This window comes from Nonomuraea rhodomycinica (assembly GCF_013363995.1).
Taxonomy (GTDB): Bacteria; Actinomycetota; Actinomycetes; order Streptosporangiales; family Streptosporangiaceae; genus Nonomuraea; species Nonomuraea rhodomycinica.
Genome location: NZ_JABWGO010000007.1, coordinates 54,534 through 282,300, shown reverse-complemented (window position 1 = coordinate 282,300; position 227,767 = coordinate 54,534). Strand labels below are relative to the sequence as shown.

Below are 227,767 nucleotides of genomic sequence, written 5' to 3'. Positions count from 1 at the left end.
GTGACCCCCGAGCAGCAGCGGGAGATCCTCGCCGGCGCCGGCGTGCCCGAGCCGATGATCGCCTTCCTGCAGGACATCGACGGCGCCATCGGGCGCGGGCTGCTCGCCGTCAGGACCGGCGAGCTGTCGCGGCTCATCGGCCGCCCGACGACCCCGCTGGCCGACAGCATCGCCGCCGCCCTGCGCCCCTGACCTCCCCCGCCGGGCCGGAGGTCGGCGCTCCGGTCCTCCTGCGCCGCGCCGGAGCCCACCGCTCCGGTTCCCTCCGCCCGGCCGGCGGCCCTCGTACGGGGGCGGGCCGCCGGTCTAGGCTGTGGCGCATGCGCGTAGCGGTGATCGGAGCCAGCGGACACATCGGCACCTACCTGGTCCCCCGGCTGGTCGACGCCGGCCATGAGGTGGTGGCCGTCAGCCGGGGCAAGCGGGAGCCGTACACGCCCCACGGCGCCTGGCAGCGGGTCACCACCGTGACCGCCGACCGCGAGGCCGAGGAGGCGCGCGGCGAGTTCGGCCGGCGCGTCGCCGAGCTCGACGCCGACGCGGTCGTCGACCTCATCTGCTTCACCGAGGACAGCGCCCGGCAGCTCGCCGAGGCCCTGACCGGGCGCGTCCGCCACTTCCTGCACTGCGGCACGATCTGGATCCACGGCCCGAGCACCCGGGTGCCCACCACCGAGGACCGTCCACGCCGCCCCCTCGGCGAGTACGGCCGCCAGAAGGCCGCCATCGAGGCGTACCTGCTCGACCGGGCGCACCGCGACGGCTTCCCCGCCACGCTGATCCACCCGGGCCACATCGTGGGGCCGGGCTGGGTGCCGGTCAACCCGGCGGGCAACCTCGACCCGGGCGTCTTCCAGGCCCTGGCCGACGGCGACGAGGTCACCCTGCCCAACCTCGGCATGGAGACCGTCCACCACGTCCACGCCGACGACGTGGCGCGGCTGTTCATGGACGCGCTGGCCAACCCGTCGGCGTCCGTCGGCGAGAGCTTCCACTCGGTCTCCACGACCGCGCTCACGCTGCGCGGCTACGCCGAGGCGGTGGCGGGCTGGTTCGGCCGCGAGGCGCGGCTGGCGTACCTGCCGTGGGAGCGCTGGCGCGAGACGGTGCCGGAGGAGCACGCCCGCGTCACCTACGACCACATCGCGCACAGCCCGCACTGCTCGATGGAGAAGGCCGCGCGCCTGCTCGGCCACCGCCCCCGCCACACCTCGCTGGAGGCCGTCGCCGAGGCCGTGGACTGGCTGGTGCGGGAGGGCCGCATCACCCGCTGACCGCGCCGGTCAGCGGCCGGGGTGGTCAGCCGTCACGCCGGTCAGTGGCCGGCGACGAACGTCTTCAGCAGGACCACGATCAGCCCCAGCACCAGGTTGATCACCGCCGACGCCATGATCCCGGTCCTGTCCGACCCCGCCGTGACCGCCGCCGCGACGGCCCAGGCCACCTGGCTCGCCACCGCCACCCCCAGCGCCACCCACGTGGCCACGGCGTCCGACAGCCCCAGCGCCCAGGCGATCGCCGCCGCCGCGGCCGGGGGGAACGCGGCCTGGGCGACCGGCCACTCCACCCGTCCCGCCGCGCGGACCCTGCGCCAGGTCATCGGGTGCAGGCCGTGCTCGACCAGCCGGACGTACACGTGCGCGATCCAGAACACCACCCCCGTGCTGATCAGCAGAGCCACCAGGTCGGCGGCCGTGCTCGGCGTGCCGGCCGCGCTGCCGGCGACCACGGACGCGGCCAGCAGCGAGCCGTACACGGCGCCCCCGTACTCGACGTGCTCCGGGGCGGCCTCGCTCTCGCGCGCGTTCATGGCACCAGTGTCCCGGCGGGCTCCACCGGCCGACAGTGCGGCGTGCGGGCCTATGCCCAGATTTGGGACGACCGCCGGGTGCGGCCACCGCCGGGAGCGCGAACGGCGGCCGTCATCGGACGCTGAGCGTGCGCAGGCTCTCGGCGTGGCGGGCCCGGCCGGCCAGCTCGTGGTCGAGATCGTGCATGGCGCGTACGGGCGCGCTCTCCTCCCGCAGCTCGGCCGCCGTGATGCGGTCCAGCCGGAAGCCGCGGCCGGCCCGGCGCTCCCGGCACCATCCGATCAGGTACCACGACCCGGACGCCGCCAGCAGCCCGCTCGGCTCGACCTCCCGCTCGCTCTGCCTGCCCTCGGCGTCGGCGTAGCGGATCCACACCACCCGCCGCCGCGCCACGGCCTGTTCGACGGCGGTCAGGACGCCCGCGGGCGCGCCGCCGGGCAGCACGTGCACGCGCTCGGTCAGCGCCCGCACCTCCTCGGCCGCCGACGCGCCGAGCGCGGCGGCCAGCTTGCGCATCGCCCCGGGGCCGGCGGCCGAGAAGGGGGTGGCGTGCTCGGCCCCGGCCAGCGCCGCCGCCACGGCCAGGGCCTCGGCGGCGGTGAGGTTGACCGGCGGCAGCGTGGTGTCGCGGTCGACGAACCACCCGCCGTGCCGCCCGGCCTCGGAGCGCACCGGCGCGCCGGCCTCCATCAGCGCCTGCATGTCGCGCTGCACGGTGCGCCGCGACACCCCGAACCGGGCCGCCAGCCAGCCCACGGTACGGGGACGGGGCGCGATCGCGCGCAGCTCCTCGACGAGGGCGTACAGGCGTTCGGTGCGGTTCATGGCTTCACACGTTAGACGCCGCCGCCGGCGTTGACCGCGGCGCGGACGAACTCGTGCTGCGCGGCCAGCTCGCGGCGGGCGAGCGTGGTCGGGAAGAGGGTGAATCCGTGCCAGCCCTCGGCGGCCACGACCAGCTCGGTCTCGTTCCCGGCGGCCCACCAGCGGGCCGCCATGAACAGCGTGTCGTCGAGCACCGGATCCTCGGTGCCGACCACGAACCGGGCCGGTGGGAGCCCGCGCAGGTCGGCGTGCAGCGGTGAGATGTCCGGGTCGAGCCGTTCCTCCGCCGACCGGCCCGGCAGCGTCCGCTCATGGAACCAGGCGAGGACCGGGGTGTTGATCAGCCGGTTGCGCTCGCCCGCCCCGCGGGCGCTCGGGGTGCCGAGTGCCAGGTCGTACGTGCCGAAGGAGAGCTGCGCGGCCCGGAACACCTCGGCGGGCGGCACCCCGTGCCGGTCCCGCAGCCGTACCAGGGTGGTGACGCTGAGGCGGGCGCCCGCGGACTCGCCGCCGATCACCAGCCGGTCCGTGCCGAACTCGGCGGCGGCGTTCTCCACCAGCCACAGAGCGGCCTGCGCCGCGTCGTCCGTGCCCGCGGGGTACGGGTGCTCGGGAGCCAACCGGTATTCGACGCTGAGCACGGCCACGTTGGCCGCCTGCGCCAGGTCGCGCAGCCGGGAGTCCTGGCCGTCGGCTGAGCCGATCACGCCCCCGCCGCCGTGATAGTGCAGGTACACCCCGTCCGGCTGCCCTCCGCCCTCGGGGACGACGACCCGCAGGGGGACCCGGCGGCCGTCCGGCGTCGTCACGGTACGCCACCGGGCCTCGGGGAGCAGGACGACGGGAGGGAATCCGCCGCCGCCCGAACGGCGCTCCTCCCGGGCGGCCGGCGCGTCGTCCTGGAGGTGCAGGGGCGTCTGGCGGTCCAGCATCCGCTCCGTCCGGGCGTTGACGGCGCGCGTCTCGGCCAGCTCGTCGGGGTCCAGACCGGTGAGAGTGCCGGAGAAAGAGAGAGTCGTCATGAGGACGACGATGGCGGGAGGGCGCGACACCGTTGTGTCACGGTTGCGTCCGTGATCCGCGTCACACAGGGCCGGTTCCAGGAGAGGCCGCCAGGACGCGCCGCGCCCGGTCTCACGACAGCGCGCGGACCGTGGCGGTGAACACGGCCGGGAGGCGCTGGGCGGCCGGCACGACCAGGCGGGCCGTGCCCGGACGGCCGGCAACGTACACCAGCGCGCCCGTGAGCAGCCGGTGCGCCCGCGAGATCCGCGCCCATGCCCGCTCGTAGTCCCGCGGCCGGCCCCGCCGCAGGGAGTCGACCAGGGCCCGCGCGCACCGCGCCGCCAGCGACACCCCCTCGCCGGTGAGCGCGTCGGTGTAGCCGGCGGCGTCGCCCACCAGCAGCACCCGCCCGGCGACGCGCGAGCGCACGCGCTGGCGCAGCGGCCCGGCGCCGCGCACCGCCGTCGCCGGCGCCCCGTCCAGGCGGGCCAGCAGGCCGGGGAACGCCTCCAGGTGCTCCTCGTAGCCGCCCCGGCGGGTGCTGAGGATCGCCACCCCGACGAGGTCCCCGGCCACCGGCGTCACGTACGCCTCGCCGGCGCCGGACCAGTGGACCTCGACGTGGTCGTTCCAGGGGGCCACCCGGTAGTGGCGGCGCAGGCCGTACCGGCGTGGCCGCGCGTCGGGCAGGCCGAGCCCGAGCGAGCGGCGGACCGGCGAGTGCAGGCCGTCCGCCGCCACGAGCCAGCGGGCGCGCAGCCCTGCCGCCTCGACGCCGTCGCCGTCCTGGCGCACGGCCGACACCCGGCCGGTGACGGTCTTGACGCCCAGCTCGGCGGCGCGGCGGGCGAGGGCGGCGTGCAGGACGGTCCGCCGCACCCCGAGTCCCTCGGCGTCGTGGAACGCGGCCCGCGCCGAGTGGCGGCCGTCGAGGTAGTGGATGCCGCGCAGCGGGCGGCCCGTCAGCTCCACGCCCATCGCCGTCAGCGCCGCCACCCCGCCGGGCATCAGGCCCTCGCCGCACGCCTTGTCCACGGGCGTGGCGCGCGGCTCCACCACCACCGCCTCCATCCCGGCCAGGGCGGCGTGGATCGCGGTCGCCAGGCCGGCGGGCCCGCCCCCGGCCACGAGGACGTCGATCACGCGGCGGCCCGCCCGGCGGCCATGGCCAGCGCCGCGTTCTCGCAGCGGATGCGCACGACCATGAGGACCGCGTTGAGCACGGTGAACGCCAGCGCGGTGATCCACGCGGTGTGGACGAGCGGCAGCGCGGCGCCCTCCACGACCACGGCCACGTAGTTGGGGTGCCGCAGCCACCCGAACCGGTACGGCCCGCGCGTCACGAGCGGCAGCCCCGGCACCACGATCACCTGGGTGTTCCAGCGGGGGCCGAGCGCCGTGATGCACCACCAGCGCAGCGCCTGGGCGGCGACGACGAGCGCCAGCATCGGCCAGCCGAGGGCGGGCAGGAACGGCCGGTCGGCCAGCGCCACCTCCAGCGGCGCGCCGGCGAGCAGGCCGGTGTGCAGGGCCACCATCCAGGGGTAGTGGCCCTGGCCGGTGACGACACCGCCGCGTTCGCGGCTCCAGCGGGCGTTGCGGCGGGCGATGCGCAGCTCGGCCAGGCGTTCCAGGCCGACGAGCAGGACGAGCGTCAGATACCAGAGCATGGGGTCACCAGCGCAGGAGGACGAGTTCGGAGCAGAAACCGGGGCCCATCGCGAGCAGCAGCCCGTACTCCCCGGGCCGCGGGCGCCGCTCGTCGAGCGTGTCGCCCAGCACGTGCAGGACCGACGAGGACGACAGGTTGCCGTTGGCGGCCAGGGACCGCCAGGTCAGCTCCAGGGCGCCGGCGGGCAGGTCGAGCACCTCGGCCACGGCGTCCAGTACCTTGGGCCCGCCGGGATGGCACACCCAGACGGCCATGTCGCGCGCGGTGAGCCCGTGCCCGGCGAGGAAGTCGCGCACGTCGTCGGCCAGGTAGCGGCGGACCATGTCCGGGACGCTGGCGTCCAGCAGCACGCCGAACCCCGTGTCGCGCACCTCCCAGCCCATGACGTGCGCCGAGTCCGGGTACAGGTGCCCGCGCGTGGCCACCACGGCCGGCCCGTGCGCCGCCCGCTCGGCGCCGCAGGCCACCACGGCCGCCGAGCCGTCGCCGAACAGCGCGCTCGCGACCAGGTTGGCGGGCGAGGAGTCGCCGCGCTGCACGGTCAGCGAGCACAGCTCGACCGACAGCAGGACCGCGACGTGGTCGGGCCAGCCGCGCAGGTAGTCGTGCAGCCGGGAGATCCCCGCCGCCCCGGCCACGCAGCCGAGCCCGAACACCGGCAGCCGCTTGACGTCGGGCCGCAGCCCGACCCGCTCGACCAGGCGGGCGTCCACCGAGGGCGCGGCGACGCCCGTCACCGACGTGAACATGATCATGTCCACGTCCTCCGGTTCCAGCCCGGCCGCCTTGATCGCCCCGCTCACGCTCTCGGCGCCCAGCTCGACGGCTGTGGCGATGTACGCGTCGTTGGCCGCGCCGAACCCGTCGAGCCCGGCGTACTCCTCGATCGGCAGCGCGAGGTTGCGGAAGTCGACGCGGGCGCTGCGGTGCAGCCGGTCGAGCAGCCGCCGGTCGGCGCCGTCGGGCAGGCACATCCGCGCCGCCATGTCCGTCAGCTCCGCCTGGGGGTAGCGGTTGGGCGGGAAGGACGTACGGACGGCAGCGATACGGGTCATGTGCGGTCTCCGGCTCGTGGCGCTGTACGACTCCGACCTTCCGGACGCTTCCCCTTCGGACGACCGCTAAGCCATCGAGATGACCACATTCCCCTGCCTTTTCGATCATCCCGGCAAGGCGCGGCCCACGACGGTGTGCGGTGGCGGCCTACGATCGGGGGGTGACTGGCGGTGAGGCGGTGCGGCCGGGCGGCCTGTGGCGGACGGCCGCCGGGCTGGCGCGGGCCTGCCATCCCGGCCCGACCGTCGCGGTGACGTCCCTGGTGACCGCGCTCGCGGTGGCGAGCGGGCGCGACGCGGCCGGCTGCGCGCTGGTGGCCGCGGCCGTGCTGGCCGGGCAGCTCTCGGTCGGCTGGTGCAACGACGCGGTCGACGCCCGTCACGACGTCGCGGCCGAGCGGGCCGGCAAGCCGATCGTGGACGGCACGGTCAGCGCCGCCGCCGTGCGGAACGCCGCGTTCGTCGCCCTCGCCCTGTGCGTGCCGCTCTCGCTGGCCTCCGGGCTGCTCGCCGGGTCCGCGCACCTCGTGGGCGTGGCCGCCGCGTGGGCCTACGACCTGGGGGTGAAGGCCACGGTCCTGTCCTGGGCGCCGTACGCGGTGGGCTTCGGTTCGCTGCCCGCCTTCGTGACGCTCGGCCTGCCTGGACACCCGTGGCCGGCGTGGTGGGCGGTGACCGCGGCGGCCCTGCTCGGGTGCGGCGCCCACCTGGCGAACGTCCTGCCCGACATCCCGCACGACCTCGCCGCCGGGGTGCGCGGGTGGCCGCAGCGGCTCGGCGCGGAGCGCACCCGGCTGCTGGCCCCGCTGCCGCTGCTGGCCGCGACGTGGCTGCTGGTCTTCGCGCCGCCGGGCGAGGCCGGTGTCGCGGGATGGCTGGCGGTGGCGGTGACGGGGGCGCTGGTGGCGGCGGGGACGCTGCTGCACGGCCGGTCGGCCCGGGCGCCGTTCGCCGCCGCGATCGGGGTGGCGGCGGTGGGCGTCCTCGTCCTGCTCGCCAACGGTCCTTCCCTGGTCGCCTGAGGTTCACCCGCGACGAGCGCCGGGGAGCAGGTTCGACACGGACTCGCGCAGCCAGCGGCGGCCCACGGCGAGCGCCATCGGCAGCGGCACCATCCCCGCGCCCAGCCCCACCTCCACCAGCAGGTCGAACACCTCCTTGCGCCGGGCCGCCGTGCCGATGGCCGCGTCGATGAACCCGGGTGACTGGGCGAGGCGGGCCAGCACGTCGGTGGTCCGCAGGTGCGGACCGAGGGCGGCGCGCAGCTTGCGCCGGTAGGCGGGCAGCGGGTCGGCGGGCGCCTCGACGGCCGCCTCGCCCGCCAGCCGTCCCGACAGCAGGGCGTAGTAGATGCCCTCGCCGGTGAGCGGGTTGATCAGGCTGGCGGCGTCCCCGGCGAGCATGACGCGGCCCGCGCCCGGCGCCGGCCGTCCGGACGACAGCGGCAGGTGATGGGCGCGCAGCTCGCGGGCCGGGCGGTCGGGCAGCAGCTCGGCGAGACGGCCGTGCAGCACCTCCCGGCCGGGCGTGCCGAGCGCGTGCAGCCGGGGCAGCAGCATGCCGAAGCCGACGTTCGCGGTGCCGTCGCCGATCGGGAACGACCAGGCGTAGGCGGGCCAGCCCTCCTTCTGCATGGCGATGAGCTGGGCGTCGTCGGAGCCGGGCACGTCGGCGTACCCGCGTACGGCGATGGCCGTGTGCTGGGCCGCGTTGGGCGGGATGCCGACGAGCCGGCGGACGGCCGAGTGGGCGCCGTCGGCCGCCACGACCGCGCGGGCGGCGATGACCGCGTCGATGACCGGGTACGGGCCGGACTGGTCGATCACGCGGACCCGGTGGCGGCGTACCTCGACGCCGCGGGCCCGGGCGGCCTCGACCAGGCGGGCGTCGAACACGCGGCGCGGCACGACGTGGTTGGGCCGGGCCGCCTCGGCGCTCACCCGCGAACCGCTCGGCGACACCACGGACAGGCGGGAGGTGGGCCGGTAGTCGTCGATCAGGCCGGGCAGACCGAGCAGGGCCAGCTCGTCGCGCCCGTGGGCCGCTATGCCGTCGCCGCACGCCTTGTCACGCGGGAAGCCGGCCTTGTCGAGCAGCAGGACACGGGCGCCCGGGCGCAGTTGCCGTGCCCGCAGCGCCGCCGCCGCGCCCGCCGGCCCGCCGCCCACGACCACGAGATCCCAGACGTCGTTCACATCCGGACTGTGCCACGCCGGCCCCCGCCGAAACCGCCCGGCGGGTGACCACTCGCTGGGGTCACGCCGCGGCGGGGGCCATCATGCGTGCGGTGGAGAGGTACACGGCGGTCTCCCCGGGCGCCCGGACCGGGGTTCTGGTACTGGCCGGGTCCAGCGGCCGGATCGAGTCACAGCGCTGCGACCTGCTGGCGCGGCACGGCGTGACCGCGATGTCCGTCCGCTGGTTCGGCGGGGCGGGTCAGCCGCCGGGCATCTGCGAGGTGCCGCTCGAGACGTTCGTCGCGGCACTCGACCTGCTGGCGCAGACGGGTGTGTCGCGGCTGGCGGTGCTCGGGAGCTCGAAGGGCGCGGAGGCCGCACTGACGCTCGCCTGCCTGGAGCCGCGCGTGGACGCCGTCGTCGCCCTGTCGCCGTCGTCCGTGGTCTGGGCCGACGTCGCCCCGTACCCGGCCGAATGGCCCGATCACGGGCCGGCGCCGACGTCCTGCTGGTCGCGGGCGCGGACGACCAGATGTGGCCGTCTCCGTCGTTCCTGTACGGGGGATCCGCCGCGGCTGACGCGGCCCTGGGAGCGGAGGCCTGGCCGCACGTCCTGGCTGTGCTCGGTGCATGACCGGCGAAATACCTGAGCAACTACCTAAGCGCGACAGATTCCCCGTCGACGGCGGCTCCGTAACTTTGTGGTCAGAACGAACGACCACGAAGGAGAGCAAGATGAGCGACATCAACGAGCTGGTCCAGCGCTACCTCGCCGCCTGGAACGAGACCGACGCGACGGCCAGGCGGGCCGCGCTGGCGGAGGTGTTCGCCGAGGACGCCACCTACACCGACCCGCTGGTGTCGGTGCGCGGCCTCGACGGCCTGGACGCGACGATCGCCGCCGTCCAGGGCCAGTTCGGCGGGCTGGTCTTCAGCCTCGGCGGGGCCGTGGACGCCCACCACGACATCGCCCGGTTCACCTGGAACCTGGGTCCGGAGGGCGGCGAGGCGCTCGCCGTCGGGTTCGACGTCGCGGTCGTGGGCGAGGACGGCCGGATCAGCCAGGTGCTCGGCTTCCTCGACAAGGTGCCGGCCGGGGCCTGACACCGGCGGGCGGAGCCTGACGTCGGCGGGCGGACCCGGTCACCGGTCCGCCCCCGCCCCGACGACCACGACGACCACGACGACCACGACGATCGTCGCCGGGCCCGGTCACACGTCGTAGTTGAAGCCGAAGGCCCGCACGCCGGTCTCGGAGCGGGGCCGATGGCTGGTCCTCGGCCCGAAGGCGACGTAGGTGCCCGGGCCGTGGGTGCGCTCGCCCTCGATGAGCTCGCCGTGGACCACGAAGTACGCCTCGCCGTACGTCTCGTGGACGTCCAGCTCCGGCCACTCCGCGCCCGGCGCGAGATCGACGACCCAGGTCCTGATCCCCTCCATCCCCGGGAGCATCCGCACGTGCACTCCGGGGCCGAGCTCCACCGCGGGGACGGCGTCGACGTCGACGGGCAGTGTCTGCCCAGGTAGGACCTGTTCTGGCGGGGTCATCGGGCCAAGGTACTCACAGCCCCGGACCGACGGCAAGGTCCTTGAGCTCGCCGCGGGAGGCGACGCCGAGCTTGGGATACGCCTTGTAGAGGTGGTAGCCGACCGTGCGGTGGCTGAGGAACAGCTGCGCCGCGATGTCCCGGTTGGACAGGCCCTGCGCGGCGAGCCGGACGATCTGCAGCTCCTGCGGGGTGAGCGTCGCCGCCGCTCCCTCACCGGCGCGCGCCCCCTGGTCCTGGGCGCCGGTCGCGGTGAGCTCGCCGCGGGCCCGTTCCGCCCACGGCGCCATGCCGAGCCGGTCGAAGACCTCCAGCGCGCCATTCAGCAGGCCGCGCGCCTCCGCCTTGCGGCGCGCCCGGCGCAGCCACTCGCCGTACAGCAGCGCCGTCCTGGCGTACTCGACCGGGCGGCTGTCCTGGTCGTGGAGCTTGAGTGCCGCCGCGTACGACTGCTCGGCCCGCTCGTCGGCGCCCAGCAGGCCCCGGCAGCGCAGGACGAGCGCGTCGGCCCAGGGCTGCCGGACCGACTCCGCCCACCGTTCGAAGCGGGCCAGCGGCTCGGCCGCGCGTTCCGGCGCCCCGACCCGTACGGCCGACTCCACCAGGTCGGGGGTGGAACGGGTGGCGCAGATGTGGTGGCGCATCGGTTCGCGGGCCAGGCGCTCGAAGCGCGAGAGGGCGGCTTCGGCGCGCCCCAGGCCCAGGTCCAGCAGGCCGAGGGCCCAGTACGCCCAGGGAGCCCCCGGAGAGATCGCTCCGGCGGCCCCTCCGGCCAGGCCGGCCTCGGCGTGCCGCCCGCAGGCGTCCTCCTCGCCCCTGGCCGCGTCGAGGTAGGCCAGCACGCTGCTGAACTGGCTGACCCACTGCTGCTGCCCGGTGTCGCGGGCGAGGCCGAGCGCCTCGGTCGCCGTGGTCAGCGCGTCCAGGTGGCGGCCGGTGAACACCTCGCCCTCGGCCGCGAAGAACAGCACCGTGGGCAGCCGTCCGGCCCTGCCCCGTGCCCGGTGTCCGGCCGCGAGCGTGTTCGCCAGCAGGTAGGCGTCGGCGTCCTGGCCCCGGGCCAGTGCCGCGCCGCACAGGATCATCAGGGCCTGGTCGGGCGCCTCGCCGCGACGGCGCACCGTGTCGAGCGTCTCGCCCAGCAGCGGAGGCTGCTCTGTCCCGCCGGTGTGCAGCAGGTGCACGAGGAAGCGGGCGATCGGCGCCAGAGGGTCGGTGTCGGCGAGCGGCAGCGCCGACAGCCGCTCCAGGGTCGCCGCGAGCTGCCGTTCTCCGAGGTACCAGGCGGTGTGCAGGGCCTGGATCAGCATCTGCGCGGCCTGGGCGGGGTCTGCGCCGCCGATGCGCTCGGCGGGGTCTTTGCCTCCGATGCGCTCGGCGGGGTCGGCGCCTCCGAGGCGCTCGGCCGAATCGGCACCGACGACGAGCCCGGCCGGGTCGGCGCCGCTGATGAGCGCGGCGCCGTCGAGCAGCCGCTGATGGGCGACCGGATAGGAGCCCTTCCAGAAGTCGGCGAGGGCCTGGACCTGGGCCAGCCTCGCGCGCACGGCCGGAAGGCCGCCGGCCCCTGCGTCCGCGCGGCGCGCCAGGTCGCCGGCCCGCTCCAGGTCGCCGGTCTCCAGGGCGGCCTCGGCGGCCATGGCCTCCCGGCGGGCCCTCGCCCCGGGGTCGGCGCTCAGGCGGGCCGCGCGTTCGCAGGCCGCCGCCGCGGCCTCGTAGCCGCTGCGTTCGCGGGCGCGGGCCGCGGCGTGTTCGAGGGCGTTGGCGGCCTCCTCGTCGGGGCCGGTGGCCGCGGCCGCCAGGTGCCAGGCCCGGCGGTCGGCGTGCTCGGGGCCGTCGAGAGCCGCGGCCAGCGCGCGGTGGACCGCCAGGCGGTGGGCGAGCGGCGCGCGCTGGTAGACGGCGGCGCGGATCAGCGGGTGGCGGAAGCGGAGAGCGTCGTCGGGGCCGCCGCGGACGACGAGCCCCGCCCGCTCGGCCGGCAGCAGGTCCTCGACGCCCGCCCCCAGGGTCGCGGCGGCCCGCAGGATCGCGGCCAGGTCGCCGGCGTCGTCGGCCGCGGCGACCAGCAGCAGCGTCTGGGACGCCTCCGGAATCCGGCTGACCTGGCCGTGGAAGGTCAGCTGCAGCCGGCTGGTCATGGGCAGCGCCCCAGGGGCGAACGCGGCGGCCGGTTCGGCGCCCAGCGCGACGGGCAGCTCCAGCAGGGCCAGCGGGTTGCCCCGCGCCTCGGCCAGCAGCCGGAAGCGCAGCGCGGGCGGCAGCGGGTGACGGTCCAGCAGCGCCGCGGCCGCCTCCGGGCGCAGCCCGGGCAGGCGCAGCTCCGGAAGGCCGGGCGCCGGGAAGGAGCCCTCGCCGTCACGCGCGGCGAAGAGCATGACCACCCCCTCGGCCCGCAGCCGCCGGGCGGCGAACAGCAGCGCGTCCCGGGACGCCCGGTCGAGCCATTGCGCGTCGTCGACCACGCACAGCAGCCCGTCCTCGTTCGCGTACTCGGTGAGGAGCGACAGCGTCGCGAGCCCGACGAGCATCGGGTCGGCGCCGGACCCCGAGCCGAGCCCGAAGGCCGACTCCAGCGCCGCACGCTGCGGAGCGGGCAGCGCCGGAAGGCACCCGAGCGCCGGACGCAGCACCATCTCCAGCCCCGCGAACGGCAACTCCGCCTCGGACTCGACCCCCGTGCCCCGAAGCAGCCGCAGATCGCCGGCCGCCGCGACCGCGTGGTCGAGCAACGCGGTCTTGCCTATGCCGGGCTCGCCGCGCAGCACGAGCAGGGCGCTCTCGCCGCGGCGGGCTCCGGCCAGCGAGGCCGCGATCGCTCCCGCCTCCGCTTCTCTCCCACACAGCTCCACCAGCCCGGACATGCGCCAATCCTGGCACCCTCCGCGGCGGAGGCCGCCGCCGGGACCGTCCCTGCCTCAGCCGGGCCGGGTGGCGAGCCGGGCTGCGGCCCCGTCCGGCGCGGGCGACGGGTCGTGAGAAGACGACCGTTGGTGAGGAGACGACCGTTCGTGAGGAGACGACCGGTCGTGAGGAGACGACCGGTCGTGAGGAGACGACCGGTCCTCCCGGGACGACCTGTCATCCCCGGAGGACCCCTCCTCCCCCGACGTCTCGTCCGGCGGGGACGGCAGGGACGGCGGAGAGGGCGTCGGGAGGGGCGGGCGGGGGTGGTCGTGGGGCGGTGGGAGGGCGCCCTCGGCCACGTGGGCGAGAGTGATCTCCGACAGCAGCGTCTCCTCGTGGTCCCGTAACGCGCTCCACACGTCCGCCAGGGGCCGCGCCACCCCCGGGTACCCGCCGTGGTCACCCCCTTCCGGCACGCCCTCCACCACCGTGATGATGTCGGCCAGGCTGATCTGCTCCTTCGGGTGGGCGAGCCAGTAGCCGCCGTCGGGGCCGCGCTGGCTGTGCAGGAGGCCGGCGCGGCGCAACTGGAGCAGGATGTTGTCGAGGAACTTGCGGGGAATGCCCTGGGCCGCCGCGATGCGCTCGGCGGGCACCGGCCCGGGCGGGGCGGCGGCCAGCTCGGCGGCGGCTCTCAGGGCGTACTGGGTCCGGGCGGAGATCCGCATGTCGTTCAGGCGGTCACCTGGTGCAGGCCCCAGCGGCGGCGCAGGGCGTTGTCGGCCAGCCCGAACAGCCGGTCCACGAGGATGCCGACGACGAGGATCACGATCATGGTGGCGAGCAGGCCGGGCGAGTCGGCCAGCTCGCGCGCGAAGTGGAGCTGCTCGCCGAGCGACGGCCGGTTGGCGATGATGACGAGCAGTTCGCCGGCCATCAGGGAGCGCCAGGCGAACGCCCAGCCCTGCTTGAGCCCGGCCAGGAACGACGGCAGCGAGGCCGGCAGGATGACGTGCCGGTACAGCGTGAGCCGCCGGAAGCCCAGCATGTGCCCGGCCCGCAGCAGGATGGGCGGGGTGTAGTCGACGCCGGCGATCAGGCCGTTGGCGACGGACGGCGCGGCCCCGAGCACCACCACGAACAGGATCGCGCTCTCGCTCAGCCCGAACAGCAGGATCGCGAGCGGGAACCAGGCGATGGACGGCATCGTCTGGAGCCCGGTGATGAGCGAGCCGACGGCGCGGCGCAGCGGCCGGATGCGCGACACCAGCGCGCCGACGACCAGCCCGACGGCGATCGCGAGGGCGAACCCGGCGACGGCGCGGCGCATGGTGACCGTCAGGGCCTGGTAGAACTCGGCCTCGCCGAGGCGGTGGCCGAGCTCGGTGAGCGTGGTCACGGGCCCGGCGAAGACGTACTCGGGCCACCACCCGGCGAGCACCACGAGCTCCCAGGCGGCGAGCACGAGGACGACGGCCAGGACGACGGGCCACGTGCCGGCCCAGACGCGGGTGAGCAGGCCGGCGCGGCGGGCGGGCGCCAGCTCCAGGGCGTCGAGCCCGGCGATCTGCCGGGCGTGCGTGTCAGCGGCCATCGGAGGCGACCTCCAGTGCGAGGGGCGGGGCCGGGGTTGCGGCGGCCGGCGGGTCAGCGGCCATCGGCGGTCGCCTCCCGGGGGACGCGGTTCGGCGCGGCGCCGTGGCGCATGACCTCTTCGCGCAGGCGCCGGGTGATCTCGCCGGCCTGCTCGGCGACCTCGGCCGAGTCGGTACGGCGGGGCCGCGGCAGCGTGACCGGGAAGTCCTCGACGACCCGGCCGGGGCGGCTGGACAGCAGCACGACCCGGTCGCCGAGCCGGACGGCCTCGCGGACGTTGTGGGTGACGAACAGGACGGCGAGGTCGCGCTCGCGCCAGACGCGCTCCAGCTCGTCGTGGAGCAGGTCGCGGGTCATCGCGTCGAGCGCGCCGAACGGCTCGTCCATGAGCAGCACGTCGGCGTCCTGGGCGAGCGCCCGGGCCAGCGAGACGCGCTGCCGCATGCCGCCCGACAGCTCGTGGGGTCGCTTGTGGCCGAACCCGCCGAGGTGGACGGTCTCCAGGTACTCCGCCGCCCTGGCGCGCCGCTCCCGCTTGCCGAGCCCCTTGGCCCGCAGCGCCATCTCGACGTTGGCCGAGACGGTCAGCCACGGGAACAGCGCGGGCTCCTGGAACATGAGCGCGATCCGCCGCCGGTCGACGTCGATGCGGCCCGCGGTGGGGGCGTCGAGCCCGGCGACCAGCGACAGCAGCGTGCTCTTGCCGCAGCCGGAGGCGCCGAGCAGGCAGACGAACTCGCCGGGCGCGACGTCGAGGGCGACGTTGTCCAGGGCCGGCAGGCTCGCCTTGCCCTGCCCGTACGTCTTGGAGACGGCCTGGAGACGGACGGCGGGCTGCTGCCCGTCGGTCCGCCCGCCGGCCTGCTCCGTCAGCGGAGCGGTCATGGCACCTCCGTCACTTGTCCGGGAGTCACTCGTCCGGGAGTCACTTGTCCGGGAGTCACTTGTCCGAGATGGCCGACTGGCCCTTGGCGGCCAGGACCTCGTTGAGGATCTTGAGGTCGTAGATGCCGTTCAGGTCGACCTCGTCCAGCAGGCCCACCTTGGTGGCGTGCTCGGCGCTGGTGACCAGCGACGAGGCGATCGGGTCGTCGGTGAACGTGATGTTCTTGAACGCGCTGTCGAGGACCTCGGGCTTGAGCGCCTTGCCGGTCAGCTTCTGCAGGGCGGCGTTGGCGGTCTGCGCCGACCCGGCCGGGTCGGACTTGATGAGGTCGTTGGCCTCGACGTGCGCCTCGATGAGCTTGCGGACCGTGTCGGGGTGCTCCTTGAGGAACTCCTGCCGGACGATCAGGTGGGTGATGACGAACTGCTTGTTCGGCCACAGGTCGCGCTCGTCGACGAGGACCTTGCCGCCGCTCTCCTTGATGAGGCGGCTGGCGAACGGCTCGGGCACCCAGGCGCCGTCGATGTCGCCGGTGGCGAACGTCTGGATGGTCTGGGAGTTCTCCTGCGGGACGATGTGGACGTCGCCGCCGCCCTTGGTGTCGGTCTTGAGGCCCTTCTCGGTCAGCCAGTAGCGCAGCGCGACGTCCTGGGTGTTGCCGAGCTGCGGGGTGGCGATCTTCTTGCCCTTGAGCTGCTCGGGCGTGGTGATGCCGGGCTTGACGACGAGGAACACGCCGCCGGAGGCCGCCCCCGCCACGATCTTGATGGCTTTGCCCTTGGACTTGGACCAGGCGTTGATGGCCGGGTTGGGGCCGACGTAGGTGGCGTCGACGGCGCCGGAGAAGACGGCCTCGATCGCGGCGGGGCCGGCGTTGAAGGTGCTGGTCTTGAGCGTGGTGCCGGCGCCGAGGTGCTTGGCGAACAGGCCCTTCTCGACGCCGACGAGGGCGGTGGCGTGGGTGATGTTCGGGAAGAACCCGAGCCGCACCTCGGCCGGTGCGGCGCCGGCCCCGGTGTCGCCGCCGCCGGACCCGCCGCAGGCCGCGGTCAAGGTCGTGAGTGCCAGAGCCGCCATGGCGGCCACCACCCCGCGAAGCCCGCGTGCGTTCATTGGTTCTCCCTATTCCCCACTTATTTAGTAGATATAACCTGTTTATAGGGGCATGGGAGCAGGGCGTCAAGCCGGGTGTTCCAGCTACTCGGGTGATCTCAGGGGTGCTTCAGCAGCAGCAGCGCGATGTCGTCCGTACGCTGCTGGACGTCGAGCGCGTGGTCGATGAGCGTCTGCGCGACGACGGCCAGCGGACGGCCGGCGCAGCGGGTGAGGCGGCGGCCCAGGGCCTCCATGCCCTCGCCGATGTCGATGCCCGGCGCCTCGATCAGCCCGTCGGTGTAGAGCGCCAGCATCGACCCGGGCGGCAGGGGCAGCTCCATCGTCGGGTAGTCGGCGTCCGGGTCCAGCCCGAGCAGCAGCCCCGCGGGCAGCTCCGCGATCCGCGCGGGCTCGCCGGGCGGCAGCAGCAGGGGCGGCAGGTGGCCGGCGCTGGCCAGGCACGCGACGTGCCGCTCCAGGTCCAGGTTGACGTACAGGCAGCTGGTGAACAGGTCGGGCGCGAGGTCGATGAGCAGCCGGTTGGTGTGGAAGAGGACCTCGCCGGGACTCGCGCCCGCGGTCGCGTGGGCGTGGATGGCGGTGCGCACCTGCCCCATGAGGGCGGCGGCGGTCATGTCGTGGCCCTGGACGTCGCCGATGACGGCGGCGGCCATGCTCTCGTCCAGCCTGATGAGGTCGTAGAAGTCGCCGCCGATGTCCATGCCGCGCGTGGCGGGCAGGTACCGCGCGGCCACGTCGAGCCCCGGCACGCTGGGCAGCGCGCTCGGCAGCAGGCTCGCCTGGAGGGCCTCGGCCAGGTGGTGCTTGACGTCGTAGAGCCGGGCACGCTCCAGGGCCTGGGCGACGAGCCCGGCCAGCGAGGTGAGCGTGGCCCGCTCGTCGGCGGTGAAGACGCGCGGGCGCTCGTACGCGAGGACGACGGTGCCGATGGGGCGGTCGGAGGCGATGAGCGGGAGCACCGCCCAGGCCGCCATGCCGGGCTGGGGCACCGCGTCGCGGTGCCGGCCGGCCATTTCCTCCCAACTACCGAAGAACTCGGCCTCGCCCGTGATCATGACGTGCTGGCTCGCGGTGTGCGCGGTGAGCGGCAGGCCGTCGAAGTGGTCGATGATCTCCGGCTCGTAGTTGCGGGAGCCGACCACCAGCATCCGGCCGTTCTCGGCGAGCAGGACGGCCATGCCCTGGGCCTCGCAGACCACCATGACCTGCTCGGCGACGAGGTCCACGACGTCCTGGACGGTGACGGCCCGGGTGAGGGTGGTCGCGAGGTGGACCAGGTTGTAGAGCGTGTCGGCCCGGATCGGCCTGATGAGGTGCCCGGTCTCCCCCGGCGCGTCCTGGCGGACCGGTCCGGGGACGGGGACGATCCGGACGCTGATGCCCGACGGGTCGGAGTGCAGCTCGAAGGCCAGCCGCTCGCCGCGCGGGTTGCAGGCGGTGAACGCGGTGATCTGGTTGCTGAGCGCGGCGGCCCGGTAGTTGTCCTCGAAGACCGGGTCCCGCAGCCACGGCAGCACTTCCCACGGCCGGGCCCCGACCAGCTCGGACAGCTTGCCGCCGAGCAGGTCGGCCGCCGTCTGCGTCATGAACGTGACGCGGCCGTCCATGTCGAGAGCGCAGCCGCCCTCGGGCAGCCGGTTGACGTAGTCGAGCGCGGCCCGCGCCTCCTCGGGATCGGCCTCGACGCTCCGGCCGACGGTGAGGAGCCGGGGCCGTTCGCCGGGCACGACCGGGTACCCGCTCTCGGCCGCCCGCCGCAGCAGGACCGCCATCCGGCGGCAGTCGAGCTCGATGACGTCCCGCTCCTGCCGGCTGAGCTCGGGGGCGTGCGGCGCGGGCCACAACAGGACGAGCACGCCCCAGTCGTGCTCGTCGGTGCGGATCGGCGCGGCGACCGTCGAGAAGGGATACGGCAGGGTGAGGGCTGCGTCGGGGTAGTGCCGCGCCATCTCCTCCTGACCGGGCACCCACACCAGGCGCCTCTCACGCACCGCGGCCGGGCCGGGGACCCGGCTGTCCAGGCGGAGCCTGGACCACTGGCTGGCGATGGGCGTGGGGAGCCCGATCGTCGACTCCATGCGCAGGGTGTCGCCCTCGGGCGCGAGGAGGTAGAGGGCGCCCATGTGCGCCCCGGTGCCGCCCACCGCATGGGCCAGCAGCTCGTCCAGGCCCGGGGCGTCGTCGCCCTCGGGGCCGAAGATGGTGGTGGCCTGGTCCTGCATGGGAGGCGCCTCACTCTCAGGGTGAGTCCTGTACCCGGAAGAACGCTACTACCCGAAAAATGCCTCTAAAGGACAATATGCCCGAGTTTCCGTGATCAGCGCCACCCTGGGGTCCCTTACCCGGGTCCGACGGACCGGGGGTTACCCTGCCGCCTATGCACACCCAGCCCGCCCCCACCGGTGTTCCCGTGCTGTCCCGGCGGCTCATCGGAGCCGAGCTCCTCGTGGTGTTCTCCGTGTCGCTCGGCGCCAGCGGCCTGGTCGCGCTCGTCCGGCTGGTGGGCGCGCTCACGGCCCCGAGCGGCCTCAGGAGCCAGCACGCCGTGCTCACCCCCACGCTCGCGCCCGGCCGCCCCTGGCTGGACCTGACGCTCCAGCTCGTGAACGTCGCCATCACGGTGGCGCCCGTCGCGCTGGTCGCCTACCTGCTGGTCCGCTCCGGCGAGTCGCTGCGCACGATCGGCGTGGACGGGCGGGAGCCGGGCCGCGACCTCGGCCGGGGCGCCGCCCTCGCGGCCGTGATCGGCGGCACGGGGCTGGCGTTCTACCTGGCCGTGTACGCGGCGGGGGTCAACCTCCAGGTCGTCGCCGGAGCACTGCCCGACGAGTGGTGGCGGGTGCCGGTGCTGGTGCTCGCCGCGGCGCAGAACGGCGTGCTGGAGGAGGTGCTGGTCGCCGGCTACCTGCTGCACCGGCTGGACCAGGCGGGGTGGAGCCCCTGGCGGGCGGTGGCGGTCTCGTCGCTGCTGCGCGGCTCGTACCACCTGTACCAGGGGTTCGGCGGGTTCGTCGGCAACGTCGTGATGGGGCTGGTGTTCGGCCGCCTCTACCAGCGGTGGGGCCGGGCGATGCCACTGGTCGTGGCGCACACGCTGATCGACGCCGTGGCCTTCGTGGGGTACGCGGTGCTCCACGGCAAGGTGAGCTGGCTGCCCTGACCCCTGGCTCCCCTGACCCCTGGCTGCCCCGACCCCGCCCGCGCCTGGATGAGGCGGGCGGGGCGGAGTGATCGTCAGTAGCCGTAGCGGCTCTTGAGGTGCCGCCACCAGTCACGCAGCATCCACGCGTCGAAGTCCGTGATGGACGTGGCGCTGCCCGCCTTCATCAGGAAGCAGCACTGCCCCGTGGGCGTCCAGTCGTAGAAGTCGTCCAGCCCGAACGAGTGCCCCATCTCGTGCAGCAGGATGTGGATGTTGTCGGCGTTGAGGTTGCCGATGAAGTACTCGCTGCCGATGCGCTGGCCCCAGTCGCCGCCCGCGCCGCCGCCGAAGCCGGCGGTGAGCCAGAGCGACATGTCGTAGTGGTGCGACGCGCCGCCCGGGCAGTCGGGGTAGGTGCCGCTCTGGTTGAAGAAGCGGCCGCACGGCTCGGCGCACTGGGGCGCGTTCTCGCGGATGTCGTTGACGTAGATGTCGACGGAGCTGTCGCTCCACTGGAGCTGCGCCCGGTCGCGCACGGCCCAGCCGACCACCTTCACCGGCACCGTGCTGTACGGCCAGCCGTTGTGCCCGGCCATCACGTCCATCCACTTCTTGAACTGGCGGGCCAGGGCGGCGTGGATCTGGTCGCGCTGGGCGGCCGTCACCGTGGCCGAGCTGTCCCACCGGACGCAGTAGTTGATGGAGCCGCGGTTGGCCATGACCTGGTCCCAGCCGTAGTTCCGGAAGCCGTACAGGTCGGGGTAGGTGCTCTCGACGTGCTGCCAGACCTCGTTGAGCGGGGTGACCAGGTTGGCCGGCGGGTTCCAGGCGCCGGGGGTGCCGCCGCCGTCGGCGAAGAAGTAGACCTCGGCGGCCCGCAGGGTCTGCGCTCCGCCCCAGGTCAGCTCGGCCCACTGGGCGCCGGTGTCGGGCCAGGTGCCCCAGCGGCGGTTGGCCGTGTCGTTGGAGCGGGGCGGGTCGATGCCGTCGTTGAGCGCGGCCACGCTCTCCCAGGGAGAGGTGTAGGACGCGCTCGGGGTGGCGGACGTGGCGAGGTTCGTCGCGGCGTACGCCGCCTGCGCCGGGACGAGGAATGCGCTGACGAGGAGCAGCGGTAAGAGGGCCAGGCGTCTCATCGGGCCTCCAGGGCGGGGGCAGGTGATCACGGGCCGAACGCCTTGACCTCGAGGAGGCCGACGGAGCTGGACCCGTTGCCGGTGAGCAGCACCCGCAGCCGGGTGGTGCTCGTGGCCGTGAACGTCACGGTGTTGTAGGCGTTCTTCGTCAGCGTGTACGCGCTCGCGCCGGGGACGTCCACGTACGCGCTGCCGTTCCAGTACTGCAGCTTCCACGACGCCGGCATGTCGATGCCCTCGTCGTCGTCGAAGAAGTACACCTGCGCCCGGCTCAGGTTCTGCGCCGACGACCACGTCAGGTCCACCCACTGCTGCCCGGTCTCCGGCCAGCAGCCCCAGCGGGGGTTGACGGTGTCGTTGGAGGACGGCGGGTCGATCCCGTCGTTGACCGCGTCGACGCTCTCCCAGGACGAGGTGTAGGAGGCCGTCGGGGTCGCCGAGGCCGCCAGGTTGCCCGCGGGCGGCTCCTGCGTGCCGCCCCGGTTGAACACCTTGATCTCGGTCAGGCCGGTCTTGGCGCCGGAGGCGTTGGTGGCCAGCACCCGCATCCGCTGGGCGTTGACCGCGCCGAACGTCACCACGTTGTAGTTGGCCCGCGGCGTCGCCGGGCTCTTGGCCTGGCTCGGCACGCTGACCCACGTGCTGCCGTTGTGGTACTGGACGTCGTACGCCGACGGCGCCCGGTAGGTCGCGCTGGCCGGGCGGCTGTCCTTGAAGTACAGGCGCACCTCGTTGAAGGTGCGGGCCGCGCCGAAGTTCAGCTCGTACCAGTCCTGGCTGTTGGGCGAGCCGCCCGCGCCCCAGAACGGCTCGTTGACCGGGTAGCCGTCCACGGCGCCCGCGACCGTGCTGCCCGAGCCGGTGTACGAGGCGCTCGCGGTGGCGCCCGTGGCCAGGTTGGTCAGGTTGGCCGTCAGGTCCACGCCCGCCTTGGCCAGCATGTCCACCATGCCGGCGCTCGTGTGCGTCACCTGCGTCGGCGCCTGGAGCCCCGAGACGGCCACGTGGTGGGTGACCGTGCCGCTCGTGGTCACGTCACCGGTGGCCGGGTCCCAGGTGAAGGGCACCAGCGAGCCGACCGTCGCGGCCCGGTTGCCGTTGACGTAGATCGAGTAGCCCTCGGGCACGCCCGGGTAGCGCACGACGCCGTCGGACGGGTCGTCCCAGACGATGGTCAGGTCGGCGTTGCGGTAGCGCAGGTTGTTGACGGTGAAGTGGGACCAGCCGATGTTGATCGGCGACAGCTCCACCTTGGCGTCGTTGCGCGGCCGCAGCCCCGCCACGTCCTCGATCACGGTCCAGTTGCCGCTGCCGAGGATGTTGTGGTGGATCCACGACCGGTAGGTGATCGCCGAGCCGTTCCAGTCGGCCCAGAACTCGTTCGCGTCGGGCCACTGGGTGTCGCCGTTGACGTACTGCGCCCAGGCGTTCCAGTAGAGCAGCTTCTTGTACCAGGTCGCGTCGATCCACGCGTTGGGGTAGTTGCGCAGCACCGAGGAGATCAGGCGGAACTGCACGGTCGAGTTGATCGTGGAGAAGTTGTTGCTGCCGGTGCCCGAGGCCGCCTTGTCGGCCTGGTTGGCGGTGTAGAAGGGGAAGATCGGGTACTGCGCCGGGTCGTCGAACAGGCGCAAAGCCTGCTTGTAGGTGGCGGTATTGGGGATCGCGCCGACCGCGAACGGATAGTAGTTGTTGATCTCCTTCCACGGCACCCACTCGTTGGTGGACTTCAGCCGGTGCTCGAACAGCTGCCGGTTCGGGTTCCACAGCACGTTGACGATGGCGTTCTGGATCTGCGTGGCCAGGGTCCGCATCTCGGTGGCCTTGGCGGTGTTGCCGACCGCCTCGTACGCCTGGGCGGCGGCCAGCGCGCCGCTGTACTGGTAGGCCGACTCGGCCCGGTCCATGTTGCCGCTCTTCCAGTGGAAGGAGACGGCGTCGGCGTCGTTGCCGGTGAGGGCGCCCCAGTCGTACTCGATGAGCTTGTTGTTGTCGTGGTCGTAGTAGGCGAGCTGGCCCTTGACGTCGCCCTCGGCGTAGCGGGCCAGGTTGCCCGCGATGGCGGGCTGGCCGCCGTGGATCTGGTAGCTGCGCCAGGCCGCCTCGGCGATGTACTGGGTGTAGCTGTTGGACCAGTTCTCCGGGTCGCCGGGGTTGTCGACGAAACGGCCGTTCTTCGACACCTGGCCGACGCTGAGCCAGTCGCCGTAGGCGTACTTCGGGTCGCGCAGGTACTTCAGGTCGTCGATGTGCATCGGCTGGGTCAGCACGATCGCGTTGTTGTAGCCCAGCACGCCCTCGGTCGAGGTGGGGAACTGGAAGGTCTGCCCGGGGATGTCGGCGTCGAGGTGGTTGAAGCGCATCAGCCACCAGCGGTAGTAGATGTTCTTCTTGATGGCCGGCTCCGGCACGTCGATGTAGGGCACGTTCTGCGCCCACCACCGGTTGTAGGCCCGCACGTGGGTGGCGAAGGCCGTGGCGCCCGAGTAGCCGGCGTACGCGTCGTACTCGGTGCGCGACTCGGGGATCTCGTTGGTGACGAAGCCCATGACGACCTTGGCGGTCACGGTGGCGCCGGCGGCGACGGTCACCGACCGGTTGAGCCCGCCGCCGGAGGCCGTGAACCCGTCGCCGGTGAGCCGCGGGTAGATCGTCGTGAGGTTGTTCCTGGCGTTGACCTGGCCGGTCAGCTCGCTGCCGCTGCCCGAGGTGGCGTACGGGGAGGTGGCGCGGAGCTGGAGCGTGGCCGGGCCCGACCCGCTGTTGGTGATGGACAGGTTGGTCACGGCGACGTTGTTCTCGGTGATGAACTTCGTCTGGTTGACCGTGATCGAGCCGCTGGTGTGCACGCTCTTCCAGTGGCTCGGCGCCTGCCAGCGGGAGTTGACCTGCTCGGTGAAGGTGCCGGGCGTGATGGCGATGGTGTAGGCGTTGTTGTCGCTGATGCTCTCCCAGTACGCGACCTGGCCCGCGAAGCCGAGCGTGCCCGGCGTGTGGGTCTTCATGAACAGGGCGCGCCCGCGCGACATCAGCCAGGTGCCGGCCGGGTCGTTGCCGGGCCGGGCGAGCAGCCGGTCCATCCAGAAGTCGGTGCCGGAGCTCTCCGCGTCGTAGATGGCCTGCATCATGTTGCCGGTCGTGTACGAGCCGGGCGCCGCCGGGATCGCCGGGCCGCCGAACGTGGGGTAGCCGATGGTCTGCGCCGCCTGCGCCGGGGCCCCGGCGACGACCATCCCGGCGACGAGCAGGAGGGCCACCACGGCCCGCCGCATGACGTGTCTCATCACAGGTCTCATCACAGGGCCATCCATTCGAGGACGCCGGTGGAGTAGCCGGACTTCGAGGTGATGCTCAGCCGCAGCCGCGTCGTCGAGACCGCGGGGAACGTCGTGACGTTGTAGGTGTTCGCAGCCGTCCCGCAGGCCGACTGGCCCGGCACGTCCACGTACGCGCTGCCGTTCCAGTACTGCACCTCGCAGGAGGCGGGCAGGTCGATCCCGAGATCGTCGTCGAACCAGTAGGTGGCCACCCGGCTGATCGACTGGGCGCTGTTCCAGCGGTACTCCAGCCACTCGGTGCCCTGGTGGTCCCAGTTGCCGTAGGCCCCGTGGCTGTGGTCGGCCGAGCTGGTGGGCACGTACCCGTCGTGGACGGCGGCGAGCGTCTCCCACGGCGAGACGTACGAGGTGGACGGCGTCGCGGTCAGCGCCAGGTTGGCGCCGGTCGGCGGCCCGCCGGGACCGCCGCCCGGTCCGGTCGTCTGGACGACCTTCTGCATGGTGCCGTCGGCGTTCCAGTAGAGCTTGTCGAGCGTCACCGAGCGCCGGAAGTCGCCGCCGCCCGGGCTGCTCGCGTTGTGGTAGACCATGTACCACTGGCCCTTGAACTCGATGATCGCCGGGTGGTTGGTCGTCGAGGTGACCTGGTCGAGCACCACGCCGCGGTGGGTCCACGGGCCGAGCGGGCTGCTCGCGGTGGCGTAGCGGATGCAGGCGTAGCCGGAGGCGGCGCAGCCGGAGTCGTTGGCCGCGTAGGCGAGGTAGTAGACGCCGTTGCGCTTGAACATCCAGGGGGCCTCCCAGAAGTTCGAGACGCCCTGCGGGGTGATGACGGAGCCGTCCAGGTTGATCATGTCGGGCTTGAGCTTGGCGGCGCGCAGGCCGTAGTAGGAGCCCCAGTAGATGTAGGACTGGCCGTCGTCGTCGGTGAAGACGGTCGGGTCGATGTTGAGCGGCGAGGAGTTGGGGGTGCTGTCGCTGATCAGCGGTCCGCCCTTGGCGTCGCGGAACGGGCCGAGCGGGCTGTCGCCGACGGCCACCCCGATGTCCATCCAGCCGGCGCCGTTGCCGTTGACCGGGACGTACCAGTAGTACTTGCCGTTCTTCGGCTCGACCTCGCCGGCCCACGCGTCGGCGCCGGCCCACGGGAAGTCTGCGATTTTCAGCTTGGCGCCCTGGTCGGTCCAGGTGGTCGCGTCCCCTGAGGTGAAGACGTGCCAGTCGCGCATGACGAAGTTGGTGCCTCCGACGGGGGCCTCGTCGTGGCCGGTGTAGAGGTACATGGTGTCGCCGACCACCAGGGCGGCCGGGTCCGCTGTGTAGAGGGCGGTGGTGATGGGGGCGGCGGCGGGAGCGGGTGCCGCGGACGCGACGACCAGCCCCAACGCGGCTAAGGCGCCGAGGACCGTGGTGCGTAGGCGGGTCATGCGGGACTCCTGGGGGGTGTTGACCTAGCTCTAGCTTGGTTAGCGCTAACATTTGTCGACGGCAGATGGTTGATCTTTCGACAATTGCCTTGATCAACGCGCCGGAGCGCGGCGCCCTGAGTGTTTGCGATATCAAAAGAGCCGTCAAGACCCAAAATGATCGCGCAGTTCACAGCCCCGGCTGGCGAGCGGTGAGGCGTTGGGCGGAAGCCGAAGGGCAAGGCCCCTCGCTGGGGGGCGCTTTGCGCCTTTCGAGTCGGGACAGCCTTCCCAGGGGCTCCCGCACCCCTTCGACCCCCGTTGACCGCCCATCTGGACAAGGGGACGAAAGCGCTGGACCATCCAGGAGTGATCGCTCCCGGTTAGAGTGGGGGCATGCTTTGACGCCTGCCCGGTACTCGGGCGCCTCCGTGACCTCCTTCGTTCCTCGCACTGATTGTCTGAGCTGACGAAGGAGAGTTCTCCGTGACCAAGTCGATCTCCATCGACGTTCCGGATGTGTTCGCCGCGTCCTATGGCGCGCACGGCGCCGAGGCGCGGGCATGGATCGGCGAGCTGCCCCGGCTGGGCGGCGAGGTCCTCGATCGCTGGGGGCTGCGGCCTGACGGCCGGCCCGCGTACGGCATGGCTTCGCTCGTCCTGCCGGTGCTCCGGTCCGACGGGACCCCCGCTGTCCTGAAGTTCCAGCAGGTCCGGGAGGAGACCGCCGGCACGGCCATCGGCCTGCGGGTGTGGGACGGCAACGGGATCGTCCGCCTGCTCGATCATGACGAGAGCAGCGGCACGCAGCTGCTGGAGCGGCTGGACGCGACCCGGCCCCTGTCCTCGGTCCCCGACGACACCACGGCCCTGCGGATCCTGGCCGAGCTGATGGCGCGGCTGACCTCGGCGCCCGCCCCGCCGGACGTCCGGCGGCTGGCCGACATCGCCGCCGCGATGCTGGACCAGGTCGAGCGGGCGGTGCCGGCGCTGCGCGACCCCGCCGAACAGCGGCTGGTGCGCACCTGCGCGGCCGTCGTGGCCGAACTGGTCGGCGAACCCGGCGACCGGCTGCTGCACTGGGACCTGCACTACGACAACGTCCTCGCCGGGGAGCGCGAACCCTGGCTGGCGATCGACCCCGAACCGCTGGCCGGCGACCCGGGCTTCGAGTTGCTGCCGGCGCTGGACAACCGGTGGGACGAGGTGGAGGCCACCGGTGATGTGCCCGGCACGGTGCTCCGGCGCTTCGACCTGCTGACCGAGGTCGTCGGCCTGGACCGGAAGCGGGCGACCGGCTGGACGTTCGGCCGCGTGCTGCAGAACGCCCTGTGGGACATCGAGGACGGCAAGGCGGCGCTGGAACCCGCCCAGGTCGCCATCGCCACGGCCCTGCTCCCCCGTTGGTGAGTGCCCGTCCGATGGTCGAGCCGCCTCACCTGAGCAGCAGCTCCCGTACCTGCGCCAGCAGATCGACCTGCGCCCGCCAGTCGCCCCCCGATATCCCGATGACCGCGTGACCCGCACCGGCCTCCCGGTAGGAGTGCAGCTTCTCGGCGGCCTCCTCGGGCCGGCCGGTGAGCGGGATGTCCATGACCTCGTCGAGCGGGCGGCCGTAGGCAGCGCTGATGCCGGCCGCGAGCTGCGCCCGGGACGGAACGCCGGGCCCGGTTCCCAGAGCGGCGGCGCCGCCGATCGCGATGACCGGAAGGGGCCGCCCATGTCCGGCGGCCAGCTCCGCCAGCCGAGCCCGTCCCTCGGCGACCTCCCGGGGCGGGATCAGGGAGGGGAACCACCCGTCGCCCAGCCGCGCGGCCCGCCGGATGGCCACCTCCGACGCGTTGCCGACCCACACGGGCGGCATCTCGGCGGCAGGGGCCAGCGTGACAGCCGGCTGCCCCGGCTCGTCCCGCAGGCGGGTCTCCTCGCCCGCGAGGAGCTCGGGCAGCAGTTCGAGCGCGGTGTCCGTACGGGTGCCGCGCCGCCGGTACGCCACCCCGGCGGCGGCCCACTGCCCCGGCCCGCCCCCGGAACCGACGCCCAGGACCAGCCGGTTGCCGGACACGTACTGCAGGGTCGCGATCTGCTTGGCCGCCCAGACCACGGGACGGATCGCCGGCACGAACACGCTGGTGCCGATCCTGATCGTCGAGGTGGCCGCGGCGGCGGTGGCCAGTGCGATCGACGCGTCCAGCGTCGCCCCGCCGACAGCCAGGTGATCACCGTGCCAGACGCCGTCCAGCCCCGCGTCCTCCGCGTGGCGGGCGGCCTCTCGCAGGCCGAGGCCGTTCTCCTGCTGCGTGCCGACCCCGGGCAGGATGACGCCGATCTCGAAGCTCTTCACGAACCCGACTCTGCAACCTCACGTCAGCTTGAGGTCAAGCCGGTGGTGCGGCGTCGGCGATCAGCGGGGGTTGGGAATGGCGCGGGTCAGCAGCAGCCGGCCCCGGACGCCGCCGGCGCGTTCTCTCCGTCGGCCCGCTCGGCGGTCGGGCCGCAGGCGCACGGTGCGGCGGGGCCGGGGGTGGCGGACCTGCCGAGGGTGTCGGCGTCGGCCTTGACCACATACACCTCCCAGGGTTCGGCGCCGGGGCCGCGCACCCACACCTTGTCCTGGAGGGCGTAGCAGCAGGACGTGTCGTTCTCGGCGAAGGTGACCAGACCCGCCTGCTCAAGGCGCTCGGCGGCGGCCGTGACGTCGTCGGTGGAGGCGACCTCGACACCGAGGTGATCCATGACGGCCTCCTGGCCCTGCTCGCCCTCCAGGAGCACGAGCTTGAGCGGAGGCTCGGCGATGGCGAAGTTGGCGTAGCCGGGACGGCGCTTGGCCGGCTCGACGCCGAACAGCTTGGCGTAGAAGGCGATCGAGCCTTCCAGGTCGCCGACGCGCAGGGCGAGTTGGACGCGGGACATGGTGATCCTCCATCGGAGAAGCCTTGTATCGACAGGTGTCGATACAAGAGAGGTTGCCACCGTGATTAGACGGCTGTCAACATAGATGCATGTCGAAACAGACGCTGCCGATGTTCCCCGCCGGCGAGGGGTGCTGCGCGCCGATGGCACGCGAACCGCTGGGCGAGGACGACGCGGCCGAGCTGGCGCGGATGTTCAAGGCGCTCTCCGACCCCGTCCGGCTGCGCCTGCTGTCCCTGATCGCCTCGCACGAGGGCGGGGAAGCGTGCGTGTGCGACCTCACCGGCCCGTTCGACGTCTCCCAGCCGACGATCTCCCACCATCTGAAGGTGCTGCGGGAAGCCGGGCTGGTCGGCTCCGAGCGGCGCGGGACATGGGTGTACTACTGGGCGGTCCCGGCGGCGTTGAACCGGCTGTCCGGCCTGCTCCAGGCCCCTGTTCGGGCATCGGTCCCGGCCCGCTCGGGCGCATGAACGGCCACCACCGGGGCTGTGGTCCGTGGCCGCCGAAGGCGCCTCGATCTTGCCTGGGTCCGGGGGACCGACGTTATGATGAGTCCATGCGTCTTTCGTCGTGTCTGAGCTGGTGGCGCTCCTCATAGGAGCGGCCGCCTCTCAGGCATGAAGAAAAGGGCCGTTCGGACGGACGGCCCTTTTTGTGTTCCCTGGACCAGGGTCGTGGCGTCCTGACGGCGACACCGACCCGACCCACCAGGAGAGCACCTCATGGACACCACCCTGCAGGCCACGGATTCCGAGGCCCTCATCCCCGACCCAGCCGCGGGCTCCGCCGACCCGCTGAAGACGTCCGCCGCGCACGCCCGCAGCGCCGTCCTGGAGGAGCTGATCCGCCAGGATCCGGGGCGGTTCCGGGTGCTGACCGGTGACCGCCCCACCGGACGGCTGCATCTCGGGCACTACTTCGGCACGCTCCACAACCGGATACGGCTGCAGGACCTCGGCGTGGAGACGTACGTGATCATCGCGGACTACCAGGTCCTGACCGACCGCGACATCGCCGACAACCTGACCGAGTACGTCGAGGAGCTGGTCCTGGACTATCTCGCCATCGGCGTGGACCCGGCGCGCAGCACGATCTTCACGCACAGCGCCGTCCCTGCTCTCAACCAGCTCATGCTGCCGTTCCTCAGCCTCGTCTCCGTCGCCGAGCTCAACCGCAACCCCACGGTCAAGGACGAGATCGCCCACTCGCGCCAGTCCGCCGTCAGCGGCCTGATGTTCACCTACCCCGTCCACCAGGCCGCCGACATCCTGTTCTGCAAGGCCAACCTCGTCCCGGTCGGCCAGGACCAGCTCCCCCACCTGGAGATCACCCGGGCCGTCGCCCGCCGTTTCAACGACCGTTACGGCCACGGCGGCGCCGTGTTCCCCCGCCCAGACGCCCTGCTGTCGAGCGCGCCGCTGCTGCTCGGCATGGACGGCGCCAAGATGAGCAAGAGCAGGGGCAACGCCATCACCCTGGCCGCCGACGCCGACGAGACGGCCCGGCTGATCAAGGGAGCGAAGACCGACTCCGAGCGCTTCATCACCTACGACCCGGCCGCCCGCCCCGAGGTGTCCTCGCTGCTGCTCCTGGCGGGCCTGTGCCAGGACCGCGCCCCCGAGCAGATCGCCTCAGAGATCGGCTCCGCGGGAGCCGCCGCGCTGAAGAGGACCGTGACCGAGGCGGTCAACGAGTACCTGGCCCCGATCCGGGCCCGCCGGACCGAGTACGCGCAGGACCGTGCCTATCTGCGCCGGGTTCTGCGCGAGGGCAACGAGAGGGCCAACGCCGTGGCCGACGCCACGCTCGCCGAGGTGCGTACCGCCATGAACAGCCACTACTGAACGCAGCGGCGCCCGTGCGCCTACCCAGATTTCCCCAAGTTCGGACAAGATCGACAGATGCCCGTGTTCCTTGATCAACTAGCGTTACCGTGAGGCCATCCGCACGGCGGCGCGCCTGCGCCGCCCGTCGAGGAAGGACGATGTCTTGCGACAGAAAGCCGCACGGTTCGGCGTGACCCTCGCCATGGCCGGCACCCTCGCTGTCGGTGCCCTCGCCGCCGCCACCCCGGCCAGTGCCACGGCTACCGGCTGGAAGCCGTACAAGGGCTTCCGGACGCTTGAGAACTGCGTCAAGGCGGGGACGGCCAAGCTCATCATGGAGAACTACAAGGAGTACGACTGCCGCTGGGACAGCCCGTACTACATGCTCTGGCTGAGGAAGTAGCCGCGAGGCAGGAGACGGACCCCGTACCCGGTCGCGCCCCGCGTGCGCCTGACGTCGCGGCGCCTGACGTCGAGGCGGGCCGGTGTACGGACTCATGACGGGTTCTCAGCGGCAGCCCTCCGCCGACGGCGAGCAGAATCGGACCTCGGGGCAGCGCGCGGAGGCCTTGTCGAGCAGCGGCTGAGCCTTGCCGCGCAGGTGCAGGTCGAGGAAGGCTTCGACGTACGCGCGGGTGACGTTCACCGAGCGGGTTCCCTTCAGGTCGCCGCCGAGGTCCACACCGAGCTGCTGGAGCGGCATGTCGTAGTCGGTGAAGGACGGGTGCACCGCGCCCTTCACCACGAGCCAGCGCCTCCACCCGGCATGGTCTCCGGTGCGGCGGCCCCTCCGATGGACTGGCCCGCCATCGCGATCCGGGCGGGATCGATCAGGCCGGCGCCCTTCCACGTGGGGTCGGGACCGGTCAGCTGGTCGAGCACGAAGGAGATGTCGAGCGCGCGGTTCCGGATCACCTTCTGGCCGAAGCCGTCGGCATTGACGTTCTCGCAGGCGGCGCAGGTGGTCACGCGCCCGTCGGGGAAGGTGGTGGCGAAGTTCTCGTAGGTGTGGTCGACGCTCGCCACCACGTACCCTCTGCTCGCCAGGTCCTCGGCCAGGCTCGTGAGCGAACTGCGAGGCAAGGTGAAGCCGGGCGACATCACCACCAGCGGCAGGCTGTGGCGACGTCCCGCCGGCTCGGCGCCGGCTAAGGCGTTCGTCCGCGTCCGGCTCAGCCCGTCCGGCGGCATCTTCTCCAGTTCCTTGACGCCCGAGCCCTTCAGGAGCAGCGCCGACTCCTCGGGCGTGACGTACGGAGCTCGGCGGCCGTCGCGTGCCGCCGTCGGATACCACAGCGAGACCATGAGCTCCCTCGCTTCGGCCGTGGGAACCCACGGGTCGGGGCGAGAGGTGTCCGTCAGATGCAGGGACGTCGTGCCGACCCGGTGGGGGCCGGTCGGTTCGGGGAGGTGCGGCGCGCTCGGTGCCGCGGCAGCGGCGGGGCCCGGAGTCGAGTACAGCGCCCCCGGAACAGCGCCCTCGGTAGGATCCTTTCACCTCGTGCGCCTGATCGACGCCGAGGTCGCTCGGGTGGTACGTGAGGATCGTCTCCAGGTTCCGGCCGAGGTACTCGAAGATCTCGGGGGTCGGGAAGTACGGGTTGCAGGGGATGCAGACCTCCATGGGCACGCGTCGGACGTGGGGAGGTAGGCGCCCGCCCGTCACCCGGTTCAGGCCATGACCGGGTGTCAGGCGCCGATCGCACGAACCACGGCCCGGTCGAGGCCGTGCCGGGCCCCGTCGCGGAAGGCCGTGGTGAAGTCGCGGTCGCCCAGCACCCGCCGCGACTGTTCCACGCACCGCTCGTGCCACGTCGCGTGGTACCACAGCCGGGTCGGCGAGGAGTCCACCGCCTGCCACAGCGCGTGCGCCGCCCCGAGCACCCAGGCCGCCCGCGCGTGCTCCCCGTCCGCGCAGGCGATCCACGCCAGCACCTCCAGGCACTGGGTGAGGCACCAGCGGTCGTTGATCTGCGCGGTGAACGCGGCGGCCTCGCGCACCAGCGACTCCGCCCGCTCCCGGTCGTCCAGGCTCCAGGCGGCGATGCCGAGCGAGAGCTGGGCGTAGCCGCGCGACAGGGCCGCCCGGCGCGCCTCGCACAGCGCCAGCAGTTCCTTCCCCAGCGCGGCGGCCCGCTCCGGGGCGTGGACGGAGCCGTAGGTGGCCGCGAAGTACAGGTCCAGCGCCACGCCGGCCACGTCGTCCACGGCCCGGTGCAGGATGATCGACTCCTCCAGCAGCTCCAGCCCCCGGCGCGCGTCGCCGGCCACGTACGCGGCGATCCCCGAGGTGCGCACGACGTACGGCAGGAGGCGCTCGTCGCCGGTGGTCACCGCGAACTCGTGGCTCTCCGCCAGCCGGGGCATGGCCGAGGCCACGTCGCCCTGCCGCACGGCGAGCATGCTGTCCACCCAGAGCGCCGTGGCGCGCGCGGCGCACGGCTCGGGCGAGAGCTCCAGGCTGCGTTCCAGCCAGTAGCGACCCTCGGTGAGCGAGCCGGCGGGCAGGCTGAACGACCACATCGTCCCGGCGGTCTCCAGCGCGACGCCGCCCATGCCGGGCCGGCTGAGGGACAGCTCCAGGGCGGCGCGCACGTTCGGCTGCTCGCGCTGGAGCAGCCGGTAGCGGTCGAGCTGCTCGGGGACGAGCTCGTCCACCCGGTTGTCGCGGACCAGGGCGTGGTAGTGGCGGAGGTAGCGCCGGCGCATCATCCGGCCCTCGTCCGGCTGGAGCCGCTCACCGCCGTACGCGCGGATGCACTCCAGCATCCGGTACCGCATCCCGTCGTCGCAGCGCTCGCTGACCAGCACGGACTTGTCCACCAGCCCGGCGATCAGGTCGAACACCTCGCCGGCGGCGATCCCGTCGCCCTCGCAGACCGCCTCGGCGGTGTCCAGGTCCACGCCTCCCGGGAACAGCGACAGCCGGGCCCACAGCCGCTGCTCCGCCGGCGAGCACAGCCGGTAGCTCCAGTCCATGGTGGCGCGCAGCGTGCGGTGGCGCGGCAGCGTCACGGCGCACCCGGGGGCCGGGAGCTCCAGGAAGTCGTCCAGCTCGCGCATCAGCCCGTCGAGCCGCAGCGTGCGCAGCCGCACGGCGGCCAGCTCGATGGCCAGCGGGATCCCTTCGAGGCGCTGGGCCAGCCGCGCGACGGACTCCGCGTTGCGGACGTCGACCTCGAAGCCCGGCCACACGCTCGCCGCGCGGTCGGCGAACAGCCGCACCGCGTCGTGACCGGCGATCTCGCGCGGCGGGCAGGCGGGGTCGGGCACCGCCAGCGACGGCACCGCGAGCACCTGCTCGCCGTACACGCCGAGGATCTGCCGGCTGGTGGCCAGGATCCGGACGCGGGGCGCGCCGCGCAGGATCCGGTCCACCAGGCGGACGCAGTCCTGCAGCAGGTGCTCGCAGTTGTCGAGGACGAGCAGCATGCGCTTGTCCGACAGGTAGTCGACGAGCAGCGCCGTGGGGTCGGGCCCCTCGTCGCGCAGGCCCATGCCGGCCGCGACGGTGGCCACCAGCAGGTCGCCGGTCTCCAGCAGGCTCAGCTCGATCACGTGGACGCCGTCCTGGTACGTGCCGCGCAGCCCGTCGGCGATGCGCAGCGCCAGGCGGGTCTTGCCCACCCCGCCCGTGCCGGTCAGTGTCAGCAGCCGCTCCCGCGCCAGGATCTTGCGTGCCGCGGCCAGCTCCCTCCTGCGGCCGACGAAGCTCGACGCCTCCTTGGCGGGGTCCGGCCGGCCCCGGTCACCGTCCGCCACCGGTCTCATGGCGCGCCTCCCTGCTCGTCGGCGGGGCGTTCCTGGCGGCCGACCCAGGAGGCGATCTGCACACGCGAGCTGAAGCCGAGCTTGCTGAGGATGTTCTCGACGTGCCCCTCGGCGGTGCGCTGGGCGATGACCAGCGAGGCCGCGATGGCCTTGTTGCTCATGCCGCGCGCGACCAGCCGGGCGATCTCCATCTCCCGCTGGGTCAGCGGCGAGGACTCGCCGCGCCGCTCGTCGCCGCGCCCGGCGTCGCGCAGCGCGTACGCGACGACCTCGGCGGAGCTCATCGCCTTGCCCTTGCGGAAGGCCGTCTCGAACGAACGGTCGCCGACGGCGGCCCGCGCCGCCTCCTCGCACGCCTCGTGGTAGATCGACAGGCTGCCGAACAGCGGCCCGCCGAACCCCCGCCGGATCTCCTCCAGCCCGCCGAGCAGCGTCGCGGCCCGCCGCCCGTCGCCCTCCCCGGCCGCCATCCAGGCCAGCGCCTCGGCGCACAGCGCGATGCCGAGGGGGTCCTTGAACGGCTCCTTGAGCCTGATGGCCGCGCGCTCCATCTCGACCGCGCGCCGCGTGTCGCCCTGTTTCCACGCCTCGATCCCGTACGTCCACAGCGTGTACGACCGGAACCAGCGCTCCTCGCGGGTCTCGCACAGGCTCAGGCACTCCTCGAAGCTCCCGACCGCCTCGGCGGGCCGGCCGAGCAGCGACCGGGTGGTGCCGAGGTAGATGAGCGCGTTGGCGACGAGCATGTCGTCGCCGGCGCCCCGGCCGCAGGCCAGTGCCGCGTCGAGCAGCCGCTCCGCCTCGGGCAGGTCGCTCTGGAGGAGCGCGGCCAGCCCCTCGACGTACGCGGCGCCCCCTTCGGCGGTGTCGTCGCCGAGCGTGCGGGCGAGTTCGCGGTACTCCTTCAGCAGGGCGGCCGCCACCGCGAAGTCGCTCTGCAGCACCGCGATGCGCGCGTCGACGCCCAGCGCCCACAGGCGGGCCGGCACGGGGGCGGGGTCGGCGGCGAGCAGGTCGTCGAGCCAGCGGCGCGCCTCACGCGGGGCGTCGGCGGCGATCCAGTAGAAGCGCAGCGCCGCGGCCAGGACCATGCCCTGCTGGGCCTCGCCGGGCGTGCACAGGCAGTGGTCCAGCGCGGAGCGGAGGTTGTCGTGCTCCAGGCGCATGCGCTGGTACCAGGTCACCTGGGCGGGGCCGAACCACTCGTGGTGCATCCGGGTCGCCAGGTCCACGTACCAGGCGCGGTGGCGGCGGCGCAGCTCCGCCTCCTCGCCGGACTCGCGCAGCCGGTCGCGGCCGTACTGGCGGATGGTCTCCATCAGCCGGAAGCGCACCATCGGGCCGTGCTCCTCGCGCACCAGGATGGACTTGTCGACCAGGCCGGTGATCACGTCGACGATGTCCTCGGGGGCGATGCCGTCACCGGAGCAGACGTGCTCGGCCGCCTCCAGGTCGACGCTGCCGGAGAAGACCGACAGCCGAGCCCAGAGCAGCTGTTCCTGCTCGGTGCAGAGGGCGTGGCTGTAGTCGATGAGCGCTCGCAGCGTCTGCTGGCGCGGCAGGCGGGCCCGGGAGCCGGTGGTGAGGAGCCCGAAGCGGTCCTCCAGCCGGGCGAGGAGCTGGTCGGCGGAGATCACCCGCAGCCGCACGGCGGCCAGCTCGATGGCCAGCGGGATGCCGTCCAGGCCCCGGCAGATGCGCGCCACGGTCTCGCGGTTGTCGTCGGTGATCTCGAAGTCGGGCACGACGGCCTGGGCCCGCTCGGCGAACAGCCGCATCGCGTCGAACCGCTCGGCCGGCTCGCCGCCGGGGCGCGTGCCGTTCGTCCTGGGCACCGGCAGCGCGGGCACCACCATGGTCTGCTCGCCCGCGGCGCCGAGCGCCTGCCGGCTGGTGGCGAGGATGCGCAGGCCGGGCGCCGCGCGCACGAGCGTCGCGGCGAGGACCGCGCAGTCGCGGCGCAGGTGCTCGCAGTTGTCCAGCACCATGAGCGTCTGCCGCTCGCGCAGGTGGTCGGTGAGGACCTCCATGGGCTCGCGGGAGGAGTGGTCCATGATGCGCAGGCTCTCGATCAGCGCCTGGGCCAGCACCCCGGGGCTCTCCAGGGCGGCCAGCTCGATCAGGTAGACCCCGTCGGGGAAGGCGCGCTGCACCTCGGCGGCGACGCGCAGGGCGAGCCGGCTCTTGCCGACCCCGCCCACGCCGACGAGCGTCACCAGCCTGGAGCCGGCCAGCAGCCGCTTGACCTCGGCGATGTCGTGCCGGCGGCCCACGAAGCTGGTCAGCTCGGCCGGCAACCCGGCGGCGCTCCAGCTGTCAGTTCCCCGTGACGTCATGACTGCTCCACGACCCGATGGCCGGTCCCCTCCTCGCCGTCGCCGGCCGTCAAACTCAGCGTACGCCTCCTGCGTGAACCGCTTCCTGAGATCGTCGCAGGTCAGAGCCACGCCGAAGATCGGATCTCGCTGTGGATCTTGCGCATCGCCGACGGGTTGGTACCGTCTTCGTCAGGAGCGGTCAGGATCGCCGGTCACCCGGGGGGACACATGACGGACACCTCGCTGATGCCGCTGCACATGCGCCGGGACGGCTTCGGCCCCATCCCCGAGCTGGGCGCGCTGCGCGACGAGGAGGGCGTCCGGCGGGTCATGACCCCGTTCGGCGTGGAGGCGTGGCTGGTCACCCGCCACGCCGACGTCCGCGCGGTCCTCGGTGACGCCGAGCGCTTCCCGCTGGCCCAGATCGGCCTGGCCCGGCTGCCCGGCGCGCCGCCGGTCAGCGACGAGGAGCTGGCCGTGCTGCGGGCGGGCAACCTGCTGGCGCACGACCCGCCGGAGCACACGCGGCTGCGGCGGCTGCTGACCCCCGAGTTCACACTGCGCCGGATGCGCCGCCTGGAGCCGCGCGTCACGCAGATCGTCGAGGACCATCTGGACGCGATGGAGAAGGCGGGCCCGCCGGCCGACCTGGTGCAGGCGTTCGCGCTGCCGATCCCGTCGCTGGTGATCTGCGAGCTGCTGGGCGTCCCGTACGGCGACCGTGAGGGATTCCAGCACCGCACCAGCCGGATGCTCGACGTGTCGGTCCCGGTCGAGCAGCGCGTGAAGCTGCAGATCGAGTCGCGCGCCTACATGTCCGGGCTGGTCGAGCGGGTGATGGCCGACCCCGGCGAGGAGCTGCTGGGCATGCTGGTGCGCGAGCACGGCGACGAGCTGACACCGGCGGAGCTGGCCGGCATCGGCAGCCTGCTGCTGTTCGCCGGCCACGAGACCACCTCGAACATGCTCTCGCTCGGCACGCTGGCCCTGCTGCGCCACCCCGACCAGCTCCGGCTGCTGCGGGAGGAGCCCGAGCGGGCCGACGCCGCGGTGGAGGAGCTGCTGCGCTGGCTCAGCATCGTCCACTCCGGCACGAGCAAGGTCGCCGCCGCCGACACCGAGATCGCCGGGCAGCAGATCCGGGCGGGTGAGCTGGTCATCTGCGCGCTGCCGACCGCCAACCGCGACCCCGGCCTGCTGTCCGACCCCGACACGCTGGACATCACGCGGGGCGCCCCGGGCCATGTGGCCTTCGGCCACGGCGTCCACCACTGCCTGGGCGCGCCGCTGGCCCGCATGGAGATGCGGATCGCGTTCCCGGCGCTGCTGCGCAGGTTCCCGGAGCTGCGGCCGGCCGAGCCGGGGCCCGCCTTCCGCTCCTTCCACCTCGTGTACGGCCTGACCTCGCTGCCCGTCACCTGGTGAGCCGGGCCGCTACGGCTCGGTGACCTCGGCGACGTCCACCCGGTGGTGCCGGTCGCGCAGCCGCTGGATCGCCTCTTCCGGGGCGCGCGAGTCGACCACGATGATGTCGAACGCCTCCAGCGGGGCGACGCGGTGCAGGGCCACCCGGTCGAGCTTGGTGTGGTCCACCGCGAGGACGCAGCGTGTGCCGGAGGCGAGCATGGCCCGCTTGACCAGCACGATCTCCTGCTCCTGGTGGAAGGCGTGCCGGTCGGACACGGCGGAGGTGGAGACCACGACCGTGTCGGTGTTCATCGCCTCGACCGCGTCGACGCAGGCCACCCCGAGGAACGAGTCGTGCGTGGGGTAGTACTCGCCGCCGAGCGCCATGAGCCGGATGCCCGGCACGGGCGCGAGCAGCCGGATCGCCTCCAGGAAGTTCGTCACCACGGTCAGCGGGGTCACCTCGACCAGGTGCCGGGCGACGGCCAGCGCGGTCGTGGAGTCGTCGAACATGACCGAGCTGCCCGGCTCGATCAGCCCGACCACGTGCCGGGCGATCGCCTCCTTCTCCGCCGTCTGGGCGGTCTTGCGGTAGGCGATGTTGCTCTCGAACACGCTGGACGCCTGAGCGCTGGCGCCGCCGCGGAACTTGCGCACCATGCCCTGGCTCTCCAGCAGGTCCAGGTCGCGATGGACGGTCATCACGCTGACCTCGAAGATCTCCGCGAGCTCCGTCATCGAGACCGAACCCTGGCGCATGACGTGCTCGGCCATCGCCTGGCGCCTGGTGGCCCCACTGGCCGCGCGTGGACGCGACTTCACTGCTAGCGCTCCCATGTCTGGATGCCGATGTCTGGATGCTCGTACCGTGAGGGTCATGCCGCGTACGGCCGAGTTCGTTACGCGGACTCAATCTCTCACACCCTTGACACCTCGGGGAGTGGCTCATAGTCTCCACGCAACATCACAAGTTCACACTCTTTAGCGTTAGATTTAACGCCTCCCCTCAAGATGTCGTCAGCCGGCCCGGCATCTTGGCACCTCCCGATTAAAACGTTCGCATAACGCCCCACCCCCCGCCCGCGTGGGACCTGCCCGGAGGAGACCCCCATGACCGACCTACGCGAAGCCAGGATGAGCCGCGCCCAGTTCTTCCGCATGATGGGCGGGCTGGCGGCGGCCGCCGCGGCGACCGCCGCCTGCTCCACCAAGCCGCAGACCACCACCGCGCAGGGACAGCAGACCGCCACGCAGCTCAAGTTCGTCGGCGTCGCCGACCAGAAGGCCGCGATGGACCAGCTGGTCGCCGCCTACAAGCAGGTCAAGCCCGGCGTCTCCCTCACCACCACGTTCGCCCCCACCGACCAGGTGCAGACCTCGGTGCGCACGCAGCTCGGCGCCGGCAACGCCCCCGACCTGCACGTCGTCTACCCGGGCGACGGCAGCGCCATGTCGATGAGCCAGATCGCCAAGGCCGGCCTGCTCGCCGACCTGTCCGACCAGGCGTGGACCCAGACCATCCCCACCGGGTTCAAACCGGCCTTCCAGAACGACGGCAAGACCTACATGTACTCGGCGGGCTCGTCGGTCATCGGCGCCGTCTACAACACCAAGGCGTTCCAGAAGGCCGGCATCGACGCGCCGCCCACCACGTGGACCGAGTTCCTCGCCGTGTGCGACAAGCTGAAGAAGGCCGGGATCACCCCGATCGCGCTCGGCGCCCAGACGCCGTGGGTCACCCAGCTCATCACGTACGCGCTCGTCCCCTCCACCGTGTACGCCAAGGACCCGACCTTCGACGACAAGCAGCGCGCCGGGCAGACCAGCTTCGCCCAGTCGGGCTGGCGCCAGGCCATGGAGATGTACCTGGAGCTGCAGAAGCGCGGCTTCTTCAACGACAACCCCAACGGCACCACGTTCGAGCAGCAGACCTCCATGGTGGCCACCGGCAAGGCCGCCATGGCGATCCAGGTCTCGGCCGTGCTGCCCGACTTCCGCAAGTCGGCCACCAGCCCCTCCGACCTGTCGATGTTCCCCGTGCCGGGCGCGGACTCCGCCGACCAGGTGTGGATCCCCGCCGGCGTGGTCGTCGGCCTCGGCGCCTCCGCCAAGGGCAAGAACCTGGCCGAGGCCAAGGCGTTCATCGACTTCCTCGGCAAGCAGGAGAACATCAACCTCTGGGCCAAGGCCATCTCCGCCATCCCGCTCACCCAGGACGCCAGCTCCACCATCGACCCGGCCGTGCAGTCGTTCCTGCCGTTCACCAAGGACCGCGCCGTGCCGTTCATGGACCAGCGCTGGCCGAACGCCGAGGTGCAGCCCGTGCACTTCGCGGTCGTCCAGGAACTGCTCGCCGGAAAGATCAAGATTGACGACGCCCTGAAGAAGATGGACGAGGCATACGCCAAGTGACCGCGAACATCGCCCGCGGGAGCCTTCCCTCCACGGCCCGCAAGCCGTGGGGGAGGTTCAGCTCCCTGTCCCCGTCGTGGGTCTTCGCCCTGCCCGCGCTGCTCGTCTACGCCGCGGTCGTGCTCTACCCGAGCCTGGCCGGCATGGTCTACGCCTTCACCGACTGGAGCGGCATCGGCGAGGACAAGTCGTTCGTCGGGCTGGCCAACCTCACGGCCATGCTCCACGACGAGCAGGCCATGGGCTCGATCGGCAACACGCTGCTGCTGACCGTGACGATCGTCGCCGTGCAGAACGGCGTGGGCCTGCTGCTCGCGCTCGGCGTGCACGTCAAGCTCAGGAGCCGCGCCGTCCTGCGGGTGGTGTTCTTCGCCCCGGTCGTGGTCAGCCCCGTCATGGTGGCCTTCCTGTGGAAGTACATCTACAACCCCGACCCGGCCGCCGGGCTCAACGGCCTGCTCGGCACCCACATCGACTGGCTCGGCGACCCGTCGCTCGCGCTGTGGTCGATCGCCGGCACCGTGGTGTGGCAGTACGCGGGCTACTCGATGGTCATCTTCCTGGCGGGGCTGGAGGGGATCCCGCCGGAGCTGCACGAGGCGGCCATGATCGACGGCGCCGGGACGTGGCAGCGCTTCCGGTACGTCACCTGGCCGCTGCTCGCGCCGTCGCTGACCATCAACCTCATGCTGTCCACGATCGGCGGACTCAAGCTGTTCGACCAGGTCTTCGCGGCCACGAACGGCGGCCCCGGCTACGCCACCGAGACGCTCTCGACGGTCCTGTACAAGCAGGCGTTCGTCTTCGGCAAGTTCGGCTACAGCACGGCGATCGCGCTGGTGCTGGCGCTGTTCGTGGCGGCCGTGTCGATGGTGCAGCTCTACTATCTCCGCAACCGTGAGGTGGCCCAGTGAAGCGGACGTTCCTGCTGGAGATCGTCATGGTCGCCGTGGCCGTGGCGTTCCTCTTCCCGGTGTACGCGCTGATCACGCTGTCGCTGAAGGACCCGGCGCAGATCGCGCACAGCCCGCTCTCGCTGCCCGCGCCGCCCACGCTGGACAACTTCGACAAGGCGTGGACGGCGGCCGCGCTCGGCCCGTCGCTGGTCAACAGCACCGTGATCACCGTGGTCAGCCTGGTCGCGCTGGTGGCGCTCGGCTCGTTCGCGGCCTACTACCTGGCCCGGGCCCAGAGCCGCATGGGCTACGGGCTGTACATCCTGTTCCTGCTCGGCATCGTGCTGCCGTTCCAGCTCGGCATGATCCCGCTCTACCAGCTCGTGTCCGACCTCGGGCTCATCGGCAGCCACGCCGGGATGATCGTCTTCTACACGGGGATCCAGCTCCCGTTCACCGTGTTCCTCTACACCGGCTTCATCCGGGCCCTGCCGCGCGACTACGCCAGCGCCGCGCAGATCGACGGCGCCTCCCACTTCACCGCGTTCACCAAGGTGGTCTTCCCGCTGCTGCGGCCCATCACGGGCACGGTGCTGATCCTCAACGCCGTGTTCATCTGGAACGACTTCTTCACCCCGCTGCTGTACCTCGGCGGGTCCGGCTTCGAGACGATCCCGGTGAGCGTCTTCGCGTTCGTCGGCCAGTACGTCTCCGACCACGGCCTGGTCTTCGCCGGCCTGGTGCTCGGGGCGCTGCCGGTCGTCGTCGCCTTCCTGCTGCTGCAGCGCTACGTCATCAAGGGCTTCGCCAGCGGTCTCAAGGGATGAGCGGGCGCCGGGTCCCCGCCTTCCCACCCGTGGTGACCTGCGCATAACCTTGAGGGAACGGCTCGGGCGTAACCCGGTGGCCCGGCCGGCGGGGCTTTCATGATGCTGGCGATGAACGACACCAGGCGGCAGCAGTGCGTCAGGCTGCCCGCGGAGGTGACCAGCTTCGTTGGGCGTCGGCACGAGGTGGCCGAGGTCAAGCGACTGCTGTCCGCGTCACGCGCGGTCACCCTCACGGGCGTGGGCGGGGTCGGCAAGACCCGGCTGGCGCTGCGGGTCGGGCTGGACATGGCGCGCGACTTCCGCAGCGGCGTGTGGTTCGTCGAGCTGGGCGGGCTGGAGAGCCCCGACATGCTGGCCCAGGTCGTGATCGAGGCGCTGGAGATCCGCCACCAGAGCGCCGGCTCGCCGCTGCGGGTGCTCACCGACTTCCTCGCCGACAAGAGCGCCCTGATCATCCTGGACAACTGCGAGCATCTGGTCCGCGAGAGCGCCGTCCTCGCCGAGGCGCTGCTGCGCGCCGCGCCCGACCTGCGCATCCTGGCCACCAGCCGCGAGGCGCTGGGGTTCGCGGGCGAGCGGATCCTGCCGGTGCCGACGCTGCCCATGCCCGGGGCCGACGGCGCGGAGCTGCCCATCGAGTCGCTGGCGCGCTCGGACGCCGTGCGCCTGTTCACCGAGCGGGCCATGGCCGTCCTGCCGTCGTTCCAGCTCACCGAGGACAACCGCGACATCGTCCTGCAGATCTGCCGCCGGCTCGACGGCCTGCCGCTCGGCATCGAGCTGGCCGCCGTCCGGCTGCGCGCCCTGTCGCTGCGGCAGCTCCTGGACCGCCTGGACGACCGGTTCCGGCTGCTCACCGCCGGCTCCCCGGCCGAGCCGCCGCGCCACCAGACGCTGCGGGCGCTCATCGACTGGAGCTACGCGCTGTGCTCCGAGAAGGAGCGGATGCTGTGGGCGCGGGCGTCGGTCTTCGCGGGCGGCCTCGACCTGGAGGGCGCCGAGGCCGTCTGCTCCGGCGACGGCATCGACCGCGAGGAGGTGCTCGACCTCGTGTGCGCGCTGGTCTCCAAGTCCATCCTGATCAGGGAGGAGCACGGCTCGCGCGTCCGCTACCGGCTGCTGGAGATCATCCGTCAGTACGGCCTCGAACGGCTCAGCGCCCAGGGGGAGCAGGGCGAACTGCAGCGGCGCCACTGCGACTACTACCGGGAGCTCGCGGCCGAGGCCCGGGGGCAGCTCTTCGGACCCTCGCAGGTCGCCTGGTTCACCCGGCTGCGCCACGAGCACGCCAACCTGCACAGCGTCCTGGAACGCTGCCTGGCCGACCCCGACGAGGCCGGAGCCTGCCTGGAGATGGCCACCGACCTGCTCTACCACTGGATCACCGGCTTCTACCTGGGGGAGGGCCGCCGCTGGCTGGACCGCGCGCTCTCCAGCGGCGCGGGCTCCCCCGAGACGCGGGCGCGGGCGCTGTGGGCGGGAAGCTGGCTGGCCATCATCCAGGCCGACGTCCCGGCCGCGGCGGAGATGCTCAAGGAGAGCCAGAACCTGGGTGAGCGACTGGGGCTGGAGGACGTCCTCGGGTACGTCGCGCTGTACTCCGGGATGATCGCCATGTGCGAGGGCGACACCGACGGGGCCATCGAGCTGTACGAGCAGGCCCTGGCCCGGCACCGCGCCCTGGGCGACCCGGTGGGCACCACCCTGGCCCTCATCCGGCTCTCGCTGGCCCACTCCTTCCGCGGCGACTCCACCCGGGCCATCGCGATGGGCGACGAGTGCCTGGCCGTGGCCGACGCCTACGGGGAGGGCTGGCACAAGGCGTACATGATGATGGCGCTCGGCGTGGACGTCTGGCGGCAGGGCGACCTGGCGCGGGCCGCGGCGCTGGAGGCGGAGAGCCTGACCTTCAACCGCGCGCTCGGCGACCCGCTCGGCGTGGGGGTCAACCTGGAGGTGCTGGCCTGGATCGCCACCACCGAGCGCGACCACCGGCGGGCGGCGCGGCTGTACGGCATCCTGCGGACCATCTGGCAGATGATCGGCGCGCCGTTGTCCGGCTTCGGGCATCTGGCCCGCTACCACGAGCAGTGCGAGCGCCTCACCCGGGAGGCGCTCGGCCGTTCCCCCTTCGAGGCGGCCTTCGAGGAGGGCGCCCGGCTCTCCTACGACGAGGCGCTCGACTACGCGCTCCAGAGGGACGAGCGCGTCGGCGAGCGCTCCACCGGCGGCGGTGAGCGTCCGGCGGCCAAGGGAACCGGACCGCTCACCCGGAGGGAGACGGAGATCGCCCGGCTCGTCGCCCAGGGGCTGACCAACAAGGAGATCGCCACCGCCCTGGTGATCTCCCAGCGCACCGCCGAGAGTCACATCGAGCACATCATGAGCAAGCTCGGCTTCCACTCGCGGGCCCAGGTGGCGGTCTGGGTCAACGAGCACGACGGCTGACGCGGCCCGCGGGCGCGCGGGCGGTCAGGTCAGAACGGGAGGCGGCGGCCGGACGGCGTCCGCAGGTCCAAGCCGGACTGGCCGGAGCTCGGCTTCTTGGACTTGCGGATCTGGATCCTGCGCACGGATTGCTGTTCCTTTCGCGCTTGGTCTACCGCCTCAGGCGGCCGTTCCACAGCAGACGGGGCCGATGGAGACGCTTCGGCCGTCCGGCATCAGTTCGCCCGTGTCATCGAAGATCACTACGCCGTTGCAGAGGAGGCCCCACCCCTGCTCGGGGTGGAAGGCCACCAGTCGGGCGGCGTCGTGGCACGGGGCGTCCGCCGGTGGACACGGCGGCTGGTGCTGGCACATGGCTCGTCCCTCTCTCCTGCGGCTCGGGTCGGCTGAGCCCATGTCTAAGCACCTACACTGCCCGGTGCGGGGCAACCGAACGACGGGATAAATCCCTATTTCGGTACCTAGACGTAGGTACGTAGGTAGAGAGAGGCCAGGGAACGGTCAAGAACCGGACGCCCCGCGCCGTCAGGACGGCGCGGGGCGTCGTGGCGCGGGTCCGCGCGGGTCAGGCGGGCGGGGCGCTCTCGCGGACCACGCGGAACTCCCCCGAGGGGATCGTGAGCTCGCCGTCCACCGGCCGGCCGCCGGGCAGCGCGACGCCCGTGGCCGCGACCGCCGCCGCGGCCTCCGTGTGGTTGATCGCGAACAGGTACGAGCGGCCGTCGGGGTGCGCCCGCCGTACGAGCTCGACCCCGGGGTGGGACGTGGTGGCCAGGCCGGCGTCCGCGCAGACCTCGGCCACCACGCGCCCCAGCAGGTCGCCGTCGGGCAGCGTGGTCAGGTAGTGGGCGGTGCCGTCACCCCAGGTGTTGCGGGTCCAGGCCGGCTCACCGGAGGCGTACGTGTCGAGGACCTTGGCCGTGGTGGCGTGCGCGAGCTCGCTCCACACCGTGCCCGTGCCGCCGCCCGCGACCGTCACCGGCTCCCCTGGCGCGAGCGGGAAGAACTCCTCGACCGTCACCCCGAGCAGGTCGCGGAACGCGCCCGGGTAGCCGCCCAGCCGCACCCGGTCGTGCTCGTCCACGATCCCGCTGTACGGCGCGACGAGCACGGTGCCGCCGGCCGCCGCGAACCGCTCGACGTTCGCCGCTCCGGCGTCGCTGATCAGGTAGAGGGCGGGGACGACGACCAGCCGGTACCGGGACAGGTCGCCCTCGGGATGGGCGACGTCGCAGGTGACGCCCGCCTTCCAGAGCGCGCCGTACCACTGGCGGATGATCTCCACCGGGTCGCGGTGCTCGGTCGGCTGGGCCGGGTGGTCCTCCGCCCAGATGCTGGCGTAGTCGAGCAGGATCGCCGCGCCGGCCGCGACCGTGCTGCCCTCGACCTCGGCCAGGTCCGTCAGCAGCGCGCCGAGGGCCTTGACCTCCCGCCAGATCTTGGTGTCGGTGCCCGCGTGCGGGACCATCCCCGAGTGCCACTTCTCGGCCCCCGCGCGGGAGGCCCGCCACTGGAAGAACATGATCGCGTCCGCTCCCCTGGCGAGGTGCTGGACGGAGTTGCGCAGCAGCTCGCCGGGGCGCTTGGCGGGGTTGTGGCCCTGCCAGTTGACCGCGCTGGTGGAGTGCTCCATCAGCAGCCACGGCCGGCCGCGGTTGAGCGAGCGGGCGAAGTCGGCGGAGAAGGCGAGGTGGATGTGGGGGTCCTCGCCGATGAGGTAGTGGTCCGAGGAGACGGGGTCCATCTCGGGGGCGTACGTCCAGTAGTCCATCTCCCAGTGCATCCCGGCCATGAGGTTGGTGGTGGCGGGGACGCCGGGGGTCAGGCGGGCGAGCAGGTCGCGCTCGGCCCGGTAGAGGTCGAGCACCGCGTCGGAGCAGAACCTGCGGTAGTCGAGCTGCTGGCCCGGGTTGGTGAAGGTGGGCGTCGCCCGGGGCGGCAGGATCTGCTCCCAGGCGCTGTAGCGCTGGGACCAGAAGGCGGTGCCCCAGGCGTCGTTGAGGGCGTCGAGCGTGCCGTAGCGCTCGCGCAGCCAGACGCGGAAGGCGGCGGCGGAGGCGTCGCAGTAGCAGCGGACGTTGTGGCAGCCGTACTCGTTGTGGATGTGCCAGATGGCCAGCGCCGGGTGGTCGCGGTAGCGCAGGGCCACCTGCTCGGCGACGCGCAGCGCCCGCTCCCGGTAGATCGGCGAGCTGGGGCAGAAGCCCTGCCTGCTGCCGTGGGACAGCCTGCGGCCGTCGGCGTCGACGGGCAGCGCCTCCGGGTACGTGTGCCCGAACCAGGGGGGCGGCGCGGCCGTCGGCGTGGCCAGGCACGCCTGCACGCCGTTCTCGGCCAGCAGGTCCATGGCCTTGTCGAGCAGGCCGAAGTCGAAGCGGCCCTCCTCGGGCTCCAGGAACGACCACGAGAAGATGCCGACGCTGACCCGGTTGACCCCGGCCTCGCGCATGAGGGCGACGTCCTCGGCCCAGGTCTCCTCGGGCCACTGCTCAGGGTTCCAGTCGCCGCCGTAGACGATCAAAGGGTGCTCCTCGCGGGGACGCGTTCGTGGGGACGCGGGGCCGCGCCAGGGGGTATTAAAACGTTCTTCTCCCCCGGCGACAAGGCGCTTCCGCACTCCGGTCCGGAGAAAATTGACCACTCGTTCCAGAAAGGAGTAGGGTCGCGGACATGGCCAGGAGCAAGGAGTTCGACCCCGGCGCGGCGCTCGACGCGGCGCTGGAGTTGTTCTGGGAGCGCGGGTACGAGTCGACGTCGATGGCCGACCTGGTCGAACGGCTCGGCATCGGCCGGGCGAGCCTGTACGCGACCTTCGGGGGCAAGCACGAGCTCTACATGAAGGCGCTGGAGCGCTTCACGCAGCTGCAGAACCCGTCGCCGGTCGAGCTGCTGTCCCAGCCCGGGCCCGCGCTGCCGGCCGTCCGGCGGCTCGTCGAGACGTTCGCCCGGCAGTCGTCCTCCGAGGAGGGCAAGCGCGGCTGCATGATCGTCAACGCGGCGGCCGAGCTGCTGCCCCGCGACGAGGAGGTGTGCCGGTTCGTCGACCGCAACTGGGACGGCCTGGAGACGGCCCTGACCTCGGCGCTCATCCGGGCGCGGGCGCAGGGCGAGCTGGCGGCGGACAAGGACCCGCGGGCGCTGGCCCGCTTCCTCGTCGTGGTACTCCAGGGCATGCGGGTCATGGGCAAGGCGTCACCGGACCCGGCGAGGATGCGCGACGCGGCGGCCCACGCCCTCAGCCTGCTGTGACCCGCCGAGCGCTCTTCGGCATGCCCGCTATCTGGAACGTTCGGTCTAATTGAATGCCCGCCGCGAGGCGGCGGGCAGCGAAGAAAGAGGTTCATCATGAGGTTCGCCGACAAGGTCACGCTGGTCACCGGCGCCGGCTCCGGCATCGGCCGGGCCACCGCGCTCGCCTTCGCCCGCGAGGGGGCGCGCGTCGTGGTCGCCGGGCGGAACAGGGAGCCGCTGGAGCAGACCGTGAAGCTGGCCGAGGAGGCGGGCGGCACGGCCACGGCGGTCACGGCCGACGTGACCCGCGCCGCCGACGTGGAGCGGCTGGTGGCCGAGGCCGTCGCGGCGTACGGGAAGCTGGACGTCGCCGTCAACAACGCCGGCGTCCTCACGATGGGCCGAGCGGGCGAGATCGACGAGGCCGACTGGGCCCGCACGCTCGCGGTCAACACCACCGGCGTGATGCTGTCCATGAAGTACGAGATCGCCCACATGCTCACGGCCGGAGGCGGGGTCATCGTCAACGTCTCCTCGCAGATCGGCGCCCACAAGCGCATCCCCGGCCTGGGCGCGTACGCGGCGAGCAAGGCGGCGGTGACCGCGCTGACGCGGACGGCGGCGCTGGAGTACATCCGGGACGGGATCCGGATCAACGCCGTCAGCCCGGGGCCGCACGACACGACGATGTCCCTGCGCCCGGGCGAGACGGAGGCCGACCGAGCCGCCCGCATGCGGGAGCTGCTGCCCATCGGGCGGGTGGGCGCGCTGGAGGAGGCGGCGTCCGGGATCCTCTGGATCGCCTCCCCGGAGGCGGGCTTCACCGTGGGCCACGACCTGGTGATGGACGGCGGCTCCACCATCTGACCCACGACAAGGGTCGCTCGACGCCTGTGTCCTCTGGGACGCCAGAGGACAAGGTGACGATCTTCAATAAGGCGGATAAATCGTCATATAGAGCATTAATGCGTCCAAGGGCAGGACCCATCGATAAAGGGGGCCTAGCCGGAGAGATGACGTTCTTGATAAACATTTTCGCGCCACCCGCACGCGATTTCATGAACCGGCCATCCATTAAGGACGATAGTGAGCGAACCGATTCGGTTGCTGGCCGATGATTTCTTCCTCGTCGCGTGGGACACGACCGGCACCGGCAAGCCGCGCCTGTACCTCCAGGGATTGACGCTGGGCCTGGCCGGGGCGCTGATCGGCGAGCTCGTCCTGGAGAACCGGCTCACCGTGAGCGGCACGCGGCTCCGGCTCCTCGACCGTCTCCCGCTGCGCGAGAGGGTGGCCGACGCGATCCTCGCCGATATCGTGAATTCCCCCCAGCACACCGAGGTGCGCACGTGGCTGGCGTACCTGGCGCAACGCTCCCTCGACGACGTCACCGGCCGATTGCTGGCCGTCGGGCTGCTGGAATGTGTGACGCCTAAATTGTTGAAACACAAACAGAGTCGCTATTTCGCCACGGAGTTCGGATCCGCCGTCTGGCCGTCCACCCGGCTGCGCCTCTCGCTGGTCCGCCGTCAGCCGCTGAACCCGTACGACATGCTGCTGGCCGCGCTCGTGGACGCCTGCGGCATGACCGACACCGTCGTCGAGGACCCCGACCACCGGCCCACCGCGCACCGCTACCTGGCCGCCGTGCTCGCCGCCATGCCCCAGCCGCTGAGCGACCTGAGCCGCCACGTCAGCGCGGCGGTCGGCGACGCCGTGCTCACCTACCGCACCTGACCCGTCCCGAACCCGTTCTGACCCCCCAGAGAGGTACCGGATGCCCGTCGCCCCCTCACCCACCCGGCCGGATCCGATCGCCGGAGCGCTGGCCGCCGACCGGCTCGGCGCGCCGTCGGTGGTCTACTTCGTGCTCTCGGCCGCGGCCCCGCTGACCGTGGTCGCCGGCGTCGTCACCACCGCGTACGCGGTCACCGGCATCACCGGCCTGCCCGTCGCCTTCCTGGCCGTGGGCGCCGTGCTCGCCCTCTTCGCCGTCGGGTACGTCGCGATGGCCCGCCACATGGCCAACGCCGGAGCCTTCTACACCTACATCAGCCGGGGCCTCGGCCGCCCGGCCGGCATCGCCGCGGCCTGGGTGGCGCTGATCGCGTACAACGCGCTCCAGGTGGGCCTGTACGGCGCGTTCGGCGCGGCGGCCACGCCCCTCGTCGAGCGGTGGACCGGCGTCTCGCCGCCCTGGTGGTCGCTGTCGCTGGTGGCGTGGGCGCTGGTGTCGGTGCTCGGGGTGATGCGGATCGACGTCAACGGCCGGCTGCTCGCCGTCCTGCTCACGGCCGAGGTCGCGGTGATCCTGCTGTTCGACGTGGCCGACGTCGCCGGGCCCGCGCCGGCCGGCCTCTCGCTGGAGACCCTGTCGCCCGGGGCGCTGTTCGTGCCGGGAGCCGGCGCGCTGCTGATCATCGCCACGCTGGGCTTCGTGGGGTTCGAGTCGGCCGTGGTCTTCTCCGAGGAGAGCCGCGACCCGCGCCGTACGGTGCCGGCCGCCACGTACGCCTCGATCGCCATCATCGCCGGCCTGTACGCGCTGTCCGCCTGGGCGATGACGCTCGCCACCGGGCCCGCGCACATCGCCGAGGTCGCCCGCCGCGACGGCGCCGAGACCATCTTCGTCATCGCCGCCTCGCGGCTCGGCCCCGCCGTGGTGGACATCGCGCGGGCGCTCTTCGTCACCAGCCTGTTCGCCGCGATGATCTCCTTCCACAACACCACGGCCCGCTACTTCTTCGCCCTCGGCCGCGAGCGCGTGCTGCCCGCCGTGTTCGGCCGCACCCGGCCGCGCACCGGCGCGCCGAAGGCCGGCTCGATCGCGCAGAGCGCGCTGGGCCTGCTGGTGATCGTCGGGTACGCGGCGCTGGGCCTGGACCCGCTGGTGCAGCTGTTCTTCTACGGCGGCACCTTCGGCGGCTTCGGCGTGCTGCTCCTGGTCCTCACCACCTCGATCGCGGTCATCGCGTTCTTCTCCCGCGAGCCGAGCGGCGAGGACGTCTGGCGGCGGCTGGTCGCGCCCGTGCCGGCCGCGGCGGCGCTGGCCGTCATGGTCGTGCTCGCGGTGAGCAACTTCTCGACCGTGCTCGGCGTGCCCGAGGGCGATCCGCTGGCCTGGATCCTGCCCTCCGTGTACGGCGTCGCGGCCGTGGTGGGCCTGGTCTGGGCCATGGTGCTGCGCTCCGGGCAGCCGGCCGTCTACTCCCGGGTCGGCCTGGGCGCCAAGGCCGCTACCGTCCACGACCTCGCCCGCTGAGGAGCCCCCATGACCTCGTTCCCCCGTACCCCGGTCATCCGCCGTGCCGGCGCCCACGACGTGCCGCGCGTCGCGGAGCTGATCGCCACGGCGTTCGCGCCCCTGGCCGCCGTGTCGTACCTCGTGCCCGAGCCGAGCGGACGGCACGAGATCATGACCGCCGACTTCCGGATCCTGGTCGAGCACGCCGCCCGGCACGGCGAGATCGACCTGATCGACGACGCGCCCGCCGCGGCCGTCTGGTTCCCGCGCGTGGGGCCGCTGCCCGAGCCGCCCCACTACGAGCAGCGGCTCGCCGCGGCCGCCGGGCCGTGGCTGGAGCGCTTCCTGCTGCTGGATTCGCTGTTCGACAAGCACCATCCGGACGAGCCGCACCACCACCTGGCGTTCCTGGCGGTGCACCCGTCGCGGCAGGGCCGGGGGCTCGGCAGCGCGCTGCTGCGCCACCACCACGCCCGGCTCGGCGGGCTGCCCGCGTACCTGGAGGCGAGCAGCCCGCGCAGCCGCGACCTGTACCTGCGGCACGGTTACCTGCCGCGCGAGACGTTCGCGCTGCCGGACGGCGCGACGTTCTGGCCGATGTGGCGGCCCGGCGACGTCCCGTCGGCCGCCTGAGCGCGGGGCCCGCGTGACGTCACACGGAGGTCACCTGGTGCACGCGGTTTAATGCCGCCGCAATGCCACGGATCGTGGCCGCGTAACAGCCGGTGGTGAGACTGGCGGCCATGAGCGATGCACCCAGGGCGATCCGCCCGCGTACCGATCCCGGCCGCCCGCGGCACGCGCGCTCCTGGCGGCGGGAGGCCGTCGAGGTCGCCGCGCTGTTCCTGGCGGTCGGCCTGGCCCACCTGCTCGCCACGCTCCTGGGCCACACGGAGCCGGGCCCGTTCGTGCTGGTGGGCCTCGGGGCCGCGCTGGTCGTCGGCTCGGCCGTCCACAAGCGGCTGCACGGCGGCCCGCCGCCCGGAGCCGGGCGGCGGGGCGCGAGAGGGTCCGGCGGGCCCCTGCCCGAGGGCGGCGCCGGGACCGTCATGAGCCTGTGGCGGATCCGGATGCGCGTGGTCGAGCGGCCCGGCCGCCTCGCGGAGGTGGCGGGCGCGTTCGGCCGTCTGGGGTGCAACATCCTGTCCCTGCACATCGCGCCCACCGGCAGCAGTGCCATCACGCCGGCGGGCTGCGACGCCCTGGACGAGTTCGTCGTGGAGGCGCCCACGGGGCTGGGGCCGGAGGCGCTGCGCGCCGCGCTCGCCGCCGCGGGCGGACTGGACGTGTTCGTCGTCCCCGCCCGGGTCGAGGACCTCACCGACCCCGGCGTCCAGGGCCTGCTGCTGGCCCGCCGGGTGCACGACGACCCCGGGCAGCTTCCCCAGGCGATGGGCGAGCTGCTGCGCGCCCCCGAGGTCGAGTGGCGCCGCCCGGGCGAGACCGTGGCGGACGAGTCCGAGCCGAACAGCACGATGGTGGTCTCCGTGCACCCGGAGCGGGCGCTGCTGCTGCGACGTCCCGGCCTGCCGTTCACGCCGACCGAGGCCGCCCGGGCCGCCGCGCTCGCCGCCGCCGCCCGCGACGCCCGCTACAGCAGCTCCTGAGCGGCCCGAACGGTCCGGTAGGGCGCCTGAGCGGTCCCGTCGCGCGCCGGCGCGCGACGGGCGCCGGCTGAAAGTTTCAGCGCGCGTTGCCGGGCCCGCGACGCCGTGTTTCAATGCGCACACACGGATGCCGCCGGGCGGGGCGGGTCGTGGACGGGTTCCTCTTTCGCTCGAACAAGGGACTCCTCCATGAGACCGATCCGGTCGGCGGCCCTGGTGGCCGCGACCGCCGTGGCCCTGGTCACGAGCCTGCTGGTGGCGTTGTCGCCGCAGCAGGCGCAGGCCCACGGCGTCACGATGTTCCCCGGCGCGCGCACGTTCCTGTGCTGGCAGGACGGCCTGCGCGAGAACGGGCAGATCATCCCCTACAACCCGGCCTGCGCGGCGGCGGTCGCGCAGAGCGGCACGACCCCGCTCTACAACTGGTTCGCGGTGCTGCGCTCCGACGGCGGCGGCCGCACGTCGGGGTTCATCCCGGACGGCCAGATCTGCAGCGGCGGCCAGGGCGGGCCGTACGACTTCACCGCCTACAACGCGGTCCGCTCCGACTGGCCGCTCACCCACCTGACCTCCGGGGCGACGATCCAGGTCCGGCACAGCAACTGGGCGGCGCATCCCGGATCGTTCGTGTACTACATCACCAAGAACGGCTGGAACCCCAACGCTCCGCTCAAGTGGTCCGACCTGGAGTCGTTCGGCAGCGTGGCCAACCCGCCGCAGTCCGGCGGGACGGGCGGCCTGAACTACTACTACTGGAACGTCCAGCTCCCGTCCGGCAAGAGCGGGCGCCACATCCTGTTCATCCACTGGATCCGCTCCGACAGCCAGGAGAACTTCTACAGCTGCTCCGACGTGGTCTTCGACGGCGGCAACGGCGAGGTCACCGGCGTCGGCCCGAACGGCCAGTCGCCCGGCACGACCCCGACCGTCACGCCCACCGTGACGCCCACGGTCACCCCGACCGTCACGCCCACCGTGACCCCGACCGTGACCCCGACCTCCTCCGGCGCCTGCACCGCCACGTGGCGCACCATCGCCACGCCCGGGTGGGCGGGCCACTTCCAGGCCGAGGTGACGGTCCGCAACCCCGGCTCCACCCCGCTGAACGGCTGGACGGTCAAGTGGACCTACTCCGGCGGCCAGGGCTTCGAGGGCCAGCCGTGGAACGGCGTGCTGTCCTCGCAGCCGCCCGACGTGACGGTCAGGAACGCGACCCACAACGCGCAGATAGCGGCGAACTCCAGCACCGCGTTCGGGTTCAACGCGACCGGCACCGCCCCCGACCCGGCTCCCGCGCTGACGTGCACGAGCCCGTAGGCGACGCCCGGCCCGGGGCGGGCGGCGTGGTCCTGACCCGGCGGAAGGGGGCCGTGGCGGCGGTCGCCGCGGCCCTCGTCCTGCTCGCCGGGGTGAGCGTGGTGCTGGGCGTCCAGCAGGCGGGCCGGCGCGACCTGGAGCGAGGCCTCGCCGGCCAGGTGACCGCCCTGCTCGAACGGTCGACACCGGCCGAGCACCACGAGCACGGCCACGACTTCGGCGAGGACGCCGGGCAGGTGGTGTGCGCGGTGGAGCCGTTCGGCTTCGACCCGCCGGACGCCCGCGCGGTCTCGCAGGTGCGGTGGGTGTACGCCCGGCACATGTGCGCGGTGACGGGCGCGGGGACGAACTGGGCCATGTCGGTCCGCGCCTCCGGCCCGATCGCGGTCCGGCTGGGCGGCACGCCGTGGGTCAGGGTGCCCGAGCCGGGCCCGGGCTATCCGGACCGGGTCAGGGAGATCGTCCCGGAGCGCTACCACGAGGAGGCGTTCGAGGAGTTCGCGGACGAGGGGGTGATCGAGGCGGCCCGCGAACGGTTCGAGCGGCTGCAGGCGGCCCGCTGAGCGTGGGGCGCGCGACGACGTGAAGGACGCGGCCGGCGGAGAAGGGGGAGGTCTCACGGCCGGCCGCGTCCCTGCCATCCGGGCGGGATGGTGTCATGGAACGGTCACACGGTTCGGGGGCGGCCTCACCTCCTGGATTTTCGGGGCAGCGCGAAATGGGAGCGCTCCCAAGCAGGATTGTGCGAGCCGGCGGCCGAATGTCAACGAGAAGCGGCTCGGCGCCGGGATGCTTCCGGCCTCACCTGGCGTCCCGCGTGAAACTTTCACGACCTGCTCGTGACGCCCTCCGGAATCGGTCATGGCGCGCGTGGCCCCCGGCCCCCCGGGTAGACGGCGGCGTAGCCGAAAAGGAGACCGACATGACCGACAGCTCGCGCCGGCCGGAGACCATGGAGGAGAAGGACGTCATCGACCTCCTCCTCGCGCAGCACGCGATGATCAGGGACATGTTCGACGACGTCGAGCAGGCGGCCCCGCAGGAGCGCGGGCCCGCCTTCACCCGCCTGGTGCGCATGCTGGCCGTGCACGAGACGGCCGAGGAGGAGATCGTCCACCCGTACGTCCGCAAGGTCGTCGACGGCGGCGAGGCCGTGGTGGACGACCGGCTGGCCGAGGAGCGGCAGGCCAAGGAGCTCCTCCAGCGACTGGAGGAGGCGGGCCCCGACGCCCCCGACTTCCTGGAGCGGCTCACGCTGCTGCGCGCCGCCGTCACCGCGCACGCCCGCAGCGAGGAGAGGTACGAGTTCGTCAGGCTGCGCGCCGAGACCGGGCCCGCCGAGCGCCGCGCGATGGCCGCCGGAGTCAAGGCCGCCGAGGCGCTGGCCCCCACCCACCCGCACCCCGGCGTGGAGTCGGCCACCATGAACCTCCTGGTCGGCACGCCCGTCGCGATGGTCGACCGCATCCGCGACGTCATCCGCCAGGCGATGCGCTGACCGCTCGGCCTGCGTGCGGGGGCAGCGCCGCGCCATGCGCGTGGAGGTAGGGCTGTCCCTACCCCCGGCTGACCTGCCGGCGGCATCGTCCGGCGCCGTCCGGCTCCGTAGCGTTCTCGTCATGACGAACCTCCGGCACCGCATCGCCACCGACACCCGCTACACCTTCATGGGCCTGCCGGCCTCGATCGCCTCCTTCGGGCTGGTCGTGGCCGGTGTCGCGGCCGGGCTCGGCGGCGCGGTCGCCGTCGTCGGCCTTCCCGTGCTGGCCGGCACCGCCGTCCTCGCGCGCGGCTTCGCCGAGAGCGAGCGGGAGTCGCTCGCCGACGTCCTGCGCCGCCCGGTCGGCCGGCCGGAGTACGCCGGCCCGCCGGCGGACGCGGGCCGGTGGCGGCGGACGCTGAACCCGCTGGCCGGCCCCCAGGCGTGGCTGGACCTGCTGCACGCCGTCGTGGCGCTCCCGTTCGCCGTGGTCGCGTTCGTCATCACCACCGTGTGGTGGGCGGGCGCCGTCGCCGGGCTGACATTCCCGCTGTACGGCTGGATCATCGCCGGGATCCCGGGCGTGGACGGCGGCCTGCCGCAGCTTCTCGGCCTGGGCACCGGCACGGCGACGTTCGTGATGTTCAACACGGCCGTGGGCGCGCTGTTCGCGCTGACGCTCGCGCCCGCCGTGCGGACGGCCGCGCTGCTCAGGGCGGTGCCCGCGCAGCTCCTGCTGGCCCGCCCGGTCGCGGAGAGCCCGTACGACCCGCACGTGTACGGCGCCGCCCAGCCGGCGTTCCGCGCCGCCGCCCGCCTCTGAACCGCCCGCCTCCGAACCGCCGGCCTCTGAACCCGTGCCGAGACGAATCAGGACAGGTCCCAACGAAAGGGGCCGGCCGCTGCGGATTCCCTCCCGGTCAGCGGCGGCCGGCCCCCTCCCCCCTCCACGTCAAAGCTTGGCGGCTACCGCGCTGACCTGGAAGGATGCGTCGTTCCGAGGAACGGTTTTCCCCGGTGAAAGCTCCGTATAGATGCCATAATCCCGGTGATGCGACCACCGGACGCGAGCCCGAGAGGGCCGCTGGGCGACTTCCTGTGCGCCCGGCGCTCCCTGATCACCGCGGCGGACGTGGGCCTGCCGGAGACCGGCTACCCGCGACGCGTGCCCGGTCTGCGCCGGGAAGAGGTGGCCCAGCTCGCCGGCATCAGCATCGACTACTACACGCGCCTCGAACAGGGCCGCGTCCGCACCGCCTCCCGGCCGGTGCTGCACGCCATCGGCCGCGCCCTGATGCTCAACGACGACCAGCAGCGCCACCTCATCCAGCTCGCGCACCCCGACGAGGCCGAGCGCCGCGGCGGCTCGGCCCCGCGGGTGAGCCCTCAGGTGGAGCGCCTGCTGGCCAACCTCGCCGACACCCCCGCCCTGGTCCTGAGCCGCTACTTGGACGTCCTCGCCTGGAACCGGCTGGCCGTCGCGCTGCTCGGCGACCTGGCCGCGATGGAGCCCGGGCACCGCAACTACGTGCGGATGACGTTCCTCGACCCGTACGTCCGCTCCATGCTCGTGGACTGGCGCGAGCGCGCGCAGGAGGCCGTGTCGGCGCTGCGGCTGGCGGCCGGCGTGGCGTGCGACGCGCCCCGGCTGCGGGAGCTCGTGGGCGAGCTGTCCGTACGGGACCAGGACTTCCGCACCTGGTGGGTCCAGCACCTGGTGACCATGCGCACCTCGGGCAGCAGCCGCCTCGACCACCCGGTGGCGGGCCGGTTCAGCGTGGACTGGCAGGTCCTCACCTGCGTGGACGACGGCGAGCAGGCGATCGTGCTCATGAGCGCCCCGGCGGGCGGCCCCGACCACGCCGCCATCCGCAGGCTCGACGCCTGGGCCGAGGCGCACGGCCTCACGCACGGCACCGCGGCCCCGGCCGCTCCCCTGCTCACCACACCTCACGCAGGGGCATCGGGAACCCCGTCTTGACCCGGGCAAGGGCGTAGCCGCTCACAGACGAGGGCAAATCCCCGGCATTCCGCTCTTTTTCGAGGTGTTGCCATGGTTTCCGCGCGGCGGCTGATCAGCCGGATCGTCTACGGTTCCCGCTACGACCGTGTCCACTGGACTCAGCGCGTCTACGTGCGTCCCGGCGAGCGGCTGGTGCGCGAGGCGCAGTGGCGCGGGCGGCTGCGGCGCGCGCCGGTGGTGCCGCTCGCGGACTACGCGGCGCGCACGCCGCTCGGCGCGATCGAGGAGTTCGTGAGCTGCCTGATGTGCGGGCAGTCGCGCCAGCAGCCGCTGTTCCGGCCGGCCAACGGCGACGGGTGGAGCTACCGGGTCGTCCGCTGCCCGTCGTGCGGCTTCCTGTACCGCAACCCGAACGTGCGTCCCGAGCATCTCGGCGACCTGTACGCCACCGGCTACAGCGGCTTCCTGACCGGCGACTACGCGGCCAACCGGCAGCGCCGCTACCGCCTGACGATGGACGCGTTCGCGCCGGTGTTCAGCGACGGGCGGGGCCGGCGGCTGCTCGACTTCGGCTGCGGCGCCGGGCTGTTCCTCGAACTGGCCGAGCAGCGGGGCTTCGAGGCGTACGGGGTGGACCTGTCGCCCGACTCGGTGGAGCAGGCCAACGCGCGGCTGACCCGGGCGCGGGCGTACTTCGGGGCGCCGGAGGACGTGCCGGAGATCGCGGAGGGCGGCTTCGACGTGATCACGCTGTGGTCGGTGCTCGCCCACCTGCCGCGGCCGTTGTCGGACTTCTCGCTCTTCAGGCGGCTGCTGGCGCCGGGCGGCGTGCTGCTCGTGCTGACGGTGAACGCCCGCTCGCTGCTGCTCAAGGCGTACGGCCCGACGTGGAGCGGCTTCACCAAGAACCACCTGATGTTCTACTCGGCCGAGACGCTGCGCACGCTGCTGAGCCGTACCGGCTTCGCGGGTGTCTCCTACGCCCCGCACTACGGCGACGCGGTGGAGGCCGGCACGGACCGGCTGACGGAGCCGCTGCGGCGGCGGCTGCGCCGCACGGTGGAGGCGGCCGACGGCGGCAACATGATGCGCGCGCTGGCCTTCGCCGACCAGGAGGCGATCGTCCGCTGGGGCGGCGACCGGCGGGTCCACCGGCTGCGCACGCGCGCGGAGGCGCCTCCGGTCCCCGCCGCCGATTGACCGTTCCGTACGGACGGATCTACATTCGGCCGCGTGAACCTGCCCGTCACGGGGAGCACGGCCGAGGAGCTGCTGGCCGAGGTCGCCCGCCTCAAGGAGCACGACCTGCCCGTACGCGGCGGCCAGGTGACCGCGTACGTCTACGACACCGGCCGCCTCGAGGTCCACGAGGCGGCGACCCGCGCGTACGTCGAGATGCTGGAGGTCAACAGCCTCGACCCGACCGCCTTCCCGAGCGTGGTGGAGATGGAGCGGCAGGTCGTGGGCGCGGTGGCGGACCTGCTCGGCGGCGGCCACGGCATCTTCACCAGCGGCGGCACCGAGTCGGTCATGCTGGCGGTGAAGGCGGCCCGCGACCTGGCCGGCCGGGAGCGGCCGGAGATGGTCGTGCCGGTCACCGCCCATCCGGCCTTCCACAAGGCGGCCCACTACCTGGGCGTGCGCGTGCGGCCGGTGCCGGTGGACCTGGGCACGTACCGGGCGCGGGCGGCGGACGTCGAGGCGGCGCTCACGGCCGACACCGTGCTCGTCGTGGCCTCGGCCCCGTCCTATCCCCAGGGGGTGATCGACCCGGTGGCGGAGATCGCCGCCGTGGCCGCCGCCGCGGGCGTCCCCTGCCACGTGGACGCGTGCGTGGGCGGGTGGCTGCTGCCGTGGCTGCGCGAGGCCGGGGCGCGCGTGCCGCCGTTCGACCTGTCGGTGCCGGGCGTGACCTCGCTCTCGTGCGACCTGCACAAGTTCGGCTACGCCCCGAAGGGCGCCTCCGTCGTGCTGTTCGCCGACCCGGCGATGCGCCGCGCGGCGTACTTCGCCTCGGCGGCCTGGCCGGGCTACACCGTCATCAACGCGACCGTGCAGAGCTCCCGCTCCGCCGGGCCGCTGGCCGGCGCCTGGGCGACGCTGCGGGCGCTCGGCCGGGAGGGCTACCTGGAGCTGGGCCGCGCCACGCTGGAGGCGGCGGCGGCACTGCGCGAGGGCATCGCCCGCGTCCCGGGCCTGCGGGTGCTCGGCGAGCCGGACTCGGCGCTGGTCTCCTTCGCCTCCGTGGGCGGCGAGGTGGACGTGTTCGTGCTGGCCGACGAGGCGCGGGCGCGCGGCTGGTTCCTGCAGCCCCAGCTGTCGTACGCGGGGATCCCGGCCAACCTGCACGTCACCGTGACCGGGGTGACCCGGGCCGGGGTGGAGGCGATGCTCAAGGTGATCGCCGAGTCGGCGGAGGCGGCCCGGCTGCGTGGCCCCGTCGTGCTGCCCGAGGGGCTGGTGGAGCTGGTCGCCGGGCTCGACCTGGCGGCGCTGGACGACGCGACGTTCGCCGAACTGGCCGCCTCCGTGGGCGTGGACCTGCGGCCGGGCCGGGGCCAGCCGGAGATGGCCGTGGTGAACACCGTCCTCGACGCCCTCCCGGCGGCTCAGCGGGAGGCCGTGCTGGTCAGGTTCCTCTCGGTCCTCTACGGCTGACCCCGGCCCGGCCGCAGGTCCGTACGCGACGGATGTCAGGTGCGGCGCCAGCGCGACTCGCCGAAGCAGTAGCCGGCGAACAGCAGCAGCCCGAGGGCCACCACCACGAGCAGCCACGGCCCGACCGGGGTGTCGGCGAAGGCCCGCAGGGTGGCGTCGATGCCGCCCGCCTTGTCCGGGTCGTAGGTGATCGCCGCCTGCACCACGAACACGCCCGCGAGGGCGGCGATGGCGCCGCGCGCCACGTAGCCGGCCGTGCCCAGGCGGTCCATGAGCTTGCGCGCGTTGGGCGACATGCGGCCCTGGTCCAGCTCCTCGCGGAACTTCTTCTTCCACCCCTGGTAGATCCAGTAGCCGCCGAGCCCGATGATGGCGAGCCCGATCAGGCCGACGATGAACTGGCCGCCCGGCAGGTCGAGCAGCTTGGCGGTGACGTCCTGCGACTTCTTGTCGTCCGAGCCGGGCTTCCCGGACAGCAGCAGGGTCAGCAGGGAGCCGACGATCAGCGCGTACACGACGGCGCGGAACGCCGCCTCGACGCGGTCCTTGGTGATCCTGAGCCCGCCGAACAGCGCCTCGGACGCCTGCCAGAGGGCCAGCCCGGCGAAGCCGACGACCATGATCCACAGCAGCACCGAGCCGAACGGCAGGCTCGCGATCGTGGTCATCGCGCCGCCCTTGTCGGCCTGCTTGTCCCCGCTGCCGAGAGCGATCTGCACCGCCAGCACCCCGATGAGCGCGTACAGCACCCCCCGGCAGGCCAGGCCCACCCTGGCCAGCCGGTCGAGCATCGGATGGTCGGCCGCCCGCCGCGCCATCGTGCGGGCCTGCCGCCCGGCGTTCTCCACAGTGGTCACCGGAACCTCCTCAAATCGCCCGAAGACGACCTTCCAGGTGCCCCGGAACGCGGCGTCCAAGCCTCTGTGGGACGTGTGCGCAGGTCAGCGGGGCGTGAGGACCCAGCGCCAGGAGTCCTCGCCGTCGCTCTTGCCGGTGGCGGCGAGCTGGGTGGTCCTGGTCCCGTCCACGCTGACGAGCACGAGCCCGTTGTCGAACTCGTCGTCGCACTCGCGGGCGCAGCCCAGCGCGACCACGTTGTCGTCGTCGGCCCAGGCGAGGAGCTGGAGCACCCTCTGCCGGCCGACGACCTTTCCCGACTCCGCGTCCGTGATCTCCGTGGGCAGCCCGGACTGCCGCGGGCCGATGACCAGCTTCCCGTCGGGCGACAGAGCGGTCGTGCCGGTGTAGGGGATGTACCGGTCGGCGGGCGGGTCGTGGCGCTTGCCGTCCAGGGTGTAGAAGAGCCGGTCGGGCGTGGTGTTGGTGGGGGCCCAGATCAGCGAGCCGTCCAGGCTCCATCCGAGGTCCTGGCGGCTGTTGCTGTTGCCCGGGCCGCTGCCCGCCGGGGCGTCCATCATGTCGGACAGCGCGGGCAGCGGGTGGTACTCCTTCTCGCCCGTGGTGACGTCGATGAGGTAGTAGCCGGTGCGATGCCCTCCGCCGTTGATGTGCCAGTCGGGAGAGTCCGACGACCCCTTCCACTGATCGGGATAGTCGGAGTAGGTGGTGACCAGGAGCTTGGTGCCGTCCGGCGACCAGACGAGTGAGCCGGCGTCGTGCTCCAGGCCGATGACCGACAGGTTCCTGCGCGTCGCCATGTCCACGATCACGATCTGTCTGCCCAGCAGGCCGCCCGAGATCGCGGCGGCGGTCCGGAGCCCGGGGGCGACGTCCACCCAGGTCCAGTCGGTCTTCTCGTAGCCGTCGTTCCTGGGGTCGTACAGCCACCACGTCCGCCGGAAGCGCTGGAGCTTCGCCGACGCCTTCTCCGTGGCGGTCGTCCAGTAGGCGGACACCGCGACGTTCCCCGCCGCGATGAGCGTGCGCGGCGGCCGTCCCTCGGTGTACGTGCGGATGTCTGTCGGCGCGGGCGACGGCCGCTCCGGGAGCGTCAGCCCCGTCGCGGGCCGTACGGTGGCCCCGCGGTCCTGCACGCCCGCCCCCGGGACGACGAGCGCGGCCGTCACCCCCGTGGCCAGGGCGACCGCGCCCGCGACCAGCGCCCACGGCCGGACGCGCCCCCGCGGCGCCCGTGCCGGACGCCGGACGCCGAGCGCCCGGTCGGCCAGGTCGTGCGGCACCCGGGCCTCGCCGGCCCACTCCTCCAGGGTGTCGCGCAGCAGTCGGGTCATCGGACGGCCTCCAGTTCCTCGGCGAGCTCGGGAGCGATCTCGCGCAGCCGGGCGAGGGATCGGTGGGTGGTGCTGCGTACCGTTCCGACGGAGCAGCCGAGTTCGCGGGCGACCTGGTGGTCGGGCAGGTCCTCGAAGTACCGCAGCACGAGCATGGTGCGCTGGCGCGGGGTGAGCCGGGCCAGCGCGGAGCGCAGCACCATGCGCAGCTCGCTCTGGTGGGTGCGGTCCTCGCCGGGCAGCTCGGGCGGCGCGGCCTGGACGACCTCGCCGCGCCGGGCCGCCGTGCGCCACCAGCTGATGTGCTGGCGGTACATGATCTGCCTGACGTACGCCTCGGGCGCCTGGACGCGCCGCCACCGGGAAGCCAGCTTCGCCAGCGCGCCCTGCACCAGGTCCTCGGCGGCGTACTGGTCACCGCCGGTGATCAGATAACCGAGGCGCATCAGCGCGGGCGAGCGGGCGGCAACGAACTCGCGGAAACCTCGCTCGTCTGCGGGGTCCACGGTCACCTCCAAGAGATGTGGATGTCCTCCATCAGACGCCACGGCGCGCCTTCCGCTATGCCTCTGATCTCGGGCACGCGAAAGGGCGGCCGCCTCACGGCGACCGCCCTCGGGACGGACAGGGTCAGCTCGCGGTGCGCAGGGCGACCCGGGAGGTGCCGGCGGTGCCGGCCCGCTCCGGGATGGAGCTCAGGTTGAAGGCGTAGCGGGCGGTGGAGTCGGCGATCGCGTCGGCGTTGACGTCGAGCGCGGTCGCGTTGATGTTGGCGGTGGTGTCGCACGCCTGGTGGTAGCAGGCGTCGTAGGCGGTCCCGGCCGTGCCGCCGAACACCGCGGCCTCCTGAGCCGTCTTGATCCCCTCGGCGCCGGTGAAGATGCCGCCGGACGGGATGCCGACCGCGATGAACGGCCCGTAGTCGGACCGGCCGTCGAAGTCGGTGCCCACGTGGCCCAGTCCTCGCGCGTCGTAGAACGCCTCGAGCTGCTTCTCGATCTGGGCGGATCCGGGCGGGCCGGCCGGGGAGCCGGTGGCGTCGGAGTCGTCGCCGTCGTACAGCTTGTAGGCGTAGTTCGGCGAGGCCACCATGTCGAAGTTCAGGTACAGCCGGATCCGGTCGCGCTCGGCGTCGGTCAGGTTCTCCACGTACTGGTCGGAGCCGAGCAGGCCGATCTCCTCGGCCGCCCAGAACCCGAACCGGACCTTGTTGCGCACCGGGTAGTGCGCCATCCGCAGGGCGGTCTCCAGGATGGTCGCGCTGCCGGAGCCGTTGTCGTTGATGCCCGGCCCGGCCGTCACGCTGTCGAGGTGGGCGCCGAGCATGACGACGTTGCGCGGGTCGCCGAAGCGCGTCTCGGCGATGACGTTGTGGTCGGTGCCGAGCTTGAGCGTGGCGTCCACCTTGAGGTGGACGGTCGCGCCCGGGGTGGAGGCCAGCTCGTTGCCGACCGCGAAGTCGGCGAAGACCATGGGCACCCCGGCCCGCCACTCGCCGATGTTCAGCGGGAACGCGTCGGTGCGGCCGGGCTGGCCCTCGTTGAAGACGATGATGCCGGACGCCCCGGCGAACCCGGCGTTACGGATCTTCTGCGCGAACGCGCACGTGCCCCGCTGGATCAGCGCGATCCGGCCGGCCACGAACCCGTCGAAGTCGGCCGCCTCGCAGCCGCTGGTGGAGGTCGGCGTGGGGGTCGGCGGCAGCGTCAGGTCCACGCCCTGGACCTGCGCGGTGACCTCGCCGGCCGGCGAGGGCTGGAAGGTGTAGAAGTCGTCGTTCGGTGCGTACGTCTTCTGGCTCGGCGCGGTCAGCTCCAGGGTCGGCGGGCTGTCCTCGGTCCAGCTCTCGACGAAGTGGATCGGGTTCAGCGTGACCTTGTAGCCGGCCTTGCGCAGCTTGCCCGCCACGTAGTCGCGCGAGGCGGCGTAGCCGGGCGTGCCCGCGGCGCGGGTGCCCCCGTTGGCGTCGGCGATGCCCTGGAGCGCGGCCAGGTGCTTCTGCACGTTCGCCCCCGTGACCTGCTTCATCAGCAGCTTGGCGAAGGCGTCGTCGAGCCCCTTGGCCTGCGCCGGAGCCGAGACGGCCAGGGGCAGGGCGAGGGCCGCGACGACAGCGGTGACCCCTTTGATGATGGATACGCGCATATGGCTCCTCCACAGCGGAAAAGCGGCATGATCCCCCGATGCCGCCTCACTGGAAGGTAACGCCGCATCTGATGCGCGCCTAGAGCCCAATTCCCCGGCGGCGGTCATGCCGGCACATGGTTGATTGACCGGATCTCGCGAACAGGGAAGGCCGTAACCGGCCGCCCGGAGCCGCCGGCGGGGCGCCCGCCGACATGAGCCCGCCCGTCGCGGGCAGGGGCCCGATGTCCGCCGCCCGCCGGCCCGCGGCCGTGGGCGGAGCATCCGAGCGCAGGAGGAGCCATGTCGCAGCCCGACGAGCGGCCGCTCGCCGACCGGCGGGAGAATCCCGAGGAGTACGACGACGCGGACTTCGCCGAGGAGTTCGACCCGTCGCCCACGGACCCGGCCAACCAGCCGGAGCAGGACCCGAACCGCGGGGTCCACGGCGAGGCCGAGGGCTACGACCGGCCCACCGAGGTGTGAGCCGCGCCGGACGCCGAGGTCCCATGGGCTTTCCCCTCGCTCCGCGAACACGCGCCGGACGAACCGGCGAGATCATCAGAACGGGAAAGGCGCGGAAAGTCCACTCGCACACGCACGCCATGAGGACCTGCTGACCGGGAGACCACCCGGAAAAGGCCGGTTCCGGCAGGGCCCCGCCGCCCCGCCGGAACCGGCACGCCTTGGACGGCCCAGTGGCCGTGCTGTCAGTGGCCGTGCTGTCAGTGGCCTTGGTGCGCGGCGTGCTGGTGCGGCTTGGCCTCCACCCACACCCGGGTCGCGTCGGCGCGATCGCGCAGCTCGGTCAGCAGCGCGGCGAGGCCGGCGTGGTCCATGTAGGAGCTCTTCCCGATGGCCGAGGCGTGCGTGGCCACCTGGTCGGACAGTGCGCGGATCTCGCTCAGGGAGTCGAGAACGTCACGGCTTTCCTGTGGGTTCAGATCGCACATGACTCCGAACGTAAGGGCGCCGTCGCGGACGGTACATAGACGCGATCGCGTCAAAGACCTTCCCGCCGGGACGCCCGTACCGCCCCTGACGAGGGCATTGACAGGGAATTACCAGGAACGCTCGGTAGCCTCCAACGGCATGACCTGGCAGCGAAAGCTCAACGACGCGCTCGGGAGGTACGCCGGCGTCCGCTTCGAACGCGTCACCCCCACGCGTCCGGAAGACTCCTCCGACCCGGTGGAGAGCCCTCCCCGGCCGCCCGCCGACCCCGCGCACGACCGCCTGCTGACCGCGCCCGTGTTCATCCTGTCCCCCGTCCGGTCCGGCTCCACGCTGCTGCGCGCGATGCTCGACGCGCACCCCGAGCTGCACGCCCCGCACGAGCTGCACGTGCGGCGACTGAGCGTCGGCTTCGGCACCCCGCTGGCGCGCAGGGCGATGGAGGAGCTCGGCCACGACCGGGCCGACCTGGAGCACCTGCTGTGGGACCGGGTGCTGCACCGGGAGCTCTCCCGGAGCGGCAAGCGGTACATCGTGGACAAGACTCCCGCCAACGCCTTCGCCCACCAGCGGATCGCCACCTGCTGGCCCGACGCGCGCTTCGTCTTCCTGCTGCGCCACCCCGCCTCCATCGCGGCATCCTGGTACGAGGCGGGCGCGGGCAAGCGCACCCCGGAGGAGGCCGCGGCCGACGCGCTGCGCTACATGAAGGCGGTCCAGCGGGCCCGGAAGGCGCTCGACGGCCTGACCGTCCGCTACGAGGACCTGACCGCCGACCCCGAGCGGGTGACCAGGGAGATCTGCGCGTTCCTGGACGTGCCGTGGGCGGCCGGGATGCTCGCGTACGGCACGCCCGGCGTGGTCCGCAAGGGGCTCGGCGACTGGCAGGAGAAGATCCGCTCGGGCACCGTCCAGCCGGGACGCGGCCTGCCGGCCGCCGAGGAGATCCCCGACGTGCTGAGACCCATGTGCCGCGACTGGGGTTACCTGTGAAGATCCGCTACGTGCTGCTCCACGCCTACGGGGTCGGCGGGACGATCCGGACGGTGTTCAACCAGGCCTCCGCGATGGCCGCCCTCGGCCACGAGGTGGAGATCGCCAGCGTCGTGCGCCGCCGCGCCAAGCCGCAGTTCGCGCTCGACCCCCGGGTGCGGCTCGTCCCCCTGGTCGACCAGCGGGAGTCGGTGGCCGCCGACTCGCTCGGCCGCAAGGTGTGGCGGCGGCTGCGGGGCAAGCTGGTGCCGCCCGGCGAGTTCGCCGCCGGATACTTCACCGAACGCGTGGAGAAGACGGTCGTCGACTACGTCTCCGCCCTGAGCGACGGCGTCCTGGTGACCACCCGCCCGGCGCTGAACCTCATCGCCGCCCGCCGCGCCGCCAAGGGCGTCGTGCGCGTGGCGCAGGACCACATGAACCTCGACGCCTACCCCGAGCCGGTGCGCGCCGACATCGCCCGCTACTACGACCGGTTCGACGCCGTGGTGGTGCTGACGCGCGGCAACCAGCTCGCCTACCGCGAACTGCTGCCGCGCACGCCGATCGTGCGCATCCCCAACGCGGTCCACCCGGCGGGCCGCAGGTCGGCGCAGGAGCACCCGGTCGTGGTGGCGGCCGGCCGGCTGGTCTGGCAGAAGGGCTTCGACCTGCTCATCCCCGCGTTCGGGCAGGCGGCGCGGCGGCACCCGGAGTGGCGGCTGCGGATCTTCGGCTCCGGGCCGAAGAAGGAGCGGCTCGCCGAGCTCATCGAAAGCGAGGGCCTGACCGGCCGGGTCAGCCTGATGGGCCGGACCGCCCACATGGACGAGGAGCTGGCCGGCGCCTCGATCTACGCGCTGTCCTCCCGCTTCGAGGGGCTGCCGATGGTGATGATCGAGGCCATGGGGCACGCCCTTCCGGTCGCGGCCTTCGACTGCCCGACCGGGCCGGGCGACGTGGTCACGCCCGGGGTCGACGGGCTGCTCGTGCCGCCGCAGGACGTCGGCGCGCTCGCCGCGGCGCTCGACCGGCTCATGGGCGACCGGGAGCTGCGGCTGCGGATCGGCGAGCGCGCCGCCCGCACGGCCCGCGGCTACGCGCCCGAGGCGGTCATGCCGCTGTGGGAGGACCTGTTCAGCGAGCTGATGGCGCACGAGCCGATCATGGACACCTACTGGACCGACCCCTCTCACCCGGCTAGGCGGGGATCACCCGGTCGATGACGAAGCCGCTGGCCGGCAGGGCGGGCGCGCGCCGGCGGGGCATGCTGAGGTCCTGCTCCGGCACCACGCCGTACGACATCCAGCGGGTCAGCGCGGTCACCGCCACCTTCATCAGGTCCACGGTGAGCCACTCGCCCGGGCACCGGTGGCCGCGGTGGTGGTCGCCGCCGCCCTGCGGCACGAAGTCGAAGGCGCCGCCGTCCCACGTGCCGAACCGCTCGGGACGGAACTCCTCCGGCCCCTCCCACACCCGGGAGTCGTGGTCGATGCCGTGCAGGTCGAGCAGGACGCGACGGCCCTTCGGGAAGCGATGGCCGTTCCACTCGAACGGCTCGGCCACCTTCGCGGCGACCATCGGGAAGAACGGGTAGAACCGCCGCACCTCCTGGACGAAGTACTCCAGGTAGGCGTCGTCGCCGGAGCTGATCCGCTCGTGGCAGTGCGGGTTGGCGTGCAGGGCGAGGGCGGCGAAGGTGACGAACCGGCCGACGGCCACGATCGGCCGCAGCAGGTTCAGCACCTCCACGGCGGCCACCCGCGGGTCCAGCGGCGCGCCGTCGGCGTCGCGGTGCAGCGCGACGGCCTGCAGCGGGGTGCCCGCGAACCGCTCGGGCCGCTCGCGCACCCGTCTCACCAGCTCGGCGATGCCCTTCTCGGCCTGCACGCGCGCCGTGCGGCCACGCAGGTAGCGCGGGCCGACGGCGGCGGGCGCCTCGATCATCGCGAGCAGCCGCGCGGTCGCGTGCGGGATGCTCCTGCGGTCGAGCCGCACGCCCGTCCACGCGCACGCCACCTCGCACAGCAGCTCGCTGACCTCCTCGAACAGGTTGACGCGCGGCATCCGGCCCCAGCGGCCGATCCGCTCCCGCCACGCCCGCCCCGCCAGCTCGCGCATGCGCTCCCGCTCCTCGGGCGTCATGAGCGACATGAACATCGCCTTGCGGACGGCGTGCGCCTCGCCGTCCAGCGACTGCACCCCGCCCCGGCCGAACAGCGTCAGCAGCAGCCGGCGCGGCGCCGCCCCGTGGCGGACGAGCCGGCGCTCGCCGTAGAAGACCCTGGCCGCCTCGGGCCCGGTCATGCAGGTGGTCGGCCGCAGGAGCAGCCGCGTGTCGAAGACGTCCGTGCCGAGCTCCCTGGCCCGTTCGGAGATGAAGGTGTACGGGCTGAGCCGGAAGGCGGGGGTGTCGTCCACGCCCAGGACCGGCGGCGCCGACATCTCGGCGCCGCTCCTCGGGCATCGCGCGGCCGGCTCCCGCTCACCCTGGCGTGAAGGCGATTCCAGAGTGGTCATGGCCTGGCCTCTTTCCCGGGCCGGGCCACGGAAACCTCTCCCGTCACCGCCGCCCGGGGGGCCGCTGGTCGGTCCAGCCGATCCGCTCGTAGGCGGTCTCGGCGTGCAGCGGGATCTCGCCGCCGTCGCGGGCCGTGTCCAGGGTCGTCGTCTGCCTGGCCAGCGTCCGGCCGGTGCGGGGGTCCACCACGATCCGCGCCTTCACCCGGCCGTCCGAGCGGTAGACGATCGCCTGGCCCTCGCGGCCGAGCCGGTCGGTGGCCTGGCCCTCGGCGCGCACTCCGGGCATGGTCGCGAGCAGCCGGAAGGCCGACGCGCGCACCCGCGGCGTCACCGGGAGATCGGCGGCGATCCGCACGGCGGCCTCCCCCAGCAGGTCGCGCAGCTTCTCCGGATCGTCGGCGGAGCCCTTGGCGCCGGTCTCGGTGACGAGCCTCGTCAGGTACGCCCGCAGTCCGTCGACGTCGCCGGGGATCGCCGCCAGGTCGTCCCAGGACAGCGACTGCTTCGCCAGGTCTCCCCCGGAGCCCCGCCACGTGCCGCGCAGCTCGGAGACGACCGGCTCGCCGGGCTTCGCCTCGACCACGTCCGCGGCCGGCGCCCCGGAGGGCCCCATGTTCCAGGAGGACGGCGATCCGGCCTTCCGCCAGGCCGCCTCGTCGCTCGCCGTGGCGGGCTTCGCGCCGAGGGGGCGCTTGATCCGCCAGCTCTTGTCCCCCGGACGGCGGGCCAGCCACATCTCCTCCGACAGGCCCAGCTCAAGAACGTACGCGCCGTCGCCCGTGGGTGTCTGCCACCAGGTGACCGTCGTCGTCCGCCAGTAGGCGCCCTGGCCGGCGGGCTGCCCGGCGACCGCGTCGGCGGCGGCGAGCAGCACCGCGCGGGCCTTCCCGGCGCCCGCCGAGGTCGTCGAGGAGGCGCTGGGCGGGTCCTGCGCGGTGGTGGCGGGCGCGCCGGGCCCCGTCGAGGTGACCGGACCGCCGGGCGCGGCGACGACCGCCGCCACCAGGATCGTCGCCGCCGCAGCCAGCCCCGCCCCCGCGGTGGCCAGCCGCCTCCTCATCCGCCCGGCCGTACGGGGCGCGTGGTCGTGCACGGCCCGGAGCGGGACGGGCTCCTCCCGGATCTCCGCCGGCGCCGCATCCCCGGCACCGACGCCGGCGTAGGGACCGGCGTCGGCGAGTGGGCCGGTGTCGCCGACGGTGTCGCCGGTGTCCCGGGCCAGCGCCGCGAGCAGGCGGGCCCGGCCGTCCACGACGGTCTCCAGCGACGGCTCGGGCGAGCCGAGGAGGGCGCGCACCGCGTCGAGGTCCGTCCGGTCGTCCGGCAGGCCGGGGAAGGGACGCCCGTTCAGGTCAGTCATCGGTTGCTCCGATCGCCGGGTCGGCGCCGCCGAGGGCCGCGCGCAGCTTCCTGCGGACCCGGTTGAGCCGGGATCCGACGGTGCCGGACGGGATGTCCAGGGCCTGCGCGACCTCCTCGTAGTTGAGGTCCGCCAGGGCGACGAGGAGCAGCACGTCCCTGTCGTGGTCGGGCAGCCGCCGCAGCTCCGCGGCGAGCCGCCCCCGCGCGCCCGCCGCGAGGAGCCTGGCGGCCACCCGGTCCTCGTGCCCGCCGTCCGTGCCGTCCTCGGCCGGCGTCCGCCGCAACGCCTCCAGCCTGCGGGTCTCGCTCCTCCGGTGCTGGGCCACGAGGTTGGTGGCGATCCCGAAGAGCCAGGCGCGCACGGCTCCGCGCCCGGGGTCGAACGTCGCGCGCTTGCCGTAGGCCACGACGAACGTCTCGGCGGCGAGATCGTCGGCGACCTGCGTGCCGACCCGCCCGGCGACGTACCGGTAGACGTCGCCGAAGTAGCGGTCGTAGAGCACCGCGAACGCGTCGGGACGCCGCCACGACTCCTCGATGAGCGCGGCGTCGTCGGCTCTCACGGGTACTCCGGGTGGAGCGGTCATCCGGCTGGGTCCCTTCGACGGGGTCACATTGGTACTCCGTCGAACCGGCGATCCGTCTTCACGCGGGATCTTTTGGGAATGTTGGGGGTATTGGGGGTTTTGTAGTAAATCCGGCGGGAGCAGAGAAGCTTGACAAGTAAACTTCGTGCGTCCTCGAAAGAGAAACGGTGACGCGACCACATGACGGCAACGCTGATCGATCCTGGCGCCGAGGCCGCGCGGCTGGAAGCGCTGCGCCGGTACCAGGTCCTCGACACCCCGCCCGAGGGGGCGTTCGACCGGGTCGTCGCGCTCGCGGCCCGCGCCTTCGGCGCGCCGATCGCGTCCGTGACGTTCGTCGAGGACGAGCGGGTCTGGATCAAGGCCCACACGGGGCTGGCGGGGGTCCCGCACGACCTCGCGCCCGACCCCGGCCTGTGCGTCTCCGCGATCCTGGAGTCGGAACCGTACGTGGTGGCCGACACGCTCACCCACCCGGAGGCGTGCGACCACCCGCTGGTCCGTGACGAGCCCCATGTGCGGTTCTACGCCGCCGCGCCGATCGTCACGGCCGACGGCCACCGCCTGGGCACGGTCAACGTCATGGACGTCGAGCCGCGCGAGGTGGACGAAGCCGGACTGCACACGCTGACCGACCTGGCCGCCCTGGTGGCCACCCAGCTGGAGACGCGGCTGTCCGCCCGCGCCGCCCTCACGCTCGAACGCCGCCTGCGCCAGCAGGCCGAGGCCGAGCGCGGCCGGCTGGAACTGCTCACCTCCACGCTGCGCAAGGTGCTGCTCCCGCCCTCCCCGCCGAAGGTCCCCGGGCTGGACATCGCCACGCACTACCACGTCGCCTCCGCCGACCAGGTGGGCGGCGACTTCTTCGACGTGTTCCGTCTCGACGAGCACAACTGGGCGTTCTTCCTCGGCGACGTGTGCGGCAAGGGCGCCGACGCGGCCGTCGTGACCGCCCTGGCCCGGCACACCCTGCGCGCCGCCGCCGTCTACGCCGGCGACCCCGAGGCCGTGCTGGCCAACCTCAACATGGTGCTCATGGACGAGTTCCTGGGCGCCGACCCGTGCTACTGCACGGTCCTGTACGGCGTGCTCACGCCGACCGACGAGGGCACGCGCGTCAAGGTCGCCGGGGGCGGACACCCTCCGGCGCTGGTCGTCCGCGCCGGGGGCGACGTCGAGGCGCTGCGCACCGAGGGCGGCATGCTCGTCGGGCTGCTGCAGGAGGCGCGCTTCGCCGTCGCCGAGACCACGCTGCTCCCCGGCGACGGCATGCTGCTCTACACCGACGGCCTCACCGAAGCCCGCACACCGGCCGGCCACATGTACGGTGAGGACCGCCTGCGAAGCCTGGCCGCCGGCCTGGCCGGACAACCCGCCCAGGCGGTGGTGACGCGGCTGGAGGAGACTCTGTCCGCGTTCGGGCCCGGATTGACCGACGACACGGCCATCCTGTCCATGACCGTTCCTCCGATCGTGAAAAGGCACTCGCGGTGACCACACCCGTTCACCTGACGCAGATCTCCGCCGACCCGGCCACGGGCACATGCGTCCTGGCCCTGGCCGGTGAGCTCGACTACATCAGCGCGGCCCAGCTCCGGGCCGACATGGAGAGCACCCTCCGGCCCGAGCACCGTCACCTGGTGCTCGACCTCAGCGGGCTGGACTTCTGCGACTCCACCGGCATCCGCCTCTTCCTGGTCTTCCGCAAGCTCATCCTGGAACGCGGGGGGTCGATCGCGCTGGCCGGGCTGACCAGCCGGCTGGAACGCGTCTTCCACATGACCGGGCTGTCCCAGGCGTTCAACCTCTATCCCGACGCCGAGCAGGCCCGGGCCGCCATCACGGCCGACGCCTGACGCCGGTCCCGGAGGCACGGCACAGCCAATTCGCGAGGGCCGGCAGACGCGCCGCGATATTCGTGATGCGAATGCCGGGATCTCCGGCCCGGTCGGCGGGGGCCCGGCGGGATATCGTCGGCTCATGGCGACGTGCGCCGTTCGACCCAGCGGCCGGCTGGTGCCCTGATGTCCCGGCTGACCTTGGCCTGCCGGCACCTGCCGGGAGCCACCGTGATGGTCGTGGGCGGCGAGATCGACTCGGCCAACGCCGCCCGGGTGGAGTCGTTCATCGCCAAGTCGCGCCGCCGGCCCGGCGATCATCTCGTGTTCGACCTGACCGAGGTGCGGTTCATGGACAGCGCGGGGCTGCGCACGCTGCTCAACGCCTACCTCGACGCGGAGGAGCACGGCGGGAGCGTGCGGCTGGCGGCGCTGCAGCCGATGCCGGCCCGCCTGGTCGAGATCACCCGTGTCGGCGAGCACCTGCCCGTCCACGCCACGGTCCAGGAGGCGCTCACCGCCGTCCTCAGCTCCCCCGAGCCCCCGCGGCGCCCGGCCACCGGCACGAGCAGCGACGTCGCCTGACCCTCCGGACGGGCCGGCCCGGGCCGGGAGGGCCCGGGCGATCACCTCGCGCCCTCGCCTCGCGCCCTGATCAGGAGCTCAGGGAGGGCTCCGCCACCGCCGCGCCGTCCTCCTGAGCGGGCCGGGCCGCGTCCGGGGCGGGCCGGCGCAGGACCAGGAGCCCCACGGCGAACGCCGCGACCAGCAACCCGGCCGAGATGCCGAAGGCCAGCCGGTACCCGCCGGTCAGCGCGGCCGCCTGGCCCGCCCCGGCGGCCAGCAGCTCGCCCGTGCGCGAGGCGGCCATCGTGGACAGCACCGCCACGCCGATGGCCATGCCGACCTGCTGGGTGGTGTTGAACAGCCCGGAGGCCAGCCCGGCGTCGCTCTCCCGCGCGCCGGACATGCCCAGCGTGGCCAGCGCCGGCAGCACCAGCCCGCCGCCCGAGATCAGCACCATCACCGGGAGCAGGTGGGTGAGGTAGCCCGCGTCCACCGAGACCCGGGTGAGCAGGAGCATCGCGGCGATCAGCAGCACCAGACCGGACAGCAGGACGGCGCGGGCGCCGAAGCGGGCGCTGAGGCGGGCCGAGACGAACAGGGAGATCGCGCCGATGCCGACCGCGGCCGGGAGCATGGCGAGGCCGGTGTCCAGCGCCCCGTAGCCGAGGACCCGCTGCATGTAGAGGGCGACCAGCACCTGGAAGGCGAACATCCCCGACAGGGTCAGCATCTGGGCGAGGTTGGCGCCGGTCACGTTGCGCGAGCGCAGGATCCGCAGCGGCATGAGCGGGGTCCTGGCCGTGGCCTGCCGGACGACGAAGGCGGCGAGCAGGGCCAGCGACACCGCGCCGAGGCCCAGCGTGTGGGCGGCGAGCCAGCCGTACTCCTCGACCCTGACGACCGTGTAGATGCCCAGCATCAGGCCGCCGGTCACCAGCGCGGCGCCGACGACGTCGGCGCCCGCCGCGAGACCGGCCCCACGGTCGGCGGGCAGCACCAGCAGCGCCAGCGCGACGGTGACCGCCCCGATCGGCACGTTGATGAGGAAGATCCACGGCCAGCTCAGGCCGTCGGTGAGCACGCCGCCCAGGACCTGGCCGATCGAGGCGCCGGCCGCCCCGGTGAAGCTGAAGATCGCGATCGCCTTGGCCCGCTGCGCGGGCTCGCTGAACAGCGTCACCAGGATGCCCAGGACCACGGCCGAGGCCAGCGCGCTCCCGACGCCCTGCAGGAACCGGGCGGCGATCAGCACGCCGGGGCCGGTGGCCGCGCCCGCCAGCAGGGATGCGGCCGTGAAGATCGCGTTGCCGGCCAGGAACATCGTCCGGCGCCCGACCAGGTCACCCAGCCTGCCCGCCAGGAGGAGCAGGCCGCCGAAGGGGATCAGGTAGGCGTTGACGATCCAGCTCAGCCCGGCGGGCGAGAAGCCGAGGTCGTGCTGGATGGCCGGCATCGCCACCGTCACGATGCTGCCGTCGAGGATGGTCATCAGTCCGGTGGCGGACAACACGCCCAGCGCGGTCCAGCGCGAATTGCGCACGTACGACATGGTCTCTCCTGTCTCAGTTCGACAAGAGAGACCGTAGCAGATAGTTCCGTAATAGACGATCCTCTTCGGACCTACTTCTCGCCTACTTCGCCCGCTCCCGCGCCCGGCGGGCCGGCTGCGGCCCCTCCGCGGGCTCGGCGAGATGCCCGCTCACCAGGCGGTTCAGGGCGCGCACCATGACCTCGCGCTCGTCCTCGGGCAGCGCGCGCAGCGCCTCCCGGTGCACGCCGTCCACGATCTCCTGGCTGCGCCGGGCCACGGCCGCGCCCGCCTCCGTCACCGCGATGATCCGCGCCCGCCGGTCGGTGCTGGACGGGCGGCGCTCGGCATACCCGGCCTTCTCCAGCGCGTCCACGGTCACCACCATCGTGGTCTTGTCCATGTCGCCCAGCTCGGCGAGCTGGATCTGGGTGCGCTCCTCCTCCAGCGCGTGGACCAGCACGCAGTGCATGCGCGCCGTCAGCCCGATCTCGGCCAGGGCCGCCGCCATCCGGGTGCGCAGCACGTGGCTGGTGTGGTCGAGCAGGAAGGACAGGTCGGTCTCGGTGCGCGCGGGCGCCATCGCGGTCATGCTCCCAGCCTACCCAAGTCGTCCAGCTGTGGATTATCTGCAAAAGGATGATTCCGACAGGTCACCTGGGCTCCGGCACCCACCGGCGGCCCAGCACCACCACCAGGCCGCCGGTGACGGCGAGCCCCATCAGCACGGCGCCGAAGAGGGTCGCGCCGCCGGTCAGGCCGATGGCGTCGCTGAGGTAACCGGCCGACACCGGCAGCAGGCCGGCCAGGACGTACCCGCCGACGTTGAGCGCCGCGTTCGCCTCGGCCAGCCGCCCCGCCGGGACGGTGGAGTTGAGCAGGGACAGCCCCCCGAGCTGCCCCATGCCCTGACCGGCGCCGGCCAGCAGCGCCGCGACGGCGAGGGCCTCGACCGACGCGACCCGCACGGCAATGACGAGCGCGACCATGGCGAGGGCGGTGGAGGCCGCCCCGGCGATCAGGATCGCGCCGCGGCGCAGCCTCTGGACCGCGAACTGCACTCCCGTCGAGGCCAGGAACATCGCGAACGCCATGACCCCCGGGACGATCCGGTTGGTGCCGTCCAGCAGCCCGGCGAGCAGCGAGGGGCCGAGCGACAGCACGAACGAGGTCGCCGTGATGCCCGGCGCGAACACGGCGACCCCCAGGGCCAGGTGACGGCCGTTGCCGCGCGGCACGGCGGGCACCCGCACCCAGGAGCCCGCCGCCCGCGCGCGCCCCTTGGCGCCCTGGGCCGGCACGGCCGGACGGCGGACCGGCATACGGAGCACGACCGCGACGGCGGTCGCCAGCAGCGCCGCCTCCACGGCGAAGACGGTCACGGTGGGCGCCGGCAGAGCCTCGGACAGCACTCCCGACAGGAGCGGGCCCAGCCCCGCGCCGAAGACCATGGCGCAGGACGCCAGCAGGGCCCCGAGCCGTGAGCGGGCGGGACCGGCCACGTCCGACACGGCGGCCATGCCGCCGGAGACCACCGCTCCGACCGCGACGCCGGTGAACAGCCGGGCCACGATCAGCGCGGCCACGCTGCCCGCCGTCGCGAAGACCAGGCAGGCCGCGAGGGCGAGCCCGAGCGCGGGCAGGAGCACGGGCTTGCGCCCGAGCCGGTCGGACAGCACTCCCGAGACGAGCAGCGAGCCGATCAGCCCGACGATGTAGGAGGCGAAGACCACGGTCAGGGTGCCCTTGGAGAACCCGATGTCGCGCTGCCACAGCACGTACAGCGGAGTGGCCGCGTTGGACAGCACGAAGACCGCGGTGACCGGCCAGGCCGCCAGCCAGACCCAGCGGGTGGGAACCGCCGCGGCGGCCGTCCCCGGGCGCTCCGCCGGCGCTCTCACGGGCATCGCTCGACTCATGGACATGGCGGCTCCTTCCGGCCGACACAGTACGAACAGAATCGAACTTAGCATGCAGTACGATCGGACTCGTACAACCGACAACCGGAACGAGGAGCCGCACATGCCTTCCACGACGCGTCCGGGGCCCGCCATCAGGACGCTGCCGGAGCCCGCCGGACTGCCCGAGCCGCTGCCCGAGCCGGCGGTCGAGGACCTGCGGCTGGAGACCGTCCTCGGCGCGCTGAGCGACCCGCTGCGCCTGACCATCGTGCGCAAGCTGCTGCTGGAGTCGGAGGCGTTCGACCACACCTGCGGCTGGTTCGGCCTCGACCGCCCCAAGTCCTCCCTGACCCACCACTTCAAGGCGCTGCGCGAGGCGGGCGTCACCCGGCAGCGGCAGTACGGCCTGGAGCGGCGCAGCCACGTACGCGTCGCCGACCTCGAAGCCCGCTTCCCCGGCCTCCTCGCCCTGGTCGCGGCCTGGACGCCGGACGAGAGCTGACCCTGCCGCAGCTCCACCCGCTCGGCCCGGCGACCCGCCACCGGCGGCTCTCGCTCACCGAGCAGGGCTCGGCCGACTTCCCGGACGTAAGTCCCGTCGTCGTCCAGCTCGGCACCGTGAAGAACGGCGTCCCGAACCCCCTGTTGTGGGGCGACCCGGTCACCGAGAATCCGGCCCTGGACCCCACCGAGGTCTGGGAGCTGTACACCTTCACGGCGGACGCCCATCCCATCCACCGTTCGACGGCGGCCCCGCGGCCCCCGGAGCCATGGGAGCGCGGCTTCAAGGACACCGTCATCGCGCCTCCCGGCGAGATCACGCGGGTGAAGGCGACGTTCGACCTGCCCGGCCGGTACGTCCGGCACTGCCACATCCTCGAACACGAGGACAACGAGATGATGCGGCCCTACCAGATCATCGGGTGACCCGTGGCTCAGGGCCGGCCGCCGACCCCCGTGGTGGTCTCCTTGAGCCGCCCGGCCAGGCCCTCGTCGGGCGCGAGCGGGGCGGTGTCCGCCCCGGCGCCCTCGTGCAGCCCCTCGACGACCGCCTCCATCGCCTCCTGCGAGGAGTGCGCGGGCGTCCACCCGAGCACCTCCCGGGCCCGCGTCACGTCCATGAGCGGGACCTGGAGCAGCATCTCCAGCAGCCCCGGCGCCGCCGGCAGCAGCCGCAGGTGCCACCCCGCCGCCATCGCGGTCCTGGCCAGGAACGGCGGGACGGGCACCGTGCGGGCGCCCAGCAGCCGGGCCAGCGCCGCCGCGTCCAGCGGCGGCTCGGCGGCCAGGTTGAACGCCCCGCTCACCTGACGGACCACCGCCAGCCGGTACGCCTCGGCCGCGTCCTCGGCGTGCAGGCACTGGAAGCGCAGCCCCGGCATGTCCGGCACGAACGGGATCAGCCCGGGCCGCACCAGCCGGCGCGGCACGAACGGCCCGCCGAACAGGCGGCGCTGCTCCGTGGCGGACTCCCGCTTGAAGATGAACCCCGGCCGCATCCGCACCACGCGGATGTCGGGGTGGTCGTTCTCGAAGACGTCCAGGACCCGCTCGACGTACGCCTTCTCCCTGCCGTACGCGGCGCCCGGCCAGCCGTGCGTGGGCCAGCTCTCGTCCACCGCCCGGTCCTTGGGGCCCGGCGAGTACGCGCCCACCGAGGAGGCATACACCAGGGCGGGCACCCCCGCCTCGGCCACCGCGCGGAAGACCCGCATGGCGCCCAGCACATTGGCCCGCCACGTCACGGTGGTGTCCCTGGTCGGCTGGAACAGCCACTCCAGATGGACCACCGCGTCGGCGCCCTCGAAGACCGGCGTCAGATCGTCGGTCACCACGTCGCCCCTGCGCCACTCGACCTTCTCCGGCTGCCACCCGGGCAACCGGCGGGCCACGCCCACGACCGACCTCACCTGGTCGTCCGTCCGCAGGGCCTCCACCACGCTCGTGCCGACGTTGCCGGTCGCCCCGACCACCACCACCTTCATACCGGCCGGGCTGCCCCCGGAGAAAGGACCGAAACCCTAGGGCCGCAACAGCACCTTGATGGCGCCGTCCTGCTTCTTCTGGAAGATCTCGTACCCGCGCGGCGCCTCGTCCAGCGGCAGCCGGTGGGTGGCGAGGTCCATCACGGCCAGCGGGTCGGCGTCGTCGGTGACCAGCGGCATGAGGTCGTCGATCCAGCGCCGGACGTGCGCCTGCCCCATGCGCAGCGTGACGCCCTTGTCGAACATGCGCAGCATGGGCAGCGGGTCCGTCATGCCGCCGTAGACGCCGATGACGGAGATGACGCCGCAGCGCCGCACGGTGTCGATGGCCTGGTTGAGCACGACCAGCCGGTCGATGCCCGCCTGCTTCATGAGCGGCGCGGCCACCGCGTCCGGCAGGTATCCGGTGAGCGTCTGGGCGAGCTTGGCGCCGGGCGAGCCGTGCGCCTCCATGCCGACGGCGTCGATGACGGAGTCGGTGCCGCGCCCGCCGGTCATCCCCCGCACCGCGTCGGGCACGTCGTCCGCCGCGCGCGCGTCGACCACCTCGATCCCGTGGCGGCGCGCCATCTCCAGCCGCTCCGGCACGCCGTCCACCGCGATCACCCGGTAGCCCCGGTGACGGGCGATGCGGGCGGTCATCTGGCCGATCGGGCCGAGCCCGAAAACCGTGACGCTGCCGCCCTCTGGCACCTCCGCGTACTCCACGGCCTGCCAGGACGTCGGCAGGACGTCCGACAGGTAGACGAAGCGCTCGTCGGCCGGGCCCTCCGGCACCTTGATCGGCCCGAAGTGGGCCTGCGGCACCCGGAGGTACTCCGCCTGCCCGCCGGGGACCTGGCCGTACAGCTTCGTGTAGCCGAACAGGGCGGCGCCCATGCCGTGCTCGCGCACCTGGGTGGTCTCGCACTGGGCGTACAGCCTCATGCCGCACATGTGGCAGTGGCCGCACGCGATGTTGAACGGCACGACCACCCGGTCACCCGGCCTGATGTGCTCGACGTCGGCGCCGACCTCCTCCACGACGCCCATCGGCTCGTGACCCAGGATGTCGCCCTGGGTCATGAACGGCCCGAGGACCTCGTACAGGTGCAGATCGGATCCGCAGATCGCGGTGCTGGTGATCTTGATGATCGCGTCGGTCGGCTCCTTGATCGCCGGATCAGGGACCTCCTCGACCCGCACGTCCCGCTTCCCGTGCCACGTGACGGCCTTCATGGCTGCTCCTCCCGCCGGCACCCCCATACCCCCACACCCGCCGCCAAACGGCTCCGGCCGGGCGCGGCCCGTGCCCCGGCCGGAAGCCGCCGTACGGGATCAGGAGCTGTCCGCCTCGCGCAGCATGGCCAGGTGGTGCTCCAGGGACGGCAGGGTGGACTTGGCCAGCGAGACGATCTCAGGGGCGGAGCCCTTCTTGATCTCCCGCTTGGTCGAGCTGATGGCCCGCCTGTGCGACTGGGCCATCTCCTTGACGAAGCGCCGGTCGAACCGGGCGTGCCCGGCCTTCTCCAGGGCGACGGCCTCCTTCTGCTGGGCGGTCGACAGGCCGGTGGGCAGGCGGACGCCGTGCCGCTCGGCCGCGCGCACGAGCTGCGCGTCCAGGGTGCCGCGGTCCCTGACGAGCGTGTCGCCGAGCGCCTTGACGTCCTGCGACCCCTTGTCCTGAGCCAGCTTGGCGGCGTGCAGCTCGGCCAGGCCGCCCAGGTGGATCTGCCGCATCCAGGCCCGGTCCTGACCGGAGGCCTGCGCGGCGGGAGCGGACGCGGACGACGCCGCCCCGCTGGAGGCGGAGGAATCGGTGACGCCGCCGCCGCAACCGGCGGTTGCGGCGGCGGCCACGGCGGCGATGAGCAGGCTCAGATGTGAGCGGCGCATGGACATGGAATCCCCACTTGTTTGGAAACGCACTGCGTGTAATTACAAGTAGACACCTTTCGGATGCGCTCCGTAGTTATGCGCGCCAGCGTGTCGCCGGGTCCTCCCAGCTCAGAGCCCTTCGGCCGGCGCGCGGCCCGCGCTCAGGCCACCTGGAGCCACAGAAGAGACTTTACACACTCCGTGTTCGATGAATAACTACATGTAGTGTGGCCTTGGCGGAAGGGGCCTTCAGTCATGACAGTCGGCTTCACTCATAACCTGGTCGGAGATCGCGTTGACCAGCGCTTGACCGGCTTCCTCGAAGCGTGGCGGGCGCCGGTGTCCGACCCCGACGTGGTCGCGGCGTACGAGCTGCTGACCGACTTCATCCTCAGCGGCGGCAAGCGGGTGCGCCCGCAGCTGTGCTACTGGGGCTGGCGCGGGGCGGGCGGCGGCGACTGCGACGAGATCATCAGCGCGGCGGCGGCGCTGGAGCTGTGCCACGCCGGCCTGCTGATCCACGACGACATCATGGACGGCAGCGAGCTGCGCCGGGGCCACGCGACCGTCCACCGGCGCCTGTCCCAGCTGCACGCGGGGCCCGGCGCCGAGACCTTCGGCCAGGCCGGCGGCATCCTGCTCGGCACCCTCAGCCTGGCCTGGGCCGACGCGCTGCTGTCGTCCTGCGGGGTGGAGCCCGGCCGGCTGCGCGTGGCCCACCACCTGTTCGACGCCATGCGCAGCGAGGTCATCAGCGGCCAGTACCTCGACATCCTGGCCCAGCTCCGCGCCGGCGCCTCCGTGCCCGAGTCGCTCACCGTGATCCGCTACAAGACGGCCAAGTACACCGTGGAGCGCCCGATGCAGATCGGCGGCGCCCTGGCCGGCGCGCCGCCGGAGCTGCTGGAGTCCTACTCCCGCTTCGGCCTGCCGCTGGGCGAGGCGTTCCAGCTCCGCGACGACGTGCTCGGCACGTTCGGCTCGTCCGCCGAGACGGGCAAGTCGGCGCTCGACGACCTGCGCGACGGCAAGCACACCGTGCTGTTCGCCCACGCGGTCCAGCGGGCCACGCCCGCGCAGCGCTCCTACCTGCGCACCTGGCACGGCCACCCCGACCTGACCGAGGAGCAGGCCGACGAGCTGCGCCAGATCATCGTCGCCACCGGCGCGCTCGCCGAGGTGGAGGACATGATCGCCGAGCGGGTGCGTGAGGCGACCGCCGAGCTGCGGGCCGCCCCCATGACCGCCGAGGCGCGCGAGGCGCTGGCCGTGCTGGCCGAGCGGCTCGCCCACCGCGACCGGTAGGCGACCGGCGGCCGGCACGGCCGCCCGCCCCGGGTTCTGGAACGTTCCATCCCCCCGCGCCGGGCCACCGGCGTCGTTCCCCATGAAGATTGGTGGTGCAGTATGACCGAAACGTTCGAGTCGGCTCCCGAAGGACACAACCAGCAGCTCAGTCTCAGCACCGAGGCCGCGCGCAATCTGGCGACGACCACCAAGACGGTCCCCCAGATGCAGGAGATCACCTCCCGCTGGCTGCTGAAGCTGCTGCCCTGGGTGCAGACCTCCGGAGGCGTCTTCCGGGTGAACCGCCGGCTCACCTACACCCTCGGCGACGGCCGCATCACCTTCACCACCACGGGCGCCGAGGTGCGGGTCATCCCCGCGGAGCTCACCGAGCTGGCCCCGCTGCGCGGCTTCTGCGAGATGGAGGTGCTGGAGGCGCTGGCCGCCCGGTTCATCCAGCGCGAGTACGAAGCGGGCCAGGCGATCGTCACCGAGGGCAGCCCCGTCGACCAGCTCGTGCTGATCGCCCACGGCCGGGTCGCCAAGAGCGGCCACGGCGCCTACGGCGACGAGCAGGCCCTGGGCGTGCTGGCCGACGGCGACCACCTCGGCGAGCAGCTCCTGACCGAGCCGGGCCGCTTCTCCTTCACCGCCAAGGCCGCCACCAGCTGCACCGTCCTCGTGCTCTCCCAGCACGACTTCCAGCAGATCCACGACCAGTCCCCCGAGCTGCGCGACCACCTGGCCGGCATCCGCGACGTCGAGAACCGCGCCCGTAACGACTACGGCGAGGCCGCGATCGACATGTCGTCGGGCCACACCGGCGAGCCGACGCTGCCCGGCACGTTCGTCGACTACGACCTCGCGCCGCGCGAGTACGAGCTGAGCGTCGCCCAGACCATCCTGCGCGTCCACACCCGCGTCTCCGACCTGTACAACCAGCCGATGAGCCAGCTCGACCAGCAGCTCAGGCTCACCATCGAAGCGCTTCGCGAGCGCCAGGAGCACGAGCTGGTCAACAACCGCGACTTCGGCCTGCTGCACAACGCCGACTTCTCCCAGCGCATCCGCACCCGCAGCGGCCCGCCCACCCCCGACGACCTCGACGAGCTGCTCGCCAAGGTGTGGAAGGAGCCGGCCTTCTTCCTCGCCCATCCGCAGGCCATCGCCGCCATCGGCAGGGAGTGCTCCAAGCGCGGCCTCTACCCGCAGGCGAGCGAGGTCGGCGGGCACCGGGTGCCGGCCTGGCGCGGCGTGCCGATCTTCCCGTGCAACAAGATCCCCGTCACCGACACCCGCACCACCTCGATCATGCTCATGCGCACCGGCCAGGAGAGCCAGGGGGTCGTCGGCCTGCACCAGACCGGCATCCCCGACGAGTACCAGCCGGGCCTGTCGGTCCGCTTCATGAACATCAACGAGAAGGCGGTCATCTCCTACCTGGTCACCGCCTACTACTCCGCCGCCGTCCTGGTCCCCGACGCGCTGGCCGTCCTGGAGGACGTCGAGCTCGGACACGAGCACTAGCAGGATGGAGGGTGCCGGTTTGACGGAGCAGCAGCGGGACGCCGCGCGGCAGAGCCTCGGCACCGAGGCCGTACCGCAGAGCCTCGGCACCGAGGCCGCGCGGCTGCTCGCCACGACGACCAAGACCCCGCCGCAGGCGCGCGAGATCACGCCTCGCTGGCTGACGCGGGTCCTGCCCTGGGTGGAGGTGGCCGGCGCCGTCTACCGGGTCAACCGCCGGCACACCTATCCCGTGGGCGGCGGCCGGGTGGGCTTCGCCTTCGAGGGGGCGCGGGTCCGGGTGATCCCGCCCAGCCTGGCCGAGCTGCCGCCGCTGGGCGGGTACGACGACGCCGCCGTCCTGGAGCGGCTGGCCGGCCTGTTCGAGCAGCGGGAGTACGCGCCGGGCGAGGCCGTCGTGCGGGCCGGCGAGCCCGCCGACGGCCTGGTGCTGCTCGCGCACGGCAAGGCGGTCCGGCTGGAGCGCGGCCCGTACGGCGACGCCCTGGTCCGGGCGACGCTGTCGGCGGGGGACCACGCCGGGGCGGAGCGGTCCTGGGCCGCAAGCCTCGGGGCCGCCGAGCGGTCCGGGGCCGGACCGTCCGGGGCCGAGGGGCGCTGGCCGTACACGCTGGAGGCGCGCACGCCCTGCACGGTGCTGTACCTGCCGTGGGAGGCGTTCGACGCGCTGGCCGACCGGTCGCCGTCGTTGCGCGCCCGGCTCGACCGGCACCGCGCCGAGCTGGCCAGGCCGCGCAACAAGCACGGCGAGGCGGCCATCGCCGTGGCCGCCGGGCACCGGGGCGAGCCGGTGCTGCCCGGCACGTTCGCCGACTACGACCCCGGCCCGCGCGAGTACGAGCTGAGCGTCTCCCAGGCCGTGCTCCGGGTCCACACCCGGGTCGCCGACCTGTTCAGCGAGCCGATGGACCAGACCGAGCAGCAGCTCAGGCTCACCGTCGAGGCGGTCCTGGAGGCGCAGGAGCACGCGCTGGTCAACGACCCCGGCTTCGGGCTGCTGCACAACGTCGATCCCCGGCAGCGCCTCCCCACGCGCGGCGGCCCGCCCACCCCCGACGACCTCGACGAGCTGCTCAGCCGGCGCAAGAAGACCCGCTACTTCCTCGCCCACCCGGCGGCGATCGCCGCGTTCGGCCGCGAGTGCAACCGCCGGGGCGTCCACCCCGAGCCCGTCACCGTCGAGGGGCGCGCGCTGCCGGCCTGGCGCGGGGTGCCCATCCTGCCCTGCGACAAGCTGCCGGTCAGCCGGGCGGGCACGACCGCGATCCTCGCGTTCCGCACCGGCGAGGACGACCAGGGCGTGGTGGGGCTGCGGCAGACCGGCCTGCCCGGCGAGCGCCTGCCCGGCCTGAGCGTGCGGCGCACCGGCATCGACGAGCGGGCCATCACCTCCTACCTGGTCAGCGCCCACTATTCGGCGGCCGTCCTGGTGCCCGACGCGCTCGGCATGCTCACCGACGTCCAGGTTCACGATCAGAGGTTCACGAGCGCAACGGAGTGATCCCATGGCCGACCAGCCGTTCGAGCTGCCCGACTTCTACCTGCCGTATCCCGCCCGGCTCAACCCCCACCTGGAGGAGGCCCGGCGGCACTCCCGCGAGTGGGCCCGCGCCATGGGCATGCTGGAGGGCTCCGGCGTCTGGGAGCAGCGTGACCTCGACTCCCACGACTACGCCCTGCTGTGCGCCTACACCCATCCCGACTGCGACGGGCCCGAGCTGAGCCTGATCACCGACTGGTACGTGTGGGTGTTCTTCTTCGACGACCACTTCCTGGAGCTGTTCAAGCGCACCGGCGACCGGGAGGCCGGCAAGCAGCACCTCGACCGGCTGCCCGCGTTCATGCCGCCGGACCTGGCGGCCGGCATGCCGGAGCCGGCCAACCCGGTGGAGGCCGGCCTGGCCGACCTGTGGCGGCGCACGGTGCCCAGCCGCTCGCAGCAGTGGCGGGAGCGCTTCGCCGAGAGCACCCGCAACCTGCTGAACGAGTCGCTGTGGGAGCTGTCCAACATCAACATCGGCCGGGTGCCCAACCCGGTCGAGTACATCGAGATGCGCCGCAAGGTGGGCGGGGCGCCGTGGTCGGCCGGTCTCGTCGAGCACGCCGTGGGGGCCGAGGTGCCCGCCCGCATCGCCGCCTCCCGGCCCATGCGGGTGCTGCGCGACACCTTCTCCGACGCCGTCCACCTGCGCAACGACCTGTTCTCCTACCAGCGGGAGGTGGAGGAGGAGGGCGAGCTGAGCAACGGGGTGCTGGTGCTGGAGACGTTCCTCGGCTGCACCACGCAGGAGGCCGCCGACTCCGTCAACGACCTGCTCACCTCCCGGCTCCAGCAGTTCGAGCACACGGTGGCCACCGAGCTGGGCCCGCTGTTCGCCGAGCACGGCCTCGACCCGCTGTCCTGCGCCGGCGTGCTCGCCTACGTCAAGGGGCTGCAGGACTGGCAGTCCGGCGGCCATGAGTGGCACATGCGCTCCAGCCGCTACATGAACGAGCGCGCCGGGCGCGGCGCGGGGCTCGGCATGCGCGCGGTCGTCGACATCCTCGGCGCCAAGCGGTTCCGCTCGTACGCGCACGTCCCCCACCGGCGGGTCGGGCCGTCGGTCATCCCCGAGCTGCTCATGCCGTTCGAGCCCCGGCTGTCGCCCCACCTCGGCGCGGCCCGTGTCAACGTCATCACCTGGGCGCGGGAGATGGGCATCCTGGAGGCGCAGCCCGGCGTGGTGGGCTCGGCCGTCTGGGACGCCGACAAGCTGGCCGACTACGACCTGCCGCTGTGCGCGGCGGGCATCCACCCCGACGCCTCCCCCGCCCAGCTCGACCTGTCGTCGGCCTGGCTGGCCTGGGGCACCTACGGCGACGACTACTTCCCCGTGGTGTTCGGCCGCACCCGCAACCTGGCCGCCGCCAAGGTGTGCGTCGAGCGGCTGCCGATGTTCATGCCCCTCGACGGGCCGCCGCTCGCGGTGCCGGTGAACGCGCTCGAACGCGGTCTGGCCGACCTGTGGGCCCGCACGGCCGGGCCGATGGAGCCGGCGGCGCGCCGCAGGTTCCGCGGGGCGATCGAGGACATGGTGCAGAGCTGGCTGTGGGAGCTGGCCAACCAGATCGCCAACCGGGTGCCCGACCCCGTCGACTACGTCGAGATGCGGCGCATGACGTTCGGCTCGGAGCTCACGATGAGCCTGTGCCGCCTGGCCCACGGCGACCGGGTGCCGCCGGAGATCTACGACAGCGGGCCGCTGCGGTCGCTGGAGAACTCCGCCATGGACTACGCGGCCCTGCTCAACGACGTGTTCTCGTACCAGAAGGAGGTCGAGTTCGAGGGTGAGACGCACAACGTCGTGCTGGTCACCGAGACGTTCTTCGGCTGCCGCTACCCCGAGGCGCTCGGCATCGCGACCGACCTGATCAACTCGCGGATGCGGCAGTTCCAGCACGTCGCCGAGCACGAGCTGCCGGTGCTCTACGACGACGCCGGGCTGAGCGAGGAGGCGCGCGAGGTGCTGCGCGGCTACGTGCGGGACCTGGAGAACTGGATGTCGGGCATCCTGGTGTGGCATCGCGACTGCCGCCGCTACGACGAGGAGTCGCTGCGCCGCCACCACCAGCCGCCCCGGTGGCGGCTGGCCGGTCCGACGGGTCTCGGCACCTCGGCCGCGATGATGTGGGGCTCGGCGGTCTAGGGAGTGGCCTGCGGCGCGGCGCTGTCGGGCTCGGGGTCCAGCTCGTAGAGCCAGCCGATCAGCTGCAGCAGCCTCTCCTGGTACGGCGTGACGTTGCGCAGGCGCACCCAGCGCTGCGGCGCGGGGAGCGCCGGCATGATCAGCGCCCGCAGGCCCGCCAGGTCGATGAAGCTCAGCCGGCCGGTGTCGACGGTCACGTGCCCGCCACCGGCTCGGCAGGCGGTCAGCGCCCGCGTCAGCGCCTCGCAGTTGCTCACGTCGATCTCGCCGACGAGTGTGACCACGGGGCCGGTGCCGGCCGTCGCGAACAGCAGGTGGGGTGTGGTCCGCGGGTCCCGGAGAGGCATCCGCAGGGAGATCCGGACGAGCCGGTCGGCGTAGAGCAGCCGCTCGTTCGTGTCCGTGTCGCCGCTCATCGGCCGCGCACCCCCATCTCTCCGAGCGTGGGGGTCGTCCTCCGGCCCCTGCGCACTGGGGGAACGGACCGGCGCCGCGTGTCTCGCCAGTCCGGAACCAGGCTACACGAATTGTCGTTCGCTAAGTGATATTGACCCTAAAGGGCTGGTATGGCTGTGGGGGTATGAGCCGGTCTGAGGAGGCTCTGTCCGGTACGTACCCAACCCGGCCCAACCCCTCACCTCGCCATGGGCCGTACGCGTCGGGCCGCCGCGGACCTGATGGCCCGGGCGGCCCCCTTGACCCTCGCGTCGGTCTCCGCCGGACGGGGCATGGGCTCCCCTGTACAGGATCGCCATCACCCGCCCACACCCGCCGGCGGATCACTTCTCGCTCGTCACCGCGCACACGCGGGCCCGGGTCCACCTGGGAGTGCACCATCCCACCGGCGCCACCGGCCCGATCCGGGTGAGCACCGCCGCCATCCAGCTGGTGCTCTCCCTGTCGGGCGTCGTCGTGTACGAGCCGCTCGGGAGGGCTCGGACACGGGCGCCGGCCGGACCCAGGCCGTCTGAGGACGCGGGCCCCCGATCAGACGAGCGCGGCCTGAACGCGGGCCTCCGGAAGCAGGCCGGAGGCCGGTCCGTGCCTACCCGTGGCTCAGCAGGGGGCGAGCACGGAGGTGGCCGCCGCCTGGTGGTTGTTCAGCACGCCCACGTTGACCTTGTCGAGCTTGCCGACGTTGAGCACGTCGATGTGCTTGACGGAGTTGTTGGCCACGTCGTTCAGCAGAACGAGGTCGTTGGCCGCGGACCACTGGCTGCCGATCTGGTTGCCGGTGTTGAGCGGGCCGCTCATCGGCACGTAGCTGATCGAGCTCGTGGCGGTGGAGCTGGTGGCCGTGGAGTGCGTGGACGAGGACTGCGACGACTGCGACGACTGGGTGGACTGCGTCGAGGAGGACTGCGTGGCCCCGGAGTTGGTCACGCACTTCGTCGTGCAGGTGGTCGTGCACTGCGTCGCGGTCGTCACGATCTTGGTGGCGCAGGGAACCGCGATGACCGGCTTGGGAGTGAGGACGACAGGCTTGGGGGCGCAGTCGGTCACGACCGGCTTGGGGGTGCAGAGCGCGCTGGTGCCGCTGTCCGCGTGGGCGCTCACGGTCGAGAGTCCGAAGACGGCACCGGCGAGGGCTGCACCGACGAGAATGCGACGCATCATTTTGATTTCTCCTTCGTGGGAATCAGCGCGGAAGGGGAGGCGCTTCTTCTGAATCGCGCTCTCACGGACCGCGAGAGGCCGAATAACGATCCCGCGCGACACCGGCTCCCCGCAACTCGAATTCGCTAAGCCCAAGTCAAATACAACCCTCAATTGCTTGGCGCTTGATTATGCGTCGCCCGGATATGTCCACAAATGAAGCATTCAGCACAATATTGCGAGGCGGCGGCGAATGTCCGATACCGGCAGTGGCCACGACGGGCGGACGCGGACGGCCTCCGGGCCCGGAGAAACGACGACGGCGGCCCGGGACGTCTCGCTCTGGAGCGGAACGTCCCGGGCCGCCGTCGCGTCGGGCTCGGCGAGCCGGACGGAGCGCGCTCCCGCACGGGGAGTCGCGGCCGTTCTGTGCAGTTGACGAGGCGCCGGACCACGCGGGGATGGCGGCCGCCGGCCCGCGCCCTCGACAGCGGGTCAGCCGTTGTTGAGCACCATGACGTTGGCCTCTTCGAGCTTGCCGACGTTGAGGACGTCGATGTCCTTGACCGAGTCGTTGAGCACGCCGTTGAGCACGGTGGCGTTGTGGAGCGCGCTGAACTGGCTCAGCACGCTGTTGCCGCTGTTGTACGGGGTGTCGTCGGCCGAGGCGGCGGTGGCGGAGAAACCGAACGCGATGCCCGCGATGGCAGCACCGGCGAGAATACGACGGATCATGTTTGTTTCCTCCATTGATCGGCGCGGAAATCACCGGCGCCATAGTCGCTTGTACGGGGCGGTGAGGTGCCGTCAATAACGATCCCGGCACCGGACGGGCGTCGCAACCCAAGAAAGCCTCATGGCGGTCAAGGAGCCACCTCGTTTTCTTGGTACATCGGCGCTTTCCGCGGCGCCTGCCGAATCACCGCCATATACAGAATGGCGCGACGCGCGGACGTCGTTGTTTAAGCACGATCATCCAAATCTTTGAGCGCGCCGTTCGCTCAGGAGGAGTCCCGCTCAGGGGGAGTCCCGCTCAGGGGGACAGGTCGTCGAGGGCGGAGGAGAGGAGGCGCAGGGCGCGCAGGCACTCGCGGGCCTCCGCCTCGCCGAGCCGGGCGACCAGGCGTCCGGCGAAGCGCCGGTGCCCCGGGGTGATCAACGCGATCGCGTCGCGGCCGGCCGCGGTTGGCTGGAGCAGCTTGGCGCGGCGATGGGCCGGGTTGGGCCGGTACTCGGCCAGCCCCCGCTCCACCAGCAGGTCGGCGATCCGCTGCACACCCTGGCGGGTCATGCCCATGACGCGGGCGACGCCGGCCACGGGCAGCGGCTCGGCCAGGACGGCGCCGAGCACCTGCCACCAGGCCGCCGTCAGCCCGGCGGGCCGGGCCAGCTCCTCGGCGACCTCCAGGAACTGGCCGTTGAGCCGGAAGGCGGTCAACGCGGCGGCCGACAGGAACGCCGCCGCGTCGTCCGCGTCCGGCCCGACGTCACCGGCGGCACCGGCGGGGCCGGGAGCGGCGGCGGCACCGGCGGAAGCGACCGACGCCACGGACTCGCCGGCCCCGGTGGACCCGCCGGACGACGCGGCAGACTCGGACGACGCGGCAGCCCCCGAAGACGCCGTAGACCCGGAGGACGCCGTAGACCCGGAGGACGCCCCAGACCCCGAAGACGCCGTAGACCCCGAAGACGCCCCAGACCCCGAAGACGCCGTAGACCCCGAAGACGCAGTGGACCTGGAAGGCTCGCCGTCTCGCGTCTCACCTCCGGGCGTCGCCTCGTGGCCGGCATCGTCCGTAAAGGGGGGCTCCGTCCCGGTCATGCCGACATCAGGACGCCGAACGCCGACGGGTCGCTCTTGGCGAACAGCCTGTACCAGGCGTCCAGCACCTCGGGCCGGTACGCGTCGAGGCGGCTGAGGATCTCCCGGGCGAAGGCCACCGGCTCCGTGGGCCCGGCGGTGATGAGGTCGCCGTCCGTCACCGCGTCGCGGTCGAGATAGCGCTTGGCGCCCCCGTAGCCGGGCTGCGCCTCCAGGTACGGCAGCGCGGCACTGGTGTGGTCGCGGTCGTCGAGCAGCCCCTCGCGGGCCAGCCCGGCCGTGGCCCCGCAGATGGCGGCCACGGGCACGCCCGCGTCGAGGAACGCGCGGGCCGCCCGGGCGAAGGGCGCGAGCGCGTCGCCCGCGTCCCACAGGTCGGCGCCCGGGAGGATCAGCATGGTGCTGGCGGCGGGCGAGAGGTCCTCCAGCGCGAGGTCGGGAACGACGCGCAGGCCGCCCATGGTGGTGATCGGCTCGGTGGACAGGCCGACGGTGACGATCTCGTAGCCGCCGGGCTCGCGGTGGAACCGTTCGGCCCGGAGGTGGGCGATGGCGTGCCCGGCCTCCCAGTCGGCCCAGGTGTCATAGATCCCCACATGTACCGGCTTTTTAGTCTTCATCATGACAACACGCTGTCATAACGACAACATGCTGTCAATGCGTCCACGTGCGAGGATATGCCCATGGCACAGATCGTCGGCGGGGGACGTCCGGTCAACGACGCCGAACGGCGCGTGATCGCCTATCTGCGCGACCACGCCCCGGCCGAGTGGTTGCTGCTGCACAACGTCGAGGTGCCGCGTGGCGACGACGTGTTCGAGGTGGACCTGCTGGTCCTGACCGGCCACTCGCTGGTGGTGGTCGACGTCAAGGGCACGCGTGGCCGCATCCAGGTGTCGGGGTCGCGCTGGTTCCCGCCGCGCCGGGAGGCGTTCGGCTCCCCGGTGACGAAGCTGCGCGGCACCGCGCGGGCGCTCAAGGGCCTGCTGGTGTCCCGGGCCACCCAGCTCGAACGCGTCTACGTCGACAGCATCGTCGTGCTCACCTCGCCCGACGCCGAGCTGGTCGATCCCACCGGGCGCGACTCCGCGCACGTGACCGACCTGGCCGGCCTGGTGCCGATGCTGGCCGACGCGTCGCGGGTCAAGCGAGGGTGCAGCCCCGACGCCCGGCCGTACCTGACGGCGATCCTCGACGCGCTGAACCAGACCGTACGGCGCAGCACCGCGCCTCCCAGGTACGGCAACTGGGAGGTCGAGGAGCAGCTCGGCGGCGACACCAGGGTCACCGAGTACCGCGCGTTCAACGCGACGCTGCCGGGCAGCGAGACCGTGCTGCTGCGCGTCTACCAGGCCGACCCGCTGGCCGACGAGGCCGCCCGGGCCGCCGAGCGGCAGCGCATCGCCAACGCCTACCAGTCGCTGGCCCGCATCCCGCCCCACCCGTGCGTGGTGCGCTCGCGCGACTTCTTCGCCATCGACGACGAGAGCCGGTTCGTGCTCGTGCTGGACGACGTCCACGGCGAGGCGCTGCACCTGAGCCCGGGCCGGGGCGCCGGGTCGCCGTTCGTGATCCCGGACCTGCTGAGCGGTCTCGCGCACGCGCACGCCCACGGCGTCATCCACCGCGCGCTCACGCCCGCGTGCGTGCTCGTCACCGACGACGGCCACGCCGTGCTGACCGGCTTCGACTACTCCAAGCCCGGCCCGCGCAACTTCACGGTGGCCCACGAGCTGAGCAACGTCCTCGACGGTCACTACGCGGCGCCCGAGTGCCAGGACCGGCCCGACCGCATGACGGCCGCCTCCGACGTCTACGCCGCCGGGGTGATCGCCTACCAGCTCCTCGCCGGCGAGCTGCCGCCCGGGCCCGACGCCCTCGGCCCCGAGGTGCCCGACGTGGTGCGGCGGATGCTCGACCACTCGCCGGCCAAGCGGCCCTCGGCGGCCGAGGCGCTCGACGGGCTGCGCGGCATCCCCCAGCGGTCCCGCCTCAGGCGGCTCGTCCGCCGGATCGTCTCCGGCTCCTGACGGCGGTGTGACGCCCGCCTGACGCCCGACCGGGCCGGGCCCGGCCGGACCAGCCGATACGTCCGGACGTCCCGAGACGGGAGTGCGTACGGACGAAGCGATACGACCGGACGTCCCGGTACGTGCAGGCGAACGTCCCGGCGTCGGGACGACCGGAACGATCCGGCACGTCCCGACGGGACGCCCCTGTGAACACGCGGGGACAAGAGGTGGGTGTGTGTCTCAGACGGGCAGGCGGCGGCGCAGGTCGCTGGCCTGCCTGAGGTAGTCGAGCGCCAGCCCCGTGCGGCCAGCCGTGCGGTACAGCTCGCCGAGGAGCTGCGTGCTCGACATCTCGCCGCTACGGTCGCCGAGCTCCTGGAAGACCTCGAGCGAGCGCTGGAGCCCGGTCGAGGCGGGGGCCAGGTCGCCGCTGCGCACCTGGAGCCGGGCCAGGCTCTGCAGGGCGTACGCGCCGCAGTGCCGGTCGCCGAGCGACTCGAAGATGTCCAGCGCGTGGTGGTGGAAGGACACCGCCTCGTGCAGCTGTCCCATCTGGAGGCAGACGCAGCCCTCGCGGTGGGAGTCGCCGAGCTCCTGGGCCAGCCGCATGGCCTGGGCCAGCGACTCGGACGCCTGGGTCAGGTCGCCGGACTTGAGGCAGACCCGGCCGATGGCCTGCCGGGCGAGCGCCTCGCCCTGGGGGTCGTCGGCGGCCAGGAACATGGCCAGGGCCCGCTTGAAGTGGCCGAGCGACTGCGCCGGCCGGCCGCGGAACTGGCTGACCGCGCCGAGCCCGCAGATCGTCGTGGCCTCGGCGCGTACGTCGCCCAGGTCGTGGAAGAGCCGGCGGGAGCGCAGGAACCCGTCGGCCGCCTCCTCGTAGCGGTCCTGGTAGAGCGCGACCTGGGCGAGCCCGCGCAGCATGGCGGCCTCGCCGTACGTGTCGCCGCCGGCGCGGGCGGCCTGCAGGGCGACGCTGTGGGTGCGCTGCCAGGTGTCGAGCCGGCAGTGCAGGTCCAGGTACGGGACCATGGCGGCGGCCAGGCCCCAGGCCGACTCGGCGAGCCCGGCCTCGGCGGCCACGCCGACGGCCGCGACGAGCGAGTCGTGCTCGGCCTCGAACCAGCCGAGCGGGTTGGACGTGAGCCGCTCCAGCGTCTGCTCGGGCAGGCGCCAGCGCGGCGTGCGGGGCGCGGTGAGGCTGAAGACGGTGGTGGGCAGCCGCGCCATGGCGTGCTCGGTGGTCGCGGTCCAGGCGGCCAGCACGCGGCCGAGGGCGTCGCGGTCGGGCGTGCGTTCGAGGGCGTGGCGGCGGATCAGGTCGGGGACGCGGTAGCGCGGCTGGCCGACGGGGTCGGTGCCGACGAGCTCCAGCAGGTTCACGTCGACGAGGAGATCGGTCACATCGTCAGCGCGATGCCGGTCGAGCGCCGCGTCGACCACCCAGCCGGGCTGTGCGAGGGCGCCGAGCCGGCCGAACGTGCCGAGCATGCGGGCGGCCTCGTCGGGCAGGTCCCGGTAGCTGCGGTCGAGGCAGACGCGTACCTCCTGCAGCTCGTTGAGCCGGTCGTCCTCCAGCCGTTGCCGCAGGACCGCCAGCGACCAGCCGGGCCGGCCGGCGAGCCGGGCCCCGGCGCTGCGCACGGCCAGCGGCAACCCGCCGCACGCCGCCACGATGGCGCGGGCGTCCTCCTGCTCGCGGGCCACCCGGTCGGGGCCGACGATCCGGCCGAGGAGCTGCAGGGCGTCGTCGACCGGCAGCTCGCCGAGGTCGATGTGGCGGGAGCCGGGCAGCTCGGTGATGCGCCGGCGGCTGGTGACGATGACCACGGAGTCGTTGCCCGGCAGCAGCGGCCGTACCTGTGAGGCGTCGAGCGCGTCGTCCAGCAGGACGAGCATCGGGCGCTCGGCGAGCATCGAGCGGAGGAGCGCGGAGCGCTCGTGGACCGTGGGCGGGGGCGTGTCGGCGCCGAGCGCCCGCAGCGCCTCGGCGAGGAGGTCGGCCGGCTCCCGGCCGTCGAGGTCGAGGTGGAGCTGGCCGGCGGGGAACTTCTCGCGCAGCGCGTGCGCGGCGTGCACGGCCAGCGCGGTCTTGCCCACTCCGGGCCGCCCGGAGATGACGGCGACCTGGAACGGCTCGTTCAGCGCGGCGAGGGCGTCGGCCCGGCCGGTGAAGTCCGGCACGTCGGGCGGGAGCTGGCGGGGGGCCGCGGGCGGGGCCTCGTCGGCGAGGATCGACTCGTACGCGGCGCGCAGTCCGGTGCCCGGCTCGACGCCGAGCTCGTCCACGAGGAGCTGCCGGACCGTGGCGTAGGCGCGCAGCGCCTCGGCCTTCCTGCCGCCCCGGTGCAGGGCCAGGAGTAATCGTCCCCACAGGTCCTCGCGGTAGGGGTGCTCGGCGAGCAGCCCGCGCAACTCGCTCACGGCGCCGGCGTGGTCGCCCTGGTCCATCCTCCGGCTGATCAGCTCCTCGGCCGCGCGCAGCCGCACCTCGTGGAGGGGGTCGAGGCGGCGGTCCCAGAGGGGGCTGCCCGGCAGGTCGGCGAGCGGGGCGCCGCGCCACAGGGACAGCGCCTCCTCGTAGCGGGCCTGGCCCACCAGCTCCTCGAAGACCAAGAGGTCGAGCGCGCCCTCCGGCACGTCGATGGCGTAACCCGAGCCGTTGCCGCGCAGGCATCGGCCGTCCTCGCCCAGATCCGTCCGGAGCGAGCTCACATAGGTGCGCAGGTTCGCCTGCGCGGATCGGGGCGGGCGCTCGGGCCAGAGCACCTCGACCAACTGGTCGGCACCGACGACCCCGCCCGCTTCCAGCAACAACGTGGCCAGCAGCAGGCGAGGTTTCTTGCCGGAGATCCGGACGGGTTGACCCGATGTCCGGATCTCCAGCGGTCCAAGCACGTGAAAAGTGACCGTCATGACCGCATCTGCTCCTTATGGAGGCGTGACAGCTCTTTGTACCGGGTCTGGACGTTTCTTGTGCGCCATATGCACACCCTTGTCTCAGAGATCCCACCAGAAAGGATCACCCGATGAAGCTCAACGGGGCGCTGATCACGGGTTTCGCGCTCTTAGTCAGTCTGGGGACAGGTACGGCCGCTTTCGCGGACCCCGCGCCCTCCCCCACGGCTTCGCCGGTGCCCGCGCCGACCTCCACCGCCACGGCGGAGACGGCGACGACCCTCGCGGCACCGACTTTCCAGCTGCCGTTCCCGTGCGGCCAGAGCTGGACGGGTGACTCCAGCGGAAGCAGCGCCCACCAGTCGTACGAGATCGACTTCAACCGGGGCGGCACCCCGGACGCGGACCTCGGCGACACCGTCGTCGCCGCGGCCTCCGGCACGGTCGTGATCTCCGCGCACCAGGGCTCGGCCAACGGCTTCGGCAATCTGGTCAAGATCGACCACGGTGACGGCTACGCCACCTACTACGCCCACCTGAACAGCCGCACGGTGAGCGCCGGCCAGAGCGTGTCGCAGGGTCAGCCGGTCGGCACGGTGGGCAACACCAGCAAGCCGGGCAACGACATCACCCCGCACCTGCACTTCGAGGTCCGCAGGGGCACCAGTTACCCGGCGAACATCCAGAAGGCCGTCTTCGACGGCGTGACCTTCGGCTACCCGGTGCAGACCGTCACCTCCCGGAACTCCTGCGGCGGCGGCACCACCAACCCGCACACCGCGGAGTCCGTCTGCGGCTCCGGCCACAAGGTGATCGACTCCGCGCCCCTCGGGTCCGACGGCACGGTCTACCTGCTCTACAACAGCTCCACCGGCAAGAACTGCGTAGCCACGATCAAGTCGACCTCGGTCGGCACGGCCACCGCGGTCTCCGCCTATCTGGAGGTCGCGGGCGCGGCGCGCCAGACCGACACCGGCAACTTCGCGTACTACGCGGGCCCCGTGACCGCCTCTGCCGCCGGCAAGTGCGTCAGATGGGGCGGCTCGGCCGGCTCCACCACCTACAACAGTCCCTCTGAGCATTGCGGATGATGAAGACTACAACTCTTGTGATCGCCGGACTCATTGCTCTGTCCGGCCCGGCGGTGGCCCAGGCCGCCACCGCGACCCCCGCCGCCACCACCGCGGCCACCCCCCTGGCCGACGCCTTCACCAAGGCCGCCTCCACCTACGAGGTGCCCCGCGACCTGCTGGTCGCCCTGGGCTACGCCGAGACGCACCTCGACAACCACGAGGGCGAGCCGAGCGCGAGCGGCGGCTACGGCGTGATGCACCTGGTCAGCAACCCCAAGACCAAGGCGCTGGAGGAGGCGGCCAAGCTCACCTCCCTGCCCGTCGCCAAGCTGAAGACCGACGACGCGTCCAACGTCCTGGGCGGCGCCGCCGTGCTGCGCGCCAAGGCCGACGCGCTCGGGCTGGACGCCACCGCCCGCAAGGACCCCGCCAAGTGGTACGGCGCGGTCGCCGCGTACGGCAACCTGGCCGACGACGCCACGGCGCGCATCTACGCCGACGCCGTCTACGAGGCCCTGGCCTCCGGCGTCGACGCGGCGGGCGTGCAGACCGAGCCCGTGCAGGTGACGCCGGACCGCGGCAAGTACGCCGACGACGAGCCGCGCGCCCTCGCCTCGTCCACGGACTACCCCGGCGCCCTGTGGAAGGCGGCCAGCTCCGCCAACTACGCGGTCTCCAACCGGCCGACCAGCAACAAGATCGACCGGATCATCATCCACGTGACGCAGGGCTCCTACGCCGGCTCCATCTCGTGGTTCCAGAACCCGGCGGCCAAGGTCTCCGCCCACTACGTGGTGCGCTCCTCCGACGGCCAGATCACGCAGATGGTGCGGGAGAAGAACCGCGCCTGGCACGCGGGCAACAGCACCTACAACCAGCGCTCGATCGGCATCGAGCACGAGGGCTACATCAGCGACGCGTCCTGGTTCACCGACCAGATGTACCGCGCCTCCGCCGCGCTGACCCGCAACATCGCCGACCGTTACGGCATCCCGAAGGACCGCAGCCACATCATCGGCCACGTCCAGGTGCCGGGCTCCGACCACACCGACCCGGGCTCGCACTGGAACTGGACGAAGTACATGAGCTACGTGACCGGCGGCACGGGCGGCGGCGGCGCCACCAACCCGCACACCGCCGAGGAGGTCTGCGGCTCCGGCTACAAGACCATCGACTCGCAGGCCCTCGGCACCAGCGGCACGGTCTACCTGATGTACAACAGCTCGGCCGGCAAGAACTGCGTCGCCACCATCAAGAAGACCTCGCTCGGCAAGGCCAGCGCGACCAGCGCCTTCCTGGAGGTCAAGGGCGCCGCGCGCAAGACCGACACGGGGAACTTCGACTACTACGCGGGCCCGGTCCAGGCCGCGGCCGCGGACAAGTGCGTCAAGTGGGGCGGCTCGGTCGGCACCGCCACCTACACGAGCGAGTTCGAGCACTGCGGCTGACCCTCTGAAGCCATCTCCTTCCCTCCTCCCGGTGGCCCGGCGTCCCCTCCTGACGCCGGGCCACCGCCCTTTTCCCCAGGCTGTGGAGGGAAACGCTCAGGAAGGCTGCAGGGCGTCGAGGATGTCGACGACGTACACCGTCCGCTCGCCCGCGGCCCGGCCCGGCTCGGGCAGGGCCAGGCGGGCGCCCACGTGGCCGCCCACGAGCCCCGACACCCACGACGCGGGCGCCGCCCCCGGCGCGAGCGTCACGGCGCTCGGCCCGCCGCGCCGGTAGGAGGAGTCCACGACCCGGCGCTCGGGCAGCCGCATCGCCAGGTACTGCACCACCACCCTCGCCCCCGCCCGCACCTCCGGGCCGGAGCCGTCGATGAGCGTGCTCGGCCCGTCCAGCGGCAGGCCGTCGGGCACGCTCGGCAGCGGCTTGCCCACCAGGCGGGCGTCCGGCGGGTAGCCGCCGAGGACGTCGAAGACCACCACCACGACCGCCTCGGGATCGACCCCGTCCAGGGGGACACCGGGGCCCGCCGCCTCGGCCGCCGTGCCGACCAGCACGACACGGCTGCCCGCCGGCCGGTCCAGAAGCGCCTCGCGCCAGGTCGCGGGCACCGCGCGGCCGTCGAAGGACACCGACACGGGCTGCCGGGCGTCGTACGTGCCGGCCTGCCTGCTGCCGTCCGACCACAGGCGTACGGACACGTCCGCGAGCACCACGTCGCCGGGGGCGGTCCGGCGGCCCTCGCCGGCGGACAGGACGGCCACGCGCGGGATGCGCCCCGGCTCGCCGGCGGGGATCGCGACGGCCGGCTCCGCCCCGAACGCGCCGGTCACCACCGGCAGCCCGCTGTCACCCACTCCGCAGGACGTCGCGAGCACGAGCATGGCCGGCCAGAACAGGCGCACGATCCCCTCCGGAGGTGCCGGAAAAATCCGGAGCGGCGTGGTCTCTCCGGAACTGCCCGATCCGGCGCGCCGGATCCGCTGGGATCCTTGCCGTGATCGGCCCAAGCGAAGCCGATCGGAGGTCAAAGAGGCGGCACACTGGGGTGCGTGAGCAAGCCCAACCTGTCCCGCCGGGTCGCCGAGGCCGCCGGGATCGCCCTGGCCAACCGCAAGTACGTGACGTTCGTGGACGTGGTCACCGGACTGCGGTGGCTGCACTCGCGCCACGTCGACACCTGGCGGCAGGGCCGGGCCGCCACGCTGGCCGAGCTGGCGGCGGTGGACGACGACCGGCTGCTCACCGCGGCGGCGCTGCTGCGCGAGTGGGCCGAGGGGCGAGGGCTGCGGCCGATGGAGGCGTCGTACGTCTCGGGCGGCCGTGACCGGCGCGAGCTGCGGTTCACGACCGGCGACCACCCGCAGGAGGCGTTCCGCGTCCACTGGGTGTCGCCGGAGCTGAGCGAGGCGCGGGTGCGGCGGCTCGCCGAGCGCCAGAGCAAGGCACCGGACCTGGTGGCCGTCGCCCCGCTGGAGGCGTGGACGTGCGCCTCGTGCGGCGACACCGGCCCGTACCTGATCATGGAGGACGACCGGCCGCACTGCCTGACCTGCGCGGACATGGACCATCTGGTGTTCCTGCCGTCGGGGGACGCGGCGCTCAGCCGCCGGGCCAAGCAGGAGAGCGGCCTTTCGGCCGTGGTCGTGCAGTACAACCGCCGGCGCAAGGTCTACCAGCGCAAGGGCCTGCTGGTGGAGGAGCGCGCGCTCACGCTGGCCGAGGAGCGCTGCCTGGCCGACGAGGAGGCCCGGCTGCGCCGCCGCGAGCGCGACCGGGAGCGCCGGGCCGAGCAGGACGTCGAGTACCTGACGCGGATGGCGGCCGAGATCCGGTCGCTGTTCCCCGGCTGCCCCGCCGAGCGGGCCGAGGAGATCGCCGCGCACGCCGCCCTGCGCGGCAGCGGCCGGGTCGGCCGCACGGCGGCGGCCAAGGCGCTCGACGCGAACGCGATCACCCTGGCCGTGGTGGCGTCGATCCGTCACCTCGACACCGACTACGACCGGCTGCTGATGGCGGGCGTCCCCCGGGCCGAGGCCCGGGACCGGATCCGCGACGCCATCGAGGCCAGGCTGGCCGACTTCAGGAGGACGACATGACCGAGTGGTCACGCGTGCGCGACGAGCTGCGGGACTTCGCGCTCGGCCTGCCCGAGACCCGCGAGGACCACCCGTGGGGCGAGAGCGTCGTCAAGGTCGGCAAGAAGGTCTTCCTGTTCCTCGGCCTGGACGAGCCGTCCGAGAAGTGGGCGCCGGGCTTCAGCGTGAAGCTCCTGTCGGAGGCGCACGGCCACGCCCTGACCGTCGAGGGCGCGGCGCCCACCGGTTACGGGCTGGGCAAGGCCGGCTGGGTGACGGTGCCGTTCCGCGCCGAGCTGCCCGAGACCGAGATCCTGCTCGACTGGGTCGAGGAGAGCTACCGGACCATCGCGCCGAAGCGGGCGGTCAGGGCACTGGACGAGCGGCCCTGACCGCATGAGTCCTCACTTCGCGAAGGCGGCCAGCGCGATGCGCAGGGTCCGCTCGTTCTGGCCCTGCGCCTTGGCGTCGGTGGAGTTGACCGAGTAGGCCAGGGTGCGGCTCAGGTCGCGGGTGGCGCCCAGGCCGGCCGAGGAGCCGTACCTCGCCCCGGTCTTGCCGTAGGCGACGATGCCGCCGGGCAGCTCCAGGCGGGTCAGGCCGGAGGTGTAGACGGCGGGCTCGTCCGTGCCGTACATCGTGACGTCCGGGACCGTGAACATCGCTTCGAGCTGCGCCGCCGGCACGACCTTGCCGGAGAACAGCGCCTTGACGAACCTCTCCAGGTCGGCGGTCGTCGAGATGAGGTCGCCCGAGGCCCACGTCGAGGTGACGCTCGTCTCGGTCATGTCCACGAGGTACGCGTCGCCGTAGGCGAAGGAGCCGGGGAAGCCCTTGGGCACCACCTGGTAGCCGTGGTTGTGCCGGCCCTTGATCCGGACCGAGTCGCCCGGCAGGTAGCTGTCGCGCATGCCGACCGGGCGCAGGATCCGCGTGGTGACCTCGTGCTCGTACGAGTGGCCGGTGACCTTCTCGATGATCATGCCGGCGACGAACGTGTTGGTGTTGAGGTAGTGCTGCCGCGTGCCGGGGGTGAACTCGATCGGGTTCTCGACGGCCTTGGCGACGTACTCCTCGGGGGTCCACTTCTGGAACCGCGTCCGGTAGACCCACTCCAGGCCGCCGGGGACCTTCGGCGACGGCAGGCCGCTGGTGTGGTTGAGCAGCCGGCCGACGGCGATGGCCGGGTAGTCCTCGGGGAGCAGGCCGGGCAGGTACTCCTGGACGGTGCCGTCGAGCGAGATCCGGCCCTCGGCGACGAGCTGGAGCACGACCGCGGTGGTGAAGATCTTCGTGACGCTCCCGGCGCGGAACCGGGCGCCCTCGCGGGCGGGCCGTTCGGTGCGCACGTCGGTCACGCCGGTGACGCCGTGCCAGGAGCCCTTGGTGCCGCCGATCCGGACCTCGGCGGCCGTGGCGTCGGGGCCGGGGATGCCGGCGATGGCGGCCTTGAGCGCCGCCTCGTTGATCGGCGGGATGTCCGCGGCCGTCCCCCGCGTCGAGGTGACGGCGGCGGCAGTGGCGGCGGTGGGGGTCACGGCGAGGGCGGCCGGGCCGGCGGCGACGGTCGTGAGTGCGGCGACGGCGAGCGCGGCGGCGGCGAGGCGGGTGCGGTTCATGGTGGCGGATCTCCAGGTCGGAAGGGGTTTTCGAGCTGGCTCCATCCTGTCGATCACGCCCTGGCGGCGGATCGCCGAGACCGGCGATCTTCCGCCTCCCTCTCGCGAGGGAGCCCGCCTCGCCCCGCCGGGCGAGCCCTCCGCCGTCAGGCTCGCCCGTCAGCCTCCGGCGTCACCGCTTGGGGGGAATGGTGGCGATGACCCGGTTCACCCCTTTCTCGTAGCGGCGGGCGTACCAGTTCTGCACCGGGCTGTGCGTCGCCGGGTCCAGCCGGAACGTGCCGCGCGGACTGTCCACCTGCCGCACCTCGCCGAGCGCCCGCGTCAGGTCGCCGCTGTCGGCCCCGCCCTCCGACACGGCGAGGTCGATCAGCCGCATGGCGTCCCAGCCCTGCACGGCCACCGAGGACGGATCGCGCCCGGTCGCCGCCCGCCACCTGGCCGTGAACGCGGTGTTGGCCGGGTTGGCCAGCGCCGGCGAGTACAGGCCCACGCTGGTCATCCCCTCGGCGTCGGCGCCGACGGCCGCCACCACGTCCTCGTCGGCGAGCTGCTGGCAGGCCAGCAGCTCGACCTTCCGGTCGTAGCCGAGCTGCCGGTACGTCCTGGCGAACGAGACCGCCTCGGCCCCCGCGTAGAACGCGTACAGCAGCTCGGCGTCCGCCGGGACGCGGCTCAGGTACGGGCCGAGGTCGGTGGCGTCGCCGAACGGCGTGAGCACGCGCTTGACCGGCTCGGCCCCGAAGCCCTCGGCGAACCCGTCGAGCGTCTGGACGCCCGCCGAGTAGTCGGAGGCCATCGCCACGGCCCGGACCCGGCCGTGAGCCTGCGCCGCGTACCGGCCGGCCGCCTCGCCCTGCTCCCGGTTGGTGAACGACACGCGGAACACCGCCGGTCCGCCGAGCTCGTCCGCTCCCGCGTTGGCGATCACCACGGGGGTGCCGGCCACCTCCCGCACCACCTCGACCGCCACCGGGGAGGAGACCAGGCCGGTGACCACGCTCACGCCCTCGTCGGACACGAGCCGCCTGGCCTGCTTGCGCCCCTGGTCGGGGCTGCCCGCGTCGTCGGCCACCAGCAGCCGCGCCGGCCTGCCGCCCAGCATGCCGTCATGGGCCGTCAGGTAGAGGCGCATGGCGGTCTCCATGTCCTCGCCGAGCCGGGCGTACACGCCGGTCCGCGAGACGATCGCGCCCACCTTGACCACGGGGTCGTGCCGCACCTGCATCGCGGGCGAGGCGCCGCACCCGCTCACCAGCAACGCCACCGCCGCCGCCGCGGCCCTCCCCGCCGTGCCGATCACCGGCCGGACCCGGCTCACCACCGCGATCCGGGTCCTCCCCCGGCTCCGGATCACCGCTCGAACACGGCGCGCACGGACCCGAGTCCCTCGATCCGCGCCTCGAACACGTCACCCGGCTCCACCGGCACCACCGGCCCGAGCGCCCCGGTCAGCACGACGTCGCCGGCGCGCAGCGGCCGGTCGGTGCGGCCGACCGCCCCGGCGAGCCAGGTGAGCGCGTTCAGCGGGTGTCCCAGGCAGTCGGCGCCCGAGCCGGCCGACACCTCCGTGCCCGCCCTGGTCATCGTCATCGCGGCGCCCCGCAGGTCGAGCCCGGCCGGCGGGACGGGCGTGCCGCCCAGCACGAACCCGCCGGCCGAGGCGTTGTCGGCGATCGTGTCGACCGGCGTGATGTCCCAGCCGGCCACGCGCGAGTCGGCGATCTCGATCGCGGGCAGCGCGAAGTCCACCGCCCTGATCACCTCCGCCACCGTGAACGGCCCGCCCACCAGGTCACGGCCCAGCACCAGGGCGACCTCCGCCTCCGCCATCGGCTGGAGGAAGCGCTCCACCGGCACGGGCACGCCGTCCAGGAACGCCATGTCGGCGAAGAGCACGCCATGGGAGCACTCGCGGGCGCCGAACCGCTCCCGCACCGCCGCGCTGGTCAGCCCCACCTTCCGGCCGACCGGGCGGCGCCCCTCCGCGAGCGCCCGCCGGGTCGCGATCTCCTGCACGGCGTAGGCGTCGCCGGGCGTGCCGATGAGATCCCTGACCGGCGCGACCGGCTTGCCCGAGCGCACCGCCTCGGCCAGCCGCTCGGCCGCCTGTCCCCTGATGTCCACCGCGTCCGACCATTCGTCCTGCATGCCGTACCGTCCTGTCCGCGTCGCCCGACATCTGCCAGCTTCGCACCGCGGGACGCCGCGCGGCAGCGGCCATTCCGTGCGGCTCTCGTACGGGATGCGCGATCCTGGACACCATGGACAAGCGCATCGATCAGGTGACCGCACACGACGGCTCGTTCGACGTCCACCTCTGGCTTCCCGACCGGGGCAGCGGGCCGGGCATCCTGCTGGTGCAGGAGATCTACGGCGTGGGCCCGTACATCACGAAGGTCGCCGAGGAGCTGGCGGCGCGCGGCTACGTGGTGGCGGCGCCCGACCTGTTCTGGCGCCTGCGGCCCGGCTGGATCGGCGAGCACACCCCCGAGGGGACGGCCGCGTCGATCGAACTGGCCTCCGGGTTCGACCTGCCGCAGGGCGTGGCCGACTGCGCGCTCACGCTCGTCCACCTGCGCGACCTGCCCGAGGTGACGGGCGGGCTCGGGGCGCTCGGGTTCTGCCTGGGCGGCTCGGTGGACTACATGCTGGCCACGCAGGCCGACCTCGACGCCGTCCTGTCCTTCTACGGCTCCGCCGTGCCGGAGGCCACCGGGCTGATGGAGCGGATCACCTCGCCGCTGCTGCTGGTCTTCGGCGGGAGCGATCCGTACATCCCCCGGGAGCAGGTGGCCAAGGTCGAGGAGGCGGCGCAGGGACGGCCGGGCGTGCGGGTGTACGTCGACGAGGAGGCCGGGCACGCCTTCCACAACAGCGAGGCGCCGATGTTCCACCACCCGGAGGCGGCCCGGCGCGCGTGGAGCGTCGCCCTCGACTTCCTCGACAGCCACCTCCCCGTCTCCTGACCGGCGGCGCCCGACACGGGCGTGTCAGGGAGACGGGTAAAGGGCGTGACGGGGCTGTCCTGGAGGACAGGTTCTCGTACCCATGATCCGGCCTCATGATGGTCCAGTGGCGCGGACGTGGGAGCTGTGGGGAAATATCATCATCGCCGCGCTTTTGGCGCTTCCGCTGGCGGCGGCCCTCGCCTGGCTCCTCGCCCGGCGCCGGGCCCGCGCCGGCCACCCCGCGCCGGTCCGCACGGCGCTGGCCGACGTCGGGATCCCGGCCGGCACGCTCCCCTGGCTGTGGATGATCCTCACCCCGGCCACCGGTCAGGAAGGTGTCAGCCTCGTCCCGTTCACCGACCTCGTCACTCTCGCCGACGCGCCTGCCGGAGCGGTGTTGACGCAGGTCGGAGGCAATCTGCTGGTGTTCGCGGCCCTGGGCGCGCTGCTGCCCGTGCGCGGCCCGCGCCTCGCCTCCGTGCCGCGCGTGGCGGCCGTGGCCGCCGCCGCGTCGGTCACGGTTGAGGTGCTCCAGTACGTCCTGCGGCTCGGCCGCTACTCGTCCGTGGACGACGTGCTCGTCAACACCGCCGGCGCCGTGCTGGCGGCGCTGGTTACTCGCCGCTGGTGGGCGCCGCGGATAAGGGCGCGTCCGGTCCCCGAATAAGGGGCGGCGCAAACCCGTTCCGGTTCGCCACATGGGCACGATTCGCTGAAAAGAAGCACGCGACCAACCTGCGTATCTGTGCGATCGTGGACAAGACGGGGCAAGTTCTCTGGAGACGCCAAACCCGGTTGGTGACAGAGGGTGGTCAAACGTGTTTGAATCCCCGGTACCCCACGATCCCCCCATCTATCGACGCATCGCCGACGGCCTCCGCGCCCGGATCCTGTCCGGCGAGCTGCGCGACGGGGACCGGCTGCCGGGCGAGAACGCGCTGATGGCCGACTACTCGATCGCCCGCGCCACGGCACGCCAGGCGCTGGCCGTCCTCATCAACGAAGGTCTTGCCGTCCCCAAACGAGGGTCGGGGGTCTACGTGCGCCTGTTCAAGCCGATACGCAGGCACGGCTCGCGCCGCCTGGCGAGAGACCAGTGGGGTGAGGGACGCGCCATCTGGGACGCCGACACGCGCGGCCGGCCGTTCACCGTGGACGAGGTGGAGGTGCTGCGCGAGGAGGTGCCCGAGGACGTGGCCGACATCCTGGACAGCCGCGAGGCGTGGACCCGGCGGCGGCGCTACTCCGTGGACGGGCGGCCGGTGCAGCTCGCCACCTCGTACTTCCCCGCGCGGGCGGTCGAGGGCAGCGCGATCACCACGGCCGACACCGGGCCGGGCGGCGTCTACGCCAGGCTGCGCGACCTCGGGCTCGCGCCGGCGCACTTCACCGAGGAGATCCGGGCCCGCATGCCCGCGCCGAGGGAGACCGAGCTGCTGGGCCTGCCGGGCGGGACCCCGGTGATCGTGATCGCCCGCACCGCGTACACGGCGGGCGGCATGCCCGTCGAGTACAACGAGATGGTGCTGGACTCGGCGGCCTACGTACTCCAGTACGACTTCGACGCCTAGGTCAAGCGAGGCTGTCAAGCGGGTAGGTTGACCTGACCTTTGCGATCATAGACTTCTCTAGAGAAGACGCGCACCCTTCAAGGAGATGGAACCTCGCAGGAGGCCCCGGAAGGATGACCCGAATGTCCTTTGACCGGCACCTCGCCGACATCGCCCGGGAGTTTCCCCAGTGGACCATCTGGCGAAGCGACGCGGGCCGCTGGTGGGCGACACGTCACCAACCGCTCAGCGACGCGCAGCGCGACGCCGGATGCGCGATGACCATCGACGCGGACGACCCGGAGGACCTGCGCGAGCGGCTCCGGGAGCAGGAGATCAGGGCCGGCGATCCGGCCGCCGCGGCCGGCGACCCGGAGCGGCGCGCCGGGCCCGCGCCGTCCTAGCGCACGCCACCGGCCGCACCAGGCCGACGGCGGGCGCGCAACGAGCAGCCCGGTGCCGGGTCCAGCGTCTCGGCGGCCCCGGCACCGGGCCACCAACGGGGCCATGTGCGCGGAAGCCTCCGACCCGATCGGGGGCGGAGGCTTCCGCTCTCCTGGACCACGTCCTCACGGCCGTCGCGGTGAGAGTGCGGTCCGGGTGAGGACGGCGTTACTGGTGCAGGTCCGACAGGCGGCCCAGGTTGACGTCGGTGTCGTCGGACACCCGGGATGTGTTCGGCGTCCCCGGTCGCGGCGCGTCGTCCTGCACGATGATGCGGACGTCGTCCTGGTCCGTGGGCTGCCGCGGGGCGCCGGACGCCTCCTGCCCCTCGAAGGCCCGCTGGTCGAACGGCCGCTCGCCGGGCTCCTCGGCCTGGCCCTGAGCGTGCGGCGCGGCGTGGGTCTCCCGCGGGTTGTGGCCGACCGGCGCGGTGCGCGCCTCGTGCCCGGCCTGGCCGGCGGGCGCGGCGTGGTCGTCGCGCGCGGACTGGTCGGCGCGCGCGGGCTGGTCGGCGCCCACGGGCTGGTCGTTGCCCGCGGGCTGGTCGTCGGGCGCCGGGCGGTCGGACGGCGCGGCGGCCGCCTGGCCCTCCATCTCCACGGAACGTCCGGCCGCCCGACCCTCACGGACGTCACCGGCGGCAGGCTCGCGCGGCGCCTTGGCCTGCTCCAGCACCAGCGGCCCGGCCGCGCTCTCGTTCCGCATCAGGTCGCCCAGCACCGAGCCGATCTCGCTGAGCCGGCGCACGACCTCGGTGTGGGTGTTGGTGAGGTACTCGACGCGGCGGCCCGCGTGCTCGTCCAGCGCGGCCACGCGCCGGTTGGCCTCCTCCAGCGCCGACTCCGCCTCCGTCCGGGCGGCGGTGAGGGTGCGCTCGGCCTCGGCGCTCGCCGACTCCAGCAGCCGGGCCGACTCCTGCTCGGCCCCGGTGACCAGCCGCTCGGCCTCGGTGCGGGCGGCACGCAGCGTCTCGTCGGCCTCCGCGCGGGCGGTGGTGAGCTGCTCCTCGGCGTCGGAGCCCGCCTGCGCCAGCATGCCCTCGGCCGCCGCCGTGGCCTCGGCCACCCGGCGCTCGGCCTCGGCCTGCGCCGAGGTCAGGATCTCGTCGGCGGTCGCGCGGGCCGAGGACACGAGCCGCTCGGCCTCCGTCGTGGCCGTCTCGCGCAGCCGGGCCGCCTCGGCCTCGGCGTCGGCCCGCTTGGCCGCCGCCTCCTCCTCGCCGAGCTTGAGGATCTGCGCCAGCCTCGGGCTGAGGTCCTCGTAGTTCTGCGGCGCCTCGACCATGCGCCGCCGGGCCTCGGCCAGCTCGACCCGGCCCTGCTCGGCCTGCTCGATCGCCCTGGCCAGCCGTTCCTCGAGATCCCGTACCTGGTTGCGGGTCCGCGTCATGTAGTCGTGAACCTGACGGCGGTTGTAACCGCGCATCACGACCTCGAAGGTGTCCTCTTGCATCAGATCGGGAATGCTCTCGTGCTGGTTTGTCATGGGGGTTACCTAAAGGTTTGCGTGAGCCGGGGGATAACTGCGGGTTGTGAGGGTCTGGCAGCGAGACGTCAGGAAACGACTCTCCTGCCATCTGCCCACGTCCGCAAGCGGAACGCCTGACGTGGAGCGGGAATTACGATGGGCCGGGTGTACATCGCAGCGCTGGACGGCGGGGCCGTCCCCGACATTCACCCCGAGGCGTACATAGCGCCCGGCGCGGTCGTGGTCGGCAGGGTGCGCGTGGGACGCGCCTCCAGCATCTGGTACGGCTCGGTCCTCCGCGGCGACGACGAGCGGATCGAGATCGGCGAGGAGTGCAACGTCCAGGACCTGTGCTGCCTGCACGCCGACCCGGGCGAGCCGGCGATCCTGGAGCCACGGGTGAGCCTGGGCCACAAGGCCATGGTGCACGGCGCGCACGTGGAGCGCGGCGCGCTGATCGGCATCGGCGCGATCGTGCTCGGCGGCGCCCGCGTCGGCGCCGGCACCCTGGTGGCGGCGGGCGCGGTCATCGGGCCCGGCAAGCGCATCCCGGCCGGCGTGCTCGTCGCCGGCGTGCCGGGCCGGATCGTCCGCGAGCTCACCGACGACGACCGCGCCTCCTTCGCCCGCACACCCGACAACTACATGGCCAAGGCGGTCAGGCACCGGCAGGCGTCAACGTCTTGATCAGCGCCGCGTCCGACACCGAGGCGGTGTTGAGCGGGTCGGCGTACTCCGGGAGCTCCGGGCGCAGGAAGTGCACGAAGTCGACGGTCAGCTTGAGGTCGGGCAGGCCCTTGACCTGCTTGGCGTTGCCCTTCACCGCGTCCTTCTTCAGCGTCGCGTAGCTGTCCCAGTCGGTGTACGCCGTCACGCCCCACTGGAGCACCTCGGGCAGCTGCGACGGCCAACGCTGGGCGACCTTCCAGGAGCCGCCCTGCTCCCGGTACAACGCCGCCACGAGCCGTCCGGCCCTGGCCAGCACGAGATCGACCCAGCCGCCCTTGACCGCGATCTCCAGCGGCTTGGAGCTGCCGTTCAGCGTGTACTTCGCCTCGACCTGGCCGCTCTTCTCGGCGGTGCCCGTGGTCACGGACACCCATGTCGGATTGCCGTACGAGGCCGGCACCCGGGCCATCAGCCCGCCGAGCGAGAACTTCCGCCTCGGCTTGGCGCCCTTCTTGCCCTCGACCTTCACCCGGGCGTACATCACGATGTCGCCGGCCAGCTCCTGGTACACGAACGGCCCGCGGAAGCCGTCGAACCACGTCGACGTCCTGGGCTCCAGGTAGAGCGAGCCCTTCACCGTGGTGTTCACGTCGAGCTTGGCGATGCGGTCGACGTCCTTCTCGGTGTCGCTCAGCTTGGCCCAGGCGGCCAGGTCGCCGGCCGCGGCGAACTCGGTGGACGCCCCGCCCACCTCGCCGCCGGGCGTCGGCGGTAAGGCCCTGGCCACGTCCAGCACGCCGGCGGTGGTGGGTGAGGGCCGCGCCGCGGTGGTCGACCCGCACCCGGCGAGCCCGATCGCCACCGCCAACATCCCTGCCACTTTCGCCCTCATAGTCGGACATTCTGCCGTGTAAAGGCGGTTGTTGATCCCCAAGCGGCAAGTACGATGGCCGCCGTGCGCCCCTGGGATGCGTTCGCCGCCGTCGAAGCGGACGTCCGCGCGATGGTCGCGGACCCGCGCTGGCAGGACCTTCCCGTACCCGTACGCGCCCAGGCGATCGCGTCGCGGACGCTGGTGACGCCCGACGGCGACCGGTGGCTCTTCGGCGCGCACGCGCGCTGGCACCTGCACGATCCGGCCGACGGCCGCTGGCATCCCGCGCCGCCGCCCCGGGGGGCGCGGGTGCGGCCGGCCGAGCACGCCGCCGCGGTGCTGCCCGCCCGGGTGATCCCCCGGGGGCCGGACTTCGCCGCCGAGCCGGGCTCGACGCAGGCGTTCGTCGGGCCGGACGTGCCCGACCACCTCACGGAGCAGGTCCGGGTGCTCGTACGGGCGGCGGGGCGGCGTTCGGAACTGGACTTCCCGCTGACGGCGTTCGGCGAGATCTTCGCCGGTGACGTGCCGAGCACGGTGGCGGCCGTGTGGGGGGTCGTGATGTGGTGCGCGTACGCGCCGGCCTTCGACGGCAACGAACGGCTGCTGACCATCTTCGGCGAGTACCTGCGCCGGCCCCTGCCCGGCGACGAGTGGGTGCGCTGGCTGCCCGCGCCGCCGCTGCTGGACCTCGTCCGGCTCGTCGCCGAGCGGCAGCGGGCCGGCCGCCCCCGCGAGTCGCTCCGGCTGACGGCGATCATGGCCGACACGGCGCACATCCTGCTGTCCGACACGCGTTTCCGGCCGCGCGCGCTGGCGCTGCTCACGATGGTGGAGCCGGCGCTGTCGCAGCCGGGGCTCGACGAGCGGGCCGCGCGGCGCGACGACGAGTCCGTACGGCAGGCGTGGCTCGAACGCTGCCCCGCCCGGCTGGCCCGGGCCCTCCTGCCCGAGACCGACCCGGAGACGCACTTCGCGCACACGGTGTACGACCTGGTGGACGCGCTGTCCTTCACCCCCGACCCGGACCGGGCCGCCGCGATGCTGCTGGCCGACCTGTCGGACTCGCGCGGGCTGCTGCCGGGGCGGCTGGACCACCGGCTGCGGCACGCGTACGAGGAGTTGGCCCGGGCGGGGCTGACGGGGACGTCGGCGGCCGAGACGACGCACCCGGACGGCTTCGAGGTGCTGGGGCCGTCCCAGCCCCTTCCGGGCCCTCCGGGGGCTCTGGGCACGCCCACGGGGGCCTGGGCCCCGCCGCGCCCGCCGGACGCCACGGGAGCCTGGTCACCGGGCGGCCCCACCGGCTCCCGCCCCACGGCGGACCCCACGGGCGCCTGGACCCCTGCGGACACGACGGGCTCCCGGAGAGCGGCCCCGCGGGGGGAGGGCGACCGTGGAGAGAGGGACGGCCGCGGTGGCGCGCCCGCGGACCCGGGCGAGGCCACCGGCGCCTGGACGCCGGCGGACGACGCCGACAGCACCGGCGCGTGGGCCCCCGGCGGCCCCGCGGCGGTCTCCGGGTCCCCCGGCACAGGCGCGCAGGACCGTCACGCGCGAGCCCCGAAGCATCCCCTCGACCCCTCCGGGCCCCACACGGGCTCCTCCTGGCGTCACACGGGTGGGCCGGACGACGCCGGCGCGCCCGGGCCCACAGGGCCGGACGCCCTGGGCCGCCCCACCCCTCCTCGCGCGGCCGACCGTGACGCCCAGGACGCCGGCGACCGCACCACCCGGAAGACCGGCGAGCGCGGCGCCCAGGAGGCCCGCGACCCCCGAGAGGACCGCGAGCGCGGCGGGTCCGGTCTCTTCCGTCGTTCCGGCGGACTCGGACGCGCAGGAGAGCGCCGGCGCGACGGCATCCCCCAGGCGGGAGGCAGCGGCCGGACGGGAGGTAGCGGCCGGACGGCAAACGGCGACGCGGGAGCAGACACCGGCCCAGGAAGCACCGACTCAGGCAGCACCAGCTCAGGCAGCAGCGGCCCAAGAAGCACCGGCGGGGGAAGCACCGGCACAGGCAGCACCGGCGCGGGCCAGGACGCCGGCCCCCCGGACACCGGGACGGGTGGGATCGGACGGGCGCGGAGCGCCGCCGGGCGCCTCCCCCAGATCGTGCGGAGCGCCTCCGACGGCGAGGGGACGCGGTCAGGGCGTCTGGCGGCGGCGGTGGCGAGGCGGGTGCTGTCGCGGAGGCCGCGCCGGCGCGTCACGTCCGGCTTCGAGATCGAGCCGCCCGACCGGGCCACGGCGGCGGCCGTGCTGGGCGCCGCGTACGCCGCCGGGCTGGCGTGGCAGGCCGTGTCGGGGGCGAAGGTGCCGGAGCGGGGGTTCGCGGGGCAGGCCGCGCTGGTGCGAAGGATCGTCCACGAGCGCGACGATCTTCCCACCTAACCCACTAATACCGTTATTTCACTCTTACCCCTCCTATATCGTTCCAAGACGCCAAGGACCGCTATTTAGCTGAATTGTGATCTCTGATTGGGGAAATGACCCCCGTGGGGCCCCGGCGACGCGCAAAGGAATGACTCCGATGGGCCATGTCGCCCGAAGGGCCCCGGCCGTAACCTCGTAGAGGGTGTGGGCTGCGGAAGGAAGGACGACGCGGTGGGGCACGACGACCTGGACTCTCGGGTCCACGACCGTGTCGCGTTGGACGAGATTGCGCTCTACGCCGAGGTACTTACCGCCGTTGCCATCAGCGAGCGGCGGCTGACCTTGGACGAGCTCGACGACGCGCTCGGATTGCGGACTTCAGCGAGTCGCTGAAGACGATCACCATGACGTGGTCCCGGACTCCTGAGGGGTCCGGGACGGTGGTGTGGAGGGTGGCTCACCTCCCACGACATGACTAGTCAGTTCGCCGGCCACCCTCCTCCGAACGGACGACTCCTCACGGACGACCGACCGGCCGGCACGACAGCCGACCAACCGGCCATCACACGCCGCCGACCGACCGGCCATCGCGGGAGACGACCGGCCGACCGGCGCGGGAGGCTACGACCGCACGAGGCGGGCGATCGCCGCCGACGCCTCCTTGACCTTCGCCTCGGCCTCCGGACCGCCGCTGTTGACGGCCTCGGCCACGCAGTGCGCCAGGTGGTCCTCCAGGAGGCCCAGCGCGACCGCCTGCAGCGCGCGCGTCGCCGCCGAGACCTGGGTGAGCACGTCGATGCAGTACGCGTCGTCGTCCACCATCCGCTGCAGGCCCCTGATCTGCCCCTCGATGCGCCGGAGCCGCGTCAGGTAGGCCTGCTTGTCACCGGTGTAGCCGTGCATGGTCACCACGATATCCGCATCCGTTACGAGTCATCTGAGATCCGCGATCAGCTTCTCCCACTGCGACCCGACCTCGGCGGCCGAGTGGCGCAGCGCGGTGTCGAGCGCCCCGGCGGCCAGCGACCGCCGCCTGCGCTCGTCGTCGATGAGCGCGAGCAGCGCCGACGCGAACATCTCCAGCTCGACCTCGCCGTCGCCCTCCGGCACCAGCACCCCGTTGTAGCCCGTGGCCACGAACTCCGTGGGCCCCCGCGAGCCCTCGAAGGCCACCACGGGGACCCCGCACCCCATGGCCTCCAGCACGGTCATGCCGAGGTCGCCGTTGCGCGAGGTGTTGGCCACGATCGACGCCTTGGCGAACTCCCCCGCGAGGTCGGGGGTCATGCCCATGAAGTAGACGTGGTTGTGCAGGTCGAGGTCGCGCACCAGCGCGCGCAGGCGCCGCTCCTCGGAGCCGCCGCCGTACAGCCGCAGCCGCCAGTCGGGCCGCTTGTCGGCCACGGTGGCGAACGCCCTGATCAGCCGGTCGTACCCCTTGACCGGGATCCACCGGCCCCCGGCGGCGACGATGCGGTTGTCCATCCGCGAGCGCGGCCACGGACCGGCCGGCAGCGCGTCGGGCACCGTGTGGACGGCGGCCGAGCCGTCGAGGAGCCTGGTCCACTCCTCGGCGGCCGCGTCGGTGGCGGTGGCGACCGCCCGCAGCCGGGGGTAGAAGCGCCTGACCGGCGCGGGCACGGCCGGGCGTCCCCACTCCCGGGCGATCTTGAGCAGGTCGCGCGGGGCGTGCCGGGCGGCCTGGACGCCCAGCGCCGGCCTGGTGGTGATGAGCACGTCGGACTTGAGGTTGCGCAGCAGCCGCCACAGGGCGACCTCCGCGCGCACCTGCCCGCGCGGCAGCAGGCACCGGCTCCCGGGCCTGGCGTCGATGATCGCGCGCATGGTCACGTCCGGCCCGACGGGGAAGAACGGCCGGTCCTTGTGCCTCCTGACGCTGATCACCTCGACGTCGTGCCGCTCGGACAGCGCGGTGGCGAGGTTGAGCGTGGAGCGCACGTCGCCGCGCATGCCGTACGCGGAGGAGAGCAGCAGGGTGATCTTCACCCGCCCACCTCGATCCGCAGCTCGTCGTCGGCGGTGTAGCAGGGCCGGATGGGCACCCCGTCGATCCGGGCCGACGGGTAGTGCAGGCGGCGGCGCTTGCCGTCGACGTCGTCGAGCCGCGAGCCGAGCTTCAGCGGCGTGGCCACACCCTCGACCTCCAGTGCCGGCTCCCAGGTGCCGGCCTGGTCGGGGTCGGCCGCGAGCACGTCCACCAGGGAGAACGCGGCGTGGAAGCGCACGCCCTGCACGGTCGCCCAGGTGCGCCGCATGAGGTCGCCGGACTGCCTGCGGTGCAGGGCGAGCCTGGCCTCGTGGCGGGCGTCGTCGTCCTCCAGCCCGGTGAAGGCCAGCAGGCCCATGACCTCCATGCGCCCCTCCCTGAACCAGATCGAGCGCACCTCCGCGATCGGCTCGGCGTCGGCGATCTTCAGCGCGAGGTAGCCGTTGCGGGTGCGGTAGGAGCGGTAGGCGAGGGTGCGCTTGCACAGCGCGTACGCGTCGAGGTGGTCGAGGGAGAAGCCCGGGTCGACGCTGCGCAGCCGCACGCGCCGGCCGTCGCGCCGCAGGTAGGCGTCCCAGCGCCCGGCCGTCAGCATGAGCGGCGCCAGCGAGACGGCCAGCGTGGCCTCGCCCGTGCGGGCGCCCGGGGTGCCCAGCAGCACCTCACGTTCGACCCCCGTCGTCCGGTGCCTGAGCACGAGTTCCGTGCCGTCGCTCAGGGGCTCCTCCATGGCCAGCCGGAGGGAGAGCACATCGGCGAGCGTGACTTCCGCGTCTGTGACCACGACGCGCATCGCGAGCCCCCTCCCCGTCGAATGAAGCCATGCGACGTTGAGGTTACCGTGATTTTCCCGTTATGTGGATGGCGGATTTCTTGCGGGTGGCCGGCCTGACATGCGGAACTCCTCCACATTACCTGTGGAGGAGTTCCGACTTCCCGTGTCAGGTAGGGCTTTTCACGGATTTGATCAGGAGCTGGGCGACGTCCACGACCTCCAGCGACTCCTTGGCCTCACCGTTGTTCTTCTTCTCGTTGATCGCGTCGCCGAGCATCACCATGCAGAACGGGCACGCGGTGGAGACGGTGTCGGGATTCGTGGTCAGCGCCTCGTCCACCCGCTCGGTGTTGATGCGCTTGCCGATGCGCTCCTCCATCCACATGCGCGCGCCGCCGGCGCCGCAGCAGAATCCGCGGTCCTTGTGGCGGTGCATCTCCTGGGTCTGCACGCCGGGCACCTTGGACATGATGTCGCGCGGCTGGGAGTAGACCTTGTTGTGGCGGCCGAGGAAGCACGGGTCGTGGTAAGTGATCTTCTCCTCGATCGGGGTGATCGGGGTGAGCTTGCCCTCGTCGACCAGCTTGGCCAGGAGCTGGGTGTGGTGCACGACCTCGTACGTGCCGCCGAGCTGCGGGTACTCGTTGGCCAGCGTGTTGAAGCAGTGCGGGCAGGTGGCGACGATCTTCTTGACGCCGGCCTCGTTGAGGGTCTCGATGTTCTGCTGCGCGAGCATGTTGAACAGGTACTCCATGCCCAGGCGGCGGGCCGGGTCACCGGTGCACGCCTCCATGGGGCCGAGCACGCCGAACTTGACGCCCGCGATGTGCAGCAGTTCGGCGACCGCCTTGGTGGTCTTCTTGGCGCGGTCCTCCAGGGCTCCGGCGCAGCCGACCCAGAAGAGGTACTCGGTGCCCTCGGGCATCTTCTCGTCGACCAGCTCGACCTCGAAGTCGAGCTCCTCGATCCAGTCGGCCCGCTTCATCTCGGACATGCCCCACGGGTTGCCCTTGTTCTCCAGGTTCTTGACCATCACCCCCGCCTCGGACGGGAACGACGACTCGACCATCACCTGGTAACGGCGCATGTCGAGGATGTGGTCGATGTGCTCGATGTCGACGGGGCACTGCTCGACGCAGGCGCCGCAGTTGGTGCACGACCACAGCACGTCGGGGTGGATCACGCCGTCCTCGCCCACCAGCGGCTTCTCCAGCAGCGCCAGCACGTCGGTGTCGGCATGGCTGGTGTCGGCCCCCGCCAGCAGGTACGGGGCCACCTTGAAGGCGTGGTCGCGCTGGTCGATGATGAGCATCTTCGGCGACAGCGGCTTGTCGGTGTTCCACGCCGGGCACTGCGACTGGCAGCGTCCGCACTCTGTGCAGGAGTAGAAGTCGAGGAAGCCCTTCCACGTGGTGTCGCCGATCTTGCCGCGGCCCAGCCGTTCCGCGTCGAGGTCCTCGTCCTCGAAGTCGACCGGCTTGCCGTCCACGCGCAGCTCGGGCGCGCCGCCGAGGCCGTCGGGGCGGCGGGAGAAGAGCACGTTCAGCGGCGCGGTGAAGATGTGCAGGTGCTTGGAGTTGAGCACGATCACCAGGAACACCAGCATGAAGCCGATGTGCAGGAGCAGCGCGATCTCCTCCAGCAGCGAGCTGTGCGGCAGCACGTCGCCGAGGGCGAGCGAGACGAAGGCGCCCGAGGAGTAGGGGAAGTTGCCGTTGGCGGCCGAGGCGCCGCGGGCCAGGAACAACGTCCAGATGATGTTGAAGATCATGAACAGGACGAGCCACGCGCCGCCCAGGTGGGAGCCGGTGAAGCGCGAGCCGCGGCCCAGCGTCTTGGGCGAGTTCTTGATCCGGATGGCGGCGAACGCCACGAGGCCCAGCAGACACGCGACCGCGATGAAGTCCTGCAGGAATCCCAGCACGGCCCACTGGCCGACGAGCGGGATGTGGAAGTCGGGCCGGCCGGTGATCGCGCCCTGCACGATCGCGCCGTACGCCTCGACGTAGACGGTCAGCAGGATGAAGAACGCCCACATGACGAAGAAGTGGGCGACGCCGGACGGTGTCCACTTCAGCAGCTTCTTCTGGCCGAACACCTCGACCAGCTGCGTCTTGATCTCCTCGCCGGCGTGCGTCCTGGCGTACTCCAGGCGCTCGGGCGCGGGCGGGCCGACGGTGGCGAGCTTGTAGAGGAACAGCGCCCGACGGCCCGCCACGGCCACCGCCAGGACGGTCATGACGAGTCCGATGATGGCTACCCAGAGCACGGGCCCTCCCACAGGTGACGTTGGCTGCCAGCGTACGAGCGCCGGTCCGCCACGCAACGACCAGGTGTCCCCAGAATCCTACCCAGCGGTAACATAACTGGGGTAACGCGACCCACCCTACGACCGCGGGTCGTTACCGAACAATGCTCTATGGTTCGCTACGGCGTGAAATAGCGCTGGATCGTCGGCGCCAGCAGCTCCACCAGCTCCTCCGGCTCGGCCCCCGCCATCGGCTCCAGCCTGAGCACGTAACGGGCCATCACCACGCCGAACATCTGGGCGAAGGCCGCCTCGATCCGCAGGTGCGGCACGCCGATCGTGTCGGCCACCCTGAACAGCAGCGCGTTCGAGACGAACTCCCGGAACATCGACGCGGCGTACTCGTGCGTCATCGCCGAACGGATGAGCGCGATCATCGGCTCGCGCGTCTCGGGCGTGGCGGTCACCTCGAGGAGCAGCCGGACCAGCCGCTCCCCGATCTCCTCGCGCGGGCCGTCGAGCAGGGCCGGCACCACCACCTCGGGCGTCAGCGGCAGCCGCATCGCCGCCGCGAACATGCCCTCCTTGGTGTCGAAGTAGTGGTGCACGAGCGCCGGGTCCACCTGCGCCTCCCGGGCGATGCCGCGGACCGTCGCCTTGTCGAACCCCTTCTCGGCGAACACCCGCCGGGCCGCCGCCAGGATCTCCCCTCTGGTGTCGGCCGACCCCGGCCTGCGCCCGGGACCCCTCTTGACCGTCATGCGGACGCCGCGAGGTGCAGGCGGGCGAACGCGAGCCCCTCGGCCAGGTCGTCGATCCGCTCGGTGCGGCTGGCCGCCTTGCGCGTGTTGATCTCCAGCACCACCAGCCCGCCGTAGCCGGAGTTCGCCAGGCGCTCCAGGATCGGCGCGCACGGCTGGGTGCCCCGCCCGGGCACCAGGTGCTCGTCCTTGTTCGTCACCCCCACGCCGTCGGCCAGGTGCAGGTGCGCCAGACGGTCGCCGAGCTTGGTGGCCATCTCCATGGCGTCGGAGCCCGACACGGCCGTGTGCGACAGGTCCAGCGTGACGTGGGGGAAGTCGTAGTCGATCGGGTTCCAGTCGGGAGAGTACGGAACGACGTCGTTGTTCCTCGCCCGCAGGGGGAACATGTTCTCCACCGCGAAGATCACGTCGGTCTCGTCCCGCATGCGGGCGATGCCGGTCTCGAAGTCGCGAGCGTACTCGCGCTGCCAGCGGAACGGCGGGTGGACCACGACCGCGGACGCGCCGAGCCGCTCGGCCGCCTGCCGGGCCCGGACCAGCTTGGCCCAGGGGTCGCGCCCCCAGACCCGCTGCGTGACGAGCAGGCACGGGGCGTGGATGGCCAGCACGGGCACCTGGTAGTGGTCGGACAGCCGCTCGATCACGTCGATGTCCTGGCTCACGGGGTCGGCGCCGACCATGATCTCGACACCGTCGTAGCCCAGGCGAGCGGCGAGCTCGAACGCGTCAGGGGTGCGTTCCGGATATACCGAGGCGGTGGACAATGCGATCTTCGCATTGGGCACACGGATGACGTCAGCCACCTTGCCAGCCTAAGCCGGTGACGGGGTTCTGGCGCGCGACGCCTACGGTTGGGTCATGCCCCGGATCGCAAAAGGCGCCATCCCCAGCCCCAACATCTGGAACACCCCGCAGCTGTACGAGCTGGAGAACCGCGCCGTCGACCCCGACGGCGCGGCCGAGGCCGCCATGCGGGCGATCCGGCCGTGGGACGGCGCCACCGTGCTCGACATCGGCTGCGGCACCGGCTACCACCTGCCGGGCCTGTCGGCCGCCGCGGCGCGGGTGATCGGGGTCGAGCCGCACGGCGACCTGGTGACGCTGGCCCGCCGCCGCTGCGCCGGGCTGCCCAACGTGGAGGTCCACGCCGCCGCCGCGCAGGACCTCCCGCTGCCCGACATGTCGGTGGACGTCGCCGTCGCGCGCTGGGCGTACTTCTTCGGGCCCGGCAGCGAGCCGGGGCTGCGCGAGCTGTCCCGGGTCGTGCGGCGCGGCGGCGCGGCCTTCGTCGTCGACCTCGACGCGGGCCGCGGGGCGTTCGGCCGCTGGTTCTCGCGCACGGTCCCCACGTACTCGGCGCGCGAGGTGGAGGCGTTCTGGACGCGGCAGGGCTGGCAGCGGCAGGAGCTGGACCTGCGGATGGTGTTCGAGCGGCGGGCGGACCTGGAGGCCGTGCTGCGCATCGAGTTCGCGCCGGACGTGGCCCGCCAGGCCATCGCGGAGACGCCCGGCCTGGAGCTGGACTACCCCAACGTCCTGCGCTGGCGCCTGTTCTGACCCCCTTGACCTTGACATTGGCGTCAACGTTTACCGTGGGGCCATGCGCATCGGAGAGCTGGCCGGACGTACGGGGGCGAGCACCCGCTCCCTCCGCTACTACGAACAGCACGGGCTGATCACCTCACGTCGGGGCGCCAACGGCTACCGCGAGTACGCCGAGGACGACGTCCGCCTCGTGGAGGAGATCCGCACGCTGCTGTCGGTGGGCTTCACGCTGGAGGACACCCGTCCGTTCGTGAACTGCCTGCGGGCCGGTCACGAGAAGGGCGGCGCGTGCCGCGACTCGGCCGAGGTCTACCGGCGCAAACTGGCCGAGATCGACGACGAGATCCGCACCCTGCTCGCCCGCCGCGCCGAGGTCTCGGCCCAGCTGGGCGAGTCCTGCTCCGGCTGCATGTTCTCGATCCAAGGAGAGAAATGATCACCCTCACCACCGCCAACTTCGACGAGCAGGTCCTGCGCGCCGACAAGCCCGTCCTGGTCGACTTCTGGGCCGAGTGGTGCGGGCCGTGCCGCATGGTCGCGCCCGTGCTCCAGCAGATCGAGAGCGAGTACGGCCTCGCCATCGGCAAGCTCAACACCGACGAGAACCCCGAGATCATGTCCCGGTACGGCGTGCTCAGCCTGCCCACGCTGCTGCTGTTCGAGAACGGCGAGCCCGTGCGCCAGGTCGTCGGCGCCAAGCCCAAGCGCATGCTGGTCTCCGAGCTCGGCCTGGCCTGACACCGGCGGCGAGCCCCCCGCCTCACCGTGGTCGTCCGCCGGGCAGCCTGACCGCGATTGCCGCCGGGCAGCCTGACCGCGATTGTCGGTCCGGGCCGCTAGCCTGCTCGGCATGGCCAAGACTGCCCCCAAACCCGGTTACCGCTGCGCCGAGTGCGGCTGGCGCAGCCCCAAATGGGTGGGCCGGTGCGGCGAGTGCCAGGCGTGGGGCACGGTCGACGAGGAAGGCGCCCGCGCCGGCGTCAACGTCGTCCAGGCCGGCGCCACCACCGCCCCCGCCCTCCCGATCGGCAACGTCAAGGCCGAGGTGGCGATCGCCCGCACCACCGGGGTGAGCGAGCTCGACCGGGTCCTCGGCGGCGGCCTGGTGCCCGGCGCGGTCGTCCTGCTGGCCGGCGAGCCCGGCATCGGCAAGTCCACGCTGCTGCTGGAGGCCGCGGCCCGCATCGCCGAGCGCGACACCGTCCTCTACGTCACCGGCGAGGAGTCGGCCGCGCAGGTCCGCCTGCGCGGCGACCGCATCGGCGCCATCCGCGACCGCCTCTACCTCGCCGCCGAGACCGAGCTGTCGGCCCTGGTGGCCCACGTCGAGAAGGTCCAGCCCCAGCTGCTCGTCGTCGACTCCGTGCAGACGATCGGCTCGGCCCAGGCCACCGGCGTGCCCGGCGGGGTCACCCAGGTCCGCGAGGTCGCCGCCAACCTCGTGCGGCTGGCCAAGGAGCGCAACATGGCGACCGTCCTGGTGGGCCACGTCACCAAGGAGGGCTCCATCGCCGGCCCCCGCACCCTGGAGCACCTGGTCGACGTCGTGCTCAACTTCGAGGGCGACCGCCACTCCCGGCTGCGCATGGTCCGCGCGATCAAGAACCGGTTCGGGCCCACCGACGAGGTCGGCTGCTTCGACCTGCACGAGCGCGGCATCGAGGGCATCACCGACCCGAGCGGGCTGTTCGTCTCCCGGCGCAGCAGGCCGGTGCCCGGCACCTGCGTGACCGTGACCGTCGAGGGCACCCGGCCGCTCCCGGCCGAGGTGCAGGCCCTGGTCGCCCGCACCGAGGCGCAGCAGCCCCGGCGCACCTCCTCGGGCCTCGACACCTACCGGGTGCAGATGATCCTGGCCGTGCTGGAGCGGCGGCTCAACGCCAAGCTCGGCGGCTGCGACGTGTTCACCGCGACGGTGGGCGGCATCAAGCTGGCCGACCCGGCGGTCGACCTGTCCGTCATGCTGGCCGTGGCCAGCGCCGCCGGCGACAAGCCGCTCCCGGCCGGGCTCGTCGCCCTCGGCGAGGTGGGCCTCGCCGGCGAGCTGCGGCCGGTCAAGGACGTGCGCCGGCGCCTGAGCGAGGCCGCCAGGCTGGGCTTCCGCCGGGGTCTGGTGCCCGCCGGCTCCCTCGACGAGGGCACGCGCAAACGTGACGGACAGCGCTCTCTGGTGCCGGTGGGATCGGTCACGTTCGCCCCCGGATTCGAGGTGGTGGAGGCGGAGAACGTCTGGGACGCTCTCACACACGTCACATAGCGCGGCTAAGCTGGGCTTGACTATTTCGACACGGGGGTCTGGTGCCAAACGACAGGAGTCTGGACGACCGCCGTCGCGAAGCCCTGGCCGCGGTGGCCCCGGGCACACCTCTGCGCGACGGCCTGGAGCGGATCCTGCGCGGGCAGACCGGCGGGCTCATCGTGCTCGGCTACAACAGCGAGGTCCAGCAGCTCTGCAGCGGCGGCTTCGAGCTCGACGTCGACTTCTCGGCCACCCGGCTGCGCGAGCTGGCCAAGATGGACGGCGCGATCGTGGTCAGCGACGACCAGAAGATCGTGCGCGCCGCGGTCCACCTCGTCCCCGACCCGGCCATCCCCACCGACGAGTCCGGCACCCGCCACCGCACCGCCCAGCGGGTCGCCCGGCAGACAGGCCTGCCGATCATCGCGATCAGCAAGTCGATGCGGATCATCGCCCTCTACCTCGACGGCATCCGCTACGTCCTGGAGGAGTCGGCGGCCATCCTGTCCAAGGCCAACCAGGCCCTGGCCACCCTCGAACGCTACAAGCACCGCCTCGACGAGGTGTCCGGCACGCTGTCGGCCCTGGAGATCGAGGACCTGGTGACCGTGCGCGACGTGGCGGCCGTCGCCCAGCGGCTGGAGATGGTGCGGCGCATCTCCGACGAGATCAAGGGCTACGTGGTCGAGCTCGGCACCGACGGCCGGCTGCTGTCGCTCCAGCTCGACGAGCTGGTGGCGGGCGTCGACTCCGAGCGTGAGCTGGTGGTGCGCGACTACCTCCCGGCGCCGTCGGGCCGGCGCGCCCGCCGCCTGTCGGAGGCCATGCACGACCTCGACGAGCTGTCCGGCAGCGCCCTGCTCGACCTGACGACGGTGGCCCGCGTCCTCGGCCACGACGGCGGCGAGACCCTCGACACTCCGGTCAGCCCGCGCGGCTTCCGCCTGCTGGCCAAGGTCCCCCGGCTGCCGGCCACGGTGGTGGACCGCCTGGTCAACCACTTCGGCGGGCTGCAGAAGCTGCTCGCGGCCAGCATCGACGACCTGCAGGCGGTCGGCGGGGTCGGCGAGTCGCGCGCCCGCAGCGTCCGCGAGGGCCTGTCCCGCCTCGCCGAGTCCTCCATCCTCGAACGCTACGTCTGACCGCGTCCCCGCACGCCGCGCCTCTCCGCATCCTCGACCGCCGCGCCTGACCGGCGCCCCCGCTTCCCGTCTCCCGGTTCCCCCACGCCTCAACCGGCTCGCCGGCGAAGGGAAGGGATCGTCGCCTCTCGCGATCGTCGGGGTCACCTGAGGTGGAAGACGCCCTTCGGGCTCTTCAGCTTGCCCATGCGGGCCACCGCCACGTACGTGCCCGGCAGGGCCGAGGGCGGCGTGGTGCGGCAGTCGGCGCTGGAGCGGCGCCGGTCCCAGTCGAGCGTGCGGACGTACGGGATGCCGCGCTCCAGCTCGCGCTGCTCGGCGGCGGGCCCGCTCACGCAGTCGGCGGTGGACCAGATGCGGTCCTCGCCCGAGGTGATGCGCACTTCCAGGGCCCGCGGCCCCACGTCGGCCCGGCACATGACGGGCCCGGTGTTGACCAGCGTGATGAGGAAGTTCGGCCACGCGCCGCCGGTGTAGACGTCCTGCTTGCCCTGCAGGCTCAGCACCAGGTCGTCCTCGGTGCACGGCTGTCCGGGACGGCCGGGCCTGGCGTCGGCCACGGCAGGGGTGTCGGCCGCGCTGGGACTCGGCTGGGGCGTCGGGGTGGCCGTGCCGAGGGCGAGGGTGCGCAGACCCGCCAGCAGCGGGTCGGCGGAGGGCGACTCGCTGGCGGAGGACTCGGCGCTGGAGGAGCGCTGCGGCCCGTCGGAGCCGCTGGAGCACGCCCACGCCACCACGGCCACGACCACCAGCACCGCGATGAGCACGCTCATCCGCCGTCGCCAGTAGACGTCACCGCCACCGTCGCCGTCGTCGCCACGTATCGTATCCGGGTCCATACTCACAGCATGGTAATGGTACGGCTACTTAGCGTGACGACACGCCGATGCCGTCGGTCTGGGCATACGCTGGGGCGCGTGGTTGAGCCGAACCTCCTGCACGTACCCATTCTGGAGTGGTACGAGTCCAACGCCCGGGATCTCCCGTGGCGCGCCGCCGACGCGACGCCGTGGGGCGTCCTGGTGAGCGAGATCATGCTCCAGCAGACCCCCGTCGTGCGCGTGCTCCCCGTCTGGCACGAGTGGATGGAGCGCTGGCCCACCCCCGAGGCGCTGGCGGCCGAGCAGCCCGGCGAGGCCGTGCGCCACTGGGGGCGGCTCGGCTACCCGCGCCGCGCCCTGCGGCTGCACGCCTGCGCCCGCGCCATCACCGAGGAGCACGGCGGCGAGGTGCCGTCCGACCACGCCACACTGCTGTCGCTGCCGGGCATCGGCGAGTACACCGCGGCGGCGGTCGCCAGCTTCGCGTACGGCGGCCGGCACGCGGTGCTGGACACGAACGTGCGCCGGGTGTTCGCGCGGGCGGTGCGGGGCGAGGAGTACCCGCCGGTCGCCACGTCGGCGGCCGAGCGGCGGCTGGCCGAGGCCCTGCTGCCCGAGCTGGGCGCGGCCCGCTGGGGCGTGGCGGTCATGGAGCTGGGGGCGCTGGTGTGCACGGCGCGCGCCCCGCGCTGCGCCGACTGCCCCGTCACCCACGCCTGCGCCTGGCGGCTGGCCGGCAAGCCGGCGCACGACGGACCGGCCCGCAAGGGGCAGACGTACGCGGGCACCGACCGCCAGTGCCGTGGCCGCCTGCTCGCGGTGCTGCGGGCGGCGCACGGCCCGGTGCCGAAGGAGGCGCTGGACGCGGTGTGGGACGACGCGGTGCAGCGAGAGCGCGCCCTGGACGGCCTGGTCGCCGACGGCCTGGCCGAGGCCCTGGAAGACGGCACCTACCGCCTTCCCCACTCCTGACGCACGCCGCCGAGGTCGCCCTCGCCACGCCAGGCCATCACCTGACCCAGAGCGGCACGATGCGCTCCGAGCCCTTGGGCGCCAGGTCGCACGCGTCCGGCTCGGACTCTCCTTCCGGGTTGTAGGCGTGGGCCTCGGCGGGGGCGACCACGATGGAGACGAACCCGCGCTCCGGGTCCGCGAACATCTGGCGGCTGACGTCGGCGGGCAGCACCATGGTGTCCCCCGCGCCGACCTCGAACCGCTCACCACCGAGCTCCACGACGGCGGACCCGTCGAGCCAGGTCCACACCAGCTCGGCGTCGAACGCGTGCACCGGACCGACCATGCCCGGCTTGGCGTCCACCCGCCACACGGCCTGACGGGCGCCGCCCTGCGTCGGGGAGGCCAGGGTGGTCATGACGCCGTTCGGCGTCTCGGTCTTGCGGGTGTCGGCGGACAGGACGACAGACATCTCGGATCCCCTAAGATAGGAAACTACGTTGTCTATATAGTTAACCGGGTTGTCTATCATGTCAAGCCAAGGCTTCGAACTTCCGCTGCGCCTGCTGCTCGCGTTCCGGGTGCTGATCGACGAGCTCCACGCCGAGCTGGCCCGGCAGGGACATCCGGACATACGTCCCATGCACGGGTTCGTCATGCAGGCCATCGGGCCGGCGGGCACCACGGCCGTCGAGCTGGGCCGCACGCTCGGGGTGTCCAAGCAGGCCGCGGGCAAGACCATCGACACCCTGGAGCGCATCGGTTACGTGGAGCGGAGCATCGACCCCCACGACACCAGACGCAAGATCGCCCGGCTCACGCCGCACGGGATGGACGCGCTCAACCGGTCGGCGCGCATCTTCGACACCCTCCGCGCCCGCTGGGCCGAGGAGCTGGGCGAGGAACGACTCCACGCCCTGGAGTCGGACCTGCGCAGGATGACCCCGGACAACCTGTGGCGCCTCGACATCCCCGGCTGGTTCGGCACCCTGTGACCCGCTCGGCCCCCTCAGGCCACCTGCCACCCGCTCCGTCCTCTCAGGAGGCGCCCCGCGGGCTCCCGGCGCGCCTCACACCAGACCCGCAGCACCGCCGGCCACCCGCGAGGGGACGGGCCACAAGGAGGGCCTGGCCGGCGCATGAGGCAGGGCGGCTCAAGAGCCATACGCCACACAGGGGCCGCGACGCGCAAAAGGCCGCGCCGCACAGGGCACCGCCGCGCGGGACACCCACCGCACAGGAACCGAAGCACACAAACGCATCAGCCGCGGACCCGCACACCGGGTCCTCAGCGGCCTCGACGCACCCGCCGCTCCCCCTCTGCGAGGCAGCGGGCCCGAATGTCGTCAGGTGCTTCCGAGCCCGCGTCCCCTCAAAGGGCCTCAGCGGTCTCCCAGCCCGACGGCATGTGACCCCCGGAAGGACCGCCCCAGCTCGGAACCCGCTCAGGCGGCGAGCTGGAGGCCGAGGCCCGTGAGGTTGGTGCGGGCCCAGTCGAGCTCCTGCGCCAGCATGGACACCAGGGCGCCCGGACCCTTGGCGCGGCCCGGGACCGCGAGGTTGTGCGTCTCCACCTCGATGTGCGCGCTGCCGCTGACCGCTCCCGACAGCAGCGCCGTGAGCGTGTCGTGCAGCACCGCGCCCGTGCTGGGCGTCTCGCCGGTGTGGTTGTGGACGTGGCCCAGCTTGACCACCGGCGCGCCCGCGGCGGCCAGGCCGCGCAGCGCCGCGCCGGGCTCCTCGGAGCCGCAGGCGAGGTGGCAGGCGTCCAGGCACACGCCCAGGTGCTCGGAGTCGATGCCGCACACCCGCTCCAGCGCCTGCTCGGTGGTCTCCAGGACGCAGCCGGGCCACGGCTCGAAGCCGACGCGGATGGTCTTGCCGGTGACGCTGTAGATGCCGCGCAGCTCGCGGGCCAGCCGCTCCAGGCGGCGGGTGGCGATGGCGTGGAGGTCGGCCGGCCAGTCGCGGCGCCAGCCGATGGGGATGGTGGAGATGCTGCCGAACCTGACGTCGTCGGGCAGCAGGAACGCCAGGATCTTGGCCAGGGCCATCGTGTAGCGGTAGCGCTCCGGCTTGGCCCAGTCGGGGCCCGGGACCTCCTGGTTGCGCCCGCCCGTGCCGTTCAGGCTCACGACCTCCAGACCGCGCTCCTCCAGGGAGCGGCGCAGCCGTACGAGCTCGATGCGGTCGGCCGTGAGGTGGTCGGCCACGCTCGGCGACAGCCACAGACCGATGCCCATCCGCTCGACACCCAGCCGCTTGCGCACCGGGACCGCGTAGCGGGTCAGGTGAGCGATCAGGTTCTCCAGGTCCTCGGCGGGGTGGACGCCCGCGTTGTAGGCGAGGTGTACGAGCGTTCCGTCGTCGTGACGCAGGCGCATCGGTTTCCTCCACGGCTTCGCTTGGATCGTTGGCATCACCCGGTCAGGGATCGCGTAGACCCTGCCGAGCATGCCCGCTCCGGGAGGCGTACGCGTCCGCCCTGGGTTGACTGCCTCGTACTCCCCAGGGAGCAGTCCCACCCTAGGTAAACGATCTTGCGGCTTACTTGGGGAAGACTTGGTGGTGCTCTACACAGAGTAGTACTACTCGCCGTCGCAGGCACACTTTTCCGGCCCAACAATTCCGCAACGACCCTGTGAGTCCTCCCACGCCGCTGCTCGGGCCGGAAGTGGCTGAGCGGCCGCACCGGGAAACCGGCAGCGGGCACTCCCGCGAAAACTCCCGCGAGAACTCCGCGAGAAAAGGCGAAGCCCCCGTGTGAACGAGTCACACGGGGGCTTCGGTGCGCCCTGGCGGGCGTCAGCGCTGGATCGAACCGGCGATGGCGGCTGCCGAGTCGGGCACTGGGGACGGCGCGGTCTCACCGGTGAAGATGAACTTCGCGTTGTCGCCCTCGCCCTCGATGGTCACCTTGATGACCTGGCCCGGACGGAGCTCGCCGTACAGGATCTTCTCCGACAGCGAGTCCTCCAGCTCGCGCTGGATGGTGCGCCGCAGCGGACGGGCGCCCATGACCGGGTCGTAGCCGCGGTCGGCCAGCAGCTGCTTGGCCTCGGGCGAGACCTCGAGCCCCATGTCGCGGTCCTTCAGGCGCGCCTCGACCTGCGAGAGCATCAGATCCACGATCTGGATGATCTCGACCGGCGTCAGCTGGTGGAAGACCACGATGTCGTCGACACGGTTGAGGAACTCCGGCCGGAAGTGCTGCTTGAGCTCCTCCTGGACCTTCGCCTTCATCCGCTCGTAGTTGGACTCGGTGTCGTTGGACTTGGCGAACCCGACCCCGATGCCCTTGGAGATGTCGCGGGTGCCGAGGTTGGTGGTCATGATGATGACCGTGTTCTTGAAGTCCACCACGCGGCCCTGGGCGTCGGTCAGGCGACCGTCCTCCAGGATCTGCAGCAGCGAGTTGAAGATGTCGGGGTGGGCCTTCTCGATCTCGTCGAACAGGACCACGGAGAACGGCTTGCGCCGCACCTTCTCGGTGAGCTGGCCGCCCTCCTCGTACCCGACGTAGCCGGGCGGGGAGCCGAACAGCCGCGAGACGGTGTGCTTCTCCATGAACTCCGACATGTCCAGGCTGATCAGCGCGTCCTCGTCGCCGAACAGGAACTCCGCCAGAGCCTTGGACAGCTCGGTCTTACCGACGCCGGACGGGCCGGCGAAGATGAACGAGCCGCCGGGACGCCGCGGGTCCTTCAGGCCGGCGCGGGTGCGCCGGATGGACCGCGACAGGCCCTTGATGGCGTCGTCCTGGCCGATGATCCGCTTGTGGAGCTCGTCCTCCATGCGGAGCAGGCGCTGCGACTCCTCCTCGGTCAGCTTGAAGACCGGGATGCCGGTGGCCGTGGCGAGGACCTCGGCGATGAGCTCCTCGGTGACCTCGGCGACGACGTCCATGTCGCCGGCCTTCCACTCCTTCTCGCGCCGCTCGCGCTTGAGCTGGAGCTGCTTCTCCTGGTCGCGCAGGGCCGCGGCCTTCTCGAAGTCCTGCGCGTCGATCGCGGACTCCTTGTCGCGCCGGACGTTGGCGATCTTCTCGTCGTACTCGCGCAGGTCCGGCGGAGCGGTCATCCGGCGGATGCGCATCCGCGAACCGGCCTCGTCGATGAGGTCGATCGCCTTGTCGGGAAGGTAGCGGTCGCTGATGTAGCGGTCGGCCAGCTGCGCGGCGGCCACCAGCGCGCCATCGGTGATGGACACCCGGTGGTGCGCCTCGTAGCGGTCGCGCAGACCCTTGAGGATCTCGATCGTGTGGCTGAGCGAGGGCTCGGCCACCTGGATCGGCTGGAAGCGCCGCTCCAGCGCCGCGTCCTTCTCGAGGTACTTGCGGTACTCGTCGAGGGTCGTGGCACCGATGGTCTGCAGCTCGCCGCGGGCCAGCATCGGCTTGAGGATGCTGGCGGCGTCGATCGCGCCCTCGGCGGCACCCGCACCCACGAGCGTGTGCAGCTCGTCGATGAACAGGATGATGTCGCCACGCGTGCGGATCTCCTTGAGCACCTTCTTCAGACGCTCTTCGAAGTCGCCGCGGTAGCGGGAGCCGGCGACCAGGGCGCCGAGGTCAAGCGTGTAGAGCTGCTTGTCCTTCAGCGTCTCGGGCACCTCGCCCCTGACGATCTTCTGCGACAGGCCCTCGACGACGGCGGTCTTGCCGACGCCGGGCTCGCCGATGAGAACGGGGTTGTTCTTGGTCCTCCGGGAGAGGACCTGCATGACCCGCTCGATCTCCTTCTCGCGGCCGATGACCGGATCCAGCTTGCCCTCGCGGGCGGCCTGGGTCAGGTTGCGGCCGAACTGGTCGAGCACCAGGGACGTCGACGGGGCCGACTCCTGAGGGCCGCCCGCGGCGGCCGGCTCCTTGCCCTGGTAGCCGTGGAGCAACTGGATGACCTGCTGCCTGACACGGTTGAGATCGGCTCCAAGCTTGACCAGCACCTGGGCCGCCACACCTTCACCCTCGCGGATGAGCCCGAGCAGGATGTGCTCGGTGCCGATGTAGTTGTGGCCCAGCTGCAGAGCCTCACGGAGCGACAGCTCAAGAACCTTCTTGGCCCGCGGGGTGAACGGAATGTGCCCCGACGGAGCCGACTGGCCCTGGCCGATGATCTCCTCGACCTGCTGGCGCACTCCTTCAAGGCTGATGCCGAGGCTCTCCAGAGCCTTGGCGGCTACGCCCTCTCCTTCGTGGATCAAACCAAGAAGAATGTGCTCAGTGCCGATGTAGTTGTGGTTGAGCATCCTGGCTTCTTCTTGCGCCAGGACGACAACCCGCCTCGCTCGGTCGGTGAACCTCTCGAACATCTCGTCGCTCCTCACAGAGCGGTCAGTCAGGCCGGTTTAGTCCGGTCCCGTCATCCCGCATGCTAGCCCTGGCTCGGCGAACCGTGCCCACTGCCGCTGACACGCTCTATAGCAGAGACGTTCCCCGAGAGCAGGGCGTTCACCCTCTATCCAACTACCGTTCGGGGGTGGCGTGTTCCCGATACGCCGCAAGCGAACGATGTTTAGGGGACTCGGGGAAGCGACTCCAATTCGCCGCTCCAGCAGGGGTGGATCGTTGTGTCCGAACGTGGGATCACCTTGTCATCGGACACCGGCGGCGGACACCGCCGGGACGCCCGGGAGAACCGGTCTCGGGTGCGACCGCCGCCCGCACATGACGCGTAACCATGTCCGAAACCCCTGCGTCATCATCCTACGTGCCGACTCAATGGGTCGCCAATCGTTCATGAAGGGGTTCACGACCGGCGAAATCCGCAGTCTGGTCAGCCCGGTTACCGGAGCTCGGGGACCGCCCGCCGGGCCGGTCAGCGGGCGTCGGGGCGGGCGGCCGGGATTGCGCGGGGCGAGGGGCCCGCGGGGGGTGGAACGGGCCATGGCGAAGAAACGGTGTCCGGGAGGCGCCGGGCGAAAACCCTTACGCGGGGCGGCATTCGGCGGCGGACGGGAGAACGGACGTCAGGCCCCAAATACCCGCCCATGCGGCGAAACCAAGATCAATAAGCGCCCGGAGTGTCCAGCATTTGAGAGGGATAAAAATGATCATGCGCTTATGGCGTTCGCCGGGGTCCTAGGCGAGCGCCATAAGCGCATGGTCCGCAGTCGCTCAGTGGGCGGCTTCGTACTTCTCGACGACGGTGGAGGCGATGCGGCCACGCTCGCTGACCGGCAGGCCATGAGCCTTCGCCCACTGACGGATCTCCGAGCTCTTCTCGCGGCTCATCGCCCGCTGGCTTCCGCGCCCGCGCCGCCTCGCCGACACGGCGCCTGCCCGGCGTGCGTGCTGGACGAAAGGCGAGAGGGCGTCCCGGAGCTTCTTGGCGTTAAGGTCGCTGAGGTCAATCTCATAGGAGGAGCCGTCAATGGCGAAGCTGACCGTCTCATTGGCCTCGCCCCCATCGAGGTCATCGATGAGAATCTCCTGGATCTGCTTGGCCATCTACGCAATCCTTTCCCGGAGCATTGTTTCATTCGCTGGCCCAAACATATACCCGGAAAGGCGCGGAGACAATTCAGCGCCGCCGCGAATCGGCTGACTGACCGGTCAGTGCCGATCAGTTGTGCTTCTCGGCCTCACCCTGCCGGTTTGACCTGCGCCCGGCGGCCTCGGAGCGCCACAACTTCACCACGCCAAAGATGAAGGCGCCGCCGACCACCACCGGGGGGATGAGCGCCGACAATACGTCCGTAACGGCTTGCATTCGTCCTCGCCTCCACAGCGGACGGGGTTTCAGGGGACTCCCTTTATGCACGACGGGCGCGGGGAGCATGAGCGGGGCTCATGCCGCTCGGGGTCGCTGGCTTCGGCTCCGGACCATGGCGGCACGTGAGCGCTCCGCGCCAGACCGGGGCGCCGACTTGGGCCGCCCTGGTTGCCCCATAGCCTAATGCCAGTCTCTCCAGGCTCCTTACCGGATCAAGCGAAAATTTTGCTGAATGGCATCGCCGCAGGTACACCCACCTCAACGAAGATCTTTGACCACCCGCGTTCCGGCCAGCCGGTCATGCGGACCACGCTGCGCCGGCCTGTCGATCAGGATGAGCATCCCCACGGCGAAGAGGAAGATTCCGGCCAGCAGATTGACCAGCGGAATGCCCAACAGCATGACGGGTCCCGGATACAGCAGGGCGCGTTTCAGCAGAGCCCGCCGAGGAAGGTCGTCCGGCGTCACCTGAATCTTCATGATCGCCTTGCCGAACGTGCGGCCGGCGCCGCAAAGGGCCTCCCACTCATACGCGGTATATGCCAGGCCCGCCGTGAACCAGGCCACCGCCCCGGCCAAGCGACCGGCCGACAACTCGGGCGCCCCGACAGTCCGGAAGGACACCCATAGGGCGATGAACAGAATGTAATAGAACACCCCGAAGGCCAGGCCCTCTATGAGCCGCGCGGCAAGGCGCTCCCACCATTCAGCGGGTCTCACGCCCGTCCGCGTCGCCTCCATAACGCACCTCGGCTCGGCACCGGACCAGTGACCCCCATATTGACACGGTCCGGGTACAAAACAGAGGCCGGCGCGGAGCCGGCCTCTGCTTCGGTGCGCGGATTACTTGATCTTGACCACCACGGTGCCCGCCACCTTGTCGGCGAACGTCTGCTGCAGCGGCTTGTCCCAGAGCTGGGAGGCGCCGTTGAGGGCCACCACCAGTCCGCCCAGAGTCGTCGAGAACGGGATCGGAAGCGCGGCCAGGACGTAGCCGCCCCAGGTCACGCCGGCCCGCTTGAGAGCGACGTCCGTGGACAGGCCGTCCGGCGGCACGGGGCCGCCGACCGGGGCGATCTTGATGCCCATGACCATCTTGCCGAGGGTCTGCCCCCTCATCTTGGTCATGAGGAACTCGTAGCCGACGTACAGCAGGGTCAGCACCAGGCCGACGAGGAACCCGACGGCCTTCGCGCTGAGCCCGCCGGACATCGTGCCGGTGGACCAGTCGTAGCTCGACAGCAGGACCGCCACGAAGATCCCGTTGATGATCAGGCTCAGCACGCCGAAGATCACGCCGTCGATGATCCTGGCCACCAGCCGCTGCCACCACTCGGCGAGCGGCGCCGGGGCGCCCGGCGGCTGCAGGCCGATCGGCTGGCCGAAGGGCTGGCCGTAGCCGGGTTGCTGGCCGAAGGGCTGGCCGTACTGCTGGGCCTGCCCGTACTGGTTCTGACCGTAGTCCTGCTGCCCGTACTGCTGCTGGCCGTACTCCTGCTGGGCGTACTGGCCCTGGCCGTAGTCCGGCTGGCCGTACTGCTGCTGGCCGTACTGCTGGCCCGAGGAGGGCTGCTGGCCGTAGCCGGGCTGCTGGCCGTACTGCGGTTGGCCGTAGCCCTGCTGCGGCTGGCCGTAGCCGGGCTGGGAGGGCGGCTGCTGCCCGTACTGCTGCTGGCCGTAGCCGGGTTGCGACTGGCCCTGCTGGCCGTAGCCCTGCTGCGGCGGGGGCGCGTAGCCGGGCTGGCCGTACTGCTGGCCGGAGGGCGGCTGCTGGCCGTACTCCGGCTGGGAGGGGGGCTGCTGGCCGTACGCGGCGTTCTGCCCGTACTGCTGGCCCGAGGGCTGGCCGTACTGCTGCTGGCCGTACTGCTGGCCCGAGGGGGGCTGCTGGCCGTAGCCGGGCTGAGACTGGCCCTGCTGGCCGTAGCCGGGCTGCTGGCCGTACTGGGGTTGGCCGTAGCCCTGCTGCGGCTGGCCGTAGCCGGGCTGAGACTGGCCCTGCTGGCCGTAGCCGGGCTGCTGCCCGTACTGCGGCTGGCCGTAGCCCTGCTGGCCGTAGTCCTCGGCGCGGTAGCCCACGACCGTCGCGTCGGGGTCGGCCTCACCGTGGGGGCGGTTCGGAGTGGGTTGTCCGTACTGGGGAGTCCCGGCAGCGTTCTCGCCGGATTCGTCCTGTGGATACGGCGGCTGTCCGGTGCTCACCGTGTCACCTCGCTTCGAGAGTGCATGTAGCACATGTCAGGACACATGCCTGTGCTGCCCAACGTATCGACATAGGTATCAACAATCACCTTTCTCGTCGGTCAAGGTCGGCGTCACCGGATGTCAGATGGAGCAGCATGCGGGTGTTGCCCAAGGTGTTCGGCTTGACGTGCTCAAGGTCGAGGAACTCCGCCACACCCTCGTCGTACGAGGCCAGCAGCTCGGCGTAGACCTCCGGGGAGACCGGGGTGCCCTGAATCTTCCGGAACCCGTGGCGGCCGAAGAAATCGACCTCGAAGGTCAGGCAGAACACCCGGCTCAGCCCGAGCTCCCTCGCGGTACGGATCAGCGCGGAGACGATCCGGTGGCCGATGCCCAGCCCGCGGAAGGCGGGATCCACGGCGACCGTCCTGATCTCGGCCAGGTCCTCCCAGAGGACGTGGAGGGCGCCGCAGCCCACGACCACGCCGCCCCGCTCGGCGACCCAGAACTCCTGCACGTCCTCGTACAGCGTGACGGTGGCCTTCTCCAGGAGACGTGGACCGGCACCGGCATAGGTGTCGACCAGGCGCCTGATCGTCCTGACGTCCGACGTGCGGGCACGGCGCACCACGATGTCGGTGTCAGACACGGCGACTTCGGCGACCTGTTCCATGGGCATCCAGAGTACAGATCCCATTACGGCTCGTACCAAAATCCTCTCTGCCTCCGGCATCCGACATGTCCCTCCAGGGTGCTGCGCCCGGGCAACGCAGGGATCAACTCATGGCAAAGTAGACATAAAGTCGGACAGGCAGCACGGGACTCGTTGTCACCTGGTGACCCTTCGGTAGCGATACCTCTACAGAGTTGGCAGTTCTGGTTGAGCAGGAACCCGAGGTGCACTAATGTCCAGCGACGATGTCACCCGCGACCCCCGCGTGGAGACGCGCCCAATCCCCGCAGGGGAGCCGGGGACCCGCCGGTGGCGAGCTCTCGAGTGCCACCACCTGGGGTGAATCCGAGCATCACGCTCGGTAGGGCTGCTCCGGCCCGAACCCGTCAGCTAACCCGGTAGGCGTCGATGAGAGGAGCTGGTCGGTGAAGCGCACGCGCGGTCGCGCAAGGACGAGGGCGGGCCGGCATGCCCGCCCCCCGAAACGGGCTCTGCTGAGCCGTTTCGCCGTCCTGAGCGCCGCCGTGGTGGCGCTCTCCTTCGCGATCCCGTCCGGAGCCGCCACCGCCGAGCCCAAGCCCTCCCTGGAGGAGCTGTCCAAGCGGGTCGAGGCGATGCACACCGAGATCGAGACCCTCAGCGAGCAGTACAACGGCCAGCGCGAGAAGCTCAAGAACGCCCGCAAGTCGGCGGAGCAGGCCAAGAAGGTGCTGGCCACCAGCGAGGCCGACCTCGCCGCCAAGCGGTCGAGGACCCGGCAGCTCGCCCAGCAGGAGTACATGACGGGCGGCCTCGGCCACGCCCTGGCCATGATGGGCGCCGACGACCCCGACGGCTTCCTCGACCGGGCCGCCACCAGCTACGCCCTGCAGCAGGAGGCGGGCGCGGAGGTCAACCAGGTCGTCCAGGCCATGGAGCAGGCCAGGAAGGCCAAGGACGAGGCCAAGGCCCACATCGACGAGGTCGAGAAGCTCGTCAGCGACCTCGACACCAAGCGCGACAAGATCGTCAAGCTGGTGGCCAAGGTGGAGAGCAACCTGTTCAGGCGGGCGATCGGCGAGGCGGGCCGTCCCGGCACGCGCGCCCAGCGCGTCGCCCTGCCGATCGCGGGCGAGGGCAAGGCCGCCGCCGCGGCCCGGTGGGCCCTGACGCAGCAGCTCAAGCCGTACGTGTGGGGCGCCGAGGGGCCGAGCTCGTACGACTGCTCCGGACTGGTCATGGCCGCCTACCAGCGGGTCGGCATCTCGCTGCCGCACTACACCGGCAGCCAGTGGACCGCCGGCCGGCACATCTCCCGCGACCAGCTGCGCCCCGGCGATCTGGTCTTCTTCTACGGCGACCTGCACCACGTCGGCATCTACATCGGCGGCAACATGATGGTCCACGCGCCGCGCACGGGTGACGTCGTCAGGGTGGCGTCGCTGGCCAACCGGCCGTTCGTGGGCGCCGTCCGCGTCGCCGACTGAGCTCCTGCGCGCCGCGGAGGCGACGGGGCGAGCGGCGTCAGATGAGCTGGCGGCGGGCGGCCCACGCCACGGCCTCGATGGCCGTGGCGACTCCGATGCGGTCGCAGATGCCGCGCAGCCGGCGGCGTACGGTGCGCCCGCTGATGTCCAGGCGTCTGCCCACCCGATCGACGGTGACTCCCTTGGCAAGCTCCGCCAGCAAGGCTAGATCGGCGTGGCTAAGCTCAACCTGATCGGTGAGCACATCCATCGGGAGCCCTCCCCCCAACAGCAGTCTCGGAGTCGTCGTCGGCCCGTGCAAAGCTGTTCGCTCCGCAGACGTTAAACGCATACGGGAAAGGCCGTCAAGCGCGATATTCGTGGCACTTGACGGCCATCATTGACTTGATCCGTCGTATGTGGGGGACTCGGCGGATGTCGGCACTTCGGAGCACGCTGCGCGATCACAGCAGCCCTTACAGACCCTCACAAAGGTTCCTGACGCGGTCGCGGTGCGTCGCATTTCGTCCGGCACGATCCCGCAATTGCGCGCGACCCGTACTCCGGCCGCCTTTCCGCGGCCCCGTCATCCCGCCGCCCGGTGCGGCGGGATGCCGGGAGACCCGTCAGCGGTTGGGCTTGACCAGCGGGAAGAGGATGGTCTCGCGGATGTTCTTGCCGGTGAACGCCATGATCATGCGGTCGATGCCGGCGCCCATGCCACCGGTCGGCGGCATCGCGTACTCCAGGGCCTGCAGGAAGTCCTCGTCGAGCTGCATGGCCTCCGGGTCGCCGCCCGCGGCCAGCAGCGACTGCTCGACCAGGCGGCGGCGCTGCTCGATCGGGTCGATGAGCTCGGAGTAGGCGGTGCCCAGCTCGGTGCCGAACCCGATGAGGTCCCACTTCTCGGTCAGCAGCGGGTTGTCGCGGTGCTGACGGGTCAGCGGCGAGGTCTCCAGCGGGTAGTCCATGACGAACGTCGGCTGGATGAGCGTGTGCTCCACCAGCGCCTCGAACAGCTCCTGGACCAGCTTGCCCGGCCCCCACTTGGGGTCGTGCGGGACGTCGTGCTTGTCGGCCAGCTCGCGCAGGCGGCCGATCGGCGTCTCGGTGGTGATCTCCTCGCCCACCGCCTCCGACACGGCGCCGTACAGGGTGACGCGCGGCCACTCGGGGATGCCGAGGTCGATCTCGACGCCGTCGTGCACGACCACCGAGGTGCCCAGCGCCGCGACCACGGCCTTCTGGTACATCCGCTGCGTCAGGTTGGCCATGTCGTTGTAGTCGAGGTAGGTGCCGTACGCCTCGAGCATGGTGAACTCGGGGTTGTGCGTGGAATCGGCGCCCTCGTTGCGGAAGTTGCGGTTGATCTCGAAGACCTTCTCGATGCCGCCGACGACCAGCCGCTTGAGGTAGAGCTCGATCGCGATGCGAAGGTAGAGCTCCATGTCGTAGGCGTTGATGTGGGTCTTGAACGGCCGGGCCGTGGCGCCGCCGTGGATCGGCTGCAGCATGGGCGTCTCGACCTCGAGGTAGCCCTCCTCGTGCCAGAAGTCGCGCACCGCGCGCACGGTGGCGCTGCGGATGCGGGCCATCTGGCGCGCCTCGTCGTTGACGATGAGGTCGACGTAGCGCTGGCGGACCCGCGCCTCCGGGTCGGTGAGGCCGATGTGCTTCTCCGGCAGCGGGCGCAGGCACTTGGAGGTGATCTGCCAGCTCTCGACCATGATCGACAGCTCGCCGCGGCGCGAGGTGATCACCTCGCCGATCACGCCCACGTGGTCGCCCAGGTCGACGTCGCGCTTCCAGGCGGCCAGCGAGTCCTCGCCGACGCGGTCCAGCGAGATCATCACCTGGAGGTCGCCGCTGCCGTCGCGGAGCGTGGCGAAGCAGAGTTTCCCGCCGATCCGGTTGAGCATGACGCGGCCCGCGACCGCGACCTGCTCACCGGTCGCGGTGTCGGGCTCCAGGCCCTCGTGTGTCGCCCTGACCTCGGCGTTGGTCGCCGTGCGCGGGAAGCTCACCGGATAGGGGTCGACGCCCTCGCTGCGAAGGCGGTCGAGCTTCTCCCTCCGGATGCGCATCTGCTCGGGAAGTTCGTCGCTCACAGCATCAAAGAGTAGGGGATATGGCGAACTGCAAGGGCTCGTCGGTTCGTTGCAGTTGCACTGCAACGCCTCTGCAAGACTCCCGGGTTACCCATGACTCAAGAGCTCAGGGGGCCTGGCAGGGAGCCGGCCCGGGAAAGAGCTCAGGGAGAGATCATGATCAAGCAGATCGCGACCGGTGTCCTGGCCGCCGCGGCGACCACCGCCCTCGCGCTGTCGCTGTCGGGCGCGGCGAGCGCCACCACCGCCTCCGCGGCGCACCGCGACAGCGACTCCTGGGGCCCGGTGTTCTCGCGCAACCACCTCGCCAAGGCCGACGGCTGGATCAACGTCGACTGGGACGAGGACCAGGAGTCCAACACCGTGGACGTCCGGGGCCGGCTCTTCGACCTGGACGACCGCGACTACGACGAGGGCGGCAAGTGCGCGTACGTGAAGTTCGAGTCCAGCGACTTCGACCACGACTGGTCGCCCGTCTACAGCAAGAAGTACTGCGGCTTCCCCGGCTTCAAGCGGTTCAGCTTCCACACCGAGGACTCCACCGGCGTGCGGGTGAAGGTCTGCCAGATCGGCGAGCACGGCTCGTACCAGACCAAGTGCAGCCGCTGGGAGTACATCTACACCGCCGAAGACGAGTAACCGGCGCCCGTCGCCACACGCCCGAGCGGCCCCCTTCCCGAGCGGGGGCCGCTCGTTCACGTCCGCGGCCTGCCGTGCCTGCGCGCGGGTGCGGGACCGCCGTCAGGCGGTGTTGCGGTTGTAGATGAGTCGCAGGCCGATGAGGGTCAGCCACGGCTCGTGCACGTCGATGGAGCGCGACTCGCTCACCACGAGCGCCGCGTGGCCGCCGGTGGCGACGACGGTCACGTCGTCGGGGTCGTCGGCCAGCTCGGCCGCCATCCGCTCGACGATGCCGTCCACCTGGCCGGCGAAGCCGTAGATGATGCCCGCCTGGAGCGCCTCGACGGTGTTCTTGGCGATGACCGAGCGGGGACGGACCAGCTCCACCTTGTGCAGCTGGGCGCCGGCCGCCGCCAGCGCGTCGACGGAGATCTCGATGCCGGGCGCGGTGACGGCCCCGACGTACTCGCCCTTGGCCGACACCGCGTCGAACGAGGTCGCGGTGCCGAAGTCGACGATGATGCAGGGGCCGCCGTACTGGTCGATGGCGGCGAGCGCGTTGACGATGCGGTCGCTGCCGACCTCCTTGGGGTTGTCCATGCGCACCGGCACACCCGTGCGCACCCCCGGCTCCACGATCACGGCTGTCACGTCGCCGTAGTAGCGCCGGCACATCTCGCGCATCTCGTTGAGCACGCTGGGGACCGTGGAGCAGATCGCGATGCCGCTGATGTCGGCGCCCTTGAGCAGGGGCGACTGCGCGAGCAGCCCCTGCAGGACGACCGCGATCTCGTCGGCGGTGCGGCGCGCGTCGGTGGCGAGCCGCCAGTGCTCGATCACGTCCTCACCCTCGAACAGGCCGAGCACCGTGTGCGTGTTGCCGACGTCGATCGTGAGCAGCATCCGTTTACCCCCGTAGGTCCAGTGCGATGTCCAGGGCCGGCGCCGAATGGGTGAGCGCTCCCACCGCAAGGTAGTCCACGCCAGTTTCGGCCACAGGCCGGGCCGATTCCAACGTCAGGCCGCCGCTAGCCTCCAGCTTCACCTGACCGCGCTCCGTCGTTCGATCCGTGCTCGTCTGATCACTCGTGTTACTCGTCTGATTTTGAACTATTTGTACGGCTTTGGCGATCTCCTCGACGCTGAAGTTGTCGAGCAGGATCTCCTGGGCACCCTCCCGCAGCACGGGCTCGATCTGGTCCAGGCGGTCCACCTCCACCTCGATCGGCAGGTCCGGGTACCGCTCGCGGACCGCGCGGAACGCCTCGGCCACGCCGCCCGCGGCCACCACGTGGTTGTCCTTGATCAGCGCCGCGTCCGAGAGCGACATCCGGTGGTTGACGCCTCCGCCGCAGCGCACCGCGTACTTCTCCAGCGCCCGCAGGCCCGGCAGCGTCTTGCGGCTGTCGCGCACGCGCGTCCGGGTGCCGCTGACCGCCTCCACCCATCGCGCGGTGAGGGTGGCGATCCCGGACAGGTGGGTGAGCAGGTTCAGCGCGGTGCGCTCGGCCGTCAGCAGGCCCCGCGTCGGGCCCGCCACCGTCATCAGCACGTCGCCCCGCCCCACCCGCTCGCCGTCCTTGACCCGCCGTTCGGTACGGGTGGCGCCCAGCCGCGTGAACACGGCCTCGGCGACGGCCAGCCCGGCCACGACGCCGTCGGCGCGGGCCACCACGTCGGCGACGGCGCGGGCGTCCGCCGGGATGGTGGCCAGGCTCGTCACGTCACCGGCCTCCTGGAGGTCCTCGGCGAGCGCCCGGTCCACCAGCGCGTCGATCTCGTCCGGGTCGAGCCCGGCGGCGGCCAGGTCCTGCGCCAGGCGCGGCGGCAGCCCGTCGGCGTGCGGGGTGTAGGTCATGCTCAGGCCCTCCTCGGTCAGGGTCACGTCCAGGTGGCCCAGCCATTCGTCGTCGTCGCGGTCGGGGAAGTCCTCGCGCCAGTGGGAGCCGCGCGTCTCCAGCCGGGCGGCGGCCGCGGCGGTGAGGACGGTCGCGACCGTGAGCAGGTTCGTCGCCTCCCACGACTCGGTGCAGGGGGCCACCTCGACCGGGGTCCAGCGGGCGTCGCGCAGCGCCCGGGCCGTGGCGGCCACCGACTCGCGCTCCCGCAGGACGCCGGAGCCGCGGCTCATGTGCGCCTGGACCCGCGCCCGCACCCGGGGGTCCACCAGCCCGGCCGGCACCGCGCCGCCGGCCGGCGACACGACCTCGGACGCGGCCGGGGAGGCGTGCGTGCGGCGGGCGGCGGCCACCGTGTGGATGTCCGCGGCGATCTGCTCGGCGAACACCAGGCCCTCCAGCAGCGAGTTGGAGGCCAGCCGGTTCGCGCCGTGCACGCCCGTGCAGGCCACCTCGCCGCACGCGTACAACCCCTCGACGGATGTACGGCCGGCCAGGTCCGTGCGGACGCCGCCGCTGGCGTAGTGCGCGGCCGGGGCGACCGGGACCAGCTCGGTGACCGGGTCGATGCCGTGCTCGCGGCAGGCCGCGAGGATGGTGGGGAAGCGCGTGGCCCACAGGTCGGCGCCGAAGTGCCGGCCGTCCAGGTAGACGTGGTCGCGGCCCGTCCGGCGCATGGTCCGGATGATGGCCTTGGCGACGACGTCGCGCGGCGCCAGGTCGGCCAGTTCGTGGACGCCCCGCATGAACGCGTTCCCCTCGTGGTCCACCAGGAAGGCGCCCTCCCCGCGTACCGCCTCGGAGATGAGCGGCTGCTGGCCCGTGGAGTCCGCGCCCAGCCAGAGCACCGTGGGGTGGAACTGGACGAACTCCAGGTCGCGCACCACGGCGCCGGCCCGCAGCGCGAGGGCCACGCCGTCGCCCGTGGAGACGACGGGGTTCGTCGTGGCCGCGTACACCTGTCCCATGCCGCCGGTGGCGAGCACCACGGCGCCGGCCCGCACCGCGCCCACGCCGTCGCGCGCGCCCTCGCCCATGACGTGCAGCGTCACGCCGGCCGCCCGGCCCCGCGCGTCCTTGAGCAGGTCGAGAACCAGGGCGTGCTCGATGACCTCGATCGAGGACGAGGCGCGGACCGCCTCGGCCAGGGCGCGCTGCACCTCGGCGCCGGTGGCGTCGCCGCCCGCGTGGACGATGCGGTGGCGCCGGTGACCGCCCTCGCGGCCGAGCTGGAGGTCGCCGTCCGGGGTCCGGTCGAAGCGGGCGCCGCGCGCCATCAGCCGCCGCAGCGCGCCGGGGCCCTCGGTCACGAGCGTCCGGACGGCCTTGGCGTCGCACAGGCCGACACCGGCGACGAGCGTGTCGCTCAGGTGCTCCTCCGGGGTGTCCGCGGGGTCGAGCACGGCCGCGATGCCGCCCTGCGCCCAGCGGGTGGAGCCGGAGGACAGAACGTCCTTGGTGACGACGAGGACCTTGGCGGCGGGGTCGAGCTCGGCGTGGCGCAACGCCACGGTGAGGCCGGCGACGCCGGAGCCGACAACGACCACGTCCGCCTCGACCTCCCAACCGGGAGCCGGCGCCGTGAGCCGCAGGGGGATCGGCGGGGTACTCATGGGATCTCCTCGCGCTGGGCGATTTCGTCAGAATGACGATAACGCCTCGGCGGGGATGCGCCGCCCGCGGGGTCCCAGGAACGTCGGGGGCTCCGGCGGGGGTCTCACCGACGGTCTGGGTCGCTTGCGGTTCTCGTCGACGTTCGGGGCGCGCGCGGTTCCCGCGACGTGGCGGCCATAGGCGAGCGCGCCCTCCCGCCGGGGGACGCCGCTGGGAACGGCGGCGCGGACCATGGAGATGCGGAGGTGACGCTGCGGGTCAGGGGGCGCGGGCTCGGCGCGGCCAGAAGGCGCGGCGAGCCAGGAGGCGCAGGGGCGGAGGCAGGGACGCGGCCGAGTCGAAGGCGACGGCCGCGGCCAAGACCCCGGCACGGTCCGGTACCCCGGCACGGTCCGTTACCCCGGCAGCGTCGCGGGCGTCCCGGTCGTCAGGGGCGCGACGACCCGGCGCTCAGCTGACGTGATCCTCGTGGGCGCCCAGCGTGAGGACCATGTTGTCGATCAGCCGGGTGCTCCCGACCCTGGCGGCCACGGCGAGCACGGCCTCACCCGTGTACGCCTCGTCCACGGGGGTGAACGTGGCCGGGTCGACCAGCACGACGTAGTCGAGAGAGATCTCCGAGGCCGCCGCGTCCAGCACGGCCCGCGCCGCGGCGAGGATCCGCGACGGCGCGCTCTCGGCCGCCCCCGCCCGCAGCGACCGCGACAGGGCCAGCGCGGAGCCGCGCTCGGCGCCGGACAGGTAGCGGTTGCGGCTCGACAGAGCCAGCCCGTCGGGCTCGCGGACCGTCGGCGCACCCACGATCTCGACCGGCACGTCCAGGTCGCGCACCATGCGCCGGATCAGGGCGAGCTGCTGCGCGTCCTTCTGCCCGAAGACGGCCACGTGGGGCTGGACGAGGTTGAACAGCTTGAGCACGACGGTCAGCACGCCGTCGAAGTGGCCGGGACGGCTGGCGCCCTCGACGACCTCGCCCATCGCGCCGGAGGACACGCTCACCTGCCGGTCGGGGCCGTACATGGCCTCGGCGGACGGCGCGAACACCACGTCGACGCCCTCGGCCCGGCACACCTCCAGATCGGCGTCGAACGTACGGGGATAGCGGGAGAAGTCCTCGCCCGGCCCGAACTGGAGGGGGTTGACGAAGATGCTCACCACCACCCGCTCGGCCCGTGTCCGCGCCTCCCGCATGAGCGAACGGTGCCCCTCGTGCAGCGCGCCCATGGTCGGCACCAGGGCCACGCGCTCGCCGGCGGGCCATTCGCCGCGCGCCTTGGCCAGGTCGGTCCGGTCACCGGCGACGGTCACGTCCATATGTTCCCTCCGAGCGCGTCGAGCAGGCGCTCGGCCTCCTCGGGTTTCAGCAGTCCGGCGGCGAGGGCGCGGTCGGCGGTCAGCCGGGCCAGCGCGACGTAGGCGTCGGCGGCCTCGGGCGCCGCCAGGATCAGCGCGTCGACGTGGCGGCGCACGGTGCCCGCGTCGCCGCGCACGACCGGCCCGGTCAGGCCCGAGATGCCGAGCCGGAGCACGTTGTCGAGGGCCGCCCCGAGCAGCGGCCCGAGCATCCGGCCCGGGTGCTCCACGCCGATGCGCCGCAGCAGTTCGGACGACTCGGCGATGAGCGTGACCATGTGGTTGGCGGCCCCGGCCAGGGCCGCGTGGTAGAGGGCGCGGTCGGCGTCGGCGATCCAGACCGGCTCGCCGCCCATCTCGATGACCAGCGCCTCGGCGATGGGCCGCAGCGGGTCGGGGGCCGTCACGCCGAACGAGCACCCGGTGATGCGGTTGAGGTCGTCGTCGCGGCCCGTGAACGTCATCACGGGGTGCAGCGCGAGCGGCAGCGCCCCGGCCCGCGCCGCCGGGTCCAGGACCGACAGCCCGTACGCGCCGCTGGTGTGGACGAGCAGCTTGCCCCGCAGGTCGACGCCCGCCTGGGCGAGGCCGGCGACCAGGTCGGGCAGCGTGTCGTCGGGCACGGTGAGCAGGATCAGCTCACCGGCGGCGACGACCTCGTCGGGCGGCGAGGGCACGACGCCCAGCCGCTCGGCGGCCCAGCGCTGCGAGGCGTCGGAGACCCCGCTGGCGGCGACGACGCGGTGCCCGGCCTGTGCCAGCGCGGCGCCGAGCGCGGAGCCCACCTTGCCTGCTCCCAGCACGCCCACGGCCAGCCGTGCCGGGCGATCGCCTGCGTCCATGCGTTCCCACCCCTGTCGACCTGATGGCCTGCCGACCAGCGTAACGGCCAGGCGTGAGTGCCGATGTGACCGGGGTTTTGCTGCATGTTGAGTTAGCGACAATTGGGACAAGGGAAGCAAAAAGTGAGCGTATCTCCTGTCGGAAGAGATGAGGAGAGGGTCCACCCGCACGGTCACGGCCACCGGGTCGCCGACCCGACCCGGTGACCGCGCCGGTGTGCGAGCCCCTTGGAGGTGCGCGCCCCTGGCCGTCCATCCGCCGACTGGCCGGCCGGGAAACTGGAGCTCGGGCAGGCCGCCATTGGCCGCCCGAGCTCCGCACGCCTGGCGTCGCCAAGCGCGTCCGGCCCCTCCTCCGTGCCGGCCGCGCCCGGCGGCGCGCCGTCGACCCGCGATGATGTGCTCGACCGCCGGGTCCGCGGCGGCGTAGGCAAAGATTAGCGCAAGGCGATGACAATAGGTAGTGTCGCCATGACGGTACGTGTCATCGCGAGATCATGAGATAGTCCATCCATGTGGCTCACCTGGCGCGCCGCGATGGAGCGCGCGCTCTACGGCGAGGGCGGCTTCTACCTCCGCGAGCGCCCTTCGGGCCACTTCCGCACCTCGGTCAGCGCCAGCTCCGCCTTCGCCGACGCGGTCCTCGCGCTGCTCGCCGAGGTGGACGCCGAGCTCGGCCGCCCGGACCCCCTCGACCTCGTCGACATCGGGGCCGGCGAGGGCCTGCTGGTGCGGCACGTGCTGGAGGCGGCCGGCCCGGCGCTGCGCCGGCGGCTGCGCGTCACGGCCGTCGACCTCTCCCCCCGGCCGCTCGGGCTGCCGCTCACGATCACGTGGGCGTCCGAGCCGCCGCCCGTCGTCACCGGCCTGGCGATCGCCAACGAGTGGCTCGACAACGTCCCGGTGGACGTCGCCGAGCAGACCTCGGAGGGGCCCCGCCTGGTCCTGGTGGACACCCGCACCGGCGAGGAGCGGCTCGGCGACCCCGTGAGCCCCGAGGACCGGGCCTGGCTGGACCGCTGGTGGCCGCTGCCCTGCGTGGGCTCGCGCGCCGAGATCGGACGGCCTCGCGACGCCGCCTGGGCGTCGGTCGTCGGACGGCTCGCGGGCGGGCTCGCGGTCGCCGTCGATTATGCACACCCTGTGGATAACCGTCCGGCGCGGGGCACTCTGACCGGGTACCGCGACGGGGCCGTGGTGGCGCCCATCCCCGACGGCACCTGCGACATCACCGCGCACGTCGCGCTCGACGCGTGCGCCGAGGCGGGTGCGCGCGCCGGCGCGATATCCACAGCCTTGTCCACACAACGCGCCGCGTTGCGGTCGCTGGGCCTCACCGGGACCCGGCCGCCGCTGGAGCTCGCGCGCAGCGATCCGCGGGCCTACCTCCGGGCGCTGGCGCGCGCCTCGGAGGAGGCCGAACTGATCGACCCGCACGGGCTGGGCGGCTTCGGCTGGCTCGCCCAGCGCCGCTGAGCCCCAGGCGACCCGGCCTTGCGCCGGCGAGCGGCAGGAGATTCGGGCGCCGGCGAGCGGCAGGAGATTCGGGCGCCGGCGGGCCGGCGCCGCCGAGTCCCCCGGTGGTCCGGGGTCAGGCCGCGGCGGCGCGCAGGTCCAGCGAGTGCAGCCCGCGGATCACGTATCCCGGCTTCCAGACCGGCTCGCTGACGAGCTCCAGCTCGCTCGTCCGGTCCAGCAGCGCGCCGAACGACTCCACCATCTCGATGCGGGCCAGCGGGGCGCCCAGGCAGAAGTGGATGCCGGCGCCGAAGGAGATGTGCGGGTTGTCGGCCCGGCCCACGTCGAGCCGGTCCGGGTCGACGAACACCTCGGGGTCGCGGTTGGCCGAGCCGAACAGCAGCGCCACCTCCGACCCGCGCGGGATGCGCACGCCGTGGACCTCGATGTCCTCCAGCACCCACCGCTCGAAGAGCTGGAGCGGCGTGTCGTAGCGCAGCAGCTCCTCGACCGCCGTGGGCAGCAGCGACCGGTCGGCGCGCAGCCGGGCCAGCTCCTCCGGATGCCGGAACAGCGACCACCAGCCGTTGCCCGTGCCGTTGACCGTGGCCTCGTGGCCGGCGTTGAGCAGCAGCACGCAGGTGCCGGCCAGCTCGTCCTCGGTCAGCTCCTCGATGCCGGCCAGCGCGCTGATCAGGTCGTCGCCGGGGGCGGCGGCGCGCTCGCGGGCCAGCCCCTTCAGGTACGCCTCGAACTCCTCGGCCGCGCGCACCGCCGCCTGCTGCGCCTCCGGCGTGGGGTTCAGCTCGTACATGCCGCACATGTCGGCCGACCAGGGGCGCAGCAGGTGCCGGTCGGACTCGGGGATGCCGAGCATCTCCGCGATGACCGTCACCGGGAGCGGCTCGGCGACCTCGGCGATGAGGTCGCCGCCGCCCTTCTCCACGAACGCGTCCACCAGGCCCCCGGCGATCGCCCGCACGCGGGGACGCAGCGACTCGACCATGCGCGGCGTGAACGCCTTGGACACGAGCCGCCGCAGCCGCGTGTGCAGCGGCGGCTCGACCTCCAGCATGCCGTTCCTGCTGACCCGCCAGAACGGCTCCTGGAAGTCCGGCTCGGGCCGCCGGCCGAACTCCTCGTGGGTGGCCACGTGCAGGTAGGTCCGGCCCAGGCGGCGGTCCCTGAGCAGGGCGTTCACGTCGGCGTGCCGGGAGATGAGCCACTGGTCGGTGGGCTCGTAGTAGGTCACCGGCGCCGTACGGCGCAGCTCGTCGTAGACGTCGTACGGATGGGCGACGAAAACCGGATTCCGGGGGTCAAAGCGCACTACTGCATCTTAGGAGGCTCCTCCGAGGCGGCGAGCTGCCTGGCGTGACGGCTGCGCATCCTGATGTTCAGGAGCTCCACGATGACGGAGAAAGCCATGGCGAAGTAGATGTAGCCCTTGGAGATGTGCTGGCCGAGCCCCTCGGCGATGAGCACCACACCGATCAGCACGAGGAAGGCCAGCGCCAGCATCTTGATGCTGGGGTGCCGGTCCACGAACCGGCTGATCGGCCCCGACGCGAACAGCATCACGATCACGGCCACGATCACGGCGGCGATCATCACGCCCAGCTCGTCCACCATGCCCACGGCCGTGATCACCGAGTCGAGCGAGAAGACGACGTCCAGCACCATGATCTGCACGATGACCGAGACGAACGAGGTCGCCGCGCGCTTCTTGCCGTCCTCCTCCTTCAGCTCCATGCTGTGGCCGATCTCGGTGACGCTCTTGGCGAGCAGGAAGAGCCCGCCCAGCAGCAGGATCAGGTCGCGTCCCGAGATCTCGTGGCCGAACACCTCGAACAGCGGAGCCGTCAGCCGCACCACCCACGACAGCGCCAGCAGCAGGAGCAGCCGGCTGACCAGCGCCGCCGCGAGCCCCATCACGCGGGCCCGGTCGCGCTGCTCGGGCGGGAGCTTGCCGGCGAGGATGGAGATGAAGATGATGTTGTCGATGCCCAGGACGATCTCCAGGGCGACAAGGGTGAAGAACCCTATCCAGATCTGAGGGTCGGTCACCCAGTCCAGCATCTGCTTACCTCCACGTTCGCACGGCCTCTACGGGTTTCCCCGGACCAACGACTCAGGGTCCGGGGAAGTTCGCGAGCTTGCGATCCGGTCGGGGGCGTCGGTTATAGTTCGGGACGTAGGTCATGAGTGCCAGCGCCAAGCCCCGGCTCGCTGGCCGGCAACCCTCGCGTCCGCGGCGGGGTGCCCCGGGTGAAGACCTGGTCCGTCACGAGGTGTGGCGGGCAAGCGCGGGCTCCGAGGCTGCTCCAGGGGCCCGATGGCCCTCCAGGAGGTTCGCCTTGTCCACGTTGAGCATCTTCGGCGCCGTCCCCGCCCAGTCCGCCGCCGCGCCGGCGCAGCCGCGCGAGCGCCGCCCGATCCCCGCCGTCCTCGGCGCCGACCTGGAGGTGCCGGTCAAGGGCGGGCGCCTCGTCGGGTACGCCAACCTGGACTACGCGGCCAGCGCTCCCTGTCTGGAGCCGGTCAGCGCCGCCGTCACCGCCGCGCTCCCGGCCTACTCCAGCGTCCACCGCGGCGCCGGCTACGCCTCCCAGCTCACCACCGCCCGGTACGAGCAGGCCAGGCACACGGTCCGCGCCTTCGTCGGCGCCCGTGCCGACGACGCCGTGATCTTCACGCGCAACACCACCGACGCCACGAACCTGCTGGCCGGCTGCCTGCCCGCCGGCGCCACGGCCGTCGTGTTCGACACCGAGCACCACGCCTCGCTGCTGCCGTGGGAGCGGGTGGTGCGGCTCGCTCCGCCGGCCTTCCCCGGCGAGGCCGTCCGCGCGGCCGACGAGGCGCTGGCCGCCCTGGACGGGCCCAAGCTGCTCGTCGTCACGGCCGCCTCGAACGTCACCGGCGAGCTGTGGCCGATCGCGGCGCTGGCCCACATCGCGCACCGCCACGGGGCCCGCATCCTCGTGGACGCCGCCCAGCTCGTACCGCATCGGCGGCTCAACCTGACCGCGCTGGACCTGGACTACGTGGCGTTCTCCGGCCACAAGCTGTACGCGCCGTTCGGCGCCGGGGTGCTGGTCGGGCGGCGCGACTGGCTGGCGGCGGGCGAGCCGTACCTGAAGGGCGGCGGAGCGGTGCGCTCGGTGGCCCCGGCCGGCTCCGGCGACACCGAGTGGCACGAGGACCCGGAGCCGCGTCACGAGGCCGGCACGCCGAACGTGCTGGGCGCCATCGCGCTGGCCGCCGCCTGCGACGCGCTCACCGCCACGGGCTGGACCGCGCTGGTGCGCGAGGAGGAGCGGCTGATCGCGCGGCTGCGCGCCGGGCTCGCCTCGATCGAAGGCGTACGGGAGCTGTCGCTGTGGGGGCCGGACCACCCGCGGGTGGGCATCGTGTCGTTCACCGTGGACGGGCTCGCGGCGCGCGAGGTCGCGGAGGCGCTGTCGGGCGAGTACGGGATCGGGGTGCGCGACGGCAAGTTCTGCGCGCACCCGTTCGTCCGGCACCTGCTGGGAACAACTGACGGCGGCTGCGAGGACGGCACCGCGTCGGCCGTGCGGGCCTCGATCGGGATCGGGACGACGGAGGAGCACGTGGACCGCCTCGTCGCCGCCCTCCGCGTCCTGGCGGCCCGCGGCGCCACCGCCTGAGCGCGCCCCCTTCCTGTGCGGCCGGGCCGTCCTCGTCCGGCCGGGCCGTCGCGGTCAGCGGTTGGGCGGCTTGCGGGTGGGGTGGTCCTCGGAGAACAGGGCGTCGATGTCGCTCATGTCCTCCTCGTTGAGGTCCCCGGGACGGCGTCCCTGGTCACCGTAGGGATGCCGGGGCGTGGTGTCGCCCGCCTCCCCCGGTGTCGCGCTGCCGCGCATGGGTGTCGTCTGCTCCCCCGGAGGTGTCGCGGGCTGCGCCGGAGGTGTCGTGGGCTGCGCCGGAGGTGTCGTGGGCTGCGTCTGCGGCGCCTTCGGCACGGCCGGGATCGGCCCCCGGTACATGGGCTCCGTCGGGGCCGATGCCGTGCCCGCGCCGGCGGGGGCGACGGCCGCCCGCTTCTCGGCGCGACGGCGCCGGTACGAGGCGGACAGCACTCCGTCGACGCCGATGCGCCCGCCCCCCAGCGCGAGCAGCAGCACGCACCCCGCCGCCAGGGCGCCCACGAACTCCCAGCCGCCGGTGTTGCTGGAGATCCCGTGCCCCATGTGGACGAAGGCGAAGGCGCCTCCGAGCACGACGAGCAGCCCCAGCGACGCCAGCCGCACAGCGAGCCCGATGACCAGCAGGGCGCCCCCCACGGTCTCGGCCGTCATCGCGTACGCGGCGGCGAGCTGCGGCAGCGGCACACCACTCTGGGTGAACATCTTGGACGTGGCGCCCAGCCCGGCCTGCCACTTCTGCAATCCGGTGGACACGAAGATCACGCCGATCAGGACGCGTGAGATCAACGCGGCTACGTCGAACACGATTCTCTTCATGGAAATACCTCCCCCCGATACCGCTTTATCTCCCCTAGTCCGGTTTTAGCGATGCGCATCCATACCGTTCCTTGACCCTGCTCCAGGGACGACGGCCGGCCACCCCGCGCTGGATCACCACGGCGGCCGGTGGCAGCATGGCCCTATGACGGAACGCGTGGTCGGCATCGGCGCGGGCGCGAAGGAGCTGGCGACCGAGGACATGATCCTCAACATCGGCCCGCAGCACCCGTCCACCCACGGCGTCCTGCGGCTGCGCCTCACGCTCGACGGCGAGCGCATCGCCACCGCCGAGCCGATCATCGGCTACATGCACCGGGGCGCCGAGAAGCTGTTCGAGGTGCGCGACTTCCGGCAGATCATCATGCTGGCCAACCGGCACGACTGGCTGTCCGGCTTCGCCAACGAGCTGGGCGTGGTCATCGCCGCCGAACGCCTGCTCGGCATGGAGCCGCCCGTCCGCGCCGTCTGGGCCCGCACGCTGCTGGCCGAGCTCAACCGGGTCCTCAGCCACCTGATGTTCCTCGGCTCCTACCCCCTGGAGCTCGGCGCGATCACCCCGGTCTTCTACGCCTTCAACGAGCGCGAGCGCATCCAGGCCGTCATGGAGGAGATCTCCGGCGGACGCATGCACTACATGTTCAACCGGGTCGGCGGGCTCAAGGAGGAGCTCCCGTACGGCTGGCTGGACCGGGTGTCGGAGGCGGTCGCCGAGACCCGCCGCCGCGTCCCCGACATCGAGGACCTCATCCTCCACAACGAGATCTTCCTGGCCCGCACCAAGGGCGTGGGCGTGCTCCGGCACGAGCAGATCATGCAGTACGGCGTCAGCGGCCCCATCGCCCGCGCCTCCGGCGTGGACTTCGACCTGCGGCGCGACCAGCCGTACCTCGCCTATCCCGAGCTGCCGGTGAAGGTCGTCACGCGCGAGGCGGGCGACTGCCACGCCCGCTTCGAGGTGCTGCTGGAACAGCTCAAGGTCTCCCTCGACCTGGCCGACGCCTGCGTGGAGCGGCTCCGCTCGCTGCCGCCCGGCCCGGTCAACCAGCGCCTGCCCAAGGTGCTGAAGGTGCCCGAGGGCCACACGTACGCCTGGACCGAGAACCCCCTCGGCATCAACGGCTACTACCTCGTCTCCAAGGGCGACAAGACGCCGTGGCGGCTCAAGCTCCGCTCGGCCTCCTACAACAACATCCAGGTGCTGCGCGAGATGCTGCCCGGCCACCTGGTGGCCGACATGGTGGCGATCCTCGGCTCGATGTTCTTCGTCGTGGGTGACATCGACAAGTGACCGCCCCCGAACCCCCGGCACCCCCCGCCGTCGTCCGCGACAAGTACGTCGACTGGCTGCGCGCCCTCAGCCTCATCGTCGTCGTGGTGTGGCACTGGGCGTTCACGATCCTGCAATGGGAGCCCGGCGGTCCCGAGCCGACCAGCCCGCTCGGGTTCACCTCGGGGCTGTGGATCCTCACCTGGCTGCTCCAGGTGCTGCCGCTGTTCTTCTACGTCGGCGGGCACGTCCACCTGCTGTCGTGGGAGCGGGCCAGGGCGCGCGGCGTCGGCATCGGCGCGTTCGTGTGGCGGCGCATCCGCGCGCTGGCCGTCCCAGCGCTCTTCCTGTCCGGCGCGTGGACGGTCGTCGGCGCCGTCGTGACCTGGGTGTTCAAGGTCGACTGGATGTGGCGGGTGGTGCTGCTCGTGCTCAGCCCGCTGTGGTTCCTCGGCGTCTACCTCGTGCTCATCGCGCTGCTGCCGGTGGCGCTGTGGCTGCACCGCCGCTACGACGTGCTGGCGCTCATCTGGCTCGGCGGCGCGGCGCTGGTCGTGGACGTGGTGCGCTTCCGTTACGGCGTGGAGTGGGCCGGCTGGCTCAACATGATCGTGGTCTGGGGCCTCGCCCACCAGGCCGGCTTCTTCTACGACCGGATCGTCGTCCTGCCCCGCCGCTACGACGTGGGCGTGCTGTGGACGGGGCTGTTCGCGCTGTTCGGCCTGGTCTACTCGGGCATCTACCCCGGGTCCATGGTCGGCGTGCCGGGCGACAAGTGGTCGAACATGGCGCCGCCCACGTTCGTCATCGTCGCCCTGCTGATCTTCCAGATCGGGCTGGTCGAGGTGCTGCGGCCGGCGATGGAGCGGGTCCTGGAACGGCCGGGCTGGCGGCGCGTCAACGACACGATCAACCGCTTCGCGCTGCCGCTGTTCCTCTTCCACACCACGGGGATGGCGATCGCGCTGGGGGTGTCGTGGTGGCTGTTCGGCACGCTGGGCGGGAAGGTGCCGCCGGACCTCAAGTGGTGGCTGGAGCGCCCGATCGCCATCCTGGGGCCGCTGATCTGCACGCTCCCGGTCATCTACCTCTTCGGCCGCCCCCGCCCCGCCCGGACCGAGGACACGAGCCCGGCGCCCCGCCGCCCTTGAGACATGACTGTCACCGTGTTCCCGACCGGCCCCGAGGACGAGCGCATCATCCGGACCGCCGCACGGCCCGGCGAGCGGTCCGGCGACGTGATCCGGCGCGCCCTGCGCCTCCTGGGGCATGAGGTCTGGCTCAAGCAGGCCCGCGCCGACGCGCGACGACTCGCCGACGAGGACCTGTCGGCCGAAGAGGACGCCTGGTGGTCCGCGGTGCGATCCACCGTGCCGAACATCCCGGCCTCCACCAGCGTGAGGCCGTCCGTCTTCAGACCCGGGACCGGGTTCGGCGCACTATCCGGCAGAGACGAGACGGCCTAGCGCGGGCCGGTGTCCTCGGGGCCCTCGGGGATGCGGCAGGAGTGCTCCAGGAACAGCGCGGCGCAGATGAGCGCCACGAACGCGAGGAACGAGCCTGTCGCGATGAAGAACTCCGTGCGCGGCGTCTCCCGCGTGAGCAGCTGCACCGTGTGCAGGGCGAACCCGGCGAACATCCCGCCGAACACCGCCCCCGCGTACGACGACGCCTTGGCCAGGGCGGCCAGCCGCGCCACCGCCAGCGGCTCCACCGGCTTGGTGCCCGGCTTGCGGTCGAGGCGCGCCTTGGTCATCCACGCGCTGTACGCCTCGCCGAGGGCCAGCAGCAGCACGGTCGGGATCGCGGTCCACGGCACGATGGGCAACTCGGCGTAGAACTGCCGCACCACCATCCAGGTGAGCAGGGCCACGACGACGACGAGACCGACGAGCACGCCGGGACGGGTCGGCCTCAATCGGGCCTCTGCAGCTTCAGGTCGTCGCGCAGCCGCACGCCCCGCTGGTCGAGGCCCGCCAGCACGTCGGCCACCCGGCCGTGACCGGGCAGCTCGGCATCCGGGTCGGCCCGCGACCACGGCACCAGCACGAACGCCCGCTCGTGGGCGCGCGGGTGCGGCAGCGTGAGGTCGGGGTCGTCGCACACCGTGTCGCCCACGACCACGAGGTCGACGTCGAGCGTGCGCGGACCCCACCGCTCCAGCCGCTCCCGGCCGAACGCGTTCTCGACGCTCTGCGCCCGCTCCAGCAGCGCGCGCGGCGGCAGCGAGGTCTCGGCGATCACGATCGCGTTGAGGTACGGCCGCTGCCCGGCGGGGCCGCCCACCGGGTCGGTCTCGTAGACGGGCGACGCCGCGACGAACTCCATGCCCGGAGCGTCGAACAGCGTGTCGACGGCCCCCTGCAACGTGTCGAAGCGCCGGCCGAGGTTGCTGCCGAGGGACAGGACGCATCTCATGGGCGACTCCACTCGATCGTCACGTACACATCGTCCACACCGTCGGAAACGGGCACGCCGCCGAGGGGCCCGGGCGTGCGCCGGCGCGCGGGCCGGCCGGCGGGGCCACCAGCCGGGCGACGCATGGGCCGGCTCAGGAGGGGACTCATTGGCGGCTCCGCCGGATCGTCACGATCACGTCGTCGAACGGCAGGGGGATCGGCGCGGCCGGCTTGTGCACGCTGATCTCCGCCGCGTGGACCCGGTCGTCGGCCAGGCACACGTCGGCCAGGCGCTGCGCCAGCGTCTCGATCAGCTCGACGGGCTCCCCCTCCACGACCTTGACCAGCGCCTGGGCCAGCTCGCCGTAGTGGACCGTGAGCGTCAGGTCGTCGGCAGCCGCGGCGGGCGCCAGGTCGAGGAACAGCGTCGCGTCGACCACGAACTCCTGCCCCAGCTCCCGCTCGGCGGGCAGCACCCCGTGCCGCCCTCTGGCGCGCAGGCCCTTCAGCGTGATCCGGTCAGTGCTCAAGCTCGTCGTCCTCCTCCTCGTCGTCGTCGCCCTGGAGCACCGGCGAGCCGTGATGCATCCACAGCCGCCACCCCTGCGGGGTGCGGACGTAGACGTTGCTCGCCACGACCTTGCCCGCGGCGAAGCTCGACTCACCTTCGTCGCCGGCGGTGAGGATGTTCTCGACACAGGTGAGGACCGCCACGTCGCCCAGCACGGTCGTGCTGACGTCGGTCAGCACGAACTGGATGTAGGTGGTGTTGGCCATGATGAGCGCCCAGGAGCGCAGCACCTCCGAGCGCCCCGCCAGCAGGGTCCAGCCCGGGTGGACACAGCTCACCTGCTCGTCGGCGGAGTCCTCGGCCCAGATCTCGGTCATCCGGTCGAGGTCGCCGGCCTCGATCGCGGTGTAGAAGTCCTGGTTGACCGTCTCGATGGCGGCAGTGTCGACGCTCATGTATCGGCTCCTGCTCTCTCCCATGCGGCGGCCACGCGGACGGCGTCGGCGTTGGGCGCCACCTTGTGAACCCTGACGCACCAGGCGCCGGCGCGTGCGGCCAGCGCCGTCACGGCCACGGTGGCGTCGTCACTACGGCTGAACGGGCGGGGCGCGCCGTCGTCGCCGGCCAGCAGCCGCCCCAGGAACCTCTTGCGGGAGGCGCCCACGAGCAGCGGATAGCCCAGCTCGGCCAGGCGCGGCAGGCCGGCCAGCAGCGCCCAGTTGTGGGCGGCGGTCTTCGCGAAGCCGAGGCCCGGGTCGAGCACGACCTGCTCCTCGGACACGCCCTCGGCCAGCACCAGATCGACCCGCTTGGCCAGCTCCTCGCGCACCTCGGTCACCACGTCGGCGTAGACCGCCCGGGTGTCCATGTCGGCGCTGTGGCCGCGCCAGTGCATCACCACGTAGGGGACGCCGGTGTCGGCGACCACGCGCGGCATCTCGGGGTCGGCCAGGCCGCCGCTCACGTCGTTGACCAGACGTGCTCCGGCCTCCACGGCCGCCCTGGCGACCTCGGCGCGCATCGTGTCGACGCTGACCGCCACCCCGCGCGCGCTGAGTTCCCTGATGACCGGCACCACGCGGGCCAGCTCCTCCTCCAGGGACACCCTCGCCGCTCCGGGGCGGGTGGACTCGCCTCCCACATCGACGATGTCGGCTCCCTCATCGACCAGCTCCAGCCCGTGCCGGATCGCGGCCTCCTCGCCGAACCACAGACCGCCGTCGGAGAAGGAGTCGGGCGTCACGTTGACCACGCCCATGACGAGGCACCGCTCTTCGGCTGCCAGTCCTGGCACGCTTGTCGGCCCGCTTGTCATGGCCCAAGCCTAGGCGCTTGCCCAGACCTGTTGATGTCATGGGTACCCCATTGTGGATAACGAATCCCACGCAGGCAGGCTTGCCGCTGGTCCGCACATTTTTGGCGCCTTTTTACACCCCACCCGGCAAGCCCCCACACCCACGACACGCCCCGACCACGCGGGCGACTCCCGGGCGGCGGCCGGAGACCACCGATCCCGGCAAAGGAGGGCCCGCACGGCTCCGGCGGAGAAGGGGCTTGCGCCTCCGGCGAAGGAAGGGGTGTAGAGCTACGGCTGAGGAGGGGGTGCGGTTCCGGTCCAGGAGGGGGCGGAGAGCCACGGCTGAGGAGGGGGTGCGGCTCCGGTCAACGGGTGAGGGTGCCGCTCCGGTCCGGAGAGGGGGTGCGGCTCCGGCCGACGGCGGAGGGAGGCCATGGCCGGCGTCGCGCGCGTAACGGCGGCCGGCCATGTGCGGGGTCAGCGGGCGTCTCCCTGGAGGCCCTCAGCCCTGGACGGCGACTGGCGCGAAGCCGGCTGTGCCGTGACAGAAGAAAATTACAGTCGTCCCAGAATCAGGGCCATCGCCTCGGCGCGGGTCTTGTCGCTGGTGCGGAAGTCGCCGCGGACGGCGGAGGTGACGGTCTTGGCGCCCGGCTTGCGAACCCCCCGCATGGTCATGCACAGGTGCTCGCACTCCAGCACCACGATCGCCCCGCGCGGCTCCAGCACGTGCATGAGCGCGTCGGCGATCTGCGACGTCATCCGCTCCTGCACCTGCGGGCGCCGGGCGTAGACGTCGACCAGGCGGGCCAGCTTGGACAGGCCCGTCACCTGGCCGCGGTCGTTGGGGATGTACCCCACGTGCGCGAAGCCGTGGAACGGCACCAGGTGGTGCTCACAGGTGGAGTAGACCTCGATGTCCTTGACCAGCACCATCTCGTCGTGGTCGACGTCGAAGACCTTGTTCAGCACGTCCTCGGGGTTCTGGCCGAGGCCGGAGAACTGCTCGGCGTAGGCGCGGGCGACCCGGGCCGGGGTGTCGAGCAGGCCGTCACGGTCGGGATCCTCGCCGATGGCGTAGAGGATCTCGCGGACGGCCTTCTCGATCCGGCCCAGGTCTACGTCGTGCGAACTCACGCACCGTCTCCGGAGGGAAGCGCGCCCTGGTGGCCCGGCGTGAGCGAGCCGTTGGCCGACTGCTCCTTCGGGGTCAGGATCGGCGGACGGTCGGACGGGAGCCGCTTGCCGTAGCCGGCGTAGGACGGGCGGTGCTCCTTGACCACGACCGGGGCGAAGATCTGGAGGACCTGGTCGCGGGAGAGCGTCTCCTTCTCCATGAGCTCCAGGACGAGGTTGTCGAGGACGTCGCGGTACTGGACCAGGATGTCCCACGCCTGGTCGTGCGCCGTCTCGATCATGCGGCGGACCTCCTCGTCGATCGTGGAGGCGATCTTCTCGGAGTAGTCGCGCTCGTGGCCCATCTCGCGGCCGAGGAACACCTCGGCCTGGCCGGTGCCGAACTTGCGGGCGCCGAGCTGCTCGCTCATGCCGTACTCGGTGACCATGCGCCGGGCGACGGCCGTGGCCTTCTCGATGTCGTTGGAGGCGCCGGTGGTGGGCTCGTGGAAGACGAGCTCCTCCGCCGCGCGACCGCCGAGCAGCATCGCGAGCTGGTCCATCATCTCCGAACGCGTGGCGAGGAACTTGTCCTCCATCGGCAGCGTCATCGTGTAGCCGAGCGCGCGGCCCCGGGACAAGATCGTGATCTTGTGGACCGGGTCGGAGTTCGGCAGCGCGTGCGCCACCAGCGCGTGACCGCCCTCGTGGTAGGCGATCATCTTCTTTTCCTTGTCGGACATGACCCGGGTCTTGCGCTCGGGCCCTGCCATGACGCGGTCGATCGACTCCTCGAGGACGTCCATCGTGATCAGCTTCTGGTCGGCGCGCGCGGTCAGCAGCGCCGCCTCGTTGATCACGTTGGCCAGGTCGGCGCCGGTGAAGCCCGGCGTGCGGCGGGCGATGACGTCGAGGTCGACCTCCGGCGAGAACGGCTTGCCGCGGCCGTGGACGCGCAGGATGCCCTTGCGGCCCTCCAGGTCGGGCCGGTCGACGGTGACCTGGCGGTCGAAGCGGCCGGGACGCAGCAGCGCCGGGTCGAGGATGTCGGGCCGGTTGGTCGCGGCGATGAGGATCACGCCGCCCTTGACGTCGAAGCCGTCCATCTCGACGAGGAGCTGGTTGAGGGTCTGCTCGCGCTCGTCGTGACCGCCGCCCAGGCCGGCGCCGCGGTGGCGGCCGACGGCGTCGATCTCGTCGATGAAGATGATCGACGGGGCGTTGGCCTTGGCCTGTTCGAACAGGTCACGGACGCGGGAGGCGCCGACACCGACGAACATCTCGACGAAGTCGGAACCGGAGATCGAGTAGAAGGGGACGCCGGCCTCGCCCGCGACCGCGCGGGCCAGCAGGGTCTTGCCGGTGCCGGGCGGGCCGTACAGGAGCACGCCCTTGGGGATCTTGGCGCCGATCGCCTGGAACTTGGCCGGGGCCTGCAGGAACTCCTTGATCTCCTGGAGCTCCTCGATGGCCTCGTCGGCTCCCGCGACGTCGGCGAAGGTGGTCTTCGGAGTGTCCTTGGTGATCAGCTTGGCCTTGGACTTGCCGAAGCTCATCACCCGCGAGCCGCCGCCCTGCATCTGGTTCATGACGAACAGGAAGATGAGGACGATGATGACGAGCGGCAGGAAGCTCACCAGGATGCTGACGAGGAAGTTCTCCTGCGGCACCTCGGTGGTGAAGCTCTTGGTCTTCTTGGCGTCGACCTGGGCCTGCAGCTCCTCGGTCAGCTTGGTGCCGTAGCCGCCCACCCAGTCAGACTGGATCGTCTTGGTCGGGGTGTCGCCCGGCCGGACCACGATCGGGCTGTTGAGCGTCAGCTCGATCCGCTGATCCTTGTCGACAATCTTCGCGTTGTTGACGTTTCCATTGCGAATCTGCTGAAGGACCGTGGACGTGTCGGCCTGCTTGAAGTTTCCGCCGCCGCTCCAGAGCTGGGTGACGAGCAGGAGCAGCACGACGATGCCCAGGATCCACAGCAGTGGCCCACGTGTAAATCGCTTGAGATCCATCCGATGCGGAACCCCTTGCGGGCCCGTCCCTTCCTGACCATGGCCTTGAACCCCGGGACGCGTCCCGGGGGCCGCGGCATCCGATACCGCGAGATCTTCCGACTACCCGAAGAGGACACGCGGTCACCCTTCAGGAGTCAGAAGGTACACCGGCAGAGCGCGCGGAGGGACCGCCCGCTACACCGGTCTTGCCCTACCAACGTACGTCAGGTCTGGTAGTGTTCCCGGCTCCTCTTCGGATTGCTACTCGTAAACGTGCGGCGCGAGCGTTCCGATGAACGGCAGGTTCCGGTAGCGCTCCGCGTAGTCGAGTCCATATCCGATGACGAACTCGTTGGGAATGTCGAAGCCCACGTACTTGACGTCGATCGGCACCTTCACCGCGTCGGGCTTGCGCAGCGCGGTGCAGATCTCCAGCGACGCGGGATTGCGCGACTTCAGGTTCTCCAGAAGCCAGTGCAGAGTCAGGCCGGAATCGATGATGTCCTCGACGATCAGCACGTGGCGGCCCATGATGTCGGTGTCCAGGTCCTTCAGCACCCGCACCACGCCGGACGACCTGGTGCCCGCGCCGTACGACGACACGGCCATCCAGTCCATCTGCACGGGCACGTGCAGGGCCCTGGCCAGGTCGGCCATCACCATGACCGCGCCCTTCAACACGCCCACGAGCAGGATGTCCTTGCCCGCGTAGTCCTGGTCGATCCGCTCGGCGAGCTCCTTGATCTTCGCCTGGAGCTCGTCCTCGGGAATGAGGACTTTCTCCAGGTCCTGGCCCATGTCGGCAGCGTCCACCTGAGGTTCCTTACGGGATGGGACTGATGGCGACTATCAGGGTGCCATACCGCCTGACGGCGGCCCGACCCCCGGGCAGGTCGACGGGCTTCTGCCCGCGCCAGTGCGTGACCAGGCGGTCCACGGCGCGTACATGCGTCGCCGACAGCGACCCGGGTGGCGACCCCGCCGCGACCGCGGCGCGCCGCAGGACCCGCCTGCGCACCGCCCCCGGCAGGGCTTCGAGCGCCGCTACGGACAGCGTCACTGATCCGCCGATATCGCTAAGAGCGCAATCCTGGTAGACCCGATCCGCCCACTCGTCGAGCGCGTCGGCGTCCTCGCGGGCCAGCGCGGCGGTCCGGGCGAGCGCCTCGGCCACCCCCGGCCCGAGCTCCGACTCCAGCAGCGGCAGGATCCGCGTGCGCACGCGGACCCGGGTGAAGCGCGGGTCCTCGTTGTGCGGGTCGTCCCACGGGTCGAGGCCGAGCGCGCGGCACGCCGCCACCGTCGTCGCCCTCGGGATGTCGAGGAACGGCCGGAGATAGCGTCCGCTCCGCGCGGCCATCCCCGAGATCGAACGCGGCCCGCTGCCCCTGGCCAGGCCGAGCAGCACGGTCTCGGCCTGGTCGTCACGGGTGTGCCCGAGCAGCACGGCCCGCGCCCCGAGCCGGTCGGCGGCCTCGGCCAGCGCCCGGTAGCGGGCGTCGCGGGCCGCCGCCTCCGGTCCCCCCTCGGTGCCCACCTCGACGGTGAGGACCTCGGCCAGGTCCAGCCCGAGGGGCGCGGCCAGGGCGGCGACCTTCTCGGCCCGCTCGGCCGAACCGGGCTGGAGCTGATGGTCCACCGTGAGCAGCCCCGCCTTGAGGCCGGCGCGGGGCGCCACGAAGCCGAGCGCCGCCGCCAGGGCGAGGGAGTCGGCGCCGCCGCTGCACGCGACGAGCACCGGCCCCTCGGGCGCGTCGTGCGTCAGCGCGGCCAGCGCCTCGCGCACGGCCCGCCGGACGTCTGCCACGGCCGGATGCGGACCCACGGGCGGCCGCTCCGGTCAGGCCGGCAGCGCCGGGGCGCCGATGACGCGGCGGATCCAGGCGTCCGGGTCGGAGATCTCCCCCGTCGTCGGCAGCGTCTCCGCCGAGGTCCACACCCGGTTGAACCCGTCCATGCCGGCCTTGCCCACCACCGTGCGCACGAAGGCCGACCCCTCGGCGTACTGCTTCATCTTGAGCTCGATGCCGAGCAGGCGGCGGATCGTGCGGTCGAGCTTGGACCCGCCCTCGCGGCGCTGGGCGAACTTGGCCCGGATGTCGGCGACCGAGGGCACCACGGACGGGCCCACGGCGTCCATCACGTAGTCGCCGTGCCCCTCCACCAGCGTCATCACGGCCGTCAGCCGGTCGAGGATCTCCTTCTGGGCCGGCGACTGGATGACGTCGATGAGGTTGCCCTCGCCGCCGCGCACCACGTCGGCCACGGTGTCGGCGGCGCCGCGCAGCCGTTCGATGATCGTGCCGAGGTCGAGGTCGGAGGCGAGCAGGAACTCGGTCATCTGCGAGCGGATGTACTCGCGCAGCCACGGCACGCCGGTGAACTGCACCCGGTGGGTCTCCTCGTGCAGGCACACCCACAGGCGGAAGTCGTGCGGGTCGACGTTCATCTCCCGCTCGGCGTGGACGATGTTGGGCGCCACCAGCGTCAGGCGGCCCGCCGGCTCGCGGCCCGACGGGTCCGGCGGCAGGAACAGCTCGTACTGGCCGAGCACGCGCGAGGCGAGGAAGGCGAGCACGGCGCCCACCTCGACGCCGGTGATGCGCGAGCCCACGGCGGTGACGATCGGCGGCGGCGGGTTGGCGCCGCTGCCGATGCGCTGGGTCAGCGGCTCCAGCACGACGCGGAAGCCCTCGACGTTGGCCCTGATCCAGCCGGGCCGGTCGACGACCGTCGCCGGCTGGGGCGCGGTGTCAGCATGAATCCTGGTGAACTCCCGCACATGGCCCTCGGCCTCGCGGGAGAGCGTGCGGAGCTCGGTGACGGCCTGTCTGGCCTCTTCACGGCTCACTTGGGGACCGGGGCGCACGAGACGCGTGCCGGTCGAGACGGCCAGATCCCAGTCGATCACCTGCATACCGTCCACCGTACGTTGTCCGCTCCGGACCCGCGAAGGAGCGCCGGTGTCTGGACTGAGGAGGGAGGGAGCGAAGCGACCGAACGACGAAGGAAGACACCGGATCAAGCGACTGAGCCGCGATCCGCAGGATCGCCATCAGACCCGCGAAGGAGCGCCGGTGTCTGGACTGAGGAGGGAGGGAGCGAAGCGACCGAACGACGAAGGAAGACACCGGATCAAGCGACTGAGCCGCGATCCGCAGGATCGCCGTCAGACCCGCGAAGGAGCGCCGTGAGGAGAGCTGTCAGGAGCGGGCCACCAGGGCGGCGAGTTTGTCGAGGACGGGTTCGGCGTTGAGGGGGACGCGGTCGGCCATGAAGGCGAACGTGACGAGGCGGCCGTCCTTGGTGGTGGCGAGCCCGGCCAGCGTGTTGACGTTGTTGAGCGTGCCCGTCTTGGCGCGGACCAGCCCCACCTGTCCCCTGCTGTCGGCGGAGGTGAAGCGGCGGCCGTTGCCGAGCGTGCCGGAGAAGCCGGCGACGGGCATGCCGGAGGCCACCGCCCTCAGCTCCGGGTGGGCGGCGCTGCCGGCGGTGGCGATGACACGGGCGAGCGCGTCGGGGCTGATGCGGTTGTACGGCGACAGCCCGCTGCCGTCGCGGATCTGGACCCCGCCCGGGAAGCCGAGCCGCTTGAGCACCGCCAGGGTCGCCGCGGCGCCGCCCTCGAAGGAGGCGGGCTGGCCTTCCTTGACGGCCACCTGGCGGGCCAGCGCCTCGGCCAGGTCGTCGTCGCTGAACGTCAGCGTGTGCTCGACCAGGGCGTAGACGGGCGGCGACTCGACGCGGGCCAGCTCGGCCGCGCCCGCCGGGGCCTTGGCGGGCCGCGCGGAGCCCGACACGCTGATCCCCTGGCGGCCGAGCAGCCGGGCGAACGCGGCGGCGGCGAAGCGCGGCGGGTCGGTGACGCGCGGCGTGGACTGGCTGGGGTAGCGGCGCCCCTCGTCGATCACCAGCGCGGACACCGGGGCCACCTCGCCGTCGGGTATGTAGTTCGGCTTCCAGCAGGAGCACACCCGCTCGCCGGTGTAGAGGGTGGCGTCGTACGAGAGCGTGACCTTGGTGACGCCCTTGGCCTTCAGCGCCGCGGCGGTGCGCGAGGCGAGCGTGGCCAGCGACGCCGGCTTGGGGTAGGCGCCCGGCTTGGCCGACGGACCGGCCAGCGTGGGGTCCCCGCCGCCGACCAGCACGACCGCGCCCGGAGTGGCGCCCTGCACGACGCGGGTGGCGAAGCGGGTGTCGGGTCCGAGCGAGGCCAGGGCCGCGGTGCTGGTGACCAGTTTCGTGGTGGAGGCGGGGGTGATGCCGGTGTCGGCGTTGGCGGCGAAGATCCGCTCTCCGGTGGCCGCGTCGAGGACGACGGCGCCCACCCGGGCCCCCAGCTCTTTGTCACCCAGGGCGTCGGTGAGCTGACGGGTCAAAGTACTCTTAGTCGGGAGAGGTCCGTCTCCGGCCCTCGCCGGAAGCCCGGGCAGAACCGGGCCAGCGGTGACCACGGGGGCCGCGGGAGACCCCTCGGGAGACGCCGTCGGCTCGTCCGGTGACGACTGCCTCGTCAGGGCGTCCAGGTCCAGGCCGCTCGTCACCGCGTACACGCCGGTGACGATCGTCAGGATCTGGAGCAGGGCGAGCGTGGTCAGCATCACCCACCGCTCGTGCCGCGCCACGTCCCTGACCTCTCTCCTGGTGTTCGCCTACGAGACATTAACGCCCGCCCGGGGGTGCCGGGGGGTATGAGCGGAGGAACCGCGGTGGAGTTCGACGTTGTCGTTGAGATTCCCAAGGGACAACGGAACAAGTACGAAGTGGACCACGAGACCGGGAAGATCAGGCTTGACCGGCTCCTGTTCACCTCCACGCAGTACCCCGCCGACTACGGCTTCATCGAGAACACCCTCGGCGAGGACGGCGACCCGCTCGACGCGCTGGTGCTGCTCCAGGAGCCGACGTTCCCGGGCTGCTACATCACCTGCCGGGCGGTCGGCATGTTCCGGATGACCGACGAGAAGGGCGGTGACGACAAGGTCCTCTGCGTCCCGTCCACCGACCCGCGCATGGAGCACATCCGCGACATCCACCACGTGCCGGAGTTCGACCGGCTGGAGATCCAGCACTTCTTCGAGGTCTACAAGGACCTGGAGCCCGGCAAGTCGGTCGAGGGCGCCAACTGGGTGGGCCGCATGGAGGCCGAGGTCGAGATCAAGCGCTCCTTCGACCGGGCGCGCGAAGAGGGCCACGCCCACTGACGCACTCCTCTCAGGCCGGCCTGGTGGCGCCCACCAGGTCGGGCCGCCACATCGAGGCCACGCGCACCACGTCTCCGGTCTGGGGCGCGTGGACCATCATGCCGTCGCCCACGTAGATCCCCACGTGGTGGATGGTGCCGGGGTCGTCGCTCTCGTAGCCGAAGAAGAGCAGGTCGCCGCGGCGCAGCTGGTCGTAGGGGATGTGCGGGCCGGCGGTCCACTGGGTGCCCGTCCAGTGGTCGAGCCGCACTCCCACCTGCTCCCAGGCCCGCATGGTCAGGCCGGAGCAGTCGTAGCTCGACGGGCCGGCCGCCGCCCACACGTACGGCTTGCCGAGCTGGGTGAGCGCCCAGTTGGCCGCCAGGTCGCCGCCGGACGAGCCCTTGGCGACCAGGCCGGCCGCCCCGAGACCGGCGAGCCGGGCCTGACGGGCGGCCTCCCGCTCCCTGGCCAGCCGGTCGGCCCTGCTGCGGGCCGCGTCGACCCGGTGCTCCAGCTCGTGGAGCTCCCTGCGCAGGCCCCTGGTCTGCTCCCGTTGTCTGGCGACGGCCCGCTCGGCCGCGGCCTTGGCCCGCTCCGCCCGCTCGGACGCCTCCTGCTGCGCGGCGTAGGCGTCGGCCGCCTGGGCGCGCAGGATGCCGGCGACGGCCTGGCTGTCGCGCAGCTGGGACAGGATGAGGGCGCGCTCGGCGCTCATGTGCTCCAGCACGCTGGCCCGGTGCAGGTAGCCGTCGGCGTCGCCGGTGTCGTTCATCATGAACAGGTACGGCTTGCTCAGGTCGAAGCCGCCGTAGCTCTCCACGGCGAGCGCCGCGACCTTCGTCCGCGCCGACTCGACCTGCGCGTCGGCCGACTCCAGCCGTGCCCGCGCCTGGTCGTAGGCCTGGCTCGCCTGCCGCATCCGGACCATCTCGCCGTTGTACGCCTCGACCAGCCGCTCGACGCTGGCGGTGAGCTCGTCCAGGCGGGCGCGGGCCTCGACGAGCGCGGCGCTGGCGACGCCGAGCTCCTTGGTGCGCTGCCGTACGGCGCGGCGGGCGCGCGAGACCTCGCGGGTGGACGGCGGCCGCCAGGCCGCGTCGACGGAGCCGGGTGCGAGGACGGGGCCGGGCGCGAGGACAGGGGCGGACGCGGGGGCGGACGCGGAGTTGGCCGGCGGGCACAGGGCGACGACCAGGCAGGCGGCGAGGCCCACCCTCACGGTGCGCATGCTTCCCCCTCCTCGTTGGTGGCATTACGCACCACCTTTCCCAGAGGTCACTCTTCGCACACGTGAGGCTCACCGAGCGTGTTCACTCAAGGCGGAACAGCCGTTGGATCCAGGGTCGTACCCCGAGGGGTGGCGGGACGGCGCCGCGCGGATAGGTGAAGACCGGCGTCGGCGACTGGTAGCGGGCGCGCAGGTCGGCGGCGTTGCACCAGTCGGCCCCCACCCGGGCGGTCGCCCAGGCCGCGGCGATGGCCGGGCGCGCCTCGGGGTGCCGGTCGTAGGTCTGGTACAGCGTCATGGTCGCGTCGGCCGCCAGGAAGCCGTCGCTCCGGTACGCGGCCCCGGCCAGGTAGGACGCGGTGATCCGGCCGCCGTGGGGGCTGGCCAGGGCCCACGTCCAGTTGGCGACGACCAGGGCGAGCACCGGCTCGGGCACCGCGGCGGCCGCCGCGTACATGCGTTCCTGCCGCGATCCGGTCAGCCGCAGCGAGATCCAGAACCAGTCGAGCTCGCCGGGCGGCAGGTCGGCGGCCAGCCAGTGCAGCAGGGCGAGGCCCCGGGCGGTGCGCAGGCGGCACAGCTCCAGGACGTGGCGGAGCATGCGCGGCCCCCGGTCGATCCAGGTGGGCCAGGTGATCCGGTGGCTCCTGGTCACGGCCTCGGCCAGCTCCGCGCGGACGGGCAGCGGGCAGACCCGGCAGCCGAGGTGCGGGTCCTCGCGGAGCTGGTAGGCCTGCATCGGCGGGGTCAGGCGGTCGCCGAGGAAGACGACGTGGGGGGCTGCTCGGGGGTCGGGACGGGCGTGGTGGCCGGGGACGGGGTGGGGGTGGGAACGGGGGTGGGGCGGGGATCGACCGGCGGGCTCGACACGTGGCTCGGGACGGGCTGACCTGAGGGGTCGCCGGTGGGCTTGCCCGTGGGCTTCCCGGTCGGCTTGCCGGTGGGCGCGGCGGTCGGCTTGCCGGTGGGGCAGGGCGTGGGGGCCGGGCCGTGGCTCTGGTGCTCCCTGCCGCCGCCGGGGTCGGCGGGGGTGCCGGGGGGCGGCGGCGTGACGGGGCCCGGCGGGGTGAGCGGAGCGCCCGGGTCGCGGGGCGTGCGGGCCGGCGACGAGGGGGCCGCGGGCGCGCCGGTGGCGCCGGTGGTGGCCGGCAGAGAGCCCTGGGTGGGGACGATCCCCGCGGTCGGCGGCGGCTCGACCGGCGTGATCGAGTGGAACATCCCGTACGGGAACGTCGCCCGGGAGTCCACGATCGGCTCGGCGATGGGCCGGACGTCGACGGACGGGCCGCCCTGCCCGGGAGGCCACGGCATGGGGGCGCCGGGCGATCCGGCCGTCGCGGGGAGCGCCACCGGGGTGCCGTCCGCCCTGTGCAGGTCGCCCTGGAACTGGTGGAAGACGGCGGCTATCGCCACCATGGACGCGACCGCCGCCAGTGTGCCCGCCAGCGCCTGAGGCCACCGGCGAGGCCGCCTGTCACCGGGTTCGGGAAACCCGTCGGGGCCGAGCGCCCCCGATCGCCTCGCGACGTAACGCCGGTACGGCAGCAGCTCGGGGTCGGCGAAGCAGCTCAGCACCCTGACCCGCAGCGCGCCGGGCAGCGGGACCGGCGGCACCAGGTCGAAGACCTTGGACTCCGACACCGGCCGGTCGCGGTGCGGCGCGCAGGTCTCGCACCGGGACAGGTGCCGGACGAGCTGCTCGCGCATCCGCGGCGTCAGCTCGCCGGCGAAGCCGCTGAGGATGCGGGCCCTCATGGGGCAGTCGTAGGGGCCCTTGCGGGCCAGCACCTCGGCCGTGATCGCGTCACGCAGGCGGTCGCGGGCCTGCGCGCGGGCCGCCTCGACCTGGCGCGGGCGTACGCCGAGGACCGCCGCCACCTCGGGCACCGTCAGGCCGTGCCGGGTGGTCAGCTCCAGCACCGCCCGGTCGGCGACGGGCAGCCCGCGCACCGCGTTGGCCGCCATGACGCGCAGGTCGGCGTCGGCGGGGTCACCGGGCGGCTCGGCCTCGACGGGCGGCTCGGCCGGGAAGGCCGGCTGGGCCGGGAAGGACCACTCGGACCGGAAGGGCGGCTCGCCCGGGAGGGACGGCTCGCCCGGAACCGACGGCTCGCCCAGAAGGGACGGCCCGTCCGCCGGCTCTCCGGCGTCGGGGCGGACCGCGGCCAGCCGCCGGCGCAGGCACTCGGCGTGGGCGAGCGCGTAGAGCCACGTCCTCAGGCGCCCGGGATCGGAAAGGGAACCGGCGTGCTCGGCCGCCGCGATCAGGGTGTCGCGGAGGGCCACCTGGGCGCTGTCGGAGTGCGGAAGAAGGGACCAGCAGTATCTATAGATGCCCTCGGCGTACGCGTCGTAGAGCGCGGCGAGGGCATCCGGGTCGCCGGCGCGGAGCGCTTCGACCAGGACGCGGTCATTCATATGACCGAATGTAATAGATTAGTAACTTGTAGTTCTACCGTTTCCGAGCCTACGGCGTGGCTCGTTCTCCCGGCCGCGCGGAACGGCTCGGCAATAAACCACCCAAACCCATTTATCGGCTAATTTAGAGAATATTTCGCATTACTCGGCGGGCCGCGTCCCGGGAGGAACGGACGCGGCCCCGATCACTCCTTGTGCTCGGTCAGGGCCGAGCTGCCCCGGTCCACGGCGAACGGCGGCATCGACGGCTTGATCGTGTGCAGCGGCACCGCGCCGCCCAGCGCCAGCTCCTCGTACGGCCGCGCCGTCGAGCCCCACGTGCGGGCCGTCACCTCGGCGTCGGTCGGCTTCGCCTTGGCCGGCAGTCCTTCCACGGTCAGCACGAAACGCGGCGTCCGGCCCGGCTTGACGTCGTCCACGAACGTGCTGCCTCCCCCGAGCAGCTTGCCGTCCCGGTCGCGGACCAGCGCGTTGACCACCAGGCTGCCCGCCGGCAGCCGGTACGGGTTGCCGACGTAGCCGGTGACCACGACGGAGCCGTCCTTCTGCGGCAGCGTCTGCACCCGCGTGACCGGGAACGGCCGGAACGCCGACGGGACGCGGGCCGCGGTCCGCCACTGGGCGGGCCGGTACTCGATGGACACCTTCACCGGCTTGTGCTCGGCGTTGGCGTGGCCGGTGAAGGCCAGCTCGCCGCCGGGCGGCACGGCGTCGAGCGGCTGGTCCATCCTGACCACCTCATGGCCGCCGGCGTCGCGGCCGACGATCGTGGCCACCACGTGCTCGCCGAAGTGCCACGGGTTGTCGTTGGCGAGGACCCCCGCCCAGTTGACGACGTACCCGTCGGACGACTTCGTGACGTGTGACACCTGCTCCTTGAGCGTGAGCGGCTTGAGCTTGGGTTCTGACGGCACCTCGGTAGAGCACCCGGTGAGGCAGATCGCCCCGAGTGCGAGGAGGCTGACGGTTCGGCTACGCGGGATCACTTTGCCGTGATAGCCGCTTCATGGGTACGGCTGGCAGAGGACACGCGCCTGCCGTACCCAATCTTTAACGCGCGCGCACGACCCTGGTCTCGTCCCACACCGGGTGTGGCGACTCGTAGACGGTGCCGTCGGAGCCGAAGACGAGGAAGCGGTCGAAGTCGGCGGCGAACCAGCGGTCGTGGGTGACCGCGACGACCGTGCCGTCGAAGGCGTCGAGGCCCTGCTGGAGCGCCTCGGCGCTGGCCAGGTCGAGGTTGTCGGTCGGCTCGTCGAGCAGCAGCAGCGTGGCGCCGGACAGCTCCAGCAGCAGGATCTGCAGCCGCGCCTGCTGCCCGCCGGACAGCGTGTCGAAGCGCTGCTCGGCGATCAGCCCCGCCAGCTCGTAGCGGGCCAGCGCCTTCATGGCCTGGCTCTTGTCGCGGGCGTGCTCGGTCATGACGATCTCGACCGGGGTACGGCCGAGCAGGTCGGGGCGGGCGTGGGTCTGCGCGAAGTGGCCGGGCACGACGCGGGCGCCGAGGCGGGCCGTGCCGTCGTGGCGTACCGGCTCCCCGGCGAGCAGCCGCAGGAAGTGGGACTTGCCCGAGCCGTTGGAGCCGAGGACCGCGACCCGCTCGCCGTACCAGACCTCCAGGTCGAACGGCCGCATCAGGCCGGTCAGCTCCAGCCCCTCGCAGATGACGGCGCGCTTGCCGGTGCGTCCGCCCTTGAGCCGCATGCTGATGTTCTGGTCGGCGGGCGGCACCTCCGGCGGGCCGGCCTCGACGAACTTGCGCAGCCGCGTCTGCGCCGCGTGGTAGGCGGCGGCCATGCCGTCGTTGTAGCGGGCCTTGTTCTTGAGCATGTTGACCAGGGCCTTGAGCTTGGCGTGCTCCTCGTCCCAGCGCCTGCGCAGCTCGTCGAGGCGCTCGTTGCGGGCCCTGCGCGCCTCGGCGTAGGTGGCGAAGCCGCCGCCGTGGATCCAGATGTTGCCGGCCTCGACGGTGACGATCCGGTCGGCGGCGTTGGCGAGGAGCTGGCGGTCGTGGCTGACCAGCAGGACCGTCTTGGGCGTCTCCCTGAGCTGCCGCTCCAGCCACTCCTTGCCGGGCACGTCGAGGTAGTTGTCGGGCTCGTCGAGCAGCAGCGTCTGGTCGGGGCCGCGCAGCAGCGCCTCAAGGACGAGCCGCTTCTGCTCGCCGCCCGACAAGGTGGACACATCACGATATTTCACGTTGTCGTACGGCACGCCGAGCGCGGCGACCGTGCACGTGTCCCACAGGACCTCGATGTCGTAGCCGCCCGCGTCGGTGTAGTCGGTGATGGCCTGGGCGTAGCGGAGCTGCGCCTTCTCGTCGTCGCGCTCCATCATGACCAGCTCGGCCGCCTCCAGCCGCTCGGCGGCCTTGCGCACGGCCGGCGGGGCGACGCTCAGCAGCAGGTCGTGGACGGTGCTGCCGTCGCGGACGCTGCCCACGAACTGGCGCATCACGCCGAGCCCGCCGGAGCAGGCCACGCTCCCCTCGACGGGCTGGAGGTCGCCGGCGATCAGCCGCAGCAGCGTGGTCTTGCCGGCGCCGTTGGGGCCGACGAGGGCCGCCTTGACCCCCTCGCCGATGCGGAAGGACACGTCGTTGAGGAGCGGCCGCCCGTCGGGCAGCACGTACGTCAGGTGCCCGATCTCCACATGTCCCATGACCCGTGTCCCTTTCCCGATTCGCCCCGCGCAGGGTATCCGGGCGCGGGCGACCGGGTCATTCCGTTTTCAGGCCGAGTTCACCAGCCACGCGGCCCGCGTGCTCCAGGATGCGCGCGTTCACGAGGTCGGGCACGTCGAACGCCACCGAGTGCCCGCCGCCGGGCACCAGGACGGGCACGGTGACGGCGGCCGGCGCCTCGTCCGTCAGCGGCACCATCGGCGGGAGCGCCTGCTCGTACAGGAAAGCGCCTGGCGACCATGAGCGGCTTGCTGGGCCGGTTGATCGAGTCGGTGTGGATGAGCCGGGCCGGGGACCGCCTGATCCACGGCGGGGCGTGCAGGCCGAGCCCGCAGGCGAAGCCCCAGGCGGGACGGGGCTCCAGTCGAGTGTCCTGGCCGGGCAGTACGACGGTTCGGAGGCCGTGGCTCTGCTGCCCGCCCACCTGGACCGGTTGTTCACCTGAAGGCGGGATGGACGCCGAACGGCGGCGCCCCCAGCGCCGCCCCGGTCACGGGCGGAGTCGCCGCACCGGTGTGCCGAGGCCGGCGACCAGGACACACATGGCAGCCATCAGGTACGGCCAGCGCGCCAGGTCCGTGAGGCAGATCGTCTCGAACGGGTAGCCGTGAACCGGCAGGGCCAGCAGCGACACCCCAGCCGCGGTGACGAGGGCGACGACACGGGCGCCGCGCGGCCCGAGGCCCGCGACCGCGACCGCGGCGGCCACCAGCACGATCACGACGGCGTGGAACGCCACCGCGGCCGTCAGTCTGAAGGTGATCAGCCCGTCGTCGGCCAGGACCGCGTCGACGTAGTCACCGCACCCGGCCAGGCGGTTCACGAGCCCGAGGCGCAGGCGGAGCGCCGGCCACAGCGAGAGGAGCAGCGCGGCCGTCCAACCGGCCGCCGCCCTCCGACCCGCCGTTCCTGGAACGGGGCGGGTGAGCGCGAGCAGGAGCGCCGCCGCTACCAGGGCCGCGAGGGCGGCCTCCTGACGCGGCAACGCCGGGACCCACGGGTAGCGGAGCGGGATCACCACGTCGGCCGCGATGACGAGCAGGGTGATCGGCAGCCCGAGGAGGCGGGTCCGCGTGGGCGCCCACAGCACCAGCAGGGCCAGCGCCACGGGGAGCAGCGGGTCCGCCCAGGCCAGCACTTCCGTCGCCACCAGACTGACCGGGCCCCGCACCAGCGGCCCGTAGGAGGACCAGCCGTACGTCCCCCAGGGCGTCGCGGCGAGCACGACGGGCGCGCCGGACAGGCAGACGGCGCCAAGGCGGGACAGGCGGGCGATGGCTGGGGGCATCGGCGGACTCCGGCTCGGCTGAAGGGGGCTCGCGGCGCGGTGGAGCTCGAGGAGGCGACAGTAGCCGATCTTCACCGTAAGGGTGGACAGCAAGTGATCTAATGACTAGAACTGTAGGAATCGCCCCCCTAAGGACGTGCCATGACGCGATTCCGTGCTGCCCTCATCCCCCTGGCCGCCACGCTCCTCGGCCTCACCGCACTGCCTTCCCAGGCCGTCGCCGCACCCCCGAAACCGGTGCCGAGCGTCTCCGCCGACCGGTCCGCCACGACGCTCACGAGCTCGTCCGCGTGCGCGCCGACGGTCAAGGGCGCCTCGACCGACGCCCGGCTGACCAGCCTGTTCACCGCGTACGGCAACGACAACAGCCGCCTCGACGACTGGACCGGCGCGGACGGCACCTACTCGCTGCGCATGCCCGACGGGCGCGAGCTGTGGATCTTCTCCGACACGTTCCTCGGCCGGATCAACCCCGACGGCTCCCGGCCGCCGGTGGTCGAGGAGGGCGGCACCACCGTCTTCCTCAACAACACCTTCGCCGTCGAGCGCGCCGGCCGGCTGGCCACGATCCACGGCGGCACCCCCGACAAGCCGGCCGCCGTGATGCCGCCGCGCGACAAGAACCACTGGTACTGGGCCGGTGACGCCACCCTCGCCGGCGGCCTGGTCGAGGTGACCTACCAGGAGTACGAGCGCTACGGCACCGGCGCGTGGGACTGGCGCTGGCACCGCAACGTGGTGGCCAGGTTCGCCCCCGGCCGCCTGGACCGCCCGATCAGCGTCCACGACCTGCCCTCCGGGCACGGCGTCTCGTGGGCCTCGGCCACGCTCAAGGACGGCGGCTACACCTACGTCTACGGCGTGGAGGACCTCGGCTCGCCGAAGTACATGCACATCGCCCGGGTCAAGGGGCAGAGCCTGCTCGGCGGCTGGGAGTACCTGAAGGGCGACGGCACGTGGTCCCCGGACGAGGCCGACTCGGCCCGGATCATGAGCGGCGTGGCCAACGAGTACAGCGTCACCAAGGTCGGTGACGGCTACGTGCTCATCACGCACGACACGACCGAGGTGCTGAGCGCCGACATCGTGGCCTACTCCTCGTGCTCGCCGTTCGGGCCGTTCACCGGCAAGCAGCACGTCTACACGACGCCCGAGACGAACGGGAACATCTTCACCTACAACGCCCACGCGCACCCCGAGGTGTCGGGTAAGGGACTGGTCGTGTCCTACAACGTCAACAGCTTCGTGAACACCGACCACTACCGGGACTCCACCATCTACCGGCCCCGCTTCATCGACGTGAGCTTCGGGTGAGGCGCAACTGGGCGGCGCGCCTGCGGTCCGTCACCATCGACGGGCTGCGGGCGGTCGTGCTGGAGAACGAGCGGCTGCGCGTGACCGTGGTGCCCGGCAAGGGCGGTGACGTGGTGGAGTTCCTGCACAAGCCCACCGACACCGACTTCGTCTGGCTCTCGCCGCAGGGCCTGCGCGACCCGGCCCACCATCTCCAGGGTGCCGCCGACGACGTCGCCCAGTTCGTCGACCACTACGAGGGCGGCTGGCAGGAGATCTTCCCCAGCGGCGGCGCCCCCAGCGAGTACCGGGGGGCGCGGCTGGCCCAGCACGGCGAGGTCGCCGGGCTGCCCTGGGACTGCGAGGTCACGGCCGACTCCGAGGAGGAGGTCGCGGTACGGCTGAGCGTGCGGACCCGGCGCCTGCCGTACCGGGTGGACAAGACCTTCCGGCTGCGGGCGGGCACGGCCGCGCTGGAGGTCGAGAGCAGCGTGAGCAACGAGTCCGACCTGGAGCTGCACGCGATGTGGGGCCAGCACATCGTGTTCGGCCGGCCGTTCCTGCGGCCGGGAGCGCGGATCCGGCTGCCGGAGGGCGTCACCGTGATCCCGCACGAGACCGCCGTGAACCCGCGTGGCCGCCGCGTGCGGGCCGGCGGGCCGTGGAGCTGGCCGGTCGTGCCGGCCGACGGCGGCGGCGAGACGGACCTGAGCGTGGTGCCGGAGCCCGGGACGCCCGGCGACGTCGTCTACCTGACGGGGTTCAGCGAGGGCTGGTACGAGATCACCGGCGAGGTGGGCATGCGCGTCGAGTGGGACGCCCGGGTGCTGCCGTACCTGTGGATGTGGCAGGAGCTCGGCGCCTGGGAGGACTACCCCTGGTGGGGCCGCCTGTACACGGTGGGGCTGGAGCCGTTCGCCGGCATGCCGACCGACGGGCTGGCGGCGGCCGTGGCCAACGGGACCGCGCTCACCCTGGGACCGCGCGGGACGAGGACGCTGACGATGCGGGCGGAGGTTCTCGCATGACGGAATTCGGCGGGAAGGTGGCGCTGGTCACCGGCGGGTCGATGGGCATCGGCCGCGCGGTGGTGGACCGGCTGGCCGACGGCGGCGCGTCCGTGGTGTTCTGCGGCGCCGACGAGGACGCGGCGCTCGACAGCGAGCACGTCACGGGCGTCGTCGCCGACGTGCGGCGCGCCGGCGACATGCGCGACCTGGTGGACCTCGCGGTCGCGAAGTACGGCGGGCTGGACATCGTGGTGACGTGCGCGGGCGTGCAGCGGTACGGCACGGTCGAGGACACCCCCGAGGACGTCTGGGACGAGGTCATGGACGTCAACCTCAAGGGCGTCTACCTCACCTGCAAGGCGGCCGTGCCCCGGCTGCGGGCGCGCGGCGGCGGCTCGATCGTGGTGATGTCGTCGGTGCAGGCGTTCGCCTCGCAGGCGCAGGTGGCCGCCTACACCGCCAGCAAGGCCGCCCTGAACGGCCTGACCCGGGCGATGGCGCTGGACCACGCCGCCGACGGCATCCGGGTCAACGTGGTGTGCCCCGGCTCGGTCGACACGCCCATGCTGCGCTGGGCGGCCGACCTGTGGCGCGGGCCGCTGTCGCAGGAGGAGCAGGTGGCCCAGTGGGGCCGCGCCCATCCGCTGGGCCGGGTGGCGCGGCCCGAGGAGGTGGCCGAGCTGGTGGCCTTCCTCGCGGGCCCCCGTTCGTCGTTCATCACCGGCGCGGAGCACCGCGTCGACGGCGGCCTGCTGGCGCGGAACCCGGCCGCCCTACCCGACTGACCACGCCCGCGCGCCGCCGCCCCAGCGCGCGGGCGTCAGCGTTCTAAGACCTCGGCGGCCCGGTCGAGGCGGGCGCGCAGGTCGTCGCGCAGGCTCGCGAAGCGGTCCGGCTCTGCGGCGATGACGGCCCGCTGCGCCGCGGCGTCGGCGGCGAACCAGGCGGGCACCAGGCCCGAGGACCACTTGCAGGCCGTGTCGGCCGTCGCGGTCCGCTTCTCGCGGGCCGTGACGGCGGCCGAGCGCAGGTCCCAGCGGGGGTCGGCGATGGCCGCCTCCGGCGACGGGTACGGGTGCCCGGCGCGTTCCATGCAGGTCTTCCAGCGGGCGACGGCCGCGACGACGGCGGGGTGCCGGGCGGTCCGCTCGACCGTCCGCCCGTCCTGGAGCGCCAGCCACTGCCAGTCGGCTCCAGGAGCGGTACGGCGGGACAGCACGGTCGTGGCCCGCTCGTCGCAGCCCGGACGGCCGGGCGTGCCGTCGAGGTCGCGGCGGGCGGAGCGGCCGAGGGCGGCGTCCCAGCTCTGGTCCGACGGTGCGGACGGGGGCAGGTGGTAGCCGTGGCGGCGGGCCCGGGCCGGATCCGCGACGCCGTAGCGGCGGCTGTTGCCGGGGTCGCCGGCGGCGTAGGCGGCGGCGTCCGGGCGGGGCGGCGAGACGGCGTGGCCGCGGCGGTGCATGCAGCGCGCGAGCAGCGCGGCGCGGGCCCGGGCCATCAGCGCGCGCTGGCCCGGGGTGGGGCGGTAGGCGTCGAAGGGCAGCACGAGATCTGCGACACGGGCCGGCGGCAGCGCTCCGGGCGGCAGCGACGCAGAGGGCCGCAGCGGCGCGGAGGGCGGCAGTGGTGCGGAGGGCCGCAGCGGCGCGGAAGGCGGCAGTGGCAGGGCGGGCGGGGCCGCCGGAGCGCAGGCCGCGGCGGCGCAGGTCACGGCGGCGCAAGCGCTGGTCAGCAGCGCGCCGAGGACGGCCGGGCCGCGCGCGGGTCCGCGGCGGCCGGTCTCCGGAGGCCCGATCCGGAAACCGGCCCCGCCGCATCGGGTCAGGCGCACCAGATGCTGAGGGAGCTCGCGGTGTTGTTGCCGACCGTGCTGCTGGCGAGGAACGGGTCGGCGCGACCGGCCGCGAACGTGCTGTGTGCGCCGGTGAAGAGGGGGTTCTGCCAGAGGACGGCCTCGCAGCCGCTGCGGTTCTTGACCGAGCTGGCGTCGTTGTTCACGGTCCGGGACGACTCGATCGCCGTGTCGCCCTGGAGCCACAGGTCGTCGCCGAGGTAGGCGTCGCTCTCGGTGAAGTCGCGCCACAGGTCGCGCGGGTAGGCCCCGCTGTAGTTGTAGCCGTAGTACGCGTACAGGCACACCGCGCCCCGCTCGCAGCCGGCGTCCGGCCCGGCCAGCGCGGACGCCGCCGGCAGGGCGAGGCTGAGCGACGCGGCCGCGGCGCAGGCGCCGGCCAGGCGGATGATCGTCCTCACTGCTGCCTCCCCGACGAGGAACCGTCCTTGATCGGTAACCTAGCGTGTCGTTTCGCATACGAGCCGCTATGACATGCCGAGTCGGGTAAGAGGCAGCGGTGGGGCCGGTGGCTACCGGGGGACCTCCTCGGAGACGGACGGGTCGGCGAAGCGCTCGTTGGGCACCCGGGCGTACCACCCCGGCCGGCCCGGGTCTCGGTCGTAGGGATAGCCGCCCAGCTCGCGGTAGAGCTCGGCGTAGCGGGCCACCTTGTCCTTGTCCAGCCGCACGCCGAGGCCGGGGGCGGTGGGCACCGCGATGGCGCCGCCCTCGTACGACAGCGGGCCGCCCTCGATGACGTCGTCGCGGAGCTGGTGGTAATGGGCGTCGGCCGCGTACGTCAGGTTGGGCAGCACCGCGCCCAGGTGCAGCATGGTCGCGAGCTGGACCCCCAGCTCGCCGGAGGAGTGCACGGCGATGCCGAGCTGGAACGTCTCGCACACCCCCGCCGCCTTCACGCACGGCCGGATGCCGCCCCAGAACGTGGTGTCGAGCAGGACGACGTCGGCGGCCCGGCGCAGCACGTTGGAGGCGAGCTGCTCGAAGTTGACGACGACGGTGTTGGTCGCCAGCGGCACCCGGACCTGCTCGCGCACGGCCCGCAAGCCCTCCATGCCCCAGACCGGGTCCTCCAGGTAGTCGTTGTCGAGGTGCTCGATGGCCTTGCCGAAGCGCAGCCCCTCGGCCAGCGACAGCACCGCGTTGGGGTCGTAGCGCAGCCGGTCGCCGGGGAACGCCTCCGCGAGCGCCCGGTAGCACTCCAGCTCGTGGTCCGGCGGGAACACGCCGCCCTTGAGCTTGTGGACGGTGAACCCGTGCGCCTGCTTCAGGTCGCGGGCGTGCCCGACGAGCTGGTCGGGGGTGCGGATCTCGGGGTGGCCCTCGGCGGCGTACCGGAAGAACAGGTACGACGCGAACGGCACCTCGTCGCGGACCCGGCCGCCGAGCAGGTCGCACACGGGCACGCCGAGGCGCTGCCCGATCACGTCGAGGCAGGCGAACTCGATGGCCGCGAGGAGCTGGGTGCGGTTGTTGTAGAGCGACGCCGTCGGGTTGGCGATCTTGAACCGGAGCGCTTCGAGCTGGAACGGGTCGTGGCCCTTCAGGTACGGCAGGAGCGCCCGGAAGGCCGCCTCGGCGCTCTCGCCGCCCCCGCCCATCTCGCCCAGCCCGACGAACCCCTCGTCGGTCTCGACCTCCACGAGGGTCCGGACGAAGCGCCCCCAGTGGGCGCCGTTGCTGTGCCGCAGCGGCGCCTCCAGCGGGACGGCGACCGTGGTGGCCCTGATGTCGACGATCTTCACGCGCACGTCCCCCAGACCGCGGCGACCCCGCACGCGGGCAGCCGTACCTTGACCGATTCGCCCGTCACCTCGGCGGGTTCGCGCCCGCGCTCCAGCCCCGCGCTGACCTCGGCCGAGCGCAGGCCGGGCACGGTGAGCGTGACCTCGACCGGCTCGGCGGCCAGCGACTGGAGGCGGACGACCCGCTCCGCGCCCGCCTGCCCGATCGAGGTGATCAGCACGTCCGGGTGGTCCACGGACGCGTACGAGCGCGTGGCCTCGCCCGTCGGCCCGGTGACGAGCACGCCCGCGAACGGCTCGGTCAGCCCGGAGGCCGCGAGCGCGCCCAGCCGCCGGCCGTCGGCGCCCGCCTGCGACATGACCGCGTAGCGGAAGGTGGTCTCGCCCTGCTGCTGCGACGGGAAGTTGGTGTCCCAGATGTTGTTGAGCGCCCAGGAGTACACCGTGCCGTCCTCCTGCTCCAGCGTCGGCGGGAACGGCGCGTACGGCATGTGGATGGTGCCGAGCTGCACCAGCGGCGCCTCCAGGGTGGCCCAGGCGACGGTCAGCTCGGGGTCGTCGAAGGCGATCCAGTGGCGGATGGGCAGCATGTACGCCGCCGAGCCCGGCACCTGCGGCACGTCGCGCCCGCCGACGCCGCCGGTCAGCTCCCACGCGGTCGCCGGGCCGGTGGCGAACGGGAAGGCCAGGAAGACCGCCTCCTTCGCCGGGGTGCCCTGCTTGGCGAGCTGGTAGGTCAGGTCCAGCCGGGGGACGCCGCGGTGCAGCTCGATCGTGGTGCGCAGCCAGTCGACGCCCTTGCCGTGGAGCTCGACGACCAGCCGCTCGCTCACGGCCGTGCGCTGCGCCTTGACGATCGTGGCGCCCCGGCCGATCGCCCGGTCGCCGAGCAGGGTGCGGTCGTGCGCGCCCACGTGCCCGGACAGGTGGTTGAAGTGCGGGGCGGTGGCGTAGCTGTCGTGGACGTACTGGCCGAAGCCGGCCGCCGCGTCGCGGTTGACCAGCTCCCGGCCGGCGACCTTGTCGAAGATCGAGCCGATGTAGCCCTCGCGGACGTCGTACGTCACCCGGTAGAACTCGTTCTCGATGACCCCGCCGGGATCGGCCTCGACCGGCTCGGCGGCCTGGCGCTCGGCCGTGACCACGTCGATCCGGGCGTAGCCGTTGCCGGGGACGTCGGGCACCACGGCGTGCAGGTGCCGCCCGATGGGCCGGGTCGGCCAGTCCTCCGGGTGGACGTACTCCTCGTGGTGGGCGAGCGTCTCGCCGGTCCGCGCGTCCACGAGCGCGATCGGCACGTCGGCGGCCACCACGTCGCGCGGCAGGAACGCGCGCACCAGGTCGGTGCGGGCCCGCGTCGCGGGGTTGAACACGGCGAACGACGCCAGCGTGCCGTCGGGCAGCTCGCCCTCCCGCGCCAGCGCGGCGCCGAAGCGGCGCACGGCGGCGTGCAGCAGGTCGGCCGCGTCGTCCTGGGCGTCGTAGGCGCCCGACGACTTGCGGGTCCACTGCAGGCCGCCCGAGTCGCCGGCCTCCTCGGCGTCCTCCCACGGGTTGGCGGCGCCCCAGGTGTGCTCGTTGAACAGCGCCACCTTGTCGTACGCCGCGTCGATGCGGTCGGTGGCGTCGGCCCCGGCGAGCGTGTGCAGGGTCTCGGCGGCCCGCAGCGCGGACTGCGCCCGCCGCACGTAGCCGAGGGGGCGCGCGCCCGAGCCGAGCCCGTCGGCCCACCAGTCGGTCCAGTCGCCCTCGTGGACGGCCAGCCGGTCGTGGTAGTGCTCCTCGACGTGCTCGAAGAAGTCGCTGTTGACCGCCGAGCGCAGGCGCGGCCAGGCCCACCGCTCGTTCCAGGTGCGGGCGATCGCCGCGGGCACGATGGACGGGCCGGCGTTGTCGGCGTGCGCGCCCTGGACGCGCATGTGCAGCACGTCCAGCTCGTACGGCTCGCGCGGCGCGTCGGGCCCCTGCCAGCCGAACGTGCCCGGCCCGTACGGGTAGCCCCGCGTGGCCAGGGCGGCCAGGTAGCGCGGCAGCAGGTCGTCGGCCAGCTCGTAGGAGTCGGTCAGCCCGACCGTGTTGCCCTCCATGTACGCCATGCCGTGCGGGGTGTCGGTGAACCAGACCAGCAGCTCCTTGCCGCTCGGCGCCCGCCAGCGGAACGGCCGGGTCAGCTTGTCGCCGCCGTGCAGGTACGGCACCGACCGGCCGGCCCAGTTGTGGGCCGCGGCCAGGTAGCGGACGCCGGCCGCGTCGAGCGCGTCGATCAGGCCGACCACGGCGCCGGGCACGTCCGTGTGCATGGCCGAGCGCGTGGCGAAGCCGTACCTGCGCTGGAGCTCGGAGGTGAAGCGGAGCTGCCGGTAGAGCTCCTCGGTGGAGCACGCCTCGGTGTGGAGCTGGAACGGCAGGGCCGTCACCTCGATGACGCCCTCGCGGGCCGCCGCGGCGAACGCCTCGACCTGCTCGGCGGGCCGGGCCGCCAGCCACTTCAGCGCCGGCATCGACGACTCGACCGTCCAGCGGAACTTCGCGTCGTCCGGCCAGGACGCGGTCTCGGCGGCCAGGCGGACCGCGGCGTCGAGGTATTCGAGGTGGTGGCGCAGCACCGTGCCCTGCGGGTCGGTGTAGCCGATGTCGAGGTGGGAGTGGTGGACGACGAACACGCTCCACTTGCGCTGCGGCGTCACCGTGATCCGCGCCGTGCCGACGAGTCCTTCGTCGTCACGCGACTCCAGCGTGAACGCGCGCGGCGCGGACACCTCGGGCACGAGCAGCGTGACGTCGGAGCCGGTGGCGCTGTCGACCCCGACCAGCACGTGCGTCAGCGGGCGCGTGCTCGACACCCGGACCGCCTGGCGGCCGTCGTGCGTGAACAGCGGCAGCACCGCCACCCGCACCTCCAGCCCCCGCAGCTCGATGACGGGGGTCGAGGTGTCGTTGCGCAGCGCCTGCCTGATCCCGTCGTAGTCGGGGGAGCCCAGGCTCCGCTGCAGCAACCGGCTGGTCAATTCAGACACTCCCTAGGGACAGGCCTCGGGCGAAGAGGCGCTGGGTGGCGAGGAACAGCAGGACCGTCGGCAGCGAGCACATCAGGCCCGCGGCCAGCCCCACGGGCACGGGGGTGCCCGCGTAGACGTCGGTCATCAGGCCGGCGAGCGCGGTCATCACAGGCCGCACGCTCTCGGTCGTGGTCAGGGTCAGGCCGAACAGCAGGTCGTTCCAGATGAAGGTGAACTCCAGGATGAACACGGCCGCGAGCGCGCTGGTCGAGATCGGCAGGTAGACGCGCCAGAAGATGCGGAAGGTGGACGCGCCGTCCATCCGGGCCGCCTCGAAGATCGAGAACGCCACCCCGCTGTAGAAGTTGCGCAGCACGAACGCGGCCAGCGGGACGTTGACGGCCGTGTAGACGAGCAGCATGCCGGCCCTGGTGTCGTACAGGCCGGCGTCGCTGTAGCCGACGAAGAGCGGCACCAGCAGCATCTGCGACGGGAACACCGTGCCGCCGAAGATGAGCAGGAACCACCAGAAGCCGTGACGCAACCGCAGCACCACGATGGTGTACCCGGCCATGGCCCCGATGACGACGCCGAGCAGCGGCGACACCACGCTGTAGAGCGCGGTGCTGGCCAGGCTGGCGCCCAGGTCGGCCTTGTCCAGCGCCGCGGCGAAGTTGGCGAACAGCGCGAAGTCGCCGGAGGGCGCCCAGGCGGTGGCCGGGTCGTACGACGCGGCCGGGCGCGCGGCGTTGACCAGCAGCAGGTACGTCGGGTACAGCCAGACCAGGCCCAGCACCACGAGCACGGCGCGCCTGATCATGAGGCGACCTGCCTCTTGAGATAGAGGTAGGAGGCCAGGCCGGTGACGACGGTCAGCATGACCGCCACCGCGGAGCCGTAGCCGTAGTCGCTGGCCACGAACGTCTCCTTGTACATGGTCACCGCGAGCGTCTCGGAGTTGCGCCCGGGGCCGCCCTGGGTCAGCACCCAGACGATGTCGAACGTCTTCAGGCTGGCCACCAGCGCCAATCCCACGACGACCGCGGTCAGCGGGCGCATCAGCGGCCAGGTGATGTGCCGGAACAGCCGCCACCCCGACGCGCCGTCCAGCCGGGCGGCCTCGATCGGCTCCTTGGGGATCGACTGCAGGCCCACGACGAACAGCAGCGTGTTGACGCCGAGCTGCTGCCAGGTCCACACCAGCAGCATGGCCAGCGTGTTGACCGGCGCGCTCTGCAGGAACGCGGTGTCGACGCCGAGCAGCACGTTGGCGATACCGCCGTGCGACAGGATCGGGCTCCACACCAGGGCGAGCCCGGCGCCGCTGAGCGCGTACGGGAGCATGAACGGCACCCGGTACCACGCGCCGCCCTTGATGTCGTGGGACAGGACGGCCACCAGCAGGCCGAGCCCCACCGGCAGCACCATCGTGCCGACGACCCAGAGCAGCGTGTTGCGCAGGGAGGTCAGCAGCGCGGGGTCGTCGAAGAGCTTGCCGAAGTTGGCCAGGCCCGCCCACTCGGGCGGGGCCAGGCCGTCGTAGCGGGTCAGGCTCAGGTACGCGGTCCACACGAACGGGGCGTAGAGCAGCCCCGCGACCAGCAGGGCCGCGGGCGCCACATATCCGTACCGGAACCGGCCCAGGATCGGAGACCGAGTGGTCACTGGTGGGTGCTCCAGTACTCGTCGGCCTCCTTCTGGATCGTCGCCAGCACGTCCTTGTACGTGCCGGGCTCGGTGACGAACTTGCCGAAGCCGTCGAGGGCGGCCGTCAGGACGGGCGGCGGCGTGGCCTCGAAGTAGCGGTTGACCAGGCGGTACTTGCCGCTGCCCGCGTCCTTGGTGATCTGGCCGAGCGCCTCGTCCTTGATCTCGACCTTGGGGTTGGCGCTCACGTCGCCGCGGGTGGTGGCCCACTTCTCCTGGGCCTCGGCGGTGGTCCACCACTTGAGGTACTTCGTGCTGGCGTCCGGGTCGGCGGCCTTGGCGAGGGAGCACAGCGGGCCGCTCTCGAAGATCACGGAGGTCTTGGGGAGGGCGGGGTTGACGTTGGGGATCACGAAGAAGCCGTAGTCGGTGCCGGCCTTCATGTTCCGCTGGGTCATGCTGGTGTTGAACCAGGTGCCTAACGAGATCATCGCGGCCTTGCCGTTCTTCATCACGTCCCCCGGGTCGGTCTTGTCACCCGGGTTCACGAAATATCCGGCGTCGATGAGCTCCTTCCACTTCTCCATCACCTGGACCACGCCCGGATCGGTGTACTTGGCCTTGCCGGTGGACAGCCGGTCGTACAGGTCGGGGTCGGAGCCGGCCATGAGCTGCTCGAACCAGACGAAGGAGAACAGCACGCTGGTGTGGTAGAAGGGCGTGACCCCGGCCTTCTTCAGCGTGGCGGCGGCCTTGACCAGCTCGTCCCAGGTCGTGGGGGGCTTCAGGCCGTGCTGGTCGAAGAGCTTCTTGTTGTAGAACATCCCCCAGTAGGCGACGTTCATCGGCACGCAGTACTGCTTGCCGTCGATCGTGTAGTACGGCGCGAGGTCCTGCGACAGGTCGCCGGCCTTGATCGCCTCCTGCCAGAGGGCCGTGGTGTCGGCCACCTGCTTCTGCTTGACGATCTCCGCCAGCATCCCCCCGGTCTGCCAGGTGAACAGGTCCGGCTTGACGTTGGTGCGGAACGACGCCTTGATGAACGCCTGGTACTGCGCCGAGTCGGTGTAGCCCGTCGGCTTCATGCCGAGGCCGATCTGCTGCTTGGACAGCGCGCCCATCTCGTCGAAGTACTTGGTCCAGGCGCCCTTGTCGTTGTAGAGCGTCAGCTCGGTCTTCTTCTGCGGGGTTCCGCCGCCGGTGCCGCCACAGGCGGCGAGGAAGAGGGCTGCCACGCCGAGCGTGGCCATGCCTGACCGGATCATGCCCCGGCCTCCTTGTTTCACTTGGGGGGGTTGTGCAACCTCTGCTCGACTACGGTCTTGACGTCCACCAGGTGAGCCCGCATGCGCTCCTCGGCCGCCGCCGCGTCGCCCGCGACGATGGCCTCCAGGATCGCCCGGTGCTCCTCGTAGTCCCGGCGGCGGTCGTCGAAGATCTGCAGGATCGCCCGCTGCTCGGGCCCGTGGACCGTGAGCAGCGAGTCGACGATCTCGTGCAGCACGCTGTTGCCGGCCAGCCGCGCGGTGGCCCGGTGGAAGGTCATGTTGGTCTCGTGCAGCTCGGCGTCCTCGCCGCGCAGGTGCCGGGCGGCCTCGTCCAGCACCCGCTCCAGCGCCGCGAGCTCGGCGCCAGCGGCGCGCCGGGCCGCCATGGCCGCGAGCGGGGGCTCGATGACCACGCGGGCGCCGAGCAGCTCCAGGAGCTGCTCGCCGTCCATCTCACGCATGTTGGGGTTGGGCAGCACGACACGCTCGATGTCGGCTCCGACGTAGATGCCGGAACCGTGCCGCATCTCGACGGCCCCGGTGGCCTCGAGCCTGCGGAGCGCCTCGCGCAGTGTCGGGGTGGTGACGGCGAAGCGCTGGGACAGCTCCCTGGTCGAGGGCAGCCGGTCGCCCGGCCGGAGCCCACCGGCACGGATGAGCTCCAGCATGCGCTCGGTCAGAGCGTCGGACAGGGTTGGCCGCACCACCTCGGACATATCAAGTGATCTAATCACTTAACGCGCTTCGCGTCTATGAGGGCTTCATGTCTTTAAGGAGAGTATTTTCCCGGCCATGAAGCGTCTCAGGCGTGTCCTGGCGTGGGTGCTCGCGGTCCTCCTCGTGCTGTCCGTCACCGGCGTGGGCGCGGCCGGGTGGTACTACTCCGGCCTGGTGATCGAGCCCTCGCACGGGTCCTCGTACCCGCTGGAGGTGGTGGCGTACACGGGCGACCTGGTGACGCTGCGGGGCGGCGACGACACCGCGGCGCCCGGCACGTACGGGCTCACCTGGGACGGCGGCAACGCCACGCTCGGCGCGGTCGTCTCCACCGGCGGCGGGAGCGTGGTGCGGCGCGTGGAGAAGGTGCGGCGCGGCACGCTGCGGCCCGGCGTGCGGGCCTACCTCGACCGGTGGATGTGGGGGCACGAGGATCCCGGCACGGCGCTCGGCCTGCCGTACCGGAAGGTGAGCGTGCCCGGCGAGCTCGGCGACCTGCCCGCCTGGCGCACCGAGGGCTCCTCCACGACCTGGGTGATCGCCGTCCACGGCCGCAACGCCACCGCGGCGGAGGCGCTGCGGTTCGTGCCGCTCTTCCACAGCCTGGGGATGCCGGTGCTCGGGATCAGCTATCGCAACGACGCGGGCGCGCCCGCCGGCGACGGCCTGTTCCACCTCGGGGCGACCGAGTGGCGGGACGTGGCCGCGGCCATCTCCTACGCCCGCGGCCAGGGGGCGACCGGGGTGCTGCTCCACGGGTTCTCCATGGGCGGCGGCATCGCGCCGATGACCGTGCGCCGGATGCCCGGGGCGCCGGTCAAGGGGCTGATCCTCGACAGCCCGGTGCTCGACTGGAACGCGCCCATCGACCTCGGCGCCGACCAGCGCGGGGTGCCGCGGTGGCTGGCCTCGGTGGGCAAGTTCGTGGTCGAGCGCCGCACGGGCGCCTCCCTCGACGACGTCGACCACGTGCGGCACGCGCGGGAGTTCCGCACGCCGGTGCTGCTGTTCGTGGACGACGCCGACGCGTCGGTGCCGGTCGGGCCGGCGCTGCGGTTCGCCGCGGCGCGGCCCGACCTGGTGACGCTCGTACGGACCCGGGGCGGCGGCCACGTCGGCTCGTGGAACACCGACCCGGGCCGCTACGAGCGGGCGTTACGCGACTTCGCGACCAGGGTCACTCGCTGACCTCCGTGTCACTGATCTCCGCGTCACTGATCTCCGCGTCACTGATCTCCGCGTCACTGGTGGAGCAGGCTCCTCATCTGGGCGATCTGGGCGCGGCGGGACTCGCGCACCCGCTCCGCCCAGTTCCTGACCTCCGGGTTGGCCCCGCGCGCCACCTCGGTCCCGGCGAGCTGGACCGCGTCGTCCTGGTGGGCGGCGAGCAGGTTGAGGAAGTCCCGGTCGAACGCCTTCGACCTGGCCAGCGCCGCGATGCGCGCGCGGTCGGTCTCCGGCATCCCGCCGTGATGGTCGTGCGCACCGGAGGGGGCGGTGAGCGGCTGCTCCCAGGCGTACAGCCAGCGCAGCATCGTCTCGACCTCGTCCTGCTGCGTGGCCGCGACGGCCGCGGCGAGGGTCCGCACCTCGGGCGAGCGGGCCCGGGCGGCGCCCAGCTTCGCGATCTCGATGCCCTGGCGGTGGTGCGGGATCATCATCTGCGTGAACATCACGTCCTGGGCGTTCACCGGACCGGCCGCGGGAGCCGGGGTCCCGCGGGCGCCGCAGCCCGGCAGCGCGAGCAGCAGGGCCGCCATCAGGACGAGCGCCGGGGCCGTCCGCCTCATCCCTCGCCGCCTCTCCCTAGGACGGAAATTGATAAGTAAACCTTCTTAATAGTTCACGATCACCGCCGGCCTCGCAATGCGGAAGCGGATCGACCGCATCTCCTCCTAATCTCGCCGTCCATGAGCCACGACATCACGCCGTTCCGCATCGACGTCCCCCAGCCCGACCTGGACGAGCTGGCGCGCCGGCTCGACGCGGCCCGCTGGCCCGACGAGCTGCCCGGCGCCGGCTGGGACTACGGCGTCGCCTCCGGCTATCTGAGGGAGCTGGCCGCGTACTGGCGCGACGGGTACGACTGGCGGGCGCAGGAGCGCCGGCTCAACGAGCTGCCGCAGTTCACCACCGAGATCGACGGGCAGAACATCCACTTCGCCCACGTACGCTCCCCCGAGCCGGACGCCGTGCCGCTGCTCGTCACCCACGGCTGGCCGAGCACCGTCGCCGACTTCCTGGACATCGCCCGCCCGCTGGCCGAGCCCGGCGAAGCCGGCGTGCCCGCCTTCCACCTGGTGCTGCCGTCGCTGCCCGGCTTCGGCTTCTCCGGACCCACCCGCGAGCGGGGCTGGGACGTCACCCGGATCGCCCGCGCCTGGGCCGAGCTGATGCGCCGCCTCGGCTACGACCGTTATCTCGTGCAGGGCGGCGACTTCGGGTCGCTGATCTCGCCCGAGGTCGCCCGGGTGGCGCCGGAACAGGTCATGGGCGTCCACCTCAACGCCATGGTGACCGCCTCCACGCCCGCCCCCAAGACCTCCGGGCTCACCCCGGAGGAGCTGGCCAAGGCCCGGGCCACCGCCGAGAAGTGGCGCGAGCGGTCCGGCTACGCCACCATCCAGTCGACCCGGCCGCAGACCCTCGCCTACGCCCTCACCGACTCGCCCCTCGGCCTGCTCGCCTGGAACCTCGAATGGTTCGTCGACTACGACCCCGCCCGCGCCGTGCAGGCCCCGGTCGGGCGCGACGCGATCCTCACGAACGTCACCACGTTCTGGCTGACCTGTACCGCCGGGTCGTCGATGCGCCTCTACAGGGAGGCGAGGGCGGCCTTCGGCGGCGGCCCGCGCGTCGAGGCGCCGACCGCCGTCGCGCTCTTCCCCGGCGACAGCACCATCCGCACGCTCGCCGAGCGGCAGTTCGCGATCGTCAGGTGGACCGAGTACGACCGGGGCGGGCACTTCGCCTCGCTGCAGGCGCCTGACCTCCTGGTCGAGGACGTCCGCGCCTTCGCCGCCGCCCTGCGGTGACCAGCTCAGTAGCCGACGGCCGCCAGCGCGCGGTGGTGCCGGGGGTTGTCGGCCTCGTCGACCAGCGCCACCGCCAGATCGGCGTACGCGAACAGCCGCTCGTCCGCGTCGGGCAGGACCGCCGAGCCGCCGATCCGGTACTTCCCGGTGCGCGGGGCGTCGGCGTCCAGCATGGCGGGCGGCGGGGCGAGCACCACCCAGTCGAGGGCGGGGTCGGCGTCGCGCAGCGCCTCCACCGCGGCCAGGTGGCCGAGCGAGAAGGCCCGGTGCTCCGCCGGGAAGCCGGGCGCGTCGTGGACCAGCACGCCGGGGGCGCTCTCCAGCGTGGTGCCGATGCCGACCAGCACCAGCCGCTTCACGCCGGCCCGGCCCAGGCCGTCGGCCAGCGCGGCGGTCGCGACCGGCAGGAAGTCCAGCGACGGCATGTCGAGGCGGAGCGCGGTGTTCACGGCCGCGTCGTGGCCGGCCGCGATCCGCGCGACGTCCTCGGCGCTGGTGACGTCGCCGGCGACCACTGTCACGCGGTCACCGCCGAGGTGGGGGTGGCGGGCCGGGTCGCGGACCACCGCGGTGACCCGATGGCCCCGTCCGGCCGCCTCGGCCACCGTGGCCCGCCCCGCGCGGCCACCGGCGCCGAACACAACGATCTCGCTCATGGGATGACTCCGTTCGCACAGGCCGATGGGGTCATCGGCGCTGTGCGGACGCTAACGGCCGTCCCCTTGGTTCCCGCAACGATAGTTACGTACGCTCGGCAGAGTGACCGACGCCCTCGACCCGGACATGTTCGCCCAGTGTGCGAACGTCACGCCGCTGATCCAGATCGGCGACAAGTGGACCGGCAAGATCATCCGATGTCTGGAGGACGGCCCCCGCCGCTTCTCCGAGCTCCAGGTGCCGCTTCGCGCCATCACCCCCAAGGTGCTCACCGAGACGCTGCGGGCGATGGAGCGCGACGGGCTGCTCACCCGGACCGCGTACGCCGAGATCCCGCCCCGCGTCGAGTACGAGCTGACCTCGCTCGGCCGCACCTTGCTGGAGCCGATGGCGGCCATGTGCGCCTGGGCGCAGGAGCACATGGAGACGCTTCTCGACGCCCGCGATCGCCACCTGGCCTGATCGTCCTCACAGGCCGGCCGCGGAGACGTTCGTTAACGTTCTGCTCACTCTGCGTCGCAGTCAGGTTTGTCCGGGTTTTGTGACACTTGCCTCCGTCTGGACCCCCGAAAATGACCGCCCGACGGCGCGTCATCGCAGCTCGAAGCGCTTTCCCGCGCAGAGAGATCATGTCGCGACTTTGTGTAGTGACCTGACTGTTATATCAACGCTTTGCTAGCTGCGAGGTTTGGATGGATATTCTGCGGCTTGCGGGTCGCCGTCACGTCAAGTGATTTTCTGGCGACGCGACGGCTTTTCCTTGCGGGGGCCCTCCACCTCGGATTTCGACCCCCGTGCACGGTGTACGGAGGGAAATGGGCAAGTTCCTGCTCCGCCGGCTGGCAACCAATTTGATCTTGGTTGCCCTGGCGGCCAGCCTGGCGTACATGCTCGCCGCCACGACGATGAATCCTCGTGGCGCGTACGAGGGTCGGCAACCGCCGGTCGCCGAAGAGGTCATCGACGCCACCCTGGACGCCTACAACCTCAACGACAAGACGCCGGTCTTCGAGCGCTATCTGACCTGGGCCGGCGGCGTCGTGACCGGCGACTTCGGCAAGACGTGGAACGGCGGCTCGGTCAACGAGGAGATGGGCCGCCGGATCATGGTGAGCCTGCGGCTGCTGCTCATCGGCACGCTGCTCGGCTTCGCGCTGGGCGTCGCGGTCGGGGCCTACTCGGCCGTCCGGCAGTACCGGTTCAGCGACCGGGCCATCGGCGTCAGCTCGTTCGTGGTCATGGCGGTCCCGGTGTTCCTGCTGGCCACGCTGCTCGCGATCGCGACCTACAACCTCAACCGGGGGCTCGGCTTCACGCTGATCGAGTACACCGGCGAGTACAACCCGCGGCTGTCGGGCTGGGACCAGTTCCTCAACCGGCTGAACCACCTCATCCTGCCGACCATCTCGCTCACGCTCGGCTCGATCGCCTTCTACAGCCGCATCCAGCGCAACATGATGCTCGACGTGCTGAACCAGGACTTCGTCCGCACCGCCATGGCCAAGGGCCTGCGGCGCCGGACGGCGCTGTTCAAGCACGCGCTGCGCACGGCGCTGATCCCGTCGGCCACCTACTTCGCGTTCGCGTTCGGCACCATGCTCACCGGAGCGATCTTCACCGAGAAGATCTTCTCCTGGCACGGCATGGGCGCCTGGCTCGTCGATGCGATCAACCAGAACGACGTCAACTCCGTCGCCGCGGTGAGCCTGTTCACCGCGGTCTGCGTGCTGTTCGCCGCCTTCCTGTCGGACCTGCTGGTGGCGTCCCTCGATCCTCGGGTGCGGGTGAGCTAGGTGCGTTCCAAGGTCGTACTCGGGCGGCTCCTGCGCAACCGGCAGGCCCGCTATGGCGGCATCGCCCTGCTCCTGCTCATCGCGCTGGCCTACATCGGCCCGTACCTCGGCGCGTACGACTGGACGGACAAGGACTTCCTGGCCTTCCTGTCGCCGCCCGACGCCGATCACTGGTGGGGCACCACCTCGATCGGCCAGGACATGTACGCGGTGACGCTGCGCGGCATGCAGAAGTCGATCGTCATCGGCCTGCTGGTGGCGCTGTTCGCCACCGGCCTGGCCGCGCTGGTCGGCGCCTTCGCCGGATATTTCGGCGGCTGGGTGGACAAGCTGCTGATGTGGGGCGTGGACCTGCTCCTCGTCCTGCCCAGCTTCCTCATCATCGCCATCATCTCGCCCCGGCTGCGGGGCGCCTCGTGGCTGTGGTTCGTGGTGCTGCTGGCCGCGTTCGCCTGGATGATCACCTCCCGGGTCGTGCGCAGCATGACGCTCTCGCTGCGCGAGCGGGAGTACGTCCAGGCCGCGCTCTACATGGGCATCCCCCGCTGGAAGATCATCCTGCGGCACATCGTCCCCAACCTGTCCTCCCTGCTGATCATCGACGCCACGCTCAACGTCAGCGGCGCCGTCATCGGTGAGGCCGCGCTGTCGTTCTTCGGCTTCGGCATCCAGCCGCCCGACGTCTCGCTGGGCACCCTGATCGCCGAGGGCGCCCGGAACGCCACCGGCTACCCCTGGCTGTTCGCCTTCCCCGCCGGCCTGCTGGTGCTCCTCGTGCTGGCCATCAACCTGATCGGCGACGGACTGCGCGACGCGCTCGATCCCGGGAGCAACTCATGAGCATCTTGGAGGTCCGCGACCTCACCGTCACCTTCCCCGGCGGGATCCAGGCCGTGCGCGGCGTCAGCTACGACGTCGCCCAGGGCGAGGTGCTCGGCATCGTCGGCGAGTCCGGCTCCGGCAAGTCCGTGACCTCGCTGGCCATCATGGGGCTGCTCCCGCAGAACGCCGTGGTCAGCGGCTCGGTGAAGCTGCACGGCCAGGAGCTGCTCGGCATGGACGAGGGCGAGCTCACCCGGGTCCGCGGCAAGGCGATCAGCATGATCTTCCAGGACCCGCTGTCGGCGTTCACCCCCGTCTACACGATCGGCGACCAGATCGCCGAGGCCGTCCGCGTGCACCAGAAGGTCGGCAAGGACAAGGCCGCCAAGCGCGCCGTCGAGCTGCTGGACCTGGTCGGCATCCCGCACCCGGACGTGCGGGCCAAGGCGTTCCCGCACGAGTTCTCCGGCGGCATGCGCCAGCGCGCGATGATCGCGATGGCCATCGCCAACGACCCCGACCTGCTCATCTGCGACGAGCCCACCACCGCCCTGGACGTCACCATCCAGGCGCAGGTCCTGGAGGTGCTCAAGACCGCCCAGGCCGAGACCGGCGCCGGCATCGTGATGATCACCCACGACCTGGGCGTCATCGCGGGCATGGCCGACCGGGTGCTCGTCATGTACGCGGGCCGGCCCGTCGAGCAGGGCGTGGTGGACGACATCTACTACCGGCCGCGCATGCCGTACACGATGGGCCTGCTGGCCTCGATCCCCCGGGTCGACGGCGAGCAGGACACGCTCGTGCCCATCGAGGGCAACCCGCCGTCGCCGGCGGCGCTGCCGCCCGGCTGCCCGTTCGCGCCGCGCTGCCCCATGCACATCGACGCGTGCGACGACGAGGAGCCGCCGCTCACCCAGATCGGCGGCGGCCGGTACGTGGCCTGCATCCGCTCGCGCGAGATCGAGCACAAGGGCATGACCGGCGCCGACGTCTTCCCCGTGCCGGTCATCCCGCCGAGCGACGTGGCCCGCGTCCCGCGCGAGGAGCGCGAGACCGTGCTGGAGCTCGACAACCTGGTCCGGCACTACCCGCTGATGAAGGGCGCGGTGTTCAAGCGGCGCGTGGGCACCGTCCACGCCGTCGACGGCATCACGTTCGACATCGCCGAGGGCGAGACGCTGGCCCTCGTCGGCGAGTCGGGCTGCGGCAAGACGACCACGCTCCAGCAGATCATGCAGCTCACGCCGCCGCAGAGCGGCCGGGTCGTCGTGCTCGGCAAGGACAGCTCCAAGCTGGACAAGGCGGCCCGCAAGGCGCTGCGCGGCGACCTGCAGATCGTCTTCCAGGACCCGATGGCGGCGCTCGACCCGCGCATGCCGGTCGGCGACATCATCGCCGAGCCGCTGCGCGCCCACGGGCGCAAGAACGTCCCCCAGCGCGTCGCCGAGCTGCTCACGCTGGTCGGGCTGGCGCCCGAGCACGCCGAGCGCTACCCGCAGCAGTTCTCCGGCGGCCAGCGGCAGCGCATCGGCATCGCCCGCGCCCTCGCGCTGGAGCCCAAGCTCATCGTGCTGGACGAGCCGGTCTCCGCGCTCGACGTCTCCATCCAGGCCGGCGTCATCAACCTGCTGGAGGAGCTGAAGAACCGGCTCGGGCTGTCGTACCTGTTCGTGGCGCACGACCTGGCCGTGGTACGGCACCTCGCCGACCGGGTCGCGGTCATGTACCTGGGGCGGATCGCCGAGATCGGCGCCGTCGAGAACGTCTACGACCGGCCCGCCCACCCCTACACGCAGGCGCTGCTGTCGGCGATCCCGCTGCCCGATCCGGAGATGGAGCGCAGCCGCAAGCGGATCCTGCTCGAAGGCGACCTGCCCAGTCCGGCCGATCCCCCGTCGGGATGCCGGTTCCGTACCCGCTGCCCCAAGTTCGCCCGCCTGAGCGAGGCGGAAAAGCGGCGGTGTGTGGACGAAGAGCCCTCGGTTGCCCGGCTCGCGCGCGCCAAGGATCACGGCGCCGCCTGCCACTACGCGGAGGAGATCGAGGTCATCACGGCCTCGGAACACCAGGAGGAACAGTGAAGGTTGGATACCGGGCGGCGGCGGGAATCGCCCTCCTCGCCATGGCCGTGGCGGCCTGCGGCGGCGGTGGCGGAGAGGCCAAGAAGCCGAGCGCCGAGCAGTCCCAGCAGGCGCAGAAGCAGATGTCCGAGACCCCGGCCATCAGCATCAACCCGGTGCCGTACGAGCAGGTCAAGGACGGCGGCACCCTGACCCTCACGGTCGGCCAGTGGCCGACCCAGTGGAACGGCAACCACGTCGACGGCAACCAGGCCGACACGGCGGACATGCTCGACACGATCATGCCGCAGCCGATGGTGTCCGACGCCGAGGCGAACTTCAAGCCGAACCCGGACTACCTGAGCGACGTGAAGATGGACACGTCCTCCGGCAAGCAGGTCGTCACCTGGACCTTCAACGAGAAGGCCACGTGGTCCGACGGCACCCCGATGGGGTGGAAGGACGTCGAGGCCATGTGGAAGGCCAACAACGGCAAGAACAAGAAGTACAAGCCGGCCTCCACCGACGGCTGGGACCGGATCGAGTCGGTCACCAAGGGCTCCTCGGACAAGGTCGCCGTCATGACCTTCTCCAAGCCGTACCCGGAGTGGGTCGGCCTGCTCTCGCGCTCGCCGCACCTCTACCCCGCCTCGGCGAACGAGACGCCGGAGGCCGAGGAGAAGAACTACCTGCAGAAGATCCCGGTCACCGCCGGGCCCTTCAAGGTGGAGAAGATCGACGAGGCCACCAAGACCCTCACCGTCGTGCGTGACGACAAGTGGTGGGGCAAGAAGGCCAAGCTCGACAAGATCATCTTCCGGACCATCGAGACGCCCGCCGCGCAGGTCAACGCCTTCGCCAACGGCGAGCTCGACGGCGTGGAGATCCCGCCGGGCAGCCCCGCCGACCTCAAGCGGGCCAAGGAAGTCCCGAACGTGGACATCCGCAAGGCGCTCAGCCCGAACTGGCGGCACATCACGGTCAACAACCAGAGCGCGTTCCTGAAGGACAAGTCGGTCCGCCAGGCCGTCGAGTACGCGATCAACCGTGACGTGATCACGCAGTCCGACCTGAAGGACATGGACTGGCCGCTGCAGACGCTCGGCAACCACGTCTTCATGAACAACCACAAGGGCTACGTCGACAACTCCGGCGACCTCGGCAAGTACAACCTGGACAAGGCCAAGCAGCTGCTCGACGCGGCCGGCTGGAAGCAGGAGGGCGAGTACCGCAAGAAGGACGGCAAGGAGTTCGCGCTGAGCTTCACCGTCCCGGCGGGCCTGCCGTACGCCAAGACCGAGGGCGAGCTCACCCAGGCCATGCTCAAGGAGGCCGGGATCAAGCTGACGATCCGCCCGGTCCCCGATGACAAGTTCTTCACCGACTACATCATCAAGGGCGACTTCGACCTGGTCCCGTTCTCGTGGATCGGCACGCCGCTGCCGATGGGCGGCCTGCCGCAGATCTACAAGACCGGCTCCGAGAGCAACTTCCCGAAGGGCAGCGACCCGGCGCTCGACGCCGCGATCGACGCCGCGGTCAGCGAGATGGACCCGGCCAAGGCCATCGAGAAGGCCAACGCCGCCGACAAGCTGATCTGGGACATGGTGCACACGATCCCGCTGTACCAGCGCCCCGACATCCAGGCGACCAAGAAGACGCTGGCGAACTGGGGCGCCAAGGGCTACCAGTCGCTGGACTACTCGATCGTCGGCTTCACCGGCTGATCACGCCTCATCCTCTCTCCGGTCTCCCGGAGGAGTACCGACGACCCCCGGCCCGCTTCGGCGGCCGGGGGTCGTCCCGTCTCTCGTGAGGAACGACCCCTGACGCCCGTCACCTCGACCGGAGCAGTTCGAGCGTGACCCCGGTGTGGTGGGCCACCAGCCCCTCCATGAACCGGCGGTCGGGGAAGTCCCCGTCGAGCAGCCGCAGCGGCCCGGCCACCAGCGACAGGTGCTGCGCGAGCCGGTAGAGCTCCATCCTGCGCTCGTCGAGCCCGTCGACGCGCAGGTCCTCGTAGTGCTCGCCGAACCGTATCCGCAGGAACACGTGCTCCCACTCGACGTCGAAGAACATCGTCCCCTCGATGTCGATGAGCACCGGCTCGTCCCGATCGTCCACCAGGACGTGATCCGGCCCGAGCTCGCCGTGGATCAGCCCGTGACGCGTCCGCGGCTCGATGCCCTCGGCCAGCTCCTCCAGCACGGCCCGGCACTGTTCCCGCACCTCCGCGATGCTCCCGACCCGTGCGGCGGCCTCGTCCAGGTGGCGAAGCGCGCGATCGAGCACCACGGCCTGCGCCTGACGGATTCTCGGTGGCCGCCCCGCGCGCGACCCGCCCTCAGCCGTCTCCGGACCGTCGAGCACGTCGGCGACCTTGCCGATGCGCGGGCTCGTGCGCCGCCGCATCAGCTCCAGTGCCTCGCCCAGCCTGGCCAGGACCGCCCTCGCCCCTAGCGGGTCATCCGTGAGCCGCTCCTCCAGCGTCCCGCCCCGCACGTCCTCGGCGAACGCGAAGTCGTACGGGCGGCGGGACCGGGTGCCGTCGGCGAAGCGCAGCCGGGGCACGCGCACGCCCGCCCTCTCCAGGCACGCGACGCTCGTCTCGAAGAACCGCAGGCCGGAGGCGTGCGAGAACGGCCCCTCGCCGCTGGAGGCGGCGGAGTCCCCCGAGGTGGCGGGCCAGTAGTCCTCCTCGGCAGACCAGACGTACAGGACGGCGCTCGACCCGTCCTCGAAGAGGACCCGGTAGACACCCTTCTTGCTGCCCCCGCGCAGCCGCTGGGCCTCCGCCACCCGACGGCCTCTCCCGAAGACCGGCTCGGCCAGCTCGGCGATCTCTCCACGGCCCAGGAAACTCCGGCCTCGCGCAGGCGTCATGCGCCCTAGGCTCCCAGCCGCTGCGCGTCGGTGGCGAAGGGATTTCCTGCCCGGGAGCGGCGGGCGCGGACGGCGTGGACGGCGCGGGCGACGATGACGGCGGCGCCGGCCAGCGCGGCGGTGGCGGCCCAGACGTAGAGCGCGAGCCACACGTACGTGATCATGTCCATCGTGCCGACCCGGTTCATCAGCAGGCCGATCAGGTCGGCGAGGCCGGCGAACAGGGCGATCGGCAGCGCGTACGGGATCAGGCGCGCGACCAGCCGCCAAGCGGGACGACCCGCGCGGCGGCGGGCCCAGCGGCGGGCGCGCACGACTCCGAGGGCGCCGAGCCCGAGGTTGAGCAGGGACAGGCCGGCCAGCCAGGGGTCGGCGGACATGGTGAAGGGCGCGGCTCCGGCGTCGGGGCGGCCCTCGATGAGGTCGATCAGCCCGTCGGTGATGAGGAGGGCGTCGTCGCCGGAGATCATCCCGGTGTTGGTGACGACCGCGATGCCGTACCGGCTGCCGGGCAGCACGGTCTGGGCGGAGTTGTGGGTGAGCAGCCAGCCGGTGTGCTGGAGTTCGGGCGCTCCGCCGGCGGTCTTCCCGCTCTGCCAGCCCATGCCGTACGTGCTGCCCCCCACGCCGGACGGCGTCTGGGCGGTCCTGATCGTGCGCTCCGGGACGGCACGGCTGGAGCCGTTCTGCGCGATGAGCCATCTGGCCAGGTCGTCGGCGGTGCTGACGACCCCGAACGAGCCGTTGAGGAACCACTTCGGATGCGCGCGCTCCACCACCTGGCCGTACGCGCGGATGTAGCCGGCGCCCCCGCCGGGCAGGTCGCGGGTGGTGTTCACGGTGGTGGTGGAGGTCATGCCGAGCGGGCGGAACACGCTCGTGGCGAGGTAGTCGCCGAACGGCACCCCGGCCACCACCTCGGCCAGCCGGGCCGCGACGGCGTAGTTGGGGTTGTGGTAGGCCATCTTGGTGCCCGGGGCGGTGGCGAGCGGGGCGGTCCGCAGCATCGCGACGGCGTCCTTGAGGGTGTCGGGCGCGGGGAGGGTCAGCTCGGGGAAGGTCCGGTCGCTCATGCCCGAGGTCTGCTGGAGGAGCTGCCGCACCGTGATCTTCCCGGCGCGGGGGTCGGCCATGGTGAACTCCGGCAGGTAGCTCCGGACGGGCGCGTCCAGGCTGATCTTGTGCTGGTCGGCGAGGCGCAGCACCGCCAGGGCGGTGAACGACTTGGAAAGCGAGGCGAGCGGCATCGGCGTGTCCTTGGTGATCGCCTTGCCGTCGGCCGTGTGGCCGTAGCCCGCGACATGGACCACCCTGTCGCCCTTGGTGACCGCGACCACGGCGCCGGGCAGGCCGGTCCGCTCGGCGTAGTCCCGCACGTAGGCGTCGATCGCGGCCGCGGTCGGCTCGCCGGCCTTCGGCGCATGGGCGGCCTTCGCCGCGGCGGTCGCGGCGGTCGCTCCTGTCAGCAGCAGCACACCTGTCAGAGCGGCGACGGCCGCGCTCTTGCCGGTCTTCATCATGGTTCCTCAAGCTGTTCGTCCGTAGGTAGACGAACGCTAAGAGCCGGCGAGACGGCCGCACAGCGCCCGATCGGCAGGCCCTGACCCCGACTTTCGTCAGGTGGCGGGGCACGGCGAAGGCGGCTCGCGGATGCTCCCGGCGTTCCGGCGCGGGGTGCGGGCGCGCCGGCCGACGGGGATGCGCGCACCGTCGATCTCACCTCCCGGCCCGATCGCGTGGCCGCCGACCGGCTGTACGAGCGGCCCGGTTTCCGGCCGCGGGAGTCGACGGTCTTCCGGCTGGCCGAGTAGCGGCCGCCGGACTGTCGGACGTCGCGCGGTCAGCTCTCGACGGTCATGCGCTGGGTGCCGATGACCTTCAGCAACTGCAGGGACCGGTAGGCGGGCGAGTCGGGCTCGGCGGTGAAGATGACCACCTGCTGCTCCTGGTCGGGCACGGTGAGGACGTCGAAATCCAGCTCGATCGCTCCGACCTGCGGATGCCGCACGCTCTGCTGCAGGTGACGGTCGATGCGGAACTGATGGGACTCCCACAGGCGGGCGAAGTCCTCGCTGCCGGCCACCAGTTCCGCCACCAGGTCCTGCACCTCGCGGCTGTCGGGGTAGCGGGTGGCCGCCATGCGCAGGTAGCTGACCGCCGTGACGGCGAACTGATCGGAGGCGCCCATCCCGTAGTGCCGCAGGTCCGGGTCCGGGTGCAGGAAGTAGCGCCGGATGAGGTTGCGTTCCTGGCCGGGAGCCAGGGCGGAGAAGTCCTCCAGCAGGGCCGCGGCCAGCGGATTCCAGGCCAGGACACGGCAGGTGGGGTCGACGACGATCGCGGCGGTGTCGCTGAGCCGTTCGATCAGGTTCAGCGTGCTCGGCTGCACCTCGCGTACCGGTGCGGCCGCCTCGCTCTCCTCCCTCTCCCCGGCGAGCTGGAACAGGCGGGCGCGCTCCTGGTCGGTGAGGCGCAGCGCGCGGGCGATGCCGCCGAGGACGCGCCGTGACGGGTGCCGGCCGCGCGCCTGCTCCAGTCGTGTGTAGTGGTCGACCGAGATGTAGGCGAGCTGGGCGACCTCCTCGCGCCGCAGGCCCGGCGTGCGCCGGCGGTGCCCCTGGGGCAGCCCCACGTCCACCGGGCTGATCCGCGCCCGCTTGTTACGCAGGAAGTCCGCCAACGCTCGTCTGTCCATGTGCCCCACGGTATGTCCCGCGCCGGACCGCAGCCACGGACTCCCGGTCCCTGGCTGCGCGGGACCGGAGGAGGCGACAGTGGGGTTCGCCAGACGGGGGACGCCCGGGTCTGTCCCGCAGACGTCCATCCGTGCAGATCGGACCGAAAGGCAGCGCGAAGCATGCGCATCTTCATCACCGGCGCCAGCGGCTACGTCGGCGGCGTCGTCACCGAGCACCTCCTCCGGGCCGGCCACGAGGTGGTCGCCCTGGCCCGGTCGGACCGGGCCCGCGAGCGGGTCGAGGCGCTGGGCGCCAAGGCGGCGCCCGGCGGGCTGCGGGACCTGGACGTCCTGCGCGCGGGAGCCGCCGGCGCCGACGCCGTCGTCCACACCGCGGTGGACTACTTCGACGCCGGCATGGGAGACATCGAGCACGACGCCCTGCGCTCCATGCTGGACGCGCTCACCGAAGGGGCCGCGTTCCTCTACACCAGCACCGGTCTGGTCTACCCGGACACCCGAGGAGCCACGGTGGACGAGGAGCACCCGGTCGACCCGCGGAGCCCCCAGCCCTTCAAGATCCTCGGCGAACGGCAGGTCCTGGACGCCGGCCACGTCGCGGGCACGGTGATCCGGGCGGGGCTCGTCTACGGCCGCGCCGGGTCGGGGCTGTTGGAGGGCCTGCTGACCACCGCCCGGCAGCAGGGCACGGTCGCCTACATCGGCGACGGGACCAACGAGTGGTCGTCGGTCCACGTCGACGACCTCGCCGCGCTGTACGCGGCCGTGCTGGCGCACCGTTCGCCCGGAACGGTCGTCAACGCCGCCGGGCCCGAGCGGACACCCATGCGCAGGATCGTCGAGGCCGTCGCCACGACGGCCGGAGCCCGCGCCGTGTCCGTCACCCCCGAGCAGGCCGCCGAGATGATGGGACCGGCCGCCGCCGTACTCACCCGTTCATCGCCGCTGGACTCCGCCAAGGCACGGCGGCTGTTCGGCTGGAACCCCACGTCGCCGAGCCTGCTCGACGAGCTGACCTCCGGCTCGTACGCCCAGGCCACCGCCCTGAGGCAAGGCGACCCGATCGGAGACTCATCGCCGGGCGACGGGCGCGGCTGAGTGCACAGGCCGCGCTAGGTGCTCGATGCCGGACTTCGACTCATCCCTTCAGATCGGTCTCGGCGGCGAACAGAGTTCCCCGTTCCATGCCACGCTCCCGATGAACGTTGAGCCCCTCCTTGCGGAAGCTGATCCATCCGTCATCGTCTCTCAGCCCCCGCACGATTCTCGTTTTCACGATGTCGTGGGTCGCATAACCGACGTCCAGATGTGTCAAATGGCTGTCGTCCTTCCGGTGGACTTTGAGCCCTTCCACCGGGAAGGTGATCCATCCGTCGTCGGCACTTCTCCCCTGCACCCATGCGGTGTTCACACCGTTGAGGTCGGCCTTGTCCGCGAACACCGATCCCCAGGCTTGCCCCGCTCCCTTGCGTACGTTCAGCCCCTCCTTCGGGAAGCTGATCCATCCGTCATCGGTACTTCTCCCCTGCACCCAACCGGTGTTCACACCGTTGAGGTCGGCCTTGTCGGCCGTCACGGTGCCTTTTCTGTTGGAGTTGTCGGAGATCTCCACCCCTCTGCCGGTGAAGGTGACGCGTCCCTTCTCTCCGTCCGCCGCCCCTCGCACCCACGGCGTGTCGATCCCGGTGGTGGCGGTGAGCGTTTCCAGGACGGGATGGCGTACTTGGACGGTGGTGGTGAGGAAGTGCTGCTTCTGGGTGACGGGGTCGGTCGCGACGAGGGTGTAGGTGGTGGCCCGTCTCGGCGCGTCCGCCGGCGACCAGGTGCGCGTGCCCGAGGGAATGTCCGCGTGCCCGCCGGGGAAGAGGATCCTGTAGTCGAGTTCGGGGGATCCCTCCCAGCTCAGCGTGAGGTTTTCTCCGGCGCCCACCATGCCCTTGTCCGGGTGGAAGCCGCACGGCGCCGCAATCTCCGCCGGAGACGTCTTGAGCAGCGCCACCGACGTGTAGCGGGTGTGCTCTCCGTCGTCGTCCTCGGTCTTCTCCCTCACCGTCAGCACGACCGGCCCAGCGGTGGAGGCGATGGTGACGTTCTCCAGCGTCAGCACCATGTAGTCGCCGGGTTTGAAAGAGGCCGCACCCCCGGCCTGGGGGGTGACTTCGAAGACGTCGCCGCCCTGCTGCCGGCCGACCTTCACCTCCTGGCTTCTGGGCCGTGCCCCCCACCGGTTGTCGGTGTACTCGCCCTTCATCTCCGTGAGGTCCGGGGTGAGGTCTCCGGCGTCGTCACCGACGGGGACCCTCACCTCGATCTTCAACCAATCGGTCCTCCTCGCGGTGTTGGTGATGACCAGGTACACCGTTCCCGTGGACCTGGACCTTCGTCCCGCCGCTGAAGCCTCCAAGGCCGCCGGGTCTGTGAAGATGGCGTAGGTCAACGCGGTCATGATCAGCACTCCTTCACTTCGAGAACGGAGAAGCGCAGGCCCATCAGTCGCTCACCACGAGAGCACCGAGGGCAGGACAGGACAGGCGGCCAAACCGGGACACGCGTGAGACCCGCCCTTTGAAGATGCGCCTCAGAAGATCGCCTCTTAGATCCAAACGTGCGCATTGGAGCGCGACAATAGAACGCGAGGAGGCCAAAACAGCGCGGTTCAGCAATGAACTCAGCGTCTTGACATGCCTTTGTCGACGCATGCGAATTCAAGAATTGCTGGACCGACCGGCCACGCCGCGCCGCCGTATGACGGTCACCTCGGAGGCGGTTCTTGCCGTTCTCGAACCTAGGTCGGCTTGTGCTGAACCGGCAGCATGAGGAGCGCTCTGAGAAGCCTCGCGTACGGTGGGCAAAGGAAGCGGCGCTCGATGGGTTCGTGCGTATCGCGGGGGAGCATGGGCGCGCCCGGGCGTAAGAGGTGGGGGCAGGCGCCGCGAGACAGGAGAGCCGGACTCTCGGTCACCCGACAGAGATCCAGAAGCCTCCGGACGAGTTGGCGAGGCTCGATAAGCGGAAGCCCCAACGGACAGCACCCTGCAGCCGATCGCCCCGCCATGCACACTGAGCAGCGAAGTGAGCGATCGTCACGGCGTCAGCCATCTGGAGCGAACAACGATGGGCGTCCCGACCTTCGAAGATTCTGCGAGCGATGCTGTCGGGGCATCATGGTGTGGTGTCTCAGCCGAAGGTTCAGGGCCGTGTTCTGAACCCGCAATCCTGGTCGGTCGTCGGGCTGCCTGCGGAAGGCCGTGACGCCGACTACTGTCAGCAGCACCAGCTCACCGAAGGAGCTCCGGAGGCTCTTGCGGAACTTGCGGAACCTGCGGGAGATGATCTGGAACTTGCCGGTATCTCGGATCTCGTTCGGAAGGTGCGGGATCATGCTGTTCGCCGAAAGTATGGTGGCCGTGTCGCACCTACCAGCCGTAGAGCTGTTCGTCGCTCAGGCTGGTGGTCCTGCCGACCGGACGTTGCTGGTGATCCACGGTGGTCCGGATTGGGATCACACCTATCTGCGGACGCCGCTCGACCAACTTGCCGGCCATCACCAATTGATCATGCCGGATCTCCGCGGCTGCGGGCGTTCTACCTGCGGCCTTCTCGATGACCAATACACTCCTGCCGCGACTACTCGGGACCTCATCGCTCTCCTAGACGCCATGGGTCTCGGTCAGGTCGACGTCCTCGGCTTCTCCTATGGTGGCTTCATCGCTCAGCGCTTGGCCTTGGCCGCTCCCGAGCGGGTTCGACGCCTGATCATCGCCTCCAGCAGCGTCTTGCCCGTACCTCCAGGCGCCTTTGACGGCTGGCATGAACGAAGCAGGCGGCTCGCCGCGGAAAGTGCCGTGTGGCGTGATCCGTCGCTCTCGGGGCCCGAGCTGACCCGTGCGGCTGCCATCGCCTCGGCCCCAGCAAACGTTTGGCGTTCGCAAGCCCTTCCCGATTACCTCAATCGCCTGGCGCGCGTCCATTTCACCGCTGAGTGGATGCGGCCCTGGCGGGCTGGCATTCTGCCTCCAGCTCGCCCGGAGGATTCCGCTCGAAGGCTCGCCGCCGGCGGCCATTCCCTGCTCTTGTTGCATGGACGGCAAGACATGCTCTTTCCCGCAACGCTGATCGAAGCCGCTGCCAAGGTGATCCCCTCCGCAAAGGCTGTTGTGATCGAGGATGCGGGCCACATGGCGCATCTGGACCACCCTCAGGCGTGGCTCGACACCATTGCGCAGTTTCTGGCCTGACCGGCGCAGCAGGACCGCCGCGTCACCCACCGAGACCTTGCCCGCCTGCACACCTACGGCGTCACCGACCACGCCGCCCGCCTGATCAGCACCGCCTGCCGTACGACCCGACCAGCACCCTCGTCCTCGCCCACTGGAAGGACACAAGGCGAGCCTTCACACCATGCGAATCCGCTTTGATCTCCTCACCGTCTCGCTTCCGCTCCCGGCCCTGTGCGTCACCGCACTCAGGCACCGACGCCGAGTGCAGGAGGAGGCTTGCAAGAAAGCCGGCGACAAGTGGAAGGACTTCCGCCTCGTCTTCACCGCGACACCGGCCACACCTGTGCCTCGATACTCGGCGCTGGCGCAGATCTCGGTCATGATGAACGTCTTCACGCGGATCGCCGGCCCAGAGCCCAGAGACCCGCAAGGCGCTCGATCAGCTCAACGAGAGCCTAGATCGTTGGAGGCGGTTGCTGTACGGCGCTGCCGCATGCCATGCAAAAGGCCCTCCCGGATCATCCGGGAGGGCCTTTTGTGCTGGGAGCCGCCTTGGGGATTCGAACCCCAGACCCCTTCATTACGAGTGAAGTGCTCTGGCCGACTGAGCTAAGGCGGCGTGCCGTGCGGCGTGACTGAGTCTACAGGAGCCCAAGGGGTTCTCGCTCCCGCCAATCCCCGATCTTCCCGCGCTACGGGCAGGTGGTGCCGTTCTTCGGAGGGGCGCCGGTGATGAGGTAGTGGTCCACGGCCGTGTCCACGCAGGTGTCGCCGCTGTTGTACGCCGTGTGCCCGTCGCCGTCGTACGTGAGCAGGACCCCCGATTCGAGTTCGCCGGCGAGGGAGCGGGCCCAGGTGTACGGGGTGGCCGGGTCGCGGGTCGTGCCGACGACGAGGATCGGCGGTGCGCCCTTGGCCGTGAGCGGGTGGCTCTGGAAGGTGGGGCGAGCCGGCCAGTAGGCGCAGGGCAGGGAGCTCCAGGCGATGTACGGGCCGAAGCGGGGCGCCGTGCGGGACAGGTCCGCGGCGGCCCGCTCGTACGCGGCGACGTCCTTCGGGTAGCTGCCGTCGACGCAGTTGACGGCCATGTTGGCCTCGGTCTGGTTCGAGTAGCCGTCGGCCCGGCGGTCCATGAGCGTGTCGGCGTTCTGCAGCAGCAGCGTCCCGTCACCCTGGAACGCCTGGGACAGCGCCTCGGTGAGCATGGGCCAGCCGCTGCGGTCGTAGAGCGGGGTCAGCGCGCCGAGCAGGGCCAGCGGCTCGGTGACCGCGCGGTCCCCCGCGTCTCCGCCGGCTCCGGCGGGCAGCGGGTGACGGTCCGTACGGCGCAACAGCTCCGAGAGCTCCTCCAGGGCGCCGTCGGCGTCGCGGCTGCGGAACGGGCAGTCGCCGCGGGCGAGGCAGTCGTCCGCGTACGCCCGGAACGCCACCTCGAACCCGGCCGCCTGGTCCGCGTTGAACCGGAACCTCGACAGGGCCGGGTCGACGGCCCCGTCGAGCACGAGCGCCCGCACACGCCCCGGGAACAGGTCCGCGTAGACCGCCCCCAGGAACGTGCCGTAGGACTTGCCGAGATAGGTCAGGGCGCGGTCGCCCAGCGCCTCGCGCAGCGCGTCCATGTCGCGGGCCGCGTCGACCGTGCCCACGTGCTGGAGCAGCTTGCCCGCGTGCGCCGCGCAGCCCTGCGCGAACTCCCGTGACCCGCGCTCCAGCGCCGCCCGCTCGGCCGCGTCGTCCGGAGTGGCGTCCAGCGCCAGGAACGCGTCGAGGCGCTGGTCGTCCAGGCAGTCGACCGGCGCGGACTCCCCCACGCCGCGCGGGTCGAACCCCACGATGTCGAACCGCGCCCGCACGGCCGGGCTCACCACCGACTGCGCCGCTCGCGCGTACTCCACGCCGGAGCCGCCGGGGCCGCCCGGGTTGAGGAGGAGTGACCCGATACGGTCGCCGGTGGCGGGCAGCCGGATGACGCCGATCCGGATCCGCTCACCGTCCGGAACGTCGTGGTCGAGCGGCACCGCCAGCTTCGCGCACTCGAACCCGTCCCCGCAGTCCGACCAGGCGAGAGCTCCGGACGCCGGGAGCGGCCGTTCGTCGCGGACGCAGCCGGTGGCCAGCAGCGCGACCGCGACGAGGACGGACAGGGCACGGGACCACATGGGTGGCGATCCTACGCCCCGCCGATCCGCGTCCCGCGGGAACCCGTGGCCGCCTGTGGACATCTGTGGACAGGCGGCGGATACCTGTGGACAGGCTGCGGACGCCTGTGGACGACGCCCTGCGGGCCCCTGATACCGCAGGGCTCCTCCTGGTCCCGGCCCGGGCCTCGCGGGACGAGGCGGTCAGGAGGAGGGGACGTCGCCCGGCTTGTCGACGACGCCGGACGCCAGGACCCACAGGGCGCTCTTGCGGGACTCGGTCACGGTCATCGCGCCGAGGTAGTCGTAGCCGTCGGCGTCCAGAATGGTGTAGTTCTTGCCGGCCTCCCCCAGGTCCAGGACGACGCCGATGCCCTTGCGCCCTTGAGGGGTGACCACGTTCTCCTCGATCTCGACGTTCGGGATCTTGGCCATCGCCCGGTACATCGCCGCAGCCTTGGCCGGCGGAACCAGCGGCCCGTACTCCAGGTACCACTGGATCGCCCCGTACGCCTGCGCGTCCGCCCTGACGCCCGCCGGGCACTCGTTCCCGCAGACCGAGAGGCTGTAGGGCGCCCGCTCAAGGCCGCGCAGGTGCTTCAGCAGCGCGTCCGGGTCGTCGGGGAAGGCGTCGAGCTCCCGCTGTGTCTTCAGCGGGTACGTCGGCCCCTTCTCGTGGCCCATCTTGATCTGGCCGCCGTTCTCGCGCAGGGCGTCCTGGGTGCCGTCCATCCGCGCCCAGATCTCGAACGTGGGCCCCGGCGTGTCCGGCTGGCTGACCTTCTCGTAGAACCACTGGTCCGGCCGGATCTCCCGCATCGTGGACTTCTCGGCCACGAGCGCGATGTTCTCCAGCACGGAGGCGGCGCTCGGCTGCTGCGCGCGGGTCTGCTCGGAGGACGCCTGGATCCGCTGGGACGGCCCGGCGGCGATCCGGTCCGGCCCCGTCACGGCCGTGGTCACGACCCCGGCGACCACGGCCATGCCGAGCGCGCCGGCCAGAGCCATCCCCCAGCGCGGGCGCGGCCTCGACAGCCTGGCGCGAGCCGGGGCCGGAGCGCTCGATCCGGTCCGGATCTCGGCGAGCAGCCGGTTCTCCTCGGTCCGCAGCTCGGTCTCCAGCGGCACCTCGTCACGCAGGCGGTTGAGCATGGACATCTCGTTCATGAACGGAACTCCTCGGTCACAGCGGTCGGGTCGATGTCGCCGAGAGCCCGGCGCAGCTTCTTACGGGCCCGGTTCACCCGGGAACGCACGGTTCCCACGGCCACATCGAGCGACAGGGCGGCCTGCTCATAGGTCAGCTCACCCCAGGTGACCAGCAGCAAGGCGTCCCGGTGTCCGGCCGGCAGGCCCGCGAGGGCCGCGGCCAGCCGGCTGCGCGCCCCGTCGGCCGTGACCCGCTGGTCGATCCGGTCGGTGAACGGCTCCGTGACGGGGTCCACGCCCGTCCGGCTCAGCGCCTTGTACTGGCCGATCTCGTGACGGCGGTGCCGGCCGATCAGGTTCGTCGCGATGCCGTACAGCCACGGCCGCGCGTCCGCGCGGGTCAGGTCATAGGTCGCGCGCTGCTGGAAGGCGGCCACGAACGTCTCCGCCACCACGTCCTCGGCCGCCTCCACGCCCAGCCGGCGGACGGCGTACCGCTTGACCGCGGGGGCGTGGCGGGTGAACAGGGCGGCGAAGTGCTCGGGGTCGTGCCGGGACCGCGCGATCAGGGAGGCGTCGTCGGAGGGCTCCCGCTCCGGCTCCGGCCCCGGTCTCGGCCCGGGCTCCCACTTCGGTCTTGGCCCCGGCCCCGGCTCCGGCTCCTGCTCCGGTCTCGGGATCACCGCGGCATCACGGGCCGATCCGGGCGCCCGGTCGGGCGTCAGCCGGCTCTGTTGTCGCATCTGGTCGCCTTTCGGTGTCGGCAATGACTTCTGTGATTGCCGTGGGACCGAGGTGTGGTTCCCAGTCGCCGCCGATCTTCTGCAGAATTTTCCGGAGGGTGCCGCGGCTCAGGGCTTCGCGGACGGCACCGTCCCGGCCCATTCGGCCCAGCCCGCCAGGGCCTCGTACACGCGGACGCCCGCCTCGATGGCCACGCCCATCGACTGCGTCTGCGGGCTGTGACCGCATTCGCCGCGGTCCTTCGCCTCGGCGTAGGACTGGCAGCGCCGGGCCGTCGAGGCCGTCGGCGCGGAGGTGCGAGCCAGCCAGTACTACGACCGGCACGATCCGGTCAGATCCTCGGCGGCCCCCTACGACCAGGCCACGGCCCGGCGGCTGTGGGAGGTCACCGAACGGCTGCGCGGTCCCTTCCCTGGCCGCTAAGGCGCCTCCCTGCTGGCGAGCTGTCATACGCGCACACGGTTTATATGCGTCGCGCGTCCGGGCCGCCGCCGTGCAGACTGCTCCATGAGGTCCGGCCGCGGTGACGTCGCGGCGGGCGGCCTCGTCGCGGTTCCTGACAGGGGTGGTGGCATGGGTACGAGGCTGCGGACGTTGTCCACAGGCGGCCGCGCGTTCGTGTGGACGGCCGACATCCGGCATGTGTCCGGCTCCGGGGACTGCCACCGGTGCATCCGGTTGCGCGTGTGGGGCTCCGGGAAGAACGGCCGGGCCCTGCAGGCGGACCTGCTGTCCACCGGTCTCGGCCCGTGGGGGGCGTGCGTGACCGACAACGCGTACCCTCTCCCGTCGGACGTCCGCGCGGTCATCGAACGCGGCCTGGCGTCCGGCTGGGACCCGGACGCCCGAGGCGGGACGTTCCCGCTGACGGAGCGCGAGCACGCGCACGACTGGGAGCTGCCCGGCTTCCTGGTGACCGATCGCCTCCAGGACCCCGAAGCGCCGGACCCGACCGCACGCGTCCTGCGCGCCTTCGAACGGCGAAAGGGCGGCGAGCAGGAGGAGTGACGGGCTTGTCCCCACCGCGAAGCGACACCGAGCCGGGAGACGAAGCCCTCGTTGTCTCCCGGGAACGGCCTCAGGGCGTCGTCACGCCTCCGGCTGTCGGGGAGCGCCCGGCGGTGCGTCGGATCCGTACATCTTCTCGTGCTGCTGGCGAGGCGAACAGACCGACGCCGACGGGCAGGCACACCGGCGCCCGCCGTCGTCGAGCCGGACCGTCACCGTGTCGGACGGGACGTTGTGGCCCACCACGCTTCCCTCGCCCTGCGGGGTGCTGACGCGGCTGCCGACCCGGGGCATCCGGTAACGGGTCTCCATGTACAGCGGGTGCTCGTACTTCAGGCAGCACATCAACCGGCCGCAGGCGCCCGCGATGCGCAACGGGTTGACCGGCAGGTCCTGGTCCTTGGCCATGCGCACCGACACCGGCTCGAAGTCCTTCAGGAACGTGGCGCAGCACAGGTCACGCCCGCAGGGACCGATGCCGCCCTGCAGCCGGGCCTCGTCGCGGGGGCCGATCTGCCGCAGCTCCACCCTGGCCCGCAGGTTGCGGGCCAGGTCGCGGACGAGGGCGCGGAAGTCGACGCGGTGCGGGGCCGAGAAGTACACGGTGAAGACGTTGTCCGCGTCGAGGTAGTCGACGCCCACCACCTTCATCGGCAAGGCGTGCCGCTTGATCAGCCGCTTGGCCACGCTGCGCGCCTCGGCCCGCCGGCGTTTGTTGGTCTCGTCGCGGGTGAGCTGCTCCTCCTCCGCGATGCCCGCGCACACGGGCAGTCCGTCGATGTCCTCGCTCACGTACTGCGGCGCCCACACGCACTCGGCCACCTCGGGTCCCGCGTCGGTGGGCACCAGCACCTTGTCGCCCACCTTGGGACTGTGCGGGCCCGGGTCGAGGTAGTAGAGCCTCCCGTAGCGTGTGAAGCTCACGGCCATGATCATGCCCATGGGCTGCGGCTCGCCTCCTGTCGGCCTCGGGGGTCTTACGGCCTTCGGTTGCCACACTACGTGCGCGGGCCCGCTCGTGGTGAGGGGTGTCAGCCGCAGACGTCCGTGAGCATGCGCGAAATGCCGTGGTCCGCCATGAGCCTGAATTGGGTGAGGGAGCACTTCTGGTCGACCACCTGTGCGACACCCGGCCGTGTCCGCAAGGTGGCGGCCACCTTGGCGGAATCGGTCCCGGCTCTCAGACGGACGCGGAACGACATGGGCATGTCCGTGACCTTCGTGGCGGCGAGAAGGGCCTTGTTGCCGGTGAACGCCTTCTTGAAGTTCTCATACGCCTGCTCCTGATCTTCGAAGATGACCTCCTGGACCCCGGGCATCGCCTTGATCGCGCGCGCCAGCTCGTCCGTGTCCTCGGCGGTGATGCCCTTGCCGTGCTTCGAGGTCCTACGGCTCGCCTCATAGCTCTTGCAGGAGGGCAGGTCGGATGAGCCGACGCAAAGGAACACCGAGATGTCCACCGGCTTGTCGCGGAAACGCGCGGCGGTTTCCGTCACGGTCCGGTCGGAGACCTGCGCCACGCCGGGCAGAGTCTTGGCCGCAGCGGACACCGGCTGCGGCCGCACGCCCGGGCCGAGCGTGAGCCGGTAGGACGCCGGCACGTCGTCCGCCTTCACCCGGGCGACGATGCCCGGTTGGCCGGCGAACGCCTTGCGGAAGCGCTCATAAGCCGCTTCGCGGTCCTCGTAGAAGACCCTGGCGACCCCGGGCAGCCGGCCCAGCGACTCGGCCAGAGCCTTGGTCTGCTGCTCGGTGGCGGCGCGCCCCTGGCATGCCTGCTTGTCCTCCTCCAGCCCCGTGCACAGGAACACCGACACGTCGGCCGGGTCAGGAGCCTGCGCCCGGGCCGACGCCACGCTCACCTCTTCCCCGGCGCCCGAGACCGTGAAGCCCACGACCGTCGCCGCCCCCGCGACCACGACCGCCGCGGCACCGACCGCCGCGAGCCTCATGCTCACCCCGAACCGCCGTCGATCCGGCACCACCAGCGGCCTCAGCGCGCCGACCTCGACCGTGGCCCCCGCTTCGCCGAGCGCCTCGCGCAGGCGGTCCTCCACAGGGCTGTTCACAGTGCCTCCCCAAGTGCTCGGCCGAGGGCCGCGAGCCCTCGTGCGATGGTGGACCTCGCCGTGCCGCCGCTGATCCCCATGGTCTCGGCGATCTCCTGGTCGGTGAGGTCGAGGTAGTAGCGCAACGTCAGCGCCTCGCGCTGCCTGGGCGGCAGCGCGCTCAGGGCGATGAGCACCTGGCGACGCTCCTCCCCCACCAGCGCGGCGCTCTCCGCCGACCAGACAGGCGGTTCGTACGGCACGGCGCGCCGGAACACGGTGGCGCGCCTGCGCAGCACCGAACGGCACCCGTTGAGCACCGCCGACCTGACATAGACCAGCGCCTTGCCGGGGTCGCGCAACCGGGACCGCCCGACATGGGTGCGCGCGAAGGCGTCCTGGACGACGTCCTCGGCAGTCGCCCGGTCACCGACCATGATCAGCGCCAGGCGCACGAGACCGACGTGATGCTCGGCGAAGATCGTCGCCATATCCACGCGATCCCGGGTCCGGGCCTCCCGATGGGAGAGCAGTTCGACTTCCACATCACAGAGACGCACGGGGAGCCAGTCTGCTGCTCGGCTCCGCGATCCGGTTGAGATCTCTCACCTGGGGGCCGTCTTTCGGTGGCGGCGAGAGGTGTCGCTTACCGAAGAAGACGGCCGGCTGTGCGCTCGTCACGGCGCCCAGCCCGTGAGCCTTCACGACCGGCCATGACAGACGGCCACCGACGACGGCGGGTGGGGCAACTTGGCTTTGCCGTAACCCCGAAGCCATGAACCGCGCTCAGCACGTCCTCACGGCCGGCCATGAGAAGTCCATTCACGACGGCGGGTGGGAAGCCGGCTGTGCCGTAACCCCGGAATCAGAAGCTGCACTCACGGGCGGCCACCCACGGCGGCGCACCTCATCCAAAGCGAGCGTCAGCCGCAGAGATCAGATGAGATTCCGTGGCCCACATACAGCTTGGTGTTGAGGGAGAAGCACCTCACGTCCATCGCCTGGGCGACCCCCGGTCGCTCACCCAGGACGGCGGCCACCCTCGGCGAGTCGGCATCGGACTTGAGCCGGATCCGGAACGACTCCGGCATGTCGCTCTTCCTCGTGGCCGACAGGAGCGCCTTGTTGTCGGCATAAGCCTCCCGGAAACTCGCGTACGCCTCGGCCTGGTCCTCGAAGTGGACCTTCTTGACCTCGGGCATCGCCTTGATCTCGCGCTCCAGCGCGTCCCTGTCCTCGGCGGTGATGCCCTTGCCGCGCTTCGAGGTCTTGCTCTTCTCGTATTTCTCGCACGCCGACGACGACGCCAGGGACGAGGCCCCGCAGAGGAAGACCACGACATGGTCCGTGTTCTTGTCGTCGGTCAAATCGTAGCCGCCGGTCATGGTCCGGTCGGAAACCAGTGCCACGCCCGGCATTCTCTTCGCCGCCCCAACGACCTTCGCCAGCTTCGTGCCCTTTCGCACCGTTATCTGGTACGACTCCGGAACATCCTCCGGCCGCACCTTCGCCACGATGTCCGGCTGGTCGGCGAATGCCTTGCGGAAGCGCTTGTAGGCGGCCTTCCTGTCCTCGAAGGTCACCTTGGCGACTCCAGGCACCTTCCGCAGGGACACGGCCAGAGTCCTCTTCTGCCGCTCGCCGGTGGGCCGCCCGTGGCAGAAGTCGTCGCGCTCCTCCCGTCCCGTGCAGAGAAACACCGACACGTCGGCCCGCCGAAGGGTCTGTGTCCAAGGAGCCGCAGCCGCGCCTTCGCCGGCGCTGGACGCCGCGACACTTCCGGCGGTTCCCACTCCCAGGACCCAGACCGCCGTCGCCGCCACCGCCAGCCTCGTGGCCACCCGCCGCCACCGGCCGCCCAGCACCTCAAGCCGCCTCAGCGCGCCGCCGTCCGCCTCGCTGAGCCCCTCGTGTAAGTGGTGTTTCACAACGCTGTTCACCATGCCTCCAAGGGCGCAGCAGGCGTACCGGCCTGTGCGCATGATCCGTCGTCGCACACCGTCCGCGTGCACCCGAACGTCCGGGCCGGCGCCCCACGCTGGGCGACGATCGGGCAGTTGCGGATGTCATGCCGGAGTCGCATATGACGATCATGGCACCAGTCCATGGTGAGCACGTTCGCGCAGCCGGCCGAAGAAAGCGACTGAGAGTCTGAGCGAAGAAGACGGCCGGCTGTGCGCTCGTCACGGCGCCCAACCCGTGAGCCTTCACGACCGGCCATGACAGACGGCCACCGACGACGGCGGGTGGGGCAACTTGGCTTTGCCGTAACCCCAAGAACAAGGAACAGCGCCCTCACGGCCGGCAAGCCAGGGCAACAGCGACGGCCGTAACCCCGAAACGCCCGACCGGCCGTAACAGAGGGGGCCAGGTCGTGAGAACTACGCTGCACGCAAAGACAGCATCATCGCCTCGACGGCGATCTGGGGGTTGACGCTGGCTTCGAGGCGTTCGCGGCAGCGCATGATCGCGTCGATGCGCCGCAGCGTCTCCTCCGGCGTGGACTCCCGCGCCATGCGGTCCAGGTCGAAGCGGATGTCGTCGTTGGCCAGCTCCACCGCTGCCCCGAACTGCATGGCCAGCACGTCGCGGTAGAACGAGACCAGCTCCAGCAGCGCCGCGTCCAGCGAGTCGCGCTTGATGCGCGTGGCCCGCGACTTCTGCCGGTCCTCCAGCTCCTTCAGCGCCCCGGCGCCGCCCCGCACCAGGCCCCGGTTGAGCCCCTTGCCCGTGGATCCCTCCCCGTACAGGCGGCGCAGCTCGGCCGTCTCCGCCTCGTTGAGCGTCGCGGTGGCCGCCGCAGCCTCCTCCTCCGCGGTCTTCACCAGGCGCTCCGCCGCCGCCACGCACTCCCCCACGCCCGTGAGCGAGCGGGGGATGCCGAGGACGGCCTCGCGCCTCCGGCGGACGTTCTCGTCCATGGCGAGGGCGCGGGCCCGGCTGATGTGGCCCTGGGCGGCGCGGGCCGCGAACCGGGCCGTCTCCCACGGCACGCTGTCACGTGTCGCCAGCACGTGCGCGACCGCCTCGGTGCCGGGCGTGGTCAGCGTGATGACGCGGCACCGCGACCGGATGGTGATCATCATGTCGTCGGGCGCCGGGGCGCACAGCAGCCACACCGTACGCGGCGGCGGCTCCTCGATGGCCTTGAGCAGGGCGTTCGCCGCCGACTCGGTGGCCCGGTCGGCGTCCTCGAACAGGATCACCCGCCACCTGCCCTGCGTGGGCGCGCCGGCGGCGCGCAGGATCAGCTCCCTGGTCTGCTTCACGCTGTACGACAAGCCGGCGGGGCGCACGGTCTCCAGGTCGGGGTGGGAGCCGATCAGCACCTGGTGGCACTGGTCGCAGTGGCCGCAGCCGCCCTCGGGGCAGAGCAGCGCGGCGGCGAACGCGCGCGCCGCGTCCTCCCTGCCGGAGCCGGGCGGGCCGGTGAACAGCCACGCGTGCGTCATGCCGGCGCCGCGCCCGCCGTCGACCACCTCGCGCGCGGCCGCGGCGGCCCGCGACAGGACGGCGACGGCCTGGTCCTGCCCGACGAGATCGGCGAAAACTGTCACGGACAAAGGCTAGTCGCGGATGGCCGGCATCGTGCCCGTGGCGTCCTCGGCCTCCTGGGGCACCGGGTCGGGCAGGATCTCGTGAACGCGGTCCTGGATGGCGCGGGTGATCTGCTCCGGCGTGAGCGTGCCGTCGACCACCAGGTAACGCTCGGGGCTCGCGGCGGCCAGCGCGCGGAACTCCTTGCGCACCCGCTCGTGGAACTCCAGCGGCTCGGACTCGATGCGGTCGGCCGCGCCGCCCAGCCGGGTCAGCCCGATCGAGGGCGGCGTGTCGATGAGCACGGTCAGGTGCGGCAGCAGGTCGCCCGTGGCCCAGGAGTTGACCTTGGCCACCTCCTCCGGGTCGAGCGCCCGCCCCGCGCCCTGGTAGGCCAGCGACGAGTCGACGTAGCGGTCGCAGACCACGATCGCGCCCCGCCGCAGCGCCGGCCGGATGACCTTCTCCACGTGCTCGGAGCGGTCGGCCGCGTACATCAGCGCCTCGGCGCGCGGCGACAGGCCGCGCTCGGCCGCGTCGAGCAGGATGGCGCGCAGCCGCATGCCGACCTTGGTGGAGCCCGGCTCGCGGGTCTGCACGACGTCGTAGCCCTGGTCGCGCAGCCAGATCGCGATCATGCGGGACTGGGTCGTCTTGCCCGAGCCCTCGCCGCCCTCGAACGCGATGAACAGGCCCGGCATGTCCTCGCCCCCCTCGGGCCGGAACCGCTCGCCGCGCACCGCCGCGATCAGGTCGTCGGACAGCGGCACGCCCTTGCGGTCGTCCATGTGGCGCAGCGCGAGGAAGCCGACGGCCACGGCCAGCGCCCCGCCGAGCAGCAGCACCAGGTTGGACCCGTCGAAGCGGTAGGAGAGCTCCCCCGCGTCGAACCGGTGCTCGCCGAACAGGGCCGCCAGCGGGTTGGCCACGGCGACCACGAGCAGCAGCGTCACCCGCGCCGTGGACTGCAGGAACGAGAACGTACGGCCGCGCATCGCGTCCTGCACCTCTAGGCCGATCAGCGTGTAGCCGATGATCCAGGCGATGCCCGCGCACGCCCCCAGCACCACGGTCAGCATGACCACGATCGCGAGGTTGTGGATCAGCGCGATCGCGGCCAGCACCAGGCCCGCGACGGTGATGGCCAGGCCGAACAGCCGCCGCCTGGACAGCTCGCTCAGCAGCCTGAGCCCGAAGAACATGCCCAGCGCCATGCCGACGAAGACCGCGCCGAACACCACGCCGTAGGCCGCGTCGCCGCCGCCCAGCGCGATCACGTAGATCTTCGCCACGCCCACGACCGCGCCGCCCGCCGCGAACGCGCCCAGCATGCCGATGATCAGCCCGCGCACCAGCCGGTCGCCGCCGACGAACCGCCAGCCCTCGACGACCTGCTTGAGCACCGACGGGGTGGAGATCGCGCCGTCGCGCCTCGGGATGTCGCGCAGCGTGAAGATCAGGAACGCCGACACGAGGTAGGCCAGGGCGTTGAGCACCAGGGCCACGCTGGTCGGGTCGAGGCCGGACAGCGACGGCACGAGGCTGCGCAGGGTGTCGCCCGCCACCGACAGCGCCGCGAACAGCAGGGCCGCGACGGGCGCGCTGCCGTAGGTGACCAGGAGGTTGAGCCGGTTGGCCGCCTCCAGCTGGTCCTTGGGCACCAGGTTGGGGACGGTGGCGTCCTTGGCCGGCACCCAGAACAGGTTGACGCACTCCACGAGCAGCGTCGCGACGATGATCCACTGGTAGCTGCCGATGACCGGGATCGACAGCACCACGGCGAAGCGCGCCAGGTCGGAGACGAACATCGTCAGCCGCCGGTCGAACCGGTCGGCGAAGGCCCCGGCCAGCGGGCCGAGCAGCACGGCGGGCAGCATCTTGGCGATGAACACGCCGCCCACGGCCAGCGACTGGACGCGGTAGTCGTCGCCCCGGGTGAGATTGCCGGCCAGGGCGGTCAGGGCCAGGATGTTGAGCCAGTCGCCCAGGCTGCACACCGACATGGCCGTCCACAGCCGGCGGAACGGTGCGTTTGCCAGCACGTTGGCGGGTCGGCGTCGGCCAGGGACGGTCATGATGTCAGCGTATCCAGGTGCTCGCCGGGACTGGGAAGGCATGCGACGGACCGGGCACGCCCGGCTGTCCGCCGCCTGAGAGTATTACGTCGGCAGGCCGGCGCGCAGGTTTCACACCGCGAATGGGCCCCCGAGACGACCACGCGGTGTTCACACCCCGCATGGGCCACGGAGACGACCACGGCCGCGCCACTCCGCCCGCGCACGTACGGCCCGCCACGACCACGACCACGACCACGACCACCGTTACGGCTCAGGTTCACCCCGGGCATGCCGGACCAGCGGCAGCCAGGCCGAGCGCACGGCGGCGGGCAGGGGCAGCTCGTCCCAGAGCTCGACGAGCAGCACTCCGTCGACGTGCGCCAGCAGGTCATCGGGTCCGCCTGCCCTGAGCAGCGCGGCGTACGCCTCCCGCCGCTGCGCGCGGTCGGCCAGCTCGTACGTCCGCCCTCGCACGTTCACCGTGGCGAGCGCCCGCGCCGGCGGTAACCTCGGCAACCGGCTCGGCACATGGAACGGCCTGCCGTCGTCGGCGACGCCGCGTGTGAACTCGACCTTGGGCTCCAGGGCGAGCCGGAACCCGGCGGCGTCGAGGATGCGCCCCGCCGTCTCCAGCGTCGGCGATTTGCGGCCGTGCTCGTACGCCGACAGCGTCGTGCGCGACGTGCCGCTGGCGCTGGCCAGGGCCGCCTGCTTCATGCTCGCGGCATGCCTGGCCTGCTTGAACAGCCAGCCGCCGCGCTGTGCCCAGAACGTGACGTCGGGGACGCCGCCCCGCTCGTACATGCTCCCGGCCGGTGAAGACGTCATCGCCACCTCCCGAGTATCCCGTCGGATACTACGCCAGGCGGGCTCCGGTGACCAGGGGATCGCGGAAAGTCACGATCGCAGCTCCAGCAGCGTGATCTCCGGAGGCGCGCCGACCCGTACCGGCGGGCCCCAGAACCCGGCGCCCCGCGTCACGTACACCTGCACCCCGTCCACCGTCGCGAGCCCCGACACGACCGGCTGCTGCAACGGCACGAGCAGGTTGAACGGCGCGATCTGCCCGCCGTGCGTGTGTCCCGAGAGCTGGAGGTCCACCCCGTACCGGGCGGCGTCCGTGACCTGCACGGGCTGGTGCGCGAGCAGCACGGTGGACCGGCTCGTGTCACGCCCGCCCAGGGCCTTGGCGAAGTCCGGGCCGTCGTCCATGGTGGCGCCGTTGACGTCGTTGACGCCGGCGAGGTCCAGCACGCCGCCCTGGTGGCGGATCTCGACCCGCTCGTTGCGCAGCGACCGCACGCCGAGCTGATCCAGCTCCTCGATCCACTCGCCCGGGCCCTTGGACGTGTAGTACTCGTGGTTGCCCGTCACGAAGAAGGCGCCGTACCGGGACTCCAGGTCGCGCAGCGGCCGGGCCAGCGGGCCCAGCTCGGCCACCGTACCGTCGACCAGGTCGCCGACGATCGTCACCACGTCCGGCCTCAAGGAGTTGATCATCCGGACGATCCGCTCGGTGTGCGCGCGTCCCGTGAGCGGTCCGAGGTGGATGTCGCTCACGACGGCGAACCGCAGGCCGCTCAGCCGCTGGTCGAGGTGGGGCAGCGTGACCTTGACCGGCTCGATCACGGGGTCGCCCAGCGCGGTCCGCACGCCGTACCCGACGGTGCCGATCGCGCTCACGCCCGCGACGGCGGCGGTGGCCCGCCCGAGGAACAGCCGCCGGCTCATCTCGGACGGCGACGCCGGACCAGCGCCCACCGCGGACGCCGGCTCCGGAACGACTCCAGCCGCGCCGCCGTCACCGCCGGCGCGATCGTCACCGCCCGCACCGTCACGGTCCGGCGCCGCGACCCCGTCCCCGGCCGGGACCGTCTCCAGGACCCGCGCCTCGGCGCCCGCCCGCCGTCCGCCCCGGCGCACGACCGCCCACGCGACCGCCCGCGGCACCTCCAGCACCAGCAGGAACACCAGCAGATAGAACATGATCGCCAGCCACAGGTACCCCGGCCAGGCCAGCCAGTGCCCCGCCTCCACCCGCGAGCCCACGAACGTGACCACGATCAGCGCCCCGAGCCCCGCCAGAACCCAGGTCAGGGCACGGCGCAGCCGCCCCGGCCGGGTGGTGGAGCGCACCAGCCGGTGCCACAGGTACAGGTGGACGGCGCCGACCGCGGCGACCATCATGACGACGAAGCCCAAGACCACGCCGTCATGCTACGAGCCGCGCCGCCCGGCGCGACGGCCGCCCTGAGAGGGCTCTCAGCGAGAGGCCCCGGCGGACCAACCGGGATCCCGACCAACCGGGATCCCGACCACCCGGGGGCCCCGGACCACCCCGGGGGTCTCCCGACCACCCGGGGGCCTCCCAGTGGGAGAGGCGGCTCAGGACTTGGCCGCGGGCTTCTTCGCCGCCGTCGTCTTGGCGGTCGCGCTCTTGGCCGTCGTGCTCTTGGCCGTCGTGCTCTTGGCCGTCGTGCTCTTCGCGGCCGTGCTCTTGGCCGCGGCCGGCTTCTTGGCGGCGGGCTTGCGCGCCGCCGGCTTCTTCGGCGCGGGCGCCCGTTCGCGCCGCTCGGCCAGCAGCTCGGCGGCCCGCTCGATGGTGATGTCCTCGACGGTGTCGCCCTTGCGCAGCGACGCGTTGGTCTCGCCGTCGGTGACGTACGGCCCGAACCGCCCCTCCTTGACCACCACGGGCTTCTTGGAGTTGGGGTCCTCGCCCAGCTCGCGCAGCGGCGCGGCCGCGGCGGCCCGCCCCCTGCCCCGCTGCTTGGGCTGCGCGAACAGCTCCTTGGCCTGCTCGATCGTGACCGTGAGCAGGTCGTCCTCGGAGGCCAGCGACCGCGAGTCGGTGCCCTTCTTCAGGTACGGGCCGAACTTGCCGTTGTGGGCGACGACCTGCTCGCCCTCCAGCTCGCCGACGACCCGCGGGATCGACAGCAGCTTGAGCGCGTCCTCCAGCGTCACCGTGTCGAGCGACATGGTCTTGAACAGCGAGCTGGTGCGCGGCTTGGCCGCGTCGGCCTTCTTGGTGCGCCGCTTCGGCGCCCCCTCCTCCTCCTGCGCGGCGGGCAGCACCTCGGTGACGTACGGGCCGAACCGGCCGTCCTTGGCCACGATCATGTGCCCGGTCGCCGGATCGTGCCCCAGCTCCCGGTCGCCCGTCGGCCGCGAGAACAACTCCTCGGCCTTGTCGGCGGTCAGCTCGTCGGGCGTCATGTCCTCGGGGATGTTGACGCGGGCGCCGTCGCGGTCGAGGTACGGGCCGTACCGGCCGACCCGGATCACGATGTCGGTGCCCCTGATCGGGAAGGAGCTGATCTCCTTGGCGTCGATGTCGCCGAGGTCGGTGACCATCTCCTTCAGGCCCTCGTCGCCGTCGTGGCCGAAGTAGAAGCGCCGCAGCTCCGGCACCCGCTCGGCCCGGTCGTTGGCGATGTCGTCGAGGACCTTCTCCATCTCGGCGGTGAAGTCGTAGTCGACGAGGTTGCCGAAGTGCTGCTCCAGCAGGTTGACCACGGCGAACGCCAGGAACGACGGCACCAGCGCCGTCCCCTTCTTGAACACGTAGCCGCGGTCGAGGATCGTGCCGATGATCGAGGCGTACGTGGACGGCCGCCCGATCTCGCGGTCCTCCAGCTCCTTGACCAGCGACGCCTCGGTGTAACGGGCCGGCGGCTTGGTCGAGTGACCGGCCACGTCCAACCGCGTCAGGCCGAGCACGTCGCCCTCGGCCAGGTTGGGCAGCCGCTTCTCGGAGTCGTCGCGGTCGGTCGACGGGTCGTCGGCCCCCTCCACGTACGCCTTCAGGAAGCCGTAGAAGGTGATGGTCCGGCCCGACGCGCTGAACTCGACGTCCTCGCCCGACGACGACCGGCCGCCCACCTTCACCGAGATGGACTCACCGGCGGCGTCCTTCATCTGCGACGACACCGTGCGCTGCCAGATCAGCTCGTACAGCCGGAACATGTCGCCGGACAGCCCGGTCTCGCCCGGCGTGCGGAACTCCTCGCCGGAGGGCCGGATCGCCTCGTGCGCCTCCTGCGCGCTCTTGACCTTGCTGCTGTAGACGCGCGGCTTGTCGGGCACGTACGCCGCGCCGTACAGCTTGATCGCCTGCGAGCGGGCGGCGGCGATCGCGGTCTCCGACAGCGTGATGCTGTCGGTACGCATGTACGTGATGAAGCCCTGCTCGTACAGCCGCTGCGCGACCTGCATCGTGTACTTGGCCGAGAAGCCCAGCTTCCGGCTGGCCTCCTGCTGCAGCGTGGTCGTCCGGAACGGCGCGTACGGCTTGCGCGTGTACGGCCTGCGCTCGACGGACCGGACCGCGAACGAGGCGCCCTGGAGCCGCGCGGCCAGCTCGCCGGCGGCGGCCTCCGACAGGTGCAGCACGTCGTTGCTCTTGAGCAGGCCGGTGCTGGCGAAGTCACGGCCCTGCGCCACCCGCTTGCCGTCGACCCCGGTCAGCGTCGCGGTGAAGTCGCGCGGCTTCTCCTCGGGCTTGTTGCTGTCGAACAGCGCCTGCAGGTCCCAGTAGTGGGCCGCCGTGAACGCCATGCGGTCCCGCTCGCGCTCCACGACCAGCCGCGTCGCCACCGACTGCACGCGCCCCGCCGACAGGCGCGGCTTGACCTTCTTCCACAGGACGGGGCTGACCTCGTAGCCGTAGAGGCGGTCGAGGATGCGCCGGGTCTCCTGGGCGTCGACCAGGCGCAGGTTGAGGTCGCGGGGGTTGGAGACGGCCTCGCGGATGGCCTGCGGGGTGATCTCGTGGAACACCATGCGGTGGACCGGCACCTTCGGCTTGAGCACCTCGCGCAGGTGCCAGGCGATGGCCTCGCCCTCGCGGTCCTCGTCAGTGGCCAGGAACAGCTCGTCGGCGTCGCGCAGCAGCTGCTTGAGCTTGTTGACCTGCGCCTTCTTGTCGGGGTTCACGACGTACAGCGGCTCGAAACCGTGATCGACGTTGACGCCCAGGCGTGCCCACGCCTCCCCCTTGAACTTCTCGGGGATGTCATCGGCCTTCTCCGGCAGGTCGCGGATGTGGCCGATGCTGGACTCGACGATGTAGCCGCGCCCGAGGTACCCGGCGATCGTCTTCGCCTTGGCGGGCGACTCGACGATGACCAGGCGTGTTCCGCCGGCGCTGCCGTTGTTGGCTGGCACGCTGCTTCCTACCTCGCTGTTCGCTTGCAATTCCCCCTGCCGGGAGCCGGCACAGATCTGAAAGGTAACCCGACTCGCGGAAATTTCCTTCCCCCGGGGCTACCCACTAGCTTTCGGGTCCACCCACAAGCACGCAGAATAAGGCCCAACGAGCGGCACCGCGCCCTGACTCACCCTGGAGACTAATCGTTGTGCTCGACTACTCCTACATGGATATCTTCATTCCGCGCGACCTCTCCCGCGAAGCCGCACGTCAGCTGCTGACCGAGCACGCGGAGTACGGACAGTGGGAGCTCTCCCGGGTGCGCCTGCACCCTGACGGGAGCCGGCACGTACGGCTGCGTCGCAAGGTCATGCGGGTCCGCAGCACCCTCTGACCTCTCCGACCTCTGCCGACGCCCTCCGACATCTGTTCAACGTCCAGGGCCGCCGACGGCTTCCACGGCCCCTCCGCGGGCTCGCGCCGCCCTCCGGACGCGGACATGGCTTTGCCCGTCCCGGGCCGCGCCCCCGAGACGGGCAAAGCGTCTGTGGACCCGCCCGCCTCCTGGTGCGGAGCCGGGCGGGGTTTTCGGTCCGGCCGCCCATGGCGTGAGCGGCGGTCCGTACCTCTTCTTATGGGTGTCGACGTCAGCCCTTACCAACGGGTGAGAGGCGCGGGACGTCAGGTAAGGCTGGTCGGTCGCTTACTCCGCGTGCCTGTGCCGCACGGGCTTCGGCGACCTGCTGTGCCTGCTTCTCGCTTCCGGCTACTTCCGGCTACTTGCGGCTATTTCCGGCTACTTCCGGCCGAGGCGGAAGCGGCGGGTCGCCGCGAACAGCGTCGCGGAGGCGGCGCACATCCCGCCCAGGAGCAGCGCGACCAGGGCGCCGAAGCTCATCCCGGTGACCCCGGCGGGCCGGGCGGCGCTCATGAGACCGATGTCACCGACCGGGAGGGAGCGAGTGGCCGAGGTGGCGGCGCCGCCGACCGGGGTGGAGGCGACGAGCGAGGTCGCCGGGGAGACCACGGACAGCGGGCCGGACACGCCGCCGGCGTTGGTCGCGACCTCCTTGGCGTGCTTGCCGCGCTTGACCGGCTTGGCGGGCTTGGCCGGCTTGGCCGGGTGCGCGGGGGTCGCGGGCCGGGCGGGACGGTCGGGCAGGCCCGGCAGCGACGGCAGGACCGGCAGACCCAGCGAGTCGGACATGTCGCCCACGACGGGGAGCCCGGCCGCGCCCTGCATCTGACGCGTCACGTTGCCGGCGCCCGCCAGGCCGCCGACGGCCGGGACCGCGGGCAGGGCGGGCAGCATCCCGCCGCCCTGGGCGGTGGGGCTCGCCGCGTACGGGTGACGCCCCGGGCCGCCGTGCCCGCCGTGGCCCTCGTCGGCCGGCTTGCCGACGTGCGCACCGCCGAGGCACCCGGCGGCCGCGTCACCCAGGACGGCGACGGCGTTGCCGCACACGTTGATCGGAGCGGTGATCGGGGCGACGACCTGGTTGCCGCCGAGCACCGAGCCCCGGCCGGACGTCGTGTTGCCACCGGCGCCGGAGCCGTGCTGCGGCGAGACGCTGGCGCCGCCCTTGCAGCGCGCCTCGGCCAGGCCGAGGGCCGCGACGGCGTTGCCGCAGGCGTTGATCGGGGCGGTGATCGGGGCGACGACCTGGTTGCCGCCGAGCACCGAGTTGCGGCCGGACGTCCGGTTGCCGCCGGCGCCCTGGCCGCCGCCGTTCTTCACCGACGCGCCGCCCTTGCACCCGGCGAAGGCCCCTCCGAGCACGGCCACCGCGTTGCCGCAGACGTTGATCGGAGCGGTGATCGGCGCGACCACCTGGTTGCCCGCCAGCACGCCCGAACGGCCGGACGTCGTGTTGCCGCCGGCACCCGACCCACGGCCGCCGGAACCCTCCACGGACGCCCCGCCCTTGCAGCCGGCGACCGCGTTGCCCACGGCGTTGCCGCAGGCGGTGATGGGCAGGCTGATCGGGGCGATGACCTGGTTGCCGCTGCCGGCGCCGAAGCGCCCGTCGGTGTCGTTGCCCCCCGAGCCCGGCCCGCCGTGTCCGCCGTGACCGCCGCCGTAGCCCTTGCCGCCGCCGTGGTGCCCGCCCGGGCGCCCGGTCGTGACCGACGAGCCGCCCTTGCAGCCCGCGAACGCCTCACCGAACGCCGCGACGGCGTTGCCGCACACGTTGATCGGGGCGGCGATCGGCGCGACGACCTGGTTGCCGCCGAGGACCGAGCTGCGTCCGGAGGTGGTGTTGTGGCCGGCGCCGCCGCCGCGGCCGTTGTTCTTGACCGAGGCTCCGCCCTTGCATCCGGCGGTGGCCTCGCCGAAGACGGCGACCGCGTTGCCGCAGGCGTTGATCGGCGCGGTGATGGGCGCCGTCACCTGGTTGCCGCCGAGGACGCTGTGGTCGCCGGAGGTGCGGTTGCCGCCCGGGCCGCCGCGGCCGTCGTTCTTGACGGTGGCGCCGCCCTTGCAGCCGGCGTCGGACCTGCCGAACAGGGAGACGGCGTTGCCGCACGCGTTGATGGGGGCGGTGATGGGTGCGTTGACCTGGTTGCCGCCGAGGACGCTGGAGTCGCCGGACGTCCTGCCGGGGATGCCGGAGCGGCCGGTGTTCTCCACCGACGCGCCGCCCTCGGAGGAGGCGCGGGACTCGCCGACCGCGGCGACGGAGTTGCCGCTGATGTCGATCGGCAGGGTGACGGGCAGGTTGACCTGGTTGCCGCCGCCGACGGAGTGGTCGCCGGAGGTGTCGGCGAACGCGGTGCCGCCGCCGAACGACATGACCGCGACCGCGAGCAGAGCCGCGGGTGTGGAAGCCTTCGCCCACGTACGCATGATGAGTGCTCCTATGACTTCTGGGGGGAATGAATTGCGCCTGACGATCCGCGGGAGGCGAGGCCGTACGGGAGCGTGACGCATCGCCGTACAAGCGGGACCTCGCGGACCGCGGATCAGTGATGACTGACGTGTCGCCCGCCGGCGGAGGGGCTCATGCCCCACCGGTTCGTGCGGGCGGGCTCACGGTGCCGCCGGCCTGGTCGCCGGCGGCCCTGCCCGTCGCGGACGGGAACCATGACTCTCGCCCGTGTCGCCCGGCCCGATCCGGCCGGGGGCCACTTCGCGTGACGGCCACTTCGCGTGACGACCACTTCGCGTGACGGCCGGTTCCCGACGACGAGCGTCTTCGCCGGACGACCGCCCTGGCGTGACGGGCGTCCTGCCCGACGCCTCGCCGTGGTTGCGACGAGCGTCCCGCCTGACGCCCCGCCTTGTGCGGCGGGCGCCCGGCGTGACAGGCGTCTGGCTGCGTCGGCCGCGGCCCGTGCGGGCCGGTGGCGAAGGGAACTGCGACAGTCCCGGACGAGTGGAACCGGGCGGAACCCGCCGGTCCCGGATGAGCGGGGCCAGGATGGAACCCGCCGGTCCCGGGCTGGCGGAACCTTGCCGGTTCCGGGCGAGTGCGGGCCATGGCCGCGCTCCGCCGCCGGCCCGTGAGGACCGGCTGCAACGGCGGGGTCAGTCAGGTGAGAAAGAAGGGTCGTCCGCCGCTGTGCGGACGACGGGGGGAAGCTCGCGCGCCACGACGACGTGCCTGGCCTGAAGCGCCGGGTCGTACACGGACCTCGCGATGTCCCCCATGCCTGGCCCGAACGGGCCGCCACCGCCGCCGGGCACCAGTCCGTCGGTGCCCAGGATCTTGTTCGCGGTGGAGGAAGGCGGCAGGCCGGGGTCGGACTGGCTGGTGAGCCCGTCGACCGTGCGCCCTGCCATGGCCTCGGCGTCGTCCGCCGCCGAGATGCCGCCGTCGCCCGTGGGGAAACCGTCCATGATGGACCCGGTGACGGTGGTGCCGGAGGTGCTGGAGCGGGAGTCGTCGAGTGCCGCGATTCCCGTGGCGGCTCCGCCGGCCGCGTCTGCCGCGGCCGTGTGCGCCGCCGTCGTGCTCGCGGCCGTGTGCGCCGCGGCTGTGCTCGCGGCGGCCGGAGCGGCGGAGAACGTCCCGAACAGGACGGCGAGCAACCAACCGGCGGCGATCACGCCCCCGGCCACGGCCGCCCGCGCGACCACCCGGCGGGCACCGGCCGCGAACCGCGCCATCCGGTGCGCCCGCTCGGTGATCGCCTCGCCTGCCGGGACGGCCACGGGCACGGGCGCGCCGAAGACGGCTCGGGCCATCGCCCTCGGCCGTCGCACCGGCGTGCGTGTCACGTGACCTCCTGAAGCTCCGGAACCGGCCCCATGTCGTGGGGCCGGTTCCTGGACTCACCCCTCAACGGTCCGTAACCGTAGCAGCACCCAAGGTGATCGCAAGCCGTTTTCAGCGGAGTCCCATGAATCAGTCAAGCCACAGCTTCACCAAGCCTCACCAATCACCATGAACCGGCCCAGCGGCAGCCCCCGCCCCGTTTCGCGGCCGGCCAGCACGGCCGCCACGAAAGAGCGCCGGGGAGAAGCGACCCGCAGGAGAAGGGACCGGCAGGAAGAAGCCCGCACGGAAGAGGCCGGCGGACGCGGAAAGCCCCGCGCGGCGGGCGGTCCGGCGGCGCGCAGCATGGCCGCGCGCCGCCCGCCGGACGCCACGTCACCCGGCTCTCTCGGATTCGCGGTATCACGCACCCCTCAGAGTTTGCTAACCTAACTGAGCCGACGCGAGATGACGGTCCCGCGTGCAGGCACCAAGTCCGGGTGGCGGAATAGGCAGACGCGCTAGCTTGAGGTGCTAGTGCCCAGTGATGGGCATGGGGGTTCAAGTCCCCCCTCGGACACAGACCCGTACCCCATATGGTCCTGGTCGCTGGAGACGGCGACCAGGACTTTGTGTTGTGAGGGGTGGTAGACCAGCTCCAGGCCAAGGTTGGCGTAGATCTTGGCCTTCCGGGTCGGGTCGGCTCTCCCCAAAATTTCTACGAGGCTCCCCAGACCGCGCAGGGACGCGGCAAGGCTGTCGCGGTCCAAGAGGCGGGGCCGGGCCACGGGGAGCCGCGTAAGCCTGTGTTGGAGCTCAGTCTTTCGACCTTGCTCCTCCCTCATCCAGCTCGCGATGAGCACCGGGTCGGCGCCGGCCTCCAGAGCCGCGCGATGGCGAGCCAGCTTCCGATCGCATTCGGCCATCTGCCGCTTGATGGCCTCACCCTCATGCAGCTCCGTGGATGGCGCTTCGTGCGCTGCCACCAGGAGGTCCAAGGTGCGGTCGATGTTCGACGGAGTGAACAGGCGTCCCAACCAGCGGTCGAGCTTGGAGGCTATGTCGATCTCGCGCAGGTAGACATTGCGAGGGTGCATCACGTGGTTGGCGAGCGCGTACTCCTCGGGGAACCTGCACCGGTAGTAGGGCATCTCGTTCGCCCAATGTCCTTGCATCTTGCGGGCGCAGAGTCCGCAGATGAGTCGTCCACGGAGCTGGTACACATGCTGAGCCCGCCGGACCGTCTTGTCGGTGTAGCGATCACCACGACTGTGGAGCGTCTGTTGCGCCGCCTCGAAGTCCTCCCTGCTCACGATCGGTGGATGTGCCGGGGCGTCTGACCAGATCCACTTGTCCTTGGGGTTCCAGCGGAGCTTGGGCATGTGCCCGAGGCCCACGTCGTCCACATCGATCAGGACCTCGTCCTTCCGCTGCCTGTTCCAGACCTGGTAGCCGGTGTAACGAGGGTTCAGCAGGATGGCGCGTACGGCGCCCTTGGACCAGGCGACCCCAGAACGGTGGCGATTGCGCTCGGGGTCGTGGGCGGAGGGGCACAGGATGCCGTCTCGCGTCAGCCTCTCAGCGATGGAGAAGAGGCCGTAGCCCGCAAGGAAGTCGGCGAAGATCCGAGCGACCACGGCTGAGGCGACGGGATCGAGTTCGAGCCGATGCAGCCGCCGGCCATCCGCCGCTTTCGCCGGGTTGGGGTGCGGACCGGCGTCCGCCAGGACGTAGCCGTACGGCGGGCGCCCACCGAGGAAGCGGCCTTCCACCTGTGCTTGAGCTCCCATGGCGCTACGTACTCGGATCTTGACTCTGTTGCGCTCCCCCTTGCTCATGCCACCGAAGACGCTCATCACGAGGTCATGAGCCTCGTTGGCCGGGTCGATGGGGCCACCCACTTCAGGCACCCACAACGGCACTCCGAAGTGCTCGAAGATCGGAAACGTCAGACCGTACTGGTTGCCGTAAAAGGCACGGTGCGGCTCTCCGATCACGACCGCCTCGAAGCCACGATCAGGGCTTCGCAACTCCTTCAGCAGCGCCGCCGCATGGGGACGACGCTGCCAGGGGATCGAGCGTGACTTGTCCACGTCGAAGAACTCGGCGACGATCACTCCCCCGCGCGGCTCGATCAGCGCACGAGAGCGCGTGAGTTGCCAGGCTCGTGACGAGGCCGGGTCCTGGTTGTCCTCCGTGGAAACACGGCCGTAGAAGCCGAACCGAATGGTGTCCATATGTCTCCTCAGGCGGCATCCGCGTGGACGCTCGGCGATTCCTGGTGGACCTCCAACAGGATCGCAAGCAGCTCCACTGCGGCGCTCGCGTTCAGGCTGGGAACCCCAGGGGGGAGGACGACCACCAGCTCGTTGTCTGCCTTCATGCCGCCCTCCCCTCGGTTGCCGAAAGTTCTTGGTCCTCTGCTTCCGCCTGGAGGCGAGCCATGTGGGCACGCCAGCGTTGCCGTTCAGCCACCGACCGCAGGAGCCGGACGGCGAGCGGCGGCACGTTGGCGTCTCCGACCGGGACGGGCCTCCAGACGTAGCGGTGCGGGTCGGGTGTCTCGTCGGACTGGCCGAGGGCTTCCAGGACCCAGGTGCGGCGGTCCTGCTTGTGCTCGGCGAGGGTCTTGTTGGACCACTTGCGGGAGACGAGGACGCGGCGTCCTGCGTAGCCGAGGTGGTCGGGCTTGTGGGCCTTGCCCCGGCAGCGGCCGGGGAGCATTCCGGGTTTGGCGTTCTTGGGTTGGATGCCGTAGCGCAGCCAGTTGGCGCAGGTGGGTGAGCAGGGTTCGGTGCGCAGGGCTTCGATGAGGCGGGCGGCGTGCTCGCGGCGGGCCGGGTTGTCGGCGGTGGCGTCGAGGGGGTCGGCCAGGCTCTTGGTCAGGTACTTGGTGAGGTAGCCCAGCCACTTGCCGGCGGCTGGTGTGCCCGCCAGGACGCTTTGGATGTTGTGCTGCTGGCCGAAGCGGACCACGTGCAGAGGCTCGGCGTCCTGGTCGGCGTCGAGCTGGTCGAGGGCCTGGTCCCAGGTGGGCAGCACCTCGCCGGTGGCCGGGTCGAGGTAGCCGACCCCGTCCTGCCAGACCGGGAGGTGATCGCCGTCGAAGCGGACGTCGTCCACCGGTGGCCACCAGACCTGGTGGTAGGTGGCGGCGATGATCTGCTTGAGTTCGGCGCGGGGCAGTGTCCCGCGGATGGCGATGTGCAGGTGTGGGGCGAGGCGTTGCTGTGGTTCGACGGTGCCGAAGTACTGCACGTCGTAGCCCGCGACCCGGCGCAGGTTCTGCACGAACCGGTCCACGAGCTTGGAGAAGTGCAGCGCATCGCGGGCGGCCCGCGCGTAGTCGTAGGTGTCGGGATCGACTGGAACGCCGTCACGCACCTTGCCATAGGACGGAAGGGTCAGGGTGACGAACAGCGACGGACGGAACACCTTGCCGTCCGGGGTGGCGAAGGTGCGGCCGAGGGTGGTGCCGGCCATCTTGCGCTTGGGCAGATCCGGCGCGTCCTGCCGCCGTCTGGTCGAGCGCACCCGCTTGGCGGCGGTCCGGCCGAGGACGCTGCCCCGCATGCCCGCCTCGTTGATCTCGGCGTCAACGCCCTCGATGGCGGCGTCCCAGTCGGCGGTGTCCTCGCCGAGCCGTTCCGCCTCCTCACGCCGGGCCTGGAGGTCGGCGCGGAACTCGACCAGCCACCACTGATCGTCTGACGGCTCATCCGGTGTGATGGCGGGTTCGTGGTCGAGGTGCCAGCCCTCGCGGCACTGGGCGATGCGGAGCTGCCGGTTGCGCTTGGCGCACGGCGGGCACTTGGCCTCCAGCGTGGCGCCGCACGGGACGTCGATGAGTTCCCACTGTCCGGTGTGGGTGTCGAGCCGCTTGAGCGGGACGGGCCGGATGCACACGCCGTGCAGCTTGGCGACCTCTTCCACGACATCGCGGGCCAGCGGCATCGCCATCCGGATCGCCCGGGGTAGTGCGCGGTCGTGCGGGTTGGTCATGCGGCCTCCTCTCGCTCGGTGAACAGGGCGACCATCTGGCGGATGTCGTCGTCGGAGACGTACGCGGCGCGCACGCGGACGGGTTCGGGTGAGGTCTCCAGCCGCATGTAGGCGACGCCGGCGCCCAGCTCGGGGATGGGTGAGATGTGATCGGCGAGGGCTCC

General features: G+C 72.0%; 205 protein-coding genes, 2 tRNA genes, 2 pseudogenes and 2 riboswitches (2 of these 211 only partly in view). Of the genes and pseudogenes, 83 read left to right on the top strand and 126 right to left on the bottom strand.

The window, feature by feature from the left end; genetic code table 11:
* Positions 1-192, top strand: the end of a protein-coding gene (locus HT134_RS27480) for an SDR family oxidoreductase (RefSeq protein WP_175603343.1). The gene continues 663 nt to the left of window position 1, outside the view; the window shows 192 of its 855 coding nt (coding positions 664-855); the start codon falls outside the window, past its left edge; it ends in the stop codon at positions 190-192.
* A 128-nt stretch (positions 193-320) separates the two neighbouring features.
* The gene (locus HT134_RS27475; protein ID WP_175603342.1) at positions 321-1,274 is read left to right on the top strand and encodes an NAD-dependent epimerase/dehydratase family protein; all 954 of its coding nucleotides are present in this window, start codon (positions 321-323) and stop codon (positions 1,272-1,274) included.
* A gap of 41 nt (positions 1,275-1,315) precedes the next feature.
* Here HT134_RS27475 and HT134_RS27470 read toward each other — a convergent pair whose 3' ends face one another.
* The 6 genes from HT134_RS27470 to HT134_RS27445 form a co-directional block, all read right to left on the bottom strand.
* Positions 1,316-1,810 (bottom strand): hypothetical protein, encoded by a 495-nt coding sequence (locus HT134_RS27470; protein WP_175603341.1) that lies wholly within the window; start codon positions 1,808-1,810, stop codon positions 1,316-1,318.
* Between the two features lie 112 nt (positions 1,811-1,922).
* Positions 1,923-2,636 carry a helix-turn-helix transcriptional regulator gene (locus HT134_RS27465; RefSeq protein WP_175603340.1) on the bottom strand — a complete coding sequence of 238 codons (714 nt, stop codon included), beginning with the start codon at positions 2,634-2,636 and terminating at the stop codon, positions 1,923-1,925.
* 11 nt (positions 2,637-2,647) lie between these two features.
* A complete protein-coding gene (locus HT134_RS27460; RefSeq protein ID WP_175603339.1) occupies positions 2,648-3,658 on the bottom strand; it encodes an alpha/beta hydrolase in 1,011 nt (336 codons plus the stop codon).
* 112 nt (positions 3,659-3,770) lie between these two features.
* A complete protein-coding gene (locus HT134_RS27455; protein WP_175603338.1) occupies positions 3,771-4,784 on the bottom strand; it encodes an NAD(P)/FAD-dependent oxidoreductase in 1,014 nt (337 codons plus the stop codon).
* Positions 4,781-5,311, bottom strand: a complete 531-nt coding sequence (locus tag HT134_RS27450) for an isoprenylcysteine carboxyl methyltransferase family protein (RefSeq protein WP_175603337.1) — start codon at positions 5,309-5,311, stop codon at positions 4,781-4,783. Before HT134_RS27450 ends, HT134_RS27455 begins: the two co-directional genes overlap by 4 nt.
* A 4-nt stretch (positions 5,312-5,315) precedes the next feature.
* Positions 5,316-6,368, bottom strand: a complete 1,053-nt coding sequence (locus HT134_RS27445; protein ID WP_175603336.1) for a type III polyketide synthase — start codon at positions 6,366-6,368, stop codon at positions 5,316-5,318.
* A gap of 161 nt (positions 6,369-6,529) precedes the next feature.
* Here HT134_RS27445 and HT134_RS27440 point away from each other — a divergent pair, with 161 nt between their 5' ends.
* A complete protein-coding gene (locus HT134_RS27440) occupies positions 6,530-7,390 on the top strand; it encodes a UbiA family prenyltransferase (protein WP_175603335.1) in 861 nt (286 codons plus the stop codon).
* A gap of 3 nt (positions 7,391-7,393) precedes the next feature.
* Here HT134_RS27440 and HT134_RS27435 read toward each other — a convergent pair whose 3' ends face one another.
* Positions 7,394-8,563, bottom strand: a complete 1,170-nt coding sequence (locus HT134_RS27435) for a geranylgeranyl reductase family protein (RefSeq protein ID WP_312888474.1) — start codon at positions 8,561-8,563, stop codon at positions 7,394-7,396.
* A 92-nt stretch (positions 8,564-8,655) separates the two neighbouring features.
* Here HT134_RS27435 and HT134_RS27430 point away from each other — a divergent pair, with 92 nt between their 5' ends.
* Positions 8,656-9,195, top strand: a complete 540-nt coding sequence (locus HT134_RS27430; protein WP_217708407.1) for an acyl-CoA thioester hydrolase/BAAT C-terminal domain-containing protein — start codon at positions 8,656-8,658, stop codon at positions 9,193-9,195.
* Positions 9,196-9,280: 85 nt separating this feature from the next.
* Complete coding sequence (locus tag HT134_RS27425; RefSeq protein ID WP_175603334.1) at positions 9,281-9,649, top strand: nuclear transport factor 2 family protein; 369 nt, start codon at positions 9,281-9,283, stop codon at positions 9,647-9,649.
* A gap of 108 nt (positions 9,650-9,757) precedes the next feature.
* On the opposite strand, the gene HT134_RS27420 is transcribed toward HT134_RS27425, so the two are convergent.
* The 7 genes and pseudogenes from HT134_RS27420 to HT134_RS27390 form a co-directional block, all read right to left on the bottom strand.
* Positions 9,758-10,093 (bottom strand): cupin domain-containing protein, encoded by a 336-nt coding sequence (locus HT134_RS27420; protein ID WP_175603333.1) that lies wholly within the window; start codon positions 10,091-10,093, stop codon positions 9,758-9,760.
* A 13-nt stretch (positions 10,094-10,106) separates the two neighbouring features.
* Positions 10,107-12,956, bottom strand: a complete 2,850-nt coding sequence (locus HT134_RS27415) for a helix-turn-helix transcriptional regulator (protein WP_175603332.1) — start codon at positions 12,954-12,956, stop codon at positions 10,107-10,109.
* A 321-nt stretch (positions 12,957-13,277) separates the two neighbouring features.
* Positions 13,278-13,667, bottom strand: a pseudogene (locus HT134_RS46020) (RrF2 family transcriptional regulator); the annotation flags it as partial.
* A 5-nt stretch (positions 13,668-13,672) separates the two neighbouring features.
* Entirely contained in the window at positions 13,673-14,533 is an 861-nt protein-coding gene (locus tag HT134_RS27405) for an ABC transporter permease (RefSeq protein WP_175603330.1), read from the bottom strand.
* Positions 14,534-14,586: 53 nt separating this feature from the next.
* Positions 14,587-15,420, bottom strand: coding sequence for an ABC transporter ATP-binding protein (locus HT134_RS27400; protein WP_175603329.1), 834 nt, complete (start codon positions 15,418-15,420; stop codon positions 14,587-14,589).
* Between the two features lie 55 nt (positions 15,421-15,475).
* The gene (locus HT134_RS27395) at positions 15,476-16,534 is read right to left on the bottom strand and encodes an ABC transporter substrate-binding protein (protein WP_175603328.1); all 1,059 of its coding nucleotides are present in this window, start codon (positions 16,532-16,534) and stop codon (positions 15,476-15,478) included.
* Positions 16,535-16,632: 98 nt separating this feature from the next.
* Positions 16,633-18,759: a SpoIIE family protein phosphatase gene (locus HT134_RS27390; protein WP_175603327.1), complete on the bottom strand. Its 2,127-nt coding sequence runs from the start codon at positions 18,757-18,759 to the stop codon at positions 16,633-16,635.
* Between the two features lie 155 nt (positions 18,760-18,914).
* Between HT134_RS27390 and HT134_RS27385 the strand changes: the two genes are divergently transcribed.
* Entirely contained in the window at positions 18,915-19,697 is a 783-nt protein-coding gene (locus tag HT134_RS27385; protein ID WP_175603326.1) for a CPBP family intramembrane glutamic endopeptidase, read from the top strand.
* A gap of 74 nt (positions 19,698-19,771) precedes the next feature.
* Here HT134_RS27385 and HT134_RS27380 read toward each other — a convergent pair whose 3' ends face one another.
* The 3 genes from HT134_RS27380 to HT134_RS27370 are packed head-to-tail and all read right to left on the bottom strand — an operon-like array spanning position 19,772 to position 25,520.
* Entirely contained in the window at positions 19,772-20,815 is a 1,044-nt protein-coding gene (locus tag HT134_RS27380; RefSeq protein ID WP_217708406.1) for a hypothetical protein, read from the bottom strand.
* Between the two features lie 26 nt (positions 20,816-20,841).
* Complete coding sequence (locus HT134_RS27375) at positions 20,842-24,099, bottom strand: discoidin domain-containing protein (protein WP_246365523.1); 3,258 nt, start codon at positions 24,097-24,099, stop codon at positions 20,842-20,844.
* Positions 24,100-24,110: 11 nt separating this feature from the next.
* Entirely contained in the window at positions 24,111-25,520 is a 1,410-nt protein-coding gene (locus tag HT134_RS27370; RefSeq protein WP_175603325.1) for a glycoside hydrolase family 43 protein, read from the bottom strand.
* A 465-nt stretch (positions 25,521-25,985) separates the two neighbouring features.
* Between HT134_RS27370 and HT134_RS27365 the strand changes: the two genes are divergently transcribed.
* The gene (locus HT134_RS27365; RefSeq protein WP_175603324.1) at positions 25,986-26,909 is read left to right on the top strand and encodes an aminoglycoside phosphotransferase family protein; all 924 of its coding nucleotides are present in this window, start codon (positions 25,986-25,988) and stop codon (positions 26,907-26,909) included.
* A 25-nt stretch (positions 26,910-26,934) separates the two neighbouring features.
* On the opposite strand, the gene HT134_RS27360 is transcribed toward HT134_RS27365, so the two are convergent.
* Complete coding sequence (locus HT134_RS27360; protein WP_175603323.1) at positions 26,935-27,843, bottom strand: LLM class flavin-dependent oxidoreductase; 909 nt, start codon at positions 27,841-27,843, stop codon at positions 26,935-26,937.
* Between the two features lie 86 nt (positions 27,844-27,929).
* The gene (locus tag HT134_RS27355; protein ID WP_175603322.1) at positions 27,930-28,412 is read right to left on the bottom strand and encodes an ArsI/CadI family heavy metal resistance metalloenzyme; all 483 of its coding nucleotides are present in this window, start codon (positions 28,410-28,412) and stop codon (positions 27,930-27,932) included.
* Between the two features lie 89 nt (positions 28,413-28,501).
* On the opposite strand from HT134_RS27355, the gene HT134_RS27350 reads away from it, so the two are divergent.
* The 3 genes from HT134_RS27350 (at position 28,502) to HT134_RS27340 (ending at position 30,644) form a co-directional block, all read left to right on the top strand.
* Entirely contained in the window at positions 28,502-28,885 is a 384-nt protein-coding gene (locus tag HT134_RS27350) for an ArsR/SmtB family transcription factor (RefSeq protein ID WP_217708405.1), read from the top strand.
* 252 nt (positions 28,886-29,137) lie between these two features.
* The gene (gene trpS, locus HT134_RS27345) at positions 29,138-30,259 is read left to right on the top strand and encodes a tryptophan--tRNA ligase (protein ID WP_175603321.1); all 1,122 of its coding nucleotides are present in this window, start codon (positions 29,138-29,140) and stop codon (positions 30,257-30,259) included.
* A gap of 145 nt (positions 30,260-30,404) precedes the next feature.
* The gene (locus HT134_RS27340; protein WP_175603320.1) at positions 30,405-30,644 is read left to right on the top strand and encodes a hypothetical protein; all 240 of its coding nucleotides are present in this window, start codon (positions 30,405-30,407) and stop codon (positions 30,642-30,644) included.
* A 105-nt stretch (positions 30,645-30,749) separates the two neighbouring features.
* On the opposite strand, the gene HT134_RS46015 is transcribed toward HT134_RS27340, so the two are convergent.
* From HT134_RS46015 to HT134_RS27325, 4 genes are all read right to left on the bottom strand, one after another.
* Positions 30,750-30,986, bottom strand: coding sequence for a hypothetical protein (locus tag HT134_RS46015; protein ID WP_246365521.1), 237 nt, complete (start codon positions 30,984-30,986; stop codon positions 30,750-30,752).
* Positions 30,980-31,603, bottom strand: coding sequence for an alpha/beta hydrolase family protein (locus tag HT134_RS27335; protein ID WP_246365617.1), 624 nt, complete (start codon positions 31,601-31,603; stop codon positions 30,980-30,982). Before HT134_RS27335 ends, HT134_RS46015 begins: the two co-directional genes overlap by 7 nt.
* Before the next feature lie 327 nt (positions 31,604-31,930).
* Positions 31,931-34,012 (bottom strand): ATP-binding protein, encoded by a 2,082-nt coding sequence (locus HT134_RS27330; protein ID WP_175603319.1) that lies wholly within the window; start codon positions 34,010-34,012, stop codon positions 31,931-31,933.
* On the bottom strand, positions 34,009-36,348 hold the full coding sequence (locus HT134_RS27325) for an ATP-binding protein (RefSeq protein WP_175603318.1): 2,340 nt from the start codon (positions 36,346-36,348) through the stop codon (positions 34,009-34,011). The genes HT134_RS27330 and HT134_RS27325 overlap by 4 nt, the downstream gene beginning before the upstream one ends.
* Positions 36,349-36,558: 210 nt before the next feature.
* On the opposite strand from HT134_RS27325, the gene HT134_RS27320 reads away from it, so the two are divergent.
* Positions 36,559-37,755: a cytochrome P450 gene (locus tag HT134_RS27320; RefSeq protein ID WP_175603317.1), complete on the top strand. Its 1,197-nt coding sequence runs from the start codon at positions 36,559-36,561 to the stop codon at positions 37,753-37,755.
* A 9-nt stretch (positions 37,756-37,764) separates the two neighbouring features.
* Here HT134_RS27320 and HT134_RS27315 read toward each other — a convergent pair whose 3' ends face one another.
* Positions 37,765-38,559, bottom strand: coding sequence for a DeoR/GlpR family DNA-binding transcription regulator (locus HT134_RS27315; RefSeq protein WP_312888470.1), 795 nt, complete (start codon positions 38,557-38,559; stop codon positions 37,765-37,767).
* 288 nt (positions 38,560-38,847) lie between these two features.
* On the opposite strand from HT134_RS27315, the gene HT134_RS27310 reads away from it, so the two are divergent.
* From HT134_RS27310 to HT134_RS27295, 4 genes are all read left to right on the top strand, one after another.
* Positions 38,848-40,149, top strand: a complete 1,302-nt coding sequence (locus HT134_RS27310) for an extracellular solute-binding protein (protein WP_175603315.1) — start codon at positions 38,848-38,850, stop codon at positions 40,147-40,149.
* The gene (locus HT134_RS27305) at positions 40,146-41,063 is read left to right on the top strand and encodes a carbohydrate ABC transporter permease (protein ID WP_175603314.1); all 918 of its coding nucleotides are present in this window, start codon (positions 40,146-40,148) and stop codon (positions 41,061-41,063) included. Before HT134_RS27310 ends, HT134_RS27305 begins: the two co-directional genes overlap by 4 nt.
* Complete coding sequence (locus tag HT134_RS27300; protein ID WP_312888469.1) at positions 41,060-41,872, top strand: carbohydrate ABC transporter permease; 813 nt, start codon at positions 41,060-41,062, stop codon at positions 41,870-41,872. Before HT134_RS27305 ends, HT134_RS27300 begins: the two co-directional genes overlap by 4 nt.
* A gap of 111 nt (positions 41,873-41,983) precedes the next feature.
* The gene (locus HT134_RS27295; protein WP_246365519.1) at positions 41,984-44,323 is read left to right on the top strand and encodes a LuxR C-terminal-related transcriptional regulator; all 2,340 of its coding nucleotides are present in this window, start codon (positions 41,984-41,986) and stop codon (positions 44,321-44,323) included.
* A 159-nt stretch (positions 44,324-44,482) separates the two neighbouring features.
* Here HT134_RS27295 and HT134_RS46010 read toward each other — a convergent pair whose 3' ends face one another.
* Both HT134_RS46010 and HT134_RS27290 read right to left on the bottom strand, forming a co-directional pair.
* On the bottom strand, positions 44,483-44,677 hold the full coding sequence (locus HT134_RS46010) for a DUF5999 family protein (protein ID WP_175589913.1): 195 nt from the start codon (positions 44,675-44,677) through the stop codon (positions 44,483-44,485).
* Between the two features lie 211 nt (positions 44,678-44,888).
* Positions 44,889-46,844 carry a beta-galactosidase gene (locus HT134_RS27290; RefSeq protein WP_217708404.1) on the bottom strand — a complete coding sequence of 652 codons (1,956 nt, stop codon included), beginning with the start codon at positions 46,842-46,844 and terminating at the stop codon, positions 44,889-44,891.
* A 149-nt stretch (positions 46,845-46,993) separates the two neighbouring features.
* Here HT134_RS27290 and HT134_RS27285 point away from each other — a divergent pair, with 149 nt between their 5' ends.
* From HT134_RS27285 to HT134_RS27225, 13 genes are all read left to right on the top strand, one after another.
* Positions 46,994-47,572 carry a TetR/AcrR family transcriptional regulator gene (locus HT134_RS27285; protein ID WP_175603312.1) on the top strand — a complete coding sequence of 193 codons (579 nt, stop codon included), beginning with the start codon at positions 46,994-46,996 and terminating at the stop codon, positions 47,570-47,572.
* Positions 47,573-47,668: 96 nt separating this feature from the next.
* Positions 47,669-48,421 (top strand): SDR family NAD(P)-dependent oxidoreductase, encoded by a 753-nt coding sequence (locus tag HT134_RS27280; protein WP_175603311.1) that lies wholly within the window; start codon positions 47,669-47,671, stop codon positions 48,419-48,421.
* Positions 48,422-48,640: 219 nt separating this feature from the next.
* The gene (locus tag HT134_RS27275) at positions 48,641-49,291 is read left to right on the top strand and encodes a GOLPH3/VPS74 family protein (RefSeq protein WP_175603310.1); all 651 of its coding nucleotides are present in this window, start codon (positions 48,641-48,643) and stop codon (positions 49,289-49,291) included.
* A gap of 40 nt (positions 49,292-49,331) precedes the next feature.
* A complete protein-coding gene (locus tag HT134_RS27270) occupies positions 49,332-50,816 on the top strand; it encodes an APC family permease (RefSeq protein WP_175603309.1) in 1,485 nt (494 codons plus the stop codon).
* A gap of 9 nt (positions 50,817-50,825) precedes the next feature.
* Positions 50,826-51,431, top strand: coding sequence for a GNAT family N-acetyltransferase (locus tag HT134_RS27265; RefSeq protein ID WP_175603308.1), 606 nt, complete (start codon positions 50,826-50,828; stop codon positions 51,429-51,431).
* A gap of 110 nt (positions 51,432-51,541) precedes the next feature.
* Positions 51,542-52,405 (top strand): ACT domain-containing protein, encoded by an 864-nt coding sequence (locus HT134_RS27260; protein ID WP_175603307.1) that lies wholly within the window; start codon positions 51,542-51,544, stop codon positions 52,403-52,405.
* 189 nt (positions 52,406-52,594) lie between these two features.
* Positions 52,595-53,722, top strand: a complete 1,128-nt coding sequence (locus HT134_RS27255; protein WP_175603306.1) for a lytic polysaccharide monooxygenase — start codon at positions 52,595-52,597, stop codon at positions 53,720-53,722.
* Positions 53,707-54,285, top strand: a complete 579-nt coding sequence (locus HT134_RS27250) for a hypothetical protein (protein ID WP_175603305.1) — start codon at positions 53,707-53,709, stop codon at positions 54,283-54,285. Before HT134_RS27255 ends, HT134_RS27250 begins: the two co-directional genes overlap by 16 nt.
* A gap of 359 nt (positions 54,286-54,644) precedes the next feature.
* A complete protein-coding gene (locus HT134_RS27245; RefSeq protein WP_246365517.1) occupies positions 54,645-55,220 on the top strand; it encodes a hemerythrin domain-containing protein in 576 nt (191 codons plus the stop codon).
* A gap of 121 nt (positions 55,221-55,341) precedes the next feature.
* On the top strand, positions 55,342-56,025 hold the full coding sequence (locus HT134_RS27240; RefSeq protein WP_175603304.1) for a sensor domain-containing protein: 684 nt from the start codon (positions 55,342-55,344) through the stop codon (positions 56,023-56,025).
* A gap of 228 nt (positions 56,026-56,253) precedes the next feature.
* A complete protein-coding gene (locus tag HT134_RS27235) occupies positions 56,254-57,183 on the top strand; it encodes a helix-turn-helix transcriptional regulator (protein ID WP_175603303.1) in 930 nt (309 codons plus the stop codon).
* Positions 57,184-57,255: 72 nt separating this feature from the next.
* Positions 57,256-58,365, top strand: a complete 1,110-nt coding sequence (locus HT134_RS27230) for a class I SAM-dependent methyltransferase (RefSeq protein WP_175603302.1) — start codon at positions 57,256-57,258, stop codon at positions 58,363-58,365.
* A gap of 33 nt (positions 58,366-58,398) precedes the next feature.
* The gene (locus tag HT134_RS27225; RefSeq protein ID WP_175603301.1) at positions 58,399-59,823 is read left to right on the top strand and encodes a pyridoxal phosphate-dependent decarboxylase family protein; all 1,425 of its coding nucleotides are present in this window, start codon (positions 58,399-58,401) and stop codon (positions 59,821-59,823) included.
* 35 nt (positions 59,824-59,858) lie between these two features.
* On the opposite strand, the gene HT134_RS27220 is transcribed toward HT134_RS27225, so the two are convergent.
* The 4 genes from HT134_RS27220 to HT134_RS27205 form a co-directional block, all read right to left on the bottom strand.
* On the bottom strand, positions 59,859-60,680 hold the full coding sequence (locus tag HT134_RS27220; RefSeq protein ID WP_312888467.1) for a DUF1206 domain-containing protein: 822 nt from the start codon (positions 60,678-60,680) through the stop codon (positions 59,859-59,861).
* Between the two features lie 84 nt (positions 60,681-60,764).
* On the bottom strand, positions 60,765-62,015 hold the full coding sequence (locus HT134_RS27215; protein WP_175603300.1) for a hypothetical protein: 1,251 nt from the start codon (positions 62,013-62,015) through the stop codon (positions 60,765-60,767).
* Positions 62,012-62,521 carry a SigE family RNA polymerase sigma factor gene (locus tag HT134_RS27210; RefSeq protein WP_175603299.1) on the bottom strand — a complete coding sequence of 170 codons (510 nt, stop codon included), beginning with the start codon at positions 62,519-62,521 and terminating at the stop codon, positions 62,012-62,014. The genes HT134_RS27215 and HT134_RS27210 overlap by 4 nt, the downstream gene beginning before the upstream one ends.
* A 124-nt stretch (positions 62,522-62,645) precedes the next feature.
* Positions 62,646-64,160, bottom strand: coding sequence for a M28 family metallopeptidase (locus HT134_RS27205; protein WP_175603298.1), 1,515 nt, complete (start codon positions 64,158-64,160; stop codon positions 62,646-62,648).
* 282 nt (positions 64,161-64,442) lie between these two features.
* Here HT134_RS27205 and HT134_RS27200 point away from each other — a divergent pair, with 282 nt between their 5' ends.
* A complete protein-coding gene (locus HT134_RS27200; protein ID WP_175603297.1) occupies positions 64,443-64,625 on the top strand; it encodes a hypothetical protein in 183 nt (60 codons plus the stop codon).
* A 239-nt stretch (positions 64,626-64,864) separates the two neighbouring features.
* Here HT134_RS27200 and HT134_RS27195 read toward each other — a convergent pair whose 3' ends face one another.
* Complete coding sequence (locus HT134_RS27195; RefSeq protein WP_175603296.1) at positions 64,865-65,092, bottom strand: hypothetical protein; 228 nt, start codon at positions 65,090-65,092, stop codon at positions 64,865-64,867.
* A gap of 139 nt (positions 65,093-65,231) precedes the next feature.
* Here HT134_RS27195 and HT134_RS27190 point away from each other — a divergent pair, with 139 nt between their 5' ends.
* Together HT134_RS27190 and HT134_RS27185 are read left to right on the top strand one after the other, a co-directional pair.
* Positions 65,232-66,086 (top strand): sulfotransferase family protein, encoded by an 855-nt coding sequence (locus HT134_RS27190; RefSeq protein ID WP_175603295.1) that lies wholly within the window; start codon positions 65,232-65,234, stop codon positions 66,084-66,086.
* Positions 66,083-67,291, top strand: a complete 1,209-nt coding sequence (locus tag HT134_RS27185) for a glycosyltransferase family 4 protein (protein ID WP_175603294.1) — start codon at positions 66,083-66,085, stop codon at positions 67,289-67,291. The genes HT134_RS27190 and HT134_RS27185 overlap by 4 nt, the downstream gene beginning before the upstream one ends.
* On the opposite strand, the gene HT134_RS27180 is transcribed toward HT134_RS27185, so the two are convergent.
* From HT134_RS27180 to HT134_RS27170, 3 genes are read right to left on the bottom strand one after another with little or no spacing between them, the layout of a single operon-like run.
* Complete coding sequence (locus HT134_RS27180; protein ID WP_217708402.1) at positions 67,266-68,585, bottom strand: cytochrome P450; 1,320 nt, start codon at positions 68,583-68,585, stop codon at positions 67,266-67,268. The genes HT134_RS27185 and HT134_RS27180 overlap by 26 nt on opposite strands.
* 43 nt (positions 68,586-68,628) lie before the next feature.
* A complete protein-coding gene (locus tag HT134_RS27175) occupies positions 68,629-69,948 on the bottom strand; it encodes a CU044_5270 family protein (RefSeq protein ID WP_175603293.1) in 1,320 nt (439 codons plus the stop codon).
* Positions 69,941-70,513, bottom strand: coding sequence for an RNA polymerase sigma factor (locus tag HT134_RS27170; protein ID WP_312888465.1), 573 nt, complete (start codon positions 70,511-70,513; stop codon positions 69,941-69,943). The genes HT134_RS27175 and HT134_RS27170 overlap by 8 nt, the downstream gene beginning before the upstream one ends.
* A 204-nt stretch (positions 70,514-70,717) precedes the next feature.
* Here HT134_RS27170 and HT134_RS27165 point away from each other — a divergent pair, with 204 nt between their 5' ends.
* From HT134_RS27165 to HT134_RS27155, 3 genes are all read left to right on the top strand, one after another.
* On the top strand, positions 70,718-72,031 hold the full coding sequence (locus HT134_RS27165; protein ID WP_175603291.1) for a PP2C family protein-serine/threonine phosphatase: 1,314 nt from the start codon (positions 70,718-70,720) through the stop codon (positions 72,029-72,031).
* Positions 72,028-72,393 (top strand): STAS domain-containing protein, encoded by a 366-nt coding sequence (locus HT134_RS27160; protein ID WP_175603290.1) that lies wholly within the window; start codon positions 72,028-72,030, stop codon positions 72,391-72,393. The genes HT134_RS27165 and HT134_RS27160 overlap by 4 nt, the downstream gene beginning before the upstream one ends.
* A gap of 168 nt (positions 72,394-72,561) precedes the next feature.
* Positions 72,562-72,960, top strand: a complete 399-nt coding sequence (locus HT134_RS27155) for an STAS domain-containing protein (protein WP_175603289.1) — start codon at positions 72,562-72,564, stop codon at positions 72,958-72,960.
* 70 nt (positions 72,961-73,030) lie between these two features.
* Here HT134_RS27155 and HT134_RS27150 read toward each other — a convergent pair whose 3' ends face one another.
* The 3 genes from HT134_RS27150 to HT134_RS27140 all read right to left on the bottom strand — a co-directional run bounded on the left by HT134_RS27150 (position 73,031) and on the right by HT134_RS27140 (position 76,395).
* On the bottom strand, positions 73,031-74,491 hold the full coding sequence (locus HT134_RS27150; RefSeq protein ID WP_175603288.1) for an MFS transporter: 1,461 nt from the start codon (positions 74,489-74,491) through the stop codon (positions 73,031-73,033).
* Positions 74,492-74,573: 82 nt separating this feature from the next.
* A complete protein-coding gene (locus HT134_RS27145; RefSeq protein WP_175603287.1) occupies positions 74,574-75,062 on the bottom strand; it encodes a MarR family winged helix-turn-helix transcriptional regulator in 489 nt (162 codons plus the stop codon).
* Between the two features lie 61 nt (positions 75,063-75,123).
* Positions 75,124-76,395 carry an MFS transporter gene (locus HT134_RS27140; protein WP_246365515.1) on the bottom strand — a complete coding sequence of 424 codons (1,272 nt, stop codon included), beginning with the start codon at positions 76,393-76,395 and terminating at the stop codon, positions 75,124-75,126.
* Between the two features lie 97 nt (positions 76,396-76,492).
* On the opposite strand from HT134_RS27140, the gene HT134_RS27135 reads away from it, so the two are divergent.
* Complete coding sequence (locus HT134_RS27135; RefSeq protein WP_175603286.1) at positions 76,493-76,873, top strand: ArsR/SmtB family transcription factor; 381 nt, start codon at positions 76,493-76,495, stop codon at positions 76,871-76,873.
* Between the two features lie 116 nt (positions 76,874-76,989).
* Positions 76,990-77,298 carry a multicopper oxidase domain-containing protein gene (locus HT134_RS46005; protein WP_312888464.1) on the top strand — a complete coding sequence of 103 codons (309 nt, stop codon included), beginning with the start codon at positions 76,990-76,992 and terminating at the stop codon, positions 77,296-77,298.
* 8 nt (positions 77,299-77,306) lie between these two features.
* On the opposite strand, the gene HT134_RS27125 is transcribed toward HT134_RS46005, so the two are convergent.
* The 3 genes from HT134_RS27125 to HT134_RS27115 form a co-directional block, all read right to left on the bottom strand.
* Positions 77,307-78,356, bottom strand: a complete 1,050-nt coding sequence (locus HT134_RS27125; RefSeq protein ID WP_175603285.1) for an NAD-dependent epimerase/dehydratase family protein — start codon at positions 78,354-78,356, stop codon at positions 77,307-77,309.
* Between the two features lie 36 nt (positions 78,357-78,392).
* Positions 78,393-79,574, bottom strand: a complete 1,182-nt coding sequence (locus HT134_RS27120) for a zinc-dependent alcohol dehydrogenase (protein ID WP_175603284.1) — start codon at positions 79,572-79,574, stop codon at positions 78,393-78,395.
* Between the two features lie 99 nt (positions 79,575-79,673).
* Positions 79,674-80,231, bottom strand: coding sequence for a DUF4142 domain-containing protein (locus HT134_RS27115; RefSeq protein WP_175603283.1), 558 nt, complete (start codon positions 80,229-80,231; stop codon positions 79,674-79,676).
* A gap of 288 nt (positions 80,232-80,519) precedes the next feature.
* Between HT134_RS27115 and HT134_RS27110 the strand changes: the two genes are divergently transcribed.
* The 4 genes from HT134_RS27110 to HT134_RS27095 all read left to right on the top strand — a co-directional run bounded on the left by HT134_RS27110 (position 80,520) and on the right by HT134_RS27095 (position 86,713).
* Positions 80,520-81,518 carry a polyprenyl synthetase family protein gene (locus HT134_RS27110; protein ID WP_175603282.1) on the top strand — a complete coding sequence of 333 codons (999 nt, stop codon included), beginning with the start codon at positions 80,520-80,522 and terminating at the stop codon, positions 81,516-81,518.
* Between the two features lie 102 nt (positions 81,519-81,620).
* Positions 81,621-83,027, top strand: coding sequence for a family 2B encapsulin nanocompartment shell protein (locus HT134_RS27105; RefSeq protein WP_175603281.1), 1,407 nt, complete (start codon positions 81,621-81,623; stop codon positions 83,025-83,027).
* A 19-nt stretch (positions 83,028-83,046) separates the two neighbouring features.
* Complete coding sequence (locus tag HT134_RS27100; RefSeq protein ID WP_246365513.1) at positions 83,047-84,528, top strand: family 2B encapsulin nanocompartment shell protein; 1,482 nt, start codon at positions 83,047-83,049, stop codon at positions 84,526-84,528.
* Between the two features lie 4 nt (positions 84,529-84,532).
* Complete coding sequence (locus tag HT134_RS27095; RefSeq protein ID WP_175603279.1) at positions 84,533-86,713, top strand: terpene synthase family protein; 2,181 nt, start codon at positions 84,533-84,535, stop codon at positions 86,711-86,713.
* Here HT134_RS27095 and HT134_RS27090 read toward each other — a convergent pair.
* From HT134_RS27090 to HT134_RS27070, 5 genes are all read right to left on the bottom strand, one after another.
* Positions 86,710-87,129, bottom strand: coding sequence for an STAS domain-containing protein (locus tag HT134_RS27090; protein ID WP_175603278.1), 420 nt, complete (start codon positions 87,127-87,129; stop codon positions 86,710-86,712). The genes HT134_RS27095 and HT134_RS27090 overlap by 4 nt on opposite strands.
* Before the next feature lie 640 nt (positions 87,130-87,769).
* Complete coding sequence (locus tag HT134_RS27085; protein WP_175603277.1) at positions 87,770-88,330, bottom strand: hypothetical protein; 561 nt, start codon at positions 88,328-88,330, stop codon at positions 87,770-87,772.
* 474 nt (positions 88,331-88,804) lie between these two features.
* Positions 88,805-89,044 (bottom strand): hypothetical protein, encoded by a 240-nt coding sequence (locus HT134_RS27080; protein ID WP_175603276.1) that lies wholly within the window; start codon positions 89,042-89,044, stop codon positions 88,805-88,807.
* A gap of 298 nt (positions 89,045-89,342) precedes the next feature.
* Positions 89,343-89,762, bottom strand: a complete 420-nt coding sequence (locus HT134_RS44855) for a MarR family winged helix-turn-helix transcriptional regulator (RefSeq protein WP_217708454.1) — start codon at positions 89,760-89,762, stop codon at positions 89,343-89,345.
* 365 nt (positions 89,763-90,127) lie between these two features.
* Entirely contained in the window at positions 90,128-90,754 is a 627-nt protein-coding gene (locus HT134_RS27070; protein WP_175603274.1) for a DJ-1/PfpI family protein, read from the bottom strand.
* 60 nt (positions 90,755-90,814) lie between these two features.
* On the opposite strand from HT134_RS27070, the gene mads6 reads away from it, so the two are divergent.
* Complete coding sequence (mads6, locus tag HT134_RS27065) at positions 90,815-92,161, top strand: methylation-associated defense system protein kinase MAD6 (RefSeq protein ID WP_175603273.1); 1,347 nt, start codon at positions 90,815-90,817, stop codon at positions 92,159-92,161.
* 222 nt (positions 92,162-92,383) lie between these two features.
* Here mads6 and HT134_RS27060 read toward each other — a convergent pair whose 3' ends face one another.
* Entirely contained in the window at positions 92,384-95,059 is a 2,676-nt protein-coding gene (locus HT134_RS27060; protein ID WP_175603272.1) for an AfsR/SARP family transcriptional regulator, read from the bottom strand.
* Between the two features lie 113 nt (positions 95,060-95,172).
* Between HT134_RS27060 and HT134_RS27055 the strand changes: the two genes are divergently transcribed.
* The gene (locus HT134_RS27055) at positions 95,173-96,132 is read left to right on the top strand and encodes a M23 family metallopeptidase (RefSeq protein ID WP_175603271.1); all 960 of its coding nucleotides are present in this window, start codon (positions 95,173-95,175) and stop codon (positions 96,130-96,132) included.
* Complete coding sequence (locus HT134_RS27050) at positions 96,129-97,562, top strand: N-acetylmuramoyl-L-alanine amidase (RefSeq protein WP_175603270.1); 1,434 nt, start codon at positions 96,129-96,131, stop codon at positions 97,560-97,562. The genes HT134_RS27055 and HT134_RS27050 overlap by 4 nt, the downstream gene beginning before the upstream one ends.
* 96 nt (positions 97,563-97,658) lie before the next feature.
* Here HT134_RS27050 and HT134_RS27045 read toward each other — a convergent pair whose 3' ends face one another.
* Positions 97,659-98,465, bottom strand: a complete 807-nt coding sequence (locus tag HT134_RS27045; protein WP_175603269.1) for an FKBP-type peptidyl-prolyl cis-trans isomerase — start codon at positions 98,463-98,465, stop codon at positions 97,659-97,661.
* Positions 98,466-98,612: 147 nt separating this feature from the next.
* Between HT134_RS27045 and HT134_RS27040 the strand changes: the two genes are divergently transcribed.
* Both HT134_RS27040 and HT134_RS27035 read left to right on the top strand, forming a co-directional pair.
* Positions 98,613-99,659 carry a DUF2293 domain-containing protein gene (locus tag HT134_RS27040; RefSeq protein ID WP_175603268.1) on the top strand — a complete coding sequence of 349 codons (1,047 nt, stop codon included), beginning with the start codon at positions 98,613-98,615 and terminating at the stop codon, positions 99,657-99,659.
* Positions 99,656-100,030: an MmcQ/YjbR family DNA-binding protein gene (locus HT134_RS27035; protein WP_175603267.1), complete on the top strand. Its 375-nt coding sequence runs from the start codon at positions 99,656-99,658 to the stop codon at positions 100,028-100,030. Before HT134_RS27040 ends, HT134_RS27035 begins: the two co-directional genes overlap by 4 nt.
* 12 nt (positions 100,031-100,042) lie before the next feature.
* On the opposite strand, the gene HT134_RS27030 is transcribed toward HT134_RS27035, so the two are convergent.
* From HT134_RS27030 to HT134_RS27020, 3 genes are all read right to left on the bottom strand, one after another.
* A complete protein-coding gene (locus tag HT134_RS27030) occupies positions 100,043-101,257 on the bottom strand; it encodes a serine hydrolase domain-containing protein (protein ID WP_175603266.1) in 1,215 nt (404 codons plus the stop codon).
* A gap of 172 nt (positions 101,258-101,429) precedes the next feature.
* Positions 101,430-102,578: an ABC transporter substrate-binding protein gene (locus HT134_RS27025; protein WP_175603265.1), complete on the bottom strand. Its 1,149-nt coding sequence runs from the start codon at positions 102,576-102,578 to the stop codon at positions 101,430-101,432.
* A 32-nt stretch (positions 102,579-102,610) separates the two neighbouring features.
* Complete coding sequence (locus HT134_RS27020; protein ID WP_175603264.1) at positions 102,611-103,408, bottom strand: 2-keto-4-pentenoate hydratase; 798 nt, start codon at positions 103,406-103,408, stop codon at positions 102,611-102,613.
* A gap of 113 nt (positions 103,409-103,521) precedes the next feature.
* On the opposite strand from HT134_RS27020, the gene HT134_RS27015 reads away from it, so the two are divergent.
* From HT134_RS27015 to HT134_RS27000, 4 genes are all read left to right on the top strand, one after another.
* A complete protein-coding gene (locus HT134_RS27015; RefSeq protein WP_175603263.1) occupies positions 103,522-104,226 on the top strand; it encodes a dienelactone hydrolase family protein in 705 nt (234 codons plus the stop codon).
* A 106-nt stretch (positions 104,227-104,332) separates the two neighbouring features.
* The gene (locus tag HT134_RS27010; RefSeq protein ID WP_217708400.1) at positions 104,333-104,875 is read left to right on the top strand and encodes a VanZ family protein; all 543 of its coding nucleotides are present in this window, start codon (positions 104,333-104,335) and stop codon (positions 104,873-104,875) included.
* Between the two features lie 151 nt (positions 104,876-105,026).
* Positions 105,027-105,779, top strand: coding sequence for a GntR family transcriptional regulator (locus HT134_RS27005; RefSeq protein WP_175603261.1), 753 nt, complete (start codon positions 105,027-105,029; stop codon positions 105,777-105,779).
* Between the two features lie 122 nt (positions 105,780-105,901).
* Complete coding sequence (locus HT134_RS27000; RefSeq protein ID WP_175589973.1) at positions 105,902-106,162, top strand: hypothetical protein; 261 nt, start codon at positions 105,902-105,904, stop codon at positions 106,160-106,162.
* Between the two features lie 208 nt (positions 106,163-106,370).
* Here HT134_RS27000 and HT134_RS26995 read toward each other — a convergent pair whose 3' ends face one another.
* The gene (locus tag HT134_RS26995) at positions 106,371-107,687 is read right to left on the bottom strand and encodes a coiled-coil domain-containing protein (RefSeq protein WP_175603260.1); all 1,317 of its coding nucleotides are present in this window, start codon (positions 107,685-107,687) and stop codon (positions 106,371-106,373) included.
* Between the two features lie 147 nt (positions 107,688-107,834).
* On the opposite strand from HT134_RS26995, the gene HT134_RS26990 reads away from it, so the two are divergent.
* Positions 107,835-108,356 (top strand): gamma carbonic anhydrase family protein, encoded by a 522-nt coding sequence (locus HT134_RS26990; protein ID WP_312888459.1) that lies wholly within the window; start codon positions 107,835-107,837, stop codon positions 108,354-108,356.
* Here HT134_RS26990 and HT134_RS26985 read toward each other — a convergent pair.
* Complete coding sequence (locus tag HT134_RS26985) at positions 108,328-109,200, bottom strand: hypothetical protein (RefSeq protein WP_175603258.1); 873 nt, start codon at positions 109,198-109,200, stop codon at positions 108,328-108,330. The genes HT134_RS26990 and HT134_RS26985 overlap by 29 nt on opposite strands.
* A 93-nt stretch (positions 109,201-109,293) precedes the next feature.
* On the opposite strand from HT134_RS26985, the gene HT134_RS26980 reads away from it, so the two are divergent.
* Entirely contained in the window at positions 109,294-111,603 is a 2,310-nt protein-coding gene (locus HT134_RS26980) for a hypothetical protein (RefSeq protein WP_175603257.1), read from the top strand.
* A gap of 213 nt (positions 111,604-111,816) precedes the next feature.
* Complete coding sequence (locus HT134_RS26975; RefSeq protein WP_175589978.1) at positions 111,817-111,978, top strand: hypothetical protein; 162 nt, start codon at positions 111,817-111,819, stop codon at positions 111,976-111,978.
* 228 nt (positions 111,979-112,206) lie between these two features.
* Here the strand turns inward: HT134_RS26975 and HT134_RS26970 are convergent, their stop codons facing one another.
* From HT134_RS26970 to HT134_RS26945, 6 genes are all read right to left on the bottom strand, one after another.
* A complete protein-coding gene (locus tag HT134_RS26970) occupies positions 112,207-112,488 on the bottom strand; it encodes a metal-sensitive transcriptional regulator (protein ID WP_175603256.1) in 282 nt (93 codons plus the stop codon).
* 30 nt (positions 112,489-112,518) lie between these two features.
* Positions 112,519-113,592, bottom strand: a complete 1,074-nt coding sequence (locus tag HT134_RS26965) for a glycosyltransferase (protein WP_175603255.1) — start codon at positions 113,590-113,592, stop codon at positions 112,519-112,521.
* On the bottom strand, positions 113,589-114,386 hold the full coding sequence (locus HT134_RS26960; RefSeq protein WP_175603254.1) for a hypothetical protein: 798 nt from the start codon (positions 114,384-114,386) through the stop codon (positions 113,589-113,591). Before HT134_RS26960 ends, HT134_RS26965 begins: the two co-directional genes overlap by 4 nt.
* Before the next feature lie 148 nt (positions 114,387-114,534).
* Entirely contained in the window at positions 114,535-116,637 is a 2,103-nt protein-coding gene (locus HT134_RS26955) for a (Fe-S)-binding protein (RefSeq protein ID WP_175603253.1), read from the bottom strand.
* A gap of 158 nt (positions 116,638-116,795) precedes the next feature.
* Positions 116,796-117,377, bottom strand: coding sequence for a TetR/AcrR family transcriptional regulator (locus HT134_RS26950; RefSeq protein WP_175603252.1), 582 nt, complete (start codon positions 117,375-117,377; stop codon positions 116,796-116,798).
* Complete coding sequence (locus HT134_RS26945; RefSeq protein ID WP_175603251.1) at positions 117,374-118,183, bottom strand: sugar phosphate isomerase/epimerase family protein; 810 nt, start codon at positions 118,181-118,183, stop codon at positions 117,374-117,376. Before HT134_RS26945 ends, HT134_RS26950 begins: the two co-directional genes overlap by 4 nt.
* Before the next feature lie 55 nt (positions 118,184-118,238).
* Between HT134_RS26945 and HT134_RS26940 the strand changes: the two genes are divergently transcribed.
* From HT134_RS26940 to disA, 5 genes are all read left to right on the top strand, one after another.
* Complete coding sequence (locus HT134_RS26940) at positions 118,239-118,937, top strand: class I SAM-dependent methyltransferase (RefSeq protein WP_175603250.1); 699 nt, start codon at positions 118,239-118,241, stop codon at positions 118,935-118,937.
* A 43-nt stretch (positions 118,938-118,980) separates the two neighbouring features.
* Positions 118,981-119,361: a MerR family transcriptional regulator gene (locus HT134_RS26935; RefSeq protein ID WP_175603249.1), complete on the top strand. Its 381-nt coding sequence runs from the start codon at positions 118,981-118,983 to the stop codon at positions 119,359-119,361.
* Positions 119,358-119,663 (top strand): thioredoxin, encoded by a 306-nt coding sequence (gene trxA / locus HT134_RS26930; RefSeq protein ID WP_175603248.1) that lies wholly within the window; start codon positions 119,358-119,360, stop codon positions 119,661-119,663. The genes HT134_RS26935 and trxA overlap by 4 nt, the downstream gene beginning before the upstream one ends.
* Before the next feature lie 112 nt (positions 119,664-119,775).
* Positions 119,776-121,182, top strand: a complete 1,407-nt coding sequence (radA, locus tag HT134_RS26925) for a DNA repair protein RadA (RefSeq protein WP_175603247.1) — start codon at positions 119,776-119,778, stop codon at positions 121,180-121,182.
* Between the two features lie 41 nt (positions 121,183-121,223).
* The gene (gene disA / locus HT134_RS26920; RefSeq protein ID WP_312888458.1) at positions 121,224-122,306 is read left to right on the top strand and encodes a DNA integrity scanning diadenylate cyclase DisA; all 1,083 of its coding nucleotides are present in this window, start codon (positions 121,224-121,226) and stop codon (positions 122,304-122,306) included.
* Positions 122,307-122,449: 143 nt separating this feature from the next.
* On the opposite strand, the gene HT134_RS26915 is transcribed toward disA, so the two are convergent.
* Entirely contained in the window at positions 122,450-123,145 is a 696-nt protein-coding gene (locus tag HT134_RS26915; RefSeq protein ID WP_175603246.1) for a hypothetical protein, read from the bottom strand.
* A gap of 78 nt (positions 123,146-123,223) precedes the next feature.
* On the opposite strand from HT134_RS26915, the gene HT134_RS26910 reads away from it, so the two are divergent.
* Positions 123,224-124,099 (top strand): HhH-GPD family protein, encoded by an 876-nt coding sequence (locus tag HT134_RS26910; RefSeq protein WP_175603245.1) that lies wholly within the window; start codon positions 123,224-123,226, stop codon positions 124,097-124,099.
* Positions 124,100-124,136: 37 nt separating this feature from the next.
* Here the strand turns inward: HT134_RS26910 and HT134_RS26905 are convergent, their stop codons facing one another.
* Positions 124,137-124,553, bottom strand: coding sequence for a cupin domain-containing protein (locus HT134_RS26905; RefSeq protein ID WP_175603244.1), 417 nt, complete (start codon positions 124,551-124,553; stop codon positions 124,137-124,139).
* 58 nt (positions 124,554-124,611) lie between these two features.
* On the opposite strand from HT134_RS26905, the gene HT134_RS26900 reads away from it, so the two are divergent.
* On the top strand, positions 124,612-125,076 hold the full coding sequence (locus HT134_RS26900; RefSeq protein ID WP_175603243.1) for a MarR family winged helix-turn-helix transcriptional regulator: 465 nt from the start codon (positions 124,612-124,614) through the stop codon (positions 125,074-125,076).
* Between the two features lie 450 nt (positions 125,077-125,526).
* On the opposite strand, the gene HT134_RS26895 is transcribed toward HT134_RS26900, so the two are convergent.
* From HT134_RS26895 to HT134_RS26870, 6 genes are all read right to left on the bottom strand, one after another.
* Positions 125,527-126,465 carry a sugar phosphate isomerase/epimerase family protein gene (locus HT134_RS26895; protein ID WP_175603242.1) on the bottom strand — a complete coding sequence of 313 codons (939 nt, stop codon included), beginning with the start codon at positions 126,463-126,465 and terminating at the stop codon, positions 125,527-125,529.
* A 421-nt stretch (positions 126,466-126,886) separates the two neighbouring features.
* On the bottom strand, positions 126,887-129,391 hold the full coding sequence (locus tag HT134_RS26890) for an ATP-dependent Clp protease ATP-binding subunit (protein ID WP_175603241.1): 2,505 nt from the start codon (positions 129,389-129,391) through the stop codon (positions 126,887-126,889).
* 805 nt (positions 129,392-130,196) lie between these two features.
* On the bottom strand, positions 130,197-130,529 hold the full coding sequence (locus tag HT134_RS26885) for a histone-like nucleoid-structuring protein Lsr2 (protein WP_175603240.1): 333 nt from the start codon (positions 130,527-130,529) through the stop codon (positions 130,197-130,199).
* A 523-nt stretch (positions 130,530-131,052) separates the two neighbouring features.
* On the bottom strand, positions 131,053-131,535 hold the full coding sequence (locus HT134_RS26880; protein WP_175603239.1) for an RDD family protein: 483 nt from the start codon (positions 131,533-131,535) through the stop codon (positions 131,053-131,055).
* 102 nt (positions 131,536-131,637) lie between these two features.
* Positions 131,638-132,996, bottom strand: coding sequence for an RDD family protein (locus tag HT134_RS47765; RefSeq protein WP_175603238.1), 1,359 nt, complete (start codon positions 132,994-132,996; stop codon positions 131,638-131,640).
* Between the two features lie 85 nt (positions 132,997-133,081).
* Positions 133,082-133,651 carry an amino-acid N-acetyltransferase gene (locus HT134_RS26870; protein ID WP_175603237.1) on the bottom strand — a complete coding sequence of 190 codons (570 nt, stop codon included), beginning with the start codon at positions 133,649-133,651 and terminating at the stop codon, positions 133,082-133,084.
* A gap of 264 nt (positions 133,652-133,915) precedes the next feature.
* Positions 133,916-134,071, top strand: a riboswitch (cyclic di-AMP (ydaO/yuaA leader).
* Between the two features lie 5 nt (positions 134,072-134,076).
* Between HT134_RS26870 and HT134_RS47130 the strand changes: the two genes are divergently transcribed.
* Entirely contained in the window at positions 134,077-135,117 is a 1,041-nt protein-coding gene (locus HT134_RS47130; protein ID WP_312888456.1) for a C40 family peptidase, read from the top strand.
* Positions 135,118-135,154: 37 nt separating this feature from the next.
* On the opposite strand, the gene HT134_RS48160 is transcribed toward HT134_RS47130, so the two are convergent.
* A complete protein-coding gene (locus HT134_RS48160) occupies positions 135,155-135,280 on the bottom strand; it encodes a helix-turn-helix domain-containing protein (protein ID WP_376768113.1) in 126 nt (41 codons plus the stop codon).
* A gap of 442 nt (positions 135,281-135,722) precedes the next feature.
* Positions 135,723-137,204: a bifunctional lysylphosphatidylglycerol synthetase/lysine--tRNA ligase LysX gene (lysX, locus tag HT134_RS26855; protein ID WP_312888455.1), complete on the bottom strand. Its 1,482-nt coding sequence runs from the start codon at positions 137,202-137,204 to the stop codon at positions 135,723-135,725.
* Positions 137,205-137,360: 156 nt separating this feature from the next.
* Between lysX and HT134_RS26850 the strand changes: the two genes are divergently transcribed.
* Positions 137,361-137,843, top strand: a complete 483-nt coding sequence (locus HT134_RS26850) for a hypothetical protein (protein ID WP_175603235.1) — start codon at positions 137,361-137,363, stop codon at positions 137,841-137,843.
* 102 nt (positions 137,844-137,945) lie between these two features.
* Here HT134_RS26850 and HT134_RS26845 read toward each other — a convergent pair whose 3' ends face one another.
* From HT134_RS26845 to HT134_RS26830, 4 genes are all read right to left on the bottom strand, one after another.
* Positions 137,946-138,728, bottom strand: a complete 783-nt coding sequence (locus HT134_RS26845; RefSeq protein WP_175603234.1) for a type III pantothenate kinase — start codon at positions 138,726-138,728, stop codon at positions 137,946-137,948.
* 4 nt (positions 138,729-138,732) lie between these two features.
* Complete coding sequence (locus HT134_RS26840; RefSeq protein ID WP_175603233.1) at positions 138,733-141,336, bottom strand: L-aspartate oxidase; 2,604 nt, start codon at positions 141,334-141,336, stop codon at positions 138,733-138,735.
* 451 nt (positions 141,337-141,787) lie between these two features.
* A complete protein-coding gene (gene panC / locus HT134_RS26835; protein WP_175603232.1) occupies positions 141,788-142,651 on the bottom strand; it encodes a pantoate--beta-alanine ligase in 864 nt (287 codons plus the stop codon).
* The gene (locus HT134_RS26830; RefSeq protein ID WP_175603231.1) at positions 142,642-143,532 is read right to left on the bottom strand and encodes a Rossmann-like and DUF2520 domain-containing protein; all 891 of its coding nucleotides are present in this window, start codon (positions 143,530-143,532) and stop codon (positions 142,642-142,644) included. Before HT134_RS26830 ends, panC begins: the two co-directional genes overlap by 10 nt.
* Positions 143,533-144,045: 513 nt before the next feature.
* Here HT134_RS26830 and HT134_RS26825 point away from each other — a divergent pair.
* Positions 144,046-145,008 carry an SAM-dependent methyltransferase gene (locus HT134_RS26825; RefSeq protein WP_175603230.1) on the top strand — a complete coding sequence of 321 codons (963 nt, stop codon included), beginning with the start codon at positions 144,046-144,048 and terminating at the stop codon, positions 145,006-145,008.
* A 115-nt stretch (positions 145,009-145,123) separates the two neighbouring features.
* Here HT134_RS26825 and HT134_RS26820 read toward each other — a convergent pair whose 3' ends face one another.
* A complete protein-coding gene (locus tag HT134_RS26820; RefSeq protein WP_175603229.1) occupies positions 145,124-146,320 on the bottom strand; it encodes a cytochrome P450 in 1,197 nt (398 codons plus the stop codon).
* On the bottom strand, positions 146,320-147,069 hold the full coding sequence (locus HT134_RS26815) for a TerC family protein (protein ID WP_175603228.1): 750 nt from the start codon (positions 147,067-147,069) through the stop codon (positions 146,320-146,322). The genes HT134_RS26820 and HT134_RS26815 overlap by 1 nt, the downstream gene beginning before the upstream one ends.
* 118 nt (positions 147,070-147,187) lie before the next feature.
* A riboswitch (SAM riboswitch) is annotated at positions 147,188-147,303 on the top strand.
* Positions 147,304-147,347: 44 nt separating this feature from the next.
* Here HT134_RS26815 and HT134_RS26810 point away from each other — a divergent pair.
* On the top strand, positions 147,348-148,661 hold the full coding sequence (locus tag HT134_RS26810; RefSeq protein WP_246365511.1) for an aminotransferase class V-fold PLP-dependent enzyme: 1,314 nt from the start codon (positions 147,348-147,350) through the stop codon (positions 148,659-148,661).
* Between the two features lie 54 nt (positions 148,662-148,715).
* Here HT134_RS26810 and HT134_RS26805 read toward each other — a convergent pair whose 3' ends face one another.
* Positions 148,716-149,477 carry a DoxX family protein gene (locus HT134_RS26805; protein ID WP_175603227.1) on the bottom strand — a complete coding sequence of 254 codons (762 nt, stop codon included), beginning with the start codon at positions 149,475-149,477 and terminating at the stop codon, positions 148,716-148,718.
* Positions 149,478-149,622: 145 nt separating this feature from the next.
* Here HT134_RS26805 and HT134_RS26800 point away from each other — a divergent pair, with 145 nt between their 5' ends.
* The 3 genes from HT134_RS26800 to HT134_RS44850 are packed head-to-tail and all read left to right on the top strand — an operon-like array spanning position 149,623 to position 152,213.
* On the top strand, positions 149,623-150,768 hold the full coding sequence (locus HT134_RS26800; RefSeq protein ID WP_175603226.1) for an NADH-quinone oxidoreductase subunit D: 1,146 nt from the start codon (positions 149,623-149,625) through the stop codon (positions 150,766-150,768).
* The gene (locus tag HT134_RS26795) at positions 150,765-151,898 is read left to right on the top strand and encodes an acyltransferase family protein (protein WP_217708399.1); all 1,134 of its coding nucleotides are present in this window, start codon (positions 150,765-150,767) and stop codon (positions 151,896-151,898) included. The genes HT134_RS26800 and HT134_RS26795 overlap by 4 nt, the downstream gene beginning before the upstream one ends.
* A 3-nt stretch (positions 151,899-151,901) precedes the next feature.
* Positions 151,902-152,213 carry a hypothetical protein gene (locus HT134_RS44850; protein WP_217708398.1) on the top strand — a complete coding sequence of 104 codons (312 nt, stop codon included), beginning with the start codon at positions 151,902-151,904 and terminating at the stop codon, positions 152,211-152,213.
* On the opposite strand, the gene HT134_RS26785 is transcribed toward HT134_RS44850, so the two are convergent.
* The 11 genes from HT134_RS26785 to dacB form a co-directional block, all read right to left on the bottom strand.
* On the bottom strand, positions 152,210-152,644 hold the full coding sequence (locus tag HT134_RS26785) for a DUF3180 domain-containing protein (RefSeq protein ID WP_312888453.1): 435 nt from the start codon (positions 152,642-152,644) through the stop codon (positions 152,210-152,212). The two genes, HT134_RS44850 and HT134_RS26785, sit on opposite strands and share 4 nt — an antisense overlap.
* Positions 152,645-152,661: 17 nt before the next feature.
* Positions 152,662-153,165 carry a 2-amino-4-hydroxy-6-hydroxymethyldihydropteridine diphosphokinase gene (gene folK, locus HT134_RS26780; protein WP_175603224.1) on the bottom strand — a complete coding sequence of 168 codons (504 nt, stop codon included), beginning with the start codon at positions 153,163-153,165 and terminating at the stop codon, positions 152,662-152,664.
* 145 nt (positions 153,166-153,310) lie between these two features.
* Entirely contained in the window at positions 153,311-153,676 is a 366-nt protein-coding gene (gene folB, locus HT134_RS26775; protein WP_175603223.1) for a dihydroneopterin aldolase, read from the bottom strand.
* Positions 153,666-154,112 (bottom strand): nuclear transport factor 2 family protein, encoded by a 447-nt coding sequence (locus HT134_RS26770; RefSeq protein WP_175603222.1) that lies wholly within the window; start codon positions 154,110-154,112, stop codon positions 153,666-153,668. Before HT134_RS26770 ends, folB begins: the two co-directional genes overlap by 11 nt.
* Entirely contained in the window at positions 154,109-154,915 is an 807-nt protein-coding gene (folP, locus tag HT134_RS26765; protein WP_175603221.1) for a dihydropteroate synthase, read from the bottom strand. Before folP ends, HT134_RS26770 begins: the two co-directional genes overlap by 4 nt.
* 594 nt (positions 154,916-155,509) lie before the next feature.
* Positions 155,510-156,091: a GTP cyclohydrolase I FolE gene (gene folE / locus HT134_RS26760; protein ID WP_175590018.1), complete on the bottom strand. Its 582-nt coding sequence runs from the start codon at positions 156,089-156,091 to the stop codon at positions 155,510-155,512.
* Positions 156,088-158,082, bottom strand: a complete 1,995-nt coding sequence (gene ftsH, locus HT134_RS26755) for an ATP-dependent zinc metalloprotease FtsH (protein ID WP_175603220.1) — start codon at positions 158,080-158,082, stop codon at positions 156,088-156,090. The genes folE and ftsH overlap by 4 nt, the downstream gene beginning before the upstream one ends.
* Positions 158,083-158,325: 243 nt before the next feature.
* On the bottom strand, positions 158,326-158,877 hold the full coding sequence (gene hpt, locus HT134_RS26750) for a hypoxanthine phosphoribosyltransferase (RefSeq protein ID WP_312888452.1): 552 nt from the start codon (positions 158,875-158,877) through the stop codon (positions 158,326-158,328).
* A 10-nt stretch (positions 158,878-158,887) separates the two neighbouring features.
* Complete coding sequence (gene tilS / locus HT134_RS26745; RefSeq protein WP_175603219.1) at positions 158,888-159,889, bottom strand: tRNA lysidine(34) synthetase TilS; 1,002 nt, start codon at positions 159,887-159,889, stop codon at positions 158,888-158,890.
* Positions 159,890-159,904: 15 nt separating this feature from the next.
* Complete coding sequence (locus tag HT134_RS26740) at positions 159,905-160,981, bottom strand: Rv3626c family coenzyme F420 biosynthesis-associated protein (protein WP_175603218.1); 1,077 nt, start codon at positions 160,979-160,981, stop codon at positions 159,905-159,907.
* Between the two features lie 286 nt (positions 160,982-161,267).
* Positions 161,268-162,689, bottom strand: a complete 1,422-nt coding sequence (gene dacB, locus HT134_RS26735; protein WP_312888451.1) for a D-alanyl-D-alanine carboxypeptidase/D-alanyl-D-alanine endopeptidase — start codon at positions 162,687-162,689, stop codon at positions 161,268-161,270.
* An 84-nt stretch (positions 162,690-162,773) separates the two neighbouring features.
* Between dacB and HT134_RS26730 the strand changes: the two genes are divergently transcribed.
* Positions 162,774-163,268: an inorganic diphosphatase gene (locus tag HT134_RS26730; RefSeq protein ID WP_175590022.1), complete on the top strand. Its 495-nt coding sequence runs from the start codon at positions 162,774-162,776 to the stop codon at positions 163,266-163,268.
* 10 nt (positions 163,269-163,278) lie between these two features.
* Here HT134_RS26730 and HT134_RS44845 read toward each other — a convergent pair whose 3' ends face one another.
* The 7 genes from HT134_RS44845 to HT134_RS26695 form a co-directional block, all read right to left on the bottom strand.
* A complete protein-coding gene (locus HT134_RS44845; protein WP_217708397.1) occupies positions 163,279-164,478 on the bottom strand; it encodes a C40 family peptidase in 1,200 nt (399 codons plus the stop codon).
* 82 nt (positions 164,479-164,560) lie between these two features.
* A complete protein-coding gene (locus tag HT134_RS26720) occupies positions 164,561-165,217 on the bottom strand; it encodes a hypothetical protein (RefSeq protein WP_175603217.1) in 657 nt (218 codons plus the stop codon).
* 8 nt (positions 165,218-165,225) lie between these two features.
* Entirely contained in the window at positions 165,226-166,896 is a 1,671-nt protein-coding gene (locus tag HT134_RS26715; RefSeq protein WP_175603216.1) for a sigma factor-like helix-turn-helix DNA-binding protein, read from the bottom strand.
* Positions 166,897-167,081: 185 nt separating this feature from the next.
* Positions 167,082-167,810, bottom strand: a complete 729-nt coding sequence (locus tag HT134_RS26710) for an FxLYD domain-containing protein (protein ID WP_312888450.1) — start codon at positions 167,808-167,810, stop codon at positions 167,082-167,084.
* Positions 167,811-167,946: 136 nt separating this feature from the next.
* Positions 167,947-169,557 carry an ABC-F family ATP-binding cassette domain-containing protein gene (locus tag HT134_RS26705; protein WP_175603214.1) on the bottom strand — a complete coding sequence of 537 codons (1,611 nt, stop codon included), beginning with the start codon at positions 169,555-169,557 and terminating at the stop codon, positions 167,947-167,949.
* 58 nt (positions 169,558-169,615) lie between these two features.
* On the bottom strand, positions 169,616-169,777 hold the full coding sequence (locus tag HT134_RS26700) for a hypothetical protein (protein ID WP_175603213.1): 162 nt from the start codon (positions 169,775-169,777) through the stop codon (positions 169,616-169,618).
* A gap of 292 nt (positions 169,778-170,069) precedes the next feature.
* Positions 170,070-170,867 carry a hypothetical protein gene (locus tag HT134_RS26695; protein ID WP_175603212.1) on the bottom strand — a complete coding sequence of 266 codons (798 nt, stop codon included), beginning with the start codon at positions 170,865-170,867 and terminating at the stop codon, positions 170,070-170,072.
* A gap of 141 nt (positions 170,868-171,008) precedes the next feature.
* On the opposite strand from HT134_RS26695, the gene HT134_RS26690 reads away from it, so the two are divergent.
* The 3 genes from HT134_RS26690 to HT134_RS26680 are packed head-to-tail and all read left to right on the top strand — an operon-like array spanning position 171,009 to position 173,955.
* On the top strand, positions 171,009-172,181 hold the full coding sequence (locus HT134_RS26690; protein ID WP_175603211.1) for a DUF5005 domain-containing protein: 1,173 nt from the start codon (positions 171,009-171,011) through the stop codon (positions 172,179-172,181).
* Complete coding sequence (locus tag HT134_RS26685; protein ID WP_175603210.1) at positions 172,178-173,188, top strand: DUF4432 family protein; 1,011 nt, start codon at positions 172,178-172,180, stop codon at positions 173,186-173,188. The genes HT134_RS26690 and HT134_RS26685 overlap by 4 nt, the downstream gene beginning before the upstream one ends.
* Positions 173,185-173,955 (top strand): SDR family NAD(P)-dependent oxidoreductase, encoded by a 771-nt coding sequence (locus HT134_RS26680; RefSeq protein ID WP_175603209.1) that lies wholly within the window; start codon positions 173,185-173,187, stop codon positions 173,953-173,955. The genes HT134_RS26685 and HT134_RS26680 overlap by 4 nt, the downstream gene beginning before the upstream one ends.
* Positions 173,956-173,990: 35 nt before the next feature.
* On the opposite strand, the gene HT134_RS26675 is transcribed toward HT134_RS26680, so the two are convergent.
* The 8 genes from HT134_RS26675 to HT134_RS26640 all read right to left on the bottom strand — a co-directional run bounded on the left by HT134_RS26675 (position 173,991) and on the right by HT134_RS26640 (position 183,397).
* Entirely contained in the window at positions 173,991-175,001 is a 1,011-nt protein-coding gene (locus HT134_RS26675; RefSeq protein WP_175603208.1) for a hypothetical protein, read from the bottom strand.
* Positions 174,992-175,423, bottom strand: a complete 432-nt coding sequence (locus HT134_RS47760) for a peptidase inhibitor family I36 protein (RefSeq protein WP_175603207.1) — start codon at positions 175,421-175,423, stop codon at positions 174,992-174,994. The genes HT134_RS26675 and HT134_RS47760 overlap by 10 nt, the downstream gene beginning before the upstream one ends.
* Before the next feature lie 111 nt (positions 175,424-175,534).
* Entirely contained in the window at positions 175,535-176,767 is a 1,233-nt protein-coding gene (locus HT134_RS26665; protein WP_175603206.1) for an enolase C-terminal domain-like protein, read from the bottom strand.
* Positions 176,764-179,775 (bottom strand): glycoside hydrolase family 38 N-terminal domain-containing protein, encoded by a 3,012-nt coding sequence (locus HT134_RS26660; RefSeq protein ID WP_175603205.1) that lies wholly within the window; start codon positions 179,773-179,775, stop codon positions 176,764-176,766. Before HT134_RS26660 ends, HT134_RS26665 begins: the two co-directional genes overlap by 4 nt.
* Position 179,776: 1 nt before the next feature.
* Positions 179,777-180,586, bottom strand: a complete 810-nt coding sequence (locus HT134_RS26655) for a carbohydrate ABC transporter permease (protein ID WP_175603204.1) — start codon at positions 180,584-180,586, stop codon at positions 179,777-179,779.
* Positions 180,583-181,431: a carbohydrate ABC transporter permease gene (locus tag HT134_RS26650; protein WP_312888448.1), complete on the bottom strand. Its 849-nt coding sequence runs from the start codon at positions 181,429-181,431 to the stop codon at positions 180,583-180,585. The genes HT134_RS26655 and HT134_RS26650 overlap by 4 nt, the downstream gene beginning before the upstream one ends.
* Positions 181,428-182,678 (bottom strand): ABC transporter substrate-binding protein, encoded by a 1,251-nt coding sequence (locus HT134_RS26645; RefSeq protein WP_175603203.1) that lies wholly within the window; start codon positions 182,676-182,678, stop codon positions 181,428-181,430. Before HT134_RS26645 ends, HT134_RS26650 begins: the two co-directional genes overlap by 4 nt.
* 17 nt (positions 182,679-182,695) lie before the next feature.
* On the bottom strand, positions 182,696-183,397 hold the full coding sequence (locus HT134_RS26640; RefSeq protein WP_175603202.1) for a FadR/GntR family transcriptional regulator: 702 nt from the start codon (positions 183,395-183,397) through the stop codon (positions 182,696-182,698).
* Positions 183,398-183,473: 76 nt separating this feature from the next.
* Between HT134_RS26640 and HT134_RS26635 the strand changes: the two genes are divergently transcribed.
* Entirely contained in the window at positions 183,474-184,586 is a 1,113-nt protein-coding gene (locus tag HT134_RS26635) for an alpha/beta hydrolase (protein WP_175603201.1), read from the top strand.
* Between the two features lie 53 nt (positions 184,587-184,639).
* Here HT134_RS26635 and HT134_RS26630 read toward each other — a convergent pair whose 3' ends face one another.
* Positions 184,640-185,188, bottom strand: coding sequence for a DUF305 domain-containing protein (locus tag HT134_RS26630; RefSeq protein WP_175603200.1), 549 nt, complete (start codon positions 185,186-185,188; stop codon positions 184,640-184,642).
* A 120-nt stretch (positions 185,189-185,308) separates the two neighbouring features.
* On the opposite strand from HT134_RS26630, the gene HT134_RS26625 reads away from it, so the two are divergent.
* Complete coding sequence (locus HT134_RS26625) at positions 185,309-186,433, top strand: epoxide hydrolase family protein (protein WP_175603199.1); 1,125 nt, start codon at positions 185,309-185,311, stop codon at positions 186,431-186,433.
* Between the two features lie 5 nt (positions 186,434-186,438).
* Here the strand turns inward: HT134_RS26625 and HT134_RS26620 are convergent, their stop codons facing one another.
* Positions 186,439-187,089 carry an NAD(P)-dependent oxidoreductase gene (locus HT134_RS26620; RefSeq protein ID WP_175603198.1) on the bottom strand — a complete coding sequence of 217 codons (651 nt, stop codon included), beginning with the start codon at positions 187,087-187,089 and terminating at the stop codon, positions 186,439-186,441.
* A gap of 103 nt (positions 187,090-187,192) precedes the next feature.
* Here HT134_RS26620 and HT134_RS26615 point away from each other — a divergent pair, with 103 nt between their 5' ends.
* The 5 genes from HT134_RS26615 (at position 187,193) to HT134_RS26595 (ending at position 193,495) form a co-directional block, all read left to right on the top strand.
* Positions 187,193-187,552, top strand: a complete 360-nt coding sequence (locus tag HT134_RS26615) for a winged helix-turn-helix transcriptional regulator (protein WP_312888446.1) — start codon at positions 187,193-187,195, stop codon at positions 187,550-187,552.
* A gap of 353 nt (positions 187,553-187,905) precedes the next feature.
* Complete coding sequence (locus HT134_RS26610; RefSeq protein WP_175603197.1) at positions 187,906-188,883, top strand: ABC transporter permease; 978 nt, start codon at positions 187,906-187,908, stop codon at positions 188,881-188,883.
* Complete coding sequence (locus HT134_RS26605) at positions 188,884-189,723, top strand: ABC transporter permease (RefSeq protein ID WP_175603196.1); 840 nt, start codon at positions 188,884-188,886, stop codon at positions 189,721-189,723.
* Positions 189,720-191,789, top strand: a complete 2,070-nt coding sequence (locus HT134_RS26600; RefSeq protein WP_175603195.1) for an ABC transporter ATP-binding protein — start codon at positions 189,720-189,722, stop codon at positions 191,787-191,789. The genes HT134_RS26605 and HT134_RS26600 overlap by 4 nt, the downstream gene beginning before the upstream one ends.
* Positions 191,786-193,495, top strand: coding sequence for an ABC transporter family substrate-binding protein (locus HT134_RS26595; protein WP_175603194.1), 1,710 nt, complete (start codon positions 191,786-191,788; stop codon positions 193,493-193,495). The genes HT134_RS26600 and HT134_RS26595 overlap by 4 nt, the downstream gene beginning before the upstream one ends.
* A gap of 109 nt (positions 193,496-193,604) precedes the next feature.
* Here the strand turns inward: HT134_RS26595 and HT134_RS26590 are convergent, their stop codons facing one another.
* From HT134_RS26590 to HT134_RS26580, 3 genes are all read right to left on the bottom strand, one after another.
* Entirely contained in the window at positions 193,605-194,651 is a 1,047-nt protein-coding gene (locus HT134_RS26590) for a phosphotransferase (RefSeq protein WP_175603193.1), read from the bottom strand.
* Between the two features lie 5 nt (positions 194,652-194,656).
* Complete coding sequence (locus HT134_RS26585; RefSeq protein ID WP_175603192.1) at positions 194,657-196,171, bottom strand: serine hydrolase domain-containing protein; 1,515 nt, start codon at positions 196,169-196,171, stop codon at positions 194,657-194,659.
* A gap of 320 nt (positions 196,172-196,491) precedes the next feature.
* Positions 196,492-197,346, bottom strand: a complete 855-nt coding sequence (locus HT134_RS26580) for a helix-turn-helix transcriptional regulator (protein ID WP_175603191.1) — start codon at positions 197,344-197,346, stop codon at positions 196,492-196,494.
* Between the two features lie 162 nt (positions 197,347-197,508).
* Between HT134_RS26580 and HT134_RS26575 the strand changes: the two genes are divergently transcribed.
* The gene (locus tag HT134_RS26575) at positions 197,509-198,447 is read left to right on the top strand and encodes an NAD-dependent epimerase/dehydratase family protein (protein ID WP_175603190.1); all 939 of its coding nucleotides are present in this window, start codon (positions 197,509-197,511) and stop codon (positions 198,445-198,447) included.
* A gap of 40 nt (positions 198,448-198,487) precedes the next feature.
* On the opposite strand, the gene HT134_RS26570 is transcribed toward HT134_RS26575, so the two are convergent.
* Positions 198,488-199,795, bottom strand: a complete 1,308-nt coding sequence (locus HT134_RS26570) for a hypothetical protein (protein WP_175603189.1) — start codon at positions 199,793-199,795, stop codon at positions 198,488-198,490.
* 934 nt (positions 199,796-200,729) lie between these two features.
* Here HT134_RS26570 and HT134_RS26565 point away from each other — a divergent pair.
* Positions 200,730-201,587 carry an alpha/beta fold hydrolase gene (locus tag HT134_RS26565; RefSeq protein WP_246365509.1) on the top strand — a complete coding sequence of 286 codons (858 nt, stop codon included), beginning with the start codon at positions 200,730-200,732 and terminating at the stop codon, positions 201,585-201,587.
* A gap of 527 nt (positions 201,588-202,114) precedes the next feature.
* Here the strand turns inward: HT134_RS26565 and HT134_RS26560 are convergent.
* From HT134_RS26560 to HT134_RS26545, 4 genes are all read right to left on the bottom strand, one after another.
* A tRNA-Thr gene (locus HT134_RS26560) sits at positions 202,115-202,188 on the bottom strand.
* A 73-nt stretch (positions 202,189-202,261) separates the two neighbouring features.
* Positions 202,262-203,728, bottom strand: a complete 1,467-nt coding sequence (locus HT134_RS26555) for an alpha/beta hydrolase (RefSeq protein WP_175603188.1) — start codon at positions 203,726-203,728, stop codon at positions 202,262-202,264.
* 183 nt (positions 203,729-203,911) lie between these two features.
* Complete coding sequence (locus HT134_RS26550; protein WP_175603187.1) at positions 203,912-204,874, bottom strand: CU044_5270 family protein; 963 nt, start codon at positions 204,872-204,874, stop codon at positions 203,912-203,914.
* Positions 204,871-205,599 (bottom strand): RNA polymerase sigma factor, encoded by a 729-nt coding sequence (locus HT134_RS26545; RefSeq protein ID WP_175603186.1) that lies wholly within the window; start codon positions 205,597-205,599, stop codon positions 204,871-204,873. Before HT134_RS26545 ends, HT134_RS26550 begins: the two co-directional genes overlap by 4 nt.
* A gap of 295 nt (positions 205,600-205,894) precedes the next feature.
* On the opposite strand from HT134_RS26545, the gene HT134_RS47125 reads away from it, so the two are divergent.
* Both HT134_RS47125 and HT134_RS26540 read left to right on the top strand, forming a co-directional pair.
* Positions 205,895-206,023 carry a hypothetical protein gene (locus HT134_RS47125; RefSeq protein WP_281387660.1) on the top strand — a complete coding sequence of 43 codons (129 nt, stop codon included), beginning with the start codon at positions 205,895-205,897 and terminating at the stop codon, positions 206,021-206,023.
* 150 nt (positions 206,024-206,173) lie between these two features.
* Positions 206,174-206,608: an integrase gene (locus HT134_RS26540; protein ID WP_175603185.1), complete on the top strand. Its 435-nt coding sequence runs from the start codon at positions 206,174-206,176 to the stop codon at positions 206,606-206,608.
* Positions 206,609-206,689: 81 nt separating this feature from the next.
* Here HT134_RS26540 and HT134_RS26535 read toward each other — a convergent pair whose 3' ends face one another.
* From HT134_RS26535 to topA, 9 genes are all read right to left on the bottom strand, one after another.
* On the bottom strand, positions 206,690-207,538 hold the full coding sequence (locus HT134_RS26535; protein WP_376768115.1) for a PSP1 domain-containing protein: 849 nt from the start codon (positions 207,536-207,538) through the stop codon (positions 206,690-206,692).
* A 101-nt stretch (positions 207,539-207,639) separates the two neighbouring features.
* Entirely contained in the window at positions 207,640-208,677 is a 1,038-nt protein-coding gene (locus HT134_RS26530; RefSeq protein ID WP_175603183.1) for a permease-like cell division protein FtsX, read from the bottom strand.
* Positions 208,674-209,147, bottom strand: coding sequence for a SigE family RNA polymerase sigma factor (locus HT134_RS26525; RefSeq protein ID WP_175603182.1), 474 nt, complete (start codon positions 209,145-209,147; stop codon positions 208,674-208,676). The genes HT134_RS26530 and HT134_RS26525 overlap by 4 nt, the downstream gene beginning before the upstream one ends.
* Before the next feature lie 432 nt (positions 209,148-209,579).
* Complete coding sequence (locus tag HT134_RS26520) at positions 209,580-210,599, bottom strand: permease-like cell division protein FtsX (protein WP_175603181.1); 1,020 nt, start codon at positions 210,597-210,599, stop codon at positions 209,580-209,582.
* A gap of 438 nt (positions 210,600-211,037) precedes the next feature.
* Positions 211,038-212,213 (bottom strand): DNA polymerase III subunit delta', encoded by a 1,176-nt coding sequence (locus HT134_RS26515; protein WP_175603180.1) that lies wholly within the window; start codon positions 212,211-212,213, stop codon positions 211,038-211,040.
* 9 nt (positions 212,214-212,222) lie between these two features.
* Positions 212,223-214,268 (bottom strand): dTMP kinase, encoded by a 2,046-nt coding sequence (gene tmk, locus HT134_RS26510; protein WP_175603179.1) that lies wholly within the window; start codon positions 214,266-214,268, stop codon positions 212,223-212,225.
* Between the two features lie 246 nt (positions 214,269-214,514).
* Entirely contained in the window at positions 214,515-215,078 is a 564-nt protein-coding gene (locus tag HT134_RS26505; protein WP_217708394.1) for a helix-turn-helix transcriptional regulator, read from the bottom strand.
* Positions 215,079-215,147: 69 nt separating this feature from the next.
* Positions 215,148-216,458, bottom strand: coding sequence for a metallophosphoesterase (locus HT134_RS26500; protein WP_312888445.1), 1,311 nt, complete (start codon positions 216,456-216,458; stop codon positions 215,148-215,150).
* A gap of 177 nt (positions 216,459-216,635) precedes the next feature.
* Positions 216,636-219,419 (bottom strand): type I DNA topoisomerase, encoded by a 2,784-nt coding sequence (gene topA / locus HT134_RS26495; protein ID WP_175603178.1) that lies wholly within the window; start codon positions 219,417-219,419, stop codon positions 216,636-216,638.
* A 209-nt stretch (positions 219,420-219,628) separates the two neighbouring features.
* Here topA and HT134_RS26490 point away from each other — a divergent pair, with 209 nt between their 5' ends.
* On the top strand, positions 219,629-219,796 hold the full coding sequence (locus HT134_RS26490; protein WP_205302617.1) for a DUF5703 family protein: 168 nt from the start codon (positions 219,629-219,631) through the stop codon (positions 219,794-219,796).
* 402 nt (positions 219,797-220,198) lie between these two features.
* On the opposite strand, the gene HT134_RS45985 is transcribed toward HT134_RS26490, so the two are convergent.
* The gene (locus HT134_RS45985; protein WP_175603177.1) at positions 220,199-222,250 is read right to left on the bottom strand and encodes a chaplin family protein; all 2,052 of its coding nucleotides are present in this window, start codon (positions 222,248-222,250) and stop codon (positions 220,199-220,201) included.
* A 681-nt stretch (positions 222,251-222,931) separates the two neighbouring features.
* A complete protein-coding gene (locus HT134_RS26480; protein WP_312888443.1) occupies positions 222,932-223,624 on the bottom strand; it encodes a hypothetical protein in 693 nt (230 codons plus the stop codon).
* Positions 223,625-224,095: 471 nt separating this feature from the next.
* Here HT134_RS26480 and HT134_RS26475 point away from each other — a divergent pair.
* Positions 224,096-224,181, top strand: a tRNA-Leu gene (locus tag HT134_RS26475).
* A gap of 544 nt (positions 224,182-224,725) precedes the next feature.
* Here the strand turns inward: HT134_RS26475 and HT134_RS48155 are convergent.
* The 4 genes and pseudogenes from HT134_RS48155 to HT134_RS26455 form a co-directional block, all read right to left on the bottom strand.
* Positions 224,726-225,838 (bottom strand): annotated as a pseudogene (locus HT134_RS48155) (recombinase family protein); the annotation flags it as partial.
* An 8-nt stretch (positions 225,839-225,846) separates the two neighbouring features.
* On the bottom strand, positions 225,847-225,984 hold the full coding sequence (locus tag HT134_RS26465) for a hypothetical protein (RefSeq protein ID WP_175603176.1): 138 nt from the start codon (positions 225,982-225,984) through the stop codon (positions 225,847-225,849).
* Positions 225,981-227,603 (bottom strand): replication initiator, encoded by a 1,623-nt coding sequence (locus HT134_RS26460; RefSeq protein ID WP_175603175.1) that lies wholly within the window; start codon positions 227,601-227,603, stop codon positions 225,981-225,983. The genes HT134_RS26465 and HT134_RS26460 overlap by 4 nt, the downstream gene beginning before the upstream one ends.
* Positions 227,600-227,767 carry the final stretch of an FtsK/SpoIIIE domain-containing protein gene (locus HT134_RS26455; protein WP_175603174.1) on the bottom strand. It continues 1,260 nt past the right edge of the window, so 168 of the gene's 1,428 nt are visible here — the last part of the coding sequence; the start codon falls outside the window, past its right edge; its stop codon occupies positions 227,600-227,602. Before HT134_RS26455 ends, HT134_RS26460 begins: the two co-directional genes overlap by 4 nt.

Excerpts from the sequence above, each read along its gene's own strand:
- HT134_RS27475 (WP_175603342.1), top strand. The coding sequence starts at position 321 with ATGCGCGTAGCGGTGATCGGAGCCAGCGGACACATCGGCACCTACCTG.
- HT134_RS27470 (WP_175603341.1), bottom strand. The coding sequence starts at position 1,810 with ATGAACGCGCGCGAGAGCGAGGCCGCCCCGGAGCACGTCGAGTACGGG.
- HT134_RS27465 (WP_175603340.1), bottom strand. The coding sequence starts at position 2,636 with ATGAACCGCACCGAACGCCTGTACGCCCTCGTCGAGGAGCTGCGCGCG.
- HT134_RS27460 (WP_175603339.1), bottom strand. The coding sequence starts at position 3,658 with ATGACGACTCTCTCTTTCTCCGGCACTCTCACCGGTCTGGACCCCGAC.
- HT134_RS27450 (WP_175603337.1), bottom strand. The coding sequence starts at position 5,311 with ATGCTCTGGTATCTGACGCTCGTCCTGCTCGTCGGCCTGGAACGCCTG.
- HT134_RS27445 (WP_175603336.1), bottom strand. The coding sequence starts at position 6,368 with ATGACCCGTATCGCTGCCGTCCGTACGTCCTTCCCGCCCAACCGCTAC.
- HT134_RS27425 (WP_175603334.1), top strand. The coding sequence starts at position 9,281 with ATGAGCGACATCAACGAGCTGGTCCAGCGCTACCTCGCCGCCTGGAAC.
- HT134_RS27420 (WP_175603333.1), bottom strand. The coding sequence starts at position 10,093 with ATGACCCCGCCAGAACAGGTCCTACCTGGGCAGACACTGCCCGTCGAC.
- HT134_RS27415 (WP_175603332.1), bottom strand. The coding sequence starts at position 12,956 with ATGTCCGGGCTGGTGGAGCTGTGTGGGAGAGAAGCGGAGGCGGGAGCG.
- HT134_RS27405 (WP_175603330.1), bottom strand. The coding sequence starts at position 14,533 with ATGGCCGCTGACACGCACGCCCGGCAGATCGCCGGGCTCGACGCCCTG.
- HT134_RS27400 (WP_175603329.1), bottom strand. The coding sequence starts at position 15,420 with ATGACCGCTCCGCTGACGGAGCAGGCCGGCGGGCGGACCGACGGGCAG.
- HT134_RS27395 (WP_175603328.1), bottom strand. The coding sequence starts at position 16,534 with ATGAACGCACGCGGGCTTCGCGGGGTGGTGGCCGCCATGGCGGCTCTG.
- HT134_RS27390 (WP_175603327.1), bottom strand. The coding sequence starts at position 18,759 with ATGCAGGACCAGGCCACCACCATCTTCGGCCCCGAGGGCGACGACGCC.
- HT134_RS27385 (WP_175603326.1), top strand. The coding sequence starts at position 18,915 with ATGCACACCCAGCCCGCCCCCACCGGTGTTCCCGTGCTGTCCCGGCGG.
- HT134_RS27380 (WP_217708406.1), bottom strand. The coding sequence starts at position 20,815 with ATGAGACGCCTGGCCCTCTTACCGCTGCTCCTCGTCAGCGCATTCCTC.
- HT134_RS27375 (WP_246365523.1), bottom strand. The coding sequence starts at position 24,099 with ATGAGACACGTCATGCGGCGGGCCGTGGTGGCCCTCCTGCTCGTCGCC.
- HT134_RS27370 (WP_175603325.1), bottom strand. The coding sequence starts at position 25,520 with ATGACCCGCCTACGCACCACGGTCCTCGGCGCCTTAGCCGCGTTGGGG.
- HT134_RS27355 (WP_175603322.1), bottom strand. The coding sequence starts at position 28,412 with ATGTCCCGCGTCCAACTCGCCCTGCGCGTCGGCGACCTGGAAGGCTCG.
- HT134_RS27350 (WP_217708405.1), top strand. The coding sequence starts at position 28,502 with ATGTCGAAACAGACGCTGCCGATGTTCCCCGCCGGCGAGGGGTGCTGC.
- trpS (WP_175603321.1), top strand. The coding sequence starts at position 29,138 with ATGGACACCACCCTGCAGGCCACGGATTCCGAGGCCCTCATCCCCGAC.
- HT134_RS27330 (WP_175603319.1), bottom strand. The coding sequence starts at position 34,012 with ATGAGACCGGTGGCGGACGGTGACCGGGGCCGGCCGGACCCCGCCAAG.
- HT134_RS27325 (WP_175603318.1), bottom strand. The coding sequence starts at position 36,348 with ATGACGTCACGGGGAACTGACAGCTGGAGCGCCGCCGGGTTGCCGGCC.
- HT134_RS27320 (WP_175603317.1), top strand. The coding sequence starts at position 36,559 with ATGACGGACACCTCGCTGATGCCGCTGCACATGCGCCGGGACGGCTTC.
- HT134_RS27310 (WP_175603315.1), top strand. The coding sequence starts at position 38,848 with ATGACCGACCTACGCGAAGCCAGGATGAGCCGCGCCCAGTTCTTCCGC.
- HT134_RS27295 (WP_246365519.1), top strand. The coding sequence starts at position 41,984 with ATGAACGACACCAGGCGGCAGCAGTGCGTCAGGCTGCCCGCGGAGGTG.
- HT134_RS46010 (WP_175589913.1), bottom strand. The coding sequence starts at position 44,677 with ATGTGCCAGCACCAGCCGCCGTGTCCACCGGCGGACGCCCCGTGCCAC.
- HT134_RS27285 (WP_175603312.1), top strand. The coding sequence starts at position 46,994 with ATGGCCAGGAGCAAGGAGTTCGACCCCGGCGCGGCGCTCGACGCGGCG.
- HT134_RS27280 (WP_175603311.1), top strand. The coding sequence starts at position 47,669 with ATGAGGTTCGCCGACAAGGTCACGCTGGTCACCGGCGCCGGCTCCGGC.
- HT134_RS27270 (WP_175603309.1), top strand. The coding sequence starts at position 49,332 with ATGCCCGTCGCCCCCTCACCCACCCGGCCGGATCCGATCGCCGGAGCG.
- HT134_RS27265 (WP_175603308.1), top strand. The coding sequence starts at position 50,826 with ATGACCTCGTTCCCCCGTACCCCGGTCATCCGCCGTGCCGGCGCCCAC.
- HT134_RS27260 (WP_175603307.1), top strand. The coding sequence starts at position 51,542 with ATGAGCGATGCACCCAGGGCGATCCGCCCGCGTACCGATCCCGGCCGC.
- HT134_RS27255 (WP_175603306.1), top strand. The coding sequence starts at position 52,595 with ATGAGACCGATCCGGTCGGCGGCCCTGGTGGCCGCGACCGCCGTGGCC.
- HT134_RS27245 (WP_246365517.1), top strand. The coding sequence starts at position 54,645 with ATGACCGACAGCTCGCGCCGGCCGGAGACCATGGAGGAGAAGGACGTC.
- HT134_RS27240 (WP_175603304.1), top strand. The coding sequence starts at position 55,342 with ATGACGAACCTCCGGCACCGCATCGCCACCGACACCCGCTACACCTTC.
- HT134_RS27235 (WP_175603303.1), top strand. The coding sequence starts at position 56,254 with ATGCGACCACCGGACGCGAGCCCGAGAGGGCCGCTGGGCGACTTCCTG.
- HT134_RS27230 (WP_175603302.1), top strand. The coding sequence starts at position 57,256 with ATGGTTTCCGCGCGGCGGCTGATCAGCCGGATCGTCTACGGTTCCCGC.
- HT134_RS27215 (WP_175603300.1), bottom strand. The coding sequence starts at position 62,015 with ATGACCCGACTGCTGCGCGACACCCTGGAGGAGTGGGCCGGCGAGGCC.
- HT134_RS27205 (WP_175603298.1), bottom strand. The coding sequence starts at position 64,160 with ATGCGCGTATCCATCATCAAAGGGGTCACCGCTGTCGTCGCGGCCCTC.
- HT134_RS27200 (WP_175603297.1), top strand. The coding sequence starts at position 64,443 with ATGTCGCAGCCCGACGAGCGGCCGCTCGCCGACCGGCGGGAGAATCCC.
- HT134_RS27195 (WP_175603296.1), bottom strand. The coding sequence starts at position 65,092 with ATGTGCGATCTGAACCCACAGGAAAGCCGTGACGTTCTCGACTCCCTG.
- HT134_RS27190 (WP_175603295.1), top strand. The coding sequence starts at position 65,232 with ATGACCTGGCAGCGAAAGCTCAACGACGCGCTCGGGAGGTACGCCGGC.
- HT134_RS27180 (WP_217708402.1), bottom strand. The coding sequence starts at position 68,585 with ATGACCACTCTGGAATCGCCTTCACGCCAGGGTGAGCGGGAGCCGGCC.
- HT134_RS27175 (WP_175603293.1), bottom strand. The coding sequence starts at position 69,948 with ATGACTGACCTGAACGGGCGTCCCTTCCCCGGCCTGCCGGACGACCGG.
- HT134_RS27165 (WP_175603291.1), top strand. The coding sequence starts at position 70,718 with ATGACGGCAACGCTGATCGATCCTGGCGCCGAGGCCGCGCGGCTGGAA.
- HT134_RS27155 (WP_175603289.1), top strand. The coding sequence starts at position 72,562 with ATGTCCCGGCTGACCTTGGCCTGCCGGCACCTGCCGGGAGCCACCGTG.
- HT134_RS27150 (WP_175603288.1), bottom strand. The coding sequence starts at position 74,491 with ATGTCGTACGTGCGCAATTCGCGCTGGACCGCGCTGGGCGTGTTGTCC.
- HT134_RS27145 (WP_175603287.1), bottom strand. The coding sequence starts at position 75,062 with ATGACCGCGATGGCGCCCGCGCGCACCGAGACCGACCTGTCCTTCCTG.
- HT134_RS27140 (WP_246365515.1), bottom strand. The coding sequence starts at position 76,395 with ATGTCCATGAGTCGAGCGATGCCCGTGAGAGCGCCGGCGGAGCGCCCG.
- HT134_RS27135 (WP_175603286.1), top strand. The coding sequence starts at position 76,493 with ATGCCTTCCACGACGCGTCCGGGGCCCGCCATCAGGACGCTGCCGGAG.
- HT134_RS27125 (WP_175603285.1), bottom strand. The coding sequence starts at position 78,356 with ATGAAGGTGGTGGTGGTCGGGGCGACCGGCAACGTCGGCACGAGCGTG.
- HT134_RS27120 (WP_175603284.1), bottom strand. The coding sequence starts at position 79,574 with ATGAAGGCCGTCACGTGGCACGGGAAGCGGGACGTGCGGGTCGAGGAG.
- HT134_RS27115 (WP_175603283.1), bottom strand. The coding sequence starts at position 80,231 with ATGCGCCGCTCACATCTGAGCCTGCTCATCGCCGCCGTGGCCGCCGCC.
- HT134_RS27105 (WP_175603281.1), top strand. The coding sequence starts at position 81,621 with ATGACCGAAACGTTCGAGTCGGCTCCCGAAGGACACAACCAGCAGCTC.
- HT134_RS27095 (WP_175603279.1), top strand. The coding sequence starts at position 84,533 with ATGGCCGACCAGCCGTTCGAGCTGCCCGACTTCTACCTGCCGTATCCC.
- HT134_RS27090 (WP_175603278.1), bottom strand. The coding sequence starts at position 87,129 with ATGAGCGGCGACACGGACACGAACGAGCGGCTGCTCTACGCCGACCGG.
- HT134_RS27085 (WP_175603277.1), bottom strand. The coding sequence starts at position 88,330 with ATGATGCGTCGCATTCTCGTCGGTGCAGCCCTCGCCGGTGCCGTCTTC.
- HT134_RS27080 (WP_175603276.1), bottom strand. The coding sequence starts at position 89,044 with ATGATCCGTCGTATTCTCGCCGGTGCTGCCATCGCGGGCATCGCGTTC.
- HT134_RS27070 (WP_175603274.1), bottom strand. The coding sequence starts at position 90,754 with ATGATGAAGACTAAAAAGCCGGTACATGTGGGGATCTATGACACCTGG.
- mads6 (WP_175603273.1), top strand. The coding sequence starts at position 90,815 with ATGGCACAGATCGTCGGCGGGGGACGTCCGGTCAACGACGCCGAACGG.
- HT134_RS27060 (WP_175603272.1), bottom strand. The coding sequence starts at position 95,059 with ATGACGGTCACTTTTCACGTGCTTGGACCGCTGGAGATCCGGACATCG.
- HT134_RS27055 (WP_175603271.1), top strand. The coding sequence starts at position 95,173 with ATGAAGCTCAACGGGGCGCTGATCACGGGTTTCGCGCTCTTAGTCAGT.
- HT134_RS27050 (WP_175603270.1), top strand. The coding sequence starts at position 96,129 with ATGATGAAGACTACAACTCTTGTGATCGCCGGACTCATTGCTCTGTCC.
- HT134_RS27035 (WP_175603267.1), top strand. The coding sequence starts at position 99,656 with ATGACCGAGTGGTCACGCGTGCGCGACGAGCTGCGGGACTTCGCGCTC.
- HT134_RS27030 (WP_175603266.1), bottom strand. The coding sequence starts at position 101,257 with ATGAACCGCACCCGCCTCGCCGCCGCCGCGCTCGCCGTCGCCGCACTC.
- HT134_RS27020 (WP_175603264.1), bottom strand. The coding sequence starts at position 103,408 with ATGCAGGACGAATGGTCGGACGCGGTGGACATCAGGGGACAGGCGGCC.
- HT134_RS27015 (WP_175603263.1), top strand. The coding sequence starts at position 103,522 with ATGGACAAGCGCATCGATCAGGTGACCGCACACGACGGCTCGTTCGAC.
- HT134_RS27000 (WP_175589973.1), top strand. The coding sequence starts at position 105,902 with ATGTCCTTTGACCGGCACCTCGCCGACATCGCCCGGGAGTTTCCCCAG.
- HT134_RS26995 (WP_175603260.1), bottom strand. The coding sequence starts at position 107,687 with ATGACAAACCAGCACGAGAGCATTCCCGATCTGATGCAAGAGGACACC.
- HT134_RS26970 (WP_175603256.1), bottom strand. The coding sequence starts at position 112,488 with ATGCACGGCTACACCGGTGACAAGCAGGCCTACCTGACGCGGCTCCGG.
- HT134_RS26960 (WP_175603254.1), bottom strand. The coding sequence starts at position 114,386 with ATGCGCGTCGTGGTCACAGACGCGGAAGTCACGCTCGCCGATGTGCTC.
- HT134_RS26950 (WP_175603252.1), bottom strand. The coding sequence starts at position 117,377 with ATGACGGTCAAGAGGGGTCCCGGGCGCAGGCCGGGGTCGGCCGACACC.
- HT134_RS26940 (WP_175603250.1), top strand. The coding sequence starts at position 118,239 with ATGCCCCGGATCGCAAAAGGCGCCATCCCCAGCCCCAACATCTGGAAC.
- HT134_RS26935 (WP_175603249.1), top strand. The coding sequence starts at position 118,981 with ATGCGCATCGGAGAGCTGGCCGGACGTACGGGGGCGAGCACCCGCTCC.
- trxA (WP_175603248.1), top strand. The coding sequence starts at position 119,358 with ATGATCACCCTCACCACCGCCAACTTCGACGAGCAGGTCCTGCGCGCC.
- radA (WP_175603247.1), top strand. The coding sequence starts at position 119,776 with ATGGCCAAGACTGCCCCCAAACCCGGTTACCGCTGCGCCGAGTGCGGC.
- HT134_RS26915 (WP_175603246.1), bottom strand. The coding sequence starts at position 123,145 with ATGGACCCGGATACGATACGTGGCGACGACGGCGACGGTGGCGGTGAC.
- HT134_RS26905 (WP_175603244.1), bottom strand. The coding sequence starts at position 124,553 with ATGTCTGTCGTCCTGTCCGCCGACACCCGCAAGACCGAGACGCCGAAC.
- HT134_RS26900 (WP_175603243.1), top strand. The coding sequence starts at position 124,612 with ATGTCAAGCCAAGGCTTCGAACTTCCGCTGCGCCTGCTGCTCGCGTTC.
- HT134_RS26895 (WP_175603242.1), bottom strand. The coding sequence starts at position 126,465 with ATGCGCCTGCGTCACGACGACGGAACGCTCGTACACCTCGCCTACAAC.
- HT134_RS26890 (WP_175603241.1), bottom strand. The coding sequence starts at position 129,391 with ATGTTCGAGAGGTTCACCGACCGAGCGAGGCGGGTTGTCGTCCTGGCG.
- HT134_RS26885 (WP_175603240.1), bottom strand. The coding sequence starts at position 130,529 with ATGGCCAAGCAGATCCAGGAGATTCTCATCGATGACCTCGATGGGGGC.
- HT134_RS26880 (WP_175603239.1), bottom strand. The coding sequence starts at position 131,535 with ATGGAGGCGACGCGGACGGGCGTGAGACCCGCTGAATGGTGGGAGCGC.
- HT134_RS26870 (WP_175603237.1), bottom strand. The coding sequence starts at position 133,651 with ATGGAACAGGTCGCCGAAGTCGCCGTGTCTGACACCGACATCGTGGTG.
- HT134_RS26850 (WP_175603235.1), top strand. The coding sequence starts at position 137,361 with ATGATCAAGCAGATCGCGACCGGTGTCCTGGCCGCCGCGGCGACCACC.
- HT134_RS26845 (WP_175603234.1), bottom strand. The coding sequence starts at position 138,728 with ATGCTGCTCACGATCGACGTCGGCAACACGCACACGGTGCTCGGCCTG.
- HT134_RS26840 (WP_175603233.1), bottom strand. The coding sequence starts at position 141,336 with ATGAGTACCCCGCCGATCCCCCTGCGGCTCACGGCGCCGGCTCCCGGT.
- panC (WP_175603232.1), bottom strand. The coding sequence starts at position 142,651 with ATGGACGTGACCGTCGCCGGTGACCGGACCGACCTGGCCAAGGCGCGC.
- HT134_RS26830 (WP_175603231.1), bottom strand. The coding sequence starts at position 143,532 with ATGGACGCAGGCGATCGCCCGGCACGGCTGGCCGTGGGCGTGCTGGGA.
- HT134_RS26825 (WP_175603230.1), top strand. The coding sequence starts at position 144,046 with ATGTGGCTCACCTGGCGCGCCGCGATGGAGCGCGCGCTCTACGGCGAG.
- HT134_RS26815 (WP_175603228.1), bottom strand. The coding sequence starts at position 147,069 with ATGCTGGACTGGGTGACCGACCCTCAGATCTGGATAGGGTTCTTCACC.
- HT134_RS26805 (WP_175603227.1), bottom strand. The coding sequence starts at position 149,477 with ATGAAGAGAATCGTGTTCGACGTAGCCGCGTTGATCTCACGCGTCCTG.
- HT134_RS26800 (WP_175603226.1), top strand. The coding sequence starts at position 149,623 with ATGACGGAACGCGTGGTCGGCATCGGCGCGGGCGCGAAGGAGCTGGCG.
- HT134_RS44850 (WP_217708398.1), top strand. The coding sequence starts at position 151,902 with ATGACTGTCACCGTGTTCCCGACCGGCCCCGAGGACGAGCGCATCATC.
- folK (WP_175603224.1), bottom strand. The coding sequence starts at position 153,165 with ATGAGATGCGTCCTGTCCCTCGGCAGCAACCTCGGCCGGCGCTTCGAC.
- HT134_RS26770 (WP_175603222.1), bottom strand. The coding sequence starts at position 154,112 with ATGAGCGTCGACACTGCCGCCATCGAGACGGTCAACCAGGACTTCTAC.
- folP (WP_175603221.1), bottom strand. The coding sequence starts at position 154,915 with ATGGGCGTGGTCAACGTGACGCCCGACTCCTTCTCCGACGGCGGTCTG.
- ftsH (WP_175603220.1), bottom strand. The coding sequence starts at position 158,082 with ATGGATCTCAAGCGATTTACACGTGGGCCACTGCTGTGGATCCTGGGC.
- HT134_RS26740 (WP_175603218.1), bottom strand. The coding sequence starts at position 160,981 with ATGCAGGTGATCGACTGGGATCTGGCCGTCTCGACCGGCACGCGTCTC.
- HT134_RS44845 (WP_217708397.1), bottom strand. The coding sequence starts at position 164,478 with ATGCGCACCGTGAGGGTGGGCCTCGCCGCCTGCCTGGTCGTCGCCCTG.
- HT134_RS26720 (WP_175603217.1), bottom strand. The coding sequence starts at position 165,217 with ATGCAGGCCTACCAGCTCCGCGAGGACCCGCACCTCGGCTGCCGGGTC.
- HT134_RS26715 (WP_175603216.1), bottom strand. The coding sequence starts at position 166,896 with ATGAATGACCGCGTCCTGGTCGAAGCGCTCCGCGCCGGCGACCCGGAT.
- HT134_RS26705 (WP_175603214.1), bottom strand. The coding sequence starts at position 169,557 with ATGGGACATGTGGAGATCGGGCACCTGACGTACGTGCTGCCCGACGGG.
- HT134_RS26700 (WP_175603213.1), bottom strand. The coding sequence starts at position 169,777 with ATGGTGCCGCTGACGGACGAGGCGCCGGCCGCCGTCACCGTGCCCGTC.
- HT134_RS26695 (WP_175603212.1), bottom strand. The coding sequence starts at position 170,867 with ATGCCCCCAGCCATCGCCCGCCTGTCCCGCCTTGGCGCCGTCTGCCTG.
- HT134_RS26690 (WP_175603211.1), top strand. The coding sequence starts at position 171,009 with ATGACGCGATTCCGTGCTGCCCTCATCCCCCTGGCCGCCACGCTCCTC.
- HT134_RS26680 (WP_175603209.1), top strand. The coding sequence starts at position 173,185 with ATGACGGAATTCGGCGGGAAGGTGGCGCTGGTCACCGGCGGGTCGATG.
- HT134_RS26655 (WP_175603204.1), bottom strand. The coding sequence starts at position 180,586 with ATGATCAGGCGCGCCGTGCTCGTGGTGCTGGGCCTGGTCTGGCTGTAC.
- HT134_RS26645 (WP_175603203.1), bottom strand. The coding sequence starts at position 182,678 with ATGATCCGGTCAGGCATGGCCACGCTCGGCGTGGCAGCCCTCTTCCTC.
- HT134_RS26640 (WP_175603202.1), bottom strand. The coding sequence starts at position 183,397 with ATGTCCGAGGTGGTGCGGCCAACCCTGTCCGACGCTCTGACCGAGCGC.
- HT134_RS26635 (WP_175603201.1), top strand. The coding sequence starts at position 183,474 with ATGAAGCGTCTCAGGCGTGTCCTGGCGTGGGTGCTCGCGGTCCTCCTC.
- HT134_RS26630 (WP_175603200.1), bottom strand. The coding sequence starts at position 185,188 with ATGAGGCGGACGGCCCCGGCGCTCGTCCTGATGGCGGCCCTGCTGCTC.
- HT134_RS26625 (WP_175603199.1), top strand. The coding sequence starts at position 185,309 with ATGAGCCACGACATCACGCCGTTCCGCATCGACGTCCCCCAGCCCGAC.
- HT134_RS26620 (WP_175603198.1), bottom strand. The coding sequence starts at position 187,089 with ATGAGCGAGATCGTTGTGTTCGGCGCCGGTGGCCGCGCGGGGCGGGCC.
- HT134_RS26610 (WP_175603197.1), top strand. The coding sequence starts at position 187,906 with ATGGGCAAGTTCCTGCTCCGCCGGCTGGCAACCAATTTGATCTTGGTT.
- HT134_RS26600 (WP_175603195.1), top strand. The coding sequence starts at position 189,720 with ATGAGCATCTTGGAGGTCCGCGACCTCACCGTCACCTTCCCCGGCGGG.
- HT134_RS26590 (WP_175603193.1), bottom strand. The coding sequence starts at position 194,651 with ATGACGCCTGCGCGAGGCCGGAGTTTCCTGGGCCGTGGAGAGATCGCC.
- HT134_RS26585 (WP_175603192.1), bottom strand. The coding sequence starts at position 196,171 with ATGATGAAGACCGGCAAGAGCGCGGCCGTCGCCGCTCTGACAGGTGTG.
- HT134_RS26580 (WP_175603191.1), bottom strand. The coding sequence starts at position 197,346 with ATGGACAGACGAGCGTTGGCGGACTTCCTGCGTAACAAGCGGGCGCGG.
- HT134_RS26575 (WP_175603190.1), top strand. The coding sequence starts at position 197,509 with ATGCGCATCTTCATCACCGGCGCCAGCGGCTACGTCGGCGGCGTCGTC.
- HT134_RS26570 (WP_175603189.1), bottom strand. The coding sequence starts at position 199,795 with ATGACCGCGTTGACCTACGCCATCTTCACAGACCCGGCGGCCTTGGAG.
- HT134_RS26565 (WP_246365509.1), top strand. The coding sequence starts at position 200,730 with ATGCTGTTCGCCGAAAGTATGGTGGCCGTGTCGCACCTACCAGCCGTA.
- HT134_RS26555 (WP_175603188.1), bottom strand. The coding sequence starts at position 203,728 with ATGTGGTCCCGTGCCCTGTCCGTCCTCGTCGCGGTCGCGCTGCTGGCC.
- HT134_RS26550 (WP_175603187.1), bottom strand. The coding sequence starts at position 204,874 with ATGAACGAGATGTCCATGCTCAACCGCCTGCGTGACGAGGTGCCGCTG.
- HT134_RS26545 (WP_175603186.1), bottom strand. The coding sequence starts at position 205,599 with ATGCGACAACAGAGCCGGCTGACGCCCGACCGGGCGCCCGGATCGGCC.
- HT134_RS26540 (WP_175603185.1), top strand. The coding sequence starts at position 206,174 with ATGGGTACGAGGCTGCGGACGTTGTCCACAGGCGGCCGCGCGTTCGTG.
- HT134_RS26535 (WP_376768115.1), bottom strand. The coding sequence starts at position 207,538 with ATGGCCGTGAGCTTCACACGCTACGGGAGGCTCTACTACCTCGACCCG.
- HT134_RS26525 (WP_175603182.1), bottom strand. The coding sequence starts at position 209,147 with ATGGCGACGATCTTCGCCGAGCATCACGTCGGTCTCGTGCGCCTGGCG.
- HT134_RS26520 (WP_175603181.1), bottom strand. The coding sequence starts at position 210,599 with ATGGTGAACAGCGTTGTGAAACACCACTTACACGAGGGGCTCAGCGAG.
- tmk (WP_175603179.1), bottom strand. The coding sequence starts at position 214,268 with ATGACCGTCCCTGGCCGACGCCGACCCGCCAACGTGCTGGCAAACGCA.
- HT134_RS26505 (WP_217708394.1), bottom strand. The coding sequence starts at position 215,078 with ATGACGTCTTCACCGGCCGGGAGCATGTACGAGCGGGGCGGCGTCCCC.
- HT134_RS26490 (WP_205302617.1), top strand. The coding sequence starts at position 219,629 with ATGGATATCTTCATTCCGCGCGACCTCTCCCGCGAAGCCGCACGTCAG.
- HT134_RS45985 (WP_175603177.1), bottom strand. The coding sequence starts at position 222,250 with ATGCGTACGTGGGCGAAGGCTTCCACACCCGCGGCTCTGCTCGCGGTC.
- HT134_RS26465 (WP_175603176.1), bottom strand. The coding sequence starts at position 225,984 with ATGAAGGCAGACAACGAGCTGGTGGTCGTCCTCCCCCCTGGGGTTCCC.
- HT134_RS26460 (WP_175603175.1), bottom strand. The coding sequence starts at position 227,603 with ATGACCAACCCGCACGACCGCGCACTACCCCGGGCGATCCGGATGGCG.